Origin of the sequence: Crossiella sp. CA198 (assembly GCF_052078295.1) — a bacterium.
Lineage (GTDB): Bacteria > Actinomycetota > Actinomycetes > Mycobacteriales > Pseudonocardiaceae > Crossiella.
Genome location: NZ_JBQJIM010000013.1, coordinates 112,806 through 285,712, shown reverse-complemented (window position 1 = coordinate 285,712; position 172,907 = coordinate 112,806). Strand labels below are relative to the sequence as shown.

Here is a 172,907-nt window from a genome sequence, read left to right as displayed (position 1 = left end):
CCGGGACGGACGAACCTCTGGTGTGCCAGTTGTTCTGCCAAGGGCATGGCTGGTTGGCTACGTTCGGAAGGGATAACCGCTGAAGGCATCTAAGCGGGAAGCCTGTTTCGAGATGAGGTCTCCCACCACTTCGAGTGGTTAAGGCCCCCTATAGACGATGGGGTTGATAGGCCCGAGATGGAAGCCTAGTAATAGGTGGAGTTGACGGGTACTAATAGGCCGAGGGCTTGCTCACAAAGTTGCTACGCGTCCACTGTGTGGTTCTGAAAGAACCAACTAGACACACCTTGTGTGTGTGACATGCCCTTGTGGGTGTGTTGTTGGTTGTCTTTCATAGTGTTTCGGTGGTTATGGCGGAGGGGAAACGCCCGGTCCCATTCCGAACCCGGAAGCTAAGTCCTCCAGCGCCGATGGTACTGCATGCGTGAGCGTGTGGGAGAGTAGGACGCCGCCGAACTAAATTTGCGTGTGGCCTCAGAACTTCGGTTCTGAGGCCACACGCTTTTTTTGCGTTCGAAAAATTGAGTCGCCGGAACCTCGAACCCAGCGCACCCTGGATACATGGATGCGCAGGTGCACACCAATCCTCAGCTCTTCTGGAAGCTTGCGGGGCCGCACTTCCTCGCGGACCCCGTGCGCAACACCATCGCGATCACCGTCATGGAGCGCTGTCTGGCCGGGACCGAGCCCGGTTACACCGCTCCGCTGATGCTCACGGTGCACGACAACTCCGGCGCGTTGGTCGGCGCCGGCCTGCGTACCGCGCCCTGGCCACTGCTCATCGGCGGACTGCCGCTGGAAACCGTCCCGGCCGCCGTGGACGCGGTACTCCTGCATGCCCCTGACCTGACCGCGGTGAATGGGCCGCGGGAGGCCGCCGCGGCGTTCGCGCGAGCCTGGACCGATCGGACCGGGCAGCTGACCCAGGAAAAGATGGCTTCGCGGCTGTTCCGATTGGGGGAACTGACGCCGCCGACGGTCGCCGGTGCGGCCCGGATTGGCGGGGCGGCCGATTTGGAGCTGTTGGTGAAGTGGCGGGAGGCGTTCGGTCTGGAACTGGACGGAGTGCGGCATTCGCTGGATGAGCGGGCCGGCGTGCTGGCCGCGTTCGAGGCGGGGGATCCGCACTTCGTCTGGGAGGTGGACGGGACGCCGGTGTCGTTGGCGTTCACCAATGCGCCCAGCGGGGGGATGGCCCGGGTCCGGTACGTCTACACGCCGGTGCGGCACCGGGGGCACGGCTATGCCTCGGCGGCCACGGCGGCGGCCTCGCGCTGGGCGCTCGACCAGGGCGCCACGGACGTGCTGTTGTTCACCGATCTCCGGGATCCGGTGACGAACCGGATCTATCCGCGGCTGGGTTATCGGCCGGTGTTCGACGCCGTGGAGATCGCGTTCTCAGCCGGGACTGCTGACGGGGCGGTTCCGCACATGCGAGGAGAACACGAGTGACGTGGTGGTCTCGCCGTACTGCTGCGCGTGGTCGACGAGCTGTTCCAGTTCGGCCATCGACTTACATCGCACCCGCAGCAGCCAGCAGTCGTCGCCGGTCACGTGGTCGGCGTCGCACACCGACGGCAGGGCCAGCACCCGCTCGCGGAATCGCGGCGAGTCCAGGCTTCTGACCCGGACCCGGACGATGGCCTGAATCGGCAGGCCGAGCAGCTGGGGGTCGACCACCGCGGCGTACCCGGTGATCACTCCCAGCTGTTCGAGCCTGCGCACGCGTTCGGTGGTGGCGGGGGCGGACAGGTTGACCCGGCGGGCCAGCTCGGTGAAGGTCATCCGGCCGTCCTGCTGCAGCAGGTCCAGGATGCGCCAGTCCAGTTCATCTAGGTCCACGCGACCAAATCCTCGTCAAAGCTCGAATTTCGCGGGGAAACACAGGCACAACCAGGCTAGAACCAGGAACGCCCCATGTTCGAGGGCGTCCCACTGCCCGAGAATTTCCAGCATGCAGACCACTTCCCACCTGCTTTCCCTCCCGCTGGCCGAGCCCGCGGTGGCAGCGGCGCACTTCGCCGCCGAACTCGCCTTCGAGGCCGATCCGGACGATGTGCACCGGGACCTGGTGGCAGGCACGGTCACCGGCTACCTGCTGGTGGAGTGCCGGGGGCCGGCGGCGTTCGCGGCGGCCAGGATCCCCGGTGCGATCAACCTGCCCTACGCCACACTGACCGAGGCGAGCACCGCGCAGCTGGACCGCGGCCTGGTCTACGTCTGCTACTGCGAGAGCTTCCAGTGCAATGCCGCGACCAAGGGCGCCGCCCGGCTGGCCGGACTGGGGTTCACGGTGAAACGGCTGGCCGGTGGGATCCAGGCCTGGATCGGGGCGGGGTATCCGGTCGAAGGCACCGCGGTGGGAGCGGATGATCACATCCACCGGGCGGTGGCCTGCGCCTGTTAGGCGGCAGCGCCTAGGCTTTCTCCCATGACCTCGGTGCTTGTCATCCAGCCTTCCGACCTGGATCCGCTCGGCCCGCTCGCCGACTGGCTACTGGATGCCGGCGCCGAGATCCACCTGGTCCGGGCCGGGCAGGAACCCATCCCGGCCAGCGTCGAGGGCTACCAGGCCCTGGTGTGCCTCGGTGGCGAGATGGGCGCCTACGACGACGCCGAACACCCCTGGCTCAAGGACGTGCGGGCACTGCTGGCCAACGCGGTCGGCAGACGGGTGCCGGTGCTCGGCATCTGCCTCGGCGGGCAGCTCCTGGCCGCCGCCACCGGTGGCCAGGTCCGGCCGGGGACGGTCGGGCCCGAGGTGGGCACCTTGCTGATCGCCAAGCGGGACGCGGCGGCGGGGGATCCGCTGTTCGAGCCGCTGCCGATGACGCCCGATGTGCTCCAGTACCACGTCGACGAGATCTCGGCGCTGCCCGGCGGGGCGGTCCTGCTGGCCTCCTCGCCGAAGTACGTCAACCAGGCGTTCCGGGTGGGGGACAACGCCTACGGGCTCCAGTTCCACATCGAGACCACCCCGGAACTGGTCCAGCGCTGGGCCGAGCACTCGCCGGAGGAAGCGGCGTTCGCGCCGCGCGGGCACCTGGAGTACGAGCACCTCGTCGAGCGGCACCAGGACCTGGCCGAGGTGTGGCAGCCGTTCACCGAGCGGTTCGTCCGGCTCGCCGCCGGTGAGCTGAGCCAGACGGGGCCCGGCCGGCGTCTGCCGCTGGTGTAGCGGATGACCTTCACCGATCCCAGCCGGGCCACGCCCTCGCCCGCGCGGTTCGGGCTGACCGATCCGCGCGCGGCCGACTTGCTCGGCGAGGTCGGCTGGTGGGGCAGGCCGGGGGCGGAGACCAAGCTCGCCGCGCTCTCCCGCAGCGCCGATCCGGATCTGACCCTGCGCTGCCTGGTCCGGCTGCGCGAGGCCATCGGCGAGGGCTGGCCCGCGCTGGACGAACGGCTGCGCACCGAGGCCGGACTGCGCACCCGGCTGTTCGCGGTGTTCGGCGCCTCCAGCGCGCTCGCCGACTTCGTCATCGCCGATCCGGCCCGGCTGGAAGTGCTCGACGGCGCGCTGGACGCGCCGCTGCCCGAGGTCGCCGAACTGACCGCGCGACTGCTCGCCGCGGTCGGCGCCGACCCCGCGCGACCAGTGTGGCGGGCCGGACTCCGCGGGCCCGAGGCGGTGCGCGCGCTACGCGAGGCCTACCGGCTGGAGCTGCTGCGGATCGCCGCCGCGGACCTGGCGCACACCATCGACGGCGACGCCCCGCAGGTCTCCTACGAGAACGTGGCCGCGCTGCTCTCCGACCTGGCAGGGGCCGCCCTGCAGGCCGCGCTGGCCGTGGGCGTGCTGGAGATCGTGCCAGCGGACGCCGATGGGCTGCCCTGCCGGATCGCGGTGATCGCGATGGGCAAGTGCGGGGCGCGGGAACTCAACTACGTCAGCGATGTCGACGTCATCTTCGTGGCCGAGGGCGATATCGGCATGGCCACCCGGCTGGCCGCCGCGCTGATGCGGGTCGCGGGCGAGGCCTGCTTCCAGGTGGACGCGGCGCTGCGGCCGGAGGGTAAGGCCGGCGCGCTGGTGCGCACCCTGGACGGGCATATCGCCTACTACAAGCGCTGGGCGCGGACCTGGGAGTTCCAGGCGCTGCTCAAGGCGCGGCCGGTGGCCGGGGACGCCGAACTCGGTCAGTCCTATGTGGACTCGCTCTCGCCGATGGTGTGGTCGGCGGGGGACCGGGACCACTTCGTGGCCGATGTGCAGGCCATGCGGCGCAAGGTCGAGGAGCACGTGCCAGCCGGGCTGGGCGACCGGGAGCTGAAACTCGGGCGGGGCGGGCTGCGCGATGTCGAGTTCGCCGTGCAGCTGCTGCAACTCGTGCACGGGCGCGGCGCCGCCGAACTCCGCGTTCTGTCCACAATGGACGCGTTGCGGGTGCTCGGGCACGGCGGCTACGTCGGCCGCGCGGACGCGGCGGGGCTGGCCGAGTCCTACCGGTTCTTGCGCACCCTGGAACATCGCCTGCAACTGCAACGGTTGCGGCGCACCCACCTCTTCCCGGCCGATGACGACCGCCTCGGCCTGCGCTGGCTGGCCCGCGCCGCCGGGGTCCGCCCGGACGGGCGGCGCAGTTCGGGCGCGGTGCTGCAGGCCGAGTTCCGCTCGCACTGCAACCGGGTCCGGCGGCTGCACGAGAAGCTGTTCTACCGGCCGCTGCTGGAAGCGGTGGCCAGGGTGCCCAGCGAGGCCCTGCGGCTGTCCACCGAATCGGCCAAGTTGCGGCTGGCCGCGCTCGGCTACGCCTCCCCGGACGGCGCGCTGCGGCACATCGAGGCGCTGACTACCGGGGTGTCCCGGCGGGCCGCGATCCAGGGCGCGCTGCTGCCGGTGCTGCTGGACCTGTTCGCGCACAGCCCCGACCCCGACGGCGCGCTGCTGGCCTACCGCCGGGTGTCCGAGGCGCTGGCCACCACGCCCTGGTACCTGCGGCTGCTGCGCGATGAGGGCGCGGTGGCCGAACGGCTGGCCTTCCTGCTGGGCACCTCCCGGACGGTGCCGGACCTGCTGGTGCGCGCGCCAGAGGTGCTGCGGCTGCTGGCCGACACCCCCGCGCTGGCCGGACGCGAGCCAGCCGAGGTCGCGATCTCCTTGCGCAGCACCGTCGCCCGCTACGCCGACCCGGTCACCGCGGTCACCGCCGCGCGCTCGATGCGCCGCCACGAACTGCTCAGGGTGGCCTGCGCCGACCTGCTCGGCGAACTGGAGCTGCCCGCGGTGTGCGCCGCGCTGAGCAGCGTGTGGGTGGCGGTGCTGGAGGCCGCGGTGGACGCGGCCTGCCGCGCGGTGGCCGCCGAACGCGGGTCCCAGCCTGCCCGGATCGCGGTGATCGGCATGGGCCGCCTCGGCGGCGCCGAACTCGGCTACAGCTCCGACGCCGACGTGCTGTTCGTGTGCGAACCCGTTGCGGGCGCGGGGGAAACCGAGGCGGTGCGGTACGCGGCCGCGGTCGCCGAACTCATCCGCAGACTGCTCGGCGCGCCCAGCCAGGACCCGGCGCTGCAGGTCGACGCCGACCTGCGACCCGAGGGCCGCAGCGGGCCGCTGGTGCGCACCCTGGAGTCCTACCGCGCCTACTACGCCCAGTGGGCCGAGGTGTGGGAGCAGCAGGCGCTGCTGCGGGCCCGGCCGATCGCGGGCGATCCCGAACTGGGACAACGATTCGTCGAGATGATCGACCCGGTGCGCTACCCGGCGGCCGGACTCGACCACGCCAGCGTGCTGCAGATCCGGCGGATCAAGGCCAGGGTGGACGCCGAACGGCTGCCCCGCGGCGCCGATCCGGCCACCCACACCAAACTCGGCCGCGGCGGGCTGGCCGATGTCGAGTGGACGCTGCAGGTGCTCCAGCTCCAGCACGCGCACACCGTGCCCACCCTCCGCACACCGTCCACAGTGGAGGGACTGGCGGCCGCGGAGACCGCGGGACTGGTCCAGCACGCCGACGCCGCCGCGTTGCAGGCGGCCTGGACCATGGCCACCCGGGCCCGCAACGCGGCCACCCTGGTCCGCGGCAAACCCACCGACCAGCTGCCCCGGCAGGGCCGGGAGCTGGCCGCGGTGGCCCGCGCCATGGGCTACCCGGCCACGGCCGACCCCGGTGAGTTCATCGACGAGTACCGCCGGGTAACCCGTCGTGCCCGGGCGGTGGTGGAGCGGCTGTTCTACGATTCCTGAGAGTGAAGGCAATCGCGTTCGACGAGTTCGGCGGTCCCGAGGTTCTGCGCCTCCAGGACCTGCCCGAACCGCTCCTCGGCCCGGAGAACTCGCTCATCCAGGTGCGTGCCGCGGGGGTGAACCCGGTGGACTTCAAGATCCGCATGGGCTACCTCCAGGGCGTCCTGCCGCACCACCTGCCGCTGATCCCCGGCTGGGACGTCGCCGGGGTGGTGACCGCGGTGTTCCCCAACGTCACCGAATTCGCCCCGGGTGACGAGGTGTTCGGCTACATCCGCAAGGACAGCGTGGAACACGGCGCCTACGCCGAACAGGTCGCCGCCCCGCAGCGCGCCATCGTGCGCAAACCGGCAGGCCTGGACTGGGTGACCGCGGGCGCGCTGCCGCTGGTCGGCCTGACCGCGCTGCAGGCCCTGCGCGCGGCCGGGGTCGGCGACGGCGACACCGTGATCGTGCACGCCGCCGCGGGCGGGGTCGGCCATGTCGCGGTGCAGCTGGCCAGGGAACTGGGCGCCAAGCGGGTCATCGGCACCGCCTCCGAACGCAACCATGACTACCTGCGGGAACTCGGCGCCGAACCGGTCAGCTACGGCGAGGGCCTGGTGGAACGGGTGGCCGCGCTGGTCGGCGGCGACGGCAAGGTGGACGCCGCGGTCGACCTGATCGGCGGCCAGGCGCTCACCGACTCACCCCGGCTGATCCGCGACCCGGCCCGGCACTCCTCGATCGTCGGCAACGAGGTGCTGGCCCAGGGCGGCCGCTACGTCTTCGCCCAGGCGGACAAGGAACAGCTCACCTTCCTGGGCGAGCTGGCCGCCGGCGGCCAGCTGCGGGTGGACGTGCAGCAGACCTTCCCACTGGCCGAAGCCGCCGCGGCGCACCGCCTCCTGGAGGAGGGGCACGTCCGCGGCAAGCTGGTGTTGGTGGTGGACTGAGTTACGGCGTGGCTTGCCCGGCGGGCGCGGCGGCGATCTCTTCGTCGTCGTCCTCGTCGGGGAGGTCGTCCTCGTCCTCCTCCAACGGCGGCGCGTCGTAGACATCGACCACCCACTCCTCCAGCAACACCTCGCCGCTGTCGTCGTTGGCGCCCTGCAGGACCACGCGGTTGCGCACGGTCACGCCGAGTCCGAGCCGCTCGGCGGCCTCCAGGGACTCGACCGCGTCGGCGAGGTTGTCGTAGAAGTGGCTGACAATGCGGGTGGGCACATCGGGCTCGTCTTCGCGGAGACTGTCGGTCACGCCTGGCAAGCTACTCGCCGAGGAGCCGGAACGCGGGGAGGCACGAGCGTGATCAGCGAGGCGGACTACCTGTTCTTCGTCGACCGGGCCCTGGACGGCATGACCGAGGTGCTGCTGGAGCTGGGCGATGAGCTGGCCAACCGGAAACCGGACCTGCCGGGCGCGAACACGCCCTATCAGATCCTGACCCACTGCCTGGGCGTGGTCGCCTTCTGGGGCGGGCAGGTGGTGGCCGGGCGGGAGGTCGAGCGGGACCGGCCCGCCGAGTTCACCGCGGCCGGGCCGGTGGCCGAACTGGTCGAGCGGACCGCGGCGGTGCGGGCCCGGTTCGACGCGGACGTGGCCACCGCCGAGTACGACCGGCCGGTCCGGCGGGAGCCCTCGCCGCACTGGCGCACCTTCCCCGGCGGCATCAGCCAGGGCGCGGCGCTGCAGCACGTCTACGAGGAGCTGGCGCAGCACCACGGTCAGCTCCAGGTCACCAGGGATGCCCTGCTCGGCGGTTGAGCGTTCACCGCGGTCTGCCAGGATGAGGGCTGTCGTCCAGGAGGAGTGAGAGTGGCCATCTCCCGCGCCAGCGCGTCCCTGCGGTTGTTCAGCACCAAGGCCGCCGCGGCCGTGGTCACCGAGACCCTCGGACTTGACCCGACCACCGTCGCCGAGCGCGGTGAGCCGATCGGCAAGAACATCTCGACCCTGCGCGAGCAGTCCATGTGGCTGCTGGAGAGCGAGGCCGAGCCGGCCGAGCCGCTGTCGGCGCACCTGGAGTGGCTGCTCGACGAGCTGGACGGGAAACTGGGCGCGCTCGCCGGGCTGCTCGGCGACTTCGAGGTCGACGTGTGGTGCACGGTGGAGGCCACCAACGGTCAGGGCCAGCTCACCTTCACCCCGGCGCTGACCGCCCGGCTGGCCGGCCTGCCCTGCCCGTTCTCGGTCGACCTTTACCTCTCCGATGCCGAGGATGAGGACGAAGAGGACGAATTCTGAAGATCTTGTCCAGGTATCCGGACCAACTCCAGGGTGCCCGGCGGATTGTCATCCTGCGCGGGTAAGCGCTGGTCAACAGCGTGCTGGCGATCATTTGCGCGGTCTTCGGAATCGATTCCGACGCGCTCCGCAGTCGCAGATTCGCCTGATGGGGTGATGCGGACCGGCCTAGCCTCGTGGGCAGTTGGTTAGTACCCGGCTGGAGGAGGACGTAATGGTCGAGCAGAACGGGCAGTCGCCACGGGCCGCCAGTGACCAGGCCGCTCGGACATCGCCGGTGCACCGCGCCCCCTCGCCCATGCTGTTGGCCGAGGCCGCGCGCGCCCGCAAGGAACGGGCCCAGGCGGAGACCCAGCCCCAGGAGCACCAGTCCTGACCCTCTGACTCAAGGAGTCCCAGGGCCGGGCGGCGACATGCTGCCCGGCCCTCGGTCTGTCTGCCCTCGGTCTGTCTGCTGAGAGCAGCCGCGACCACAGGTGGACGCGGGCGCACGGCCCCGGTCGGTACCAAGGAGACAGCAGAGTGGACGGGGGAGCGTGTGGACGACCGGGTGTACTGCTGGCACATCCCGCTCAAGGAGCACCTGGCCGTGCACCGGCTGGCCGGTCAGTACCAGGGCGCGCTGCGCCGACTTCCGCGACTGCACCCGTGCGCCCCGCCCTGGCTGCGATTGCCCCTGCGTGAGCTGGGCCCGGCCGAGCGGCTGCGCTACACCGACGTGCAGGCCATCACCGCGGCCGCGCGGGAGCGGCTGGCCGAGGTCCCGGCCAGGGACCTGGTCACCGGCCGGGTCATCCGGCGGCGTGGCACGGTGGCGCTGGCCGTGACCGGCGACCTGCGACCGGTGCGCCGGGCCCTGGCGGCCGCGGTCGCCGGGGTGCTCGGCAGGCGCCCGCGCCTGCCCCAGCCGTCCCGGCTGCTGCTGGCCGAGCACACCGAGCCGGTGGACGGGGCTCAGCTGCGCCGGATCCTGGCCGCGGTGCGGGCCGAGCCGGTGCGGATCCCGGTGACGGGCGTGTCGCTGGCCTTGCTGCGCAGGCACCGCGGACAGCAGCTGTGGAGCGAACTGGACCGGGTGGAGCTGGGCCTGCCGGTCAGCCGCTGAGTTCCTCGGCGGACTCCTGCGCGGCCAGCACCTCGTCCCCGTGCCGGTAGGCCCAGGCGCCGAAGGCCTCGATCGGCCCGAGCAGGCTGCGGCCCAGGTCGGTCAGCCGGTACTCCACCCGCGGCGGGGCCTCCCGGTAGCAGTCCCTGGCGATCAGGCCGTGGTAGGTCAGCCGGTGCAGGGTCTCGGTGAGCACCTTGGTGCGGATGCCGCCGATCTCCCGGCGCAGCCGCACCGGCCTGCGCGGCCCGTCCTTGAGCGCCCACAGCACGACCGGGTTCCAGGTGTTGGCCATCAGGTCGAAGGCCAGCCGCGCCCGGCAATCGGCCAGTAGGTCCCGTTCCAGCGTGAACACCGCCCCAGCCTGCCGCAGTCAACAGACACCATTCGGTGCCCATCGTCCTTCCTACCGTGTGCGTATCGCCAACTCCAACGGAAGGAACCTGATGCGCATCGGCATCCTGGGCGCGGGCAACATGGCCGAGGCCCTCGGCACCCAGTGGGCCCGCAAGGGCCACGACCTGATGATCGCCACCCGCGCCAACCCCGCGCCACTGGCCACCCGCCTTGGCGTCCGCACCGGCAGCTACGCCGAGGCAGCGGCCTACGGCGAGGTGACCCTGCTGGCCGTGCCGGCCGCCTCCGCGCTGGACGTGCTCGCCGCGGCGGGCGCGGAGGGCCGCACCGTGATCGACTGCACCAACCCGATCGGCCCCGACTGGACCCTGACCACCAAGACCGCCAGCCTGGCCGAACAGCTCGCCGCCACCGGCGCGCACGTGGTGAAGGCGTTCAACCTGGGCCACGTGGACATCTGGCGGATGATCCCCCCGGTCTTCGCGGGCCGCCAGCTGTCGGTCCCGCTGTGTGGCGACGACCCCGCCGCCCTGGACCGGGTGCAAACCCTGATCCGGGACCTGGGCTGCCACCCGGTGGTGGCCGGTCCGCTGTCCAGGGCCGGACTGCTGGAGGCCACCGCGGCCTTCGCCATCGGGCTGTGGATGCAGGGCGCGGACGCCCAGGCGATCCTGCCGCCCCTGGGCTGAGCCTCAGTCCCAGTGGTTGAAGGTCAGCTCACCGACGGTGTCCGGCCGCCAGTAGCGGATCTGCTTGTGCTCGACCGGGTTCAGCTCGCTGAGGTCCACTCTGGACAGTGGGGTGTCGAGTTCTTCCTTGGTGTAGACCCGGAATTCCGACCTGGCCTGGAGTAGTTCGGCCCAGCGTGGCTCGTCCCGGAAGACCGGTGGCGCGCCAGGAGTCGTTGACACCTCGGCGAAAGCGAGCAGGAACAGCGAGTCGTGGCAGCGCAGCTCGAAGCGTCGCTCCCGCTCGCGCAGGCGGGCGATGACGTGGTTCGGCGTCCCGTCGGGGAGCAGGAACTCCTCGACATGGGCGCCGAACTCCCGGGCCACGGCGGTGATCAGGGTGCGGAACTGCTTCGGGCCGGGGCCGGGGGTGGTGACGTTGAAGCTGGTCGAGCCGTGCGGGAGGCGCATGTGGACAGTGTGCCGTCCGCGATGGCACCTGGGTGTCCCGGAAACCGATGGCCCGGCCGGCCCGCGCTGACTAGCCTCGGCGACCATGACCGACTGGGCGCGCGGGGTGCGGCGGATCGCCGTGCTGACCGGCGCGGGCATCTCCACCGACTCCGGCATCCCCGACTACCGGGGCCCGGACGGCATCTGGACCCGCGATCCCAAGCTGGCCAACCTGTTCACCCTGGACAACTTCCTGACCGACCCGGAGATCCGGCAGCGCTTCTGGCAGCGTTACCTGACGCACCCGGCCTGGCTCGCGCAGCCCAATCCAGCTCACCTGGCGCTGGCCGGGTTGAGCGCGGGCCCCGCGGTCCGGGTGCTGACCCAGAACATCGACGGCCTGCACCAGCGTGCCGGGGTGCCCGCCCGCAAGGTCCTGGAACTGCACGGCAGCATGCACGGCGCCGTCTGTGTCGGCTGTGCCGCGCGGACGCCGACGCCGGCGGTGCTGGACCGGGTCCGCGGTGGTGAGCTGGATCCGTCCTGTGTGGACTGTGGCGGCATCCTGAAGCTCGGGGTGATCCTGTTCGGCCAGCAGCTGGACGCCGAGGTCATCGGGCAGGCGCGCACGATCGCCGCGGCGAGCCAGGTGTTCCTGGTGGTGGGCAGTTCGCTGCAGGTCGAGCCGGCCGCCTCGCTGTGCGCGGTGGCGGTGCGGGCCGGGGCGAAGCTGGTGGTGGTCAACGCGGCGCCGACGCCGTACGACGAGTACGCGACCGAGGTGATCCGCGAGCCGATCGGCGTGGCGCTGCCCCGGATCTGCCAGGCGCTGCTGGCCGGGTGATCCGGGGCCGCGGGGGTCAGACCAGGCCGGTGAGCCGATCGGCCAGGTAGGCGAGTTTGGCGTCTTGGTCGCGGGCGGACTCCAGGTAGTGCGACCAGGCCACCCGCTCATGCGTGGTGGGTCCGAGTTCCCACACGCACTGGGTCGGGGTGAGGCCGTCCGCCTGCTGCACGGGGGTGAACGGGCCGCCGCCGGTGCTGGCGTAGCCGGCCTGCCACATCTCGTTGACGCCGCGCCACAGGCACAGCAGCACGAAGAGCACCTCGCCCGAACTGTGCAGCACGACGAACCCCAGGTCACCGCGGGTCACCACCCGGCCCGCGGCCACCTCGGCGGTGAGGAACTCCCGCGCGCGGGCGTGGTCCGCGGCCGGGATCGGCTGGTCAGGGCGGTGCACGTGGTACCACTTCAGGCGGGCGCCGGGCAGTGCCAGCTCCGCCGCCGGCGTGACCTGCTTGCGTAGGTGCGTCCAGGCCGGGTCGATGTTGCCCAGCGCGGACAGGTCAAGGGTGTCGGGCACGGCGATGCTCCCCGGTTCCAGTGCCGCCCAGCGCGGCTCACCGCCCACCCTGCGCCCGCGGCGGGCCGCTCCGCCCACCATTTCGCGCTCGCTTAATTGACGGACCCGGCGTTTACCCTGGGGCCGTGATCAGCCTCCGGATGCGTGCCGAGGACCTGACCAAGGTCCGGCTGGCCCGCTCGCCGCTGTATGAGGTGACCGGCAGCCTGCGCACCCTGGGCGACCCGGCCCGGCACTTCGTGCACCAGCGCTGGATCGCCGAGGCCCGCCGCGAGATCACCGGCCTGGACCTGACCGTGGCACTGGCCCTGACCTGCCGCCCCGGCTGGCTGCCGGACTTCCTGCTGCTGCCGCCCTCGGGCTGGGACACCGACTTCGGCGCCGAACTCGACCAGCTGCTGGCCACCCCGGCCGCCGCGGTCCGCTCGGCGTTGGAAGAACTCGCCCCAGCTGCCGCGCTGCCGCCCGCACTGCGTCCCCTGCACGCCGATCCGGCGCGCGAACTGCCCCGCCTCGCCGACACCCTGGCCCGGTACCGGCGGCTGGTCATCGAACCGAGTCAGCCGCGGATGAACGCGGTGCTGGACGCGGAGTTCACCAGGCTGGCCACCAGTCTGGCCACTGGCGGCACCGCCGCCGCGTTCGACCGGCTGCACCCGGACGTCCGCTACACCGCTGGCAGGCTCGACATCGACCTGGCCAGGCATTCCGGCGAGAAAGATCTTCCCGGGAACACGGGATTGCTGCTGGTGCCGACCGTGTTCGCCTGGCCGACTCCCTTTGTCGTGTTGAACGAGCCCTATCGGCCGACCCTGGCTTATCCACCGCACGGCGTCGCATCGGTCTGGCGAAATCCCGGCGATGCGGAATACGATCTGCCGTTGGGTGAACTCATCGGCCGCAGTCGGGCTTTGTTGTTACTGCAATTGGATTTACCCAGGTCGACCACGCAACTGGCCGCCACGGTGGGCCTGACCGCGCCCGCGGTCAGCCAGCACCTGTCCGTACTGCGGCGTAACGCCCTGGTCACCTCGCAGCGGCGAGGCCGGGAGGTGCTGTACGTGCGCACCCGGCTGGCCAGCCAGCTGCTGGCCACAGTGGACCAGAGCGCGACCGGGTAAACGCAGGCGCCCGGCCCGAATTGGTTTTACCTTGAACCGGACTCGGTGCTGCTTGCCCGATTGGGCAGCGTTTGGGACCCTCGATGGCGTGCGGCGGTATTTCCCGGACCGCACTGGGCTCTACTGGGTTGAAGGGGCAATTCCGCCCGTCACGGCAAGGGGGAAACACCGTGCTGGAAGTGGAACTCGACATCTTCTCCGGAATGCCGAACCCGACCTGGCGACTCACCGACACGCAGGAGCGCGAGCTGATCGAGCGGGTCACCGCCTACCCAGACCAGCTCTCGCCGGTGGCCACCGAGGACGAGCAGTTCAGCCTGGGCTACCGCGGCCTGCTGGTGCGCATGATCAAGTCCACCGACGGCGCCTGGAACGACACCCGGCTGGCCGCAGGCGCCGGCCTCCCGCTGACCTTCCGCGTCGGCAGCCGCCCGGCCGACGAGCCGATCGCCGACTGGCTGCTCGGCACGTCCAGCTCGGTCAAGGACAGCGGCGTGGACGACGAACTGACCGAGATCGCAGGCCAGGGCGTCAGCCTGATCCAGACCGCCGCCCAGTCCATGGCGCCCACCGACCGCGTCCAGCAAGCCACCGAAGGCGAGAACCCGGACCAGGCCAACGAAACCGGCGACCTGGGCGTGCAGGGCGGCACCTGGTGGGCCTGCGGCTCGAACCTGTTCAGCGCCAACGCGAACTACTTCAACGACCCGGCCCACGTCACCCGCAACAACTGCTACTGCTTCGCCAGCAACCACCTCGCCGACGTCCGCTACGCCCTGCCCGGCCGACGTGGCGGCCGCCCGGCCACCGTGATGAGCTGCGGCAACGTCACCGACGGCCTGCGCGCCGACGGCTGGGTCGACGGCTGCCAGACCAACACCCTGACCATCGCCATGGTCATCTGGCCCGGCCGCGACTACCACTTCTACCGCCTGGTCACCGGCGGCCCGAACTGGTGGTGGGGCCACAAACCCGGCGGCACCCCCGCGAAGTACACCGACGACTGCGGCAACTCGATCTACCAGGAGAACGGCCGCGGCTACGCCCCGAACAACATCTGCCGCGGCAACTACACCGACTTCTGCGGCTACTTCTACCAAAACAACGACACGGCCTTCGTGGCATGAAACCCCAGCTCGGCGTCGCACTGCTACTGGCCTCCCTGGTCGCGTGCGGCACACAGCAGTCAGGAGCCCCACCGGTGACCGACCCGATCGAAGTAGAACTCGACATCTACTCGGGAATGCCCAACCCGACCTGGGTGCTCTCGGCCACCGACTCGACCGAACTACGCCGCCGCATCGACGCGCTGCCCACGACCAAGGCCGCCGCACCCGAGGAGAACCTGGGCTACCGGGGGTTTCTGGTGCGGCTGGCCGAGGGGGCTGAGCCTGCCCGGGTTTGGCAGGTGGTGCGGCTGGCGGACAAGTCGGTGCGGGACGCGGGGGACCGCGGGTTGGAGCGGTGGCTGCTGGGGACTGGGCGGGGGAAGGTGCCGGCGGATGTGATCGCTGCGGTGGAGAAGGAGCTTGGGTAGAACCCGCCAGGACCGGGTTCAGCTCCACAACGCGGAGATCGGGGCGGCGATGATGTTGTCGCCCAAGGGAAAGGCGCGCGGTCCGGTGTGCAGTACGGCGCCGCCGATGAAGCGGTCGCCCAGTTCGGCCCGCAGCCAGGCGAGGTGCCGGGCGTCCGCTCGACTGGGTGCGCTGTTCGCCTTGATCTCGAAGGCGAACACGCGGCCACCGCCGTACTCGACGATGACGTCGACCTCGTGTTGCCCTTTCTCCTGGCGGAGATGGTAGAGGCGGGGCTGGGTCTCACAGGTGGGAAGCTGTGCGCGTAGCTGGGCCACGACGAACGTGTCGATGATCCGGCCGAGTAGATCCCCGTCCTTCATCAGCCCGGGAACGCCGACTCGCAGCGCGGCGAGTACGAGCGAGGGGTCGACCAGGTATCGCTTGGGACCACGGACCAATCGCTTGATGTGGTTGGTCCACCAGGCGGGCAAGGTGTCGATGATCAGCAGGTTGCGCAGCAACCGGTCATAGGCCTCGCCGGTGGCTTTGGCCACCCCCGCCGTGCTGTAGATGCTGCGATGATCGGTGACGCCCGCCGTGTTCAGGGCACAGGATTCCAGGTACCTGCGGAGCAACTGCGGGTCGCGGTGGGTCGCGAGCATCGCGACATCCTGGGTGAGCAGTTGTTCGAGATAGCTTTCCAACCAGGGACCGCGCTCGGCTGAGGGCAGTCGCAGGACGGGCTGGGGAAATCCGCCGCCGGCGGCCAGTTCGGCGTAGTCACGCAGATCAAGCTGTTCGGCCGGACCCGTCATCAGTGGCTCGATGCCGTCCGCAGCGAGCCGGTCGAGCAACGGCAACCGAGGAAGCCTGCCGCGCAGCTCACCGACGGTCAGCCCGAACATCGCCACCCGGAGCAGTCGCCCGGTCCCCGGCCACATCGGGGAGTCGACATCGCCGCGGACCGATCCGGTGATCAGGAACCGGCCTGGCCGGGAATCGGCGTCCACTGATCGTTTCACCGCGCCCAGCACGTCCGGCACGATCTGCCATTCGTCGATCAGGACCGGCTCGGCCAGACCACGGAGCGCGGCATCGGCATCGGCCTCGACGGCGACCGCTTGCGCCCGGTCGTCCAGCCTCAGCTCGCTGCGCGCGAGCTGAGCCGCCGTGGTGGTTTTGCCGGTCGCCCGCGGTCCCACCAGCAACACGGCGGGATGGTGGATGAGCCGACGGGCCAGTAGGCCGTCGACCAGTCGTGGCTGGTAGTTGGCGGGCACGCGATGAGGGTATCCAGATTCGGAGGGTGGTGGTAGCCAGATTCGGAGGTACTGGGTAGCCACTTTCGGGTGACTTGAGTAGCCACTTCCGGGGTCGGACGTGGTGTGGCGGTCCCGTACGCAGGAACGGCTGAGGGCCGGGTGGTCAGTGCGACCACCCGGCCCTCAGCCGTTTTCAGCTACCGCGGATCACACGTCGTAGTAGAGCGCGAACTCGTACGGGTGCGGGCGCAGGCGGATCGGGTCGATCTCGTTCTCGCGCTTGTAGGAGATCCAGGTCTCGATGACGTCTGGGGTGAACACGCCGCCTTCGAGGAGGAAGTCGTGGTCGCGTTCCAGGTTGTTGAGGACCTCGTCCAGGGAGCCGGGGACCTGGGGGACGTTCTTGGCTTCCTCGGGGGGGAGCTCGTAGAGGTCCTTGTCGATCGGGGCCGGGGGCTCGATCTTGTTCTTGATGCCGTCCAGGCCGGCCATCAGCATGGCGGCGAAGGCCAGGTACGGGTTGCCGGAGGAGTCCGGGCAGCGGAACTCGACGCGCTTGGCCTTGGGGTTGTTCCCGGTGATCGGGATGCGGATGCAGGCCGAGCGGTTGCGGGAGCTGTAGACCAGGTTGACCGGGGCCTCGTAGCCGGGGACCAGGCGGTGGTAGGAGTTCACCGTCGGGTTGGTGAAGGCCAGCAGGCTCGGGGCGTGGTGCAGCAGGCCGCCGACGTAGTGCCGGGCGGTGTCGGACAGGCCGCCGTAGCCGGACTCGTCGTGGAAGAGCGGGGAGCCTTCCTTCCACAGCGACTGGTGGGCGTGCATGCCCGAGCCGTTGTCACCGAAGAGCGGCTTCGGCATGAAGGTGGCGGTCTTGCCGTTGGCCCACGCGGTGTTCTTGACGATGTACTTGAACAGCTGCAGGTCGTCCGCGGCGTGCAGCAGGGTGTTGAACTTGTAGTTGATCTCGGCCTGTCCGGCGGTGCCGACCTCGTGGTGGGCGCGCTCGACGGTGAAGCCGGAGTCGATCAGGTTCAGCGTGATCTTGTCGCGCAGGTCGGCGAAGTGGTCGGTCGGGGAGACCGGGAAGTAGCCGCCCTTGAACTTGACCTTGTAGCCCTTGTTGCCGCCCTCTTCGTCGGTGCCGGTGTTCCACCAGCCCGCGACGGAGTCGATCTCGTGGAAGGAGGCGTTCTCGGTGGTGTCGAAGCGTACCGAGTCGAACAGGTAGAACTCCGCCTCGGCGCCGAAGAAGCAGCTGTCGGCGACGCCGGACTCGGTGATGTACTGCTCGGCCTTGCGCGCGATGTTGCGCGGGTCGCGGCTGTACGGCTCCCGGGTCAGCGGGTCGTGCACGAAGAAGTTGATGATGAGGGTCTTCTCGATCCGGAACGGATCGAGGCGCGAGGTGGCCACGTCGGGCAGCAGCAGCATGTCCGACTCGTGGATCGACTGGAAACCACGCACCGAGGACCCGTCGAAGGCGAGGCCCTCCTCGAACGTCTCGCGCTCGAACGAGGTGGCCGGCACCGTGAAGTGCTGCATGATGCCGGGCAGGTCGCAGAACCGCACGTCAATGAACTTCACATCGTTGTCAGAGATGAAGCTCAGGACCTCGTCGGGATTGGTGAACACCCTCGTTGGCTCCTTCGTCGTTGTGCCGGCAGGGCCGGCGTGCTCGCACGCGGTCAGGAGAACCGGTGCGGGACCGGCCCTGTTGCCAGCAGACCGTATGACCATGGTGTTGCTCGGTCATCACCCGAGTGTTTCACCGGTGTTAACGACACCCCATTTCGGGGAACGGCGCCACCTGGTCGGGGCAAGGTCAACCGCCCGTCCTACCCTTGACACCGTGAGCAGGTGGACGGGTTCGTGGCTGTCAGGACCGGGCTCGGCGCGGGAGAGTGATCCGGCGGCGGAACCCGGTTACCGAGGGGAGCGACTCGGCCTGCCCGAGGCCGGGCTGGGCTCGGTGGCCGGTACCGGTCGCCGGTTCCTGGCCCTGCTCATCGACTGGTTGCCGGGCGCGCTGATCGGCAACTTCCTCACCACCAACCCGGCGGTGTCGGCGATGGCGCTGTTCGCGTTGCTGACCGTGGTCAGCCTGGCCGCCTTCGGCCGGACCCCCGGGCACTGGGTGGTTGGCATCAAGCCGACCTCGCTGGCCGACGCCGGGGAGCGGATCTCGTTCGGGCATTCGGTGCTGCGCACCCTGCTGCTGTGCCTGGTGATCCCGCCGCTGGTGATGGATGTGGACGGACGTGGCCTGCACGACCACGTCGCCCGCACCGTCATGACCATCGCGCGCTGACCCAGACAGAGCCGGGCCGCCAGGGCCCGGCGACGGCTCAGCGGCGGCGGATGGTGCGCTGCACGTTGCGCATCTTCGCGCCCTGCGGCAGCGGACCCTTGGGCAGTGCCGCGCCGCGGCTGGCCAGCGCGGAGAGCCGCTTCTCGATGACATCCATCTGCGCCACGGTGATGTTGCGCGGCAGCTTGGACAGGTAGGTCTGCAGGCGGCGCAGCGGGACCTGCTTGTCCGCTTCCTCGTTGCCGACGATGACGTCGTAGATCGGGGTGTCGCCGATGATGCGGCCGATGCGCTTCTTCTCCTGCGCGATCAGCGGCTTCACCCGGTGCGGCGCGCCCTCGGCGACCAGCACCACACCCGGGCGGCCGAGCACCCGGTGCACCGCGTCGAGCTGGGTGGTGCCCGCCACCGCCTGGGTGACCCGCCACTTGCCGCGCAGGTTGTCCAGCGCCCACGCCGCCGCGCCGGGCTGGCCGTCGGCCTTGGAGTACACGTTGCGCTGCACCCGGCGGCCGAAGATGCTCACCGCGATCAGCGCGCCGATGGCGATGCCCAGCGGCAGCACCACCCACGGGTAGCCGATCAGCCAGCCGATGCCGAACACCACGCCGGTAGCGCCAAGCACCGAGAGGATCATCAGCGGCACCAGCCACTTGTCCTCACGGCGCTGCATCTTGAACGCTTCGAAGATCTGCTTGCGACGTGCCTTGGACGCGGCGCGCTTCTCGCGGCTTGCCGCCTTGGCAGCCGCCTTGTCCGGCTTGGGGGGCTTCGAGGCCATGGTCCCAGGATACGGCCGTGGCCCCGGCTCACCTATTCGGGCGGTTGATCCTCACCTCGCGAGCAGGGCGGTGATCTCCTGGGCGCCCGGACCGGCCTCGGAGAGGTGGTTCAGGTGCTCGGGGATCTGCTCGCCGCGGAACTTCTTCGCCTGGGCGTAGAGCCGTCCGGCGCGGTAGGAGGAGCGGACCAGCGGGCCCGCCATGACCCCGGCGAAACCGATCTTCTCCGCGGTCTCCTTGTGCTGCACGAACTCCTCCGGCTTGACCCAGCGCTCCACCGGGTGGTGGCGCAGGCTCGGCCGCAGGTACTGGGTGATGGTGATGATGTCGCAGCCCGCGTCGTGCAGGTCCTGCAGCGCCTCGGTGACCTCTTCGGGGGTCTCGCCCATGCCGAGGATCAGGTTGCTCTTGGTGACCAGGCCGAACTCGCGGGCCTCGGTGATCACCTGGAGGGAGCGCTCGTAGCGGAAGGCGGGGCGGATCCGCTTGAAGATCCGCGGCACCGTCTCCAGGTTGTGCGCCAGCACCTCGGGGCGGGAGCCGAAGACCTCGGCCAGCTGCTCGGGGTCGGCGTTGAAGTCCGGGATGAGCAGCTCGACGCCGGTGCCAGGGTTGAGCGCGTGGATCTGGCGGACCGTCTCGGCGTAGAGCCAGGCGCCGCCGTCGGGCAGGTCGTCGCGGGCGACGCCGGTGACGGTGGAGTAGCGCAGGCCCATCGCCTGCACCGACTCGGCGACCCGGCGCGGTTCCTCGGCGTCGAAGTCGGCGGGCTTGCCGGTGTCGATCTGGCAGAAGTCGCAGCGCCGGGTGCACTGGTCACCGCCGATGAGGAAGGTGGCCTCGCGGTCTTCCCAGCACTCATAGATGTTGGGGCAGCCGGCTTCCTCGCAGACCGTGTGCAGGCCCTCGCGTTTGACGAGGCCCTTCAGCTCGCGGTACTCGGGACCCATCTTCGCCCTGGTCTTGATCCACGAGGGCTTCTTCTCGATGGGCGTCTGGCTGTTACGAACCTCCAGCCGCAGAAGCTTGCGGCCCTCGGGCACCACGGTCATGACCGCCAGCCTACGTCCCCGGGGCCGGGGACCCCAGCCCAGCGGGGGAGTGGCCGATCACACGTCAGGCCGGGTCGGGCGCGATCCCGGTCAACTCGCCGCTCAGTTCGTACAACCGGGCCGCCACGGCCAGGTCCTGGGACTCCGGTGAGCAGGCCGCCAGGCCAGGTCCGCCCCACACCTCGCCAGCGCCGGCCGGGCCGTAGTACTGGCCGCCGCGCACCTCCGGCGCGGTGGCCGCGTAGAGCTGGGACAGCACGCCGCGTTCGGGGCGCATGGTGGCGACCTTGTTGAACAGGTTGACGCCCAGTTCCAGGACCTTGTTCTTGCGGGCCCGGCCGCCGTTGGCGCCCAGTTCGGTGTCGGTCAGGCCGGGGTGCGCGGCCAGGCTGCGCACGTCCAGGTCGGCCGCGGACAGCCGGCGGTCCAGTTCCTGGGCGAACATCAGGTTGGCCAGTTTGGCCTCGCCGTAGCCGGCGAAGGCGTTGTAGCGGCGGCGTTCGTAGTTGAGGTCGTCCAGGCGCAGCGTGGTGCGCCGGTGCGCCAGGCTGGACAGGGTGATCACTCGCGCGTCCGGGCTTTGCCGCAGTGCGGGCATGAGCAGCCAGGTCAGCGCGGCGTGGCCGAGGTGGTTGACGCCCATCTGGGTCTCGAAACCGTCCGCGGTGCGGCCCAGCGGCGGGCAGAACACGCCCGCGTTGTTCATCAGCACGTGCACCCGGTCGCCCGCGCGTTCCCGGATGTCCGCGGCGGCCACGCGCACCGAGGCCAGGTCACCGAGGTCGAGGCGGACCAGTTCCACCTTGGCCCGCGGCGCGGTGGTGCGGACCTGGGCGACGGCGCGGGCCCCGCGTTCCGGGGAGCGGCAGGCCAGCAGCAGGTGAGCGCCCTTGGCGGCCAGCGCGTAGGCGCTGTGCAGGCCCAGGCCGGAGTTGGCCCCGGTGATCACCACCGTGCGCCCGCTCTGGTCCGGCATGTCCTCGGCCGTCCAGTTCCGCATGCCGTCCACCCCGTCTCGCCGCCGTCGGGGTTCAGTCTCCTCGACACCCTGACCAACGCACCGGGCGGCCGGGAGTTCCGCCGCCGCACCCGGTCACCGGGTGCGGCGGCGGAACTCAGGCGCTCGCGGCGAAGCCGCGGAAGAAGTTCCGGGTGGAGGTGCAGCGGGCCGGGCGAGCGCCGTCACGAGCGAGGACCAGGAAGGCGGCGCCGACGCGTTCGATCTGCTCGGCCGGTTCGCGGGCGTCGGCCAGGCCGGTGACCAGGGCCAGGGTGCGCTGTTCGTGCGCGATGGCGGCCGGGATGGTCTGGGCTCCCGCGTCGAGCAGGCGGCGCAGGGTGGGTTCCTCGGTGGCCAGGCGCTGCCAGGCGCTGGTGGCGGCCTCGACCCGGTCGCCGTGCTCGTGCAGGGCGAGTTCGAGGTGGCCGGTCAGGCGCAGCATCCAGCGGTAGTGCAGGGCGGCCAGCAACTCGGCGCGGTCGGCGAAGACGTCAGCGGCGTGCTGGACGTCTTCAAACGGCAGCACGGGGTCCCCGGTCCGTTCGGCCTGACGCAGCACGGCGTTGATGACATCGCGCCGTCGGTAGAAGTCGTTCCAGCTCATGATGCCCCTCCTTGCCGTGGACCGCCCATACCCGGAGTTTCCGGCGTACTGACGGTATGGCTCCGACACGGAGAACATACCATGAGTACGTACTCTCGGTATGTCGTAGTGTTGTGAGTATGGCGACAGCGCGGCCGCGGCGTATGGAATATTCGGAATCCACCAGGCAGGCCCTGGTGGACAGCGCCATGGAGCTGTTCAGCCGGAAGGGCTACGCGGGCACCTCGCTGGATGAGATCGCGGCCAGGGCCAGGGTCACCAAGGGCGCGCTCTACCACCATTTCGGCGGCAAGCAGGCGTTGTTCGAGGCCGCCTTCGACGCGGTGGAGACCGACATGCTGGCCCGGCTGGCCAAGATCGTCTCCCAGCCAGGCGACCCGTGGGAGAGCGCGATGGCGGGTCTGCGCGCCTACCTCAAGGTCTGCCTGGAGCCCTCCTACCAGCGGATCGTGCTGCACGAGGGTCCGGTGGTGATGGGCTGGGAGCGCTGGCGGGAGGCTGAGGAGCAGTTCAGCTACGGCCTGGTGCGGGCCACCGTGGTCGGGCTGGCCGAGTCCGGTGAGATCGACGACCTGCCGATCGAGCCGATGTCCCGGCTGATGTTCGGCGCGCTGGCCGGCAGCGCCACCCAGATCGCCAACGCGGCGGACCCGAAGAAGGCCAGCGAGGAGGTCGGCCTGTGCATCGAGCGGGTGATGGCCGGGCTGCGGCTGCTGCACAAGGTGGGCAACGCCGAACCGATCCGGGTGGAGACCGCCACACCGCGCCGGACGCGCCGCCGCTGAACCCGGGTTAGCGTGTGCCGGTGGACTTCAGGATCTTCACCGAGCCCCAGCAGGGGGCGACCTACGACGATCTGCTGCGGGTGGCGCGGACTGCCGAAGACGCCGGTTACGACGCGTTCTTCCGCTCCGACCACTACCTCAAGATGGGCTCGGTCAGCGGCCTGCCCGGCCCCACCGACGCCTGGGTGACGCTGGCCGGTCTGGCCAGGGAGACCAGCCGGATCCGGCTGGGCACGCTGATGACCGCGGCCACCTTCCGCTATCCGGGACCGCTGGCGATCCAGGTCGCGCAGGTGGACGAGATGTCCGGCGGCCGGGTGGAGTTCGGGCTGGGTGCCGGCTGGTTCGAGACCGAGCACGCCAACTACGGCATCCCGTTCCCGGATGTGGCCGAGCGTTTCGACCGCTACGCCGAGCAGCTCGCGGTGATCACCGGGCTGTGGCGCACGCCGGTGGGCGAGACCTTCAGTTTTGACGGCGAGCACTACCGGCTCACCGACTCGCCCGCGCTGCCCAAGCCGGTGCGGGCGGGCGGTCCGCCGGTGCTCATCGGTGGCCGGGGCGCCAAGCGCACGCCGGCGCTGGCGGCGCAGTACGCGGCCGAGTTCAACCTGCCCTTCGCCGATCCAGCCACCGCGGTGCGCCAGTTCGAGCGGGTCGAGGCGGCCTGCGCGGCCATCGGCCGGGACCCCAAGGAGATCATCCGCTCGGCCGCGCTGGTGCTCTGCGTTGGCCGGGACGAGGCCGAGGTGACCCGCCGGGCCGCGGTGATCGGCCGCGAGGTGCCTGAGCTGCGGGAGAACGGGCTGGCAGGCACGGTGGCCGAGGCGGTGGACAAGCTGGGCGCCTGGCGGGAGCGGACCGGGATCAGCCGGATCTACCTGCAGGTGCTCGATCTGGCCGACCTGGACCACGTGGAGCTGGTGGCGACCGAGGTCATGCCGCAGTTCGCCTGAGCGCCTCCCGCCATCAGGACTTGAGCTGTCCGGCGATGTCCGCGGCGGCGGCCAGCAGGATCAGCACCGGCACCATGGCCGTGGCGCGCAGCCGGTACCGGCCGCGGCCGTCCTGGTCCACCAGGCCGCTGGTGGTCAGCGGCTTGAGGTGGTGGTAGAGCTGGCCGGTCGAGCCGACCTCGGCGGCGGCCTGGAGTTCGGCCGCGCCCTGCGGGCCGTGCTGGGCGAGCACCCGCACCACCTTGGCCCGGACCGGGTGGCCCAGCGCGGCCAGCACCTCCAGGCGCGGGCCGTCCGGCAGGCCCAGCACCCTGGCCACCGGCAGCGTGATCGTCCAGTCCAGCTCACCCGGTTCGGTGAGTCTGCCCTGGTAGGAGACCACGCCGCCGGTGTCGGCCAGCACCTGCTCGGCGATGCCCTCCAGGGCCGCCACCCTGGCCTCCAGTTCGGCCACCCGGCCGGCCAGCTCCGTCTCGCTCATCGGATCAGCATGCCCGGCTACCCGCGCAGCGCCCGCGCGACCCTGCCCTGCCAGGCCGGATCCAGCGTCAGGTCCTCGAACACCGGGAACAGCAGCGAGCCCTCGGCGTTCATGCCCGCCCAGTCCGCCGCGCTCAGTTCCTGGAGCAGCAACGCGGCCGAGCCGGCCCGGCCGTCGTTCCAGCGGGTGTAACCGGCCAGTACCAGCACCCCGGCCAGCGAGCCGCCCTTCCAGCCGATGCCCGCGACGCCGGGTGGCAGCGAGCCGGACCGGGTGTGTTCCAGGTGCCGCCGGGTGGCCTCGGGGAACCGGCCGGTGGCCGCGGCCCGGTGGAAGGCGGCCAGGGTGGCCGCGCTCGCGCCGCCGCTGTCCCTGGCCCAGGCGACCTGGGTCTCCCAGGAGGGCAGCGGGCCGGTGACGATGCGCGCCCTGGCCCGGTCCCGGAAGGCCGGGTCGGTCAGGAAGCGCTGTTCGAGCTGCTCGCCCATCCTCAGCCGCGGCACCCCGGGCCGGACCTCCTCCGGCAGCAGCAGGTAGAGGAAGTCGGCCAGTTTGGAGCGGGTGTCCACGCCTGCCCAGCCGCCGCGCAGCGCGGCCCGGCGCAGGGCGGCCGCGCCGAGGCGGTGCCGCAGGTAGTCGGTGGCCGCGTTGTCGCTGAAATAGATCATGGTGCCGGCGATCTGGTCCAGGGTGACCTGCTGGGCCGGGTTCTTGGCCAGCTTGGTCACCGGGTCCGCCTCGATGCCGAGCAGCCGCTGGGCGTGTTCGTGCGCGCCGCCGTCGGTGTGCGGCAGGTAGAAGCGTTCCCAGTCGCCGACGGTGACCTTCGTGTCCGGGGCCAGGCCGGAGAGGGTGTAGGCGGCCAGGTGCACCGGTTTGACCGCGGAGGCCAGTGGCTGGGACACCTGCGCGCGGTGTGCCAGGCAGGCGTGCGCGCCGTTGTCGGCGAGGACGCCGACCTGGTCGCGGTGCGCGGCGAACCAGGCCAGCCAGCCCTCGCGGGTGCTGAAATCGCTGGTCGTGGGCGCGGCGAGCGGGCCGGGCAGGCCGGGTGTGGCGTTGGCCAGGCCGGGCAGCAGCAGCGCGGAACCGGCGGCCAGTGCGCCGGTGGTCAGCAGGCGGCGTCGGGACAGCACAAGAACCCCTCCTCTGGATTTCCGTAATTCCGGAAGTCTAGAGGATCGGAGTCCGTTCGTCAGTCAGGATTTCGCCGAGCAGGGCCAGGCCGAGGTCCTGTTCCAGGCGCTGGCCGGTGCCGGTGGCCAGCCGGACGGCCTCCTCGGCGCTGGCACGGGCGACGTCGGGGTCGCCGAGGTCGAGCTGGGCGGCACCGAGGGCGAGCAGCGCGGCCGGGGTGAACCGGGTGGGTTCGCCCGCGGCGGCGACGAGGTCCAGGGCGGCGCCGGCGCTGCTCAGCGCGTCGCGTGGGCGGCCGGTCTGGCGGTGCGTGCCGGACTGGCCGAGCAGCGCGGCCACCTGGCCCCACACGTGTCCGCCCGAGGTGGCCAGGGCGTGCGCCTGGGCGTGCAGTTCGGCGGCGCGGCGGGGTTCGGCGCAGGCGGCCAGCGCGTTGAGCGCGTTGACCTCGGCGACCCGGTGCGCCATGCCGCGGGCCAGCCGCACCGACTCCTCGGCGTCGGCGCCGGCCCGGTCGTGGTCGCCGAGGTGACGGCGGGTCTCGGCCAGCGCGGCCAGCACCTCGACCTCCATCCGCCGGTGGCCCAGTTCGCGGAAGGTGGCCAGGGCCTCGGTGAGCACGGTGTCGGCTTGGGCCAGCGCGCCGCGGGCGAGCTGGGCGCGGCCGAGCACGTAGTGGCCGTAGGTGGCCAGCAGCCGGGAGCCTTCGGCGGCGCCGATGGCCACGATGGCCCTGGCGTGCGCTTCGGCCTCGTCCAGTGCGGCCAGGGCCACGCACAGGTGGCCGAGGTTGGCCCTGGCCATGGCGTGCCGGTGCGGGTCGCGGGTGTCGGCGTGCGCGAGCGCGCTGCGCAGGTGCGCGCTCGCGTCGGTGAGCCTGCCCAGGTTGAGGCAGACCAGGCCGAGGTTGTTCAGCGTGGCCAGTTCGCCGTCGAGGTCGCCGAGCCTGCGCTGAATGCGCAGTGCCTGTTCGTAGTGCCCGGCGGCGGCCCGGTTGTCGCCGAGGGTCCAGTGCAGGGTGCCCAGGCTGAGCCGCATGGCGGCCTCGCCGGGTTCGTCGGGTTCGGCCAGTGCGGCGGCCAGGCCGGTCTCCACCACGTGCAGCCAGTCGGCGACGTGGCCGGTGTGGTGGAAGTAGCCGCGCAGCGCGTCGGCGAGCAGCCAGGAGTAGGCGGCGAGCGGGCCTGCGCAGATGGTGGCGGCGGCCACGATGTTGGCGGTTTCCGCGGTGAGCCAGGCGATCGCGGCCGAGGGGCGGGGCGCGGGGGCAGGCCGGGGCGCGGGCAGCGGGAGCTGGACGATCTCCGGGTAGAGGCTGCGGGCGGCGGCACGGGCGGTGTGCAGGTAGTAGGCGAGCAGGGCGCGGCGGGCGGTGTCCAGGTCCGCCGCGGTTTCCTCGGCGGCGGCGCGTTCGGCCGCGTAGAGCCGGAGCAGGTCGTGTGCCTGGTACCGGTCGCCAGCCTGGTGCTGGACCAGGTTGGCGGTGCCGAGCTGGCGCAGCAGCGGCAGTGCGGCCTCGGGGGTGAGTCCGGCCAGCGCGGCGGCGACCTCCTTGGTGAAGTCGTTGCCGGGCACCAGTCCGAGCAGCCGGAACAGTCGCTGGGCAGGCGGGTCGAGCATGTCGTAGGACAGGTCGAAGGCGGCTTGCACGGCGGTGGCGTCGTCGCCTTCGATGCGCAGTCCGGCCAGGCGTTCGGCGCTGAGTTCGGCCACGTAGTCGGCGATCCGCGCGCTGGGCCGCCCGGCCAGGTTGCCAGCGGCCACCCGCAGGGCCAGCGGCAGGTGACCGCAGAGGCGGGCCAGTTCGGCCGCGGCGGCGGGTTCGGCGGCGACCAGTTCGGGGCCGAGGATGCCGCCGAGCAGGCGGCGGGCGTCGGCGGGGGAGAGCACTTCCAGGGACAGCGGGCGGGCGCCGTCGAGCACGGTCATCCCGCGCAGGGCGTTGCGGCTGGTGATCAGCACCGCGCAGCCGGGTTCGCCGGGCAGCAGCGCGCGGACCTGTTCCGGGCCGATCGCGTTGTCCAGCACCAGGAGCAGCCGCCGCCCGGTGAGCAGCGAGCGGTACTGCGCGGCGCGTTCCTCGGGATCCAGCGGGATCTGTTCCGGGGTGACGCCGAGGGCGCGCAGGAACCGGCTGAGCACGTCGGCGGGGGCCAGCGGCGGGCCGGGGGAGTAGCCGTGCAGGTTGACGTAGATCTGGCCGTCCGGGAAGTGCGCGCGCACCTCGTGCCCGGCCCGGATGGCCAGCGCGGTCTTGCCGACACCGGGTGGTCCGGTGAGGGTGACCACGGGCACCGACATGGCCGAACCCGCACCGCGCAGCAGGTCGCCGAGGTGGGTGATCTCCGGGCCGCGCCCGACGAAGTCGGCCACGCCGGGCGGCAGCTGGGACAGGCCGCTCTGCCGCGGGGAGGTCGCGGCGGGGGTGCTGGTGTGCGCGGTGGCCGGGCCGAGTGAGCTGTCGTTGTTGAGGATGGCCCGGTGCAGGGCGCGCAGTTCCTCGCCGGGGTCCACGCCCAGGTCCTCCGACAGCCTGCCGCTGACCGCCTGGAACGCCTCCAGGGCCTCGACCTGGCGGTTGGAGCGGTAGAGGGCGAGCATGAGCTGGGCCCAGAACTGTTCGCGCAGCGGGTACTGGCCGGTGAGCCCGTACAGTTCGCCGACGACCTCCTGGTGCGCGCCCAGTCGCAGCCGGGCGTGCAGCCGGTCGGCCACCGCCTGCAGCCGCAGTTCGTCCAGCCAGCGGGCCTCGCCGCACTGCAGGGACTCCGAGGGCACGTCGGACAGCGCGGCGCCGCGCCAGAGGGCGAGTGCCTCGGTGAGCAGTCCGACGATCCGGCCTGGGTCGTCGCCGGCGAGTTTGACCTGGTCGGTGAGTCGCCGGAAGCGGTGGATGTCCAGGGATTCCGGGTCGAGTTCGAGGCGGTAGCCGTCGGGTTCGGTGTGCAGCTGCACACCGCCGAGGGCCTGGCGCAACCGCATCACGTAGACCTGGAGGGTCTGCCGGGGCTGGCTGACCTGCTCCTCGCCCCAGACCCGTTCGGCCAGTTCGTCGAAGGCCACGTGCTGGTTGGCGCGCAGCAGCAGACTGGCCAGCACGGTCCGCTGTTTCGCGGCTTTCACCGCGATCGGCTGCCCCCCGCGCAGCACCTGCAGTGGACCGAGCAGACCGAAGGACAACGGGCCGTGCACAGACACCCTCCCCTGGACCGGACCCTCCGGCGCATGACCCCCAGCTTCCGGACAGCGAGGGGCCAGCTTACGTCGGTGAGTGGCGGGATCAGGCACGTCAGGGGTGGTGGAACCCCCGATCGGAGCAGTGCGGGCAAGGTCTGGCGGTTACCTGATCACTCGGCGTGTCAGTTCGGCAGCGCGAATGTGATTCCGGGGGCACTCAGTTCGGGACGCGGCACCCAGCATTCGGACAGCGGCAGCGCGCCGGAGAGCGCGTCCAGGACCGCCTTCTCGGCCAGCGGCTCGACCTCGGCCACGGTGACCTGGCGGCCCAGTTCGGCGCTGAGCGAGGTGACCCCGGCATCGGCGATGCCACACGGGATGATCCGCTCGAACGCGGCCAGGTCGGCATCGCAGTTGATCTCGAAGCCGTGCATGGTGACCCCGCGCTGCACCCGGATGCCGATCGCGGCGATCTTGCGCTCGATCCGGGTCTCGTCGGCGGGCAGCCACACTCCGCTGCGGCCCTCGACCCGGCCAGCTGGCAGGCCGAGGTCGCGGCAGACCTTGATCAGGCCCTCCTCGACCCGGCGCACGTAGTCGACCACGTCGACGGGGTCGGTGAGCTTGACGATCGGGTAGCCGACCAGCTGGCCAGGCCCGTGCCAGGTGATCTTGCCGCCGCGGTCGACCTCGACCACCGGGGTGCCGTCGGTGGGCCGGTCCGCGGGCTGGGTCCGCTTGCCCGCGGTGTAGACGCTGGGGTGTTCCAGCAGCAGCAGGGTGTCCGGCCCATCGCCGTCGGCGCGGGCGTCCAGGACCTCGCGCTGGAGTTCCCAGGCCTTGAGGTAGTCGATGCTGCCGAGGTGGCGGACCAGTACGGGCTCGCCCGACTCCCGGCAGGACAGGGGATCGCTGTTCAGCACGTCTCGACCCTACGCCGCCGGTTCGCCTTCAGGCACGGCGGCGGCCAGGGCCGCGACCACGCTCGGGTGCTGGAAGACGTAGCCCTGCGACCGCAGCACCCCGGGCAGCGCGCGCTGGCCGAACAACGCCATCTCCTGCGCGGTCTCCGCACCCAGCACCAGCTTGAGCGCGAACTCCGGCACCACCCAGGGCGCGGGCCGGTGCAGTGAGTCGGCCAGCGCGGCGGTGAACTCGCTGTTGGTCACCGGTGCCGGGCCGGTGAGGTTGACCGGGCCGCTGACCTGGCTGTGTTCCAGGGCGAACCGGATCGCGCCGACCTCGTCGTCCAGGGAGATCCACGGCATGTACTGGTTCCCGCTGCCCAGCCTGCCGCCGAGCAGGAAGGAGAACAACGGCCGCAGCCGCCCGAGCACCCCGCCGTGCGCGGAGAGCACCAGTCCGGTGCGCACCCGCACCACCCGCGCGCCCACGTGCTCGGCCGGCTGGGTGGCCGCCTCCCAGTCCCGGCACAGCTCGGCCAGGAAACCCGCGCCGGTCTCGGCGGTCTCGTCGATCTCCCGGTCGCCGGTGTCGCCGTAGTAGCCCACCGCGGAGCCGCTGACGAACACCGGGATCCGGTGCCGGGCAACGGCTTGGGCCAGCACGGTGGTCGGCACCAGCCTGCTCTCCCTGAGCTGGAGCTTGCGCTCCTCGGTCCAGCGCTTGTCGCCGATGCCCGCGCCGCCCAGGCTGACCACCGCGTCCGCGCCGTCCAGCGCGTCCTCGGCGAGCACACCGGCAGGCGGGTCCCAGCGGCGTTCGTCCGGGGCGGCCGGGGCCCGGCGCACCAGCCGGATGACCTCGTGGTCGTTCTCCCGTAACTCGCTCACCAGGGCGCTGCCGATCAGGCCGGAGGAACCGGCGATCACCACTCGCATGACTCGATCGTGGTGCATGCCGGGACATCGCGCGACCCGCCAATGGCCGAGAGGCCCTCACCGCGGTGTGCGGCGAGGGCCTCTCGGCGGTCGTGCGGGGTGTGTCAGAGACCCAGGTCGGCCTCGAACGCGCCCTCCTCCAGCCGCTGCTTGACCGCGGTGAGGAAGCGGGCCGCGTCGGCGCCGTCGACCAGCCGGTGGTCGTAGGACAGGGCCAGGTAGACCATGGAGCGGATGGCGATGGTGTCGCCGCCGGCCTCGTCGGTCACCACGACGGCGCGCTTGACCACGCTGCCGGTGCCCAGGATGCCCACCTGCGGCTGGTTGATGATCGGCGTGTCGAACAGGGCGCCCCGGCTGCCGGTGTTGGTCAGCGTGAAGGTGCCGCCGCTCAGCTCGTCCGGCGAGATCTTGCTGCGCCGGGTCCGGTCGGCCACGTCGGCGATCTTGCGGGCCAGGCCCGCGATGTTCAGATCGCCCGCGTCGTGGATGACCGGGACCATCAGGCCCTTCTCGGTGTCCACCGCGATCACCAGGTGCTCGGCGCCGTGGTAGATGACCTCGTTGGCCTCGGCGTTGATCGAGGCGTTCAGCTTCGGGTGCTGCTTGAGCGCCTCGACGGCGGCCTTGGCGAAGAACGGCAGGAAGGAGAGCTTCACGCCTTCCCGCGCCTCGAAGGTGCCCTTGGCCCGTGCCCGCAGCCGGGCGATCTTGGTGACGTCCACCTCGACCACCGTGGTCAGCTGCGCGGAGGTCTGCAGCGACTCGACCATCCGGCGCGCGATGACCTGGCGGGGCCTGGTCATCTTCACCGTCTTGCCACGCAGTTCCGCTTCCGGCGTGGAGGCCGGGGCGGCGGCACGCGGCGCGCCGGCGGCGGCCGGAGCCGACGGGGCCGACGGGGCGGCGGCGGGCTTGGCCGCGGCTGCCGCGGCTGCCGCCTTGGCCTCCTCGACCGCGGCGAGCACATCCTGCTTGCGGATGCGGCCGCCGACACCGGAGCCCTTGAGCGCGTTCAGGTCGACCTTGTGCTCCGCGGCGAGCTTGCGGACCAGCGGCGTCACGTAGGGCGCGTCGCCGTTGTCCTCGGCGGACGGCGCGGCCGGGGCCTGCTGGGCAGGCGCGGCGGCCGGAGCCGGTGCCGGTGCGGACTGCTGCGGCGCGGGGGCCGGAGCGGGAGCCGGTGCGGCGGCCGGGGCGGGCGCGGGAGCCGGGGCAGGCGCCGGAGCGGCCTGCTCGGCGGGTGCGCCGCTGCCGATCACCGCGAGCTGGGCGCCCACGTCGACCGTCTCGTCCTCGCCGACGTTGATCTCCAGCACGGTCCCGGCCACCGGGGACGGGATCTCGGTGTCGACCTTGTCGGTGGAGACCTCCAGCAGCGGCTCGTCCACCGCGACGGTGTCGCCGACCTGCTTGAGCCACCGGGTCACGGTGCCTTCGGTGACGGACTCGCCGAGGGCGGGCATCGGCACCGGGGTGCCCTGCGCCGCACCACCACCGGCCGGGGCCGCGGCGGGCTCCGGCTCGGGGGCCGGGGCGGCCTGCTGGGCGGGCTCGGGCTCGGGGGCGGGCGCTGCCGCGGGAGCCTCGGCCGGCTGCTCGGCGGCGGGCGCCGGGGCGGAACCGCCACCGTCGCCGTCCCCGATGACCGCCAGTTCGGCGCCCACGTCCACGGTCTCGTCCTCGTTCACGACGATGCGCTGCAACACGCCCGCCGCGGGGGAGGGGATCTCGGTGTCCACCTTGTCGGTGGAGACCTCAAGCAAGGGCTCGTCGACCTCAACGGTGTCGCCGACCTGCTTGAGCCACCGGGTGACAGTGCCCTCCGTGACGCTCTCGCCGAGCGCCGGCATCTGGACGGAGAAGGCCATCTTTCGCTAGCTCCTCGTGCTTGTGCTCACTGGGATTGCCTCGCGCCGAGCGTCAGCCGTGCGCGTGCAGCGGCTTGCCGGCCAGGGCGAGGTGTGCCTCGCCGAGGGCTTCGTTCTGGGTGGGGTGCGCGTGCACCAGGGGGGCCACGTCGTCAGCGTATGCCTCCCAGTTGTAGATGAGCTGAGCCTCGCCGATCAGCTCGCCGACACGGGAGCCGACCATGTGCAGTCCGACCACGGGGCCGTCGGTGGCCTTCACCAGCTTGATGGCGCCCTTGGTCTTGAGGATCTGGCTCTTGCCGTTGCCGGCCAGGTCGTAGGTGACGGTCTCGACGGAACCGTACTTGTCCTTGGCCTGTGCCTCGGTGAGGCCGACCGAGGCGACCTCGGGCTCGCAGTAGGTGACCCGGGGGATGCCGGCCTCGTCGATCGGCTTCGGGTTGAGCCCGGCGATCTGCTCGGCGATCAGGATGCCCTGCTGGAAGCCGCGGTGCGCCAGTTGCAGGCCCGGCACCAGGTCGCCGACCGCGTAGACGTTCGGCAGGTTGGTGCGCAGGTACTCGTCGGTGAGCACGAAGCCGCGGTCCATGGTGACCCCGGCTTCCTCGTAGCCGTGGCCCGCGCTGTTCGGGCCGCGGCCGACCGCGACCAGCAGGATGTCGGCGTCGAGCTGCTCACCGGACTCCAGGGTGATCGACACCGCGGAGTCGGTCTGGGTGGCGCCGGTGAACCGGACGCCGGTCTTGAACTTGATGCCGCGGCGGCGGAAAGCGCGCTCGACCTGCTTGGAGCAGAACTCGTCCTCGGCGGGCACCAGGCGGGGCAGCGCCTCCACGATGGTGACCTCGGCGCCGAAGGAGCGCCACACGCTGGCGAACTCCACGCCGATCACGCCGCCGCCGAGCACGACGACCTTCTCCGGCACGAAGTCCAGGTTGAGGGCCTGATCGCTGGTCAGGACCCGGCCACCGATCTCCAGGCCGGGCAGCGAGCGGGCGTAGGAGCCGGTGGCGAGCACGACGTTCTTGCCGGTGTAGCGCTGGCCGTCGACGACCACGGTGTTCGGGCCGACGAAGGTGCCAGCGCCCTCCACCACGGTCACGCCCTTGCGCGACTTGAACATCCCGGCCAGCCCCTTGTACAGGTTGCCGACCACGGTGTCCTTGTAGGTGTTGACCCCGGCCATGTCGATGCCGTCCAGGCTGGCCTTGACGCCGAACTGGTCGCTCTCCCTGGCGGTGTCGGCCACCTCAGCCGCGTGCAGCAGCGCCTTGGTCGGGATGCAGCCGCGGTGCAGGCAGGTGCCACCGAGCTTGTCCTTCTCGACCAGGATCACGGACAGGCCGAGCTGGCTCGCGCGCAGAGCGCAGGCGTAGCCGCCCGAGCCGCCGCCAAGGATCACGAGGTCGGCGGAGGTGTCGGTCACTTCGATCTCCTCATGGAGGCATCGTTTGCTGGCGTTCTCTTGGTGCCGGCGACGCCGGTTCAGCGCGACGGGCATCCGCCATCTTGTCACCATGTCAGGGGTGCTCGCGACGCGGGATGGCTACGTCTCAGTACGCATGTCCTGGGTCACGCTGGGTCGATCATCGTGGCGGAGTTTCGCCCGGAATGTGACGTCCGCCTGACAACTGGCCTGGCAAGATCGGGGGTTGGAGCGAAGGAGGTACGCGGTGGGCCTGTTCGACCGTTTCCGCCGCAAGGAGCGCCCTGGGCAGTTGCGTTCGTCCTCGAACGCGGACACCGCCCATCTGGAGGCGTGGGCCGCGGCCCGGCACGGGGTCGAGTCCTACCTGGAGCCGAAGACCACGGTGACCGAGACCACTGTCGTGTTCATCGCACACGACGGCGAGTGGACCCGGCGCCGGATCGGCGGCTTCGACGCGGCGCAGAAACTTGCCCGGAAATTGAAGATTCCGATGTATGAGGCCAACAAGGTCGGCTATCCACAGAGGATGCGCGACTACACCGCACGACAGCGCGCGCAGCAGCGCCGCGACGGGAAGGCGTCCAGCTAGGTGTCCACTTTTCTCGACCGACTCGCCGGAGTGGCCCAGGAGCCGTTGTTCCTGGACCCGGCTGACCGCGAACGCGAGCAGCGCGAGAACACCTGGTGGCTGACCACGGACGAGGCCGAGCACGCGCACCTGGACGTCACCACCCTGGCCGCCGTGCTCGCCGAACTGGCGGGCAGGCTGGCCGAACGAGCGGTGGCCCAGCTCGCCGCCGCCCCCGTCACCTTCTACGCCTGGTACGAGGAGCTGGCCCGCCAGCTGCGCTGCTCGACGGGCTCCTGCGCCCCCTCGGAGCTGCCGTTCCCGTCCCGGGTCGTCCCGGTGACCGCGGAAACGGTGGCAGCCGCCTTCTTCGGCGAGAAGAAGCCAAGGAACCGCGAACACGCCGTAGCCGCCTGGGTAGTCCCCCTCATCTGACCACCCACAACGGCCAACCACCCGTACAACAACGGCCAACACTCGGTACAACAACGGCCAACACGCGCGAGGGGTGAAAGCCCTCCGCGCGTGTTGGCCGTTGTCGTACAGGGTGTTGGCCGTTGCAGGGCGGCGTTGCGAGCCCACGCAACCACCACAACTTGTTGCGAAACAGGCGTGGCGCGCAGCGACACGGCGGGCTCTTCACCAGCGGCGGGGTACCGATTTTTCGCGTTGCCTTGCCGCGTGCCCGACCCATCCGAAGCTTGCTTCGCGTGGGGCGGGTACGCGGCGAGGCGACTTAGAGCGAAAAATCCCGCGTGCGGAGCACGCCAATGTGTCAGCCCTGGTCGGCGATGTCGGCCAGGACGGCCGCCAGGGTGCGGACCGGGACGCCGGTGCCGCCCTTGGAGGTGTAGCCGTAGGGGCTGTTGGAGTTGTAGGCCGGGCCTGCGATGTCCAGGTGGGCCCACTGCACGTTCTCCGGCACGAACTCGCGCAGGAAGATGCCCGCGGCGAGCATGCCGCCCCAGCGGTGGCCGGAGACGTTGGCCAGGTCGGCCAGGCGGGAGTCCAGGTCGGCGCGGAGTTCCTCCGGCAGCGGCATGGCCCAGCCGCCCTCGCCGGTGGCGCGGGCGATGGTTGCCACCCGGTCGCGGAACTCGTCGCTGCCCATGATGCCCGCGGTGTGCTTGCCCAGCGCCACGACCTGCGCGCCGGTCAGGGTGGAGGTCTCGATCAGGTAGTCCGGGTTGTCCTCGCCCGCCCGCACGATGGCGTCGGCCAGGATGAGCCTGCCCTCGGCGTCGGTGTTGAGCACCTCGACGGTCTTGCCGCCGTACATGGTCAGCACGTCGCCGGGGCGGTAGGCGGTGCCGGAGGGCATGTTCTCCGCCATCGGCACGGTCGCGATGATCTCCAGCGGGTACTTCAGCTTGGCCGCCAGCACCACGGTGGCCACCACGGCCGCCGCGCCGCCCATGTCCATGGTCATCTCGTCCATGCCGGGCGCGGGCTTGATCGAGATGCCGCCGGTGTCGAAGGTGATGCCCTTGCCGACCAGGGCGACCTTCTTCTTCGGCTTGGGGCCGGTGTAGCTGAGCCGGACCAGCCGGGGCTGGCGGGAGGAGCCGCCGCCGACGCCGAGCACGCCGCCGTAGCCGCCCTTGCGCAGCGCCTTCTCGTCCAGCACCTCCACGGTCAGGCCGACGGCCTCGCCGAGCTTGACCGCGCGCTCGGCGAAGGAGGCCGGGAACAGGTCGTTGGGCGGGGTGTTGACGAAGTCGCGGGCGGTGGCCACCGCCTCGGCGATCGCGGTGTTGGCCTTGAGCACGGCCTTGGCGTGCTTGTCCTTGGCGTCGGCGACCACCAGGTCGGCCTTGGCCAGCGGGGCCTTGCCCTGGTCGGACTTGTAGCCGGTGAAGGTGTAGGCGCCCAGCACCAGACCCTCCACGGTGGCACCCAGGTCCACTGTGGACAGTGTCACAGTCGCCTTGGTCACCCCGGCCAGCGCGCGGGCGGCCACACCGGCGGCGCGGCGGACCTGCTCACCGCCGGGACCGTCCGCTCCGGCGGGGGTCTTGCCGAGGCCGACGGCGAGCACCAGCGGGGCGGTCAGCGCGCCGCGCGCGGGCAGCTTGACCAGCTCGTCGGCCTTGCCGGTGGCGCCGAGGGTGCTCAGCAGGGCGGTCAGCTCACCGTCGAAGGCGGCGTCCACCTGCTCGGCGCCCGGCGCGAGCAGCACGCCGTCGGATCCCTGGATGGTGCCGATGACCACCGCGTCGGTCGCGACGGACTTGGGATCGCTGTCGGTCAGCGCAAGCTTGAGCGCGGTCACGTGTGCTCCTTAATCCCGTCCCGCTCGAGCTGCGCGCGCGTGTCGAGGCCGGCGACGGCGTGTGGTTCGTCGTTGTCGCGGCAAGCGGTTTCTTGGCCGCAAGCCCGGTCTTCTTCCCAGGTTCAGTGTTGCGGAAGGCTAATCCGAGTGGGCTATCCGCCCCCACGGCGGCTATCGCTCTTTAATACAGTCCGAATACTGTGTGTCGGTGGCATTGGACGTTCCGCGAGCATCGCGCGCACAAACCTCGCGCGCGGTCGGCGTACCCGACCTGGTGGTGCTCGGTCTGGGCGGCATGCTCGGCGCGGGCGCCTTCATCGGGCTCGCGCCCGCGGCCGAGGCGGCTGGCCGCTGGTTGCTGGTCGGGGTGGTGCTCGCGGCGCTGGCGGCATTGTGCACAGCCTTCTCCACTTCTGACCAGTCCGCCGCCTATGTCGGTTACGGCAGCGGCTATGCCTGCACAAAGGAGCACCTGGGCCGCTGGCCGGGCAGGCTGGCCGGGACCGGGTTGCTGGTCGGCAAGCTGGCCTCGCTGGCCGCGGTGGCAGGCGCGTTCGGCGCCTACCTGATGCCCGCGCGGCCCTGGGTGGCCGCGGTGACGGTGATCGTGGTGGCCGCGGCGATCGGCGCGGCGGACCTGGCCACGCCGCGCTGGGTGAGCTGGGCGGTGGCCGGGTTCGTGCTCGCGGTGCTGGTCGTGGTCATCGTCGTCTGCTTCACCGTGCCACCACCCGAACAGGTGGTACCGGTGGCCGGTCAGCCGGGCGCGGACAACCCGCGGATGCTGCTCACCGCGGGCTCGGTGATGTTCTTCGGCCTGGTCGGCTTCGAGCGGATCACCTCGCCCGCCGACGGCCGGGCTTACGCCGGGCGCAAGGTGCGCCGGGCGATCCCGTTCGTCATCGGCCTCGGCCTGCTGCTCTACCTGCTGCTGGGCTGGGCCGCGCTGCGCCAGCTCGGCGCCGCCCGGCTCGCGCTGTCCCCGGCCCCGCTGCGGGACGCGCTGGTCGCCGCGGACGGCGCGGTGCTGTTGCCGCTGGTCAGCGCGGGCGCCGCGGTGGCGCTGGGGGCGATGGCGCTGATCGTGAGCGTGGACCTGCGACGGGCGCTGTTCTCCCTGGCCAGGGACCGGGATCTGCCGCTGGGGCTGAGCCGCTCGCCGTGGCGGGCCCAGCTGCTGGCCGCGGCGGGCGCGAGCGGACTGGTGCTGTTGCTCACCCCGGAGATCGCGCTGCAGTTCGCCGCCTGCTGCCTGCTCACCTACTACGCCTTCACCAACGCCGCGGCCCGGTTGCTGCTGATCGAGGACCGCACCTGGCCGATGCGCACCGCCTGCCTGGGCCTGGGCCTGTCGGTGGTGCTGCTGATGAGCCTGCCGCCGGTGCTGCTGCTCGCGACCCTGGTCACGGTCGTGACTGGATCCTGCGTCGCCGCGCTGCTCACCCGCCAATGGCGGTAACTTGCCCCCTTGTGACTGACACACCGTTGCGCACCAGCCCCCTGCACGAGTCACACCGTGCCCTCGGCGCCACCTTCGCGCCCTTCGGCGGCTGGGAGATGCCGATCCAGTACACCGGCGGCGGCGTGGTCGCCGAGCACACCGCGGTGCGCGAGTCGGTTGGCGTCTTCGACGTCTCGCACCTGGGCAAGGCGCTCGTCGCCGGCCCTGGCGCGGCCGAGTTCGTCAACGCCTGCCTGTCCAACGACCTGAACCGGATCGCGCCCGGCAAGGCCCAGTACACCCTCTGCTGCACCGAGTCCGGCGGCGTGGTCGACGACCTGATCGCCTACCTGGTCTCGCCTGCGGAGGTCTTCCTGGTTCCCAACGCGTCCAACACCGCCAAGGTGGTGGAGCTGCTGGTCGCGGCCGCACCCGAGGGCGTCACGGTGACCGGGCAGCACGACGCCTACGCGGTGCTCGCGGTGCAGGGCCCCAAATCCGCCGAGGTGCTGGCCGAGCTGGGCCTGCCCAGCGACATGGACTACATGGCCTTCGCCGACGCCGACTGGAACGGGACCACGGTGCGGATCTGCCGCACCGGCTACACCGGCGAACACGGCTACGAGCTGATCCCCGCCTGGGACGACGCGCCCGCGCTGTGGGCGAAGCTCCTCGAAGTCGCGGCCACCCACGGCGGCCGGGCCTGCGGCCTCGGCGCCCGCGACACCCTGCGCACCGAGATGGGTTACCCGCTGCACGGCCAGGACCTGTCCCTGGACATCAGCCCGGTGCAGGCCGGTTCCGGCTGGGCGGTCGGCTGGAAGAAGGAAGCGTTCTGGGGCCGGGAGGCGCTCAGCGCCGAACGCGCCGACGGCCCGGCCCGCAAGCTGGTCGGCCTGCGCGCGCTGGACCGCGGCGTGCCCAGGGCCGGGATGGTCGTGCTCAGCGGCGGCGAGAAGGTCGGCGAGACCACCTCCGGCACCTTCTCCCCGACCCTGCAGGCCGGCATCGCGCTGGCCCTGCTGGACACCGCGGCCGGGCTGGCGCCGGGCGCCGAGGTCACCCTGGACGTCCGGGGCCGCTCGCTGCGCTGCGAGATCGTGAAGCCCCCCTTCGTGGACACCCACGTCCGATGACCCGCACCCAGCCCCCACCCGAGTCGGTGACCATGCACTGGCAGCCCGGCGACGAGGTCCTGTACCGCTTCCGCCGCCTGGACGGCAGCCTGGGTTCGGTGACCCCGGCCAGGGTGCTGCGCGATGACGGCGCGCAGCTGGTGTGCTGGATCCCGGACGGCACCCGGGTCCGCGCGACCCGGCTGGCCGACGGCCGCCACCAGCGCGACGCCCCGCTGTCCGAGCGGTTCCGGATCCCGCGCATCCCGGTGCTCTCCAGCTGGCACGGGCACTCCAACCTGCGCCTGGTGGACGAGCACGAGTGGTCCAGCGTGTGGTGGTTCTTCAACCCAGACGGCAGCTTCCGGCACTGGTACGTCAACCTCGAACTGCCGATGGGCCGCGGCGAGGGCTACGTGGACCGGGTGGACGGGGTGCTCGACGTGGTGGTCGAGCCGGACCTGACCTGGTGCTGGAAGGACGAGGACGAGGCGGCCGAGGCGGTGGACGCGGGCCTGTTCACCGTGGCCCAGATGGGCCGCCTGCGGGCCGAGGGCGAGCGGATGATCGCCCTGGCCGAACAGGGCGCCTTCCCCTTCGACGGCAGCTGGTGCGATTTCACCCCGGAGGCGGGCTGGCCCGCCCCGATGCTGCCCGCGGAGATCGCCGACGGGCTGCCGGTGGTGTGAGACACGGGGGAGGGCCGACGCTCGGCTCTCCCCCACGGTCACCGTGGCCGGTACCATCACCGCCGATGATCATGGAGTCAGCCAGTGCCGATCCCGGTCCGGCCGGGCGGCAGGTGCGGTTGCGCGCGATCACTCCGGCTGACCGGCGCACGCTGGCCGGGTTCGACCGGGATTCCGCGGCCGAGCCCGCCACCCGGATCGGTGGCTACCGGCACTGGGCGGCGCACCGGGCCAGTTCCGGGGACGACCTCCAGTTCGCCATCGAGACCCTGCGCGGCCGGATCCTGGTCGGTTCGCTGCACGTCATCCCGGCCGGTCCGCACGCCGACCGGTTCAGCTACGGCATCGGCATCGGGCCGCGGTACCGGCGCTGTGGTTACGCCGCCGACGCGATCACCGTGCTGCTCGCGATCATGTTCGGCCGCGGCTACCGCGGCTGCGAGGTCACCGTCTACGGCGGCAACCTGGCCTCGCTCGCGCTGCACGGCAGCCTCGGTTTCCGTGAACAGGCCCGGCTGCGCGACGCCGAACTGTTGCGCGGCCAGGTCAAGTACCCGGTCACGATGCACCTCACCGCGGCCGAGTTCGCCCGGCGGCACGCGGACTCGCGCGGGGCGGGCGCGCCGGAGTCCGCCCGGCGGGGCAGGCACTGGCGCAACCGGCGCGGACGGCACTGGGACCCCGGGGTGCGGATCGGGTCACGCTGAAACACGGTGTACCAAACAGTAGGACGTCCGATCGTTGGGATGACGATGGTCGGGGGCAACACGAAGTACTACGCTGCTGCCATGACGTCAACGGTGTCGTTCACCCGTAGCCTGAACCCCCAGCCCGCGACTGGGGAGCGGCGGGCCGAGATCCTGGCCAAGCCCGGTTTCGGCCAGTACTTCACCGACCACATGGTCACCATCCGCTGGAACCCGGAGCAGGGCTGGCACGACGCCGCGGTGGTGCCCTACGGCCCGATCCCGTTCGACCCGGCCGCCATGGTGCTGCACTACGGGCAGTCGATCTTCGAGGGGCTCAAGGCATACCGGCAGCCGGACGGTTCGATCGCCTCGTTCCGGCCGGAGGCGAACGCGGACCGGTTGCGCGCCTCGGCGCGGCGGATGGCCATGCCGGAGCTGCCGGACGAGCTGTTCCTGGGCTCGGTGCGCGAACTGCTCGACGTCGACAAGGACTGGGTGCCCACGGCCGCGGACGAGTCGCTGTACCTGCGGCCGTTCCTGTTCGCCACCGAGGCGGGGCTGGGCGTGCGCCCGGCCAAGGAGTACCTGTACGTGCTGATCGCCTCCCCGGCAGGCGCTTACTTCGCCGGTGGGGTCAAGCCGGTGAGTGTGTGGCTGTGCACCGAGTACGTGCGTGCCTCGCCCGGTGGCACCGGCGCGGCCAAGTTCGCCGGCAACTACGCCGCCTCGCTGCTGGCCCAGGCCCAGGCCGCGGAGCAGGGCTGTGACCAGGTGGTGTGGCTGGACGCGGTGGAGCGCCGGTGGGTGGAGGAGATGGGCGGGATGAACCTGTTCTTCGTCCTCGGCGAGGGTGAGAACGCCCGCGTGGTCACCCCGGAGCTGAGCGGCGCGCTGCTGCCCGGCATCACCCGCAACTCGCTGCTGACCCTGGCCGCCGATCTGGGTTACGCGGTGGAGGAGCGGCGGATCTCCACCGAGGAGTGGGAGAAGAAGGTCGACTCCGGCGAGCTGACCGAGGTCTTCGCCTGCGGCACCGCCGCGGTGATCACGCCGGTCGGCCGGGTCAAGCACGCGGGCGGGGAGTTCCTGATCAACGGGGGCGAGTCCGGCGAGCTGACCATGAAGCTGCGCGGCGCGCTGACCAGCGTGCAGACCGGCGGGGCCGACCCGCACGGCTGGATGACCACGCTCGCCTGATCAGCTCCGCACGATTTCCCTGGTGAGCGCCAGGAACTCGGTGAGCCGCGGGTGGCGGTGCCCGGCAGGCCAGGCCAGGTAGACCGTCACCGGCGGCACCCCGGACAGCGGCACGTAGGCCACGCCCGCGTGCATGTGGTGGTGCCGGGTGCCGTCCGCGGTGACGCCGACGGCCCGGCCGGCCGCGATCACGGTGAGCCATTCGTCCACGTTGTGCACGCGCACGGTCTCCCCTGGCGGCGCGTCCGGCGGCCACAGCCCGGGGGTGGTGGTGCCGGAGAGTTCGTTGCGCGCGATCGGCAGTCCGCCCAGGTCGCGCAAGGTCAGTTCGGGCCGGTCGGCCAGTGGGTGATCGGCGGCCAGCGCGGCGTAGCGGCGTTCGTTGTAGAGCGCGCAGCTGTGCAGGCGGGGGTCGGTGACCTCGGTGCGCAGCAGGGCCACGTCCACCTCGCCGCGGCCGAGTCCGGCGGTGCGCTCGTCGAAGCGCCGGATCTCCAGGGGCACCTCGGGCCGTCGTTCCCGCCAGGCCCGCAGGATCGCGGTGGTGTGCGGCCCTGCCGCGGCCCAGGCGTAGCCCAGCCGCAGTGGCGGTTCGGGGCCGGGGTCCAGGGCGGCGCCCACCGCGGCGAGCACCGCGCGGGCCTTGTCCGCGAATGCCTCCCCGTCGGCGGTCAGCCGCAGGTGCCGGGTGGAGCGGTCCACCAGCCGCCGCCCGAGTCGCTGTTCCAGCTGGCCGAGGGTGCGCGAGACCGCGGGCTGGGTGAGGTGCAGCCGGGTGGCGGCCGCGGTCACCGAGCCCTCCTCGGCGATGGCCAGGAAGCACCGGAAGTGCCGTAGCTCGACATCCATTACCGCCAAGCATAACCGCTGCGTGAGAAGCATTTCCGAGTTGCCGACCAGCTACTTAGGCTGAGGCCCGTGACCGCGACCCTCGCCCCAGCCGAACAGCTCGGCGGCCGCCTGCACGGGGTCGCGCTGATCCTGGTCGGGATGAGTTCGGTGCAGTTCTCCGCCGCGCTGGCGGTGAGCCTGTACCCGGTGCTGGGCCCGCTGGGCGTGGTCACCCTGCGCCTGGTCGGCGCGGCCGTGCTGCTGCTGGCCTTCGCCCGCCCCCGGCTGCGCGGCCGCTCCCGCCGTGACTGGCTGACCATCGCCCTGTTCGGCGTGGTGATGGCCGTGATGAACGTCTGCGTGTACCTGTCCATCCAGCGCCTGCCACTGGGCGCGGCGATCACCTTCGAGTTCCTCGGCCCGCTGACCCTGGCCATCGTGCTGTCCCGGCGCGGGCTGGACCTGGTGTGGGCGGCGCTGGCCGGGGCCGGGGTGCTGTTGCTGGGCAGCGGACTGGGCGGGATGGACGCGGCCGGCGTGCTCTTCGCGCTGGCCGCGGCGGCCTGCTGGGCCGGCTACATCCTGCTGACCCGGCGGCTGGGGCAGGCCTTCAGCGGGATGGAGGGGCTGGCGCTGGGGGCCGCGGTGGGCGCGATCGCGGTGTTGCCGCTGGGGATCGGGGCCGCCGGGGGTGAACTGCTGCGGCCGGAGAACCTGGCGCTGGGGTTGCTGGTGGGACTGCTGGCCTCGGCGGTGCCGTACTCGATGGACCTGCTGGCGTTGAAGCGGCTGCCCGCGGCGGCGTTCGGGGTGATGATGAGCCTGAACCCGGCACTGGCGGCGCTGGCCGGGTTCCTGGTGCTGGGGCAGGAGCTGAGCTGGACACAGCTGCTGGCGATCGGGCTGGTGGTGCTGGCCAGCGCGGGCGCGACCGCGGGCGCGGGGGTCAGCGGAAAGAGGTCACCGCGAGCACGATCAGCACGGTGATCTCCGCCGCCGCACCCAGCACATCCCCGGTGACACCGCCGAAACGCTGCCGGACATGGCGGATCAGCAGCAGCACCACACCCAGGGCCAGCAGCACGCCGATCGGGCCGAGCCAGGGGCGGTCGTGGGTGGCGGCGGCCGCGGCGATGGTCAGCAACACCGTCCAGGCAACGGGGACCAGGGTGGGCTGGGTGCCCGCGACCAGGGCGCCCAGGCCTTCGGGACGGGCGGCGGGCACGCCGTGGCGGCAGCACCAGGCGAAGGCGGTGCGGCCGGCGGCCAGCGCGATGACCACGGCGGCCCAGCGGCCGGCGTCGGCCAGTGCGGACAGGCTGACGGCCTGGGCGCCGAGCACGATGATCAGGGTGACCACGGCGAACGGGCCCGCGGCGCCGTCCCGCATGACCCGCAGGGCGCGTTCTGGCGGGCCGTAGCAGCCCAGGCCGTCGGCGGTGTCGGCCAGGCCGTCCAGGTGCATGCCGCGGGTGGCCAGCGCGAGCAGGCCCACGACCAGCAGGCCCGCGAGCAGGCCGGGGGCGCCGAGCCAGGTCAGCGCGAACAGCACCGCGGTGGCCGCGGCGCCCAGCAGCAGGCCGACGAACGGGGCCAGCGCGATGGCGGTGCGGGCCACCGCGGTGTCGACCTGGCCGGTGCGCACCGGCAGCACGGTGAGCCAGGACAGGGCCAGGCGGAGACCGGACATCAGAGGTCGGTCGGCGGGGCCACGGTGATGGCCGGGGCGGCAGGCGGCGCGGCGGGGTAGGAGGTGTCGGCCGGGTTGTCGCGGGGTTCGTCCGGCTGGGTCGCGGTGTGGCCGTGGCCGTAGCCGTGGGTGGTGTCCGGGTAGGCCGGGGCGTGACTGGCGGCGGCCGTGGCCGGGGTCTGGCTGGTGGGGATGGCGGTGTCCAGCTCGGGGCTGGGGGCGTGGCTGGTGGCCTCGCCGAGCACGGTGGCGGCCAGGCCGGTGGCGGTGGCCGCGAGGGCGTCCAGCGGGGTGGTCTCGCTCGGGCCGGAGATGCCTGCCTCGGCGAAGGTGGCCATCTCGCTCAGGATCCGCCCGGCCATGGTCAGCAGCGGCAGTGCGGCGACCGCGCCGGAGCCCTCGCCCAGGCGCAGGCTGAACTCCAGCAGCGGCACCAGGTCCAGGTGTTCCAGCACGATGGAGTGCGCGGGTTCGACCGAGCGATGCCCGGCCTGCCACCACTCGCGGGCGCCGGGGGCCAGTTCCTCGGCGACCATCGCGGCCGCGCCGACCACCACGCCGTCGAGCAGCACCGGGGTCTGCCGCACCGCGGCCTGGGCCAGGAAACCGGCCATCGCGGCGATGTCCGCGCCCGCGCTGGTGCGCAGCAGGCCGACCGGGTCGGCGCTGACCGGGCGGGCCCGGCGCAGGGCGTCTCGGATGGCGGCGGTCTTGCGCATCCAGCCGTGGTCGTCGATGCCGGTGCCGCGGCCGACCACGGCGACCGGCTCGCTGCCGGTCAGCGCGGCGATCAGCACCGCGGACGGGGTGGTGTTGCCGATGCCCATGTCCCCGGCGATGAGCAGGTCCGCGCCGCCGTCGACCTCCTCATCGGCGATGGCCCGCCCGGCGGCGAGGGCGGCGAGCACCTCGGCCTGGGTGAGCGCGTCCTCGCGGTCGATCACGCCGGAGGAACGGCGGACCTTGTGCCCGGAGACCGAGTCCGCGGTGTCGGCGTCCACCGACATGTCCACCACCCGCACGGTCGCGCCGGCCGCCGCGGCCAGCACGTTCACCGCGGCGGTGCCGGCCAGGAAGCCCTGCACCATCTGCCCGGTGACCTCGCTCGGGTACGCCGAGACGCCGTGCCGGGCGATGCCGTGGTCCCCGGCGAAGACGACCACCCGCGGGCGGGCCAGCGGCCGGGGCGGGCACACGCCCTGGCAGGCGGAGAGCCACACGCCGAGCTGTTCCAGCCTGCCCAGCGACCCTGCGGGCTTGGTCAGCTGGGCCTGGCGCGCCTCGGCGTCGCCGCGGACCTGCGAGTCGGGCGGCGCCACCGGCGGGAACCGGACAGCCTCGTCCGAGACACTCTCGTCCACTGGGGAACCTCCGTCAGCGCAGCTTCAGCGGGACACCGGCGACCAGCAGCACAACCTGGTCGCACACCTCGGCGAGCCGGGCGTTCAGCCCGCCCAGCTCGTCACGGAAGAGCCTGCCAGAACGGGTCGCGGGGACCACGCCGAGGCCGACCTCAGCGGAGACCAGCACCACCGGCGCCGGGCAGTCCGCGACCGCCGCGCGCAGTGCCGCACCCCGCTCGCGCACCGGGACCAGGGTGTCCGGACCGCCTTCCCAGGCGCCCGCGTCGTCGAGCAGACCGGTCAGCCAGGTGGCCAGGTCGTCCACCAGGATCGGCGGATCCCCTTGTGCCACTTGGGAAAGCAGTTCGGGCAGATCAGCGCTGCATTCGACGGTGCGCCAGCCCGCCGGGCGGCGGCGCACGTGCTCGGCGATGCGTGCCTCCCAGTCCGCGTCACTGGGATCGCGGCGCGCGGTGGCGAAGTAGGTGGCCGCGGTGTCGGGCAGCAGGCCCTCGGCGTGCGCGGACTTGCCGGAGCGCGCGCCGCCCAGCACCAGCGTGCGTCGCGTCACTGCTCGCTCCTCCTGCTCCGGGCCTGGTGATCACGTTACCGTTGCCGCATGGCGTACCGGTGGCGATACGAGGACTCCGGCGGCGGCGAGCTGCCCGGCCCCGCGGTGGAGTTCGAGGACCAGGACGAGGCCGAGGCGTGGTTCAGCGCGCAGTGGGATCAGCTGTCCACCACCGGGATCGAGCAGGTCACGCTGCTCGACGGCGAGGACGAGGTCTACGGCCCGATGAGCCTGCGCCCGGCCGAGTAGCCGGGCGCAGACCCCGGCGGACTCAGGCGACCACGGTCTTGCGCGGGTCGGACTCGACGAACCCGTCCAGCACCGCGTCGATCTTCTCCAGCAGCTCCGGCTCCAGCACGACCCCGGCGGCCTTGACGTTGTCGTGCACCTGTTCGGGCCGGGAGGCGCCGACGATCGCGGAAGCCACGTTCGGGTTCTGCAGCACCCAGGCCACCGCGAGCTGGGCCATGCTCAGCCCGGCCTCATCGGCCAGGGGCTTGAGGTTCTGCACCGCGGTCAGCAGGTCATCGCGCAGGAACCGGCCGACGAAGCCGCTGCCGCGCTCGTCGGTGGCCCGCGATCCGGCGGGCGGGGCCGCGCCGGGCAGGTACTTGCCGCTGAGCACGCCCTGCGCGATCGGCGACCAGACGATCTGGCTGAGGCCCTCCTGCTCGGAGGTCGGCACCACCTGGGACTCGATCACCCGCCACAGCATCGAGTACTGCGGCTGGTTGGAGATGAACGGCACCTGCAGCTCACGGGCCAGCGCCGCGCCCCGGCTGATCTGCTCGGCGTTCCACTCCGAGACGCCGATGTAGAGCACCTTGCCCTGCCGCACCAGGTCGGCGAAGGCCAGCATGGTCTCCTCCAGCGGCACCGTGCGGTCGTACCGGTGCGCCTGGTAGAGGTCCAGGTAGTCGGTGCCCAGCCGCCGCAGCGAGCCGTGCGCGGCCTCCATGATGTGCTTGCGGCCAAGGCCCTTGTCATTGGGCCCGCCGGGACCGGTCGGCCAGAAGACCTTGGTGAAGATCTCCAGGCCCTCCCGCCGCTGCCCGGCCAGCGCCCGCCCCAGCACCGACTCGGCCGCGGTGTTCGCGTAGACGTCGGCGGTGTCGAAGGTGGTGATGCCCGCGTCGAGGGCGGCCCGCACGCACGCGTGCGCCTGCTCCTCCTCGACCTGCGAACCGTGCGTGATCCAGTTGCCGTACGAGATCTCACTGACCGAGAGGCCGCTACGACCCAGACGTCGAAACTCCATGCACACGATCCTAGAGGCAGATCGTTCGCGCCGCTAAGGAGTTGAGCGTACGACTTGGGCCAACTCGGCGTACCGGTTGGGCCAACTCGGCGTACGACTTTGGCCAACTCGGTGTACGAGAACGGCCAACACGCTGGGGTTAGACGGCGGTGCCTGCTTTGACGCGGGGCTTGGGCATGCGGAGTTTGCGGATCTGGGTGGCTCGGGTGAAGGCGTACCAGCCCAGGGCGAAGCCGCGGGTGGTGTCGCTGGGGAAGCGTTCGCGGACCTTCCTGGTCACCAGGCGGCCCAGCACGATGCCCTCGATGATCATCGACAGCAGCATGAACATGCAGAACAGGCTGGCGTACTGCTTGATCATCGGCGACGGCGTGAGGATGGAGACGAAGACGATGATCGCCAGGGGCATGAACAGCCCCATCAGGTTGCGGCGGGAGTCGACCAGGTCGCGCACGTAGGCGCGGGCCGGGCCGCGGTCCCGCGGCATCAAGTAGGCGTCATCGCCCGCGTTCATCCGCTCGCGGCGGATCGCGGCGGCCTTGCGCCGGTCCTCCTTGTTGCCCTTGGCGCGGCGCAGGGCCTCGCGCTGGGTCCGCGGTGGCGGGGGCACGGGTCCGCGCTTGCGCACCTCGGCCTCGCGGCGCTTCGGGGTCGCCCTGCCCTTGGCCGGCGTGCGCCCCTTGTCGCCCTCGATGGGCTCGGCGAGTTTGGCCGACGACACCCCCTCTTCGGGGCCCGTGGTCGACTCGGTGCTGTTGCGACGGAGAAACCTCACGCAAACAGGGTAGGGCAGGGCCAAAACGGGCCGAGTACCGTCCGCCCTATGACGGACATTTCGGGGCGGCTGGTGCTCATCGCCCCCGACTGTTTCGGTGGCACGCTCACGGCTACGGAAGCCGCGGAGGCCATCGCGCGGGGGTGGCGGCGGGGTTCGCCCGCCGACCGGCTCCTGCTTCGTCCGCTCGCTGACGGCGGCCCCGGTTTCGTGGACGTGCTGCACACCGCCCTGGGTGGCGAACTGCACACGGTCGAGGTCACCGGACCGCTGGGCGAACCGGTCACCGTCGTGTGGCTGGCCCATGACGGCACCGCCTATCTCGAATCCGCGCAGGCCGCGGGACTGCACCTGGTCCCCAAGGCGGCTCGGCGGGCCGGTCTGACCACCACCCGTGGGGTGGGGGAACTCCTCCTGGACGCCGTGCGCGCCGGGATGCACACCGCGGTGGTCGGGCTCGGCGGCTCGGCCACCACCGACGGCGGCGCCGGACTGTTCGCCGCGCTGGGCGCCGGGCCGGTGGACGCCCTCGGCGCGCCGCTGCCCGAGGGCGGCGCGGCCCTGGCGGACTGCGCGGGGCTGGCCGGCCGGCCGGACCTGGGCGCGCTGCGGCTGATCGCCGCCTCCGACGTGGACAACCCGCTGCTCGGCCCGACCGGCGCGGCACGCGTGTTCGGCCCGCAGAAGGGCGCGAACCCCGACCAGGTCGAGCAGCTGGACCGGGCGCTGACCCGCTGGTCCGAAGTGCTGCTGGAAGAACTGGGCGTCGAGGTGGCCGGTCTGGCCGCCGCGGGCGCGGCAGGCGGGCTGGGCGCGGCGCTGCTGGCACTGGGCGCGACCGTGGACTCCGGCGCCGACCTGGTCCGGCGGCTCAGCGCGCTGGACGAGGCCCTGGACCAGGCCGGGCTGGTGCTCACCGGCGAGGGCAGCTTCGACTGGCAATCCCTGCGCGGCAAGCTGGTCAGCCGGGTGGCCGCGGGCGCGGCCGAGCGCGGGGTGCCCTGCCTGGTGCTCGCCGGTCAGGTGAGCGTGGGCCGCCGCGAGGCCGGTGCGGCCGGGGTCGAGGACTCGTATTCGGTGGCCGAACACGTGGGTTCGGTGGCCAGGGCGATCGCCGAACCCGCTGGTGGGCTGAGCGGATTGGCCGAACGGGTGGCCCGCCAGTGGCGGAGCCCACAGAACTAACGCGGAGATAGTGCTGTGCGACCATAGGAGTACGGGAACATCCCGGCTCAGGGCTGCGTTGCAGCTACGGTACGGGCCCGAGCGCCGACCTCGTAGGGAGAACCATGACCGCCGAGAACACCACGGCGACCGAAGCGCAGACGCACGGCGTCACGCTCACCGACGTCGCTGCCAGCAAGGCGAAGTCGCTGCTCGACCAAGAAGGTCGGGACGACATGCACCTGCGCATCGCCGTGCAGCCCGGTGGCTGTGCCGGCCTGCGTTACCAGCTGTTCTTCGACGAGCGCACCCTCGACGGGGACGTCTTCCGTGACTTCGGCGGCCTCAAGGTCGCGGTGGACCGGATGAGCGTGCCCTACGTGGAAGGCGCGGTCATCGACTTCGTCGACACCATCGAGAAGCAGGGCTTCACCATCGACAACCCGAACGCCGGTGGGTCCTGCGCCTGTGGTGATTCTTTCCACTAGTTCTGCTGGTAGACCCAGAGCGCGAAAACTGGACCGCGGTGATCACCGCGGTCCTTTTTCGTGCCGGGCGCTCAGGCGCCGTAGTCGTCCATTTCCTTGACCTGGGCCGAGCACACCTCGTTGACCTGCCACGATGCCTGGTTCCGCGGCAGCGGGAGCAGGTGCTCGGACGGGCGGAGGGCAGGGGGGATCTCGGCGCAGTCCTCGATCAGCTCAGCCAGGGTGCTGGCGTCCGGAATCGTCACATCGAGGACGTTAGAACCGTGGATTGATGTGCGACACCCTTACCACCAAGTAGTCTTCGCTCCCGGCTGTCTGCGACCGGAACGGGTGACGATGGCCTGCCAGCAGTCGTCTCATAGGGAGCGCAGTAAGTGCCTGTCGCTGTGACTGGAAGCATTGCCACCGACCACCTGATGCACTTCCCGGGCCGGTTCACCGACCAGTTGGTCGCCGACCGGCTGGACCGGGTGTCGCTGAGCTTCCTGGTGGATGACCTGACCGTGCGCCGGGGCGGCATCGCCGCCAACATCGCCTTCGGCATGGGCGTGCTCGGCTACTCGCCGGTGCTGATCGGCGCGGTGGGTGCCGACTTCGCCGACTACCGCTCCTGGCTGGAGCGCCATGGCGTCGACTGCTCGGGCGTGCACACCTCGGAGGTGAAGCACACCGCCCGGTTCGTCTGCACCACCGACGACGACATGAACCAGATCGCCTCCTTCTACGCGGGCGCGATGGCCGAGGCCCGCAACATCGAGCTGGCCCCGATCATGGACAAGGTCGGCGGCCTGGAGCTGGTGCTGGTCAGCCCGAACGACCCCGAGGCCATGCTGCGGCACTCCGAGGAGTCCCGGCAGCGGGGCATCCCGTTCGCCGCCGACCCCTCCCAGCAGCTGGCCCGGATGGACGGCGACCAGGCCAAGCGGCTCGTCGAGGGCGCGAAGTACCTGTTCACCAACGACTACGAGCTGCAGCTGCTGCTGCAGAAGACCGGCTGGTCCGAGGAGGAGATCCTGGACCACGTCGACCTGCGGATCACCACCCTGGGCGAGAAGGGCGTGGAGCTGGTCGGCAAGGGCCTGTCCGCGCCGCTGCACGTGCCCGCGGTGCCGGAGACGCACAAGGCCGACCCGACCGGCATCGGCGACGGCTTCCGCGCCGGTTTCCTGGCAGGCATCGCCGCCGGCCTGCCGCTGGAGCGCGCCGCCCAGCTCGGCTCGCTGATCGCGGTGCTGGTGCTGGAGGTCGACGGCCCGCAGGAGTGGGTCTTCGACCGCGAGGCCGCGCTGACCCGCCTGACCGAGGCCTACGGCGCCGAGGCGTCCGCGGACATCGCCAAGGCGCTCAAGAACTAGCCAGCACCACCTCTCGTAGCTCGGCGAGCCGCGGCAGGAACGCTTCGGTCCGGCCGATCTGCCTGTGCAGGTCGGCCGGACCTGGTGGATGGCCCAGATCGGCCATCAACTCGGTGAATCCGGCGTCGTTGTCGCGGTTGAGCACGATCAGGCAGCGGGCATAGGTGGCGACCAGCCAGAACATCGCCTCGCGGTGTTCGCCCGCGGCCAGCAGCTCGTGCGCGCCGTCGATGGCCACCGGACGGGCCTGCGCGCTGAGGTCGCTCGCGAAGAAGGCCGGGCTGGTCGCGGCGGCAGGGCCGGCCTCGTCGAAGATCGCGGTGAGGGCGTCCAGGTGCAGGCGGACCTGGTCCGGGGTGAGGTGCGCGCAGCCCAGGACGGTCAGCAGTTCCTCCTGCCAGTCCGGGTGACCCAGTTCAGTGAGCAGGGCCCTGGTGGCGGCGTAGCGGCGGCGGATGGTCGGGTTGCGCTGGGCGGCGACCAGCAGCACGTGGGCGGTGACGCCGGTGGCGAAGAGCCACCGGGTGACCTGCCAGGGCCAGGGTTGCGGGGTCTGCGCGGCCATCAGGCCGGTGCGGATGCGGGTTTCGGCGTGCGCGCAGCGGCGGCGGACCCACCGCGGCGCACTGAAATCCCTGGCCACCGCCGCCTGCAGGGCGGTGAGTCGGCCGGTGGAATCGGCCAGGATGGTGTTGACCCGCAGTCCGCCCGCCAGGTGGTAGTCGGACAGGACCGCCTGCGGTGCGGACAGCTCGGTCCAGCTCAGGTAGGTGGGTTCGAGCAGCAGGCCGTCCTGGCGGAACTTGCCGGGCCTGGCCGGGGCCGGGTTGCTGCCGGTGACCAGCATGATGTCCACGTCCGAGGTCGCGGGCAGCACGGCGTCGGCGGGCAGCCAGGCGGCCGAGCCCGCGAGGTAGGCGCCGCCGAACCCGGGGTCGCCGGTGGCGTGTTCGGCGACCCAGCGGGTGGCGGTGGTCCTGGCGGCGGCGATGGTGACCGGCATCAGCCGCCCGCCACCGAGGGGATCACCTGGATCTCCGCGCCGTCGGTCAGCGGGGTGTCCGGGCCGCCCAGCCTGCGGCATTCCTCGCCGTTGACGTAGAAGTTCACGTACCGGCGCAGCGTGCCCTGCTCGGTGCGCAACCGGCGGTCCAGCGCCGGGTGGTCCGCGGCCAGCACGTCCAGCGCGGCGCCCAGGGTCGCGCCACCCGGCAGGTCCAGGTCCAGCCGGGCGGCCTCGCCCGCGGCGGGGCGCAGCACGCCGGGCAGCAGCACGGTGACCCGCATCCGGCTCACCGCCTGATCACGGCCGCGCGCACGCTGAGCACGTCCGGCAGGTGCTCGATGATCCGCTGCCAGCTGGCGCCCTCGTCCCGGCTGGCGTAGACCTCGCCGGAGCGGGAGCCGAAGTAGACCCCCGGCACGCTCGCGTCGTCCACGCACAGCGCGTCCCGCAGCACCGTGGTCCAGAAGTTCTCCTGCGGCAGGCCCTTGGTCAGCGCGGTCCAGTGCGCGCCGGAGTCCTCGCTGCGGAAGACCCGGCAGGCCCCCTCCGGCGGGAACCGGTTGCTGTCGGCGGTGAGCGGGAAGCCGTAGACCACCTCGGGCCGGTGCGGGTGCACCGCGATCGGGAAGCCGAAATCGCTGGGCAGGCCGTCCGCGATGGAGATCCAGTGCGCGCCGCCGTCCTCGCTGCGGTACACGCCGTGGTGGTTCTGCAGGAACATCCGGTCCGGGTCGGCCGGGTTCTGCGCGATCTTGTGCACGCACTGGCCGAACTCGGGATCAGGGTCGGGCAGGAAGTAGGCCTTGATGCCGGTGTTGCTGGGCGCCCAGTTCGTCCCGCCGTCCTCGGTGCGGTAGACCCCGCCGGTGGACATGGCCACGGTGACCCGCTCCCGGTCGGTGGGGTGCGGCAGGATCGTGTGCACCGCCTGCCCGCCGTAGCCCGCGCCCCACTGCTCCCGGTGCGGGTGGTCCCACAGCCCGCGCACCATGTCGTAGGTGCGCCCGCCGTCGGTGGAGCGGAACAACGCCGAGGGCTGGGTGCCCGCGTAGACCACCTCGGGCTGATCGGCCGGGCCCGCGGCGAGCTGCCAGACCCGCTGCAGCTCCGCGCCGGTGTCGGCGGGGAAGGCCACCGGGGCGTGGTCCGGCTCCTGCCAGCTCTCGCCCAGGTCGTCGCTGGTGGCCACGCTCGGGCCGAAGTGCTCGCTGGCCACGCCGGCCAGCAGCCGGGGCGTCCCGCGCCGGGTGTCCACGGCCACCGCGTAGACCTCGGTCATCGCGTGGTGCGGTCCGGACCAGGTCCAGTCCGCCCGGTCGTGTTCGCTGGTGGCCAGCCACAGGCCCTTGCGGGTCCCCACGGCCAGCAGCACCTGTTCGTCAGGCACGGCGTCCTCCGAGTGATGTGGGTCACTTGACGGATCGGAGGCTACGCGGGGTCCCCGACATTTTCTCGGCTGAACAACCGTCCGGCCAGGTCGACGCCGGTGACCCGGCCGGCCGCGTCCCGGGAGAAGCAGCCGCGCTGACCGGTGAACGCGCCGCTGGTCAGGATGTACTCGTCCGCGGGCAGCAGGCCCAGGTCGAAGGGCTCGTGATCGGGGATGGTCACGCCGAGCCGGGCGCGCAGGTCCGGCTTGAGCAGCACCTCCAGGCGCAGCCGCGGACCGGTCGCGCTGATGGTCAGGGTCATCGCGCCACTGTCGTAGCGGCCGGTGATCTCACCCGCCCGGGTCTGCTCGTACGGCAGCGGTTCGGGGTCGCGGTCGTGCAGGCCGAGGTGGTGTTCCAGGGCCCAGCGCAGGATGGCCTGGTTGGCCGGGATGCCGTCGGGGCCCGCGTTGGACAGCGACACCACGGCGAAGTCCCGCTCCGGCACCAGCAGCAGCTCGGCGAACTGACCGTCCCCGGAACCGCCGTGCCCGACGGCCCGCACCCCGTCGATCCCGCGCAGGAACCAGCCCAGCCCGAGACCGTCGCCCAGCGAGCTGCCACGCAGGTCCACGGTGCGCTCCCGCAGCCGGCCCAGGGAGGCGTCACCGAGGTGGTACCGGGCCCAGCGGAGCAGATCCGACGCCGAGGAGACGAGGCCGCCGCCGGGGTTGTCGGCCCGATAGCCCTTCCAGTTCCGGGCGATGCTCAGCGTGCCGTCCGGCCCACGGTTGTGCCCGACCGCGAATCGCCGGGTCAGCACGTCGTTGAGCGAGTAGCAGGTGGTGGTCAGCTCGGCCGGTTCGAGCACCAGTTCGGCCATGGCCTGCTCGAAGGTCTGGTCGGTGACCCGCTCGATGATCCGGCCCAGCAGGTTGTACCCGGCCTGGCTGTAGGAGGCCCTGGCGCCGACCGGGGCGATCAGCTCGATCTCCGGCAGCCGCGCCACGTACTCGCGCAGCGCGTCCGCGCCCTCGCCGGTGTCCAGCAGCAGGTGGGTGTCCAGGCCGGAGGTGTGGTTGAGCAGGTTGCGCACGGTCATCGTGGCCGCGGCCCGCTCGTCGGCCAGCCGCAGCTCCGGCAGGTGGCGGCGGACCGGGTCGGCCAGGTCGAGGCGGCCCTGCTCGGCCAGCCGGAGGATCGCGGTCGCGGTGTGCGTCTTGCTGACCGAGGCCACCGGGTACAGCGTGTCCGGGGTGATCGGCAGCGGGTTGTCGAGGCTGGTCACGCCGTGGCAGGCGAAGGTCTCGATGTCCCCGGTCAGCACCCCCGCGGCCAGACCGGGGATGCCGAACTCGGTGGCCGTGGCCGCGACAGCCTCGGCGAACGTGGTGGTCATGTCAGGTCCCTTTCGTCAGACTTGCACTTTGTTCAAGTTCGACCGTAGGCAAGAGTTGAACAAAGTGCAAGTGGTGGCTGGTTGTCCTATCGTGAGCCCATGCCGCGTGACACGCTGACCAGGGAACAGATCGTCAAGGCCGCGGTCGAGCTGCTCGACGCCGACGGCTTGGAAGGCTTCAACATGCGTGCGCTCGGCAAGTGGCTCGGCTCGGCGGCCACCGCGATGTACTGGCACGTGGGCAGCAAGGAAAACCTGATTACCCTGGCCGGGGACGAGATCTGGCAGGAGATCGCGCTGCCCGACCCGGCGAAGACCGGCTGGCGGGCGGCCGCGGAACAGCTGGCCACCGGCCTGTACGCGATGCTCGGCAGCCACCCCTGGCTGGTGCAGGCATTCGGCGCGCACCTGATGTTCGGGCCGGGCAAGGCCCGCTACGACGAGTGCGGCCTGACCGTCTACGAGACCGCCGGGTTCACCGGCGCGCGCGCCGACCAGGCCGCCGCCGGGGTGTTCACCTACGTGCTGGGCAACGCCCTCGGCCCGGCCGCCACCGCGTCACTGACCAGGAAGCTCGGCCGGGACGGCGGCGACGCCGAGGGGCAGCTGCGGGAGGTCATGGCCAAGGCGTATGCGGCCGCGGCGCCGTTCCCGCGGCTGCGGGCCCGGATGGGGGTGGCCGCCACGGACTACGCGGCGGCCCCCGAGGACTCCTTCGAGTTCGGCCTCCAGGCCATCCTGGACGGCCTGGCGGCCCAGCTCAGAGCTTGACCGGGTAGTGCGGCTCCGGCACCTGCACCGTGATCCGGCGCTCCACGAAGATCCCGTGCCAGAGCATGAACACCAGCAGCGCCCAGATCCGGCGGCTGTGGTCGAGCAGACCGGAGCGGTGCTCCTCCAGGATGCGCAGCACCGCGTTCTTGTTGATCAGGTCGTCGGTGAGCGACTGGTGCACGATGTCGCGGGCCCAGTCGTGCATCTCGTCCTTGAGCCAGTGCCGCACCGGGACCGGGAAGCCCAGCTTGCGCCGGTTGAGCACGTGCGCCGGGACGATCCCGCGCATGGCCTGGCGCAGCGCGTACTTGGTGGTCTCCTTGGTGATCTTCTGGTCCTGCGGGATGCGCGCGGCCACCCGGAAGATCTCCGGGTCCAGGAACGGCACCCGCAGTTCGAGGGAGTTGGCCATGGTCATCTTGTCCGCCTTGACCAGGATGTCCCCGCGCAGCCAGGTGAACAGGTCGATGTGCTGCATCCGGGTCACCGGGTCCCAGGCCAGCGAGTCCCGGTACCAGCGCGCGGTGACGTCGGTGTGCGAGATGCGCGGGTCGTGCGTGCGCAGCACCTGCTGGATCTGGTCGTCCCGGAAGATCCGCGCGTTGCCGTAGTAGCGCTCCTCCAGGGTCAGCGCGCCGCGGCGGAGCAGGTCCTTGCCGCGCACGCCCTCCGGGATCCGGCTGGAGACCTTGCCCATGACCGAGCGCAGCGCGCCCGGCACCTTCTCGAACGGGGCCAGCGAGAGCGGCTCGCGGTAGATCGTGTACCCGCCGAACAGCTCGTCCGCGCCCTCGCCGGAGAGCACCACCTTCACGTGCTGGCGGGCCTCGCGGGCGATGAACCACAGCGGCACCAGCGCCGGGTCGGCCACCGGATCGTCCAGGTACCAGGTGATCAGCGGCAGGGCCTGCATCATCTCCTGCGCGGTGACCGTGCGGACCACGTGCTTGACCCCGATCGCGGCCGCGGACTCCGCCGCCACGTCCACCTCGGAGTAGCCGGTGCGCTCGAACCCGGTGGTGAAGGTGATCAGGTCCGGGTTGTGCTCCTTGGCCAGCGCGGCGATCGCGGTGGAGTCGATGCCGCCGGAGAGGAAGGCGCCCACGGTCACGTCGGCGCGCATGTGCTTGGCCACCGAATCGCGCATCACCCCGGCGATGTCCCGGTAGAGCTGCCCGGCCTCGGTGCTGGTGGTGATCGGGCGCGGCGCGAAGGTCGGCTGGAAGTACCGCTCGGTGACCACCTGGCCGCCGGGGGAGACGGTGAAGGAGGTGCCGGACTCGATCCGCCGGATCGTGGTGTGCAGCGTCTCCGGCTCCGGCACGTACTGCAGGATCAGGTAGTGCTGCAGCGCGGCCTGGTCCAGCTTGGGCGCCAGGCCCAGCGTGGGCGCCAGGTCGAGCAGGCTCTTCTTCTCACTGGCGAAGGCCACCCCGCCCGGACCAGCCGCGTAGAACAGCGGCTTGATGCCGAAGGGGTCGCGGGCGCCGAAGATCACCCGCTTCTCCGCGTCCCAGATCAGGAAGGCGAACATGCCGCGCAGCTTGCCGACCATGGACGGGCCGAGGTGGTGGTACGCGGCCACGATGGCCTCGGTGTCGCCGTCGGTGGCGAACTCCGCGCCGTAGCTGTCGCGCAGTTCGGCGCGTAGTTCGAGGTAGTTGTAGATCTCGCCGTTGAACAGGATCGTGTAGCGGCCCTGCGCGTAGTGCAGCGGCTGGTGGGAACGCTCCACGTCGATGATCGACAGCCGGTTGAAGCCGAAGACCACGTCGTTGTTGTGCCAGGTGTCACTCTCGTCGGGACCGCGGTGGCGCTGGCACTGCAGCGCCCTCGCGACGCTGCCGACCGCCGTGCCGATGTTCGCGTTGTTGTTCTGGGCGGAACACACCAGTCCAAGCAGGCCGCACACGTGTCTCGGACACCTTCCCTCTCGACGACGTCGGCGCCCAGTATGCCCGCCGACACGCGCCCTTCCGGTTCACCCCGAACGGGTAGCCAGGCTAGTGCTGGGCTAGAGTCCCGAACTGATTGCGACGGCAGGTCGATCGCGCTGACGCGCGGGTGGGCCGTGACCGTTTTCCAGCCTGTCACGAGGAGGCAGCGAGCAGTGGGCCGCAAGGAGGGCAACCGGGCAGCGCGGCTGGCCAAGGTCACCGGCCTGGTCAGCCTGGTGGGCGTCGCGGCCAGTGGCTGCTCCGTCGACGAGGTGCTGCGTTTTGGCTGGCCGAAGGGGGTAACCCCGCAGGCAGAGGCCATGCGTCAGTTGTGGACGTGGTCTGTGATCGCCGCGCTGGTCGTCGGCGTGATCGTGTGGGCGCTGATCTTCTGGTCGATCATCTTCCACCGCAAGAAGTCCGAGGAGTTCCCGCGCCAGTTCCAGTACAACGGGCCGCTGGAGTTCGTGCTCATCGGGCTTCCGATGATCATCATCGTGGTGTTGTTCGTCTTCTCCACCCAGGCCCAGAACGTGGTCACGGCCAAGGACAAGACGCCGGATGTCAACGTCAAGGTCTGGGCCTTCCAGTGGAACTGGGAGTTCGAGTACCAGGACTTCAAGACCCCGGACGGCACCACCGTGCGCACCACCGGCTCGAGTACCGAGATCCCGTTGCTGGTGCTGCCGGCGAACAAGGAGATCCGCTACACCATCGAGTCCAAGGACGTCATCCACTCCTTCTTCGTGCCGGAGTTCCACTTCAAGCGGGACACCATCCCGTACCCGGAGAAGAACAGCCAGGACAACGTCTTCCAGAACTCCATCGACCGGGAAGGCGCCTTCGTCGGCCGGTGCGCCGAGCTGTGCGGCACCTACCACGCGGTGATGAACTTCGAGGTGCGGGCGCTCCAGCCGCAGGTCTTCGACCGGTACATGCAGCTGCGGGTGAAGCTGAACCCGGGCACCGGCAAGACCTACACCGCCGCCGAGGCCCTCGCCGAGCTGAAGTGCGGCCCGATGTGCGCGCCGCAGGCGGTCACCACCAAGCCGTTCGACACCAGCCGCACCTCGCGCAAGCCTTCCGGCGGGGACCGGTGAGGAGCCTGGTGAGCAGCGCAGAACTGGAGTTGAGGAAATCATGAAGGTCGAAGCGCGGATCTTCGAGTTCATCACGGCCTTCTGCTTCGTGGCCGCGATCGTCTACGGGTTCTGGGCCAAGGAGCCGGTCGGCACGGTGGGGCTGGTCCTCTCCGGTGGGCTGACCCTGCTCTGCGGCACCTACTTCCGGTTCATCGCGCGCCGCATCGACCCGCGGCCCGAGGACGAGGACGACGCCGAGATCGCCGATGGCGCCGGTGAGCTGGGTTTCTTCAGCCCGGGTAGCTACTGGCCGGTCGGCATGGCCGCCGCGGCCGCCTTCACCGGGGTGGCACTGGCCTTCTTCCACATCTGGCTGATCGCACTCGGCCTGCTGGCCGTGCTGATCATGGTGGGCGGGCTGCTGTTCGAGTACCACACCGCGGCGCCCAGCCACGACTGAGGTTTTCCGCATCGCCGACGGCGGACGTTCCCTTCCCGGGGACGCCCGCCGTTGACGTTCCCGCCTGGGCAGGCTGGACGGAGAGGCCCGCCCGCGGGCCTGATCGGCCGCTGGAGACAGCGAAGCCCGCTACCTGCCCGGGTGGCCTGGTAGCGGGCTTCGCTTCGGGTCAGTACAGCTCCGACTTCAGCTTCTGGGTCAGGGTGACCCAGCGGGCCAGCAGGTCCGCCGCCGCGCCGGAGTCGATGGCCGCGGTCACCACGCCCAGGGCGTCCCGCAGGTCGGCGAGCAGATCGCCGCTGGGGCCACGGTGGGCCACCACCGCGCCTGCCGCGTTGAGCAGCACCGCGTCCCGGACCGCGCCCTTCGTGCCTGCCAGGAGTTGCCGGACGGCCTCGGCGTTGACCTCGGTGTCGCCGCCGAGCAGCGCGGCCGGATCGCTGACCGGGATGCCCAGTTCGGTGGGGTCCAGGGTCTGCCGCTCGACCTTGCCCTCGTGCACCAGCCAGACCGTGCTGGTCGTGGTGGTGGTCAGCTCGTCGAGGCCGTCATCGCCGCGGACCACCAGCGCCGAGGCGCCGCGGCCTGCGAAGACCTGGGCCATCAGCGGGGCGGCCTTGGGGTCGGCGCAGCCGATCAGCGAGGCAGGCGGCTGGGCCGGGTTGGTCAGCGGGCCCAGCAGGTTGAACGTGGTCGGGATGCCGATCTCGCGGCGGGCCGGGGCGGCGTGCCGCATCGCCGGGTGGAACACCGGCGCGAAGCAGAAGCCGATGCCCAGTTCGGCCACGCTGCGCCGCACCCCCTCCGGCGGCAGGTCGATGACCACGCCCAGGGCCTCCAGCACGTCGGCGGTGCCGCACTTGGAGGAGGCGGCCCGGTTGCCGTGCTTGACCACCGGCACCCCGGCGGCCGCGGTGACCAGGGAGGCCATCGTGGAGATGTTCACCGTGCCGGAGCGGTCGCCGCCGGTGCCCACGATGTCCACCGCCGGCACGTCGATCTCCACCCGGCGGGCGTAGGCCAGCATGCCCTCGGCCATGCCCGCCACCTCGTCGGCGGTCTCACCCTTGGCGCGCAGCGCGACCACCAGCGCCACCGTCTGCGCGATGGTGGCCGCGCCGGACATCACCTGGCCCATCGCCCAGGCCAGGTCCGCGGTGCCGCAGTCGATCCGGTTGACCAGGCGGCCCAGCAGGTCCGGCCAGGTCGGCTCGACGGGAGTGCTCGGGTCAGGCGTCGCGTCGCTCATGATCGCACCGCCCGTCCCGCTCAGCCCTGGGCCGCGGGCAGCCGCTGGGAACGCAGCACCTCGGCCACGGTCTCGGCGGCGGCCAGCGGGTCCAGCGGGTGCACGATCACCGCGTCCGCCTGGGACCAGGTGGCCAGCCACCGGTCGTCCTTGCGCCGCACCGCGACCACGATCGGCGGGCAGTGCGTGATCTCGTTCTTGAGCTGCCTGGACAGCCCCATGCCACCGGTGGGCTGGGCCTCGCCGTCCAGGATGGCCAGGTCCACTCCGCCGGAGTCGGCCTCCACCAGGACCTCGGCGATGGTGCCCGCCTCGACGTAGCGCAGCTTGGGCAGATCCGGCGCTGGCTTGCGGCCGACCGCGCTGATGATCGCCTCGCGCACCTCGTCGCGGTGGCTGAACACCAGGACGGTCAGGGTCTCGTTGCTCATCACGCGTCCTTCTCGGCAGGTCGTTCGGGCAGTTGGATGCTATAGCCCGGCCCGGCGGCAGTGGCCTGCACCCTGTCGGCGGATCCTCGCGCGCGGTGCGCGCGGAGGTGTGGGACAGGACACGATCGGGAACTCGGCCGGACCCGGCCCAGCGAGCGTTGGAGCCGCAGGACATAATGCGTCGCGTGACAACTGCTGCGCCCTCCATCGGCCAACGGGTGCACTCGCTGAACCGCCCGAACATGGTCAGCGTGGGCACCATCGTCTGGCTGTCCAGCGAGCTGATGTTCTTCGCTGGTCTCTTCGCCATGTTCTTCACGGTGAAGGCCCAGAACACGGGGAAGTGGCCACCGGATCCGACCGAGCTGAACCTGCCGTACGCCCTGGTCTTCACGACCATCCTGGTGGCGTCCTCGTTCACCTGTCAGATGGGTGTCTTCGCCGCCGAGCGCGGTGACGTGTTCGGTCTCCGACGGTGGTACACGCTCACCCTGATCATGGGGACGATCTTCGTCGGCGGTCAGATCGGCGAGTACTACACGCTGGTCACCGGGCACCACACCACCATCGCGTCCTCGGCCTACGGCACGGTCTTCTACCTGACCACCGGGTTCCACGGTCTGCACGTGGTCGGCGGGCTGATCGCCTTCGTGTTCCTGATCTGGCGTACCAAGCTCAGCAAGTTCACGCCGGCCCAGGCCACCGCGGCGATCGTCGTGTCGTACTACTGGCACTTCGTCGACATCGTCTGGATCGGGCTGTTCGCCGTCATCTACCTCGTTCCCTGACGAGACGACTTCTTCCCGAAGCTCCCACCCAAGGCGTACGCCCGAATTCGACTGCAAGGGTTGCCGCACTGATGACCACCAACAACGATCGGGCCAGGAAGCGGGCCAAGCTCAGGCGCCGCCTGTCCGGCCTGCTCGCCCTCGGCATCGCGCTCGTCGGCGCGGGCGCGCTCTACGCCGGGTTCCTGCCCGAGCCGCAGACCGCGCAGGCCCAGTCGGATCCCACCAAGATCCGGCAGGGCGAGCAGCTCTACAACACCGCCTGCATCACCTGCCACGGCGCGAACCTGCAGGGCGAGCAGGACCGTGGGCCCAGCCTGATCGGCGTCGGCGAGGCAGCGGTCTACTTCCAGGTCTCCTCCGGCCGGATGCCGATGGCCCGCCAGGAGGCACAGGCCGGGCGCAAGCCCGCCAAGTTCAACTCCGAGGAGATCGACGCCCTCGGCGCGTTCATCCAGTCCAAGGGCGGCGGCCCGACCCTGCCGCAGGAGTCCGGCAAGGAGCTGCGCGGGGAGAACTCCGCCCGCGGCGGTGAGCTGTTCCGGCTCAACTGCGCCTCCTGCCACAACTTCACCGGCCGTGGCGGCGCGCTGTCCTCGGGCAAGTACGCGCCCGCGCTGGACGGGGTGACCGAGGAGCAGATCTACGCCGCGATGCTCACCGGGCCACAGAACATGCCGAAGTTCTCCGACCGGCAGCTCTCGCCGCAGGAGAAGAAGGACATCGTGGCCTACGTCAAGTCGGTCACCGACGGCAACAACAACCCGGGCGGCCACCCGCTGGGCGGATTCGGCCCGGCCACCGAAGGCCTGGTCGCCTGGATCATCGGTCTCGCCGCGCTGATCGGCGTGACCGTGTGGATCGGGAGCAGGGCATGAGCGACTCGCACGAGAAGAAGACACCCACTGACGCGGAACTCGCCGAGCTGAGCCGGGACGAACTGGTCACCCTCGGCCTGGCCGCCGACGGGGTGCACCTGCGGCACCGGGACCCGCACTTCCCGGTGCCGGGCACCAGGGCCGAGCGCCGCACCGAGCGTGCGGTGGCCGCCTGGTTCGGGCTGGGCGCGCTGGCCGGTCTCGCCTTCCTCGGCGTGTACCTGTTCTGGCCCTCGCACTACGTGGCGCCGGACCAGCCGGGCAGCTTCTGGTACGACCTCTACACCCCGATGGTGGGCCTGACCCTGGGTCTGTCCATCACCGGCATCGGTGTCGGCGTGATCGCCTACGCCAAGCGGCTGCTGCCGCACGAGGTCGCGGTGCAGGACCGGCACGACGGCGGGTCGACCGAGTTCGACAAGGAGACCGCGGTCGCGCTGCTGGCCGACTCCGGCGCCAAGTCCGAGATCGGCCGCCGGTCGCTGATCCGGCGCAGCCTGCTCGGCGCTGGCACCGTGTTCGGCCTGGGCGTCGGCGTCTTCGCCATCGGCGGCCTGGTCCGCAACCCGAAGGCCTACGACGAGAACGGCCCGCTGGCCACCAGTGGCTGGAAGAAGAAGGACGACAAGGAGAAGGTCTTCCTGCGCCGGGACACCGGCGACCCGCACGATGTCGTGCTGGTCCGCCCGGAGGATGTCGAGGCCGGTGGCTTCGAGACCGTCTTCCCGTTCCGCGAGTCCGAGCGCGGCGACAACCACGCGCTGCTCAAGGCGCTGCGCCGGTCGGACAACCCGGTCATGCTGATCCGGCTGCGCCCCGGCCAGCCGGTGACCAAGCGCAAGGGCCAGGCGGACTTCAACTTCGGCGACCTGTACGCCTACTCGAAGGTCTGCACCCACCTGGGCTGCCCGACCTCGCTGTTCGAGCAGCAGACCGGCCGCCTGCTCTGCCCGTGCCACCAGTCGCAGTTCGACGTCTTCACCTACGCCAAGCCGATCTTCGGCCCAGCGACCCGCTCGCTGCCGCAGCTGCCCATCACGGTGGACCCGGAAACGGGTTTCCTGGTGGCCCGCGGCGACTTCATCGAGCCGGTGGGCCCGGCCTACTGGGAGCGTAAGTCATGAGTTCGATCACCACGCCGACCAAGCAGGCGAACCCAGCCGCCAGGGCAGCCGGCGGCGCGGCGAAGTGGGCCGACGACCGCTATCACGTCGCGGCCGGGCTGCGCAGGCAGATCAACAAGGTCTTCCCGACGCACTGGTCGTTCATGCTCGGCGAGATCGCGCTGTACAGCTTCATCGTGCTGCTGCTCTCCGGTGTCTACCTCGCGCTGTTCTTCGACCCCTCGATGGAGGAGGTCCAGTACGGCGGGGTGTTCACCAACCTCAAGGACGTGTGGATGTCGCGGGCCTTCGAGTCCGCGCTGAACATCTCCTTCGAGGTGCGCGGCGGCCTGTTCGCCCGCCAGGTGCACCACTGGGCGGCGCTGCTGTTCATGGCCTCGATCGTGGCGCACATGTTCCGGGTGTTCTTCACCGGCGCGTTCCGCCGCCCGCGCGAGGTCAACTGGATCATCGGCATCCTGCTGTTCGTGCTGGGCATGTTCGAGGGCTTCACCGGCTACTCGCTGCCCGACGACCTGCTCTCCGGTGTCGGCCTGCGGATCGCCTCCGCGCTGATCCTGACCATCCCGGTGCTGGGCACCTGGGTGCACTGGGCGCTCTTCGGCGGGGAGTTCCCCGGCACGGACATCATCCCCAGGCTCTACACGATCCACATCCTGCTGCTGCCGGGCATCATCCTCGGCCTGGTCGCGGTGCACCTGGCGCTGGTCTGGTACCAGAAGCACACCCAGTTCCCTGGTGTCGGCCGCACCGAGAGCAACGTGGTCGGCGTGCGCATCATGCCGGTGTTCGCGGCCAAGGGCGGCGGCTTCTTCGCCGTCACCGTGGGCGTCATCGCGCTGATGGGCGGGCTCTTCCAGATCAACCCGATCTGGAACTTCGGGCCGTACAACGCCGCGCAGGTCTCCGCGGGCAGCCAGCCCGACTGGTACATGGCCTGGACCGACGGTCTGGTCCGGTTGTGGCCGGCCTGGGAGATCTACATCTTCGGGCACACCATCCCGGCGTCGTTCTTCCCGTTCATGGGCAGCATCGGCTTCTGCGTCACCCTGGCCATCCTCTACCCGTGGATCGAGCGCAGGATGACCAAGGACGAGGCGCACCACAACCTGTTGCAGCGGCCGAGGGACGTGCCGGTCCGCACCAGCCTGGGCGCGATGGCCATCACCTTCTTCATGGTGATGATGCTCTCCGGCTTCAACGACATCATCGCGTGGCAGTTCAACATCTCGCTGAACGCGATGACCTGGGCAGGCCGGATCGGGCTGATCATCCTGCCGCCGATCGCCTACATCCTCACCTACCGGCTCTGCCTCGGCGCCCAGCGCAGCGACCGCGAGGTGCTGGAGCACGGCGTGGAGACCGGCATCATCAAGCGGCTGCCGCACGGTGAGTTCATCGAGATCCACCAGCCGCTCGGCCCGGTGGACGACCACGGCCACCCGGTGCCCCTGGCCTACCAGGGCACCTCGGTGCCGAAGAAGATGAACGCGCTGGGCGCGGCGGGCGAGCCGGTCGCGGGCAGCCTGCTCAAGCCGGACCCGGTGGAGGAGACCGCCGCGCTCAAGCGCGCCAAGCACGAGGGCGAGCTGCGCGGTGGCGACAACACCAGGGAGCTGACCGCGGGCAAGCCCGCGGAGCCCAAGGAGTAAGCCAGAAACACGAAGGCGCGGCCCGCGAGCATGTTCGCGGGCCGCGTTTTTTTGTTGTCCTAATTCTTGTCCACCCGCGGCGAACTAGGACACGAGCTGTCCGCTTGGCCCAATACCGTCTTGTTCATGACGAACGAGCGCACCCAGACCCTGGCCATGCTGGCCGAAGCCCGCGAAACCCTGCTGATCACCCTGCGCGACCTGACCGACGAACAGGCGGGCACCCGCACCACGGTGAGCGAGTTGACCCTCGGCGGCCTGCTCCGCCACCTGAGCATGGGCGAACGCGTGCTGACCCGGATCCTCATGACCGCGGACGGCTCACTGCCCGAGGGCATGTTCGACATGGAGCAGTACCAGATGCCCACCGACCGCACCCTGGATGAACTGCGCGCGGAGTACCTGGCCGCCGCCAAGATCACCGACACGGCCTTCGCCACCGTCGACCTGGACACCATGGTCCTGCTGCCGCAGACCCCGTACTCCCCGCCGGAACCCCAGTACTGGTCGGCCCGCCAGATCCTGCTGCACCTGTTCCGGGAGACCGCGCAGCACGCCGGTCACGCCGACATCATCCGCGAGTCCCTGGACGGGGCAAACACGACCGAGCAGCTGGGCGCGGCGAAGACGGACCAGCCGAGCGGGGCCTAGTCAGGCGGGGCCTAGTCGACGCCGATGTTGAACGCGGCCTCGGTGTCGGCCTTGGAGTAGGAGCGGAACGCGATGTGCGTGTCCGTGTTGAGCACCCCGGCCACCTTGCCGATCCGCCCGGGCACCAGCTCCGCCAGATCCTCGTGCCGGGACACCTGGACCACCGCGATCAGGTCCACGTCACCGGCACAGGAGTAGACCTCCAGCACACCCTCGAAGTCGGCGATGGTCTGCGCGGCCTCCGGGATGCTCGCGGCGTCGGACTGGATCAGCACGATGGCCTTGATCACGGTGTGCTCCTTGGGCGCTGAGGTGGTGGACCGATCGTAGCCAGCGGGTTTTGCACCGCGCGGGGTGGCCGGACCCGATCGGGTGGCGGGGGCTGGGTTGACCCGTTGGCAAGGGGGAGACTGGGGGAGGACGGGCAGGGCGGGGACAGGGACAGCGGGTGGGGACAGTGGGCTACAGGGTGGAGACACTGGGACAGGCAGGGGAGCGGGCGATGGAGCAGGGAGCCGGGGACCCGGACTGGGTGCACGTGGCCAAGACCGGACCGGCGGTGTGGGCGGCGCTGGACGGGGAGACCCGGGCGATGTTCGAGACGGAGTTCCGCGCGGCCCTGGCCGGGGCGGCGGAGGACTTCGACCTGGCCCCGGCGGAGGCGGTGGTGCATCGCTGGTGGCCGGTCGCGGCGGTGACGGCCAATCCCGATCCGCGGGTGGACGAGGAGTTCCGGCGGTTCCAGGAGAGCGGGGAGGATTTCTCCACCCTGCGCGCCGCGCCGGTGCTCGACGAGGACGAGGCGCGGCGATGAGGTACGAGGTCCTGCTCGCCGATCTGGCCGAGCGGACTTACACCGGGTTGCCGCCCGCGGGTAAAGCCGCGTTCGAGGCGAAACGGCGCCGGCTCGCGGTGAGCCCGGAGGCTGAGGGCTCCTACTTCCCGAAGCTCGACCGGTGGATCGGCGACCTGGGGCCGCACGGGGTGATCGAGTACACCGTGCACGGCTCGGTGGTGCGCGTGGTGGTCTGGCGGGTCCAGTACGTGGGCTAATCCGCCCCCGCGTACCCCTGCCGCCCCGCCTCCGCCCGCTCCAGCCACGCCCGCCACCGGGCCGCCCCCCTGGCCGGTGAGCGCCACGGCTCCGCCGCCCGCACCAGCCGCGTCCCCGGCTGCTCCACCCAGCGCAGGATCACCCGGACCTCCTCCGCAGGCGCCCCGAACAGCGGGCCCGCTCCCGGCAGCACCGTCTCCGCGCCCAGTACCAGGGCCTCCACCACCGGCATCGGCGCCACTCCGCGGCGGGCGCCGCCCGCGGAGGCCAGCCGGCCGTGCCGGACGATCGCGAACAGCCAGCCGCCTGCGCCGTCCGGGCGGGCCGCGATGAACTCCGGGATCGCCGCCAGTGCGGTCAGCCGCTGGCCCCGGTCCAGGCCCTTGAGCAGGCCGGCGATCCGGTCGCGGTGCAGGCCGGCCTGCTCGAAGCGTTCGGTGGTGGCGAAGGCGCCCAGCTGGTCCAGGAGCAGGCGGACGGGGTCGTCGTCGTGGCCGGCGACCAGGGCGTGCATGGCGTGTACGGCGGGGGCGTAGTCCTCGGGGGACTGGTGGCCCGCGCAGGGGGCGGCGCAGCGGTCGAGTTCGGCCAGGATGCAGGGGCGGCCCTGGGGGTTGCGGGCGGGGATGCGCTGGTTGCACTGGCGGAGCGGGATGGCCTCGTGGATGGCTTCCACGGCCAGGGTGGCGGTGCCGCGGCTGGTGAAGGGGCCCAGGGCGCCCTCGCGGGGGGTGGTGACCACGGACAGGCGCGGGAAGGGCTCGTCGGTGAGGGTGATCCACCAGGCCCGGTGCGGCTGGGTGGAGCGGCGGTTGTACCGGGGGCGGTGCGCGGCGAGCAGGCGGAGTTCGCGGACCGCGGCCTCCAGCGGGTGGGCGCATTCGACGTGGTCGACGCGGACGGCGAAGGCGACCATGTCCCGGACCCTGGCCCTGGTCTCGCCCGCGGTGAAGTACTGGCCGACGCGGCGGCGCAGGTTGGTGGCGGTGCCGACGTAGAGCACCTCCTCGCTGGGGCCACGGAACAGGTACACGCCGGGCCGCTCGGGCAGGCCGCTGGCCAGGCCGCGTTTGCCGCGCTGGGCCGCGGTCACCTCGGGCAGGTAGCCGAGCAGTTCCTCCAGCGAGTGCACGCCCAGCGGACCGACCCGCTCCAGCAGCGCGTGCAGCACGTCCACGGTGGCCTTGGCATCGTCCAGGGCCCGGTGGTTGGGGGTGACCGCGGCGCCGAAGAGCGCGGCCAGCGCGGAGAGCCGGCAGCTGGGGGCCTCCTCGCGGGAGAGCACCCGGCGGGCCAGCCGGACCGTGCACAGCACCTGTAATTTCGGCCATTCGTAGCCGAGCTGGGCGCTGGCCGCTTTGAGGAACCCGATGTCGAAGGGCGCGTTGTGCGCCACCAGCACCGTGTTGGCGTCTCCGGTGGCGAACTCCAGGAACGCGGGCAGCACCTCGGCCAGTTTCGGCGCGTCCCGCACCATGACCTCGGTGATGCCGGTCAGCGCGACCACCTCCGGCGGGATGCCGCGCTCCGGGTCGACCAGGGTGCCGAACTCGCCGAGCAGCTCACCGCCGCGGACCTTCACCGCGCCGAACTCGGTGATCATGTCCGTGCCCGGTCGCCCGCCGGTGGTCTCCAGGTCCAGGACGACGAAGGTCACCTCGTGCAGTGGGGTGCCCAACTGCTCGAGGCTGAGCTGCACTGGGATGGCCCTCGGGCGGTCCTGATTCATCGTCTTGAAGGTAGGTCAGGGCACCGACAGTTCCGGCGGCAGAACCAGTGCCCGGGTCAACTTCTCTTCCTGGTGTCCGTTCAAGATCCATTGTTATGTTCCGGCACGTTGGCCGTGGTGGGATGATCCGGAGGTCTGGGTAGTGGGCACGCGCGACAAGCAGGCACTGGCGCGGATAAGCCGCACCCTGGCCGCGGGCGAACGGCCCGAGAGCTGGCAGGACAACCGCATCTCCTACGCGGAGAACCTGCGCGCCGAGATGGAGATCCTGGACAAGACCGCTGGCGCCTACTGGCACACCATCGGCTGCACCCCGGCCGAGGCCAGGCTGGTCGAACCACTGGTGCTGCACTTCCACTCCCTGGTCTTCCAGGGCGAGCGCGGCTACGCGGCGGCCAGGGCCGAGGGGGCCAGCCGGATCACCGACCACAGCTGGAAGATCCGCCTGCAGGACCTGCTCAAGAACCACAACGTCTACGACAGCCGCATCCAGGCCACGCTGGACGACCTTGAGCGCTACCACGTGCTGGAAGGCCAGGTCCTGCTCGGCGAGCTGCCGCTGACCGAGGCCGTCCTGGAGGAGATCGCGTTCCTGCGCTCCTCGGACCTGCACGTGATGGTCCGGGTGATCGACCGGCTCAAGGGCCGCACCCCGGATGAGGAGTTCTACCAGCTGGTCAAGACCTCCACGGCGCTGTTCGACCTCGACCAGGACCTCGGCTCCCACCAGCGTGGCGGCGCCGGGGACAGCCACAAGACCCTGCGCCTCTACCTCCCGGCTGCACGGCGCCGACCAGGCGGGCAGGCGGCTCCTGGAGCTGCGGAACCGGATCGCCGCCAAGGGCCTGGCGCAGTTCGGCAAGGCGGGCAAGCCCGCGCTGGTGCGCTACCTGACCAGCACCCCGCTGGTGAACCTGAACCTGCCGGAGCTGCTCGGCCTGCTGCCACGCCCGGTGCTGGCCAGGGCGGCCACCTCGGTCTTCAAGTTCGAGGGATTCGGCGCGCAGGAGAACTCGAAGCCGATCGCACAGCCGATCGCCGAACTGGACCAGCGGAAGGAAGACCGTGCCCTCTCGTCGTGAGCGGCAGTCCCTGGAGCGCATCCGGGCGACGATCTACAACCAGCCCAAGCACGCCACCTGGCGCCAGTCCGGCGTGCCGTACGCGGCCACCCTCAAGGGCACCTCGGTGCTGAAGTTCAAGGGCGGGGACATCTACCGCCGCCTGCTGGGGTGCAGCCGGGCCGAGTACGACCTGCTGCAGCCGCTGGTCGTGCAGTGGCTCGCGCTGGTCTACCAGGGTGATGAGATCTACGAGGACGCCCAGGCCAGTGGCCGGTCCAGCGCCGAAGGCGGCTGGAAGCAGCGGATGCGCGACCTCGCCGAGGGCCACGGCCTCTACCAGCCCTCGATCGGCAAGGAGATCGACGAGCTGGAGCGCTACTACATCCTGGAAGGGCAGATCCTGCTCGGCGAGGTCGAGCTGACCGACGAGGTGCTCCAGGACGTCCTGCGGATCCGCTCCAGCGACTTCTTCAGCCTGCTGGGCGTGGTGTTCCGGGCTCGTGGCGAGCGCTGCGCGCCGGACTACGAGGCTCTGTTGCGTTCGCTGTGGCTGCTCGGTGAGATCGACGACGACCTCAAGTCCTACGCCGAGGACGTGGCGGCCAACAGCTTCAACACCCTGCGCCTGATGGTGTGGCGGCACGGGGCAGGCGGCGCGGTCGCCGGGCTGCGCGCGTTGCAGGACAAGGCGATCGCCGACCTGCTCGGCGGCATCCGCACCGCGAGCCGGGACACCCTGGTGCGGATGGCCAGCGGCAGCGAGGTGCTGCCGCTGGAGAACCTCGCCGGGTTGCTGCGCCTGCTGCCCACCGGGGTGCTGCGCGCGCTGACCGGGACGCTGCTGCGGATCGAGATGGACATGATCCGCAAGATTCCGGTGCCCGCGCCGATCGCGGAGTCCGGGCCGCTGGTCGCCGCCACCTCCTGACCCGGCGGCGCCGAGGGCACCAGCACACACTTGAGGACGGGGAGAACGATCGTGACCGAGGCGGCGGTGCAGCGGCTCAAGGCGCGGATGGTTCCGGCGGAGCCGCCTGCGGCCTGGCAGGGACTGGACATCAGCTACCGGGACAGCATGCGGGCCAACCGCGCGCTGCGGTGGGACAACTGGGGCGCGCGGTACGCGCTCGGCTTCACCAGGCCCGAGTTCGAGGTGATCCGCCCGTTCGTCCGGCACTACATCGCGCTGGCCTACCAGGCCGAGGCCGACCCGTCGCTGGCAGGCGAGCTGTCCACGCTGGCCGACAGCTACGGCCTGCTCGATGAGCAGGTCAGGGCCGGGCTGGCCGATCTCGGTCAGGCCCTGCGCACCAGGGACCGGATCCGGCGCGGCGAGCTGGCGGTGGACGAGCAGGTCGTCACCGAGCTGACCAGGGACCGGATCGCCGACATCCGGGTGCTCAACCGGCTGCTCTACCTGCTGCGGGACCAGCCGGTCGACGAGGAGCACCTGGCCCTGCTGGACCCGTGGCTGCGGCTGCAGGACCTGCGCGCCGACCTCGCGAACTACGCGGAGGACATCGCCTGGGACCGGTTCAACCTGCTCCGGCTCTTCGTCCAGGGCCACGGCCACAGCCAGGCCACGCACCGGCTGCGCGCCTACCGGTCCGCGCTGCTGCGCCAGGCGCTGGGCAGGCTGCCGGGCGCGAGCACCCCGGCGTTGCGCAAGCTGCTCCTGGCCGGCCTGCCCGACCTGGGCCTGGAGCTGACCGCGGCGGTGGTGGCGAGGCTGCCCAGGGCGGTGCTGCTGCCGCTGCTGACCTCGCTCGGCCGCACCGGGGAGCTGGCCACCGCGCCGTTGCCCGCGCCGTTGCCCGAAGGTGCCAATCTTCGATAGAAATAGCCGAAGACCCCGGCAGTTCTGCGGTTACCGTGGTGACAACAGTTTCCTCCTGTTCCGCTGACTGCCTCAACAGCGGCGGCCCACGCTGCTAGCTTCTCCCCCAGTCCGTGGCGAGGAGGAGCCAGTTGTCCAGGTGGGGAAACAAGTCGTTAACGAATGTCCGGGATAATGTGTACGGGCGGTCGGCGCCGGAGTTCTGGGAACAGAGCAGTGTCAGCTACCGGGACAAGGTGACCTCGACCGCCCGGCTCTTCTCCTGCGGCGGGCTGCGGTACTGGGAACTGCTGGGGGCCTCCCGGGGGGAGATCCGGCTCATCCAGCCGCTGGCCTATCACTATCTCGCGCTGTGCGCCCAGGCCCGCCGCCTGGAGACCGCGGACGGCTCCTGGAAGAAGGAGATCGAGACCTTCTTCAAGAGCTACGGGGTCTATGACACCGATGTGCAGAAGGGCCTCTACGACCTGGAGCACGCCCACACGCTGACCGCCTCGCTGCGGGCGGGCCTGGTCGAGCCGACCGAGTCCCTGCTGACCGAGCTGGCCCGGCTGCGCGCCGACGAGCTGCTCGCCCTGGTCAAGGTCATCAGCACCCTGTGCGGCAGGCCGCTGTCCACCTTCGCCGTTGGCGCCTACGAGGCCGCGGTGCGGCTGGCCCAGCTCGACGGCGACCTCGCCGACTACGCCCAGGACGTGCGGGCGGGCCGGTACAACCACTACCACGCGCTGCTGGCCATCGCGGGCGCCCAGCAGGCCGGGGCCAGGGTGCGCGAGCAGCGCCAGGATCTGCTCACCGAGGCGGAGAACCGGTTGCGCGGCGGGCGATTCGGCCTGCGCGGGCACCGCGAGCTGCGCACCTGGCTGGCCCGGCGGCAGGAGCTGCCCACGCTGCCGCAGCCGATCAGCGCGGTCGTCCCCGCCTGACGTCGTTGTCAGGGCAAGCGTTTACCTACCTACCGATCCACGACTGACCTGGGGTATTCGTCATGGTGCAAGCAACAGCCACCGCTGAGGAGTTACGCGAGCGCATCCTCGGCCTCGACGGTCCCGGGACGTGGACCTCCAGCCGGGTCTCCTACCTGGAATCGCTCAAGGCCAGCCGGGTGATGTTCCTTGAGGGCTACGACTCGATGCTGAGCATGCTCGGCGTCACCGAGGACACCGCCAAGGTGTTCGAGCCACTGGTGATCCACTTCCTGGCCCTGGTCTACCAGGCCGATCTCGCCTACGAGGAGGCTCAGCTCAACGGCGCCTTCGAGGTCGACCTGAGCTGGCGGCGGGACATGGAGGAGCTGCTGGAGAGCTACGGCCTGCTCGACCAGCGGGGCCGGGAACGCCTTGATGACCTGCAGCGCTACTTCGAGCTGGAAGGGCAGCTGCTGCTGGGCAAGGTCGAGGTCACCGAGGAGTCGGTCTACGAGGTGCTCTCCATCCGCTCCTCCGACATCGCGCTGGTCACCCCGCTGATGCTCAACCTGCTCGGCACCGACCCTCGGGTGGTGGAGGAGATGGTCCAGGTCAGCAAGCCGCTGTACATGCTGTGGGAGATCGCCGACGACGTGCCCTCCTACGCCAAGGACATCGCCGCGGGCAGCTACAGCACGATCCGGATGTACGCGCGCATCTTCGGCGCCGAGCGGGGCCGGGTGAAGCTGGAGGAGTTCCGCTCCCGGCTGGTCGAGCGGGCCTGTGCGGAGATCGACCGGGTCAGTGTGCCCACGATGCTGCTGGTGCTCGCCTCGGCGGTCCCGGACTGGCTGCTGCCGGTGCTGCGCAAACTGCCGCGCCCGGTGCTGGCGCGGATCCTCAAGACCATCGCGCGCCAGGACAAGCTGGGCAGGCCGGAACTGCCTGTGCTGATTGACGAGAAATGACATTTCTCTGCATTTCGATGTTTCCGCAAGCATTTCTTCCAGTGTTTATGTGAATTCGCCGACGTGGCCGAGGTGAGATTTTCGAATTCTATCCTGGATTCGCAGGTCGGGGCGAAAACGGGAGGAATCGGACATGTCGGATTGCTGGCAGGAACACTACATCAGCTACCAGATGAACGCGCGGGCGCACAGGTTCCTGGACTATCTCAACGGTTACAACCTCAAGTTCGGCCACTACACCGCCGCCGAGGCGGCCAAGGTGCGGCCGTTGATGGTCCAGTACTACGGCCTGATGTACAAGGGTGACTTCTTATACGAACAAGCCCAGCGGATGGGCAGCTCGACCATCACCGACCACTCGTGGAAGCACGAGATGATCGAGCTGATCAAGGGCTATGCCGCCTGGGACGACGGGGTGGCGCACCTGGTGGACGAGCTGGAGCGGTACTACGTCCTGGAAGGCCGGATCATGCTCGGCGAACTCGAGCTGACCCAGGAGGTCTTCGCCGAGGTCTGCGATATCCGCTCGCTGGTGGTCAACGGGCTGACCAGGGTGCTCAACAACATCAAGGGCGTGCCCACCGACGACGAGCTGTTCCACGTGCTGCGGCCGCTGGCCGGCTTCCTGGACATGATCGACGACTTCGAGTCCTACGCCGAGGACGTGGCGCAGGACTGCTTCAATTCGCTGCGGCTGCTGGTCCGGATGCACGGGGTGGACCAGGCCCGGGTCACGGCGCGGGAGTTCCTGTCAGGGCGGTTGGCCGAGGCCGTGGCGCGGATCCGCCGGGCGCCCCGGCACACCGTGCTCGGCGTCTACCAGGTGCTGCTGCTGGGCAAGGAGAACGTGGCGCCGGTGCGCGCGGTGCTGCGGGTGCTGCCCACCAGGGTGCTGGCCGCGCTGGCGGAGAAGCTGGTGCGGCTGTACTTCGCCATCCCCGCGGAGATCCCGGCTCCGCTGCCCGAGCGGACCCCGGCCCCGGCCCTGGCGTGATCAGCTTGCAACGCAAGCGTCGCCGAGCGTGACGGTGGCTGCGCGCCAGCGGCGCTGACGACGGCTAACCTTATCCGGGTGTTCCCGTTGCCCGCGCAGACCAGCCACGACCGGCCGGAACCCGATCCGGGTCCGTCCGCTGTGGACGGTGCGCCGCCGCCGGAGCCCGAGCTGGAGTTCGACTCCCTGCCCGAGGCCGTCCGCGCGCGACTCGCCGAGCTGTCCGCCGAGGCGCTGGGCACCATGCCCCAGCTCGACATCCCGCAGCCGCTGCGGCCGGTGGCCCGCTTCGCCCCCGCCAAACGGGCGAAGCTGGGCACCGGTCCGCTGCTGGCCGCGCTGCGGGATTCGGCGGTCTTCCGCAACGCGGTGGTGCAGTGGTGCCGGGAACACCGGCCCAGCACCCTGGAACTGGCCCCCGGCGATCCGGTGGCCACCGCGGCCGCGGCCGTGCTGCTGGCCGATCCGGCCGCGCCGCTGCACGTGGAGCTGGTCGCCCGGCGTTCGGTGGACGCCCAGCTGCGCTCCGAACGCGACGCGGGCGTGTCCCGGATCGAGCGCCTGGAGGCCGAACTGGCCAGGATGCGCGCCGAACTCGACGAAGCCAGGGGCGCGGCCGAGCGGGTCCGGCAGGAGGGCGAGGCCGAGCTGGACCGGCTGCGCAAACGCCTCCGCGAGCAGGGCGTGAAGCTGCGCCAGGCCAAGGACGAGGCCGAGGCGGCCAGGACCGCGCTGACCAAGGGCCACGGCGAGACCGAGGCGGTGGTCGCCGCGATCACCGCCGAACGGGACAAGGAACGCGAACGCGCCGAGGCCGAGCGGCTCAAGGCGGGCCGGGCGCTGGCCGAGGCCGAGGTGGCCCGGCAGTCCGCCAGGGAGGCCCGCCAGGCCGACGAGGTCCGGCTCGGGCTGCTGGTGGACACCCTGGCCGGCGCGGTCACCGGCCTGCGCAGGGAACTCGCCCTCGGCGGCAGCGGTCCCCGGCCAGCCGACACCGTGCGCGGGGCCACCCCGGCCACCGGCGCGCCCGGCCGGGTGGAGGACCCGGCCGCGCTGGACCGGCTGCTCGCGCTGCCCACCGTGCACCTGGTGGTGGACGGCTACAACGTGACCAAGACCGGCTATCCCGAGCTGACCCTCTCCGAGCAGCGGGACCGGCTGGTGCACCAGCTCGCGGTGCTGGCCGCGCGCACCGGGGCCGAGGTCACCCTGGTCTTCGACGGCGCGGGCGTGGTCGCGGTGCCCGCCTCGGCGCCGCGCGGGGTGCGGGTGCTCTTCAGCGACCCTGGCGTGCTCGCCGACGACGTGATCCGGGCCCTGGTCACCGCCGAGCCGGAGGGCCGTCCGGTGGTCGTGGTGACCTCCGATCGCGCGGTGGCCGATTCGATCCGCCGCCGGGGCGCGCACCCGGTGCCCTCGGCGGTGTTGCTGGCCAGGCTGGGCCGGGTGTGAGCCCGCGCATACGCGGTTGGCGTGTGGCGCTCGTCACTTTTCTGGGGTGAACCAGGTTGCAACCAGGGACGGACCGTGTCGGTGGGTATTGACAGTTGATCTCTAGGGAAGGCCAACACCGCAGGTCGCGCCGAATATGGTGAGCGATTACACAGCGCTGTTGTGTCGCTGGGTAACTAGTCCGATCGGGCGGCCGGGTCGCGGCCAAACATCGGCCGGCCCTGGGCGGTGGACTGGGGGCCTCACTACTCGTAACCTGTCCGAGATCTCGCGGCGGACCGTCGTCCAACCGAGGGCGACAACGCGAGACACCGCCGAATCGGCTTGTCGGGGGCCGAACCGGGGACCCAGGCAGTTGGGGTGAATCGGGCGGGCCTGAACCTGGGCACCGCGCGTAGGGCGACTTCGGGCCCGAACCCGTCAGCTAACCCGGTAAGCGGTAGCGAGCACGAAGGAGTAGTACGCCACGTGGCGTCGCATCGACTGAAGCGCACAATGCGCGGGGCCCTCGCGGCCTCAGCGGTTGTGGTAGCCGTCGGCCTCGCGCCGACGACCCCCGCGCTGGCCGACCCGGAACTGCCCGCCAACGCCTCCGAGGCGATGAAGCAGCTCCAGGAAATGTCCAAGGAAACCGAGAAGGTCGCGGAATCCCTGCACGAGGCCAAGGACGACCTCAACAAGAAGAACGCCGACCTGGAGAAGGCCAACAGGGAGGCCGAGGAAGCCAGCAAGCTCGGCGCCCTGGCCCGTGAGCAGGAACGGCAGCTCCGCGGGGACGTCGACAAGATGGCCTCCGCCGACTTCGAGGGCGCGCGGCTGAACCAGCTCAGCGCGCTGCTGATGTCGCGTTCGCCGAATGAGTTCCTGGACAAGATGGCGTTGCTCGACATGCTCGCGGGCGACAACAAGGACGCCATCGACAAGCTGCACGCCACCATCAAGCAGGCCGAGGACGCAGGCAAGCGTGCGGTGGAGGCCAAGGACCGCGCGCAGAAGGCCACTGACGAGGCCAAGCGGATCACCACCGAGCTGGACAAGCGCCGGGCCGAGCTGGAGACCCGCCGGTCCAAGGTGAAGGCGCAGTACGACAAGCTCACCCAGGATGAGCGGAACAAGCTCAAGGGGCCCGAGGACAACTCGGTCATCAACATCCCCGGCAACAGCGGGATCGCGGGCGCGGCGCTGGAGAAGGCGCTGAGCAAGCGTGGCTCGCGGTATGTCTACGGCGACGAGGGTCCCAACACCTTCGACTGCTCCGGCCTGATCTACTGGGCCTACCGGCAGGTCGGCATGGAGCTGCCGCGATCCAGTTCGCAGCAGGCCCGGATCGGCACCGCGGTGCCGATCAGCGCCATCCAGCCGGGCGACCTGGTGGCCTACAAGGGCCACATCGGCATCTCGGTCGGCAACGGCAAGATGGTGCACGCGCCCACCACCGGCGACGTGGTCAAGATCGCCCCGCTGCAGAGCGGCATCGTCGCGGTCCGCCGGGTCGGGGTCGGCTCCTGAGCCACTCGTCCAGGTAAGTCCGTTTTTCCGCGGGGCCGTCACCGATCGGGTGTCGGCCCCGCGGCCTGTCCGGCCCTAGGATGCAGCTGTGTCCGGGGTTGGCCGGTACAGGAGCTGGCTGGTCGCCGCGGTGGCCGCCGTGCTGCTTGCTGGGCTGGCCGTGGTCGCCACCCCGCAGGCCCGCGAGGCGGTCGACCCGCAGCCCCAGGTCACCACGCTGGACGCGGCGGGCCGCCCGGTCCCGCCGGAGGCCCCGGCCACCACCGCGGAGGCCCCGCGTGCCGCGGCCGTGGCCGAGCTGATGCGCCGCCGGGCCGAGGCGATCCTGCGCCGGGACGAGGCCACCTTCCTGGCCACCCTGGACCCCAACGCCGATTCGGCCTTCGCCACCGCCCAGCGCAACCTGTTCGTCAACCTGGCGGGCGTGCCGCTGAGCAGCTGGCGCTACCACCTCGAACCCGCCGAGGCCCTGGGCACCTCCGGCCTCACCTCCTACGCCCCCGACGCCGAGGAGCTGTTCGCGCCGAGGGTGGAGCTGAGCTACGCCCTGGGCGGCGGCGACGCGGTGGCCACCACCCGGCCGATGGGCTACCTGTTCGCCCGCTACGGCGAGGGCTGGTACCTGAGTTCCGACTCCGCGCTGGAGGCCCAGGGCAGGCGCACCTGGCGTGGCCCGTGGGACTTCGGCCCCTGCCTGGTGCTGACCACCAACTCCGGCATCGTGCTGGGCCACCGGGCCAACCAGGCACTGGCCCAGCGGGTGGCCAAGGAGCTGGACGCGGCGGTGCGCGCGGTCAGCGAGGTGTGGGGCCGGGAGTGGTCGCAGCGGGTGGTCGTGGTGCTGCCGGAGACCACCAGGGAACTGCAGGCCATGGTCGGCTCGGAGTTCGCGGTGGACTCCATCGCCGCGGTCGCCCTCGCCGACCGGGTGGACCACGAGCAGCAACTGGTCGAGGGCGCCCGGATCGTGTTCAACCCCAAGACCGCCACCCGCCTCTCGGCCAGCGCGCTGCGGGTGGTGCTGCGGCACGAGATCACCCACGTGGCCGCCAGGGGCGCCACCGTGGACGGCGCGCCGATGTGGCTGCTGGAGGGCTTCGCCGACTACGTGGGCTACCGCGGTTCGGGCATCGCCCCCACCGAGGCCGCCCCCGACCTGACCCGCCGGGTCCGCACCGAGGGCGGTCAGCTGGACCTGCCAGCCGACGCCGACTTCCGCTCCGGCGGCCAGAAACTGGACGTGGCCTACCAGTCGTCCTGGTCGCTGAGCACGCACATCGCCGAACGCTTCGGCGAGGCCACCCTGGTGGAGCTGTACCGGCGGCTGGCCAGGGCCGGACAGACCGACATCGCGGGACAGGACCGGATGCTGCGCGAGGTGCTGGGCGTGGACCGGGTCAAACTTGTCGCGGGCTGGCGGGATTTCCTGCGCAAGACATACGGCTAGGGTTCCGCTCGTGCGCCGCACCCTGTTGGTGACGAACGACTTCCCGCCACGACCCGGTGGCATCCAGGCGTACCTGCACTCGCTGGCCACCGCGCTGCCCGCGGACCGCCTGGTGGTCTACGCGCCCGGCTGGGACGGGCCGCCGGCCTCGGCCGCCGAGTTCGACGCCGCCCAGCCGTTCCCGGTGGTGCGGCACGCTTCCCCGGTGCTGCTGCCCGAACCGGAGGTGGTGGCCAGGGCCGCGGACCTCCTGCGGGCCGAGGGCTGCACCTCGGTGTGGTTCGGCGCGGCCGCCCCGCTGGGACTGCTGGCCGCGCGGTTGCGCTCGGCCGGGGCGCGCCGGGTGGTGGCGTGCAGTCACGGGCACGAGGTCGGCTGGTCGATGTTCCCCGGCGCACGCTGGGCGCTGCGCCGGATCGGCGCCGCCGCCGACGTGGTCACCTGCGTGAGCCGCTACACCAGGGCCGCCATCGCCTCCGCCTTCGGCCCGCTGGCCGCCCTGGAACACCTGCCCGCCGGCGTGGACGCCACCTACTACCGCCCGGATTCCGTTGCCCGCCAGGAGATCCGCCGCCGGCACAAACTCGGCGCCGCCCCCGTGGTGCTGTGCCTGTCCCGGCTGGCCCCCCGCAAGGGCCAGGACACCCTGATCCGCGCCCTGCCCCGGATCAGGGCCAGGGTGCCCGGCGCCAAACTGCTGCTGGTCGGCGCGGGCCCGTACCGCAAACGCCTGCGCGCACTGGCCCAGCAGTCCACAGTGGACGAACACGTGATCTTCGCGGGCCAGGTCCCACCCAGCGAGACCCCCGCCTACTACGCCGCCGCCGACGTCTTCGCCCTGCCCTGCCGCAACCGCGGCTTCGGCCTGGACGTGGAAGGCCTGGGCCTGGTGCTCCTGGAGGCGGCGGCGAGTGGATTGCCGGTGGTGGCAGGCGATTCGGGCGGCGCGCCGGAGACGGTGCGGGACGGGGTGACCGGGACCGTGGTCAACCCGCGTTCGGTGCGCGCGGTGGCGGAGTCGGTGACCCGGCTGCTGCTGGATCCGGAGCTGGCGGCCTCGATGGGGCGGGCCGGGCGGGAGTGGATGCGGCGGGCCTGGCGCTGGGACGCGGCGGGGGCGCGGCTGGCGGGTTATCTGGACGGGTGAGTGGCGCCGAGTTCGTCGAGCAGGGCCGTGGCTTCCGCTTCGCCGCGTTCGTGCCCCATCCCCCGGAAGGCGGCCAACGCCGCCGCCGCGTGCCCGGCCGCCACCGCGGACGCGCCCAGCCTGACCTCGGTCCTGGCCAGCACCAGCAGGGCCCTGGCCGCGAAGCCCCCCTGCTGGGTGCGCCGGGCCAGGGCGACCGCCTCGGTGCCGTGCCGCCGGGCCTCGGCGAGTTCGTCCAGGTCCAGGTGGGTCAGGGCGAGTCCGATCAGCGCGCGAGCCTGGTCGCTGTGCTGCTGCAGGGGCACCGCGGCGTCCAAGGTGGCGGTGAAGTGCTCGATGGCCGGCCGGGATCGGCCCTGCCGGTGCTCCGCGAGGCCCGCGCAGTACCGGGAGTAGGCAAGGTTCATCCGGTGCCTGGCCGGGTCCGGGTCGGCGCGCATCAGGTCGAGCTGGCGACGGAGGTTCGGGTAGTCGCCGAGTTCGGCGTAGGCCTCGGCGAGCATGCCCGCGCCGAGCGTCTCCTGCGTGGCGAACCCGAGTTCCCGGCGTAGCTCCTGGGCACGCCACAGACTCCGTACAGCCAGCTCCGGCGCCCCCTCGTGCAGTTCCCGGTCGCCGACGTCGGTGAGGTAGAGCGACTGCACGCCGATCGCCCCGATCTCCGTCGACAGCTTGTGCGCGGCGGACATCGCCTCCGCGGCGGAGCCGAGCTGCCCCTGCCGCAGACAGGCCGCGCCGAGATGGGCCAGCGCGGTGGCCTCGGCCAGCCGTGAACCCGCCTGGGTCGCCACCTCTCGTGCGCGTTCGAAATACTCGCAGGAGACGGACAGCTGACCGGCGAGGCCGCGGGCGTGGCCGATCCGGGTCAGCACGATGCTCTCGCCGACGAGCAGGCCGAGTGCGGCGTAGTGCGTCCTGGCCACGGCGGCGTGCCGCACGCTGGCGCGGTAGTCACCCTGCCAGAGCAGCGCCTCGCTCCAGGCGACCAGCGCGTCCGCCAGTGCTCGGCGGTTCCCGGCCGCCTCGGCCGCCCGGACGGTCAGTTCGGCGATCGGGGCGCGCTCGTCCTGCCGGAAGTGCACGTACAGCTGGCTGAGCATCGCGATGCCGAGCAGCGCGGCCCCCGCCGGATCGTTCCGGGCCGCCCTGGCGTGCATTGCCAGCAGGGTCGCGAACTCGGTCTCGAACCAGGCGACACCCTCGGCCGGGGTGCACAGGGTGAGGCGGGCAGGCGGGGGCGCCCAGTCGTCGAGCGCGGTGCCGGTCGCCGGGCCGTACAGGAAGTGGAGCAGCTGGACGATGACGCCCAGGCAGTGCTCCAGCAGCCGTCGTTCGGCGGCCGACTGCTCCGCCGGCGGGTCCTCGGCCCGGTGCCGCTCACCGGCGTAGATCCGCAGCAGGTCGTGGCTGCGGTACCGGTCGGGCCGGTACTCGTCGACCAGGTGCGCGTCGGCCAGCTCGCGCAGCAGCGGCGTCGCGGGTCCTTCGGCGAGCGCGGTTGCTTCCGGTTCGGCCAGGTCTGAGCCTGGCACCACGCTCAGCAGCCGGAACATCCGCCGCGCCGCGGTGGACAACGTCCGGTAGGACAGGTCGAACGCGCGGCGGACCGCGGTGTCCTGGTCGTCCTCGATGGACAGTTCGCCGAGCCGGTCGCTGCTGCTCAGGCGATGCAGGTAGCCGGGCAGGTCGGGGGTGGGCAGGCAGGCGATGTTGGCCGCGGCCACGCGCAGGGCCAGGGGGAGGCGGGCGCAGAGGTCGGCGAGGCGGGTGGTCTCGGCGGGGTGGGCCTCGACCAGGCTGCGGCCCAGGGTGCGGGTGAGCAGGGTTCTGGCTTCGGTGGGGCTTAGGACGTCCAGGGTGATGCGGCGGCATTCGGGCAGGCCGGGGATGATGCCGCGGCTGGTGATCAGGGTGCGGCAGTGCGGGCCCGTCGGCACCAGGGGGGCGACGGTGGCGGCGGCGTCGGCGTTGTCCAGCAGGACCAGGAAGCGGCGCTCGGCCAGCAGGGACTGGTAGAGCTGGGCCCGGCCGGGTTCGGTCGGCGGGATCTCGGATTCGGCCAGGCCGAAGGCGCGCAGGAAGCGGGCCAGCGCGGCGAAGGGGGCCGGTTTCTCGCCGGGGGAGTAGCCGCGCAGGTCGATGTAGAGCTGGCCGTCGGGGTAGCGGTCCTTGAGCAGGTGTCCGATGTGGACGGCCAGCGCGGTTTTGCCGACGCCGGGCTGGCCGTAGATCACCGTGGTGCCTCTCGGCGCGTCGGTGATGGCCTCGATCAGGTCCGCGCGGCCAACGAAATCGTTGCTGTCCAACGGGAGTTGGTGGATTGGCGGGCCGCGGCGCGGGGGTGGGCCCGGCGGTGGGACCGCCTCGGTGAGGATGGCCTGGTGCAGGGCGCGGAGTTCGGCGGCGGGGTGGATGCCGAGTAGGTCGTGCAGCACGTCGCGGGCGGTCTGGTAGGTCTGCAGGGCCTCGGCCTGGCGGCCTGCCCTGGTCAGGGCGAGCATGAGCTGCGCCCAGTGGCGTTCGCGCAGCGGGTCCTGGGTGGTGAGCCTGCGCAGTTCCACGATCAGGCCGGTGTGCTCGCCGAGTTCCAGGTCCAGGTCGATGCGGCGTTCCAGGGCGCGCTGGTGTTCGGCCTCCACCCCGGCCACGGCCTGGCGCAGGGCGGGGGAGAAGACGTCGGAGAGCGCGGGGCCGCGCCAGAGCGCCAGCGCGGTGCGCAGGGTGTCCCGTTCGGCTCTCGGCTCGCCGCCTGCCTTGGCCAGCAGGGTGCGGAAGCGGTGCAGGTCTACGGAATCGGCCGGCACGTCGGCCTGGTAGCCGGTGGCGGTAGTGCGCAGCACCGGTTCGGGCAGGGCGGCGCGCAGGCGGCGGATGTAGGTCTGCAGCGCGTTCTTCGGGTTGCGCGGCGGCTCCTCCCACACCTGCCCGGTCAGCTCGGCGATGCTCACCGGCCGCCCTGGACGCAGTAGCAGCGCGGCCAGCACGGTGCGGTGCTTGCCTGCCAGGGCGGGCAGTGGCGTGCCGTCCTGCCGGACCTCGGTGGGGCCGAGCAGGCGGAACTCCAGTGTCACGGCGCGGCTCCCTGCGCGGCCAGCCGGGCGGCGAGCCCGGTGCGGTCGACCATGCCCAGCTCACGGTAGAGCGCCACTGCCTCTGTCCACAGTGGACACGCGGCGGCCGGGCCGTCGAGCACCGATCGGGCGTTGCCCAGCACCTCCAGCGCGGTCGCGGCGGCAGGCAGGCGGCCGGTGTCCCGGTGCACCGCCAGCGCGGCCTCGGCCAGTTCGGCCGCGGGCGCCGCCTCGCCAAGGGCGAGGCGGACCTCGGCCAGTTCGGTGAGCGCGTCGCCGAGCACGGTGCGCAGGCCGCCCGCGCGGGCGATGTGCTCGGCCGCCACCGCGTAGGGCAGCGCTTCGGCGGGTTCGTGCAGACCGCGGTGCACCGCGGAGAGGCCGACCGAGATCAGCACCGGGAAGGCCGGGTGTCCCGCGGCGTTGGCCAGTTCCCTGGCGGCCAGGTAGTGGTGGTGCGCCCTGGCCCATTCCCGGTGCCCGCGGTGGATGTCGGCGATGAGCGTGCGGGTGCCCGGCGCCAGCCGGTCCCGGGAGTTGTCCACCGCCACGGCCAGCGCCCGGTCCAGGTGCGCGCGGGCGCCGGGCAGGTCGGCGCGGGCCAGCTGGAGCCGGGCACGCGCTTCGGCCACCATCCGTTCCTGCAATCCGCCCAGGCGCCGGGCCAGTGCCGCCGCCTCGGCCAGCCGCTGCTCGGCCTCGGTGAACTCGCCCAGCGCGGCCAGGGTGTCGGCCAGCTGCACCAGGCACTGCGCCTCGGACTCGTGCGCGTGGTGGCGGCGCATGATCCGGCAGGCGTGCTCGATCCGGTCCTTGGCCTCGGCCAGCCTGCCGACCGCGACGTAGGCGGAGTGCAGGCCCTGACTGGCGTAGGCCTCGCCTGCCGGGTAGCGCGCCTGCCGGCTGAGCCGGATCGCCTTGGTGTAGCGGGCGATCGCCCTGGGGAAGCGGCAGGCCACCTCGTAGGCCATCGCGATGTTGGCCAGCACCAGCCCTTCCCCGCCGAGCCCGCCGACCTCCCGGTACCGCAGCACGGAGTGCGTGCCGTGCCGCACCGCGTCGGCCACCCGCCCGTACAGCGAGAGCACCCCGCTGAGCCCGTTGTGCATATCGGCCTGGCCGATGACGTACCCGCGCCGGATCGCCGCGCGCAGCCCGGTCTCGCAGATGAGCACCTGCTCCTCGAAGTGCCCGTTGGTCCAGAAGTGGTTGGTCAGCGCGGTCGCCAGGTCCACGCACAGCTCGTCCGGGCGGTCCTCGGTGGCCAGCACGGTGGCGATCAGGGTGGCGCGTTCCTCGTCCAGCCAGTGCTTGGCCGCCACCGGCTCGTCGAAGGGGGCGAGTTTGCCGACCACGGCCCGGTTGCGCGGGGCCTCGGCGTAGAGCAGCACGGTGCCGTAGTTCGCGCAGTCCAGCAGGTAGTCGAAAAGCTGTTGCCTGGCTTGGGACACCTCCTCCGGACTGTCCTCCAGGTCGCGTTGCTGGCCGGTGTAGAGCCGGAGCAGGTCGTGGAACTGGTAGCGGCCCTCGCGGTGTTCCTGGACCAGGTGCGCGGTGGCCAGCGCCTGCAGCAGCTCCTCGGCCCGCGGCAGCTCGTATCCGGTGAGCGCGGCGGCGTGCGCGGCGGTGAAGTCCGGGCCGGGCACCAAGCCGAGCAGCCGGAAAAGTCGTTGCGCGGCAACGGAGAGCGTGCCGTAGGACAGGTCGAAGGCGCGGTGCACGGCCGCGTCGTCGTCGCCGTCGATGGCCAGTGCGGCCAGCCGGTTGCCGGTGGCCAGTTCGTGCACGTAGCCGGGCAGGTCGGGTTCGCCGCGGATGGTCAGGTTGGCCGCGGCGATGCGCAGGGCCAGGGGCAGCCGGGCGCACAGCCCGGCCAGTTCGGTGGCCGCTGCCGGGTGCGCTGCCAGGTGCTCGCCGCCCAGGATCGCGCCGATGAGGGCGAGGGAATCCTGTTCTCCCAACGGATCCAGCCGGATCCGCGGAGTGTCCACAGTAGACAGAGCATTGCGGCTGGTGACCAGTCCGGCGCTGCCGGGGGAGTCCGGCAGCAGCGGCAGCAGCTGTTCGGCCGAGCCCGCGTTGTCCAGCAGCACCAGCACCCGCCGCCCGGCCAGCAGCGCCCGGTACTTGCTGATCCGGTCTGCCGTCCGGTACGGCACCTGGTCGGCTGGCACGCCGAGGGCACGCAGGAACTGGCCGAGCACCTGGGCCGGGTCGAGGCGCTCGCCGGGGCAGAAGCCGCGCAGGTTGACGTAGAGCTGCCCGTCCGGGAAGGCCGGACGCAGCAGGTGCCCGGCGCGCACGGCCAGCGCGGTCTTGCCGATGCCGGGCTGCCCGCAGACCAGCACCCGCCGCGCCTGCTGCCGCACCAGCAGGCCGGTGAGCGCGCGCAGTTCCTCCCGGCGGCCGGTGAAGTCGCCGATGTCGGAGGGCAGCTGGCAGGCCGGTCGCCAGAGCACGGCCGGGGCGGCGGGCGGGGCGAGTTCGGGCGCGTTGGTGAGCACGGCCTCGTGCATCCAGCGCAGCCGCGGCCCCGGCTGCACCCGGAGTTCGGTGTGCAGGGTGGCCGCGGCGGTGGCGTAGGCCTGCACCGCCTCGGCCGGGCGCTGGGCGCGGTAGAGGGCGAGCATGAGCTGGCTCCAGAACACCTCGTGCACCGGGTGCTGCCGGGTGAGCAGCTGGAGTTCGCCGATCACCGCGGTGTGCTCGCCGCGGTCGAGGTCGAGCTGGATCCGCCGGGCCAGCGCGGTCAGCCGCAGCCCGGCCCAGCGGGCGGTCTCGGGGGTGGCGAACTCCGGCGCGGGCACGTCCGCGAACGCCTCGCCGCGCCACTGGGCCAGCGCGGCGGTCAGTTCGGCGTGTTCGGCCGCGGTGTCCTGGACCTCGTCGGCCCGCCGCAGGTGCGCGGCGAAGCGGTGCAGGTCGACGGCGTCGGCCGGCACGTCGAGCAGGTAGCCGTGCTCGACGGTGCGGATGGCCGCGGCGCCGAGCTGGCCGCGCAGCCGCTGCACATAGGTGTGCACCGCGCCGCGCGGGTTGCGCGGCCTGCCGTCAGCAGGCCACAGGTGCCCCGCGATGGTCTCGGCCGCCACCGGCCTGCGCGGGTTCAGCAGCAGACAGGCCAGCAGGATCCGGTGCTGGGCCGCGCCGATCCGCAGCGGCTGGCCGTCCTTGGTCACCTGCAGTGGGCCGAGGACCCGGAAATCCAGCTCGGTCACGCCTACCGCCCCCTCTCCGCTGATCTGTCTACTCGACCCCAGCGGGTTCCCGGTGCCGCCCCCACAACTCGGCGAAGAGCGCGTCGGCCCGCTGCCGGTAGGACTGGGCCGCGGCGGTGTCCGCGCCGAGGGCCAGGCCGTCGGCGATGATCAGCAGCGTGCGGGCCTCGCCGAGCCGGTGCCCGGTCTCGGTGTGCAGGTCCAGGGCCTGCTGTGCGGTGGCCAGGGCCACGCCCGCGCCGCCGCCGGCCAGCACGGCCGCGGCCAGCGCGGTCAGCGCCTGGCCGATCTTGACCTGCCTGCCTGCCGCGCGGGCCACCCGTTCGGCCTCCCGGCCGCAGTGCAGTGCCTCCTCGGCGGCGCCCGCGGCGGTGTGCGCCTGGGTGAGCACGATCAGCGCGTCGATCTCGGTGCCGGCGTGCGCGATGTCGCGGGCCAGGCCGAGTGAGCCGGTGGCGGCACGCAGCGCGGCGGTGTGCTCGCCGGCGGCCAGGTGCAGGGCGGCCTGGGTGCACAGCGCGTCGCATTCGGTGCGCCGGTCGTCCACCGCGCGCGCGTTGGCCAGCGCGGCCTCGGCGTGCCGGGCGGCTTCGGCGTGCTCGCCCAGGTCCAGGTGCACCCTGGCCAGCGCCTCCTGGGTGTTGGCCTGGTCGTAGCGGGAGCCGTGGTCGGCGTAGAAGTCCAGCGCCTCGCCCAGGTGCGCGGCGGCGGTGCGCAGCCTGCCGAGGTCGGCCAGCACGATGGAGAGGTTGACCAGGGTGCTGTGCGCCAGGGCCGCCGCGCCGAGTTCGCGGTGCAGGGTGACCGCCTGGAGCAGGTGGTCGGCGGCCTCGGTGAGCCTGCCGAACACCGCGTGCGCGATGCCCAGGTTGTTCAGCGTGGTGGCGGTGGCCTTGGCGGTGGCCACCGTGCGCGGCCGGCCGGCGCGCAGGCTCAGCGCGCGCTGGAAGTGCTCGACGGCCTGCTGGTAGTCGCCGCCGTTGCTGTGCGCGGTGCCGATGTTGTGGTGCATGGTCGCGGCGGCCTCGACCTCGCCGTGCTGCTGGGCGGCGCGCAGCGCGGCGTGCCCGGCGGCCAGCCATTCCGCGGTGTGCCGGTGCGCGTAGAAGTACAGCCGCAGCGAGTCGATGAGGTGCCAGGCGGTCTCCGGCGGCCCGTGGTCGGCGGCGTGGTGCACCGCGGCGAGCAGGTTGGCGCGTTCGGTGTCCAGCCAGGCCAGCGCGGCCGGACCGGTGTCGAACCCGGGCGCGGGGACGTCCTCGGTGTCCCTGGGCAGCAGCAGCGCGTCGGGGTAGAGCCGCCGGATCGCGTGGTCCGCGCCGGCCAGGTAGGCCGCGAACAGCCGCCGCCTGGCCGCGGCCAGGTCCGCGCCGGAGTCCTCTTCCTCGCCCAGGTCCAGGGCGTAGCGGCGGAGCAGGTCGTGGAAGTGGAAACGTCCGGTGCGCGGGGCAGGGTCGGAGAGGTGGCCGACCAGGTTGGCCGCGGCCAGCCGGTCCAGCAGCCGGTCCGCCTCGGCCAGGTCGATCCCGGCCAGCGCGGCGGCGGCCTGGGCGGTGAAGTCGGGGCCGGGGACCAGGCCGAGGTGCCGGAACAGGCGGCGGGCGTCGGCGGGCAGCGCGGTGTAGGACAGGTCGAAGGCGGCGTGCACCGCGGTCTGGTCGTCGCCGTCGATGCTCAGCGCGGCGATGGTGCCGGCGCGCAGTTCGTCCCGGTAGCCGCCGAGGGTGTGCCGGGGGTTGCTGACCAGGTTGGCCGCGGCGATCCGCAAGGCGAGCGGCAGCCGGGCGCACAGTTCGGCCAGCGCGTCCGCAGCCAGGGGTTCGGCGGCCACCCGCTCCGGCCCGAGGATGGCGGCCAGCAGCCCGCGGGCCTCCGGCCGGTCCAGCACCTCCAGGGTGAGCCTGCGCGCGCCCTGCAGCGCGGTGAGCCCGCGCAGGTCGTCCCGGCTGGTCACCAGCACCCCGCAGCGTGCCTCGGCGGGCAGCAGCGGCCGGACCTGGTCGGCGGCGGCGGCGTTGTCCAGCACCACCAGCATCCGGCGGCCGGTGAGCAGCGACCGGTACAGCGCGGCCTGCTCCTCGATCTCGGCCGGGATCTGCTTCTGCGCCACCCCGAGCACCCGCAGGAAGTGCGCGAGCGCCTCGGCCACGGTCATCGGCCTGCTGGTGGCGTGGCCACGCAGGTTGATGTGCAGCTGCCCGTCCGGGAACCGCTCGCCGAGCCGGTGCGCGGCCCGCACGGCCAGCGCGGTCTTGCCGATGCCCGGCGGTCCGGAGAGCACCACGATCGGCGCCGCGGTGCCCGGCGCCGCCCCGGCCAGCAGTTCGCCGATCTGGGTCAGTTCCGGCTCGCGGCCCACGAAGTCGGCCAGGTCGGGCGGGAGCTGACGCGGCACCCCGGCCCGCGGCGCCTCGGCGATGGGGGCGCCGGGGTCGACCGGGCAGGGCGCGGCCAGCGCGGGATCGTTGACCAGGATCGCCCGGTGCAGCTGGCGCAGTGCCTCACCGGGGTCGATGCCCAGTTCCTCGGCCAGGGTGTCGCTGACCTGGTGGAAGGTGCGCAGCGCCTCGGCCTGCCGGTCGCAGCGGTAGAGGGCGAGCATGAGCTGGTGCCAGAACCGTTCGCGCAGCGGGTGCTCGGCGGTGAGCCGCTGTAGTTCGCCCGCGAGTTCGGTGTGCCTGCCCAGCTGCAGGTCCACCTCGATCCGCCGCTCCAGGACCTGCAGCCGTTCCTCGGCCAGCCGGGGCGCCTCGTCCCGGCGCAGCGCGTCGGAGGGCACCCCGGTGAGCGCCTCGCCGCGCCAGAGCGCCAGCGCCGCCCGCAGCCGGTCGGCCTCGCCCGCCGGATCATCCTGGGCGGCCAGTGCCCGGCCCTGCGCCAGCAGCTCGCGGAAGGCGAACAGGTCGAGCTGGGCGGGGGTGAGCCGGATCAGGTAGCCCTCGGGCCGGGTGTGCACGAGCTGGTCGGGGCCGGGTTCGTCGCCCAGGGCCTGGCGCAGCCGCATCACGTAGGTCTGCAGGGTGCCGCGGGCGCGGGCGGGCGGGTGCTCACCCCAGATCCGGTCGGTCAGCTCCTCCAGCGGCACCACCTGGTTGGCCCGCAGCAACAGGGTGGCCAGCAGCGCCCGGTGTTTTCCGGCCCGTACCTCGATCGGCAGTCCGCCACGGCGGACCTCGACCGGTCCGAGAAGCCGGAAAACCACCTCCTTGGGCGCTGATTCCATCAAATCCTTCCCCCTGTGCCCTGGTTGCGGGCACCATGAAACCCGGGTGGAGCGTGCCCCGAACACTGTAGGCCGCCGCGTTAGCCACACGTCAGCGAGACGACAGCGCCGTCCGGCAATCTTCTTGCCAGGGGGGCCGGGTGGCCCGCGCTACAGGGGGACGAAGCGCGGGTCACCCGATATTTATTTCTGGCTGTACATGCCGGTGATCTCGGTCGAGTAGGTCTCGTTCACCACGTTCCGGCGCAGCTTCAGACTCGGCGTCAGCTCGCCGCCGGCCTCGGTGAAGTCCACCGGCAGGATCCGGAACTTCTTGATCGCCTCCGCGTTGGACACCGCCTGGTTGGCCTCGGCCACCGCGGCCTCGATCTCCCCGCGCAGGTCCGCGTCCTCGCTCAGCTCGGCCACGGTCGCGGCCTCGGCCTTGCCGTGCTGCTTCTTCCAGGCCGGGAAGAACTCCGGGTCCACCGTGATCAGCGCGGCGATGAAGGGCTGCCGGTCGCCGACCACCATGCACTGGCTGATCAGCGGGTGCGCCCGCAGCCGGTCCTCCAGCACCGCGGGGGCGACGTTCTTGCCGCCCGCGGTCACAATGATCTCCTTCTTCCGGCCGGTGATGCTGAGGAAGCCCTCGTCGTCGAGTTCGCCCAGGTCACCGGTGTGGAACCAGGCGTCCCGGATGGCCTCGGCGCTGGCAGGCTCGTTCTTCCAGTAGCGCTGGAAGACGATCTCGCCCTTGATCAGCACCTCGCCGTCCTCGTCGATGCGCACCGAGGTGCCGGCCACCGGGCGGCCGACCGAGCCGATCCGGATCGCGTCCTGGGTGTTCACGCAGGCCGCGGCGCTGGTCTCGGTGAGGCCGTAGCCCTCGTAGACGGTGACGCCGACGCCGCGGAAGAAGTGCGCCAGCCGGGTGCCCAGCGGCGCGCCGCCGGAGACCGCGGCCTGGCAGCGGCCGCCAAGGGCGTTGCGCAGCTTGACGTAGACCAGCTTGTCGAAGATCGCGTGCTTGATCTTGAGCCCGAGCCCGGCGCCGCCGTGGTCGGCCGCCTCGCTGTAAGCCACCGCGGTGGCCTCGGCCAGGTCGAAGATCTTGCCCTTGCCGTCGCCGTGCGCCTTCTGCTTGGCGCCGTTGTAGACCTTCTCGAACACCCTCGGCACCGAGACCACCAGCGTGGGCCGGAACGTGCCGAGGTCGGCGACCAGGTTCTTCACATCGGCGGTGTGCCCGACCGTGGTGCGGGTGTAGACCGCGCACACCGCCAGCACCCTGGCCAGCACGTGTGCCAGCGGCAGGAAGGCCAGCAGCGAGTTCCCGGCCTGCAGCAGGGTGGGGAAGGCGGAGATGGCGGCGCGGATCTCGGAGAGCAGGTTGCGGTGGGACAGCTCGCAGCCCTTGGGGCGGCCGGTGGTCCCGGAGGTGTAGATGATGGTGGCCAGGTCATCGGCCCGGACCGCCGCGCGCCGGGCGTGCACCTCGGCGTCGGGGATGTCCTTGCCCGCCTCGACCAGTTCGGCCACCGCGCCGGCCTCGACCTGCCACACGTGCTTCAACTCGGGCAGGTTGCCGCGCACCCCGTCCAGGGTGCTGCGGTGCGCCGCGGTCTCCACGACCACCGCGCGCGCCCCCGAGTCGGACAGGTTCCACTCGACCTGGGCGGCCGCCGAGGTCTCATAGATCGGCACGCTGACCGCGCCGGCGAACCAGATCGCGTAGTCGAAGAGGGTCCACTCGTAGCGGGTCTTGGACAGCAGACCGATCCGGTCGCCCTGCTGGATGCCCGCCGCGATGAAGCCCTTGGCCACCGCGACGACCTCGGCCGCGAAGTCCTTGGCGGTCACGTCCAGCCAGGTGCCATCCACCCGTCTGCGGAAACTCACCGCTGTGGCGAACCGCTCGGCGTTGGCCTGCACCATGTCGGTGAGGTTCTCCTCATCGGCCACGGTGGCGGTGGCCGGGACGCTGAACTCTCGCACGTCAACCTCGCTAACGGGGGGACGGTGTTACTGACGGGTTAACCTAGCTCTTTGTGACGCTGTGACAATAGGGCGTAACCCACCTGTGGCCGTTATGGCACGCTTCGTCCCATGTCCTCGGTAGACGTGGTTGACGAACTCTTCATCACGGTCCCGCCGTCCACCCTGGCCGCCAGCCTGGCCGATCCGGCCGCCTGGCGCGAGTACTGGCCGGACCTGGAACTGTCTGTCTACGCCGACCGCGGCGCCGAGGGCCTGCGCTGGACGGTCTCCGGCGCGCTCACCGGCACCATGGAACTGTGGCTGGAGGCCGTGCTGGACGGCACCGTGGTGCACTACTTCCTGCGCGCCGACCGGCCAGGCGAGGTCCCGTTCACCCCGCGCGAGGCCCAGCGCGAGACCGTCCGCCGCCAGCGGGCGCAGAAAAAGGTCGCGTTCACCTGGAAGGACCTCCTGGAAGCCGGGCGCGCTGTCGGTGTCGCGCCCTAGCCTGCCTGCATGCAGAGCAGCGCGGACACCGTTGAGGAGTACCTGGCCGAACTGCCGGCTGACCGGCGCGAGATCGTCGCCGCCGTCCGCGAGGTGGTGCTGGCGAACCTGCCCGAGGGCTACGCCGAGGGCATGGACTTCGGGATGATCTGCTGGCACATCCCGCTGAGCCGCTATCCCAAGACCTACAACGGCCACCCGCTCGGCTACGTCGCGCTGGCCTCGCAGAAGCAGTACCTGTCGCTGTACCTGATGGGGATCTACGGCGCGGCGGACGGGGCCGAGGAGTTCCGGGCCCGGTTCGAGGCGACCGGGCGCAAGCTCAACATGGGCAAATCCTGCGTGCGCTTCAAGAAGCTGACCGACCTGCCGCTGGACCTGATCGGCGAGGTGGTGGCCCAGGTGCCGGTGGAGCGCTACATCGAGATCTACGAGAACTCCCGCGGCGCGCGGTGAGCCTCGACCGGTCGGCGCTCGCCCGTGCCGCGCTGGGTCGCCTGCTGACCATCGCCGAGTACCAGGCCCTGGGCGAGATCGAGTTCGGCTACAGCGAACTCCAGGAGGGCCGGGTGGTGATGTCGCCGAACCAGGACCTCACGCATGCCCGGACAGCACAGCGGTTCGCGGACCAGCTGACCAGGCAACTACCGGCGGGTGTCGAACTGATCTGCCGGGTCGACATCGACCTGGAGCTGGCCCCGGCGGACCAGCCGGGATCGTCCCGGCGGCCGGACCTGGTGGTCGTGGACCAGGCGTGCCTGCCCAGGGTGCGAACCGAGGGCGGCATGATCCGCGCTGACGAGGTGATGATCGCCGTCGAGGTCGTGGCTCACGGCTCCCGGCGGACCGACCACGTGCTCAAACGCCAGGACTACGCCGATGCGGGAATCCCGCACTACTGGATTCTCGATGTCGGCGAGCCCGTTGCGCTGATCTCGTGCCGCCTGACCGAGAACTTCGGCTACCAGGACGAGTCTCGGGCCACCGGCGCCTTCCGCACCAGCGCGCCGTTCCCGATCACCGTCGATCTGAACCGCCTCGGCTAGCGCAGGCCCCTCTTGTCCGGCCACTGTCGATCCTGCCCGGCAAACCCAGTACCAAAGGCACATGAGAACTCTCCAGCGGTTCGCCGCTGTCGCCGCGGCACTGCTGGCCACCACGGTGATCACCCCCGTGGCCGCCGCGCCGACCGCCTGCCCCTCGGTCAACGGCAACTGGACCGCCCCCGGCCCCTTCGCCGTCACCAGCGCCGCCACCGGCACCGGCCACACCCTGTTCCGCCCCACCAACCTCGGCACTCTCGGCTGCGCCAAGCACCCCGTCCTGCTCTGGGCCAACGGCGCGCTCGGCACCGTCGCGGCCTACACCCCGCTGCTCACCCACTTCGCCTCGCACGGCTTCCTCGTCGCCGCGGGCGAGGGCCAGTCCGGTTCCGGCCAGCCGCTGCTCGCCGGACTCGACCACCTCACCGCCGAGAACGCCAGGCCGGGCAGCGTCTACGCGGGCAAGGTCGACCTGGACCGGGTCGGCGCCACCGGGCACTCCCTCGGCGGTGGGGCCGCGATCGGGGCTGGCGCGGACCCGCGGGTGGACACGGTGGCGCCGCTGTTCGGCGGGCCGTTCAACAATCCGGGGAACCTGCGTGGGCCCGCGTTCTTCACCGCGGGGCAGCACGATCTCGTGGTGGGCTCGCCGGTGGTGTGGAGCCAGTACGCGCGGGCGGGACAGGTGCCCGCGGTCTTCGGTGAACTGCGTGGCGCCGGGCACCTGGCCAGCTTCGACCTGCGCGGGCCGGTGACGGCCTGGTTCCGCTGGCAGCTCATGGCGGACGGGCAGGCGCGCGGGCTGTTCTCCGGGCAGAACTGCGAGTACTGCGGGGCGGGCGCGGGGACTCCCTGGTCGAAGTTCGAGCGCAACGCGAAGGCGGAAGCGACCGCGACACAGTGACCTAAAGTCGTTGTGTGCGAGTTCATGTGGTCTCCGACGTCCATGGCAACGCCGACGCGCTGGCCAGGGCAGGGGACGGGGCGGACGCGCTGGTCGTGCTCGGCGACCTGCTGGACTTCGTCGACTACCACCAGCACGAGCGCGGGATCTTCGGCGCGGTCTTCGGTGCGGAGAAGGTCCGCCAGTTCGCCGAGTTGCGCAAGGGCGGGCGGCGGGGTGAGGCCGGGGCGTTCGTGCGGTCGCTGTGGGCCGGGCTGGCGGATGCGGGCGCGGTGATCGAGGAGGCGGCGCGGGAGCAGTACGCGGCCATGTTCGGCGCGATGACCGCGCCGACCTACGCCACCCCCGGCAACGTCGACCTGCCCTACCTGTGGAAGGAGTTCGCCGGGGCCGATCTCCAGGTCCTCGACGGGGATGTGGCCGAGATCGGCGGGCTGCGGTTCGGCTTTGTCGGCGGGGCGCTGCTGGCCCCCGGCACCAGCCTGCCCAAGCAGGCGCCCTGGCTGCCCTACCTGCGTTCGGAGCAGGAGCACGCCGAGGCTGTGCTCGATCTCACCGCCGTCGACGTGCTCTGCACGCATATTCCTCCGGCGCGGGCCGAACTGACCTACGACGTCATCGCGCGGCGGGCCGAGTTCGGCTCCCGGGCCATCCTGGAGGTCATTGACCGGGACCGGCCGCGCTGGTCGGTGTTCGGGCACGTGCACCAGCCGCTGGCCCAGCGGATCCGGATCGGGCGGACCGAATGCGTCAACGTGGGTCATTTCCAGCGCCGGGAGCGGCCGTACGTGCTGCGGTGGTGACCCCCGAACGCGGTAACCTCCCCGGCATGGCCGACCAGTCCACCCAGTCCATCGTCATCGACGCCTCGCCCGAGGAGATCATGGCGGTGATCTCCGACTTCGTCAGCTACCCCGACTGGGCCGACCAGTTCAAGGCCGTCGAGGTGCTGGACACCGATGACGCGGACCGCCCGAGCCAGGTCCGGTTCAAGGTGGACGCCGGCGCGTTCAAGGACGAGTACGTGCTCGCCTACGAGTACAGCGAGGACAACCGCTCGCTGGGCTGGAACCTGGTCAAGGGCACCATGCAGAAGGCCCAGAACGGGCGCTACCAGCTCGCCGCCGAGGGTTCCGGCACCAAGGTCACCTACTCGCTCACCGTCGAGCTGGCCATCCCGATGATCGGGCTGTTCAAGCGCAAGGCGGAGAAGATGATCATGGATATCGCGCTGAAGAACCTCAAGCGCCGGGTCGAGAGCACCGGCTGAACCCGCGTCACGGAGAATCGTTCCTCGTGCGTGTCCTGCTGTTCACCGGTAAGGGCGGGGTGGGCAAGACGACCCTCGCCGCCGCGACGGCCGCCCGCCTCGCGGCAGACGGCCACAAGGCGCTGGTCGTCTCCACCGACCCCGCGCACTCTCTGGCCGACGCGCTCGGCGCGCCACTGACCTCCGCCCCGGCCGAGGTCGAGGGCGCGAGCGGGCTGTACGCGGCGCAGATCGACGCCCGCGGGCTGGTCGACGGGGCCTGGCAGGAGCTGCGCGGGCACCTGCACACCGTGCTCGCCGGGGCCGGTGTGGACGAGCTGGACGCCGAGGAGCTGACCGTGCTGCCCGGCGTGGAGGAGCTGCTCGCCCTCGCCGAGGTCGAACGCGCCGCCCGCCTGGGCCCGTGGGAGACCGTGATCGTGGACTGCGGTCCCACCGCCGAGACGCTGCGCCTGCTCGCCCTGCCCGAGGCCTTCGCCGGCTACCTGGAACGACTCTTCCCAACGCACCGCCGGGTGGTCCGCGGGCTGCTCGCCGGGGTCGCGGGCAGCGCCACCGTGGAGAAGTGGGACGCCGCGGCCGAGGCCCTCGGCAGGCTCGCCATCCGCCTGGAAGCCCTGCGCGACCTGCTGGTCAGCCCCGAGCACACCAGCGTCCGCCTGGTGCTGACGCCGGAGCGGGTGGTCACCGCCGAGACCCGGCGCACGCTGACCGCGCTCGCGCTGCAGGGCATCCGGGTGGACGGACTGGTCGCCAACCGGGTGCTGCCCGACTTCGGCGCGGCCGGTCGCGGGCCCGCCGCGCAGTGGCTGCGCACCCGGCGCGGCGAACAGGACACCGTGCTGGCCGAACTGCACGAGGCCACCGAGGTGCCGGTGCGCACCGTCGAGCACCGCGCCGAGGAACCGGTCGGCGTGGCCGCTCTCCTGGAACTGGCCGCCGAGCTGTACGGCGAGGGCGATCCCCTGGCCGGCGCCGCCCGGCCGCCGCTGGTCTCGGTCAGCGGCACCGGCCGCGGCCTGGAGGCCAGGTACGAGCTGCACCTGGCGTTGCCGCTGCTGGCCGAGTCCACTGTGGACCTGGCGCGGGTGGACGATGATCTGGTGGTCACCGTGGACGGCAGGCGCAAACTGGTCGCGCTGCCCGCGGTGCTGCGGCGATGCGAGGTGACCGGGGCGGCGGCCGGGTCCGAGGGACTCACCGTGCGGTTCCAGCCCGACCCCCGGCTCTGGATGCGGTGAGGCGATGAACGAGCAGAACACCCCAGGCGACGGACAGACCCGGCTGGCCGAGGAGGCCAGGCTGTTGCTGGACGCCGTGGCCGACCGCGCCGTGCCCTGGCTGCGCAAGATCGCCGCCGACGCGCCGCCGGAAGGACACAACCCGGCCAACTGCGGCTGGTGCCCGCTGTGCGCGGCCATCGCGGTGCTCCGCGGCGAACGGCCGGAGCTGGCCGTGCGCGCCGCCGACCACCTGGCCGGACTGCTCGGCACCCTGCGCTCGGCCATGGAGGAACGCGTCCCCGCGTCCCCGGCCGAACCCCGCGCCGAGCACGAGGCCGCCGCCGGGTCCTCACCTGCCGATCAGCCCGCACCGCCGCCGGGCACGCCCCGGGTGCAGCGGATCACCGTGGAGCGGGAGTGCTGACTGTCGGCATCGATGTCGGCGGGACCACGGTGCGCGCGGGAGTCGTCGACAACCACGGATCCGTGCTGGACACCGCCCGCACCGCCACCCCGGCCGGGCAGGACGCGCTGGAGAACGCGATCAGCTCGGTGGTGGCCCAGCTGACCCACCGGCACGAAGTGTCCGCCGTCGGCCTGGCCGTGGCCGGTTTTGTCACCGAGGACCGGCGCGGGGTGCGCTTCGCCCCGCACCTGGCCTGGCGGCAGGCCCCGGTCGCGGACCGGATGTCCCGCAAACTGCGGCTGCCCGTGGTGCTCGAACACGACGCCAACGCCGCGGCCATGGCCGAGTACCGCTTCGGCGCCGCCCGCGGCGCCCGGGTGGCGGTGATGGTCGCCCTGGGCACGGGCATCGGCGGCGCGCTGCTCATCGACGGCGAGGTCTTCCGCGGCGCGCACGGCGTCGCCCCCGAACTCGGCCACCTGCGGGTGGTGCCCGGCGGTCGCCCGTGCCCGTGCGGCAAACGGGGCTGCTGGGAGCGCTACTGCTCGGGCACCGCGCTGGCCGCGACCACGGTCGAACTGCTGGCCACCGAACCTGGCCTGTCCACCGTGCTGGCCCGCGAACCCGTCCGGGACGGCCGCGCCGTCACCGGTCGCGCGGTGGCCGGGGCGGCCCGCGAGGGCGACCCCTTGGCGTTGCGGGCCTTCGCCGAACTGGCCCGCTGGCTGGGCGAGGGCCTGGCCCTGGTCGCCGACGTCTACGACCCGGAGGTCGTGGTGATCGGCGGCGGGGTGTCCGAATCCGCGCCGCTGTTCCTGGACGAGGCCCGCGAGCACTACGCCAAGCAGGTCACCGGGGCAGGCCACCGGCCGCTGGCGCGCATCCGCCCGGCCCAGCTCGGCGACGACGCCGGCATCGTGGGCGCGGCGGCGCTGGCCGCGGACCTGGTCGCCCGGGTCTGACCCGGCTGCGGGAAAGCCTTCGAAAAGACAACGGACCCGGCGTGAAGGCACGGGTCCGGCAAGAGGAAACGCCTGGCTGAACCGGCGACGCTGCCGGTCAGGCGGGGCTGAGTCAGCGGCCGCTGCGGCGGAACAGGCGGCGGCGGAGGCCACCGGTGGTGTTGCGACGGTGCTGCTTCTGCTCACGCGCCCAGCTCGTCTCGGCGAGCGCCTTGGCGAGCCACATGGCCTGGAGCTGATCCATGGAGTCCGGACCTGCCTTCCGTGTCTGTATCGGTTCTGACGAGTCTCAGAATACGGCTCGGCTGAATCGGTACACAAACGGATAAGCCCAGTTCGTGGCGTAGTTCACCGTGTTACGGCCGGCCGTGTGAGCCGGCTCTCGCCACACCGGGCGAGCTAGACCTGCGCGCCGTCGTCCCAGCCGGAGTCCGGCGGCGGGCCCTTGCGCATGTTGACCACCAGCCAGCCGATGCCACCGCTGATCAGCAGCAGCCCCAGCGGGAACGCGGTGCTCCACAGCATCCCGATCAGCCCGTGCACGAAGAACAGCAGCACGCCCAGGGCGATCAGGGCCAGCGAGGCGACCGTGGTGCGGCGCATCGGCGGCAGCGGTGGCGGCTCTGGGGGTTCGTAGTGGCCCTCGTCCTCCTCGGGCGGGGCCGGGGGCCGGGACGGCGGGGCGTCCTTCTCGACGGTGGCCGCGCGGTCGGGGCGCGGCGTGCGTTCGGCCTCGGTGGACTCCGGGGCTTCGGCGGCCTTGGCCGCGGCCTCCGGGCTTTCCGGCCATTCCGGCGCGCTGCCCTCACGGCGCAGCCCCGCGACGATCGCCTCGAAGGCGGCGTCGACGTCCTCCGGGCCGTTGGTCTCCTCCGCGCGGTTGCTCATCATCCGCCATCGTCCCACGACCGGGGCGCCTCCGGCAGGCGTCCTGATAGCCCTACCGGCAGAACAAGATGGGTGTGTCTGGTCACCACTGCACGTCAACGGGTGCGTTGCCGTTGTGCGCAGTCGAACTCGCTCCGTAGTCTGGAGTACACCGGCCTGGTCTGGGCTTTGAGGGAGGCGCTTTCCGCGGTGTTGTGGTGGGTGATGAAGTGGGTCCTGCTCGGGCCGATCTTGCGTCTGTTCTTCCGTCCGTCCATTCAGGGCCTTGAGCACATCCCGGAGTCCGGTGGGGCCATCCTGGCCAGCAACCACCTGGCGGTGGCCGACTCGTTCTTCCTGCCGTTGATGGTGCCGAGGCGGGTGACCTTCCTGGCCAAGCGGGAGTACTTCACCGGCAAGGGCGTCAAGGGCCGGTTCAAGCGCGCCTTCTTCGGCGGCCTCGGCCAGGTGCCCATCGACCGGTCCAGCGCGGTGGCCGCGCAGGCCGCCCTGGACACCGGCGTCCGGCTGCTCAAGGAGGGCAAGCTGCTCGGGATCTATCCCGAGGGCACCCGCTCGCCCGACGGCAGGCTGTACAAGGGCAAGACGGGCGTGGCCCGGATGGCCCTGGAGGCCGGGGTGCCGGTGGTGCCGGTGATCATGATCGGCACGGACCGGGCGAACCCGATCGGCTCCAAGATGTGGCGGCCGCACAAGATCCGGATCGTGGTGCTCCCGCCGCTGGACTTCTCCCGGTACGAGGGCCTCGGCGGGGACCGGTTCATCGAGCGGTCCATCACCGACGAGATCATGTACGCCCTGATGGAGACCTCCGGCCAGGAGTACGTGGACGTCTACGCGGCCAAGCTCAAGGATCCGCAGCCCGCGCCTGCCGCGGCCAAGCCCGCGCGCAAGGCGGCCTGAGCGCGGGTCGGCCACGGCGGCGACTAACCTTGGCCGGTGCGGTTCTTCTACGACTGTGAGTTCATCGAGGACGGTGTCACCATCGACCTCGTCTCCATCGGGGTGGTGAGCGAGGACGGCCGCGAGTACTACGCCGTGTCCACCGAGTTCGATCCCGACCGGGCCGGGCCGTGGGTGCGGCAGAACGTGCTCAACCAGCTGCCCCCGCCCTCGGATCCGCACTGGCGCAGCCGCGCTCAGATCCGCCGCGAGCTGCTGGACTTCGTGACCGAGTCGGACAACCAGCCCGAGCTGTGGGCCTGGTTCGCCGCCTACGACCACGTGGCGCTGGCCCAGCTCTGGGGCGCCATGCCGGCGTTGCCGCAGGAGCTGCCCCGGTTCACCAGGGATCTGCGGCAGCGCTGGGAGGATCTGGGCAAGCCCCGGCTGCCCGGACCGCCCGCGGACGCGCACGACGCGCTCGCCGATGCCCGGCACAACCACCAGCGCTGGCAGATCATGGAGCAGACCCGGCAGCGGAAGGGCTTCGCGGTCCGCTGAGCGCACGGGCTTAGTTCCGCCGGTTTCGCGGAAGTTCCGCAGATGTTGCCGGTTCTAGCCACCCCGCTTGCTGCACCGATCCAGCTACCGGCACACTCGGCGGTGACGCGAGACGACGGTCACATGGCCGGCGTGACGAGGAGGCACTAGATGCGCATTGGTGTGCTCACGGGTGGCGGCGACTGCCCGGGGCTGAACGCGGTGATCCGGGCGGTTGTCCGCAAGGGAGTCGAGGTCTACGGCCACGAGTTCCTGGGCTTCCGCAACGGGTGGAAGGGTCCGATCGAGGGCCACACCAAGCCGCTGGGGCTGGATCAGGTCGAGGACATCCTGACTCGCGGCGGGACGATCCTGGGTAGCTCCCGGACCAACCCGTACAAGGTGGACGGCGGCGTCGAGGCGATCCGCAAGACGCTGGCCGAGCACCAGGTCGACGCGCTGATCGCGATCGGCGGCGAGGACACCCTCGGGGTGGCCAAGCGGCTGACCGACGACGGCATCGGCGTGGTCGGCGTGCCCAAGACCATCGACAACGACCTGGGCGCCACCGACTACACCTTCGGGTTCGACACCGCGGTGCACATCGCGACCGAGTCGATCGACCGGTTGCGGACCACCGCGGAATCCCACCACCGGGCGCTGGTCGTCGAGGTGATGGGTCGGCACGCGGGCTGGATCGCGCTGCACTCCGGGCTGGCCGGCGGCGCCAACGTGATCCTGGTGCCGGAGAAGCCGTTCAGCGTGGACAAGGTCGTCGAGTGGGTGCAGCGGCGGTTCGAGCGTGAGTACGCGCCGATCATCGTGGTGGCCGAGGGCGCGGTGCCGGAGAACGGGGCCGAGGTCCTGATCACCGGCGAGAAGGACGCGTTCGGGCACGTCCGGCTGGGCGGCATCGGCACCTGGCTGGCCGAGGAGATCGCGGCCCGCACCGGCAAGGAATCGCGGGCCGTGGTGCTGGGGCACACCCAGCGCGGTGGCACGCCGACCGCCTACGACCGGGTGCTGGCCACGCGGTTCGGGCTGCACGCGGTGGACGCGGTCAACGACGGCGACTTCGGGGTGATGGTGGCGCTCAAGGGCACCGACATCGTCCGGGTCAAGCTGTCCGAGGCGACCGCTGAGCTGAAGACCGTGCCGGAGGACCGGTACGCCGAGGCCGAGGTCTTCTTCGGCTGAGTCCGACAGCGGCGCTCTCAATGGCGAGAGCGCCGCATTCGCTCCACTCCGCTGGTGCGTTCAGTGCACCGGCGCGGTCCGCTGCCCGGCGGAGATCGCGACCATCTCCGCCCGCGAGACGACCTTGATCCGCTCCCGGCCCGCGGCCAGGCCCAGCTTGAGTTCGTGCGTGTCCAGCCGGTTCCAGCCCTCAAGGGTGGTGAACTCGACGCCGCGTTCGGTGAGCAGGTCGATCACCCGTTCCGGCGCGGGTTCGGGGGCCGAGGCCAGGTTGGGCAGGTCGGCCAGGATGCTGTTGACCGTCTCCAGCGCGTCGCCCTTGGTGTGGCCGATCAGGCCGACCGGGCCGCGCTTGATCCAGCCGGTCACATAGGCGCGGTCGAACTGGTCCGCGCCGTCGAGGATCCGGCCCGCCTCGTTGGGCACCACGCCCGCGGCGTGGTCGAAGGGCAGCTCGGCCAGGTGCGTGCTCAGGTAGCCGACCGCGCGGTAGACGGCCTGGACCGGCCAGTCCCGGAAGGCGCCGGTGCCGGTGACATCGCCGGTGCCGTCCAGTTCCATCCGCTCGGTGCGCAGGCCGGTGACCACGCCGTCGCCCAGGATCGCCACCGGGCGGTGCAGGAAGTGCAGGTGCAGGCGGCGGGGACGGCTGCCGGGGTCGCGGATGGCCCAGTCCTGCAAGGTTTTGACCACCTGGCGGACCTGGTTGCTCTTCTCGATGGCGGCCATGCTGCCCTGGTCGAACTCGATGTCCTCGGGGTGCACGATGACCTCGACGCTGGGCGAGTGGTCGAGTTCGCGCAGTTCGAGCGGGGTGAACTTGGCCTGAGCCGGGCCGCGGCGGCCGAAGACGTGCACGTCGGTGACCGGGCTGGCCTTGAGGCCCTGGTAAACGTTGTCCGGGATCTCGGTGGTGAGCAGTTCGTCGGCGGACTTGGCCAGGATGCGGGCCACGTCCAGGGCCACGTTGCCCACGCCCAGCACGGCGACGCTGTTGGCCACCAGGGGCCAGTCGCGCGGGACGTCGGGGTGGCCGTCGTACCAGCTGACGAAGTCGGCGGCGCCGTAGCTGCCGTCCAGGTCCACACCGGGGATGTTCAGGCCGCGGTCCTTCTCGGCGCCGGTGGCGAAGATCGCGACGTCGTAGTGGCGGCGCAGGTCGTCCAGGGTGAGGTCGGTGCCGTAACTGACGTTGCCCAGGAAACGGATCTCCGGGCGTTCCAGCACGCGCTGCAGGGCGTGCACGATCTGCTTGATCCGCGGGTGGTCGGGGGCGACGCCGTAGCGGATGAGGCCGTAGGGAGCGGGCAGTTTGTCCAGCAGGTCGATGGAGACCGGGGTGTCGGACTTGGCCAGGATGTCGGCCGCGTAGATGCCAGCCGGACCCGCACCGACGACCGCGACCCGAAGCGGGCGCTGCATGAACTTCTCCCTCAGCTGTGGATGACTCCTCTATCTTAAGGTTAGCCTGACCTAACTGAATTGATTCGGTGAGCCTGCTCTCACGTTTCCGTTCCAGATATCGGGAGTCCTGTACCACCGGTCAGGAGGCTGGTAGCACCGCGTACTCTTCAGGCCGTGAACTGGACCGTGGACGTGCCGGTCGACACGCTGCCAGCGTTGCCGCCCCTACCGCCCGAATTGCGCACCCGCCTCGACGACGCCCTCGCCCGTCCCGCTGCCCAGCAGCCGGACTGGCCCGACCCCGAGCAGGTCCGCAACGTCCGCGCCGTGCTCGAGAGTGTTCCCCCGATCACGGTGCCGCCGGAGATCGAGCGCCTTCGCGACCGCCTGGCCCAGGTGGCCCGCGGCGAGGCGTTCCTGCTCCAGGGCGGCGACTGCGCGGAGACCTTCGCCGACAACACCGAGCCGCACATCCGGGGCAACATCCGGACGCTGCTCCAGATGGCGATCGTGCTGACCTACGGCGCTTCCATGCCGGTGGTCAAGGTGGGCCGGATCGCCGGGCAGTATGCCAAGCCCCGCTCCTCCGGCACGGACGCGCTGGGTCTGCCCACCTACCGGGGCGACATGGTCAACTCGTTGATCGCCACCCCGGAGGCGCGCGCGCACGACCCGTCCCGGCTGGTCCGCGCCTACGCCAACGCCGGCGCGGCGATGAACCTGGTCCGCGCGCTGACCAGCGCGGGCATGGCCGATCTGCACCGGGTGCACGACTGGAACAAGGACTTCGTGCGCTCCTCGCCCGCGGGTGAGCGCTACGAGGCGGTGGCCGCCGAGATCGACCGCGGACTGCGCTTCATGCAGGCCTGTGGCGTCACCGACCACAACCTGGAGACCGTCGAGCTGTACGCCAGCCACGAGGCGCTCGTGCTGGACTACGAGCGCGCGATGCTGCGGATGGACGTCAGCGGAGACAGCCCCAAGCTGTACGACCTGTCCGCGCACTTCCTGTGGATCGGCGAGCGCACCCGCCAGCTCGACGGCGCGCACATCGCCTTCGCCGAGCTGCTGGCCAACCCGATCGGTCTCAAGATCGGGCCGGGCACCACGCCGGAGATGGCCGTGGAGTACGTGCAGCGGCTCGACCCGCACAACGTGCCCGGCAGGCTGACGCTGATCTCGCGGATGGGCAACGGCAAGGTCCGCGAGGTGCTGCCGCCCATCGTGGAGAAGGTCACCGCCTCCGGCCACCAGGTCATCTGGCAGTGCGATCCCATGCACGGCAACACCATCGAGGCCAGCACCGGCTACAAGACCCGGCACTTCGACCGGATTGTGGATGAGGTGCAGGGCTTCTTCGAGGTGCACCGCAAGCTCGGCACCCACCCTGGTGGCATCCACATCGAGCTGACCGGTGAGGACGTCACCGAATGCCTCGGTGGGGCCCAGGAGATCTCCGACGCCGACCTGGCCGGTCGTTACGAGACCGCCTGCGACCCTCGGCTGAACACCCAGCAGTCCCTGGAACTGGCCTTCCTGGTCGCGGAGATGCTCCGCAACTAACGGCTCGTGTCCGATGGCGGTCACCCGGTGGGTGGCCGCCATCGGCGTTTCCTGGGCTAGCTGAACCAGCGTTCCAGGACCTGGGCCACGCCGTCCTCGGCGTTGGTGGCGGTGACCTCGTCGGCGAGGGAGTGCAGGTCGGGGTGGGCGTTGGCCATGGCCACCCCGTGCCCGGCCCACTTGATCATGTCCAGGTCGTTGGGCATATCGCCGAAGGCCAGCACATCGGCCTGGTTGAGGCCGAGACGCTCGGCGATCCAGTGCAGGCCGGTGGCCTTGCTGATGCCGGGCGCGGCGAGTTCGATCATGCCGGTGCCGCTGGAGTAGGTGATGTCCACCGCGCCGGCCAGCACCGCCTCCGCGGCCAGGCACAGCTCCGCGCTGGGCACGCCCGCGCGCTGGACCAGGAGCTTGATCGCGGGACGGCCCAGCACCTCGGCCAGGGGCGCGTGCGCCAGGGCGCCGCCCGGCCAGTTGGACTCCGGCCAGCCGTCCGGATACGCCAGCTCGGTCAGGAACACGCCGTCCGGGTGGTCGGGGGCGTGCTCCGGGCCGAGTTCGACCGCGAAGGAACAGCCGGGGATGGCCTTGGCCAGGGCCGAGGCGGCGTCGGCGAGCAGGACCGGCTCCAGCAGCCAGCTGTGCGCGGCCCGGCGTTCGCCCAGGTGGTGGACGACGGCGCCGTTGGCGGTGACCGCGTAGCCGTCCAGGCCGAGCCGGTCGCTGACCGGGTACGTCCAGCGTGCCGGGCGGCCGGTGGCGAGCACGAACGGGACACCGGCGGCGCGCACCGCGGCCACCGCGGCCCGGGTGCGCTCGCTCAGGTGCGCCAGGGGGCCGAGCAGGGTGCCGTCCAGGTCCGAGGCCACCAGCACAGGTTCTCGCATGCGCTTTATCCTGCCTGTCCGGCTGCCCGCTCGGTTCGGTGAAACGGGTGTTCGAACATTAGTCTGCACATTAGTGCACACAGTGCCGGGAATCCTTTGCCGGGCGCATTCCCCGGCGCTAGTAGTGGGGTTCGTGAGTAATCCTGTGCTGATTCACACACATGGCATCGCCGACGTCGACTACAGCTCGATGAGCTGGCGGGACCTACCCGTCGTCGAGCGCGCGGCCGCGTCCCGGGGATTGTCCGTCGTGCCGGGTGTTTTTCTGGCCCGCGATTATCTGGATGGTTTCCGCGAGGTGCTCCGGTGTTTCGCGGACCGCCGGGACGAATTCCCGCACATCCTGGGCTTCTCGGTGGAGGGGCCGCTGCTGGGCAAGACCGGCGGCGTGCCGCCGCGCGGGATCTGGTCGCCGGATGCCCAGGAGTGGGAGTTCATCGCCGAGCTGGGACCACTCGGGCTGAGCTACCTCGTGATCGGCCCCGATGGCGGGGACCTGGACGATCAGCTGGAGACCGGGGTGAGCTTCCGGGACGTGGTGGATCTGTTCTGCGCCTCGGGCGTCCGGCTGGCGCTGGGGCACTTCCGGCACACCGACCCGGAACTGAGCGCGCACCGCACCGAGGCGGTCATCGACTACCTGCACCAGGTGTGCGGGCCAGGCCCGGACGTGGTGCTCACCGACCACCTCTTCAACGACATGCCGCGCAACTTCCGGCACGTCTGGCGCACCCCGGAACAGCGGGCCGGGCGGGCCGCCGAACTGGCCGGGTTCCTGGCCCAGCCCTGGGACGAGGCCGACCTGGACCGGCTGCTCGGGCCGGTGCCCGCGACCATTGTGCGGGCGGCGAAGGCGGACCGGATCATGCCCTTCCTCAACTTCGACGGCGACCACGTGGACCTGGAGATCTGCCGCGCCACCCTGGACCACCTGGGACCGGACCGGCTCATCGGCATCACCGACGACACCGAACAGCCGTTCCTGGCCGGGGAACACCTGAGTCAGCGGGACGGGAACGGATTGTGGTACCGCTCCGACGGCATTGTCGCGGCGGGCACCGGGCATATCGGAAAACAGCGGGAGAACCTCGGCCGGATCGGTTACGGTCACGCGGTCGACTCGCTTTTCCACCACAATCCGCTGCGGGCGCTGGCCCCCGGTCTTGCGGGGTGCGCACCGCGTTGAACAATCCATTCCTGGGCAGCCGGGTGACCGCGGTCCTGTTGTTCGCCGTGTTCGGCGCCCAGCTGGGTGTGTGGTCGGCTTCGCTGCCCGCGCTGGCCAGGGAACACGGACTCGGCCCTGGCGCACTCGGCGCGCGGCTGGCCGCGGTCGCGCTGACCAGCGTGATCGCCGTGCTGATCGCGGGCCGGATATCAGACCGGCGGGGCAGGCGCGGGGTGGCGGTGCTCGGGATCGGGCTGACCGCGGTGAGCTACGGGCTGTTCCTGTTCGGCCCGCAGACCGAGGCGGTCTCCTTCCTGCTCTTCGCCGCCTACGGGCTGGCCGCCGGACTGCTGGACGTGGCCGCCAACGCCACCGGCAGCGATCTGGAGGCGCACACCGGGCGCAACGTGATGGTCGGGCTGCACGCCGGGTTCAGCGCGGGCGCGGCGACCGGAGCCTTCGGCGCGGTGCTGTTCGAGCTGGCCGGGGCCGGGCACCGGGAACTGTTCGCGGTGACCGCGGTGCTCGTGTTCCTGGCCGGTGGGCTGGTGCTCGTCGCCGGATTCCCGCCGCACCGGCGCCCGGCCGTCGCGCCGGTGGCCGGGCGGTCTCCGTTGCGGGCGGCGGTGATCGCGCCGATCGTGCTGGTGGGCACCGTGTGCTTCTTCGGCGACGGCGTGATGCAGAGCTTCGTGCCGCTGTACCTGAGCCAGACCGTGGGCGCGGCGGCCGGGGTGGCGCTGTTCCACCTGGCCTCGCTGTGCGGACGGGTGGCCGCGGTGCCGCTGTTGCTGCGCGGTGGCAACGAGGTGGTGGTGCTGGTGACCTGCGGCCTCGCCGCCGCGGCCGGCGTGCTGCTGGTGGCCTGGCAGGGCCCGGCCTGGCTCGCGCTGGCCGGGATGGCGCTGGCCGGGCTGATGCTCTCGCCGGTGATCCCGATCGCCTACTCGCTGCTGGGCCGGGTGGCCGGGAACTCGGCGGGAGCGGCGATCTCGTTGCTCACCGCGTGCAGCTACGGCGCGTTCACCGCCGCGCCCGCGATCGCCGGAGTGCTGGCCGAGACGGTCAGCCTGCGGGCCACCCTGATGCTGGCCCTGTGCTGTTACCTGGCCTGCGCGCTGATCGCGTTCCTGGTCGGGCGGCGGATCACCGGCGGCCCGCACGCGGCCAGGGCACCGGCCGCCGCGTCGAGCTGACCTGGCAACCGGTGGCGGCCAACCCCCAGTGGTGGCCGCCGCCGGCGCCGCCGCGGCGACCCGGGGCCCTGCGTCAGCCGTCGCGGTAGGGCGAGAGCTTCTCCCCGGCAGGTACAGCGGTGGTCCAATCCGGATACAAGCCGTTCAGCCGGCCGTGCGCCTGCGGAACAACCGGCCGGTCAATGGGGCCACGACCAGCAGGATCGCCGTCCACCACAGCACCGCCAGCCAGCCCTGCCCGGTGGTCGGCATCCCCAGCAGCAGCGGGCGCACGGTGTCCATCACCAGCGTCAGCGGCTGGTGCTCGACAAAGGCACGCAGCCAGTCCGGCAGGGTGTGCGCCGGCACGAAGGCACTGCTGGCGTAGGGCACGAACAGCAGGATCAGGCTCAGTCCGCTGGCCCCTTCCACGGTGCGGGCGAGCAGGCCGAACAGGGCCGCGATCCAGGCCATCGCCGCGGCCAGCAGCCACAGCAGCCCGAAGATCGCCAGCCAGTCCAGCGGGCCTGCCTGTGGCCGGAACCCGAGCAGCAGGCCGATCAGGATCATGGCCACCGTGGACACCGTGGTGCGCACCACGGTGGCCGCCACGTGGCCGATGATCACCGCCGAGCTGAGCATCGGCATCGCGCGGAAGCGGTCCACGATCCCGTCGGCCATGTCCTGGCGCACGCCGACCGCGGTGGGCATCGAGTTGGTGCCCACGCTGATCACCAGGATGCCCGCGATCAGGTAGTTGACGTAGCTGGTGCCCTGGGTGGCCACCGCGCCGCCGAACATGTACCGGAAGATCATCAGCATCGTGGTCGGGATCAGCAGCATCACCGCCAGCTGCTCCGGGTTGCGCACGATGTGCCGGAGGCAACGCCCGATCATCACCTGGGCGTCGACCAGGTAGGACAGGGATTTCACGCGGCGCCTCCGATGCGCTCGGACTCCGGGCGGGCGCCGGTGAGGGAGAGGAACACGTCGTCCAGACTCGGGCGGGTCAGGGCCAGGCCAGCGGGTTCCAGACCGGCGGCTTCCAGGTGTTCCAGGAGTTGGCGCAGGTGCCGGGCGCCGTCCACGGCGAGGCTGAGCCGGGGCGCCTCGCCCTCGTGCCGCAGCACTTCGCCGGGCAGCGCGCGCAGGGCGCGGTCCAGTTCGGCGGCGGTGCCGAAGGTCAGCTCCAGGCGTTCCGCGCCGACCTTGGCCTTCAGCTCGGCCGGGGTGCCCTCGGCGATCACCCGCCCGTGGTCGAGCAGCACCACCTCATCGGCCAGCCGGTCCGCCTCCTCCAGGTACTGGGTGGTCAGCAGGATCGTGGTGCCGCCTGCCAGCAGCCGCTCGATCGCGGCCCACAGCGTGGTGCGGCTGCGCGGGTCCAGGCCGGTGGTGGGTTCGTCCAGGAACAGCACCGGCGGCGTGGTGATCAGGCTGGCGGCCAGGTCCAGCCGCCGCTTCATCCCGCCGGAGTAGCCGCTGACCGCCCGGTCCGCCGCCTCGACCAGGTCGAACTCGGCCAGCAACTCGGCCGCCCTGGCCTTGGCGGTGCGCCGGTCCAGCCGGTGCAGGCGGCCCAGCATGACCAGGTTCTCCCGGCCGGTGAGCAGCCCGTCCAGGGCGGTCTGCTGCCCGGTCAGGCCGATCATCCGGCGCACCCGGTCCGGCCGCCTGCCCACATCGGCCCCGTTGACCAGGGCCGTTCCCCCGTCGGCTGCCAGCAGGGTGCTCAGAATGCGCACCACCGTGGTCTTGCCCGCCCCGTTCTGCCCCAGCAGCGCGAGCATCCGCCCGCGCCGCACGGTCAGGTCCACCCCGCGCAGCACCTCCACCGAACCGAAGGACTTGCGCAGGCCGGACACGCTGATCACGGCGTCCGTCGCCATCTCGCCCCCAAACTGTGTATCACGCACACTGATTGTGTACTTGATACACAGTTCTAGGATGAGGGTCAAGCGAGTGATGGGTGGGAGATGTCAGCCGAGCACGAGGCGATGGGCCGCAGCCTGGAGCTGCTCTGGGGCGAGCGGGCCCAGCCCAGCCGTGGCCCACGGCCGAAGATGTCGGTGACCAAGATCGTCGAGGCCGCGGTGGCGCTGGCCGACGCCGAGGGTCTCGGCGCGCTGTCCATGCAGCGGGTGGCGGCCGGACTGGGCTACACCACGATGTCGCTGTACCGCTACGTCCCGGCCAAGGAGCAGCTGATCGACCTGATGGTGGACCACGCCATCGGATCCCCGCCAGCCGAGCTGGCCGACGCGCCGGACTGGCGCACCGGCTTGGAAGGCTGGACGCGGGCGTTCTGGCAGGTCTGCCACCGGCACCCGTGGCTGCTCAAGGTGCAGGTGGACCGGCCGCCGGTGGGGCCGAACCAGCTGTCCTGGCTGGAGGGCGGGCTCAAGGCCCTGGCCGGACTGGGCTTCGAGGGCTACGAGCGGGTCTCGGTGGTGACCTTCGTCTTCGCCGCCGTGCAGGGCCTGGCCAAGGTCTCCCTCGACCAGCGGCCACTCTCCGCCGGGGCCGAGGGACCGGTGGCGAACGCCTACGCGGCCGCGCTGGGCCGGTACGTGCGCCCGGACCGCTACCCGGAACTGGCCGGGATCATGGCGGGCGGCGCCTTCGACGTGCCAGCCGACTACCCGGACCCCGACGACCTGCTGCCGGACCTGGAGTTCGGCCTGTCCCACCTGCTCAACGGGATCGAGGCCTTCGTCCAGACCCGCCAGTCACCACCCTGACCCGAGTGTTGGCCGTTGTCGTACGGCACGTTGGCCGTTGTGGCACGAGTTGGCCCAAGTCGTACGCCCGGTTTGCCCAAGCTGGCGTACCAGTTGGGCCAACTCGGTGTACGAGAACGGCCAACACTCGGGGGTGGTCAATGGGCTACGTCGGTGAACAGGCCGTGCAGTCTGGTGGTGTCGGCGGGCTCGACCGGGTGTGGCGTGCTGCCCCAGCCCGGTTCGCCGAACCGCTGCTCGACGCTCTGACGTCCCGAGTTGTCCTCGTCGTACGGTTCCATCACAGAATCCCCCTCCCCAGTGCCGGTCCTCCCACCGGCATCTGTTGAGGGTAGCGAACGGGTTGTGCGGCGCGCGGCGGCAAACCGCACAAACTCGCGACTAGGACTTCGACGGCCCCTGGAAGCTGCTCAGATCCAGGCCACCCTCATTTTTCACAGTGTTGCCGTCCGGGGTGTTTTCTGCCGCAGGCGTGGTCCCCATGGACTGCATCAGGGTGCGGGCCAGACCCAGTCCGGTGCCGCCCAGGGTCATCGCCTTGGCCAGCAGGTCGGAGAGGCCGTCGGCGCCGTTGAGCACCACCATGTGGTCCACGTTGCCCAGCGCGCTCGCGCCGGCGGCCACGATCTCCGGCCACTTCTCCGCCAGCTGCTGCGCGATGACGGCCTCCTGGTTCTCCGCCAGCGCGTTCGCCCGTGCCTTGATCGACTCGGCCTCGGCCAGACCCTTGGCCCTGGCGGCCTCCGCCTCGGCCAGACCACGGGCCTTGGCCGAGGCGGCCTCGGCCTCACCGGTGGCGCGGGTGGCGGCCGCACTGGCCTCACCGCGGGCCTTGGTGGCCTCGGCGTCGGCGATCGCGGCGGTCTTGACCCTGGTCGCGTCCGCGGTGGCGCGCAGCTCGGTCTCCTTGGCCTCGGCCTGCGCGCGGGCGATCTGCGCGTCCCGCTCGGCGTCGGCGTGCGTCCTGGTCTCATACGCCTTGGCGTCGGCGGGCTTGCGCACCTGGGACTGCAACCGCTGCTCGGCCAGGTCGGCCTCCAGCTGGGCGGCCCTGGTCTCCTGCACCACGACCTCCTGCCGCGCACTGGCCTGGGCCAGCGGGCCGGACTGCTGCGCCTTGGCCGCGGCCTGGTCGATCTCGGCCTGGTAGGACGCCTGCTTGATCTTGCTGTCGCGCAGTGCGGCCGCCTTGAGCGCGGCGGCGATCTGCTCGGCCTCGGCCGCCTCCTGGTCCCGCTGCGCCTCGGCGATCCGGGCCGAGGCGGCCACCGCCGCGGCATAGGGCTTGCCCAGGTTGAGGATGTAGCCGGACTCGTCCTCGATCTCCTGGATCTGCAGCGAGTCCACCACCAGGCCGAGCTTGCTCATCTCGATCGCCGAGGACTGCCGCACCTCACCGGTGAGCGCGTCCCGGTTGTGGATCATCTCCTCGATGGTCAGCCCGCCCACGATCGAGCGCAGGTGACCGGAGAACAGCTCGTGGATGGTGAGGTTCATGGTGTTCTGCTGGTCCAGGAACCGGCGGGCGGCGTTGGCGATGGAGACGAAGTCGTCGCCCACCTTGTAGATCACCACCGCGCGCACGGTCACCGGCAGGCCCTGCTTGGTCACGCAGTGGATCTGTAGGTTGGCCGCGTGGGTGTCCAGCGACAACCGCCGGGCCACCTGGAAACCGGGCAGCACCAGGGTGCCCTTGCCGGTCACGATCTTGAAGCCGAGGCTGTCCGCGGCGTCGGTGGCCGTCCCCTTGGCCCCGAAGCCGGAGATGATCATGGCCTCGTTCGGCTCCGCCACCCGCCACAGCAGTCGCAGCAGCAGGAACAGCAGGAGCAGTCCGACGATGCCCCCACCAACCGCGACCAGAATCGTCTGATTCATCGTCATACCCGGTACGACACCGGTTGCGGGCAAAAGGTTCCGTTCAGAACGCGGGCAGTTCCCACGGCTCCACGTAGAGCATCCGCGGCGGCTCGAAATCGACCACCAGCACCCGGGTGTCCACCTCGATGGTGGCCGCCCGTTCAGCCGGTTTGGCGTAGTAGGCCTCGGATCCGCCGCGGATCTCCAGCATCACCTCGCCGATCAGGCCCGGCCCGATGCGGCCGGTGACCCGGCCGGTCCTGCCGATCATGCGTGACCTCTCCCCAGCCGGTCTACGGGAACGCGTTGACGGTGATCTTGGACCCTGGCCGGACCCTGGACCCTGGCGGCGGCAGCTGGCCGAACACCCTGGCGTCCTCGCCGCCGCCGAAGGCGTGCTGCACCTCGAAGCCCAGCCCGCGCTCCCCGGCCCACTGCCGGACCTCGCCGACGGTCTTGCCGATCAGTCCGGGCACGGTGATCGCGTTGGAGATGACCACCCCGACCCGGCTGCCCTTGGCCACCCTGGCGCCCACCGCGGGATCGGCGGAGATCACCCGGCCCGCCTCGACATCGGCGGAGAAGTCCTGGCTCTTCTCGAACGGCTCCAGGCCCACCCGGCGCAGTTCGGCGAAGGCGGCGTCCTTGGTCATGCCGACCAGGTTGGGCACGTTCACCGGCGCCGCGCCCTTGGACAGCCCGATGGCCACCGCCGCGCCCATCTGCACCGCGCTGCCGGGGGCCGGGTCGACCTTGAGCACCTTGCCCTCGGGCACCTCGGAGCTGAAGCCGTCCAGTCCGGGATCGCGGCGCGGGGCGAGCTGGGCGTCCCGGATGAGCACCTCGGCCTCGATCTGGCTGATGCCCGGTTTGATGTCGGGCACCACCGGGCGGCCGCGGGAGACCACCACCGAGACGTTCTCATCGCGCAGCACATCGGTCTTGCCAGCCGGATCGGTGCGGATCACCGTGCCCGCGACCACGTCGTTGTGGTGCTCGACCTTGACCACCGGCACCAGATCGGCCGCCTTGAGCGAGCTGATCGCCGATTCCTGGGTCTGCCCGGCCACATCGGGCACCTGGGTCCAGCGGCCCGAGCCGAGCCACCAGGCCACCACGCCGATGGCCACCGCCAGCACCGCGACCACCGAGATCCACAGGGTGAAGCTGCGGCGGCTGCGCGCCCGTTCCCTGGCCCGCTGCTCGGCCAGGCTGGGCGCGGGCCGGGGCGGGGTGGGCGGACCGGCCGCGGGGGCCGGGGCGAACTGCGGGAGTTCGGCCCGGGACATCGCCCTGGTGCCCTGCGGGCCGATCGGCGCGGGCGCGGGCGCGGCGGCCCTCGGCACGGCGCGCACGGTCGCCTCCGGGTCGTCCAGCACCGGCTTCATCTGCTGGGTGACGGCCTCGTCGACCTCCTCGACCGGCACCGGCACCGGCACGGTGGCCAGGCCGAGCTGCTCCCGGAGCTGCTGCACGGCCAGCAGGAACGCGGCCGCGTCCACCGGGCGCTGGGCCGGATCGCGGCGGGTGGCCCGCAGCACCAGCTCGTCCAGCGCGGGCGGCAGGCCCGGCTTGGCCAGGCCCGGCGCGGGGACATCGCTGTTGACGTGCCGGTAGGCCACCGAGATCGCGGTGTCGCCGGTGTAGGGCTGGACGCCGGTGAGCATCTCGTAGAGCACGATCCCGGCCGCGTAGACATCGCTGCGGGCATCGGCCGCGCCGGTGGCCACCTGTTCGGGGGAGAGGTAGGCGACCGTGCCCAGGATCATGCTGTCGCTGGTGGTGCCCGCCCCGGCGATCGCCCTGACCAGGCCGAAGTCGGCGACCTTGACCGCGCCGCCCTTGCCGATGAGCACGTTCTCCGGCTTGATGTCGCGGTGCACCAGCCCGGAGCGGTGCGCCGCGGCCAGCGCGGAGAGCACCGGCTCGATCACGCTGAGCGCCAGTGGCACCGGCAGCGAGCCGCCCTCCTTGCGCAGCAGATCGCGCAGGGTGCCGCCCTGGAGCAGCTCCATCACGATGAAAGCCAGATCACCCTCTGGCGTCGGGTCGATGCCCTGGTCGTACACGCCGACCACGCACGGGTGATGCAACCGGGCCGCGCTGCGGGCCTCGCGTTCCAGCCGGTCCAGGAAGCTCCGGTCACCGGAGAGCCGCTGGTCCATGACCTTGATGGCCACCGGACGGTCCAGTCTGGTGTCGAGCCCGCGGTACACGGTGGACATGCCACCGTGCGCGATCAATCCCTCGACCCGGTATCGGCGCTCCAACACCGTGCCGGTCAGTACTGAACCCCGCGTCTGCACAACCCGATCGTACGGAGCGGGGTCAATCCGTGGTTCAGCGCACACCCACTCGGAATGTGGCAGGCTGATGAGCTGTGAGTACGATCCCTGCCGCCGATGACGTGCTGAAGCGCGAGGTGGAGGTCCTGCCGCTGCCCACGGTCGCGGAAAGCCTCGGCCTGCCGATCACCCGGGTGCACCAGATGCTGCGTGATGGCCAGTTGCTGGCCCTGCGCCGCGATCGGGTGCTCGTGGTGCCCGCGGAGTTCATTGATGACACCGGTGTGGTCAAGCACCTAGCCGGGGTGATCACCGTGCTCAAGGACGGTGGTTACACCGTGGAGGACATCCTGCGCTGGCTGTTCACCGAGGACGACTCGTTGCCGGGCACCCCGGTGGGCGCGTTGCGTTCGGACCGCTCCCGCGAGGTGAAGCGCCGGGCACAGGCAATGGCTTTCTGAGAAGTTCTTCCAGTCGGTCGGACTGTGGCGGCCACCCGCCACAGTCCTTTTCTCATGCCCGCGAACGCAGTTTCAGCGGGTCCGGCCGCACCATCGAGAGCGCGGCCAGCGCCGACACGCCGAACGCGCCGGCCAGATAGCCCCAGTCGTAGAGCGCGGAGTCACCGGTCGGATAGGTGACCAGCAGCAGCCACACCGAGGCGGCCACCGCGGCGACCACCGCCCGCCCAGACCAGACGAACCCGGCGGCCAGCACCAGCGCCCAGCTGAAGTACCAGGGGAACGTGGTCGGCGACAGCAGCGCGGCGGCCAGCAGCACCATCGTGGCCCGGTGCACCGCGCTCACCCCGCCCGCCCTGGCCAGCCACCACTGCCGCAGGCCGAAGGCGAAGAGCAGGATCCAGCCGGTGGTGCGGGCCACGCCAAGGAACCAGCCGCCGTCGACGGTGAAGAACACGCTGACCAGGCCGTGCACCAGCTGACCCGCCGCGGTGGGCAGCGACAGCCAGTTGATCACCGCGGAGGAGTTGCTCAGCGAGCTGAGCCAGCCAAGGCCCACCCCGGCGAACAGGGTGCTCAGCGCGAAGGTCGCGGTGAACACGGCCAGTCCGGCGGCTACCGCGCGGCCCAGCCGCACCCGCGGTGAGCCGTCCATCCGGGCCGCCCACATCCACACCAGGAACGGCAGTGCGAACACCGCGCTGGCCTTGACCGCCACCGCGAGTGTGACCAGGGCGACGCCCAGCACGAACCGGCGGTCCAGGGCGAAGACCACGCCCGCGGCGAGCAGGCCGACCATCAGCAGGTCGTTGTGCGCGCCGCCGACCAGGTGCACCAGGATCAGCGGGTTGGCCGCGGCCAGCCACAGCGCCAGCGGCGCCTTGCCGCCCAGCCGCACGGCCAGCCTGGGCAGCGCCCAGCACAGCAGCACCAGGCCGCCGGTGAGCGCCAGCCGCATCAGCACCACGCCGAGGATCATGCTGTCGCCGGTGAGCGCGACCACGCCCTTGGCGATGAGGATGAACAGCGGGCCGTAGGGCGCCGGGCTGTTCTGCCACAGCCAGCTCACGTTCTCCAGCAGCGGCCCGGTGGTGAGCTGGATCGGCCCGGCCACATACGGGTCGTAGCCCTGCCAGGCCAGCGCGCCCTGGGCCAGGTAGCTGTAGATGTCCCGGCTGAACAACGGCGGCGCGACCAGCAGCGGCAGCGTCCAGACGCCGATGGCCAGCAGCACCCCGCGGGCGGAGGCCCGGCCTGCCCAGGCGTCGCGGCCCAGCCGCACCCAGGCCAGCACCATCAGCGCCAGGCCTGCGTAGAGGGTCAGCGTGGCCAGGTCCTTGCCGTGGCCGTAGCGCAGCCAGCTGAAACCGGTGTCGGCCAGCAGTGGGTCGCGCACCAGCACGCCACCGGCGCCGATGCCGCCGAGGGTGATCAACGCGGCGCCGAACCCGCCCAGCAGCACCGTGCGCACCGACACCGGGCGCGGTCGCGGCGCCGGGTCCGGTTCGGGCTGGGACGCGGGTTCCGGCTCCGGCTGGGGCGCTGTCACAGCCGGGCGCGCTGGCGTCTCCGGCCGGATCATCGGCTGCGTCGCCATGTCCGTCGCACCCACCGTCAGCGGCGCGGCGAGCACCTGGGCGATCTCATGCGAGAACCGCACCGGTTCACCACCGGCGCTCGAACGAGGAAGCGAGGGAATGGAGGTCATCGCGACCTCCATGGTCCCACAACGGCTTCGGTGCCTGGCACGGGATCGGCGCCGAGGAGACGCACGTCATCAATCCCCGTCCCGCCGCTCCATTCAGGGGTCAGTCGGAAGGGGGAATTCCGGCGATCCTGTTTCCGTGCCGTGTCAGCCGGGTGACGGCAATGCTCAGTGATCGCGCCGGGTGGCCTCGATCGCGAGTTCGGCGAGCTTGTCCCGCGCCAGTTCCTCGGCCATCGGGGCGGTGGCCAGTGCGGCCAGTGCGGCCTCGGTGTGCCCGGTGATCCGCTGCTCCACCGCGTCCACCGCACCCAGCTCGTGCAGCAGCTCCCTGGTGCGGTCCACCCCGGCCTCATCCAGCGCCGGGTTGCCGATCGCCTCCTGCAACGCGGTCAGCGCGGCCCGGTCGCCACGCTCCTCGGCGCGCTGCAGACCGAGGGTGACCAGCAGGGTGCGCTTGCCCTCGCGCAGGTCGTCGCCCGCGGGCTTGCCGGTGACCTTGGGGTCGCCGAAGACGCCGAGCAGGTCGTCCCGCAGCTGGAAGCCGATGCCCAGGTCGGTGCCGAAGACCCGCAGCGCGGCGATCAGCTCCGCGGGCCCGCCGGCCAGCGCCGCGCCCAGGTGCAACGGCCGCTCGACCGTGTAAGCCGCGGTCTTGTACCGGTTGATCCGCATCGCGGTCTCCGGCTCGTTGGCCGCGCGGGCCTGGGCCAGCACGTCCAGGTACTGCCCGACCAGCACCTCGGTGCGCATGGCCCGCCACACCGGACGGGCCCTGGCCAGCGCGGACTGGTCCAGCGCGGCGTCGTAGAGCAGGTCGTCGGCCCAGGCCAGCGCCAGGTCGCCGAGCAGGATCGCGGCGGAGAGCCCGAAGGCGTCCGGGGTGCCTGCCCAGCCCGCCGCGTGGTGCTGCATGGCGAAGCGCACGTGCAGGGTCGGCTGCCCGCGCCGCCGGTCCGAGGAGTCCATCAGGTCGTCGTGCACCAGCGCGCAGGCCTGGATCAGCTCCAGCGAACTCACCGCGCGCAACACCTCGGGCGCGTCCGGTGACTCCGGCCGCCCGCCGCCTGCCCGCCAGCCCCACCAGGCGAAGGTCGGCCGGATCCGCTTGCCGCCGTCGAGGATGAACCGGGTCAGCGAGTCCATGGCCGCGGCCACCGTCTCGTCGATCGCGTCGATCTCGGCCCGCCGCTGTTCCAGGAACTCCTGGAGCGCGTGGTGCACGTGCGTGGTCAGGTCCAGATCGACCGGATGAAGCATGAGCTGCGGTGGGGGCACCCTTTAATCCTGCGTGTTCCTCAGCCCCGGCGCATGCCCGGGTGGTGAAACTCCCATTTCGCGCACCTGGTATCGGGCCGATCGGGTCGCCGCCCGCGAAGTGCCATCCACTTGTTGGAACAACCGATCTGCCCTGGGTGCCCGGCCAGTAACCTTGGCCTATGACGTCGGTGGTGGATCGGCTGTGCTCGGCACGGCCCTCGTTCTCGGTGGAGTTCTTCCCGCCGGGGGATGAGAACGCGGAACGACAGCTGTGGCGCTCGATCCGTGATCTGGAACCCCTGGAACCCAGCTTCGTCTCGGTCACCTACGGCGCGGGCGGCACCAAGCGGGACCGCACCATCCGGATCACCGGCCGGATCGCCGCCGAGACCACGCTGACCCCGGTGGCGCACCTGACCGCGGTCAACCACTCCATCGCCGAACTGCGCAACATCATCGGCTGGTACGCCTCGGCCGGGGTCACCAACGTGCTCGCGCTGCGTGGCGACCCGCCCGGCGACCCGCACGGCGAGTGGGTCCCGCACCCGGAGGGCATCGCCTACGCCGAGGACCTGGTCCGCCTGGTGCGCGGGCTCGGCGACTTCTGCGTCAGCGTGGCCTGTTTCCCCAACGGCCACCCGCGCTCGGCCGACCTGGACGTCGACGCGGACTTCCTGGTCCGCAAGTTCGAGGCCGGCGCGCAGTACGCGGTGTCCCAGACGGTGTTCCGGGTCGAGGAGTTCCTGCGGCTGCGCGACCGGGTGGCCGCGCGCGGCATCGACGTGGGCAAGGTCCCGCTGCTGCCCGGCCTGATGCCGATCACCTCGGTCAAGGGCGTGCGCCGGATGGCCGAGCTGTCCGGCGACCCGATCCCGGCCGAGGTGCTCTCCCGGATCGACCCGATCGCCGGGGATCCGGCCGCGGTGCGCGAGGAGGGCGTGCGGATCGCGACCGAGCTGTCCCAGCGGCTGCTCGCCGAGGGCGTGCTGAACCTGCACTACTACACGCTGAACAAGTCCACCGCGACGCGTGAGGTGCTGGAGAACCTGGGATTGGTACCCGCCAGAGCGTGAATGGTCGGCCCTATGGTCCGCACGGACCGTAGGGCCGACTGGTCCACTCAGGTGCAGCCGTTCGTCGCATCCGGTCTCCTTGTGATGAACGGATACGGTGAATGCCGTTGCGCCACATGACTTTCGCTATGGTCAACACACCCGGCGAAAGGTGGTGCCCCCGTTGTCGATCCACCACCCGAGCGCGCCGCCGACCGCACCGGAGATCCAGCCGCTGTTGTCAGACCAGGCGCAGCTGACCATCGTGCTGGTGGTCTGGGTCGCGGTGGCGGTGATCCTGGCGGTGGTGGTGGCGCGCTCCTGCTGGCGGCGCAAGCGGGCGGACCGGCGCTCGCGGGCCGATGACGCGGGCCCGTTCATCCGGTTGATGCCACCGGAACCGGACACCAAGGCCAGCTGAGTCACCCAGGCCCGCTGCTCAGTCCAGCCGGGCGTCGACCTCGATCTCGATCCGCGCCCGTGGGTCCAGCAACCCGCCCACCAGCATGGTGGCGGCCGGCCGGGCCTGGCCAAAAGCCTTGCGCAGCAACGGCCAGCACGGCTCGAAGTCGGCGCGGTCGGGCAGCAGATAGCGGACCCGGACCACCTGCTCGAAGGTGCAGCCCGCCTCGCCCAGCGCGTGCTCGATGTTGCGCAGGCACTGCTCGGTTTGCCCGAGGACGTCCTCGGCGATGGTCATGGTGGCGTAGTCGAAGCCGGTGGTGCCGGAGACGTAGACGTGGTCGCCGACCACGACGGCCCGCGAATAGCCGACCTGCGCCTCGAAGGTCGAGCCGCTGGAGATCATCCGTCGTTCGCTCATGGGAGCGAGGCTAGGGCCTGCGCGGAGGAGGCACTAAGGGGTTTCCGGGGGCCCCGGACGGTCGTGCAGGCGCCAGGCGTGGCGTTGCCTGGCGCCTGGTCACGCCGACCGGGGCGCGGGGCGGCGACCCTGGCCGCGGGCGTCGGCCCACCGGGTCGCTGGCGCAGTGGCCCGGCGTGGGATCCGGGTTCCTGGCCGTCGGGCGCCGAGGACCACCTGCAGGTCCCCGACCGGCCTGGCCGTCCGGATCTGTGTCGCCGCCATGGTTGTCGCCTTCCGGTCGCGACGCGCACACCCCCAGTGGCCCGCGTCGTGCAGCGAAGGTATTCCGGGCGCCGCGGCGGGTAAATCCACTTCGCGACAGGATGGGTGCCGCATTCCGGACAACCAGCGCCAGGGCTGGGACGTCCTCGTTAGGGCACGGGGAGTCAGCATGATCTTGTTCGAGGGCCGGGATGTCGATGAGGTGCACGAGGTGGTCAGCAACCACTTCGCGCCGCATCGGCTCCGGGTGGTGGCGAACCAGCCCCTGGCGGGGCGGTTCACGGCGGTGCACGTCGGTGCGGTGTCGGTGTTCGAGCTGGGCTATGGCGCCGATGTCGAGGTGCGGCCGGGGGAGATGCCCGACATCTACAACGTGCACGTGCCGCTGAGCGGGCACGGGGAGTTGCGGGTGGACAACCTGGCGGTGGGCACCGAGAGCAGTGTGGTCGGTCCGGGGCAACGGTTGCGGATGCGCTGGAGCGGGGACAGCAACACGCTGATCCTGCGCTTCGCCCGTGCCGCCATCGACGAGGCGCTGGCCACCCGGCTCGGCGACCTGCCAGCCACGCCGACCCGGTTCGACCCGGAGATCCGGGCCGCGGCCCAGTCCTGGCTGGTGGCCATGCGCGCCTTCGCCGACAACGCCGCGGCCGGGCTGTTCGCCCGGTCCCCGCTGGCCGCGGCGCACTTCGAGCAGATGCTGGTGCACGGCCTGCTGGACACCCAGCCGCACACCCTGAGCGAGGTGCTGGCCGAACCGGGCCGTCCCGAGTTGCCGCAGGTGCTGCGCCGGGCGATGGCCTACTGCGAGGAGCACGCGGCCGAGCCGATCACCCCGGCGGACATGGCGGTGGCCGCCAGAGTCGGCGTGCGTTCGCTGCAGCGCGCCTTCCGCAGCCACCTGGACACCACGCCGCTGGCCTACCTGTACCGGATCCGGCTGGACCGGGCGCACCAGGACCTGCTGACCATTGCCGAGGGCCGGGCCATCGGGTCGGTGACCGAGGTGGCGCTGCGCTGGGGATTCACCCACCTCGGCCGGTTCTCCGCGCAGTACCGCCAAGTCTACGGGCACCCGCCGGTGCGCACCCTGCGGCCGGCGGATCGGTTGGCGGACAACGTCAGCGAGTTCCCGCGGTCGGCCGCGGCGGGCTGAGGCGGCGCCGGGTGGTCAGCCCACCGGGTCGAGCCGGGCCACGTAGCGCCGGTGCGCGACGAAGGCCAGCACGTACACCAGCAGCGCCACCCCGCCGGAACCGCCCGCGACCACCATCGCCCAGTACTGCCAGGACTCGGTGCGCTGGTCGGCGTAGGAGACCGTGGCGGCCAGCTCGGTGATCTCCCCGGCCCTGGGGGACCAGGCGATGCCGTTGGCGACGTGCCTGCCGTTGGTGCTGGCGATCCGGCCGGGGAAGTTGATCCGCAGCTGCACGTCGGTGCGGTCGGGGGCCAGCGAGGTGAGGTCGACCGAGCCGGACAGCGTGACCAGTCCGCCGGAGCGGCGCAGCTGCAGCCGGTAGTTGGTGGACATCAGGTCGGTGGCCGAGGAGAGCAGGCGCAGCTCCTCGAAGGTCAGCCCGTTGAAGAACAGCTGCGAGCCGGAGTAGCCCTCCCGGCTGTGCGGCAGCACCCGCACCCGGCTGGCCAGCTCGGCTGGCACCTTGAGCTGGGGGCCCAGGTCGCCGTCGCGGGCGGGCAGGGTGAGCAGCACCAGTTCCCCGGAGACCCGGTCGTCCTCGGTGACCGCCATGGTCAGCGAGGCGCGCACGCAGCCGGAGAGGAACAGCACGCACAGCAGCCCGAGCAACGGCAGGGCGACCAGTCGCGGGCGGGACAGGGGCACCGCGCCATCCTGCCAGCCGTTCGGGTGAGCTGTCCTTGCCCGCGCACAAGAACTCGAAAGCGTCCGCCCGGACCCGCCCGGTAGCGTCCGCTGCATGTCCGCGACCGAAGGCGTCCACCAGATCAGCGAGCGGTATGTGCGAGACCTCGCCGCGCTCGACCCGAACACCGCCACCTACCTCGGTGTCCCTGGTCATGACGACAAGCTCACCGACTATTCGCCGGATGGCCATGGCGCCCGCGCCGAGCTGGCCCGCACCGCCCTGCGCGACCTGCGCGCCGCCACCGCCGCGGACGCCGACGAGCAGGCCGCCAAGGACGTGTTCCTGGAGCGGGTCGGGCTGACCGTGGAACGGCACGAGGCCGGCCTGGACGTCAGCGAGCTGAACGTCATCGCCAGTCCCGTGCACGAGCTGCGGCAGACCTTCGACCTGATGCCCAGCGACACCGCGGCGGACTGGGCGGTGATCTCCACCCGGCTCGGCGGCATGCCGGTCGCGCTGGAGCAGGTGCGCGCCGCGCTGAGCCACTCCGCCGCGCACGGCCGCACCTCCGCGCTGCGCCAGGTCCGCCGGGTGGCCGAACAGTGCGAGACCTGGGCGGGCCGCCGCGGCGGGGAGTCCTTCTTCAGCACCATGGTCGCAGCCGCCGAACAGGTGCCGGGCGTCTCCGCGGCGCTGACCGGCGAACTGCGTGCGCACGCCGAGTCCGCCTCGGCCGCCTACGCCGACTTCGGCCGCTTCCTGCGCGAGGAACTGGCCCCCAGCGCGCCGGAGAAGGACGCCGTCGGCCTGGAGGTCTACCAGCTCTCCTCCCGGTTCTTCACCGGCGCGGAGCTGGATCTGCAGGAGGCGTATGACTGGGGCTGGGAGGAGTTCTCCCGGATCGAGGCGGAGATGAAGCAGGTGGCAGGCCGGATCCGTCCCGGCGCCACCCTCGCCGAGGCCGCCGCGGCACTGGACGCCGACCCGCGTTACCGGGTGCACGGCCAGGACGCCTTCCAGCGCTGGATGCAGGAGCTGTCCGACCGGGCGCTGACCGAGCTGCGCGGCGTGCACTTCGAGATCCCGGACCGGCTGATGAAGCTGGAATGCCGGATCGCCCCGCCCGGCGGCACCGTGGGCGCCTACTACACCGGCCCCACCGACGATTTCTCCCGCCCCGGCCGCATGTGGTGGTCGGTCCCCGCGGACAAGGAGGAGTTCTCCACCTGGCGCGAGGTCTCCACCGTCTACCACGAGGGCGTGCCCGGCCATCACCTGCAGATCGCCACCGCGGTGGCCGAGGCCGAGCGCCTCAACCGCTTCCAGCGCCTGCTCTGCTGGGTCTCCGGCCACGGCGAGGGCTGGGCCCTCTACGCCGAACGCCTGATGCGCGAACTCGGCTACCTCGACGACGACGGCAACCTGCTGGGCATGCTCGACGCCCACCTGTTCCGCGCCGCCCGGGTGATCGTCGACATCGGCATGCACCTGGAACTCCCCATCCCCGCGGGCTCCGGCTTCCACCCCGGCGAACGCTGGACCCCGGAACTGGGCCTGGAATTCCTGCTCACCAGAACCATCACCGACGCCACCCACGTCCGCGACGAGATCGACCGCTACCTGGGCTGGCCCGGCCAGGCCCCCAGCTACAAACTCGGCGAACGCCTCTGGCTCCAAGCCCGCGACGAGGCAAAGCAACGCGAAGGCGCCGACTTCGACCTCAAACGCTTCCACGAACGAGCCCTCAAAATGGGCGCCATGGGCCTAGACCTCCTCCGCACCCGCCTGGGCGCCTAACCCCCACAACGGCCAACACTCGAACCGCACCGAGTGTTGGCCGTTGTCGTACGCCGAGTTGGCCGTTATGGACGCCGAGTTGGCCGTTATGGACGTCGAGTTGGCCGTTGTGGACGTCGAGTTGGCCGTTGTTGTACGGCACGTTGGCCGTTGTTGTACGCCATAGGCCGCTGCGAGCGGGCGAAGCCCGAAACCGGTGGCGGGGCTGGCTTTTCGAAAACCCAATCCGAGCGGTTCCCCATCCCCGTCAGCCTGGAGAGGACACACCGCATCTCACCGAGTGGCCCCTGCAACACAAACCGCCGCCGACACCACCCAACGTGACGGGGGCCGCTCGGTGAGATGTGGTTTGGTATCGGAGGGCTGACGGGGATGGGGAACCGCACACGAGCACTGGTTCTTGTTCTTCGTTCTTCCCCCCATCCTTTGATTTCTGCCCGTCCGGCGAGGACGCCTGTAGCTCTTGATCTTCGCCTTTGACTGTCAACCCGAAGATCAAAAAGGGATGGCCTCGCCGGCCGGGCAGACCACCGGAGGGGTGGGGCAGATCAAGAGCCGGGTCCGGCGGGTTGCGGGGCGGGTTTGGGCTGCCGGGACCTGATCCAGCGTGGCTCCGAGGGCTCGCGTGTTCTCCGTACGGCCTTGCGCCAGCTAACCACACCCCGATGAGCGGCCCCCGTCGCGTTGGGTTGGCCGGGCGGCGGTTTGTGTTGCAGGGGCCGCTCATCGGGGTGTGGTCTGCATGCTCCAGGCCGTACGGAGAACACGCGAGGGCCCTCGTCGTGGGGGTTTCACCCCCTGCCCCGTCCCGTAACGGCCAACGTGGCGTACGACAACGGCCAACTCGGCGTCCATAACGGCCAACTCGCCGTACGACAACGGCCAACACGCCGTCAGAGTGGCAATGTGCGCCCCAGAACGGCGAACGGCCGGGGGTCACCCGTGAACGTGTAATGCCGCAACACGTCCTGAAACCCCAGCCGCCGATACAACTTCCAAGCCCGCGAAGGTCCCTCCGGCGTCGACAACAACACCGTCCCGGAGCCGGTCCGGGTCATCAGCCCCCGCAACAACTGCTCGCCCAGCCCCTTGCCCTGTGCATCCGGCCGCACATGCAACTCGGTCAGCTCGAAGTAATCGCCCATCCACTGGTGCACCTGCTCCGGCGGCGCCACCGCGGTCAGCCCCCGCCGGACCTGCTCATGCCACCACTGCCCGCTGGCACCCCGGTAGCCGTAGCCGATCCCGGCCAGCGTGCCCTGCTCGTCGAAGGCGCCCACGCATCGCCAGCCCACCCGGACCATGTGCGCCAGCCACATCGGGGCCCGCTGCTGCACGGTGCTCGGCGGGTATCGCATCGCCGCCACGTACAGCGCCAGGGCCTCACCCAGGCGCAGGCGGAGGTCGTCGGCGGTCAGCTCGACGACGGTCTCGCTGATGCCGGGATGCTCTGCTGCGCTCACCGTCCCATCAGACCATGACCGCCAGCCCTCGCGGTGTTCCGCCCCACGTCGAGATGGGTTGAGCATTGTCGGTACCCCAGGCTAGGGTGGAGTCGTTCGAACGCATGTTCGAGAGATCGTGTGTTCGGACCAGCCGGGCGGCGGGGTGGGGGAAGCACCTCGCCGCCCGGCGCCGCCGGCTTCCCCTCGGCGGAGTCGTCCTTTGTGGTGACGTTCTGAGGAGGCCGTGATGTCTGTCCCCGTCCACTTCCCGATCCAGCGGCGCAACTCTCCCGAGCTGCCCTACCGGCCGCGCACGGGTCCGGTGGCCGCGGCCGGTCTGCTCGCCCAGGCCCAGCGTGGCCTGGACACAGCGCGCAGGGAACCGCAGCCCGCTGAGCGCTACGCCGTGGCGCACCTGGCCGCACTGCGTGCCGCCGCCTCGGTGCTGGCCATCCGGGCGCGTCCCCGCCCCGGCAAGAACCGTCCGACCAGCGTCTGGGTGTTACTCGCCGCCGCAGCCCCTGAGCTGCGGGAATGGGCTGCCTTCTACGCCTCGGGCGCCCATCGCCGGGCGCAGGTGCAGGCCGGGATCACCCGGCTGGTCACCCAGCGCGACGCCGATGACCTGCTCCGGCAGACCGAGGACTTCCTCGTGCTCGCCGAGCGGGTCCTGCACGAGGCAGACAGGTGAGCGGGCAGGCACTCATCGACCCGGCGCGGTTACTCGACGTCCTGGAGAACGAGGGCGAACTGCTCGCCGTCTGCGCGGCCGAGGCGGACCTGACCAGTACCGTGCCCGCCTGGCCGCGGCGCACCCTCGGCGAGGCGGTCCGCGCGGCCGCGCTCGGCTACCGGCTGGCGCTGAGCTGGCTGCGCACCGGGGCGCCGCCACTGCTCACCAGCGAGGAGGACGAACCGGAGGACCCACTGCCCGAGCAGGTGCGCGCCGGACTGCGTGCCCTGGTCGGCGAACTGGCCGGGCACGATCCGTACGCGCCCTGCCCGACCTGGTGGCCAGCCGATTCCAGCTATGGGTTCTGGCGACGGCGGATGGCGCACGAGAGCACGCTGCACCGGGTGGACGCCCAGTCCGCCGCGGGCAGTCCGCTGCTGGAGATCGCGCCCGAGTTCGCCGTGGACGGGGTGGACGAGGCCCTGCAGCTCTGGCTGGGTTACCGGCTCGGGCGGCTGGGCATCACCGGCCCGCAACGCGGCACGGTCGGCCTGCGCTGCGGCGGCCACGCCTGGCTGGTGCACACCGGACCCGAGGGCACGGTGGCCGAGCGCGTCTCGGCCACCGAGGCCGCGGGCGCGGACGGCCTGGTCACCGGCGAGCCCATGTCGGTCTACCTGTGGCTGTGGGGCCGCGTCCCGGACCGCACGGTCACCCTGGCCGGCAGCCGGGACGCCACCGCCCAGCTCTGGGCGCTGCTCCGGCTCGCCACCACGGCCGGGTGAACCGGGTCACCTTCTTCCGTCTTCGCGGTTGACCTTGACGCTGCGTCAACTTCTACCGTTGCTCTCACCGAACGACGACGAGAGGTGAGCGGCGATGGAGTGGTCGATCCAGGACATCGCCCGCTCGGCGGGCACGACCAGCCGCACGCTGCGCCACTACGGCGAGCTGGGGCTGCTGCCGCCCAGCCGGGTGGGGAGCAACGGTTACCGGTACTACGACCAGGACTCCCTCGTGCGCCTGCAACGCATCCTGCTGTTGCGGGAACTCGGCCTGAGCCTCCCGATGATCACCGAGGTGCTCGACGGGCAGCGGGACACCGCCGCCGCGTTGCGCACCCACCTCGAACTGCTGGAGCAACAGCGCAGGCGGATCGGGCGGCAGATCGAGTCGGTGCGGACCACGTTGCGGAAGACGGAAGAAGGTGAAGAACTGATGGCTGCCGAGGTTTTCGACGGCTTCGACCACACGAAGTACGAGCAGGAAGTGACTCAGCGCTGGGGCAAGGAGACCTACCAGCGCGGTGACCGATGGTGGCGCGGACTCGGCGCGGACGGCCGCCAGGCCCACCTGGACGAGCAGATCGCGATCGGCACCGCGCTGGCCCAGGCCGCCGCGGCGGGCCAGGATCCGGGCGTGGCCGAAGTCCAGGCCATCGTGGCCCGGCACTACGACTGGGTGGTCGCCGGCTGGCAGGGCAGGCGACCCACCGCGGAGCAGTTCCGCGGGCTCGGCGAGATGTACGTCCAGGACGAGCGGTTCACCGTGAACTACGAGAAATTCGGCGCGGGCGTGGCCGAGTTCATCCGGGACGCGATGGCCGTCTACGCCGACCGTCTGCGATAAATCGGTTGGGGCGCTTGAGCGTTCCGGCTAGTGTTCTCTCTGTGCCCGGTGCGCAGGCAACGGTTACTTCCACTCGTAACGGCGGTGTCGCGGGTTCGAATCCCGCCCAGGTTTCGGCCTGGTAGCTCAGCTTGGTAGAGCACGTGTACCGTCGCCGACTTGGATCTCGGGCACACCTAAACTTCTTTTTTCGTTAGCCCACAAGGAAATCCCCGGGGGGTGTTCCATGAGCAAGTTCAACCTGCTGGCGCGGCTGCGTCCGCGCACGCACCAGGGCGGTATCGCCTACAAGCGGGACACCCGCACCGAGCTTTTCCTGTTGGCCATCAGCAACCTGGTCGGCGAGAACTCGTTCTACGAGCAGGCCCAGGACCGCGACAACCGTTACGCCGCACTGGTTCGCGCCGCCACCCTGGCAGATCCGGAGTGGACGGCGCGGCTGCTGGCCTGGCTGCGCACCTCGGCGAACCTGCGGTCCGCGGCACTGGTGGGCGCGGCCGAGTTCGCCAAGACCCGCCTGGACAACGGCCTGCCCGGCCAGTCCCGGCAGGTGATCGACTCGGTGCTGCGGCGCGCGGACGAACCCGGCGAACTGCTGGGCTACTGGACCGCGCGGCACGGCCGGGCGATCCCGAAGCCGGTCAAGCGCGGGATCGCGGACGCGGTGCGGCGGCTCTACGACGAGCGTTCCGCGCTCAAGTGGGACTCGGCCGGCCGGGACTACCGGTTCGCCGACGTGCTGGAGCTGACCCACCCGGCGCCGCTGGACGAACGCCAGGGCCTGCTGTTCCGTCGGCTCATCGACGAGCGGCACGGCCGCGCGGGCGAGCCGCTCGGACTGCCGGTGCTGCAGGCCCGCCAGGCCCTGACCGCGTTGCCGGTCGAGGCCAGGCGCGCCAAGCTGGCCACCGATCCGGCCCAGGCCATCGCCGACCTCCGCGAGGCAGGCATGACCTGGGAGGCGCTGGCCGGCTGGTTGCAGGGTCCGCTGGACGCGGCGGCCTGGTCCGCGGTGATCCCGTCCATGGGCTACATGGCGTTGCTGCGCAACCTGCGCAACTTCGACCAGGCCGGGATCAGCGACCAGGACGCGGCCCGGATCGGCGCGAAGCTGGCCGATCCGGCGCAGGTGGCCAGGTCCAAGCAGCTCCCGCTACGCTTCCTCTCCGCCTACCGGGCGGCCGGGGAACGCTGGTCGGGCGTGCTGGACACGGCGCTGGGGCATTCGCTGGCCGCGGTGCCACGGCTGTCCGGCCGCACCCTGGTGCTGATCGACACCTCCTACTCGATGACCGACTCGTTCTCCCGCGACGGCACGCTGAAGCGGTGGGACGCGGCGGTGGTCTTCGGCCTGGCCCTGGCGGCCAGGGCGGCGCGTCCCACGGTGGTGTCCTATTCGGACGAGAGCCGGGTTTTCCCGGTCCGCCCGGACGAGCCGGTGCTGCGCGGCGTGCGGCGCTGGCAGCAGGAGGGCTACTTCCTCGGTCAGGGCACCGACACGGTCAGCGCGCTGCGGAAGCACTTCCGCGGGCACGACCGGGTGGTGCTGCTCACCGACGAACAGCACGGCCAGGGCGACGTCACCAGCGCCGTCCCGGCCCAGGTTCCGCTCTACACCTGGAACCTGGCCGGTTACGCCACCGGCCACACCCCGGTGAGCCAGCCCTACCGGCACACCTTCGGCGGCCTGTCCGACCGCTCGTTCGACCTGCTGACCCTGGTGGAACGCGGCGAACGCGGGGACTGGCCGTTCTAGACCCGGTGGACCGAGCGATCACGGGGATCGCTCGGTCCACTGTGGACGGTCATCGCATCGGCTTGCCGAACCAGGTGGCCAGCGCCCGGCGCAGCGACTCCGCCGCGCCGGGCGTGTCCGCGTCGCCTGCCCAGGCCACGTAGCCGTCCGGCCGCACCAGCACGACCTCGACTTCCCCAAGCCCGGCCCCGGTGCCTGCCGCTGAGCGCACCCCGGCTGAGGCGCCCAGTGCGGTCGGCTCGGCATCTTCGCTCTGCCGAGTCGGCTCCACGTCCTCCGCCAGCTTCGCCGGCACCACGTCCACCCAGCCCTCGGCCACGGCGACCAGTTCCGGCGCGTCCGCCAGTGTCAGCAACAGCGGCCGGGCCGCGCGCATCAACTCGGCCACCCTGGTGGGCCCGTGCTCGGTGCGCAGGGACACATCCGGCAGCCAGCGGCCGACCAGCGGATGCGGATCCTCGACACCCATGTCGTAGCGGATGTCCGCGCCCGCCATGAGATCCACGATCCGCCTGGTCACGTTCTGCTCGGTCAGCAACTCCTCGAACAGGGCGCGCACCGCGGTCACATTCGGCCCCGGCGAGACCAGCGCGGTCTGCGCCCTGGTGTGCATGATCACCCGCTCGCCGACCGGGAACCGTTCCCGCTCATAGGAATCCAGGAGTTCCTCGCCACAACGCCCGGTGACCACGGCGGCCAGTTTCCAGCCCAGGTTCAGCGCGTCCTGCATGCCCAGGTTCAGCCCCGGCCCGCCCATCCCGGAGTGCACGTGCGCGGAATCGCCGACCAGCAGCACCCGGCCCTCGCGGTAGCGGTCGGCCTGCCGGGAGTTGATGCCCGCGGTGGTGTGGCCAGGTTCCTCCATGCCTTCCAGCGCGCGCATGGGGATATCGGTGCCGAGCACCCGGCCCGCCGCCGCGCGCAGTCCGGCGATCCCGGTCTCCGCCGCGTCCCGGTGCCATTCCATGATGAACACCCGGTACTGGCCGGGCTGGAACATGCCGTAGGCGAACAATCCGCGTTCGGTGCGCCGGAAACTGGCCGGGTACAGCCTGCCGATGCCCGGCACCTCCAGCTCACCGGAGTCGGCGACCGCCACCGGCTGCTCGATGGCCACGCTGCCCAGCCACGCTGTGAAACTGTCGTCGGTGACGCCAGGAAACCCGATGCCGCAACGCTTCCGGATCGTGCTGCGGCCACCGTCGGCACCGACCAGGTAGCGGGTGCGGATCTCCTGTTCGCCTTCCGGCGTGCGCACGGTCAGGGTGACGCCGTCCGCGTCCTGGACGAGGTCGGTCACCTCGTGCTCGCGCCGGATCTCGATGCCGAGTTCCTGAGCGCGTTCGGTGAGCAGGGCCTCCATCCTCGCCTGGGGCACCATCATGGTGCGCAGTGGATGATCGTCCATTGTGGACAAATCAAGTAACATCGCGCCGAACTGGAAGAACGGCGTGCGTGGTGCGGGGCCGGGCGTGCCGCTGAATCGTTCGTACAACCCGCGATAATCGAGTGCCTCGATGACCCGGCCGACCAGTCCGTTGGCCTTGGGTTCCAACGAGGGTTCGGCCAGTCGTTCCAGCAGTACCGGCCGCACGCCGGCCAGGGCCAGTTCGCAGGCCAGCAGCAACCCGTTGGGGCCGCCGCCTGCGATGACCACGTCGTGCTGTTCTGCCACGGTGTCCTCCCTTGCTCTTGCCAGCTGGACAAGGGCACGGGGGGAGGAAAGTCGTTAGGGCGCGGGGAGTCCGGCGGAGACCTGGGCCAGCGCGTCGGCGATCAGCGGGATCACCGGTCGCGGCGGGTCGGAGTGCATCCAGATCTCGGTGGCCACCCCGATCGCTGAACTGACCGCGCTCGCCACCAGCCGCGGGTACAGGTCGTGCCCGAGGTCGGTGCCGGTGCGCTCGGCGATGGCCAGCGCGAACTCGTGATCGGCCTGCGCGCTGGCCTTGAGGAACTCCCCGGTGAGACTGGGGTCCGCGGTCATCAACCGCACCCCGGCCTGCCATACCGGGTCCGGCGGTTTCTGTTCCAGCTCCCGGAAATGCCCGAGCACCGACTCGGTCAGCGCAGCCCACAACGGCTGCCCGGCCGGGCACTCCCGGAAGCGGACCGCGATCTGCCGTGCCCGCTCCAGGTGCCGGGAGGCGATTGCCTCCGCCTTGCTACCGAAGTAGTTGTTGAACGTCCGCGCGGATACCCCGGCCTCCGCCGCGATGTCCTCGACCAGCACGTTCTCCAGTCCGCGCTCGACCGCGAGCTTGATCGCGGCCCAGCTCAGCGCGTCCCGGGTGGCTGCCTTCTTACGCTCCCGCAGCCCGGGTTCCGGCTTCGCGCTGTCCATGGGGAAACCGTAGCGAGGAACATGCGGGGCGCGCAAGTTTTCGGGTCACGCAGTTTTAGTCCGCGTCGTCCAGCTGCCGCAGCAGGCCGGCCGCGTGCCCGTACCCGGCGCTCGGCCTGATCTCGGCCGAGGTCCTGGTCCGGGCCTGCGGCCGGTAGAGGTAGCCGACGCCCCTGGCCGAGACGATGCAGGCGCTGCCCAGCGCGGTGGTGTCCAGCTTCGAGCGCAACCGGGACACCGCGAACTTGACCCTGGTCGTCGCGCCCGGGCCGCCAGGATCCTCCCAGGCGTGCCCGACCAGCTTGTCCAGCGGTTGCACCGCGCCCGCGTTGCGCGTCAACAGTTCGAGCAGCCGGAACTCGATCGGGGTCAGGGGTAGCTGGACGCCGTCCACGTGCACCTCGCGCCGCAGTGAGTCCAGTCGCAGCAGCCCGTCGTCGTAGACCTCGGCGGCCCACTGCCGCGCGGACTCGCGCTGGAGCAGGCGGGTGATCCGGGCGAGCAGTTCGCCGACCGCGAACGGCTTGACCAGGTAGTCGTCGGCGCCGCTGGTCAGGCCCACGATGCGGTCGTTGATCCCGTTGCGCGCGGTGACCACGATGACCGGCACATCGCTGACCCCCCGAAGCTGACGCAGCAGCCGGAAGCCGTCCATGTCCGGCAGGCCGAGGTCGAGCAGGACCAGGTCGGGCCGCCGCCCATAGGCCGCGCGCAGCCCGTCCAGCCCGGTGCGCTCGGTGGTGACCCGGAAGCCCCGGCTGTCGAGTCTGTGCCGCAGTGCCTCGGACACCCGCTCGTCGTCCTCGATCAGCAGAATGCGCGCCGAGGAAGGAGCCGGGGTCTGGGGCGCTTCGGCCGAGGCCGGGTCCGGTCCGGTCAGCCGGGTGACCTCGACCGCGGTGGCAGGCACTCCCTGGTTGATCAGGAACAGCAGCGTGACCTCATGGCAGCGGCCGCACACCCGGAACCGGCGCTCGTGCACGGCCAGCTCGAATTCCGCCTCTCGTGGGCAGGAATGCCCGGCGAGCCCGGTCGAGCAGCGCCGCGCCTGCTCCTGCGCCTCGGCCTTCCGCAGGCGTTCCCTGGCCCGGCGCGCGGCGGAGCGGCAGGTGTCCGAGCAGAACCGCCGCGGCCGGCCCGACTCGGGTGCGGGCGGCAGCGGCTTGGCGCACTCCGCGCACTCCGCCGCCTCGGTCATCACACCCCCTCCCTCCAGCACATCATGATCCGGCCGCGCACGAAACCCGTTCCGTGCCGGGTCCCAAGGTGCGATCCGGTTGGCATCGCTTGGCAATCGAGCGTGTTCGTTGTTTCCTGGAGGGGGAACCCGGCCGCCGAGAGACGGCCGGGCCCACCCCGGGTGTCAGGACCGCCTGTGCTCGCCAGCCTCAACGGTCATCTCACCCAGCACGATGAGCGCCCTTGTCGTCAGGACAAGGGCCTCGTCATTTCTCAGGGCCGCCACCGCCTCCAGTAACTGGAGCACGGTGCGCAGTCCTCGCCACCACCACAGGTCCGGCTCGGTGTCCCGAGCCGAGCCGTCCGGTTCCGGCGTACGCCCCATCAACTACCTCCTCCCGGCCGCGGCCGCGGCCCTCGCGAGCTGTCGCGACCCGCCCGCGCTGACGGTGCCGCCGGAGGAGTGGGCCGAACCGCGCGCTCCCCGCCACCCGTGGTGACAAGTCCACGGTGGCGGGGTTGGGGAACCGGATCCAGCTCGGGCAATGAACGTAGCCAGGCCCGCGTGCTACGGTGCCGGTATGCAATATATTAGTCGGGTGGACCGGTCGCTGTTGCGGGACCGCGCGCTGACCGCCATCCGCCGGGCCATCGTGGTCGGCGACCTGCCGCCCGGCTCGCCGGTCCGCGACGTCGACCTGGCCGAACGCCTTGGCCTGTCCCGAACCCCGGTGCGTGAGGCGCTGGCGCGGCTGACCGACGAGGGCCTGATCGAGAGCAAACCGCACTCCTACACCCGGGTCACCGCGGTGGATCCGGTGGTGGTGCGGGACGCGCAGGTGGTGGTGCAGGCCATGCAGGCGGTGGCCACCCGGCTGGCGGTGCCGCGCTTCGGCCCGGCCGAGCTGTCCGCGATGCGCGCGGCCAACGAGCGTTTCACCGCCGCGCTGGCCGCCGGTGATCCACTGGGTGCGCTGACCGCGGATGAGGAGTTCCACGCGGTCGCGGTCAGCACCTGCGGAAACGTCGCGGTGGCCGCCACTATCGAGCGGTACCTGCCGGTACTGCAACGGGTGGTGCTGCTGCGGTTCGACTCGCTCGCCGGGCGCGATTCGGTGCGCATGCACGAGCAGATCATCCGCGCCTGCGCCGCCGCCGAGGCCGGCCGGGCCGCCGAGCTGGTCGAGGCCAACTGGGCCGCCCTGAACACCCACGACGACGGGAGCAGCACGTGAGTCTGGCGAATTTCCCCCGCTATCCGCTGTTGTTCGGCCCGTCTCCGGTGCATGAGCTGACCCGCCTCACCCGGCACCTGGGCGGCGCCCGGATCTGGGCCAAGCGCGAGGACTGCAACTCCGGCCTGGCCTACGGCGGCAACAAGATCCGCAAGCTGGAGTACCTGGTGGTGGACGCCCTTGCGCAGGGCTGCGACACCCTGGTCTCCATCGGCGGCGTGCAGTCCAACCACACCCGCCAGGTGGCCGCGGTCGCCGCGGTGACCGGGATGCGCGCGGTCCTGGTCCAGGAGGACTGGGTCGAGCACGACACCCCCGGTTACGCCCAGGTGGGCAACCTGCAGCTGAGCCGGTTGCTGGGCGCGGACATCCGCCGTTCCAAGGCGGGCTTCGACATCGGCATGCGCCCCAGCTGGGAACAGGCCCTGGCCGAGGTCCGCGCCGCCGGCGGCACCCCGTACGCCATCCCGGCAGGCGCCAGCGACCACCGCCTTGGCGGCCTCGGCTTCGCCCGCTGGGCCCAGGAAGTGGTGAACCAGGAACGAGAACTGGGCATTTTCTTCGACACCATCGTGGTCTGCTCGGTCACCGGCTCCACCCACGCCGGCATGATCGCCGGCTTCGCCGCCGCCGGCGGCCCGCCGCGCCGGGTGATCGGCATCGACGCCTCCGCCACCCCCGAGGCCACCCGCGACCAGGTCCGCCGCATCGCCGAGGGCACCGCGTCCTTGCTGGGCACGGAAATCCCGGCGGACGCCCTGATCCTGGACGAGCGCTACCACGCGGGCGTCTACGGCCTCCCGGACGAACAAACCCTGGCGGCGATGCGGGTGGCGGCCCGGATCGAGGGCATGATCACCGACCCGGTGTACGAGGGCAAGTCCATGGCCGGCCTGCTGGACCTGGTGTCCCGCAAGGAGATCGCCCCGGATTCGACGGTGTTGTACGCGCACCTGGGCGGGCAGCCCGCGCTCAACGCGTACCCGGAGCTGTTCGCCAGCTGACCGCGACCTCGCCTGGCCGCCGGTCCTAGCCCAGCCGGGTGGCCAGCCCGTCCAGGACCCGCCGCAGGCCGTAGTCGAAGCGGTTCTCCCGCGGCTGGTCCTGGCTCCGGTACAGCGCGGTCAGTTCGGCCAGCCGCGGATACGGCGCCATCGCCCGCTCCGCGGTCTCCCGCAACCCCTCCGCCCACTCCGCCTCGTCCTGCCCGCTGCGCGCCAGCGTGGTCAGCCAGGCCGCCTCGCTGGTGCTGATGCCGATCACGTACGCGGCCACCACGCTCAGCGCCTGGTCCGCCTCTGGCAGGTCGAAACCGGCGGCCAGGTACACCGCGAGCATCCGGTCGTTGAGCCGCATCACGTTGGGGCCCAGGTAGGACAGCCCCACCTGGCCCAGCACCGAGGCCAGCCACGGGTGCCGCAGGATCACCGCGCGCATGCTGTGCGCGCAGGCCGTGGCTCCCGCCCGCCAGTCCAGGTCCGGGTCCGGGATCTCGATCTCGCCGTAGACCTCGTCCACCACGAGTTCGATCAGCTCGTCCTTGTTGGCCACGTGCCGGTACAGCGAGGTCGCGCCGGCGCCCAGTCGTGCGCCCAGGTTGCGCATGCTCAGGGTGTCCAGGCCGTCGGCGTCGAGCAGCCGGACCGCCTCGGCCACGATCTGCGCCCGGCTCAGCGCCGGTTGCTCGCGGGTGCGCCGCGGACGGGTCCACACCGACAGGTTCGGCTTCTGCTCTGCGGCCATGCCCCAAGGCTAGCGCACAACGTACGCAGTTGCGTCTCTGCTCGCACTGTGCGTACAGTGTGCGCAACAACGGAACATCGTTCGCAACCTGGGGAGAATCCGATGACCTTCGATCTCGCGCACTGGCAGACCCGTCTCGACCAGCTCCGCGCCGACCACCAGGTGCCGGGCGCGACCCTGGCCGTGCTGGTGGACGGCCGGATCCACGAACTGGCCAGCGGCGTCCTGCATCGCGGCACCGGCGTCACCGCCACCACCGACTCGCTGTTCCAGCTCGGCTCGGTCGCCAAGGTCTACACCGCGACCCTGGTCATGCGGCTGGTCGAGGCGGGCAAGCTGGACCTGGACGCCCGGGTGATCGACGTGCTGCCCGGGTTCACCGTCGCCGACCCGGCGGCGGCCGGCATGGTCACCGTCCGCCAGCTGCTCAACCACACCAGCGGCCTCAGCGGCGACTTCAGCCTGGACACCGGCCGCGGCGACGACGCCCTGGCCCGCTACGTCGCCGCCTGCGCCGACCTCGGCCAGGACTTCCCGCCCGGCGCCGCCTTCGCCTACAGCAGCAGCGGCTACAACGTGCTCGGCCGGATCATCGAGGTCCTCACCGGCCTGACCTGGGACGAAGCCCTGCGCACCCTGCTGCTGGAACCGCTGGGCCTGACCCACTCGGTGACCCTGCCCGAACAGGCCCTGCGCTTCCGCACCGCCATCGGCCACGAAGGCCCCCAGGGCGAAGCGCCCACCCCGGTCCCGGTCTGGAACCTGATGACCCGCAACGCAGGCCCCTACGGCGGCGCCCTGTGCAGTAGTGCCGCCGACCTGGTCCGCTTCGCCCAGCTGCACCTCAACGACGGCCGCACCGCTGACGGCACCCGCCTGCTATCCACCGGCACGGTCACCGCCATGCAGAACCGCGAGGTCGAGGTCCCCGACAAGTGGACCGTCAGCTCCGACGCCTGGGGCCTGGGCTGGACCCTCTACGACTGGGACGGCACCCCCGGCTACGGCCATGACGGCGCGGGCACCGGCCAGTTCGCCTACCTGCGCGTCATCCCCGGCACCCGGGTAGCGGTGGCCCTGCTGACCAACGGCGGCGACGCCCGGATCCTGTACGCGAACCTGTTCCGCGAGCTGCTGGCCGAGATCGCCGCCGTGCGGATGCCCGCGCCGTTCGGTCCGCCCGCGCGGCCGCTGGTGGTGGATGTGGCGCGGTTCGCGGGGACGTATCGGCGGGAGGGTGTGGAGATCACGGTCACCGCGCGGGATGGGGTGGCGCGGCTGGTGTACCGGTTTGTGGGTGGGATGGCGGTGTATTCGGATGCGCTGGAGATGGAGTTGACGGCGGTGTCGGAGTCAGCGGGGGTGACGGTGTTCGCGGGACCGGGAACCGGGACGTTCAGCGGGGATTGGATGCCGGTGGTGTTCAGCCGGCTGCCGGATGGGACCGGGTGTGTGTACGTGGGGGCGCGGGCGACGCCGAAGATCGCCTGATCGGGTGGCTTGGGGCGGCCGAGCCCCGAGCCCGCGGCTGTCCGGCCCGGCTGTCCGGCCCGGCGGGCGGCGGTGGGCCGGGCGGCGGTGGGTGAGCGGTGCGGGGCTTAGCCGGTGGGCTGGACGTTCTGCCGGGCCTCGGTCGCGGAGGTCGGCGCCGGGAAGGTCAGTGGGCTGGTGTCGGGGCAGGCCGTGGGGTGCGCGCCGCCCTCGGGGCGGCCCGGTTTGCCGAACTCCAGGGTGAAGCAGCGGCGGGCGGTGGCTTCCGGGGGGCCGGAGCGGCGGTCGCCGGTCATCCAGTTGCTGCGCCAGCCCTCGCCGGTGACCCGGACCAGCAGGGAGACGCCGCCAACGGCCCGGTCCACGCCCTCGGTGCGCAGGACCTGCACGCCTGGTTGTTCGACGGCCAGGCGGGCGTGCTCGGTGACGCCGGACAGGCGCATCCGGGCCAGCTGGTCACCGAGGGCGGTGGCGCGGCGGGTGGCATCGGCTTCGGCGTTCTCGTGGGCACCGGTGCCGTCGAACAGGCCGGTGAACAGCCACACCGGTACCGCCAACAGTGCCGCGGCCACCGCGAAGATCGCCAGCCCCCCGGCGACCGAGTTGGTCGTGCGTATCCCCATGGGGAAATTTTGGCGGGTCAGGAGGTGAAGCGGAAGGTGCTCACCACCGCAGCGTGATCGGAAGTCCACTCGTTGTCGCGGTGGTTGGGCACTGGCTTCGGGGTGCCGACCACGACCGTGCGGGAGTCCAGCACCCGCAGCGGCCCCTTGACGTGGATGAAGTCGATCCGGTCCTGGGGCTCTGCCTTTGCCGCCTGGTCGTTCCAGGGGTAGACCGGGGACCAGGTGTTGCCAGGGTCGCTGGCCGGGTCGGGGTGGGCGGCGCGGTAGGAATCGGTCAGCCCGGCCTTGGCGACCTCCCGGGTGGTGGGCCAGTCCAGCGCGTAACCGCAGTGCGACTTCCGGGTGGCCCGGGTCCAGTCCAGGTGCGACGGCGAGTTGAAGTCACCGGCCAGGATCACCGGGGTGCGCCCGGACTCGGCCAGCTCCTCGCGCAGCTCGGCCAGGATGTCGCGGATCTCCTGGGGACGCTGGGATTCCTCCTCTCGACGCAGAATCTGCTCGTTGGTCATGCCGGCGTGGCACGCGTCGTACGGGCCGTACGGCGTGTAGTTCAGGTGCGCCGACCAGACCACCGCCTCCCGGCCATCGGGCAGCCGGATCCGGATCCCGGCGCCGCTGAGCGTTTTTCCGGCGGCGTTGACCGGCGCGTACTCGGCGACGATCGGGTGCCGGCTGATCAGGCCGAGGCTGTAGCTCGCCTGGTAGTGGTGCCAGCCGAGTTCGGCCGCAAGCTCCTTGGCCGCGACACTGTAGGTCTCTTGCATTGCCACGACGTCCACGGCCTGCTCCCGAAGAAAGCGGACCTGCTTGGCGCGGTAGTCATTGACCTTGGTGCCGCCGTACCAGAGGTTGGCCGACATGACCTTCAGCTGTTCCGGCGCGGTCTGCTTCGCCGCCGCGGGCACCGCGGTGGCCAGGGTCAGACCGGCACAGGTCAGCAGGGCGAGAAGTCGAGTGAGTCGCACCCGGGTACGGTGTCAGTCGAAGGTGGACGGCAGGCAGCCGCCGATCGACGGGCGGGTTTCAGATTTTCAGGCTCGTAGGCGCAGTCCCTTCGGTGTGGCACGGAAACCGGCCTCGCGGAGCACGTCGGCCAGGTGCGAGGTGAGCGCGGCCTCGCCGTCGGCGCGCTGCACCGCGAGCTGCCCGAGCCAGCCGTCGTGCACCGCCTGGGCCAGCGCGGACGCGCCCGCCCGCAACGCGCCGTCCTCCTCGGTGAAGGACAGCAACGACCGGCCGCCGCGCTCGACGTAGAGCGTGGGCACCCCGTCCACCAGCACCGCGAGCGCGCCCGCCTTGCGGCCGGGCCGGTGTTTGGTGTCGCCGAGCGCCGCGGGCCAGGCCAGCGCCGCGCCGTAGGGCTGGGCCGGGTCGGCGGCGGCCAGTACCACCGCCCTGGGCTGCTCGGGTAAGGGCTCCGCGCCGCGGGAGTTGGCGCGTAACTGGTCCACCGCGCCACGCACCGCGAACTGGGCCGCGCCCAGCCCTTCCACCACGTACCCGCGGACCACCTGCCCGGACTCCTCCATGGCCCGCAACACCCGGTACACCCCGCTGAATCCGCCGGTCACCCGCTCGGTGTCCAGCGCGCCCCTGGTGAGCACCCCGTGTCGTTCCAGGAACGCCTCGGCCCGCGCGTGCGCCCGCCGGGTCGGGTCGAGCGCCCTGGGCGGCACCAGGGTCCACCGCCCGCCAGCGGTGGGCGGCCCGCTGCGGCTGGGCATGGCCGGGCGGGCCGCACGCAGCCGGGCGTACCGGCCGCGGGGCGCGCTCGCCCGGGGTTTGTGTGTGGCGCCGCGACCGGAGACCAGGGCGCGCAACGGTGTCAGCGTGTCGTTGCTGACCAGTCCGGCCCACACCAGTTCCCACAACCCGGCCAGCACCGCCTGGTCGCCGGGGGCCGGTTCCGCCTGGGACAGCAGGATTTCCCCGGCCCGATCGGCGAGCTGCCGGAAGAACAGCGCACCACCGTCCAAAGTGGACAGCAGGGCGGTGTGCAGTGGCGTGGCGGGCGGATCGTCCTCGGGATCGGGCAGCAGCAGGTCGGCGACCTCGGTCGGCGCCAGCACAACCCAGCCGTCGCCACCGGCCAGTGCGCCACTGCCGGTCCAGGTGACCTCGCCGCTGGCGGTGAGCTGGTCGAGCAGCGCGGGGGAGTAGCCGGGCAGCCGGGCGGGCAGGAGCAGCGACTCCAGCGCGCTGGCGGGCAGTGGCGCGCCCGCGAGCTGTTCCACCACGGCCAGCACATCGTCCTCGGTGGGCGCGAACCGCATCCGCCGGGAGACGCCGTGCCAGGACGGCAGGAACCGGCCAAGGGCCGCGGGTTCCACCGGTTCGACCTCGGCGCGCAGCCGCGCCAGGCTGGCCCGGCGCAGGCGGCGCAGCACCTCGGCGTCGCAGTACTCCAGCCCACCTGCCGGCACGTGCGCCTCGGGCAAGGGGCGCAGCTCACCCTTGACCAGGCGGCCCAGTCCGGTCTGGCGTTCCAGCACCGCGGTGACCACGGCGACGCCGAGGCCGAAGCGGGTGGCCGCGTCGCCAGCGGTGAACGGGCCACGGGTGCGGGCGTACCGGGACAGCAGGTCACCGACTGGGTCGGGCACCGGTTCGGTGAACACCTCGGGCACGCCCACCGGCAGAGCCGCGCCCAGCGCGTCCCGGACCCGGCCGGCGTCCTCGATGGCCAGCCAGCGCTGCTCCCCGGCGATGCGCACCTGGATGGCCCGGCGGGTCGCGGCCAGTTCCGCGAGCCAGTCCGGCTGCACACCGCGGGCGGCGGCCTCCTCGGTGGACAGGTCGCCGATGAAGCGCAGCAGATCGGCCGCGCCCTCCAGGTTCCGTACCAGGCGATCCGGGCTGAGGCGTTGCAGTTGCCGCTCGATCTCGGCGAGCACCTCGGGGTCGAGCAGTTCGCGGATCGCCTCCGCGCCGAGCAGTTCGGCGAGCAGGGTGCTGTCCAGGGACAGCGCGGCCGCGCGTCGTTCGGCCAGCGGCGCGTCGGTCTCGTAGAGGAACATGCCGACATAGCCGAACAGCAGGCTGCGCGCGAACGGCGAGGGCGACGGGGTCTCGACCTCGACCACCTTGACCTTGCGGGCGCGCACCTCGGTCATGAGCGTGCGCAGCCCCGGCAGGTCGTAGACGTCCTGGACGCACTCGCGCATGGCCTCCAGCACCACCGGGAACTGCTCGTAGCGCGCGGCCACGGCCAGCAACTGGGCGGACCGCTGGCGCTGCTGCCACAGCGGCACCCGCCGGGCCGGATCGCGACGGGGCAGCAGCAAGGACCGGGCGGCGCATTCCCGGAACCGGGCGGCGAACAACGCGGAGGAGCCCAGCTCGGCGACCACGACCTGCTCGACCTCCTCCGGGTCGAGCAGCACGTCCTCGGCGGTGGGCAGCACCTCGCCGCCGTCGCTGTCCCAGGCGTCCGGCAGCCGCAGCACGATGCCGTCGTCGGAGTGCGCGACCTGCGCCTCCAGCCCACGCCGCTCGCGCAGCCGGGCGGCCACCGCCAGCGCCCACGGCCCGTTGACCCTGGCGCCGAACGGCGAGTGCACCACCAGCCGCCAGTCGCCAAGCTCGTCCCGGAACCGCTCGACCACGATGGACCGGTCACTGGGCACGTGCCGGGTGGCGGCCCGCTGTTCGGCGAGGTAGCTCAGCAGGTTGTCCGCTGCCCACTCGTCCAGCCCGGCCGCGCGCACCCGCGCCCTGGCCGCTGGTTCGTCCATTGTGGACACTTCGCGGACGAACCTGCCCAGCGCCCGGCCGAGTTCGAGTGGACGGCCGGGGGAATCGCCCTTCCAGAACGGCATCCGCGCGGGCTGGCCGGGCGCCGGGGTGACGATCACCCGATCGTGGGTGATGTCCTCGACCCGCCAGGCGGAGGTGCCGAGCAGGAAGGTGTCGCCGACCCTGGACTCGTAGACCATCTCCTCATCCAGTTCCCCGACCCGCGAGCCCGCGCCCTCGGCGCCGGCCGGGGTCATGACGGTGAACAGGCCGCGGTCGGGGATGGTGCCGCCGGAGGTGACCGCGAGCCGTTGCGCGCCGGGGCGGCCGCGCAGTTCACCGGTGATCCGGTCCCAGGTGATCCGGGCGCGCAGTTCGCCGAAGTCCTCACTGGGGTAGCGCCCGGCGAGCATGTCCAGCACCGCGTTCAGCGCCGAGTCGGGCAGTGCGGCGAACGGCGCGGCCCGGCGGACCAGCGCGGCCACCTCGGTGACGGTCTTGGGTTCGAGGGCGACCATGGCCACGATGTGCTGGGCCAGCACATCCAGCGGATTACGCGGGTAGCGGACGGCCTCGATGGCGCCTTCCGTCATGCGTTCGGCCACCACCGCGCAGGCCACCAGATCACCGCGGAACTTGGGGAACACCACACCCTTGGACACCGCGCCGACCTGATGCCCGGCCCGGCCGACCCGTTGCAGCCCGGCTGCCACCGACGGTGGCGCCTCGACCTGGACCACCAGGTCGACCGCGCCCATGTCGATGCCCAGCTCCAGCGAGGAGGTGGCCACCGCACAGGGCAGCACCCCGGATTTCAGTTCTTCCTCGACCAGGGTGCGCTGTTCCCGGGACATGGAGCCGTGGTGCGCCCGCGCGATCACCGGGTGCGCGCCGGTGCTCAGCCCGGACTGGCCGATCGCCTCGGCCGGGAAGTGGTCGAGATCGATCCGGTCGTCGGGTTCGGTGGCGAGTTCGTTGAGGCGGGCGGTCAGGCGTTCGGCCAGTCGGCGTGAGTTGGCGAAGACGATCGTGGACCGGTGTGCGCGGACCAGCCGCAGCACCCGCTCCTCCACCGCGGGCCAGATCGAGGTGCGTTTCTCCGCCCCCGCGGCCGATCCGCTGACCTCGCCGGTCGGCTCGCCGAGGGTGGACATGTCCTCGACCGGCACCTCCACCCTGACCTCGATCGTCTTGGGTGTCTTGGGCTGCACCACCTCGACCGGGCGGCCACCGGCGAGGAACGCGCTAACCTCCTCGATCGGCCGCACCGTCGCGGACAGCCCGATCCGCTGCGCGGGCGCGCCGAGGAGTTCGTCCAGGCGTTCCAGAGACAACGCGAGGTGCGCCCCGCGTTTGCCGCCCGCCATCGCGTGCACCTCGTCCACGATCACCGTGTGCACCCCACGCAGGGAGTCCCTGGCCGCCGAGGTGAGCAGCAGGAACAGCGATTCGGGCGTGGTGACCAGCACGTCCGGCGGCTTCCGGCCGAAGGCGCGGCGTTCCTCGGCCGGGGTGTCGCCGGTGCGCATGCCGACGGTGATCGCCGGTTCGGGCAGGTCAAGCCGGTGGCTGGCCTGGCGGATGCCCGCGAGTGGCCCGCGCAGGTTGCGCTCGACGTCCACGGCCAGCGCCTTCAGCGGGGAGATGTAGAGGACACGGCAGCGGCCGCGGGCGTCCTCGGGAGGTGGTTCGGTGGCCAGCCGGTCCAGCGCCCACAGGAAGGCGGCGAGGGTCTTGCCGGACCCGGTGGGCGCCACGACCAGGGCATGCCGGCCCGCGGCAATGGCGAGCCAGGCACCCAGCTGAGCCGCGGTGGGCTCGGCGAAGGCGCCCCGGAACCAGTCCCTGGTGGCGGGGGAGAACATCGGCAGGTCGGCCATGGCACCCATCCTCACCCCGCACCCCGACATTCGGCCTAATCGGTTATCCACAGGGCCGGGGCCGGGCGGAGTTATCCACAGGGCGGCGGACTACAGGTTGCGCACCAGGCCCACGGCATCCGAGAGTGAGATGCCCGGGAATTCCCGGCGCACCGCCCGGACCGCGACGATCTCGGAGTCGTCGCGGAGCAGGCGGATGTGGCTGAGATCGTGGGTTTCGCGGATTCGGGCCGCGGAGTGGAACTGGTCGCGGAACTGCTGTTCGCGCCGGGATTTTTCCCGGTTCGAGCCGTAGATGGCCACGACCAGGCCGAGCAGGGCGACACCGATGGCAAGGGTGCTGTTGTCGGTGAGCACCAGGACGAGGGTGATCACTGCCGTGATCGCGCTCAGGATCGTCCACATCACCTGGGCAGCATATGGCCTGGCACGGTCGATGGCTGGCCGGTTGAGGACTGGTGTGGGCGCTCTGGTTGAGCTGAGTGCGCTGGTGGCCGGGATGTCCGGGCATCGGTTGGGCGGGTGGTGTGGAGACTGCGACGGCGGCTCGGGCCGCGTGGTCCTCGCCGCCGGCCTGGCGGTTGCCGGAGTGCTCGGCGCGAGCTGACGAGCGCGGTGTTGTCGGGGCGCCGGTGGTCGTCGGCGTGACTGGTGGTTGTTGACGTGGCCGGAGGCTCGCGGTACGTCGAGGGCCGTTGGGATGTCGAGTGGTTGTCGGCGTGGTGTGAGCCTCGCGGAGCCCTGGTGACTGCTGGAGTGTCAGGCGGTTGCTGGTGTGGCGGTGGGTTGCCGGTGTGTTTGGCAGCCGCCGGAGTGGCTGGTGACTGCCGGGACGTCCGGCGGTTGCCGGAGTGCGCGGGGTGTCCCGTGCGCCCCGGCTCGCCGCTGGGCTGGACGTACCTGACCGGCTGAGGCCTGGGCGGTGTGGTGCCGGCTAGGGCTTGGTGCCGTAGTGGACGGTTTTGGCGGACAGGAAGAACAGGTCCTGTCGTTGGTCGACGCCTGCTGGGTCCTTGGGGTCGAGCAGGCGGTCCAGGGTGGCCAGGTCGTCGGGGGCGAGGTCCTCGGCGAAGCCGTGGCGCTGGCGTTCCAGGGTCCGGCGGATGGATTGGCGGTGTGGTTCTGACAATGGAGAGGGGTGGTCGATCAGGAAGGTCTTGCTGCGGACTTCGGTGAGGCCCGTGTTGGCGAGGAGGGTTTTCCAGTCCTCGACCACGGGGACCGTGCCGGGCAGGTCCGCGCGCATCCGGTTGAAGCGGTCGGTTGTCGCCGCGTCCAGTCGGGTGGCCAGGCCAGGGCGGCCGAAGCCCAGGTCGCGTGGCAGACAGCGGGTTGGCAGGCCGCCTTCGACGATGGCCAGCACACCGCCCGGGTTGAGCAACGCGGTCAGGAGGTGGAGCGCGTCCTGCTGGTCGCCGACGTGGTGCACGACCTGGCCGGACCACACGAGGTCGGCGTGGTCCAGGTCGGCGAGGCCTGCCGGGAACTCGGCTACCTGGGTGCGCAGGGTGACGCCGAGGCGCTTGGCGCGCAGTTCGGCGCGGTCCAGCAGTTCGGGGCTGCCGTCGACGGCGGTGACCTCGGCCGGTGGGAAGGCCGCGGCGAGCTGGCAGGCGGCCACGCCCGGACCGCTGCCGATGTCCAGGATGCGCTGCGGAGTCAGGTGGCTCAGTTCGGCCAGTGCCTGCTCGACGTACGGGAAGTTGGTCTCGGCCTCGCGTTCGAGCAGGTCGGCCATTGCGGCCCAGTCGATGTCGGTCATGACCCGACCATGCACCCAGGCGAGGAATATTGACAAACTTCTTTGCTGTTTCTGCAATATGAGTATGGATGAGGTGCTCGCCGAGGTCGGACCTCGGCTGAAACGGATCCGCCAGCAGCGCAACTGCACGCTGGTCGCGTTGTCGGAGACCACCGGCATCTCGGTGAGCACGCTGTCCCGGCTGGAGTCGGGTCAGCGCAAACCGAGCCTGGAGCTGTTGCTGCCGATCGCGCATGCGCACCAGGTGCCGCTGGACGAGCTGGTCGGGGCGCCACCGGTGGGGGACCCACGGGTGCGGCTCAAGCCGGTCCGGCACGGTGACTCGGTGGTGGTGCCGCTGACCCAGCAGCCGGGCGGGTTGCAGGCGTACAAGATGGTCATCGGGACCACCAAGAACAGGCCGGACCCGCGCACGCACGAGGGCTACGAGTGGCTGTACGTGCTCGCCGGGAAGCTCCGGCTGGTGCTGGCCGACCACGACGTGATCCTCAAGGTCGGTGAGGCCGCCGAGTTCGACACCCGGTTGCCGCACTGGTTCGGCAGCACCGGTGACGCCCCGGTGGAGATCCTCAGCCTGTTCGGTCCGCAGGGGGAGCGGATGCACGTCCGGGCGAAGCCGCGCGGGGACTAGCGACAATCAATCGCCCTCAATTAGGGGATCCGCCCGCGTTGCTCCGTTCGGACATGGCAGCATCAGCCTCCGCTGAAGGAAGGCGAGGGGAGAGCTGTGCGCGTCCTGTCCGTTGACCTGGGCACGTCCAACACCGTGGCGGTGCTGTCCGCACACGGCCTGCCGCCGCGGGTCATCGAGGTGGACGGCTCCGCGACCATGCCCTCGGCGGTCTACGCCAACGAGGACGGCACCCTGCTGGTCGGCCGGGACGCCGAACGGCAGGCGAGACTGGACCCGTCGCGGTTCGAGCCGAACCCGAAGCGGCGCATCGACGAGACCACGTTGCTGCTGGGCACCAACGTCATCACCGTCACCGACGCGCTGGCCGCGGTGCTGGAGCGGGTCGCCAAGGAGACCGCTCGGCAGCTCAACGGCGTGCTGCCGGACGAGGTGCGGCTGACCCACCCCGCGCAGTGGGGCACGGTGCGGCGCAACGCCCTGGTCTCCGCGGCGCGGCTGGCCGGGCTCGGGCCCAACCTGGTGCTCGTGCCGGAGCCGGTGGCCGCGGCCGCGCACTTCGCCTCCTTCCCGGACCGCGAACTCACCCCCGGGCAGGCGCTGGCCGTCTACGACCTGGGCGCGGGCACCTTCGACGTCGCCGTCGTCGGGGTCACGCCGACCGGGTTCACCGTGCTCGCCGAGGACGGCCTGCCGGACCTGGGCGGTCTGGACGTGGACCACGCGCTGCTCATCCACGTCGGCCGGGAGGTGTCCTTCCGCGACCCCGGTCGCTGGCAGCGACTGCTGCGCCCGGAGTCCACCGCGGACCGCCGGGCCCGCCGCACCCTGCTCGAGGACGTGCGCGAGGCCAAGGAAGCCCTCTCCCGGCACCAGCAGACCGAGGTGCCGATGCCGGAGGAGTTCTCCGACGTCCTGGTCACCCGCACCGAGCTGGAGGCGCTGATCCGCCCCAGCCTGCTGCGCAGTGTCGACGTGCTGTCCCAGACCATCCAGCGCGCCGGCATGTCGCCGGAGCAGCTCGCCGGGATCTTCCTGGTCGGCGGGTCGAGCCGGATCCCGCTGGTGGCACAGCTCATCGCGGACCGGCTGCGGGTGGTGCCGGTCAGTCTTGACCAGCCCGAGACCGCGGTGGCCATGGGCGCGTACCACGTGCCGCAGGACGACAACCCGCTGCGCACCCAGGACGTGCCGTCCGCGACGGCCCAGGGCCTGCAGACGGGCTCGGGCGTGCAGACGGCATCGGGCGCGCAGGCCGGGCAGGCCGGGGCGGCCGGATACGCCGCGCACGGCACGCAGGGCGAGCACGCGGGCCAGGCCGGGTACGGCGAGCATGCCGCGCAGGCCGGGTACGGCGCGCACACTGAACACGCCGCGCAGGCCGGATATGGCGCGCACGCTGAACACCCGGCGCAGTCCGGGTACGGCGCCCAGACCGAGCACGGGGCGCAGTCCGGGTACAGCGCTGCCGGGTACGCCGCGCAGCCAGGCCACGCCGGCTACCCGGCGCAGGGCGAGCACGCGGGGCAGGCCGGGTATCCCGACCAGACCGCGTACCTTGACCAGACGGGGCACACCCAGGCAGGGCACACCCAGACGGGGCATGGCACTCAGCCGGCGCACGTCACACAGTCCTCGCACGTGACGCAGTCGGCCACCCCGGCCCCCGGACTGCCGAGCCAGTCGCAGTATCCCGGGCAACAGCAAGGCTACGCCCAACAGCAGCAGTACCCGGGCGGTTATCCACAGGGTGGCGGTTATCCCCAGGCGGCCGGTGGTGGCAAGGGCGGCAAGGGCAACAAGAACAAGTTGCTGCTGATCGGGATCGCCGCGGCGGTGGTGGTCGTGCTCGGGGTGGTGATCGGGGTGTTCGCGTTCGGTGGGACGAAGCTGCCTACCGCGCAGGACTGCCAGTCGGTCGGGTCGGCTGATGACAAGGGCTTCACGAGTTGTCTGCGGCAACTCGCCGGAACCGTGGCCGACACCGGGAAATGCGCCAAGGGACCCGGGGTGGCCAACGTTCCGGCCGAGGTCGCGAAGTTGGTCGGGGCGCAGGTGAGTTGCAGTGTCAGCGAGGCGGACGGGCAGCAGGTGCAGGTGATCTACCAGCAGGCGTCGTCGCAGCAGTCCGCCGACATGGCCGCGGCCATGACCAAGCAGCTCGCGGGCAAGGGCGAGAAGGTCGAGGCGCCGTGGCAGGGCAACGGGCTCAAGGGGCACTACTCGGCGGCGGTGAACAACAGCACCGGGTGGGTGGTCTTCACCGTGGAGGGCAGGCCGCTGTTCGGGGCGGTCAACGTGACCGGGGCCAAGGCGGGTAACGCCAACGCGATGGCCGACCTGTTCGAGCAGAAGATCCAGCCGGGCACCAGCTGAGACCGGACGGCCGCGCTCCGGGGCGAGATGGCGGCCGTGGTTGTGGCCGGGATGGCCGTAAGCGTGGCCGTGGCGCAGTGGTTGTGGCTGGGACGGCGGCGTCCCTGGCTGGGACGCCGCCGTCGTCAGGTCAGCCGATCTCGTAGGCCTTGAGCACGGTCTGCTCGACCGAGTTCGTGCCGTCGGATGCCTTGCCCCGCAAGGACACGAAGCCCTTGGCCGGGTTCCGCACGGTCGCGGTCCAGCCGGTCGCGCTCTTGTCCACCTTGGCCTGCTGCCAGGTGGCGCCGTCATCCACGGAGTAGTCCACGGTCAGGCTGGTCGCCTCGGCCGGGCCGTCCTGCCGCGGCACCGTCACCGGGATGGCGAACTCCCGGTCCCCTGGCGCCAGGTTGCGCAGGTTCACCGGGGGTGCGTAGCGGACGTTGAACAGTGGCAGGGCGCCGGCCTCCACCCGGGGGATGCCGAAGGTCCACACCGAGCTGATCTTCGTGCTGGTGGTCCACCACGGCGCGTCCCGGCTGACGTCGGACTCCAGCCGGTACTGGGTGGCGCGTTCGCGCAGGAAGATGCCGCGGCCGGGGGCGTTGTGCCGGGCGACCTCCTTGCCGTCGGCGAACAGGGTGGTCGTGCCCTTGTCGATGCCCCAGCTCGGGTCGGCGGGCCTGGGGTGGCCTGCCGCGTCGGACCACCAGGGCACCGTGACGTCGATCAGGTCGGCCTTGAAGTGGGCCCACGGGTGGTTGTCGCCGACGCCGTTGCTGGTGGTGCCGGTGAAAGCCGGGCCGTTGACCGCCTTGTTCCACTCCTGGCGGTAGGACTTGCCGCCCTCCAGCTTCAGCTTGCCGACCAGGTCGCCGGAGGCGCCGTACCAGCCGCCGACGTTGATCTCCCAGTTGCCCGGCGTGTAGTGCTCGACCCGTTCGGCCGAGGCCACCGCCTGGGTGAACCAGTTGGTGCTCAGCCGGTCGCCGAGGGCCTCCACACTGGCCCCCACGATGGGCGGCTCAGTCTCGCTGAAACCGTGGTAGGCCATGGTGATCGCGGCCAGGTCGGCGGTCTTGACCGGGTAGTCCACCTTGGCCGGGACCTTGCCAGGGGAGGGGAAGGACAGCTCGTAGCGGTACTTGCTGCCGCGCCGCGTGGTCAGCGAGAGCTGCCCGCCGGTCTTGGCGTACTCGGCGAACTTCGGCCCATAACTGCCGAAGACCCGCACCGAGGGCAGCACCGCCGGGTTCTCCTCCTGGGCCAGCCGCGCGCCCGCCCGGAACGGCTGGTCGTCGGTGACGTAGAGCCCGGCGATCAGGCCACCGGCCGCCTTGATGTTGCGGATCCGTTGGTACACCTCGTCAAAGGTGGTCTGGCCGGGCAGCCCGATGACCACCAGCTTGCCCTTGGCATCGACCTTGGCCAGCTCCTCCACCGTGCCGCCACCGGCGTACACGCTGGGCAGCTTGGTGCTGATCGGGTCATCCGGCGAACCGCGCAGCCAGCCGACCGGGATCTCCTGGCGTTGCGCCCCTTCGGTGAACAGCTCCAGGTCGGGCTCCTCCAGCCGGAGGTTGTCCGCGTAGCTGAAGGAGGGCGAACCGGCCCCGACGGAATGGCTGTAGTACTCGGAGAAACGGGGGTTGAGCAGCCAGCCGAAGCTGTAGGTCAGCCCGTTGTCCTTGATCCGCTGCCGCATCTGGGACAGCCAGTACCCGCTGCGCGCGGCGGGCTGGTCACTGCTGACCTTGACCCGCTTGGCCTGCCTGGTGTCGAAGGAGACCGTCGCCGCCTTGGTGATCTTCACCTCGGGGTTGGCCACCATCGCGATGGTGGCATCAGCGCCCGGCCGCGGCGTGGTGATCGAGGCGATCGCGCTGTAGACGCCCGGCGGCACGCGGGTGCTGCCGGTGAAGGAGAGGTGGTAGCGCGCGCCGTCCTGCTGCCGCAGCAGCGTGATGTCGCCGTCCTGCGCCGTGGCGGGCTTGCCGTCCTGCCGGATTGCCTTGGCGTTGACGTCGTAGTGCTCGCCCTCCTCGTGCGCGCCGAGCAGCGAGCGCACCGTGGTGCTGCCGTCGGCGGCGGTGAGCACGCCGCCGTAGCTGCCCGGCTTGGCCGCCCGCGGGGTCAGCGTGACGCTCACCTCGGCCTTGCCACCGGCTGGGACGGTCACCGAGTTGGCGGACAGCTTGGCCAGCCCGGCAGGCGCCGGGTTGCCCGCGGTGTCGGCCAGGTCCAGCTTGAGGCTCAGCGTCAGCGGCGTCGTACCCGGGTTGGTGTAGGTCACCGTGCGGGTCTCGGCCTTGGTGCTGGGCCACTTCAGGAACGCGTTGAGCACGCTCGGGCTGGCCAGCGCCTTGGCGCCGACGGCCTTGCCGAGGTCCATCCGGCCGCCGCCGACGGTGAAGACCCCGTTGCCGGACACCGGAACCGCGGTGGAGACCAGCGCGGACTTGATCTGCTCGGCGGTCCAGTCCGGGTGCTGCTGGGCCAGGATCGCCGCGCCGCCCGCGACGTGCGGGGTGGCCATCGAGGTGCCGGATGCCTTGGTGTAGCGCTCGTTCACCGGGGTGCCCATGGCCGTGCCGGTCGCCCGTGCGGCCACGATGTCACTGCCCGGCGCCGCGATCTCCGGCTTCACCGCGCCGTCGCCGACCCGCGGTCCCTGGCTGGAGAAATCGGAGCGGCCGCCGCCCTTGGTGACACTGCCGACCGTCAGCGCCAGGTCCGCGCTGGCCGGTGAGGACACCGAGCCGGGGGAGCCGAAGTTGCCCGCGGCGATCACGAACAGCGTGTTGTGCTTGCGGGACAACGTGTTCACCGCCTGCGCCATCGGGTCCGAGCCGTCCGTTGGCCCGCCGCCGAGACTCATGCTGATGACCTTGGCCTTGACCTCGGCCGCGGCCCACTCCATGCCCGCGATGATGTCGGCGAAGCTGCCGCTGCCGCCGTCGTCGAGCACCTTGCCCACGGCCAGGTCGGCCTCGGGGGCCACGCCCTTGAACTTGCCGCCCTCGGCCGCGCCGGAGCCGACCGCGGTGGCCGCCACGTGGGTGCCGTGCCCGTCGCCGTCCTTGACGTTGCCCTTGCCGCTGAAGTCCTTGCTGTGCTTGACCTTCCCGGCCACATCCGGGTGCGTGTCGTCGATGCCGGTGTCCAGCACGGCGACCGTGGTGCCCTTGCCGGTGAACCCGGCCTGCCAGGCCGCGGGCGCGCCGACCTGCGGCACGCTGGTGTCCAGGTTGGCCTGCGCCTTGCCGTTGAGCCAGATCTTGCGCGCGTTACCGGCCAGCGTGCCCGGCCCCTGGTGGGTCAGCTCGCGCCAGAACTCGGCGGTGCTGGACTTGCGGTCCTCCACCGCGGCCATGTTCAGGCTGGGCAGCTCCCGGCGCACGGTCGTGCCCGGCAGTTCCGCGGCACGGCGGGTGGTCGCGGCCTCCGGGTAGTGCACCAGCAGCGGCAGCGCCGGGCTGCGCGCGTCGTCATAGCCCTGCCGGATCAGGCCGGTGATGTTGAACAGCTCGCGGTCCAGCAGCCCCTCGCCGATGAGGCGATCGGCCTTGTTCGGCACCAGATACCAGTCGGTGCGGCCGTGCTGGGTGACCGGGAACTGCTGGTAGCCGAACGCGGTGCCGTCGGCGACCGGTTCGACGGTCAGGCTCCAGCTCCCGTCGGCGCGCTGGCCCGCGCGCACCCGGTCGCCGGTGATCAGTGTGACCTGGTGATGCGTCCCGGCTCCCGGTGTGGCGCCCGGCGCGGCGGTGGCGGTCGGCGCCACCGCCAGCGTGGCGCTCACCGTGGTCAGTGCCACCAGTCCGGCCAACGTCCGTGATCTTCGGTTCATCGTTGGACCCCTCGGTAGGAATGGGGCGGATGTGGATGCCCCTTTCCCTTAGTGGCCGAAACTTGGTGAGAGTTCCACTTTTTCCTGCGATCGACCGACATCCATTGGCGGGTCAGACCTGGTCCCAGGGAGCGAGTTCGTAGGCCAGCCGCAGCAGGTCCATCAGGTCGGGGTCGACCGCGAACTCGACCTCGTCGACGCAGCTCAGGGCGCGTGCGCCGGTGGTCGCGTTGGTGAAGAAGGCGGCCCGGAAACCGGGTAGATCGACTAGTTCCACCGGGCGGAGCGTCTCCGGGACGCCCAGCGTGGCCAGACCGCGGCGCAGCAGCTGGTAGGCGATCCCGGGCAGCACGTCCGCTTCCGGCCACACGATCCGCTCGCCGTCGAAGAAACCCAGGTTCCAGATCGAGCCCTCGCTGAGCCTGCCGCGCTCATCCAGGAAGACCACGTCCGCATAGCCGGCCAGCCGGGCCAGCCGCTGCTGCTGGAACAGGCCGAAGGTGCCCACGTGCTTGAACTCCGGCGCGTCCCGGGAGTAGCGGACGGTGCGGGTGCGCAGCGGCGCGGTGGCGACCTCGGGGGCCGGGCGGATCAGCACCAGCACCCTGGAGTCGATCGGATCGCCGAGCCCGCCCCAGCTCAGCTCGGTCGGGAAGACGTTGATCCGGGCGTTGACCGGGCCCGGCAGGCCGGAGAGTGCCTGCCGCAACAGGGTGCGCACCCGGTCGGTGTCCAGGGTGGTGCCGAACAGCGACTTCGTCGCGTTGCCGAGCCGGTCCAGGTGCAGGTCCAGCCCGCGGACCCGGCCGTCCACCGCGGTCATGCCGGTGAAATGGCCGTAGTTGACCGTGGTCGTGGTCAGCAGCTCCTCGACCGTGGCCGGTCGTCCGTCGATCTCGGCGCGCAGCACGTGCATGCCGCCGAGACTAGGACGACGCGCGCTTTTGTCTGGTCAGCAGGGTGCGCAGCCGGCTGATCGCGCGGTGCTGGGCCACCCGCACCGCGCCGGGCGTGGACCCGACCGTGCTGGCGGTCTCCTCCGCGGAGAGCCCGACGACCACCCGCAGCACCAGGATCTCCCGCTGCTTGGGCGGCAGCACGTCCAGCAGCTTGCCCATCTCCGCGGACAGCTCGCGGTAGAGCGCCAGCTGCTCCGGCCCGCCCTCGGTGACCACGGTGTCCGGCACCTCGGGCACCGGTTCGGAGAAGTTGCGCGCCGCGTGCCGGTAGGCGTCGGCGACCTTGTGCCCGGCGATGCCGTAGACGAAGGCCAGGAACGGACGGCCCTGGGAGCGGTAGGTCGGCAACGCGGTCAGCACCGCGAGACAGACCTCCTGCGCCACATCGTCGGCCGAGGCGTAGGAACGCTCCTGACGGCCGATCCGGGTGCGGCAGTAGCGGACCACGATGGGCCGGAGGTAACCCAGCAGCCAGGACATCGCGTACCGGTCGCCGGCGATGGCCGCCGACACCACCCCGTCCAGTTCGCTGTCCTGGGTTTCCGGCCGGACCGGGGTGAAGATGGTGCTCGTGCGCCTGGCGATGTCCCGGCGTAACACCCCGCCGAGTCCCCCAAGGGAATGCGCCTGTGCGGACACTGTGGAGTCCCCTCTCTACTCGCCCCAGCCGACACGATTCCTGCGTTCGGACGAACTCTTGCTTCAACTTTCGACTTGTTCTGTGACGCAACGCACGGTGCGACGGGGCCGGAGACGGAATGTGATGTCTCCGGTCCAAACCGTTACCTGAATGGCGGGCGCTCGTTGCCCGTTCGGTCGCGCCGTGGCCGGGCACCGCTGGACGGTTCCGCGCTGGTGGGCCGCGTGCCACGATCGAAGGCATGGAGCGTCAGCTGTACGAGGCCGAGCACGAGGCGTTGCGGGCGACGGTGCGGGAGTTCCTCACCAGGTCGGTGCTGCCCCATCACGAGCAGTGGGAACGGGACGGCATCGTCGCGCGCGAGGTCTGGGAGGAGGCGGGCAAGCTCGGTCTGCTCGGCATCGACATGCCGGTGGAGCACGGCGGCGGGGGCGAGTCCGACTACCGCTTCTACGCGGTGCAGGACGAGGAGATCGTCCGGGCCGGGGCCACCGGGCTGGGCTTCGGGCTGCACAACGACATCGTCGGGCCGTACCTGCGCGAGCTGACCACGCCGGAGCAGCGGCAACGCTGGCTGCCGGACTTCTGCGCGGGCAAGCTGATCACCGCGATCGCCATGAGCGAGCCGGGCGCGGGCTCTGACCTGCAGGGCATCCGCACCTACGCCCGCCGCGACGGCTCGGACTGGGTGCTGTCCGGGTCCAAGATCTTCATCACCAACGGCATCCTGTCCGACCTGGTCATCGTGGTCGCGCGCACCGATCCGGAGGCCACCGGCAGCAAGGGCCTGAGCCTGCTCGCGGTGGAACGCGGCATGCCGGGGTTCGAGCGCGGGCGGAACCTGGACAAGATCGGGCAGAAGGCCCAGGACACCGCCGAGTTGTTCTTCGACGAGGTGCGGGTGCCCGCGGCCAACCTGATCGGCGAGCAGAACCGCGGCTTCTACCACCTGATGCGCTTCCTGCCGCAGGAACGGCTGTCCATGGCGGTCGGCTCGGCCGCGGCGGTGCGCGCGATGCTGGATCTGACCGAGCGGTACGTGCGCGAGCGCAAGGCCTTCGGCCGCTCCATCGGCGCGTTCCAGAACACCCGGTTCGAGCTGGCCGAGATGGAGACGCAGTACTGGGTCACCCAGACCTTCGTGGACCGGTGCGTGCTCGACCTGGTGGCCGGGAAGCTCACCGCGGAGGACGCGGCCATGGCCAAGCTGTGGGCCACCGACATCGACCGCAAGGTGGCCGACCGCTGCCTGCAACTGCACGGCGGCTACGGCTACATGCGCGAGTACCCGATCTCCAAGTACTTCCTGGACGGGCGGGTCCAGGCGATCTACGGCGGCACCAACGAGATCATGAAGGAGATCATCGGCCGGTCGCTCCGGCTGGACGGCGACGGGTGAGCGCTCCGGCGCCCGCGGTGCAGCGCCGGGTGCTCGGGGTGCTCACGGCCACCCAGGTGCTCGGCGCGGGCGGGGTGGCCGCGGGGGTGGCGGTGAGCGCGCTGGCCGCGGCGGCGCTCTCCGGCAGCGCCGCGGTGGGCGGACTCGCCGCGACCGCGCCCACCATTGGGTCGGCGCTGCTCGCGGTGCCCGCCGCGAGCCTGGCCGATCGGCGGGGCAGGCGGCCCGCACTGGTGCTGGGCTACGGGATCGGCGCGCTCGGCGCCGGACTCGCGGTGCTGGCGCTGGCCGTGCACAGCTGGCCGCTGCTGCTCGGCGCGCTGATCCTCTTCGGCGGCGGCTCGATGGCCGGGCTGGCCGCCCGCTACGCCGCCACCGACCTGGCCGCCCCGCACCGCCGGGCGCGGGCGCTGTCCGTGGTGGTGTGGGCCAGCACCGCCGGGGTGGTGGTCGGCCCCAACCTGGCCGGACCGGCCGGTCAGGCGGCGGGTGGGCTCGGCCTGCCCGAGGCGGCGGGCGCCTACCTGGTGACGGCGCTGGTGTTCCTGGCCGCCGCGCTGGTCGCCGGGCTGGGACTGCGCCCCGATCCGCTCGTGCTGGCCAGGGAATCTGCTGGTGACGCGGGGTGCCCGATGCACGGCGGCGTGCTGACCGTGCCCTCCAGGCAACGCCGGGCCGCGGCCTGGCGGCAGCTGCGCGGGCAGACCCGGCTGGCACTGGCCGGGATCGTGCTCTGCCACGCCGCCATGGTCGGCTTGATGTCGATGACCCCGGTGCACCTGGACCACGGCGGCCACTCGCTGGCCGTGGTCGGCGTGGTGATCAGCCTGCACGCGGCCGCCATGTACGCGGCCAGTCCGCTCTTCGGCTGGCTGGCCGACCGGCACGGCCGGGTGCCGGTGCTGGGCCTGGGCGCGGCGCTGGTGGTGGCCGCGGCCGGGATCGCGGGCACCTCGGACAGCGCGGACGCGCCACAGCTCGCGCTGGCACTGATCCTGCTGGGTTTCGGCTGGTCAGCGGGGGTGGTCTCGGGTTCGGCGCTGCTCACCGAGTCGGTGCCACTGGCCGAGCGGCCCAACGTCCAGGGCCTGTCCGACCTGCTGATGAACCTGGGCGGCGCGGGCGGCGGCGTGCTGGCCGGGGTGCTGGTGACCGCCGGGTCCTACGCGGCGCTGGGCCTGCTGGTGGGCTTCGCCGCGTTGCCGCTGCTGGTGATCTGCGCGCTCAGGGCGCTACAGCCCGCTTAGTCCTCGTCGTCGCGCTTGCGCTTGTTGCGCAGGTACCGCAGGTTGATCACGATCGCGCCGATGAGCGCGGCGATGATGATGATCGTCGCGAGCGGGGAGGACAGACCGGTGGGGTCGTCGCCGAAGTCGAGCACGCGCCGAGCCTACCGGGGTCGCGCCGTAGGCTGGTCGGCAATGAGAAACACGGTGTTCCGCAGTCTGATGGCCGAGGAGTTCGGCGAGGTGCGCGCGGAGATGCTGGCCAGGGACCACGTCTTCTCCGCACTCGGCGGGCTGACCGCGGACCAGGCCCTGGACGCGGGGATCTCACCCAAGCAGGTGTGGCGCGCGGTGTGCGAGGACCTGGACGTGCCCCCGGAACGTCGCTGACCCGCCCGGAGCAGGGACCGGGCGGGTCAGCGCACTACTTCATCCAGTGGGTCGGGTGACTGCGTGGATCAGAAGGTCAGGCTCCAGGAGTCGATCTTGCCGGTGTCGTAGGCCGCGACATCCCGCACCCGCAGCTTCCACACCCCGTTGGCGACCTCAGCTGAGGCGTTGACGGTGTAGGTGGCCAGCACGTTCGCCGCCGAGTCGCCCGAGGAGGACGCCTTGAGCGGGTACACCGTGCCGTCCGGGGCGAGCAGGTCGACCACCAGGTCGCCGCGGTAGGTGTGCTTGATGTCCACCGCGACCTTGAGCGCGCTGGAGGCGTTGCCGGTGCGGCCGGCGACGGTGATCGAGGAGGTCACCGCGGTGCCGCGGTCGGGGATCGCGACGTCCTCGGCGTTGCTGAAGGTGCCTGCGGGCGGCGGGGTGGTGCCGCCGATCGCGGCCACCGTCTTGGCGGCGTCGGCCAGGCCCGAGCCACAGCCGCCGGTGCAGGTGCCGGGCAGCGGGCGGGCGTTGTCCTTGATCAGCTGCTCGACCGTGGCCGGGGACAGCGTCTTGTCCTTGCCCAGCATCAGCGCGGCCAGGCCGGCGATGTGCGGGGCGGCCATGCTGGTGCCCTGGTACGGCTCGTAGTTCTCCGCGCCGGGGGTGGTCGCGCCGGTGTTCAGCGTGGACCAGATGCCGTTCTCCGGGGTGGTGATGGTGCCAGGGGTGTCATTGGCCCTGCGGGTCTCGCCACCCGGGGCGGCCACGTCGACCTTGGCGCCGTAGTTGGAGTACCAGGTCCGGTTGCCCTCGCGGCTGCTCGCGGCAACCGAGACCACGTTGCCGCAGCTGGCCGGGGTGTAGCCGGCCACGTCGTCGTTGCTGTTGCCCGCGGCCACGACCACCGTGGTGCCGCGACCGACCGCCGAGTTGATCGCGTTCTGGTAGGTGCTGGAGCAGCTGGACTTGCCGCCGAGGCTCATGTTGATGACCTTGGCCGGGCTCGGGTTGGCCGGGACGCCGGAGACGGTGCCGCCGGAGGCCCAGGTGATCGCGTCGGCGATGTCGGAGGTCGCGCCGCCGCACTTGGCCAGCACCCGGATCGGCTGGATCTTGGCGTTGTAGGCGATGCCAGCGATGCCCTTGGTGTTGTTGGTGGAGGCGGCGATGGTGCCCGCCACGTGCGTGCCGTGCCAGCTGGAGTCGGTGTCCTTGGCGGGCACCGGCTGGCCGGCGGCGTCGGTGCCGCACTCGCCGCGCTTGACCCAGTCGCCCTCGTCGGCCGGGTTGTTGTCCCGGCCGTTGCCGTCCCTGGCGCGGGCGGAGTCGGCGACGAAGTCGTAGCCGGAGACGATGTTGCCCGCCAGGTCGGAGTGCGCGACGTAGCCGGTGTCGATCACCGCGACGGTCACCCCGGCGCCGGTGGTGGCGTCCCAGGCGCCGGGCACGTTCATGCCAGCGGTGGCCTCGAACAGGTCCCACTGCCGGTTGTACTCGGTGTCATCCGGCCCGGCCAGCGGCTGCATCATCAGGTCGGGTTCGACGTAGGCGACCTTGGGGTCGGCCCGGAACTCCTCGATGGTGCGCGCGGCGTCGGCCTTGGTGTTCTTGCCACCGAGGTCGACCACTGCCGCGCCGGTGGACAGGCGGCGGTCCAGCCGCAGGTTCTTGCCGACCCGCTCGGCCTTGCCTCGGGTGTCGCTGGCGGCGGCGTCGTCGGAGGAGGACTCCAGGGAGCTGGACTGGTAGCCGACGATCAGCCGCTCGAACGGGCGCTCGGTCACCGGCTGACCGGGCTGGGCCCCGGCGGGCGCGGCCTGGGCGGACAGGGGCAGCAGCATGATGCTGCTGGCCAGGGCGGCGGGCACGGACGCTGCGGCCAGCGCCGTGCGGAACACACGGTTCACAGGGGTTTTCCTTCCAAAGCAGGGGACTCGGAAGGTAGGCATTGGTGTGACCGCCAGCACAGGCTTGTTCGCGGCTGTTTTACGTCAGCACCGTGTTCACGCCATTACTCGATCACGCATTCGTCATCATCCGACTACTATGCGTTCAGGACCTGCGGCGAATGGTCTAACGGATTGCCGACCTGTTGGCCGCTCGGTCGGATAATCACTTGAATACTGGTAATCCCGGCAAAGAGCGGCCGGAGTGCCTTTTCGCTTTCCGGGAGTCACACTGTGCGGAACAGGCGGGAGGGGACGGGTGTTCGAGAACCTCGGCGTGAGCGCGGGTGAGTCGGCGGTCTACGAGTTGCTGCTGCGTGGCGGCACGAGCACCGCCGCCGAGTTGGCCATGGCCGGGTCGGAACGTGATCCACGCAGGTTGACCGAGGTGCTCGGCGAGCTGGAGGGGCGCGGGCTGGTGCGCAGGGTGGCCGGGGCGACGGCCCGCTGGTGCGCGGTCCCGCCCGATCTCGCGCTGGAGCTGCTCATCGCCGGCCGGGAGAGCGAGCATCGCCGCGCCCGCGCCGAGACGGCCCGGCTGATGGAGATCTACCGGCAGTCCGGCAACGGTTGTCCGGAGGACGAGTCCATTGTCGAGGTGGTGAAGGGCGCGGACGCCGCGCTGTCCCAGTGGCGGGCCCTGTTGCTCAGTGCGCGGGAGGAGGTCCGGGTTTTGGACAAACCTCCTTACCTATCCCATTCCGAGGAGTTCATCGGACTGGAAAGCGACAGCAGCAAACGCGATGTCAGCTGGCGAGTGGTCTACGAAAGGTCCAGTTTCGAGCTGCCAGGGCGGCTGGAAGAGGTGCTCGCGCTGGTCGCCGGCGGGGAGAAGGCCAGGGTGACCCCGGACCTGCCGTTCAAGCTGGGCCTGGTGGACCGGCGCGGCGCGGTGCTGCCGGTGGTCGGCGCGACCGGCATCGACAGCGTGCTGGTGATCCGGCCGTCCCCGCTGCTGGATGTGCTGCACTCGACCTTCGAGCTGTACTGGGACCGGAGCATCCCGTTCACCGGCGCGGCCGCGGCCGAGGCGGCGCCCGAGGTGGACCCGCAGCTGCTCGCGCTGCTGGCCGCCGGGCTGACCGACGAGAGCATCGCGCGGCAGCTGGGCATGGCGCCGCGGACCGCGCAGCGGCGGGTGCGCCAGCTGATGGACCGGTGCGGCGCGCAGACCCGCTTCCAGGCCGGGGTGCAGGCCATCCGGCACGGCTGGCTCTGAGTTCGCCGGTTCGCCCCGCGGACAGCGCTGACCCCTCAAGCAACACCGTCGGCGCGCCGAAACCCTCTCGGGGCGCGGCACCGTAGCAGAGGGCGTGTCGGTTTCGGGATCGAACACCTGTTCTTCCCGCTTGGACGGTGAGGTTTCCCTGAAATGGGGAAATCACACCAAGCAGGATACCGGACTGATGCTGGCAACGTGCAGGCACGCGACACCACCTGTGGTGGATTCCGCACCTGTCGGTAGACGTCGTGCGTGCGTGGCTGGCCGTGTCACCCCGGTTCACAAGCCTCACCATGTTCAGACGTGTTCTGCTTGGCTCGTGGCCGGTGGTCGACCGTGGGTGCCGTTCGGATGTCCGTGAAAAACTGACGGAGATGCCTGACACCTGTTTCCGCACAGCCAGGTTTGCTCACACGTTACAAAGTGAAGTGGTGGGCAGCGTCGTGAACGATGCGGCTTACCATTTTTCTGTCTATAGGAGAGCGGGATCGCGCCGTCCTGCTCGGCAATGTGCATGACGATGGCCTTCCAAAGCCATAGGACGCTGAATCCTCATGAGATCTCATTGCTCATCCGGTCTGCGTAACCAGAGACGAGGAACTACTCCTTGAGATCTTCGTTGAGGAGTCTTTCAAACCGCTTCCATAGGTATGCTTGGCGGAAACTCGGCTTCGTCAAGCCTACCTCTTGAGCCTCCTCTTTCGTGAGTGGGCGAAGGTTTCCGGATGCAGTCTCGGCCGCGCCATGTGGACCGAGATCCGGAAAATCCTCGTGAGGAGTGTGGAAAAGTTCTGGTGTGCGGAACTTGGCGAGTAGGGCGTTGTCGTGGCCGATTGCTGGCCAGCGGCCTGATCGAATGGCTTCGTCGTCGACATAGCGGGGGATGGGGTGCACGGGTGGATGGTGGGTCGCTGAGATCGGCTTAGCCGGGTGTGTTCCTTGGAAAAGTCCAAACGCGGTCCCGAAATTGTCTTGGGCGACTACGACCGCTAGGTGATATGCGCCGTTGGCGGCGGGGATAGCGATAATATCACCCGATTTGGGACGCGGGCGGCGGGCAGGGTTGGCTACCGTGAGCCCTTGGAGACATGAGGCGCCTTCGATTATGTTCGTTTCTGCAAAAACTAGGCCGCGGGCAATCAAGGACACCAGGTCATCCAAGGTCGGTTTGCTTTCGCGGCCCTCAGCCAGTTCGTTCGCGAGGGCTTCCAGGATGTCCCCCGCTTCAGCGTAGATGCTATCGGTGAGATCACCCGCACAGGACTCTCCAGTAACGGGCGGGCTGGCTGCGAACACGATGGGGAACGGCGGGTCATCCGCCAGCTTGTCGCGTAGCGACTGTGCTCCCCAGCCCAAGACCTCCAACAGCTCCAGCAGAGTGGGCCGTCTGTCCAGTTCAGACGCGATCTCCTCGCTCAGTCGGGACAACTCCTGGCTTGCGAACTGGTCGATCGTGTTGGCCATGGTGTCTTCCTATCCGCAGTTGGCCTTGAATGTCTCGGCCTGCACGTACTCGGGTTCTGTCTTTTTCGCTAGTGGGCGCTGGCGGTTCCCGCGTCCGGGCCAGGTCCGGGAGTGGCTCATCGAGGCTGGGCTGGACAACCTGGTATTGGCGGCCGAGCGCGACTTCGCCGAGGTGCGTTACTACCTGGTCGCCTCCGTGGCTGGCACCGCACCCGACGAATTGTTGTCGCCGACAGAACCGTTGCTGTGGCTGATGTCCCGCTCCGGGCTTGACCTTCGGCCAGGCAAGGGCCGTCCCCATCGTGCCGAGGAGGCCGGGTGAACCGGACCAACGACCTACCCCGCGCCTACCTGGCCAGCAGGTATGCACTCATCACAGTGCTGAGTCTGAGCCTGCTCACGATCGTGTTCTTGCTGGTGATCTGGCAGCCGGCCATCGCGGGATTCGTCGAGTCCCTGGTGCAGGGCGTCAAAGACGAGTGGCGCTCCTGGAACTGGAGCCTGTTCTGACCAAGGGTGCCGCACGAGGTTCCCTGAAAGCTCGGAGGGGTTTGATCGTCCCCGGTAGTCCGGAGTCGAGTTGCTGGATGATCACTCATTCCAGCAGCTCGGGGGACAGCACCGGTCCTCCTGGACCTGTGAGGATCGCAACGCCGTGCAGCCACACAGGCCGACAGCATCTATGGCATCGGTCCGAGGTCGCTGAAGCCATAGCCGAGCGCAACCACCCCTGTGTTACCTGAACACATGTCCCCTGAAACAGGCGGACACGCACGTTGACCTGTTCACCACACCAGATCGTCCACAACAGACGGTCGTCGCCCCGTGCCAGGGGACTCGAACACCCGGAGAAGGGTGGTGTACCCCCTGGCGGCTTCCCCGTGCGTGGCGGCCGCCGAGAGGGCCGCACGGTGCGGAAGTCCTGGCGTGCCAGGGCAATCCATGAACGAACGAACACTGGAACCGTTGCTCACCCGGTGCCCGATCTTCGCCGAGGCGCCATCCGGTCCCGCGGTGGAGTTGGCGATGAGCTTGCAGCGCACCGTCTACCCGGCCGGCAAGCTGGTCTATGCCGAGCGTGACCCGGCGGACCGGATCTTCATGGTCCTGGCCGGGATCGTCACACTGATCCGGAACTCCTGTGATCGGGAACGGCGCATCCTGATGTCGGTGCGCGGGCCGGCGGAGATCTTCGGCGAGGTCGAGGTCTACGAACGCTGCGCGCGGGAGACCGCGGCGGTCGCACACAACCAGTTGACCGTGCTGTCCATGGACGAGAAGGCGTTTCGGCGCTGGATCCGCCGCCACCGCGCGGTGGAGGACTCGTTGCTGCGCGACATGGCCCGCCAACTCCGTCGAGCCAACCGGCAACTGACTCACCTGCGCTGCATCGACGTCGACAGCCAACTGGCACACGTCATCGTCGAGGCGTGCTCGAAGTTCGGCACCATCGCCCACCACCTCTGGTCGGTGGATCTGAGCTTGGCCCTGCTGGAATGCAACCAGCAGATCGGTGCAAGCAAGGAGACGGTGAACAAGGTGCTCGCCGACTTCCTCGACCGCGGCTGGCTGCGGATCGAAGGGCAGACGCTGTTCGTGGTGGCGCCGGAGCAGCTCACCCGGCGAGCCGAGGACAGCTGAAGCTGCCAGTGAACAGGAGAACACGTCGTTCGGTGTTGCCGGGCCAGTCACCTGGTCCGGCAACACCTCCCACTCGCCGACCTGGAGCCGCACAGTCCTGTCGCGCGGTTCGCCCGGTCAGCGGGCCGGTGTGCTGAAACTGGGTGATGGGGAGGGTGGTGTTGCCGAACCAGGCGGTCTGGTTCGGCAACACCGGCATGCACATCAGCTCAACGCGTACCTCCAACTTCTGTCAGCCGAGCGCGCGGTCCCGGCCGATCGCGTCTTCGAGGACCTGCTGCACCAGCGGCGGAAGCTGGTCAACTCGATCAGGCGATACCGTCACGACTACCGGAACAACCCGGCGGAGTTGCGGGTGACGCGCCTCGGCCACGCCGATGGCCACCACCAGCACGTCCTCCTCGATCGCGGGGACCAGGGCGGCGCTGTCGACGAGGTCGCCGTCGTCGAGGCAGGCATCCGTGATGATCAACAGCAGGCGCCGTGTCCGGCGATCGGCGTCGACCCTCGCGAACTGCGCGGCCGCCCAGGCGAGCGCGGGGGCCAACTGGGTTTGCTCACCGCTGGCCTGCGCCCGTGCCAACCATTCCTGAGCGGTGGCAACAGATGCGCTGTCGGCGAGGTCGCGGATGACCATGACCTTGTCGGCGAAACCGGCGATCCCGATAGCGGCAAGACCATCGAGTTCACCCACCGAGTTCACCAGCGCCGCCGCCGCGGCATGCGCCGCGGGCGCGGGCTTCGGCCCGGTTTCGGGATCAAGCATCGAGGCCGAGCAGTCCAGCAGCAGGACACACTGCAGGCGGTGCAGCCGACGGGCATTGAGCTTGTCGTCGAGCCAGATCCACGGGGCGTGCTCGACCTGGTGGTGGGCGTTGAGGTAGACGCGGCCGGCTTGTCGCTCCAGGTCCAGCCGAGGCCCCGAGCTGCTGGGGCAGCGTCGCCGCGCGGGCGCGGTGAGCAGCGGCCGGAGGACCGCCGCGAACTGCTGAGTCAGCACCGGCACCAGATCCGCCCACCGCCTGACTACCTCCAGGGCGCCTGGATCGGCCTGCTGCCGCGCCCATTTCTCTGGCGGACAAACCAGCTCGGCGTAGTTCTGCGGGCCGCGCTCTTCGTGATAGATCCGCACAACTGCTCGCCGATACCCTTGGTGGTCAACAGCTTCGCGGAGGAAGCGCAGCAGATCACCTCTGGGCCGAGGTCGGTTTTCCGGGGAGTTCCGGCCGATGCAGTGCACCGGGCGCGGGGTGGCGTGCAGGTGATCGAGCAGCTGCCGCTCGAACTCCTCGCGGCTGGTGCGTTCTCCTTCCTCACCTTCGTGTTCGCGCTGCCGCACCCATTCCCATAGAACGTCGAGCAACTCCTCGCCTATGGCCGTCGCGTGCTGCCAGGACGTGTGCCTGGCCCGGATGAGAATCGAGGCGATCTCCGGCCAGACCGTGGCGAAGACGGGGTCGGCCGGGTGGTCGGTCTCGGAGCCGTCAGCACGCCGGAGCCGGCCACAGCGCATGATCAGCATGCCCCAGGCCAGCAATCGTTGGGCGTCCTGCACGGCCGCGGGACCCGCGGCCGCGTCGGCTGGTTCGCCGTAGGGCTCCAGCAAACACAGGTAGGCCATTTCCCGGTTGAGCGGCCAGTGGGACAGGCGGTCCAGCATGGGCAGGTGATCGCCGCGGATGTCGGCCAGGATGTTGGCGATGACCCCGCGGAGGGTGGTCGCCGGCAGCGGCCGGTAGCCCTGGGTGTGTTCCCAGGCGTGCATCGCTTCGTGACCGGCCAGGTAGGAGATCATCTGGTATCGCAGCGTGCCGGCCAGCTCCTGCCAGACCGGGTGGAAGTGCCCGGCCGCGAGAACCTGACTGACCGGGAAGCCCACGGTGAAGCCCAGCGGGTTCGCCCGGGTGGACGGTTGCCCAGCCGGGGTGAGGAACACCCGGTGACCCGGCACGATCATGCCGAAGACCCGCCGCAGGACGCCCTCGTACTCAGCCTCGCTCATTCGACGGTGCCTCCGATCTCCGGGAAGGCGGCTTGGAGCTGCTGGTCGGAGACCAGCGAGCTGAACGGCAGGTGGGAAACCTTCGGGGTGCCCCACCCCTCCAGCCCGTGCGCGAGGGACAGCGCGTGCAGCGCCAGCGCCGGATCGCGCGGCAACTTGCCGGCGAAGACCGCCACCGCGATCTCGTTGGCAGGTTCACCGAAAGCGCGCCGCTCGACGGCTTCCCGCACCGCGCGGCTGCCCCAGGAGTACCGGGCGGCCAACACCTGATTGTGGTTGAGCAGACAGGCTGTCCGGGCGGTGAGATCGGCGAAGTTCTCCAGCTCCTCCAGCGCTGTGTCCAGTGTGGAGGCAGAAGCCAGTCCACGGTGGACCAGCTCGTGGAGAACACGAGCACCGGCCTGGTAGGCATCCCTGGCAAGGCAGTCCTGGTGGAGTTGCGTCACCGGCAACACCGTCCACCGCTCCAGCCATTTCGCGCCGAAGTCGACGCTCGGCCGGTTCGTCGTCCCGGCGACCAGAACATGGGGATCGATGGGGACGTCGATCGCGCCGCCGGTGATCGGGTAGTAGGCCTGCAACCGGGCCGCGGTCGGGTTGAGCAGTGCTTCGATGGCATCGAGCACGTCCATCCGGTCGGTCCACCGGTGCAGGTCCACCAGTTCGATCACGCACGGGTGCTGGATCGCCTCGACGAGCAGGCTGTGGTGCAGCACCGTGGCCCCGCCTTCCAAACCGATACGGAACAGCTCGATCTGCTCGGGGCTGTTGACCGTCAGGTAGGGCACGCCGCGGTTGGCGGCGAGGCGGGCCAGCGTCGCGGACTTGCCGGTCCCGGGCGGCCCGGAGAGCAGGAAGACCCGGCGGCCCAGGGCCGTGAGGTTCTCCAGCTGCTGGTGCACCGCCTCGTTGGTGACCGCCTCGGCGAGCACCCGCGGATCCGGGATGCGTTCACCCAGCTCCCGCGACCACCGGGCCGGCGGCCGTAGTGGTGGGACCTGGATGGGCACGAGCGCGCTGGAGGCCTTCTGCCAGCGCATGCTCACCGGGAAGAACACCAGCCGGTGTTCATCGGCGAAGTCGGCCGCCGCGGGTTCGCCCATGCCGAATGTGAACTCGGCGATGTTGTCCATGGCCTCGCGCACCGCCGCCCCGGCCTGCCCGTCGAGTTGGGTGCCGGCTTCCAGGAGGGCCTGGTGGTGTGCGCACGGGAGGATGGGACAGTCGGCGCAGTACAGGCCGGTTCCGGTGGGCTGGTACATCAGCGCGAACTCCGGCTTGGCGGGGTCGCCGTGGCCGTGGTGGATGAGGATCCGGACGGTGGTGTCCGGGGCGAGGGCGCTGGGGCTGGTGAAGCTCGCGGTCAGCTCGACCACGCTGGTGTCGGTGGTGTCGAGGATCCGAGCCGAGCTGTCGTGGAGTTGGCGCCAGAGGGCTTTGGCCTTGCGCCGTCGGATGAGGTGTGTGATTCCGTTCATGGTGTGCCCTGGCACGCCAGAACCCCGCGGTCGCCGGACCGGGGGCGCCAGGGGGTGCACCGCCTTCCAGCGGAGTGCGGGAACGCCCTGGCGTGGGCGCCGGTTTCGGGTACGCGTTGTTGAGCTGTCAACGTGCAGGTCCGCAGTTGAGCGCGGACACCAACTCAGGTAACGCGGCTCCGTGACGGCACCGTCGGTGGTGCTGGTGCTCCGGGGTGGATCAGCGGTGCTCGCTCCAGGTAGGTCAACTTCCTGGCCAGCCCCAACGTTGGCTCCCTGGTCAGGATGGGTGGTTCTGGCCGTTCATCTGACTCGCATCGATGCGGCGTGTCGTAGGTTCGACACGCGGCAGACAGGGGGAGTGCGATGGACGACTCCGAGGCAGGAGGGCCCTCGCCGTACCCGCCACGGGAGGCGCCGGCAATAGGCTCTCCGGCTTCGGTCGCCGTTCCTGCGGTACAAGCTCAGCGCCGTGCAGCTTGACTGAGGTGGCGTAGGTCTTCTCCAGTTCGGCAACCGCCGCTTCCCACTCGCCACAGGCCCTCGCCACTCGCGGCCTTCCGAGGCATTCGTCGATCTGGAGACAAAAGCGACGGGTGGTCTCCGTCGGCAGCGGGCTCTCGGTAACGTGTCTGAACCTGGATGCGACGTGGCGGGGCAAGGGGAGGAACGGCGTGGGCTCGAACGGTCCGCTGGGAGACCACCCAAGGCACGAACGACGGGGCTACCAGTTGGAAGCTCGCCCGGTCGGGCGAGGTGGGCAGGGCCAGGTCTTTCCCGCCATGCACAAGGGGACCGGCATCAAGGTGGCTTTCAAGAGGCGGTCGTCGTGGGGTGTGGAAGCCGTGGCCAGGATGCGCCGGGAGATCGAGTTCGGGCAGTTGCCGCTCGACAACGACCACATCATGCCAGTGCTCGACCACGGTTTGAGCCACGACTGGTTCGTAATGCCCTTCGCAGAGGGCGGCAGCGCCGAGGACGCTCGCGCCTCATTCTCGCACGACGACCGTCTGAAGGCCTTGGTTCTGGCCGTCTGCTCGGCGCTGGAGGTGACGCACGCGGCGGGGTGGCTGCACCGCGATCTGAAGCCAGCCAACATCTTGTCGGTCGAGGGACGATGGACAGTCGCTGACTGGGGGTTCGGTCGACGACGGCTGGGTGACACCACCTTCACCGGCCGGACCGCACCCGGCGAGTTCTTCGGCACCTACGGCTTCGCCGCGCCTGAGCAAGCGACGGACGCCCACAACGCGACCCCCAGCGCAGACCTGTACAGCCTCGGCCAGATCATCGGCTGGGCGCGGACCGGGAAACTACCGAAGGACGGCACGCCGCTGCTGCCCGCTGCCGAGCCCTGGCGGTCGGTCGTCGTCGCCGCGACCGTACGGGATCCCTCCGCCAGACCACAGAACGCGCACGAGTTCCGCGAGCTTGTGGGGGCGATCTGATGGACGTGATCGCGGACCGGTACGCACTGTTCAACGAAGCACCCCGCATGGGCGGCTTCGCCAGCGTCCACAAGGCTGTCGACCTCACCGCGCAGGACTCCGTCGCGGTGAAGCTGATCGGCCGGAGCGCCGACCCGCACCGCGAGCTCGCCGTCACCAGGGAACTCGAGAGCCTGCGCACCCTCAGCCACACCAACATCATCCGACTGCGGGACGCCGGGATCGACGACGAGCGCAACGCGCACTACCTGGTCCTGGACTGGGTCGAGACGTCCCTCGACGACGTCCTGTCCGCCCAGGGCCCCTACACCTGGGACGAACTCGCGGACAAGGTCGCCATGCCGCTGGTCCATGCGCTGTCCTACGCGCATCTCAAGGGAGTCGAGCACCGCGACATCAAGCCGCGCAACGTCCTCGTCACCGCGGCCGGCGATCCGCTGCTGGCCGATTTCGGCATCGCGAAGGTCGCCCAGGGCACCGCCAGCGAGCACACCGTCATGGGCTTCCACTCCGGCGCGTACACACCGCCGGAGCAGGATGGCTCCGTCAAGAACGTTCGCGACGTGTACTCGATGGGTGTGCTGCTGATCCGGGCGATGCACCAGGACCCGCTCAAGAACTTCGCGGACGTCGACCCCGCCCTCCAATCGATCAACGTACCGCCGGACGTGCGCAGACTGCTCGGCAGGTGCGTCGACCCGGACCACACCCAGCGGCCAGCGAACGGCGCCGTGCTCGCTGAGGAGTTGGACAAGGTTCTGCGCGGGCGGGCCGTGCTCCCCGTCTCAAGTCGCAGCGTCCTCTGGCTCCAGCTCACGAATAACGCCAGGCGGAACCTGCTGGAGCAGGCGCAAGCCCCGGGGACCACGGCCGAAGCGATCGTGCTGGACGACCTCGGAGACGACGTATTCGCCGAATACCGGCAGGACCGGAGCAAGAACGCCGCCGACCGGACGACCGTGCTCATCGCAGGCAAGCAGTGGAGGTACACGCTCAAGCTCGACGCCCCGCCGAAGTTCGTCATCACAGGCGCGCGGCAGGCCGAGTACGAGGAACTCGAGCGCTTTCGCCGGGGCGCACTGAACGTCGCCGACTTCGCGACGTGGGTCTGCTCGGAGCCGCGTGACCGCGCCAGGGCAGCAGACGGACATGAGACTCTGCTGCGCGCGCTGGACGACTTCGACGTGGAGAAGGACCTTCGGCACGGCGGTGACCTGGCCGACCGCCACGACGGCATGGACATCCTCGACGAGTGGAGCAAGGTCCTGCAGGCGCGTGAGGACCTGGCACGCGGTTCCATGAAGGAGTTGCACTACACCAGCCGGGTGATTCGCGGCCGGGAGGTGGAGCTCACGCTCCAGGACCCGGTCGAGGAGGAACTCATCGACACCGACTGGGAGATCCTCGATCGGGACTCGCGCAGGGTGCTGGCGCACGGTCGCGTCATCGGCCAGGACGACGCGACCGTCACGATCCACAGCAAGAACCTGCGCGCCGGGCTGGAGCGAAACGGCATCATCCGGCCGTCCCTCGGCCCTTCGAGGAAGGCCCTGCAACGCCAGCGCGACGCCGTCTCAGCCTTCCGGGACGGCACCGCGGCCCGGCCGGAACTGCTGGCCAAGGTCCGGAACCCCGCTGCGGTCGACGCCCCCGTGCCGCGCAAGGTCGAGGCTTGGGCCGGCACGCTCGACGCTGGCAAGAAGGCGGCCGTGGAGTCGGCACTGGGTACGACGGACGTCCTGCTGGTGGAGGGGCCGCCCGGCACCGGCAAGACCGACCTCATCGCGGAGATCGTCGTGCAGTCGCTACGGGAGCGGCCGAACTCGAGAATTCTCATTGTCAGCCAGACCCACGTCGCGGTGGACAACGCACTGGCCCGCCTGCACCAGGCCGGGGTGACCGGCATCGTCCGGCTCGGCAACCCCGACGATCCCCGCATTGACAACTCCATCCGGCACATGTTGCTCGATCAGCAGATGGCGAAGTGGACGAGCAGGATCCGGCGGAACGCCCAGCACTACCTGGAGAAGGTCGCCGCCGAGCACGGTCTCGACGTGGGGCACCTGCACGCAGCACTGTCGCTGGAGGAGCTGGCGAAGGTGGTCCGCGAACGTGCGGAGGTCGGGCAGGAGATCGACCGCCGGGTCAACGGCAGAGGCGTGACGTCCAAGCTGGCCACCTCGCTGGACATCGTCGAGGACGACAGCGACCTCCAGGACCGGGTCGACGACCTCGCCACCCGCTACGACCAGCTGTACGCGGAAGCCGTTAAGCACCTCGCCGGCGACCTGACACTGGCCCCTAGTCTGACGGCCGCGGACGCGCTCATGACCGCGGACGCGCTCCTGGGCACATCCGAATCCGCTCGGCGGCTGCTCTCCCTCGTCGAGCTGCAGGCGGAATGGTTGCAGCGGACTCGGACCGACCGCCACCTCACGGAGGCGTTCCTCGGCACCGCCCAGGTGATCGCCGGCACCTGCATCGGCTTCGTGGGGCAAGCCGCCGTCCGCAGCCTGGAAATCGATCTCTGCATCCTGGACGAGGCGTCGAAGGCCACCGCGACCGAGGCCCTCGTGCCGCTGTCCCGGTCGCGTCGGGCAATCCTGGTCGGGGACACCAACCAGCTGCCCCCGCAGGAGGAGGACCTGCTCAGGTCCACCGGCATCCTCACCGAGCACGGCATCGACCGAGAGCTGGTGCAGGAGACCATGTTCAAATGGTTCGCCGACCGGCTGCCCGCGCACTCGAAGTTCCTGCTGCGCGACCAGTACCGGATGGTCCGGCCGATCGGTGACCTGGTGTCGACCTGCTTCTATGGAGGAGAGCTCAACTCGCCCCGGGCCGAGGGACTGCCCGGCTACGATGTGTTCGGCAAGCCCGTGCTCTGGCTGGACACATCCCGGCTCGGCGACGACCGGCGGGAAGACGCCGGGCCGGGCGGCGTCAGCTATGCCAACCGGGCCGAGGCCCGAGTCGTCTTCGACCGGCTCAAGACGCTGGAGAGGGCCATCGACAAAGGCGTCGTGAGCATTCCGGGCGGCGCGGACAAGCTGGAGGTCCTGCTCATCGCCCCGTATCGCCGACAGGTCACCGAGATGCTGCGGCGGCTCGGGGCCAACCGCTTCAAGCGACTGCGCGTTGACGTGCTGTCCGTGGACGCCGTCCAGGGTCGGCAGTGCGACGTCGCGTTGTTCTCCGTGACCCGGAGCAATCCCCAGTTCAAACTGGGCTTTCTCGGGGCGGACCACTGGCGTCGCATCAACGTCGCGGTGTCCCGGGCGCGCTTCGGCCTGACCATCGTCGGCGACGCCGAGTTCTGTCGGACTGCGAACGGGGCGCTGCGGGATGTGCTGCGCTACATGAGTGACAATCCCGACGACTGCGCGGTGCGGGAGGTCGAGAGTGCCTAGTTCGGACCTGCTCCTGGCCAAGCGGTTCGGTGACGACCGTCCCGGGCTCGACCTGCTCGGCGTCGAGAAGGCGGCCGTGCCGGTCACGGTCGTTGCGGCAGACATTCTGGCTCAGGAGATCAAATCGCTCCCGCTGCTGGACGAGTTTGTGCTGCGCCTGGTCAAGGCTGATGTCGGTGGGGTGGCGGAGATCGCGGCCTTTCTGGGGCTGGATCGCCGGCTGGTCGACATCGCCGTTGCCGACCAGCACCGGAACGGCGATCTGCTGGTCGGGCCCGGCGCGGAGTGGCTCAAGCTGACTGACCGGGGGCGGCGGCTGGCCGACGACCTCGAGTCGATCACGCCGGTGCGCAAGAATGTCAAGATCGTCTTCGACCGGGTCACCTGGTCGGTCGCGGACTACGAGAACCGGGACCTGATCACCAAGGCCGCCGCCCAGGCCGAGGGTTGCGTCCTGCTGTCCGCTCTGCACACCACCCGTATCAAGACAACGGACATCACCCCGGCCGCGGTGAACTCCATTCTCAAGTCGTCGGGGCGGCGCGCGTCGCTAGATGTCTTGGACATCACCGCGGTCACTCCCTCGACCCACCGGTACATGCCGGCGGAAATTCTGATCTACGGTGATGCGGACCGCGGCGAGGTCGAAACGGCTGTGGTCGTCGACGGTGACCACAGCGAGCCGCATGACGCCGCGCTGAGCCGGCTTGGCGGCGACGTGAAACTGGCCTTTACTGTCGAACCCGTGCAGGCGCATGTGCCGCTCACACCGGCTCTCGAGGCGGAGCGGGTGTACCCGGCGCCAGGAGGGCCGCTGAACGAGAACGGCCCAAGGGTGCGGGGAATCCGACACTTCGAACACCAGCTGGTTCTGATGTCGGCCCTGGAGACCGCCATCAACCGGATCCTTATCGCCACCGACATGGCCACCCGCTCCGTGGTCGATGGCACCTTCATCGCCCGGCTGGAGCAGCGACTGCGGGCTCGCGTCCAGGTGGACCTGATCCTTTCCCGGCCCAGCAAGGACATCGACGAAGAACTCGACCGCCTCGCTCGCCGACATCGCGGCCTCCGGGTACACCGGCCCGATTCTGGCGACTTGAACACGTTGATCTTCGACGGTTTCTGGGTCGCGTCGGACTTTCCCTGGTTGTCCTTCCGCGGGGCGGGACGGCCGTTCCGCGACTGTTCGGGAACCGTGCTCGCGATCCCCGAGGAAGTGGATCGCGAGCACGCGGCGCTGCTGTCCCGGTACGCCCGCTGAGACAGGCTCGCAGGACTCGCCGCTTTTCCACCCGACGGCGGGTGGCTGTGGGCAGGCCACTACGTGCGCCGGGCCGTGCAGCGTTGTGTGTGCCGACAACCACGTCCATGCAGGCCAAGCGCGACATGCCACGACGCGTGGACGATTCCCCTGAGATAGATCCGAGTGCCATGCGTCGGGAAGATGCTGCGCCAGCAGTGGTGCGGCAGCAGCGACGACAGCGCGGCCAACCAGAAACGGTCGACGGGCTCGTAGCGGACCGCCCATTGACCTGTCGGCGCAGCACCGCGTTCTCGTGCCGCAGCACGAGCAGGTCGGCATCCTTTGTGGTGTCCCGGCAGCAGCACCGCGGGCACGAACAGCAACGCGCGAGTTGCTCGGCGCAGCAGCGAGACAATCACCCGAGCAACATCCCAGTCACTACCGAAGGGCCAGAGTCCCAGCTGCCACCTGCGGCGATGACTTACCGAGCCCCACAAGCACGGGC

160 protein-coding genes, 2 rRNA genes, 1 pseudogene and 1 riboswitch are annotated in these 172,907 nt (G+C 71.0%); of the genes and pseudogenes, 91 read left to right on the top strand and 72 right to left on the bottom strand.

The window, feature by feature from the left end; translation table 11 throughout:
• The 3 genes from ACTOWY_RS23250 to ACTOWY_RS23240 all read left to right on the top strand — a co-directional run.
• Positions 1–235 (top strand): 23S ribosomal RNA (locus tag ACTOWY_RS23250); the annotation flags it as partial.
• Positions 236–340: 105 nt separating this feature from the next.
• A 5S ribosomal RNA gene (gene rrf / locus ACTOWY_RS23245) occupies positions 341–457 on the top strand.
• A 104-nt stretch (positions 458–561) separates the two neighbouring features.
• Positions 562–1,452 (top strand): GNAT family N-acetyltransferase, encoded by an 891-nt coding sequence (locus tag ACTOWY_RS23240; protein ID WP_441311759.1) that lies wholly within the window; start codon positions 562–564, stop codon positions 1,450–1,452.
• Here ACTOWY_RS23240 and ACTOWY_RS23235 read toward each other — a convergent pair.
• Entirely contained in the window at positions 1,399–1,842 is a 444-nt protein-coding gene (locus tag ACTOWY_RS23235) for an Lrp/AsnC family transcriptional regulator (RefSeq protein WP_441311758.1), read from the bottom strand. The genes ACTOWY_RS23240 and ACTOWY_RS23235 overlap by 54 nt on opposite strands.
• 112 nt (positions 1,843–1,954) lie before the next feature.
• Between ACTOWY_RS23235 and ACTOWY_RS23230 the strand changes: the two genes are divergently transcribed.
• Genes ACTOWY_RS23230 through ACTOWY_RS23215 form a run of 4 tightly spaced genes read left to right on the top strand, consistent with a single transcriptional unit; the run spans position 1,955 to position 7,122 of the window.
• Positions 1,955–2,407, top strand: coding sequence for a rhodanese-like domain-containing protein (locus tag ACTOWY_RS23230; RefSeq protein ID WP_441311757.1), 453 nt, complete (start codon positions 1,955–1,957; stop codon positions 2,405–2,407).
• A 24-nt stretch (positions 2,408–2,431) separates the two neighbouring features.
• Positions 2,432–3,178: a type 1 glutamine amidotransferase gene (locus ACTOWY_RS23225; protein ID WP_441311756.1), complete on the top strand. Its 747-nt coding sequence runs from the start codon at positions 2,432–2,434 to the stop codon at positions 3,176–3,178.
• A 3-nt stretch (positions 3,179–3,181) separates the two neighbouring features.
• Positions 3,182–6,187 (top strand): bifunctional [glutamine synthetase] adenylyltransferase/[glutamine synthetase]-adenylyl-L-tyrosine phosphorylase, encoded by a 3,006-nt coding sequence (locus tag ACTOWY_RS23220; RefSeq protein WP_441311755.1) that lies wholly within the window; start codon positions 3,182–3,184, stop codon positions 6,185–6,187.
• 2 nt (positions 6,188–6,189) lie between these two features.
• Positions 6,190–7,122, top strand: a complete 933-nt coding sequence (locus ACTOWY_RS23215) for an NADP-dependent oxidoreductase (protein ID WP_441311754.1) — start codon at positions 6,190–6,192, stop codon at positions 7,120–7,122.
• 1 nt (position 7,123) lies between these two features.
• On the opposite strand, the gene ACTOWY_RS23210 is transcribed toward ACTOWY_RS23215, so the two are convergent.
• Complete coding sequence (locus ACTOWY_RS23210) at positions 7,124–7,426, bottom strand: hypothetical protein (protein WP_441311753.1); 303 nt, start codon at positions 7,424–7,426, stop codon at positions 7,124–7,126.
• Between the two features lie 48 nt (positions 7,427–7,474).
• On the opposite strand from ACTOWY_RS23210, the gene ACTOWY_RS23205 reads away from it, so the two are divergent.
• The 4 genes from ACTOWY_RS23205 to ACTOWY_RS23190 all read left to right on the top strand — a co-directional run bounded on the left by ACTOWY_RS23205 (position 7,475) and on the right by ACTOWY_RS23190 (position 9,518).
• On the top strand, positions 7,475–7,933 hold the full coding sequence (locus ACTOWY_RS23205; protein ID WP_441311752.1) for a mycothiol transferase: 459 nt from the start codon (positions 7,475–7,477) through the stop codon (positions 7,931–7,933).
• A gap of 51 nt (positions 7,934–7,984) precedes the next feature.
• Positions 7,985–8,413 carry a DUF4279 domain-containing protein gene (locus ACTOWY_RS23200; protein WP_441311751.1) on the top strand — a complete coding sequence of 143 codons (429 nt, stop codon included), beginning with the start codon at positions 7,985–7,987 and terminating at the stop codon, positions 8,411–8,413.
• A gap of 214 nt (positions 8,414–8,627) precedes the next feature.
• Positions 8,628–8,789: a hypothetical protein gene (locus ACTOWY_RS23195; RefSeq protein ID WP_185002414.1), complete on the top strand. Its 162-nt coding sequence runs from the start codon at positions 8,628–8,630 to the stop codon at positions 8,787–8,789.
• A 162-nt stretch (positions 8,790–8,951) separates the two neighbouring features.
• Positions 8,952–9,518: a hypothetical protein gene (locus ACTOWY_RS23190; RefSeq protein ID WP_441311750.1), complete on the top strand. Its 567-nt coding sequence runs from the start codon at positions 8,952–8,954 to the stop codon at positions 9,516–9,518.
• On the opposite strand, the gene ACTOWY_RS23185 is transcribed toward ACTOWY_RS23190, so the two are convergent.
• Entirely contained in the window at positions 9,508–9,813 is a 306-nt protein-coding gene (locus tag ACTOWY_RS23185) for a winged helix-turn-helix transcriptional regulator (protein ID WP_441311766.1), read from the bottom strand. The two genes, ACTOWY_RS23190 and ACTOWY_RS23185, sit on opposite strands and share 11 nt — an antisense overlap.
• Before the next feature lie 151 nt (positions 9,814–9,964).
• On the opposite strand from ACTOWY_RS23185, the gene ACTOWY_RS23180 reads away from it, so the two are divergent.
• On the top strand, positions 9,965–10,564 hold the full coding sequence (locus tag ACTOWY_RS23180) for an NADPH-dependent F420 reductase (protein WP_441311749.1): 600 nt from the start codon (positions 9,965–9,967) through the stop codon (positions 10,562–10,564).
• 3 nt (positions 10,565–10,567) lie between these two features.
• On the opposite strand, the gene ACTOWY_RS23175 is transcribed toward ACTOWY_RS23180, so the two are convergent.
• On the bottom strand, positions 10,568–11,014 hold the full coding sequence (locus ACTOWY_RS23175) for a hypothetical protein (protein WP_441311748.1): 447 nt from the start codon (positions 11,012–11,014) through the stop codon (positions 10,568–10,570).
• Positions 11,015–11,099: 85 nt separating this feature from the next.
• On the opposite strand from ACTOWY_RS23175, the gene ACTOWY_RS23170 reads away from it, so the two are divergent.
• A complete protein-coding gene (locus tag ACTOWY_RS23170) occupies positions 11,100–11,840 on the top strand; it encodes an SIR2 family NAD-dependent protein deacylase (protein WP_441311747.1) in 741 nt (246 codons plus the stop codon).
• A 16-nt stretch (positions 11,841–11,856) separates the two neighbouring features.
• On the opposite strand, the gene ACTOWY_RS23165 is transcribed toward ACTOWY_RS23170, so the two are convergent.
• Positions 11,857–12,360 carry a hypothetical protein gene (locus ACTOWY_RS23165; protein WP_441311746.1) on the bottom strand — a complete coding sequence of 168 codons (504 nt, stop codon included), beginning with the start codon at positions 12,358–12,360 and terminating at the stop codon, positions 11,857–11,859.
• 125 nt (positions 12,361–12,485) lie between these two features.
• On the opposite strand from ACTOWY_RS23165, the gene ACTOWY_RS23160 reads away from it, so the two are divergent.
• The 3 genes from ACTOWY_RS23160 (at position 12,486) to ACTOWY_RS23150 (ending at position 15,018) form a co-directional block, all read left to right on the top strand.
• Positions 12,486–13,481, top strand: a complete 996-nt coding sequence (locus tag ACTOWY_RS23160) for an ArsR/SmtB family transcription factor (RefSeq protein WP_441311745.1) — start codon at positions 12,486–12,488, stop codon at positions 13,479–13,481.
• Positions 13,482–13,651: 170 nt separating this feature from the next.
• On the top strand, positions 13,652–14,608 hold the full coding sequence (locus tag ACTOWY_RS23155; protein ID WP_441311744.1) for a hypothetical protein: 957 nt from the start codon (positions 13,652–13,654) through the stop codon (positions 14,606–14,608).
• A gap of 74 nt (positions 14,609–14,682) precedes the next feature.
• Positions 14,683–15,018: a hypothetical protein gene (locus ACTOWY_RS23150; RefSeq protein ID WP_441311743.1), complete on the top strand. Its 336-nt coding sequence runs from the start codon at positions 14,683–14,685 to the stop codon at positions 15,016–15,018.
• Between the two features lie 18 nt (positions 15,019–15,036).
• Here ACTOWY_RS23150 and ACTOWY_RS23145 read toward each other — a convergent pair whose 3' ends face one another.
• Together ACTOWY_RS23145 and glnA are read right to left on the bottom strand one after the other, a co-directional pair.
• Positions 15,037–16,281, bottom strand: coding sequence for an ATP-binding protein (locus ACTOWY_RS23145; RefSeq protein ID WP_441311742.1), 1,245 nt, complete (start codon positions 16,279–16,281; stop codon positions 15,037–15,039).
• 189 nt (positions 16,282–16,470) lie between these two features.
• A complete protein-coding gene (gene glnA, locus ACTOWY_RS23140; protein WP_441311741.1) occupies positions 16,471–17,895 on the bottom strand; it encodes a type I glutamate--ammonia ligase in 1,425 nt (474 codons plus the stop codon).
• Between the two features lie 217 nt (positions 17,896–18,112).
• On the opposite strand from glnA, the gene ACTOWY_RS23135 reads away from it, so the two are divergent.
• Complete coding sequence (locus ACTOWY_RS23135) at positions 18,113–18,571, top strand: RDD family protein (protein WP_441311740.1); 459 nt, start codon at positions 18,113–18,115, stop codon at positions 18,569–18,571.
• Positions 18,572–18,608: 37 nt separating this feature from the next.
• Here the strand turns inward: ACTOWY_RS23135 and ACTOWY_RS23130 are convergent, their stop codons facing one another.
• From ACTOWY_RS23130 to ACTOWY_RS23115, 4 genes are all read right to left on the bottom strand, one after another.
• Positions 18,609–19,352: a DUF4191 domain-containing protein gene (locus ACTOWY_RS23130; RefSeq protein WP_247766136.1), complete on the bottom strand. Its 744-nt coding sequence runs from the start codon at positions 19,350–19,352 to the stop codon at positions 18,609–18,611.
• Between the two features lie 51 nt (positions 19,353–19,403).
• Positions 19,404–20,405 carry a lipoyl synthase gene (lipA, locus tag ACTOWY_RS23125; protein WP_441311739.1) on the bottom strand — a complete coding sequence of 334 codons (1,002 nt, stop codon included), beginning with the start codon at positions 20,403–20,405 and terminating at the stop codon, positions 19,404–19,406.
• Positions 20,406–20,469: 64 nt separating this feature from the next.
• Positions 20,470–21,405: an oxidoreductase gene (locus ACTOWY_RS23120; RefSeq protein WP_441311738.1), complete on the bottom strand. Its 936-nt coding sequence runs from the start codon at positions 21,403–21,405 to the stop codon at positions 20,470–20,472.
• A gap of 115 nt (positions 21,406–21,520) precedes the next feature.
• Entirely contained in the window at positions 21,521–22,009 is a 489-nt protein-coding gene (locus tag ACTOWY_RS23115) for a hypothetical protein (protein ID WP_441311737.1), read from the bottom strand.
• Between the two features lie 119 nt (positions 22,010–22,128).
• On the opposite strand from ACTOWY_RS23115, the gene ACTOWY_RS23110 reads away from it, so the two are divergent.
• Together ACTOWY_RS23110 and ACTOWY_RS23105 are read left to right on the top strand one after the other, a co-directional pair.
• A complete protein-coding gene (locus tag ACTOWY_RS23110) occupies positions 22,129–22,794 on the top strand; it encodes a TetR/AcrR family transcriptional regulator (protein WP_441311736.1) in 666 nt (221 codons plus the stop codon).
• A gap of 20 nt (positions 22,795–22,814) precedes the next feature.
• Positions 22,815–23,750, top strand: a complete 936-nt coding sequence (locus ACTOWY_RS23105; protein ID WP_441311735.1) for an LLM class F420-dependent oxidoreductase — start codon at positions 22,815–22,817, stop codon at positions 23,748–23,750.
• 13 nt (positions 23,751–23,763) lie between these two features.
• Here ACTOWY_RS23105 and ACTOWY_RS23100 read toward each other — a convergent pair whose 3' ends face one another.
• The 7 genes from ACTOWY_RS23100 to lpdA all read right to left on the bottom strand — a co-directional run bounded on the left by ACTOWY_RS23100 (position 23,764) and on the right by lpdA (position 33,683).
• A complete protein-coding gene (locus ACTOWY_RS23100; protein WP_441311734.1) occupies positions 23,764–24,231 on the bottom strand; it encodes a helix-turn-helix domain-containing protein in 468 nt (155 codons plus the stop codon).
• Between the two features lie 17 nt (positions 24,232–24,248).
• Complete coding sequence (locus ACTOWY_RS23095) at positions 24,249–25,367, bottom strand: serine hydrolase (protein WP_441311733.1); 1,119 nt, start codon at positions 25,365–25,367, stop codon at positions 24,249–24,251.
• Between the two features lie 37 nt (positions 25,368–25,404).
• Positions 25,405–28,560: a BTAD domain-containing putative transcriptional regulator gene (locus ACTOWY_RS23090; protein ID WP_441311732.1), complete on the bottom strand. Its 3,156-nt coding sequence runs from the start codon at positions 28,558–28,560 to the stop codon at positions 25,405–25,407.
• Positions 28,561–28,727: 167 nt separating this feature from the next.
• Positions 28,728–29,465, bottom strand: coding sequence for a lipoyl(octanoyl) transferase LipB (gene lipB / locus ACTOWY_RS23085; RefSeq protein ID WP_441311765.1), 738 nt, complete (start codon positions 29,463–29,465; stop codon positions 28,728–28,730).
• Positions 29,466–29,477: 12 nt separating this feature from the next.
• Positions 29,478–30,386 (bottom strand): TIGR01777 family oxidoreductase, encoded by a 909-nt coding sequence (locus tag ACTOWY_RS23080; protein WP_441311731.1) that lies wholly within the window; start codon positions 30,384–30,386, stop codon positions 29,478–29,480.
• A gap of 104 nt (positions 30,387–30,490) precedes the next feature.
• Complete coding sequence (sucB, locus tag ACTOWY_RS23075; protein WP_441311730.1) at positions 30,491–32,257, bottom strand: 2-oxoglutarate dehydrogenase, E2 component, dihydrolipoamide succinyltransferase; 1,767 nt, start codon at positions 32,255–32,257, stop codon at positions 30,491–30,493.
• Between the two features lie 52 nt (positions 32,258–32,309).
• Positions 32,310–33,683 carry a dihydrolipoyl dehydrogenase gene (lpdA, locus tag ACTOWY_RS23070; protein WP_441311729.1) on the bottom strand — a complete coding sequence of 458 codons (1,374 nt, stop codon included), beginning with the start codon at positions 33,681–33,683 and terminating at the stop codon, positions 32,310–32,312.
• 247 nt (positions 33,684–33,930) lie between these two features.
• On the opposite strand from lpdA, the gene ACTOWY_RS23065 reads away from it, so the two are divergent.
• Together ACTOWY_RS23065 and ACTOWY_RS23060 are read left to right on the top strand one after the other, a co-directional pair.
• Entirely contained in the window at positions 33,931–34,275 is a 345-nt protein-coding gene (locus ACTOWY_RS23065) for an oxidoreductase (RefSeq protein ID WP_247766149.1), read from the top strand.
• Positions 34,276–34,689, top strand: a complete 414-nt coding sequence (locus tag ACTOWY_RS23060) for a hypothetical protein (RefSeq protein WP_441311728.1) — start codon at positions 34,276–34,278, stop codon at positions 34,687–34,689.
• Between the two features lie 340 nt (positions 34,690–35,029).
• On the opposite strand, the gene ACTOWY_RS23055 is transcribed toward ACTOWY_RS23060, so the two are convergent.
• Complete coding sequence (locus ACTOWY_RS23055) at positions 35,030–36,526, bottom strand: leucyl aminopeptidase (RefSeq protein WP_441311727.1); 1,497 nt, start codon at positions 36,524–36,526, stop codon at positions 35,030–35,032.
• A 208-nt stretch (positions 36,527–36,734) separates the two neighbouring features.
• Between ACTOWY_RS23055 and ACTOWY_RS23050 the strand changes: the two genes are divergently transcribed.
• The 5 genes from ACTOWY_RS23050 to ACTOWY_RS23030 all read left to right on the top strand — a co-directional run bounded on the left by ACTOWY_RS23050 (position 36,735) and on the right by ACTOWY_RS23030 (position 41,657).
• Positions 36,735–37,985, top strand: a complete 1,251-nt coding sequence (locus tag ACTOWY_RS23050; RefSeq protein WP_441311726.1) for an amino acid permease — start codon at positions 36,735–36,737, stop codon at positions 37,983–37,985.
• Positions 37,986–37,996: 11 nt separating this feature from the next.
• The gene (gcvT, locus tag ACTOWY_RS23045) at positions 37,997–39,103 is read left to right on the top strand and encodes a glycine cleavage system aminomethyltransferase GcvT (RefSeq protein WP_441311725.1); all 1,107 of its coding nucleotides are present in this window, start codon (positions 37,997–37,999) and stop codon (positions 39,101–39,103) included.
• Positions 39,100–39,771, top strand: a complete 672-nt coding sequence (locus ACTOWY_RS23040; RefSeq protein WP_441311724.1) for a DUF402 domain-containing protein — start codon at positions 39,100–39,102, stop codon at positions 39,769–39,771. Before gcvT ends, ACTOWY_RS23040 begins: the two co-directional genes overlap by 4 nt.
• Positions 39,772–39,836: 65 nt before the next feature.
• Positions 39,837–40,478: a GNAT family N-acetyltransferase gene (locus ACTOWY_RS23035; RefSeq protein ID WP_441311723.1), complete on the top strand. Its 642-nt coding sequence runs from the start codon at positions 39,837–39,839 to the stop codon at positions 40,476–40,478.
• An 81-nt stretch (positions 40,479–40,559) separates the two neighbouring features.
• Positions 40,560–41,657 (top strand): branched-chain amino acid aminotransferase, encoded by a 1,098-nt coding sequence (locus ACTOWY_RS23030; RefSeq protein WP_441311722.1) that lies wholly within the window; start codon positions 40,560–40,562, stop codon positions 41,655–41,657.
• On the opposite strand, the gene ACTOWY_RS23025 is transcribed toward ACTOWY_RS23030, so the two are convergent.
• Positions 41,658–42,506 (bottom strand): LysR family transcriptional regulator, encoded by an 849-nt coding sequence (locus tag ACTOWY_RS23025; RefSeq protein ID WP_441311721.1) that lies wholly within the window; start codon positions 42,504–42,506, stop codon positions 41,658–41,660.
• A gap of 69 nt (positions 42,507–42,575) precedes the next feature.
• Here ACTOWY_RS23025 and ACTOWY_RS23020 point away from each other — a divergent pair, with 69 nt between their 5' ends.
• Positions 42,576–43,475 (top strand): EamA family transporter, encoded by a 900-nt coding sequence (locus ACTOWY_RS23020; RefSeq protein ID WP_441311720.1) that lies wholly within the window; start codon positions 42,576–42,578, stop codon positions 43,473–43,475.
• Here ACTOWY_RS23020 and cobS read toward each other — a convergent pair.
• The 3 genes and pseudogenes from cobS to cobU form a co-directional block, all read right to left on the bottom strand.
• On the bottom strand, positions 43,435–44,178 hold the full coding sequence (cobS, locus tag ACTOWY_RS23015; RefSeq protein ID WP_441311719.1) for an adenosylcobinamide-GDP ribazoletransferase: 744 nt from the start codon (positions 44,176–44,178) through the stop codon (positions 43,435–43,437). The genes ACTOWY_RS23020 and cobS overlap by 41 nt on opposite strands.
• Before the next feature lie 287 nt (positions 44,179–44,465).
• A pseudogene (cobT, locus tag ACTOWY_RS23010) lies at positions 44,466–45,539 on the bottom strand (nicotinate-nucleotide--dimethylbenzimidazole phosphoribosyltransferase); the annotation flags it as partial.
• A gap of 13 nt (positions 45,540–45,552) precedes the next feature.
• Complete coding sequence (cobU, locus tag ACTOWY_RS23005) at positions 45,553–46,092, bottom strand: bifunctional adenosylcobinamide kinase/adenosylcobinamide-phosphate guanylyltransferase (RefSeq protein ID WP_441311718.1); 540 nt, start codon at positions 46,090–46,092, stop codon at positions 45,553–45,555.
• Between the two features lie 48 nt (positions 46,093–46,140).
• On the opposite strand from cobU, the gene ACTOWY_RS23000 reads away from it, so the two are divergent.
• The gene (locus ACTOWY_RS23000; RefSeq protein ID WP_247766160.1) at positions 46,141–46,341 is read left to right on the top strand and encodes a hypothetical protein; all 201 of its coding nucleotides are present in this window, start codon (positions 46,141–46,143) and stop codon (positions 46,339–46,341) included.
• A 22-nt stretch (positions 46,342–46,363) separates the two neighbouring features.
• Here the strand turns inward: ACTOWY_RS23000 and ACTOWY_RS22995 are convergent, their stop codons facing one another.
• Entirely contained in the window at positions 46,364–47,350 is a 987-nt protein-coding gene (locus ACTOWY_RS22995) for an aldo/keto reductase family protein (protein WP_441311717.1), read from the bottom strand.
• 139 nt (positions 47,351–47,489) lie between these two features.
• Complete coding sequence (locus ACTOWY_RS22990; protein WP_441311716.1) at positions 47,490–48,125, bottom strand: DUF3043 domain-containing protein; 636 nt, start codon at positions 48,123–48,125, stop codon at positions 47,490–47,492.
• 48 nt (positions 48,126–48,173) lie between these two features.
• Between ACTOWY_RS22990 and ACTOWY_RS22985 the strand changes: the two genes are divergently transcribed.
• Both ACTOWY_RS22985 and ACTOWY_RS22980 read left to right on the top strand, forming a co-directional pair.
• A complete protein-coding gene (locus ACTOWY_RS22985; RefSeq protein WP_441311715.1) occupies positions 48,174–49,310 on the top strand; it encodes a glycerate kinase family protein in 1,137 nt (378 codons plus the stop codon).
• 104 nt (positions 49,311–49,414) lie between these two features.
• Positions 49,415–49,777 (top strand): HesB/IscA family protein, encoded by a 363-nt coding sequence (locus tag ACTOWY_RS22980; RefSeq protein WP_185002449.1) that lies wholly within the window; start codon positions 49,415–49,417, stop codon positions 49,775–49,777.
• 71 nt (positions 49,778–49,848) lie between these two features.
• Here the strand turns inward: ACTOWY_RS22980 and ACTOWY_RS22975 are convergent, their stop codons facing one another.
• Positions 49,849–50,022 (bottom strand): hypothetical protein, encoded by a 174-nt coding sequence (locus ACTOWY_RS22975; protein ID WP_247758881.1) that lies wholly within the window; start codon positions 50,020–50,022, stop codon positions 49,849–49,851.
• A gap of 171 nt (positions 50,023–50,193) precedes the next feature.
• Here ACTOWY_RS22975 and ACTOWY_RS22970 point away from each other — a divergent pair, with 171 nt between their 5' ends.
• Positions 50,194–51,132, top strand: coding sequence for a carbohydrate kinase family protein (locus ACTOWY_RS22970; protein ID WP_441311764.1), 939 nt, complete (start codon positions 50,194–50,196; stop codon positions 51,130–51,132).
• On the opposite strand, the gene ACTOWY_RS22965 is transcribed toward ACTOWY_RS22970, so the two are convergent.
• The 4 genes from ACTOWY_RS22965 to ACTOWY_RS22950 are packed head-to-tail and all read right to left on the bottom strand — an operon-like array spanning position 51,122 to position 54,907.
• Positions 51,122–52,135 carry a hypothetical protein gene (locus tag ACTOWY_RS22965; protein ID WP_441311714.1) on the bottom strand — a complete coding sequence of 338 codons (1,014 nt, stop codon included), beginning with the start codon at positions 52,133–52,135 and terminating at the stop codon, positions 51,122–51,124. The genes ACTOWY_RS22970 and ACTOWY_RS22965 overlap by 11 nt on opposite strands.
• Complete coding sequence (locus tag ACTOWY_RS22960) at positions 52,135–52,419, bottom strand: ubiquitin-like small modifier protein 1 (RefSeq protein ID WP_441311713.1); 285 nt, start codon at positions 52,417–52,419, stop codon at positions 52,135–52,137. The genes ACTOWY_RS22965 and ACTOWY_RS22960 overlap by 1 nt, the downstream gene beginning before the upstream one ends.
• 5 nt (positions 52,420–52,424) lie before the next feature.
• Complete coding sequence (locus tag ACTOWY_RS22955; protein ID WP_441311712.1) at positions 52,425–53,525, bottom strand: WD40/YVTN/BNR-like repeat-containing protein; 1,101 nt, start codon at positions 53,523–53,525, stop codon at positions 52,425–52,427.
• 41 nt (positions 53,526–53,566) lie between these two features.
• Positions 53,567–54,907: a serine hydrolase domain-containing protein gene (locus tag ACTOWY_RS22950; RefSeq protein ID WP_441311711.1), complete on the bottom strand. Its 1,341-nt coding sequence runs from the start codon at positions 54,905–54,907 to the stop codon at positions 53,567–53,569.
• A gap of 99 nt (positions 54,908–55,006) precedes the next feature.
• On the opposite strand from ACTOWY_RS22950, the gene ACTOWY_RS22945 reads away from it, so the two are divergent.
• Complete coding sequence (locus ACTOWY_RS22945; RefSeq protein ID WP_441311710.1) at positions 55,007–55,678, top strand: TetR/AcrR family transcriptional regulator; 672 nt, start codon at positions 55,007–55,009, stop codon at positions 55,676–55,678.
• On the opposite strand, the gene asnB is transcribed toward ACTOWY_RS22945, so the two are convergent.
• On the bottom strand, positions 55,668–57,593 hold the full coding sequence (asnB, locus tag ACTOWY_RS22940; RefSeq protein WP_441311709.1) for an asparagine synthase (glutamine-hydrolyzing): 1,926 nt from the start codon (positions 57,591–57,593) through the stop codon (positions 55,668–55,670). The two genes, ACTOWY_RS22945 and asnB, sit on opposite strands and share 11 nt — an antisense overlap.
• A 198-nt stretch (positions 57,594–57,791) precedes the next feature.
• Between asnB and ctaC the strand changes: the two genes are divergently transcribed.
• Both ctaC and ACTOWY_RS22930 read left to right on the top strand, forming a co-directional pair.
• Positions 57,792–58,718, top strand: coding sequence for an aa3-type cytochrome oxidase subunit II (gene ctaC / locus ACTOWY_RS22935; protein WP_247758875.1), 927 nt, complete (start codon positions 57,792–57,794; stop codon positions 58,716–58,718).
• A 40-nt stretch (positions 58,719–58,758) separates the two neighbouring features.
• On the top strand, positions 58,759–59,160 hold the full coding sequence (locus ACTOWY_RS22930) for a cytochrome c oxidase subunit 4 (protein ID WP_247758874.1): 402 nt from the start codon (positions 58,759–58,761) through the stop codon (positions 59,158–59,160).
• A 169-nt stretch (positions 59,161–59,329) separates the two neighbouring features.
• On the opposite strand, the gene trpD is transcribed toward ACTOWY_RS22930, so the two are convergent.
• Together trpD and ACTOWY_RS22920 are read right to left on the bottom strand one after the other, a co-directional pair.
• Positions 59,330–60,409, bottom strand: coding sequence for an anthranilate phosphoribosyltransferase (gene trpD / locus ACTOWY_RS22925; protein ID WP_441311708.1), 1,080 nt, complete (start codon positions 60,407–60,409; stop codon positions 59,330–59,332).
• 20 nt (positions 60,410–60,429) lie between these two features.
• Positions 60,430–60,840 carry a hypothetical protein gene (locus ACTOWY_RS22920; protein WP_185002458.1) on the bottom strand — a complete coding sequence of 137 codons (411 nt, stop codon included), beginning with the start codon at positions 60,838–60,840 and terminating at the stop codon, positions 60,430–60,432.
• A 176-nt stretch (positions 60,841–61,016) separates the two neighbouring features.
• Here ACTOWY_RS22920 and ctaE point away from each other — a divergent pair, with 176 nt between their 5' ends.
• The 5 genes from ctaE (at position 61,017) to ACTOWY_RS22895 (ending at position 65,933) form a co-directional block, all read left to right on the top strand.
• On the top strand, positions 61,017–61,628 hold the full coding sequence (gene ctaE, locus ACTOWY_RS22915) for an aa3-type cytochrome oxidase subunit III (RefSeq protein WP_185002459.1): 612 nt from the start codon (positions 61,017–61,019) through the stop codon (positions 61,626–61,628).
• Positions 61,629–61,699: 71 nt separating this feature from the next.
• Positions 61,700–62,506 (top strand): cytochrome bc1 complex diheme cytochrome c subunit, encoded by an 807-nt coding sequence (gene qcrC, locus ACTOWY_RS22910; RefSeq protein WP_441311707.1) that lies wholly within the window; start codon positions 61,700–61,702, stop codon positions 62,504–62,506.
• Entirely contained in the window at positions 62,503–63,630 is a 1,128-nt protein-coding gene (gene qcrA / locus ACTOWY_RS22905) for a cytochrome bc1 complex Rieske iron-sulfur subunit (RefSeq protein ID WP_441311706.1), read from the top strand. The genes qcrC and qcrA overlap by 4 nt, the downstream gene beginning before the upstream one ends.
• Positions 63,627–65,282 carry a cytochrome bc1 complex cytochrome b subunit gene (qcrB, locus tag ACTOWY_RS22900; protein WP_441311705.1) on the top strand — a complete coding sequence of 552 codons (1,656 nt, stop codon included), beginning with the start codon at positions 63,627–63,629 and terminating at the stop codon, positions 65,280–65,282. The genes qcrA and qcrB overlap by 4 nt, the downstream gene beginning before the upstream one ends.
• 126 nt (positions 65,283–65,408) lie before the next feature.
• Complete coding sequence (locus ACTOWY_RS22895) at positions 65,409–65,933, top strand: DinB family protein (RefSeq protein ID WP_441311704.1); 525 nt, start codon at positions 65,409–65,411, stop codon at positions 65,931–65,933.
• Between the two features lie 11 nt (positions 65,934–65,944).
• Here ACTOWY_RS22895 and ACTOWY_RS22890 read toward each other — a convergent pair whose 3' ends face one another.
• A complete protein-coding gene (locus ACTOWY_RS22890) occupies positions 65,945–66,223 on the bottom strand; it encodes an Lrp/AsnC family transcriptional regulator (protein ID WP_185002464.1) in 279 nt (92 codons plus the stop codon).
• A gap of 212 nt (positions 66,224–66,435) precedes the next feature.
• On the opposite strand from ACTOWY_RS22890, the gene ACTOWY_RS22885 reads away from it, so the two are divergent.
• Both ACTOWY_RS22885 and ACTOWY_RS22880 read left to right on the top strand, forming a co-directional pair.
• The gene (locus tag ACTOWY_RS22885) at positions 66,436–66,747 is read left to right on the top strand and encodes a DUF6247 family protein (protein WP_441311703.1); all 312 of its coding nucleotides are present in this window, start codon (positions 66,436–66,438) and stop codon (positions 66,745–66,747) included.
• On the top strand, positions 66,744–66,986 hold the full coding sequence (locus tag ACTOWY_RS22880) for a hypothetical protein (protein WP_441311702.1): 243 nt from the start codon (positions 66,744–66,746) through the stop codon (positions 66,984–66,986). The genes ACTOWY_RS22885 and ACTOWY_RS22880 overlap by 4 nt, the downstream gene beginning before the upstream one ends.
• Here ACTOWY_RS22880 and ACTOWY_RS22875 read toward each other — a convergent pair.
• Positions 66,983–68,716, bottom strand: coding sequence for a DEDD exonuclease domain-containing protein (locus tag ACTOWY_RS22875; protein ID WP_441311701.1), 1,734 nt, complete (start codon positions 68,714–68,716; stop codon positions 66,983–66,985). The two genes, ACTOWY_RS22880 and ACTOWY_RS22875, sit on opposite strands and share 4 nt — an antisense overlap.
• A 731-nt stretch (positions 68,717–69,447) precedes the next feature.
• On the opposite strand from ACTOWY_RS22875, the gene ACTOWY_RS22870 reads away from it, so the two are divergent.
• The 10 genes from ACTOWY_RS22870 (at position 69,448) to ACTOWY_RS22825 (ending at position 80,042) form a co-directional block, all read left to right on the top strand.
• Positions 69,448–69,798, top strand: a complete 351-nt coding sequence (locus tag ACTOWY_RS22870; protein ID WP_441311700.1) for a hypothetical protein — start codon at positions 69,448–69,450, stop codon at positions 69,796–69,798.
• Positions 69,782–70,708: a hypothetical protein gene (locus ACTOWY_RS22865; RefSeq protein ID WP_441311699.1), complete on the top strand. Its 927-nt coding sequence runs from the start codon at positions 69,782–69,784 to the stop codon at positions 70,706–70,708. The genes ACTOWY_RS22870 and ACTOWY_RS22865 overlap by 17 nt, the downstream gene beginning before the upstream one ends.
• Before the next feature lie 51 nt (positions 70,709–70,759).
• Positions 70,760–71,617, top strand: coding sequence for a hypothetical protein (locus ACTOWY_RS22860; RefSeq protein ID WP_441311698.1), 858 nt, complete (start codon positions 70,760–70,762; stop codon positions 71,615–71,617).
• Between the two features lie 176 nt (positions 71,618–71,793).
• Positions 71,794–72,543, top strand: coding sequence for a hypothetical protein (locus ACTOWY_RS22855; RefSeq protein ID WP_441311697.1), 750 nt, complete (start codon positions 71,794–71,796; stop codon positions 72,541–72,543).
• 62 nt (positions 72,544–72,605) lie between these two features.
• Positions 72,606–73,493, top strand: coding sequence for a hypothetical protein (locus ACTOWY_RS22850; protein WP_441311696.1), 888 nt, complete (start codon positions 72,606–72,608; stop codon positions 73,491–73,493).
• Positions 73,494–73,626: 133 nt separating this feature from the next.
• The gene (locus ACTOWY_RS22845) at positions 73,627–74,487 is read left to right on the top strand and encodes a hypothetical protein (protein ID WP_441311695.1); all 861 of its coding nucleotides are present in this window, start codon (positions 73,627–73,629) and stop codon (positions 74,485–74,487) included.
• 78 nt (positions 74,488–74,565) lie between these two features.
• The gene (locus tag ACTOWY_RS22840; RefSeq protein WP_441311694.1) at positions 74,566–75,939 is read left to right on the top strand and encodes an NYN domain-containing protein; all 1,374 of its coding nucleotides are present in this window, start codon (positions 74,566–74,568) and stop codon (positions 75,937–75,939) included.
• A gap of 302 nt (positions 75,940–76,241) precedes the next feature.
• A riboswitch (cyclic di-AMP (ydaO/yuaA leader) is annotated at positions 76,242–76,393 on the top strand.
• Positions 76,394–76,407: 14 nt separating this feature from the next.
• Positions 76,408–77,448, top strand: a complete 1,041-nt coding sequence (locus ACTOWY_RS22835) for an NlpC/P60 family protein (protein ID WP_441311693.1) — start codon at positions 76,408–76,410, stop codon at positions 77,446–77,448.
• An 88-nt stretch (positions 77,449–77,536) separates the two neighbouring features.
• Positions 77,537–78,895, top strand: coding sequence for a basic secretory protein-like protein (locus ACTOWY_RS22830; protein ID WP_441311692.1), 1,359 nt, complete (start codon positions 77,537–77,539; stop codon positions 78,893–78,895).
• Positions 78,896–78,905: 10 nt separating this feature from the next.
• Positions 78,906–80,042, top strand: coding sequence for a glycosyltransferase family 4 protein (locus ACTOWY_RS22825; RefSeq protein WP_441311691.1), 1,137 nt, complete (start codon positions 78,906–78,908; stop codon positions 80,040–80,042).
• Here the strand turns inward: ACTOWY_RS22825 and ACTOWY_RS22820 are convergent.
• From ACTOWY_RS22820 to ACTOWY_RS22805, 4 genes are all read right to left on the bottom strand, one after another.
• A complete protein-coding gene (locus ACTOWY_RS22820; RefSeq protein WP_441311690.1) occupies positions 80,027–83,113 on the bottom strand; it encodes a BTAD domain-containing putative transcriptional regulator in 3,087 nt (1,028 codons plus the stop codon). The two genes, ACTOWY_RS22825 and ACTOWY_RS22820, sit on opposite strands and share 16 nt — an antisense overlap.
• The gene (locus tag ACTOWY_RS22815; protein WP_441311689.1) at positions 83,110–86,331 is read right to left on the bottom strand and encodes a BTAD domain-containing putative transcriptional regulator; all 3,222 of its coding nucleotides are present in this window, start codon (positions 86,329–86,331) and stop codon (positions 83,110–83,112) included. Before ACTOWY_RS22815 ends, ACTOWY_RS22820 begins: the two co-directional genes overlap by 4 nt.
• 28 nt (positions 86,332–86,359) lie before the next feature.
• Positions 86,360–89,554: an AfsR/SARP family transcriptional regulator gene (locus ACTOWY_RS22810; RefSeq protein WP_441311688.1), complete on the bottom strand. Its 3,195-nt coding sequence runs from the start codon at positions 89,552–89,554 to the stop codon at positions 86,360–86,362.
• Between the two features lie 183 nt (positions 89,555–89,737).
• Positions 89,738–91,531, bottom strand: coding sequence for an AMP-dependent synthetase/ligase (locus ACTOWY_RS22805; RefSeq protein ID WP_441311687.1), 1,794 nt, complete (start codon positions 91,529–91,531; stop codon positions 89,738–89,740).
• Positions 91,532–91,642: 111 nt separating this feature from the next.
• On the opposite strand from ACTOWY_RS22805, the gene ACTOWY_RS22800 reads away from it, so the two are divergent.
• The 9 genes from ACTOWY_RS22800 (at position 91,643) to ACTOWY_RS22760 (ending at position 97,828) form a co-directional block, all read left to right on the top strand.
• On the top strand, positions 91,643–92,020 hold the full coding sequence (locus ACTOWY_RS22800; protein WP_247758850.1) for a polyketide cyclase / dehydrase and lipid transport: 378 nt from the start codon (positions 91,643–91,645) through the stop codon (positions 92,018–92,020).
• Positions 92,021–92,029: 9 nt separating this feature from the next.
• Positions 92,030–92,476, top strand: a complete 447-nt coding sequence (locus ACTOWY_RS22795; RefSeq protein ID WP_441311686.1) for an iron chaperone — start codon at positions 92,030–92,032, stop codon at positions 92,474–92,476.
• The gene (locus ACTOWY_RS22790) at positions 92,473–93,066 is read left to right on the top strand and encodes a Uma2 family endonuclease (protein ID WP_441311685.1); all 594 of its coding nucleotides are present in this window, start codon (positions 92,473–92,475) and stop codon (positions 93,064–93,066) included. The genes ACTOWY_RS22795 and ACTOWY_RS22790 overlap by 4 nt, the downstream gene beginning before the upstream one ends.
• 61 nt (positions 93,067–93,127) lie before the next feature.
• Positions 93,128–93,967, top strand: a complete 840-nt coding sequence (locus tag ACTOWY_RS22785) for a poly(ethylene terephthalate) hydrolase family protein (protein ID WP_441311684.1) — start codon at positions 93,128–93,130, stop codon at positions 93,965–93,967.
• Between the two features lie 14 nt (positions 93,968–93,981).
• A complete protein-coding gene (locus ACTOWY_RS22780; RefSeq protein ID WP_441311683.1) occupies positions 93,982–94,770 on the top strand; it encodes a metallophosphoesterase family protein in 789 nt (262 codons plus the stop codon).
• Positions 94,771–94,796: 26 nt separating this feature from the next.
• Positions 94,797–95,237 carry an SRPBCC family protein gene (locus ACTOWY_RS22775; RefSeq protein ID WP_441311682.1) on the top strand — a complete coding sequence of 147 codons (441 nt, stop codon included), beginning with the start codon at positions 94,797–94,799 and terminating at the stop codon, positions 95,235–95,237.
• 26 nt (positions 95,238–95,263) lie between these two features.
• Complete coding sequence (locus ACTOWY_RS22770; RefSeq protein WP_441311681.1) at positions 95,264–96,478, top strand: TRC40/GET3/ArsA family transport-energizing ATPase; 1,215 nt, start codon at positions 95,264–95,266, stop codon at positions 96,476–96,478.
• Between the two features lie 4 nt (positions 96,479–96,482).
• On the top strand, positions 96,483–96,884 hold the full coding sequence (locus ACTOWY_RS22765; protein ID WP_441311680.1) for a hypothetical protein: 402 nt from the start codon (positions 96,483–96,485) through the stop codon (positions 96,882–96,884).
• Positions 96,878–97,828, top strand: a complete 951-nt coding sequence (locus tag ACTOWY_RS22760; protein WP_441311679.1) for an ROK family glucokinase — start codon at positions 96,878–96,880, stop codon at positions 97,826–97,828. The genes ACTOWY_RS22765 and ACTOWY_RS22760 overlap by 7 nt, the downstream gene beginning before the upstream one ends.
• Before the next feature lie 112 nt (positions 97,829–97,940).
• Here the strand turns inward: ACTOWY_RS22760 and ACTOWY_RS22755 are convergent, their stop codons facing one another.
• Positions 97,941–98,072, bottom strand: coding sequence for a hypothetical protein (locus ACTOWY_RS22755; RefSeq protein ID WP_282105624.1), 132 nt, complete (start codon positions 98,070–98,072; stop codon positions 97,941–97,943).
• Positions 98,073–98,227: 155 nt separating this feature from the next.
• The gene (locus ACTOWY_RS22750) at positions 98,228–98,716 is read right to left on the bottom strand and encodes a hypothetical protein (RefSeq protein ID WP_441311678.1); all 489 of its coding nucleotides are present in this window, start codon (positions 98,714–98,716) and stop codon (positions 98,228–98,230) included.
• Positions 98,717–98,905: 189 nt separating this feature from the next.
• On the opposite strand from ACTOWY_RS22750, the gene ACTOWY_RS22745 reads away from it, so the two are divergent.
• The 3 genes from ACTOWY_RS22745 (at position 98,906) to ACTOWY_RS22735 (ending at position 101,335) form a co-directional block, all read left to right on the top strand.
• Positions 98,906–99,619, top strand: coding sequence for a lysophospholipid acyltransferase family protein (locus ACTOWY_RS22745; RefSeq protein WP_247758910.1), 714 nt, complete (start codon positions 98,906–98,908; stop codon positions 99,617–99,619).
• A 36-nt stretch (positions 99,620–99,655) separates the two neighbouring features.
• On the top strand, positions 99,656–100,159 hold the full coding sequence (locus ACTOWY_RS22740) for a polyadenylate-specific 3'-exoribonuclease AS (RefSeq protein ID WP_441311677.1): 504 nt from the start codon (positions 99,656–99,658) through the stop codon (positions 100,157–100,159).
• A 150-nt stretch (positions 100,160–100,309) separates the two neighbouring features.
• Complete coding sequence (locus tag ACTOWY_RS22735; protein WP_441311676.1) at positions 100,310–101,335, top strand: 6-phosphofructokinase; 1,026 nt, start codon at positions 100,310–100,312, stop codon at positions 101,333–101,335.
• Between the two features lie 60 nt (positions 101,336–101,395).
• On the opposite strand, the gene ACTOWY_RS22730 is transcribed toward ACTOWY_RS22735, so the two are convergent.
• Positions 101,396–102,757: an FAD-dependent oxidoreductase gene (locus tag ACTOWY_RS22730; protein ID WP_441311675.1), complete on the bottom strand. Its 1,362-nt coding sequence runs from the start codon at positions 102,755–102,757 to the stop codon at positions 101,396–101,398.
• A gap of 156 nt (positions 102,758–102,913) precedes the next feature.
• On the opposite strand from ACTOWY_RS22730, the gene ACTOWY_RS22725 reads away from it, so the two are divergent.
• Positions 102,914–104,302 (top strand): class II 3-deoxy-7-phosphoheptulonate synthase, encoded by a 1,389-nt coding sequence (locus ACTOWY_RS22725; RefSeq protein ID WP_441311674.1) that lies wholly within the window; start codon positions 102,914–102,916, stop codon positions 104,300–104,302.
• Between the two features lie 56 nt (positions 104,303–104,358).
• Here the strand turns inward: ACTOWY_RS22725 and ACTOWY_RS22720 are convergent, their stop codons facing one another.
• On the bottom strand, positions 104,359–105,189 hold the full coding sequence (locus ACTOWY_RS22720) for an HAD family hydrolase (protein WP_441311673.1): 831 nt from the start codon (positions 105,187–105,189) through the stop codon (positions 104,359–104,361).
• A 145-nt stretch (positions 105,190–105,334) separates the two neighbouring features.
• Between ACTOWY_RS22720 and ACTOWY_RS22715 the strand changes: the two genes are divergently transcribed.
• Both ACTOWY_RS22715 and ACTOWY_RS22710 read left to right on the top strand, forming a co-directional pair.
• Positions 105,335–106,375: a hypothetical protein gene (locus tag ACTOWY_RS22715; RefSeq protein WP_441311672.1), complete on the top strand. Its 1,041-nt coding sequence runs from the start codon at positions 105,335–105,337 to the stop codon at positions 106,373–106,375.
• Complete coding sequence (locus tag ACTOWY_RS22710) at positions 106,372–107,553, top strand: MFS transporter (protein ID WP_441311671.1); 1,182 nt, start codon at positions 106,372–106,374, stop codon at positions 107,551–107,553. Before ACTOWY_RS22715 ends, ACTOWY_RS22710 begins: the two co-directional genes overlap by 4 nt.
• Before the next feature lie 144 nt (positions 107,554–107,697).
• Here the strand turns inward: ACTOWY_RS22710 and ACTOWY_RS22705 are convergent, their stop codons facing one another.
• Entirely contained in the window at positions 107,698–108,465 is a 768-nt protein-coding gene (locus ACTOWY_RS22705; RefSeq protein ID WP_441311670.1) for an ABC transporter permease, read from the bottom strand.
• Positions 108,462–109,421 (bottom strand): ATP-binding cassette domain-containing protein, encoded by a 960-nt coding sequence (locus ACTOWY_RS22700; RefSeq protein ID WP_441311669.1) that lies wholly within the window; start codon positions 109,419–109,421, stop codon positions 108,462–108,464. Before ACTOWY_RS22700 ends, ACTOWY_RS22705 begins: the two co-directional genes overlap by 4 nt.
• Positions 109,422–109,508: 87 nt before the next feature.
• On the opposite strand from ACTOWY_RS22700, the gene ACTOWY_RS22695 reads away from it, so the two are divergent.
• Positions 109,509–110,273 (top strand): TetR/AcrR family transcriptional regulator, encoded by a 765-nt coding sequence (locus ACTOWY_RS22695; RefSeq protein WP_441311668.1) that lies wholly within the window; start codon positions 109,509–109,511, stop codon positions 110,271–110,273.
• 137 nt (positions 110,274–110,410) lie between these two features.
• Here the strand turns inward: ACTOWY_RS22695 and ACTOWY_RS22690 are convergent, their stop codons facing one another.
• The 4 genes from ACTOWY_RS22690 to ACTOWY_RS22675 form a co-directional block, all read right to left on the bottom strand.
• Positions 110,411–110,554, bottom strand: a complete 144-nt coding sequence (locus tag ACTOWY_RS22690) for a hypothetical protein (RefSeq protein ID WP_441311667.1) — start codon at positions 110,552–110,554, stop codon at positions 110,411–110,413.
• A gap of 100 nt (positions 110,555–110,654) precedes the next feature.
• A complete protein-coding gene (locus ACTOWY_RS22685) occupies positions 110,655–112,151 on the bottom strand; it encodes a flotillin family protein (RefSeq protein ID WP_441311666.1) in 1,497 nt (498 codons plus the stop codon).
• 43 nt (positions 112,152–112,194) lie between these two features.
• Entirely contained in the window at positions 112,195–112,404 is a 210-nt protein-coding gene (locus ACTOWY_RS22680; RefSeq protein ID WP_441311665.1) for a hypothetical protein, read from the bottom strand.
• Positions 112,405–112,426: 22 nt separating this feature from the next.
• Positions 112,427–114,439, bottom strand: a complete 2,013-nt coding sequence (locus ACTOWY_RS22675; protein ID WP_441311664.1) for a PASTA domain-containing protein — start codon at positions 114,437–114,439, stop codon at positions 112,427–112,429.
• A gap of 74 nt (positions 114,440–114,513) precedes the next feature.
• On the opposite strand from ACTOWY_RS22675, the gene ACTOWY_RS22670 reads away from it, so the two are divergent.
• Complete coding sequence (locus ACTOWY_RS22670; protein WP_441311663.1) at positions 114,514–114,879, top strand: Rv2175c family DNA-binding protein; 366 nt, start codon at positions 114,514–114,516, stop codon at positions 114,877–114,879.
• A 52-nt stretch (positions 114,880–114,931) separates the two neighbouring features.
• Here the strand turns inward: ACTOWY_RS22670 and mptB are convergent, their stop codons facing one another.
• Together mptB and ACTOWY_RS22660 are read right to left on the bottom strand one after the other, a co-directional pair.
• Positions 114,932–116,539: a polyprenol phosphomannose-dependent alpha 1,6 mannosyltransferase MptB gene (gene mptB, locus ACTOWY_RS22665; protein ID WP_441311662.1), complete on the bottom strand. Its 1,608-nt coding sequence runs from the start codon at positions 116,537–116,539 to the stop codon at positions 114,932–114,934.
• Between the two features lie 213 nt (positions 116,540–116,752).
• A complete protein-coding gene (locus ACTOWY_RS22660) occupies positions 116,753–117,844 on the bottom strand; it encodes a polyprenyl synthetase family protein (protein WP_247758909.1) in 1,092 nt (363 codons plus the stop codon).
• A 179-nt stretch (positions 117,845–118,023) separates the two neighbouring features.
• On the opposite strand from ACTOWY_RS22660, the gene ACTOWY_RS22655 reads away from it, so the two are divergent.
• Both ACTOWY_RS22655 and ACTOWY_RS22650 read left to right on the top strand, forming a co-directional pair.
• Complete coding sequence (locus tag ACTOWY_RS22655) at positions 118,024–118,917, top strand: methylenetetrahydrofolate reductase (RefSeq protein WP_441311661.1); 894 nt, start codon at positions 118,024–118,026, stop codon at positions 118,915–118,917.
• Between the two features lie 163 nt (positions 118,918–119,080).
• Positions 119,081–119,317, top strand: coding sequence for a hypothetical protein (locus tag ACTOWY_RS22650; protein ID WP_441311660.1), 237 nt, complete (start codon positions 119,081–119,083; stop codon positions 119,315–119,317).
• An 18-nt stretch (positions 119,318–119,335) separates the two neighbouring features.
• Here the strand turns inward: ACTOWY_RS22650 and ACTOWY_RS22645 are convergent, their stop codons facing one another.
• Positions 119,336–119,719, bottom strand: a complete 384-nt coding sequence (locus ACTOWY_RS22645) for a RidA family protein (protein ID WP_441311659.1) — start codon at positions 119,717–119,719, stop codon at positions 119,336–119,338.
• Between the two features lie 433 nt (positions 119,720–120,152).
• Here ACTOWY_RS22645 and ACTOWY_RS22640 point away from each other — a divergent pair, with 433 nt between their 5' ends.
• Positions 120,153–121,139, top strand: a complete 987-nt coding sequence (locus ACTOWY_RS22640) for an AraC family transcriptional regulator (protein WP_441311658.1) — start codon at positions 120,153–120,155, stop codon at positions 121,137–121,139.
• 15 nt (positions 121,140–121,154) lie between these two features.
• Here ACTOWY_RS22640 and ACTOWY_RS22635 read toward each other — a convergent pair whose 3' ends face one another.
• Positions 121,155–121,826: a DUF3153 domain-containing protein gene (locus tag ACTOWY_RS22635; protein WP_441311657.1), complete on the bottom strand. Its 672-nt coding sequence runs from the start codon at positions 121,824–121,826 to the stop codon at positions 121,155–121,157.
• Positions 121,827–121,920: 94 nt separating this feature from the next.
• Here ACTOWY_RS22635 and ACTOWY_RS22630 point away from each other — a divergent pair, with 94 nt between their 5' ends.
• Positions 121,921–123,606 (top strand): DUF885 domain-containing protein, encoded by a 1,686-nt coding sequence (locus tag ACTOWY_RS22630; protein ID WP_441311656.1) that lies wholly within the window; start codon positions 121,921–121,923, stop codon positions 123,604–123,606.
• An 893-nt stretch (positions 123,607–124,499) separates the two neighbouring features.
• On the opposite strand, the gene ACTOWY_RS22625 is transcribed toward ACTOWY_RS22630, so the two are convergent.
• Positions 124,500–125,069 (bottom strand): GNAT family N-acetyltransferase, encoded by a 570-nt coding sequence (locus tag ACTOWY_RS22625; RefSeq protein ID WP_441311655.1) that lies wholly within the window; start codon positions 125,067–125,069, stop codon positions 124,500–124,502.
• A gap of 229 nt (positions 125,070–125,298) precedes the next feature.
• Here ACTOWY_RS22625 and ACTOWY_RS22620 point away from each other — a divergent pair, with 229 nt between their 5' ends.
• From ACTOWY_RS22620 to ACTOWY_RS22605, 4 genes are all read left to right on the top strand, one after another.
• On the top strand, positions 125,299–125,742 hold the full coding sequence (locus ACTOWY_RS22620; protein ID WP_247758819.1) for an SAV_6107 family HEPN domain-containing protein: 444 nt from the start codon (positions 125,299–125,301) through the stop codon (positions 125,740–125,742).
• Positions 125,739–126,509 carry a maleylpyruvate isomerase N-terminal domain-containing protein gene (locus ACTOWY_RS22615; RefSeq protein ID WP_441311654.1) on the top strand — a complete coding sequence of 257 codons (771 nt, stop codon included), beginning with the start codon at positions 125,739–125,741 and terminating at the stop codon, positions 126,507–126,509. The genes ACTOWY_RS22620 and ACTOWY_RS22615 overlap by 4 nt, the downstream gene beginning before the upstream one ends.
• 94 nt (positions 126,510–126,603) lie before the next feature.
• Positions 126,604–127,353 (top strand): MerR family transcriptional regulator, encoded by a 750-nt coding sequence (locus ACTOWY_RS22610; RefSeq protein ID WP_441311653.1) that lies wholly within the window; start codon positions 126,604–126,606, stop codon positions 127,351–127,353.
• Positions 127,354–127,579: 226 nt separating this feature from the next.
• The gene (locus tag ACTOWY_RS22605; RefSeq protein ID WP_441311652.1) at positions 127,580–129,109 is read left to right on the top strand and encodes a TROVE domain-containing protein; all 1,530 of its coding nucleotides are present in this window, start codon (positions 127,580–127,582) and stop codon (positions 129,107–129,109) included.
• A 49-nt stretch (positions 129,110–129,158) separates the two neighbouring features.
• On the opposite strand, the gene ACTOWY_RS22600 is transcribed toward ACTOWY_RS22605, so the two are convergent.
• The 4 genes from ACTOWY_RS22600 to ACTOWY_RS22585 all read right to left on the bottom strand — a co-directional run bounded on the left by ACTOWY_RS22600 (position 129,159) and on the right by ACTOWY_RS22585 (position 133,017).
• Entirely contained in the window at positions 129,159–130,784 is a 1,626-nt protein-coding gene (locus tag ACTOWY_RS22600; RefSeq protein ID WP_441311651.1) for an FAD-dependent monooxygenase, read from the bottom strand.
• A gap of 54 nt (positions 130,785–130,838) precedes the next feature.
• The gene (locus tag ACTOWY_RS22595; RefSeq protein WP_441311650.1) at positions 130,839–131,453 is read right to left on the bottom strand and encodes a TetR/AcrR family transcriptional regulator; all 615 of its coding nucleotides are present in this window, start codon (positions 131,451–131,453) and stop codon (positions 130,839–130,841) included.
• 55 nt (positions 131,454–131,508) lie between these two features.
• Positions 131,509–132,651 carry a response regulator transcription factor gene (locus ACTOWY_RS22590; RefSeq protein WP_441311649.1) on the bottom strand — a complete coding sequence of 381 codons (1,143 nt, stop codon included), beginning with the start codon at positions 132,649–132,651 and terminating at the stop codon, positions 131,509–131,511.
• A gap of 165 nt (positions 132,652–132,816) precedes the next feature.
• Positions 132,817–133,017, bottom strand: a complete 201-nt coding sequence (locus ACTOWY_RS22585; protein ID WP_441311648.1) for a hypothetical protein — start codon at positions 133,015–133,017, stop codon at positions 132,817–132,819.
• Positions 133,018–133,213: 196 nt separating this feature from the next.
• Here ACTOWY_RS22585 and ACTOWY_RS22580 point away from each other — a divergent pair, with 196 nt between their 5' ends.
• Both ACTOWY_RS22580 and ACTOWY_RS22575 read left to right on the top strand, forming a co-directional pair.
• Positions 133,214–133,867: a GntR family transcriptional regulator gene (locus tag ACTOWY_RS22580; protein WP_441311647.1), complete on the top strand. Its 654-nt coding sequence runs from the start codon at positions 133,214–133,216 to the stop codon at positions 133,865–133,867.
• Positions 133,864–134,871, top strand: a complete 1,008-nt coding sequence (locus ACTOWY_RS22575; protein ID WP_441311646.1) for a 1-aminocyclopropane-1-carboxylate deaminase — start codon at positions 133,864–133,866, stop codon at positions 134,869–134,871. The genes ACTOWY_RS22580 and ACTOWY_RS22575 overlap by 4 nt, the downstream gene beginning before the upstream one ends.
• A 25-nt stretch (positions 134,872–134,896) precedes the next feature.
• Here the strand turns inward: ACTOWY_RS22575 and ACTOWY_RS22570 are convergent, their stop codons facing one another.
• On the bottom strand, positions 134,897–135,610 hold the full coding sequence (locus tag ACTOWY_RS22570; protein ID WP_441311645.1) for a TetR/AcrR family transcriptional regulator: 714 nt from the start codon (positions 135,608–135,610) through the stop codon (positions 134,897–134,899).
• A gap of 102 nt (positions 135,611–135,712) precedes the next feature.
• Between ACTOWY_RS22570 and ACTOWY_RS22565 the strand changes: the two genes are divergently transcribed.
• Positions 135,713–137,101 carry a serine hydrolase domain-containing protein gene (locus ACTOWY_RS22565; protein WP_441311644.1) on the top strand — a complete coding sequence of 463 codons (1,389 nt, stop codon included), beginning with the start codon at positions 135,713–135,715 and terminating at the stop codon, positions 137,099–137,101.
• Between the two features lie 107 nt (positions 137,102–137,208).
• Here the strand turns inward: ACTOWY_RS22565 and ACTOWY_RS22560 are convergent, their stop codons facing one another.
• From ACTOWY_RS22560 to ACTOWY_RS22540, 5 genes are all read right to left on the bottom strand, one after another.
• Complete coding sequence (locus ACTOWY_RS22560; protein WP_441311643.1) at positions 137,209–137,724, bottom strand: hypothetical protein; 516 nt, start codon at positions 137,722–137,724, stop codon at positions 137,209–137,211.
• A 17-nt stretch (positions 137,725–137,741) separates the two neighbouring features.
• Complete coding sequence (locus tag ACTOWY_RS22555; RefSeq protein WP_441311642.1) at positions 137,742–138,692, bottom strand: endonuclease/exonuclease/phosphatase family protein; 951 nt, start codon at positions 138,690–138,692, stop codon at positions 137,742–137,744.
• Between the two features lie 66 nt (positions 138,693–138,758).
• The gene (locus tag ACTOWY_RS22550; RefSeq protein ID WP_441311641.1) at positions 138,759–143,342 is read right to left on the bottom strand and encodes an ATP-dependent helicase; all 4,584 of its coding nucleotides are present in this window, start codon (positions 143,340–143,342) and stop codon (positions 138,759–138,761) included.
• A gap of 90 nt (positions 143,343–143,432) precedes the next feature.
• Positions 143,433–143,750, bottom strand: a complete 318-nt coding sequence (locus tag ACTOWY_RS22545; protein WP_441311640.1) for a hypothetical protein — start codon at positions 143,748–143,750, stop codon at positions 143,433–143,435.
• A 526-nt stretch (positions 143,751–144,276) separates the two neighbouring features.
• Positions 144,277–145,104, bottom strand: a complete 828-nt coding sequence (locus tag ACTOWY_RS22540; RefSeq protein ID WP_441311639.1) for a class I SAM-dependent methyltransferase — start codon at positions 145,102–145,104, stop codon at positions 144,277–144,279.
• 64 nt (positions 145,105–145,168) lie between these two features.
• On the opposite strand from ACTOWY_RS22540, the gene ACTOWY_RS22535 reads away from it, so the two are divergent.
• Positions 145,169–145,735 carry a helix-turn-helix domain-containing protein gene (locus ACTOWY_RS22535; protein WP_441311638.1) on the top strand — a complete coding sequence of 189 codons (567 nt, stop codon included), beginning with the start codon at positions 145,169–145,171 and terminating at the stop codon, positions 145,733–145,735.
• 96 nt (positions 145,736–145,831) lie between these two features.
• Positions 145,832–148,111 (top strand): Hsp70 family protein, encoded by a 2,280-nt coding sequence (locus ACTOWY_RS22530; protein WP_441311637.1) that lies wholly within the window; start codon positions 145,832–145,834, stop codon positions 148,109–148,111.
• A gap of 130 nt (positions 148,112–148,241) precedes the next feature.
• Here ACTOWY_RS22530 and ACTOWY_RS22525 read toward each other — a convergent pair whose 3' ends face one another.
• The 3 genes from ACTOWY_RS22525 to ACTOWY_RS22515 form a co-directional block, all read right to left on the bottom strand.
• Positions 148,242–151,943, bottom strand: a complete 3,702-nt coding sequence (locus ACTOWY_RS22525; protein WP_441311636.1) for a S8 family serine peptidase — start codon at positions 151,941–151,943, stop codon at positions 148,242–148,244.
• A gap of 112 nt (positions 151,944–152,055) precedes the next feature.
• Complete coding sequence (locus tag ACTOWY_RS22520; protein ID WP_441311635.1) at positions 152,056–152,859, bottom strand: aminotransferase class IV; 804 nt, start codon at positions 152,857–152,859, stop codon at positions 152,056–152,058.
• A 10-nt stretch (positions 152,860–152,869) separates the two neighbouring features.
• Positions 152,870–153,466 carry a sigma-70 family RNA polymerase sigma factor gene (locus ACTOWY_RS22515; protein ID WP_441311763.1) on the bottom strand — a complete coding sequence of 199 codons (597 nt, stop codon included), beginning with the start codon at positions 153,464–153,466 and terminating at the stop codon, positions 152,870–152,872.
• 317 nt (positions 153,467–153,783) lie between these two features.
• On the opposite strand from ACTOWY_RS22515, the gene ACTOWY_RS22510 reads away from it, so the two are divergent.
• Positions 153,784–154,941, top strand: a complete 1,158-nt coding sequence (locus tag ACTOWY_RS22510; protein WP_247758790.1) for an acyl-CoA dehydrogenase family protein — start codon at positions 153,784–153,786, stop codon at positions 154,939–154,941.
• Positions 154,938–156,188 carry an MFS transporter gene (locus tag ACTOWY_RS22505; RefSeq protein ID WP_441311634.1) on the top strand — a complete coding sequence of 417 codons (1,251 nt, stop codon included), beginning with the start codon at positions 154,938–154,940 and terminating at the stop codon, positions 156,186–156,188. Before ACTOWY_RS22510 ends, ACTOWY_RS22505 begins: the two co-directional genes overlap by 4 nt.
• Here ACTOWY_RS22505 and ACTOWY_RS22500 read toward each other — a convergent pair.
• Positions 156,185–156,322, bottom strand: a complete 138-nt coding sequence (locus tag ACTOWY_RS22500) for a hypothetical protein (RefSeq protein ID WP_247758788.1) — start codon at positions 156,320–156,322, stop codon at positions 156,185–156,187. The two genes, ACTOWY_RS22505 and ACTOWY_RS22500, sit on opposite strands and share 4 nt — an antisense overlap.
• 40 nt (positions 156,323–156,362) lie before the next feature.
• Here ACTOWY_RS22500 and ACTOWY_RS22495 point away from each other — a divergent pair, with 40 nt between their 5' ends.
• Complete coding sequence (locus tag ACTOWY_RS22495; protein WP_185002527.1) at positions 156,363–156,557, top strand: DUF3046 domain-containing protein; 195 nt, start codon at positions 156,363–156,365, stop codon at positions 156,555–156,557.
• A gap of 68 nt (positions 156,558–156,625) precedes the next feature.
• Here ACTOWY_RS22495 and ACTOWY_RS22490 read toward each other — a convergent pair whose 3' ends face one another.
• On the bottom strand, positions 156,626–158,452 hold the full coding sequence (locus ACTOWY_RS22490) for a S8 family serine peptidase (RefSeq protein WP_441311633.1): 1,827 nt from the start codon (positions 158,450–158,452) through the stop codon (positions 156,626–156,628).
• Between the two features lie 298 nt (positions 158,453–158,750).
• Between ACTOWY_RS22490 and ACTOWY_RS22485 the strand changes: the two genes are divergently transcribed.
• Positions 158,751–159,710 (top strand): helix-turn-helix domain-containing protein, encoded by a 960-nt coding sequence (locus ACTOWY_RS22485; RefSeq protein ID WP_441311632.1) that lies wholly within the window; start codon positions 158,751–158,753, stop codon positions 159,708–159,710.
• A 603-nt stretch (positions 159,711–160,313) separates the two neighbouring features.
• Here ACTOWY_RS22485 and ACTOWY_RS22480 read toward each other — a convergent pair.
• Positions 160,314–161,177 carry a hypothetical protein gene (locus ACTOWY_RS22480; protein WP_441311631.1) on the bottom strand — a complete coding sequence of 288 codons (864 nt, stop codon included), beginning with the start codon at positions 161,175–161,177 and terminating at the stop codon, positions 160,314–160,316.
• Between ACTOWY_RS22480 and ACTOWY_RS22475 the strand changes: the two genes are divergently transcribed.
• The 3 genes from ACTOWY_RS22475 to ACTOWY_RS22465 all read left to right on the top strand — a co-directional run bounded on the left by ACTOWY_RS22475 (position 161,176) and on the right by ACTOWY_RS22465 (position 162,818).
• The gene (locus ACTOWY_RS22475) at positions 161,176–161,499 is read left to right on the top strand and encodes a hypothetical protein (protein WP_441311630.1); all 324 of its coding nucleotides are present in this window, start codon (positions 161,176–161,178) and stop codon (positions 161,497–161,499) included. The two genes, ACTOWY_RS22480 and ACTOWY_RS22475, sit on opposite strands and share 2 nt — an antisense overlap.
• Positions 161,496–161,687 (top strand): hypothetical protein, encoded by a 192-nt coding sequence (locus ACTOWY_RS22470; RefSeq protein ID WP_441311629.1) that lies wholly within the window; start codon positions 161,496–161,498, stop codon positions 161,685–161,687. The genes ACTOWY_RS22475 and ACTOWY_RS22470 overlap by 4 nt, the downstream gene beginning before the upstream one ends.
• 432 nt (positions 161,688–162,119) lie before the next feature.
• Positions 162,120–162,818, top strand: coding sequence for a Crp/Fnr family transcriptional regulator (locus tag ACTOWY_RS22465; protein WP_441311628.1), 699 nt, complete (start codon positions 162,120–162,122; stop codon positions 162,816–162,818).
• 232 nt (positions 162,819–163,050) lie between these two features.
• Here ACTOWY_RS22465 and ACTOWY_RS22460 read toward each other — a convergent pair whose 3' ends face one another.
• Positions 163,051–164,820, bottom strand: coding sequence for a vWA domain-containing protein (locus ACTOWY_RS22460; protein ID WP_441311627.1), 1,770 nt, complete (start codon positions 164,818–164,820; stop codon positions 163,051–163,053).
• Positions 164,817–166,298 carry an AAA family ATPase gene (locus ACTOWY_RS22455; protein WP_441311626.1) on the bottom strand — a complete coding sequence of 494 codons (1,482 nt, stop codon included), beginning with the start codon at positions 166,296–166,298 and terminating at the stop codon, positions 164,817–164,819. The genes ACTOWY_RS22460 and ACTOWY_RS22455 overlap by 4 nt, the downstream gene beginning before the upstream one ends.
• 596 nt (positions 166,299–166,894) lie before the next feature.
• Here ACTOWY_RS22455 and ACTOWY_RS22450 point away from each other — a divergent pair.
• From ACTOWY_RS22450 to ACTOWY_RS22440, 3 genes are read left to right on the top strand one after another with little or no spacing between them, the layout of a single operon-like run.
• Positions 166,895–167,746 (top strand): serine/threonine-protein kinase, encoded by an 852-nt coding sequence (locus tag ACTOWY_RS22450; protein WP_441311625.1) that lies wholly within the window; start codon positions 166,895–166,897, stop codon positions 167,744–167,746.
• Positions 167,746–171,156 carry an AAA domain-containing protein gene (locus ACTOWY_RS22445; protein ID WP_441311624.1) on the top strand — a complete coding sequence of 1,137 codons (3,411 nt, stop codon included), beginning with the start codon at positions 167,746–167,748 and terminating at the stop codon, positions 171,154–171,156. Before ACTOWY_RS22450 ends, ACTOWY_RS22445 begins: the two co-directional genes overlap by 1 nt.
• Positions 171,149–172,420: a hypothetical protein gene (locus ACTOWY_RS22440; RefSeq protein ID WP_441311623.1), complete on the top strand. Its 1,272-nt coding sequence runs from the start codon at positions 171,149–171,151 to the stop codon at positions 172,418–172,420. The genes ACTOWY_RS22445 and ACTOWY_RS22440 overlap by 8 nt, the downstream gene beginning before the upstream one ends.
• Positions 172,421–172,907 lie beyond the last annotated feature (487 nt).

Excerpts from the sequence above, each read along its gene's own strand:
- ACTOWY_RS22965 (WP_441311714.1), bottom strand. The coding sequence starts at position 52,135 with ATGCCGGTCACCATCGCCGCCGCCAGGACCACCGCCACCCGCTGGGTC.
- ACTOWY_RS22980 (WP_185002449.1), top strand. The coding sequence starts at position 49,415 with ATGACCGCCGAGAACACCACGGCGACCGAAGCGCAGACGCACGGCGTC.
- ACTOWY_RS23240 (WP_441311759.1), top strand. The coding sequence starts at position 562 with ATGGATGCGCAGGTGCACACCAATCCTCAGCTCTTCTGGAAGCTTGCG.
- ACTOWY_RS22550 (WP_441311641.1), bottom strand. The coding sequence starts at position 143,342 with ATGGCCGACCTGCCGATGTTCTCCCCCGCCACCAGGGACTGGTTCCGG.
- trpD (WP_441311708.1), bottom strand. The coding sequence starts at position 60,409 with ATGAGCGACGCGACGCCTGACCCGAGCACTCCCGTCGAGCCGACCTGG.
- ACTOWY_RS22720 (WP_441311673.1), bottom strand. The coding sequence starts at position 105,189 with ATGCGAGAACCTGTGCTGGTGGCCTCGGACCTGGACGGCACCCTGCTC.
- ACTOWY_RS22695 (WP_441311668.1), top strand. The coding sequence starts at position 109,509 with ATGTCAGCCGAGCACGAGGCGATGGGCCGCAGCCTGGAGCTGCTCTGG.
- qcrA (WP_441311706.1), top strand. The coding sequence starts at position 62,503 with ATGAGCGACTCGCACGAGAAGAAGACACCCACTGACGCGGAACTCGCC.
- qcrC (WP_441311707.1), top strand. The coding sequence starts at position 61,700 with ATGACCACCAACAACGATCGGGCCAGGAAGCGGGCCAAGCTCAGGCGC.
- ACTOWY_RS22690 (WP_441311667.1), bottom strand. The coding sequence starts at position 110,554 with ATGGAACCGTACGACGAGGACAACTCGGGACGTCAGAGCGTCGAGCAG.
- ACTOWY_RS22640 (WP_441311658.1), top strand. The coding sequence starts at position 120,153 with ATGATCTTGTTCGAGGGCCGGGATGTCGATGAGGTGCACGAGGTGGTC.
- ACTOWY_RS22580 (WP_441311647.1), top strand. The coding sequence starts at position 133,214 with ATGCAATATATTAGTCGGGTGGACCGGTCGCTGTTGCGGGACCGCGCG.
- ACTOWY_RS23025 (WP_441311721.1), bottom strand. The coding sequence starts at position 42,506 with ATGGATGTCGAGCTACGGCACTTCCGGTGCTTCCTGGCCATCGCCGAG.
- ACTOWY_RS22520 (WP_441311635.1), bottom strand. The coding sequence starts at position 152,859 with ATGCACGTGCTGCGCGCCGAGATCGACGGACGACCGGCCACGGTCGAG.
- ACTOWY_RS23115 (WP_441311737.1), bottom strand. The coding sequence starts at position 22,009 with ATGAGCTGGAACGACTTCTACCGACGGCGCGATGTCATCAACGCCGTG.
- ACTOWY_RS23035 (WP_441311723.1), top strand. The coding sequence starts at position 39,837 with ATGATCATGGAGTCAGCCAGTGCCGATCCCGGTCCGGCCGGGCGGCAG.
- ACTOWY_RS22795 (WP_441311686.1), top strand. The coding sequence starts at position 92,030 with ATGCAGAGCAGCGCGGACACCGTTGAGGAGTACCTGGCCGAACTGCCG.
- ACTOWY_RS22930 (WP_247758874.1), top strand. The coding sequence starts at position 58,759 with ATGAAGGTCGAAGCGCGGATCTTCGAGTTCATCACGGCCTTCTGCTTC.
- ACTOWY_RS22880 (WP_441311702.1), top strand. The coding sequence starts at position 66,744 with ATGAGGTACGAGGTCCTGCTCGCCGATCTGGCCGAGCGGACTTACACC.
- ACTOWY_RS22800 (WP_247758850.1), top strand. The coding sequence starts at position 91,643 with ATGTCCTCGGTAGACGTGGTTGACGAACTCTTCATCACGGTCCCGCCG.
- sucB (WP_441311730.1), bottom strand. The coding sequence starts at position 32,257 with ATGGCCTTCTCCGTCCAGATGCCGGCGCTCGGCGAGAGCGTCACGGAG.
- ACTOWY_RS23185 (WP_441311766.1), bottom strand. The coding sequence starts at position 9,813 with ATGGCCAACACCTGGAACCCGGTCGTGCTGTGGGCGCTCAAGGACGGG.
- ACTOWY_RS22595 (WP_441311650.1), bottom strand. The coding sequence starts at position 131,453 with ATGGACAGCGCGAAGCCGGAACCCGGGCTGCGGGAGCGTAAGAAGGCA.
- qcrB (WP_441311705.1), top strand. The coding sequence starts at position 63,627 with ATGAGTTCGATCACCACGCCGACCAAGCAGGCGAACCCAGCCGCCAGG.
- ACTOWY_RS22565 (WP_441311644.1), top strand. The coding sequence starts at position 135,713 with ATGACCTTCGATCTCGCGCACTGGCAGACCCGTCTCGACCAGCTCCGC.
- ACTOWY_RS22660 (WP_247758909.1), bottom strand. The coding sequence starts at position 117,844 with ATGCTTCATCCGGTCGATCTGGACCTGACCACGCACGTGCACCACGCG.
- ACTOWY_RS22460 (WP_441311627.1), bottom strand. The coding sequence starts at position 164,820 with ATGAGCGAGGCTGAGTACGAGGGCGTCCTGCGGCGGGTCTTCGGCATG.
- ACTOWY_RS23220 (WP_441311755.1), top strand. The coding sequence starts at position 3,182 with ATGACCTTCACCGATCCCAGCCGGGCCACGCCCTCGCCCGCGCGGTTC.
- ACTOWY_RS22535 (WP_441311638.1), top strand. The coding sequence starts at position 145,169 with ATGGATGAGGTGCTCGCCGAGGTCGGACCTCGGCTGAAACGGATCCGC.
- ACTOWY_RS23180 (WP_441311749.1), top strand. The coding sequence starts at position 9,965 with ATGCGCATCGGCATCCTGGGCGCGGGCAACATGGCCGAGGCCCTCGGC.
- ACTOWY_RS22920 (WP_185002458.1), bottom strand. The coding sequence starts at position 60,840 with ATGAGCAACGAGACCCTGACCGTCCTGGTGTTCAGCCACCGCGACGAG.
- ACTOWY_RS22730 (WP_441311675.1), bottom strand. The coding sequence starts at position 102,757 with ATGCAGCGCCCGCTTCGGGTCGCGGTCGTCGGTGCGGGTCCGGCTGGC.
- ACTOWY_RS22785 (WP_441311684.1), top strand. The coding sequence starts at position 93,128 with ATGAGAACTCTCCAGCGGTTCGCCGCTGTCGCCGCGGCACTGCTGGCC.
- ACTOWY_RS22495 (WP_185002527.1), top strand. The coding sequence starts at position 156,363 with ATGAGAAACACGGTGTTCCGCAGTCTGATGGCCGAGGAGTTCGGCGAG.
- ACTOWY_RS22525 (WP_441311636.1), bottom strand. The coding sequence starts at position 151,943 with ATGAACCGAAGATCACGGACGTTGGCCGGACTGGTGGCACTGACCACG.
- ACTOWY_RS22850 (WP_441311696.1), top strand. The coding sequence starts at position 72,606 with ATGGTGCAAGCAACAGCCACCGCTGAGGAGTTACGCGAGCGCATCCTC.
- ACTOWY_RS22735 (WP_441311676.1), top strand. The coding sequence starts at position 100,310 with ATGCGCATTGGTGTGCTCACGGGTGGCGGCGACTGCCCGGGGCTGAAC.
- ACTOWY_RS22475 (WP_441311630.1), top strand. The coding sequence starts at position 161,176 with ATGGTGTCTTCCTATCCGCAGTTGGCCTTGAATGTCTCGGCCTGCACG.
- ACTOWY_RS22455 (WP_441311626.1), bottom strand. The coding sequence starts at position 166,298 with ATGAACGGAATCACACACCTCATCCGACGGCGCAAGGCCAAAGCCCTC.
- ACTOWY_RS22995 (WP_441311717.1), bottom strand. The coding sequence starts at position 47,350 with ATGGAGTTTCGACGTCTGGGTCGTAGCGGCCTCTCGGTCAGTGAGATC.
- ACTOWY_RS22875 (WP_441311701.1), bottom strand. The coding sequence starts at position 68,716 with ATGAATCAGGACCGCCCGAGGGCCATCCCAGTGCAGCTCAGCCTCGAG.
- ACTOWY_RS22510 (WP_247758790.1), top strand. The coding sequence starts at position 153,784 with ATGGAGCGTCAGCTGTACGAGGCCGAGCACGAGGCGTTGCGGGCGACG.
- ACTOWY_RS23040 (WP_441311724.1), top strand. The coding sequence starts at position 39,100 with ATGACCCGCACCCAGCCCCCACCCGAGTCGGTGACCATGCACTGGCAG.
- ACTOWY_RS23110 (WP_441311736.1), top strand. The coding sequence starts at position 22,129 with ATGGCGACAGCGCGGCCGCGGCGTATGGAATATTCGGAATCCACCAGG.
- ACTOWY_RS22950 (WP_441311711.1), bottom strand. The coding sequence starts at position 54,907 with ATGACCACCACGTTCGCCGAGGCTGTCGCGGCCACGGCCACCGAGTTC.
- ACTOWY_RS22465 (WP_441311628.1), top strand. The coding sequence starts at position 162,120 with ATGAACGAACGAACACTGGAACCGTTGCTCACCCGGTGCCCGATCTTC.
- ACTOWY_RS22985 (WP_441311715.1), top strand. The coding sequence starts at position 48,174 with ATGACGGACATTTCGGGGCGGCTGGTGCTCATCGCCCCCGACTGTTTC.
- ACTOWY_RS23170 (WP_441311747.1), top strand. The coding sequence starts at position 11,100 with ATGACCGACTGGGCGCGCGGGGTGCGGCGGATCGCCGTGCTGACCGGC.
- ACTOWY_RS22845 (WP_441311695.1), top strand. The coding sequence starts at position 73,627 with ATGTCGGATTGCTGGCAGGAACACTACATCAGCTACCAGATGAACGCG.
- ACTOWY_RS22605 (WP_441311652.1), top strand. The coding sequence starts at position 127,580 with ATGAGCAAGTTCAACCTGCTGGCGCGGCTGCGTCCGCGCACGCACCAG.
- ACTOWY_RS22620 (WP_247758819.1), top strand. The coding sequence starts at position 125,299 with ATGTCTGTCCCCGTCCACTTCCCGATCCAGCGGCGCAACTCTCCCGAG.
- ACTOWY_RS22810 (WP_441311688.1), bottom strand. The coding sequence starts at position 89,554 with ATGGAATCAGCGCCCAAGGAGGTGGTTTTCCGGCTTCTCGGACCGGTC.
- ACTOWY_RS22775 (WP_441311682.1), top strand. The coding sequence starts at position 94,797 with ATGGCCGACCAGTCCACCCAGTCCATCGTCATCGACGCCTCGCCCGAG.
- ACTOWY_RS23175 (WP_441311748.1), bottom strand. The coding sequence starts at position 11,014 with ATGCGCCTCCCGCACGGCTCGACCAGCTTCAACGTCACCACCCCCGGC.
- ACTOWY_RS22610 (WP_441311653.1), top strand. The coding sequence starts at position 126,604 with ATGGAGTGGTCGATCCAGGACATCGCCCGCTCGGCGGGCACGACCAGC.
- lipA (WP_441311739.1), bottom strand. The coding sequence starts at position 20,405 with ATGACCGTGGTGCCCGAGGGCCGCAAGCTTCTGCGGCTGGAGGTTCGT.
- ACTOWY_RS23100 (WP_441311734.1), bottom strand. The coding sequence starts at position 24,231 with ATGAGCGAGACGGAGCTGGCCGGCCGGGTGGCCGAACTGGAGGCCAGG.
- ACTOWY_RS23130 (WP_247766136.1), bottom strand. The coding sequence starts at position 19,352 with ATGGCCTCGAAGCCCCCCAAGCCGGACAAGGCGGCTGCCAAGGCGGCA.
- ACTOWY_RS22590 (WP_441311649.1), bottom strand. The coding sequence starts at position 132,651 with ATGACCGAGGCGGCGGAGTGCGCGGAGTGCGCCAAGCCGCTGCCGCCC.
- ACTOWY_RS22895 (WP_441311704.1), top strand. The coding sequence starts at position 65,409 with ATGACGAACGAGCGCACCCAGACCCTGGCCATGCTGGCCGAAGCCCGC.
- ACTOWY_RS22445 (WP_441311624.1), top strand. The coding sequence starts at position 167,746 with ATGGACGTGATCGCGGACCGGTACGCACTGTTCAACGAAGCACCCCGC.
- ACTOWY_RS22645 (WP_441311659.1), bottom strand. The coding sequence starts at position 119,719 with ATGAGCGAACGACGGATGATCTCCAGCGGCTCGACCTTCGAGGCGCAG.
- ACTOWY_RS22685 (WP_441311666.1), bottom strand. The coding sequence starts at position 112,151 with ATGAATCAGACGATTCTGGTCGCGGTTGGTGGGGGCATCGTCGGACTG.
- ACTOWY_RS23230 (WP_441311757.1), top strand. The coding sequence starts at position 1,955 with ATGCAGACCACTTCCCACCTGCTTTCCCTCCCGCTGGCCGAGCCCGCG.
- cobS (WP_441311719.1), bottom strand. The coding sequence starts at position 44,178 with ATGTCCGGTCTCCGCCTGGCCCTGTCCTGGCTCACCGTGCTGCCGGTG.
- ACTOWY_RS22970 (WP_441311764.1), top strand. The coding sequence starts at position 50,194 with ATGCACTTCCCGGGCCGGTTCACCGACCAGTTGGTCGCCGACCGGCTG.
- ACTOWY_RS23195 (WP_185002414.1), top strand. The coding sequence starts at position 8,628 with ATGGTCGAGCAGAACGGGCAGTCGCCACGGGCCGCCAGTGACCAGGCC.
- ACTOWY_RS22750 (WP_441311678.1), bottom strand. The coding sequence starts at position 98,716 with ATGAGCAACCGCGCGGAGGAGACCAACGGCCCGGAGGACGTCGACGCC.
- ACTOWY_RS22480 (WP_441311631.1), bottom strand. The coding sequence starts at position 161,177 with ATGGCCAACACGATCGACCAGTTCGCAAGCCAGGAGTTGTCCCGACTG.
- ACTOWY_RS22755 (WP_282105624.1), bottom strand. The coding sequence starts at position 98,072 with ATGGATCAGCTCCAGGCCATGTGGCTCGCCAAGGCGCTCGCCGAGACG.
- ACTOWY_RS22765 (WP_441311680.1), top strand. The coding sequence starts at position 96,483 with ATGAACGAGCAGAACACCCCAGGCGACGGACAGACCCGGCTGGCCGAG.
- ACTOWY_RS22655 (WP_441311661.1), top strand. The coding sequence starts at position 118,024 with ATGACGTCGGTGGTGGATCGGCTGTGCTCGGCACGGCCCTCGTTCTCG.
- ACTOWY_RS23225 (WP_441311756.1), top strand. The coding sequence starts at position 2,432 with ATGACCTCGGTGCTTGTCATCCAGCCTTCCGACCTGGATCCGCTCGGC.
- ACTOWY_RS22540 (WP_441311639.1), bottom strand. The coding sequence starts at position 145,104 with ATGACCGACATCGACTGGGCCGCAATGGCCGACCTGCTCGAACGCGAG.
- ACTOWY_RS22945 (WP_441311710.1), top strand. The coding sequence starts at position 55,007 with ATGCCGCGTGACACGCTGACCAGGGAACAGATCGTCAAGGCCGCGGTC.
- ctaE (WP_185002459.1), top strand. The coding sequence starts at position 61,017 with ATGCGTCGCGTGACAACTGCTGCGCCCTCCATCGGCCAACGGGTGCAC.
- ACTOWY_RS23080 (WP_441311731.1), bottom strand. The coding sequence starts at position 30,386 with ATGCGAGTGGTGATCGCCGGTTCCTCCGGCCTGATCGGCAGCGCCCTG.
- ACTOWY_RS22560 (WP_441311643.1), bottom strand. The coding sequence starts at position 137,724 with ATGGGGATACGCACGACCAACTCGGTCGCCGGGGGGCTGGCGATCTTC.
- ACTOWY_RS22680 (WP_441311665.1), bottom strand. The coding sequence starts at position 112,404 with ATGATCGGCAGGACCGGCCGGGTCACCGGCCGCATCGGGCCGGGCCTG.
- ACTOWY_RS22570 (WP_441311645.1), bottom strand. The coding sequence starts at position 135,610 with ATGGCCGCAGAGCAGAAGCCGAACCTGTCGGTGTGGACCCGTCCGCGG.
- ACTOWY_RS22700 (WP_441311669.1), bottom strand. The coding sequence starts at position 109,421 with ATGGCGACGGACGCCGTGATCAGCGTGTCCGGCCTGCGCAAGTCCTTC.
- ACTOWY_RS23120 (WP_441311738.1), bottom strand. The coding sequence starts at position 21,405 with ATGCGGAACTGGACGGCCGAGGACATGCCGGACCAGAGCGGGCGCACG.
- ACTOWY_RS23030 (WP_441311722.1), top strand. The coding sequence starts at position 40,560 with ATGACGTCAACGGTGTCGTTCACCCGTAGCCTGAACCCCCAGCCCGCG.
- ACTOWY_RS22885 (WP_441311703.1), top strand. The coding sequence starts at position 66,436 with ATGGAGCAGGGAGCCGGGGACCCGGACTGGGTGCACGTGGCCAAGACC.
- ACTOWY_RS23000 (WP_247766160.1), top strand. The coding sequence starts at position 46,141 with ATGGCGTACCGGTGGCGATACGAGGACTCCGGCGGCGGCGAGCTGCCC.
- ACTOWY_RS22960 (WP_441311713.1), bottom strand. The coding sequence starts at position 52,419 with ATGCGGGTCACCGTGCTGCTGCCCGGCGTGCTGCGCCCCGCCGCGGGC.
- ACTOWY_RS22585 (WP_441311648.1), bottom strand. The coding sequence starts at position 133,017 with ATGGGGCGTACGCCGGAACCGGACGGCTCGGCTCGGGACACCGAGCCG.
- ACTOWY_RS22630 (WP_441311656.1), top strand. The coding sequence starts at position 121,921 with ATGTCCGCGACCGAAGGCGTCCACCAGATCAGCGAGCGGTATGTGCGA.